The organism is Neorhizobium petrolearium, from assembly GCF_029854435.1.
GTDB classification, from domain to species: domain Bacteria; phylum Pseudomonadota; class Alphaproteobacteria; order Rhizobiales; family Rhizobiaceae; genus Neorhizobium; species Neorhizobium petrolearium.
Genome location: NZ_CP123000.1, coordinates 2245820 through 2474609, shown reverse-complemented (window position 1 = coordinate 2474609; position 228790 = coordinate 2245820). Strand labels below are relative to the sequence as shown.

Genomic DNA, 228790 nt, shown 5'->3' with positions numbered 1-228790 from the left:
TGCCGAAAAGTGCCATCCTGCCTTCCGTCCGTGCCCCATCGGGCTAGTCGATGCTCAGCCGGTATCCGATGCCGCGCACCGTCTGGAGGTAGACGGGGTTGGCCGGATCTTCTTCTATTTTACGCCGCAAACGGTTGATCTGCACGTCGATCGTGCGCTCGCCCACTTCCGCATCGTCGCCGATCAATTCGTGGCGCGGAATTGTGTCGCCGGCGCGCAGCGCAAAGAGGAGCATGATCTCCTGCTCGCGGTCGGTCAGCCGGATGGTTTCGGCCGCCCTGCGCAATTCCTTGCGCGGGATGGAGAAAGTAAAAGGGCCGAACATGACCTGCTCGATCTTCGGCGTATCCGGCGAGGAGCTGCGGCGCAGGATATTGTTGATGCGAAGGACGAGTTCGCGGGGATCGAAGGGTTTCGAGAGATAGTCGTCGGCGCCGGCTTCCAGTCCCTCGATGCGGGACTCCATTTCAGCGCGGGCCGTCAGCAGAATGACCGGAGTTGTCTTCTTCTGAAAAAGAGACTGCGTCAGCGAGAGGCCGGATTCGCCCGGCATCATGACGTCGAGAATGATGAGGTCGAAATGCAGGCCTTCAAGCTTGCGGCGAGCCTCCGCCGCGTCGCCCGCGACAGACACGCGAAATCCCTGTTCCATCAGATAGCGGTTAAGGAGATTACGGATACGGGTATCGTCGTCGACCACGAGAAGGTGGGGTGCGTCGTCGGAAGGAGGCGTTTTCGTCATCGGTCCAGTCCCAACTGAGGGTTATCAGTCCTCAACCTACTCCAACTCGTTTTCGATGGGTTCGAGATTCTCGTCTCGCCCACGCATGCGGCGCAGGAATTCCTTGACCGCGGTCCGCATCTCGGGCGTGAAATCCTCCATCGCGCGAGCGATACGGCGCGATTGCGGCTCGGAAAGGGCGAGCGCCAGTTCGCGTCCGGCAAGCGTCGGGTAGAGCCGCCTCTGCCGCCTGTCCTTGGCCCCCGCCATCTGGCGAATATAGCCGGATTCGATCAGTTGTTTGAGGACGCGCGCAAGGCTCTGCTTGGTGATCTGCAGCGTATCGAGAAGGTCAGTCACCATCATGCCCGGCTGGCGGCAGACAAAATAGACGACGCGGTGATGGGCGCGGCCCATGCCGATCTTGGCAAGGATCGCATCCGGGTCGGATACGAAGTCGCGATAGGCGAAGAAAAGCAACTCGATGGTCTCGAAGTCGATCTGGGCTTCGTCAACCACCGGCATCGGCGGCATGACCTTCCTGACGGCTTTTCCCGTCGATGCGCGCGACACTCCCGTTTCCTTTCCCGTCATGGTTCCATGCGATGGCCGAAGCTCTTTCAACACTCAAGCACTGTAGACGCTCGTTCGTCATAAAGCGCGAACAGCTTGAACAATCAACAGCATTTCTTGAAGGACGGATCGGATGGCATGCTCGGGGGGCGGAGGGCGCCAGCCGGGCGGCGCCCTCCGCGATATCGATCATTCGTAGATATGCACGATACGGCGAGTGCCCGGATCGACCAGAACGGGCCGGTCGTTGACGACCACATAGTCGTAGTCATAGTCGGGCACTTCGCGGATGATAACATCGGGCGGCAGTGTCGCCCCAACGACCACTTCATCGCGGACGCGGATCGGGTCGACCGGATGCTGTTCGATATAGCTGATGACGGTATCCGGCGGATCGATCACGTCCACCTCGCCGACCGGGCCAAGCATGATGTCGCCAGGTCCGGGAACCGGAGCAGGCGGAACGCTTGCCGTCGTCTCATAGGTCACGGCCGGCACCTCGTAACGGGTCCGATAGTCCTGGACCACAACCGGTGTGCCGTTATGGCGGATGGTCAGGTATTCGGCGAATACCCAGCCGCGCATGCCGTTGACCTCGATACGGCACCAGTTGCTGCCTTCGAGGCAGCCATCCATCGTCGCCGGGCTGCCGCGGGTGGCAAGTCCGATCTCGGGGTAATCCTGACCGGGACCGGAGCGGACGACGATGTCCGATGCGGTCGTCGTGGCCATCTGGGCCTGGGCGGGCAAGGCGAGGGCCGAAAGAGCGGCGCCAAGCCCCAACCACGTCCACTTGGGAAATTTCAACCAACTCGTCATGGAGTTTCTCCTCACGTTGATTGGAGGGAAACCCCCATATGTCCCGCTGGGTTCCGCCAGACCGAACGGATCCTTCAAGCTGTGGCCGGTCCGCCACGATAGGAGAACGTCCGGAACTTTTGAGCGCGATGTCCATTGATCCAGCCACAGACACTGGAGAGAAGCCCATGACCATTCAGCCGACAGCCCGGACTTTTTCCGCTCTTCCGCCCATCAAGATGGAAACGGCCGCACCGGTCAATCCGCTCAGGGGTGTTCTGGTGACCGTCTTTGCCCTCAAGATCGTGGTATGTGCTTTCCTGCTTGCGACCGTGTCGCTTGCTCCGCCGGTCTCTGTCGACGCGCGTTTTGCGGCCGTCGCCGACAATTGATTTTTTGGCTGAAATGTCTTCCGTTTGCCGCTATATCCCCGCTGACATTATCGCTTGAAGCGGGTTACATCTAAACGGATTCATGCAGCGCGCTTCGTCTTCCTGTTTTTCCGCATGTCGCTGTCCCGGGATCGGTTCCCACTATCAAGCGACGTGCATCAAGCCGAGGCATCATGGGCAAATTACAGGCCGGCATCATCCCGGTTACGCCATTCCAGCAAAATTGCACGATCCTCTTCGATGACGAAGCCAGGGAAGGCGTGGTCATCGATCCGGGTGGCGATGTGCCTACGATCCTTCAGGTCGTGAGTGAAAACGGGATAACGCTCAGGGAAATCTGGCTCACGCATGGTCATATCGACCATGCAGGCGGCGCTGACGAATTGCGCGAGGTGCTGGGTATCCCGGTGATCGGGCCGCATGAGGCGGATCTTCCCCTGCTGCAGAAGCTGGAGACCCAGGCCGAAAAATTCGGGGTGAAGATGGCGGTGCGCAACCTTGTGCCCGACCGCTGGCTCAACGAGGGCGACACGGTTTCGTTCGGAGATCATGTATTCGAGGTTTTTCACTGTCCCGGCCATGCTCCGGGGCATGTGATCTACTACAACCGCAAACAGAAATTCGCACATCTCGGCGACGTGCTGTTCAACGGTTCGATCGGGCGCACCGATCTGCCGGGTGGGGATCACGAGACGCTGCTTGCGTCGATCCGCGACAAGGTTCTGCCACTCGGCGATGATGTCGGCTTCATTTGCGGTCATGGCCCGGGTAGCCGGATCGGCGACGAGCGGCGCAACAACCCCTTCCTGCGCGGCCTCTGAGAGGTCTCCGCCAAGGATTGCAAAGAAAAAAAACCCGGCAAACCTGCCGGGCTTCAACTCGAATAGAAAGCCTCCTAGGCTTAACCAGCGATCTGCAGGTTGACGGCCTTGGGGCCTTTGCCGCGACGATCCGGTTCCGTGTCGAAGCTTACCTTCTGGTTTTCCGACAATCCGGACAGGCCGGAAGCCTGTACGGCAGAGATATGAACAAAGATATCGGCGCCACCATTATCAGGCTTGATGAAGCCGAAGCCCTTGTCGGTATTGAAGAATTTTACAGTGCCAGTTTCGGCCATGCAGCAGGTCCTTTTCTCTCTGTCCGTGTTCAGCGGCGGACAGCATAACAGTGTTGCCCCGAAGGGCGGCGGCAGGCAGCTTTAAGAAAGGGTCCCTGTCTTTACCGCGGTGACCGGCAGGAATAGCTTTGAATATCTCTGCCCCCAGCCTACCGCCCGAAGTCTTCGCGCCTTCGGAGCGCATCATTATAGGTCTTCCCATGCTCGTAAATTGCCCGAACTTGCACAGAGTGCTGTGTTTATCAGAAATTGGCAAGAAAAAGTTTTTTGAACCGGTTCGATGAGGAGAAAGCTGACATCGGCAAAGATGACTGAGAACACTGGGTTGCGGCCTTTTGTTGACATCCGGAGGAGGAAATCATCGTCGGCAATGCTTTCTTGACAGGCGCCTGCGCCGTTTTTGAGCCAACCAGGAGAAAGGAAGATTTTTTCCGGTCGGCACGCAGAGCGCCTGTCAAGACGGTTTTATGCCGGATTTCAGCCGGCTGACGGCATGAATTTCAGGAATCCCGTGTATTTTCGGACCGTTTCATTCCGTTGCGGATTGCCGCCGGCCGAAAGTGCGTGCGTGTCTTGCCAATGCGGGTCGGGAAACGGGAGTGGGCGATGGCGCGGGATTATCGACAGACAGCGTATCTTCATTGCGAGGCGCCGGTGCGCCGGCAAAATCCGCAAGGCTTTCCGGGAAGGTCTCATTGAAGGTTGTCGGCGCAAGTTCTGGCCGGGCGAGCGCATAACCCTGCATCAGCGGAACGCCGAGTTCCTCGCACAGATCGACCTGCCAGACCTCTTCGAGCGCTTCGAAAATCGGCTCGATGCCTTCGTCCAGCATCTGCCGGATGATAACGCGCAGGAGCGCATAGCCGGCGGAATTGTCGAGGAAGTCACGGACCCAAGAGGCGTCGAACTTCACGTAGTCCGGTTTGACGCGCTTCAGCCGGGCAAGATCGGAATCGCCCGCGCCGTAATCATCGATCGCAACGCGGAAACCTATCGCCCGCATATGTTCGATAAAGGAAGCGACGATGTCGTCGGCCACACCGGACTTTTCCGAGATCTCGCAGACGATCCGAGTAGGCCCAAGGCCTGCCTCATGGCCTGCGAGTTTGATGCGCTCAACCTCCTGGCGCATTTCCTGCGGCGCACGGAAGAGGCCGGGATGAAACTTGACGAAGATCCCCGTCCGTGAACGATTGAGCCGCCCGGTGTTGAGGATGTGGATGGTGCGCAGGATGCTGTCGATATCGGCTATATCGTTGGACGAAACGAGGCGAAAGAATTCACCCGGCGAGACCGGCTCGTCATGGCGCGCAACGCGCACAAGACCTTCGAATGCTTCTATCTCCAGACCAGTGCCGTTCGAGCGGAAAATCGGCTGCAGGGCGGATTGCAGCGTGAAGGGACCGTAGCCGGTGGAAAAGGCCCCGCTTTCGCTGCGCACCAGATTGGCGAAAATGCTTCTCGGCGTCATGCTTGTCGGACTTTTCGTTGCTGATCCCGATGGTTGTAGCAGCGAAGGGTTACGCGGCTGTAAAGAAGATTTAGAAGGTTTTATCAGCGTCTTTGATGGCTCATATTCAAGCTTTCCGCTTGAAACGGCGTCGTAGTTTAGACATAGAGCTTAGCGGCGGTCTCCTCGCGTGATCCCGCCCTTGTTCAACAGCTCCTCAGGACCCAGATCATGGCCTTTCTCGCCGACGCTCTCTCCCGCATGAAGCCCTCCGCTACCATCGCCGTCGCCCAGAAGGCGCGTGAGTTGCAAGCCAAGGGCCGCAATGTCATCAGCCTGGGGGCGGGCGAGCCGGATTTCGACACGCCGGACAACATCAAACAGGCGGCAATCGATGCCATCAACCGCGGCGAGACCAAATACACGCCGGTATCCGGCATCCCGGCTCTGCGCGAGGCTATCGCCAGGAAGTTCAAGCGTGAAAACGATCTCGACTACGATGCCTCGCAGGTAATCGTCGGGACGGGCGGAAAGCAGATTCTTTTCAACGCGCTGATGGCGACGGTTAACCCCGGCGATGAAGTCATCATCCCGGCGCCCTATTGGGTTTCCTATCCGGAAATGGTCGCCCTTTTTGGCGGAACGAATGTCTTCGTTTCCACCAAGCAGGAAAACAATTTCAAGCTGACGGCGGCTGACCTCGAAGCCGCGATCACGCCGAAGACCAAGTGGCTCATCTTCAACTCGCCGTCGAACCCGTCTGGTGCCGCCTATTCGCATGACGAACTGAAGGCCCTGACGGACGTCCTCGTCAAATATCCGAACGTCTGGATCCTGACGGACGACATGTATGAGCACCTGACCTTCGACGATTTCAAGTTCGCGACGCCGGTTCAGGTCGAGCCCAGGCTTTACGATCGCACGCTGACCATGAACGGCGTATCGAAGGCCTATGCCATGACCGGATGGCGTATCGGCTACGCGGCCGGCCCGAAGGAACTGATCAAGGCCATGGATGCGATCCAGAGCCAGCAGACCTCCGGCACCTCTTCGATCTCGCAGTGGGCTGCCGTCGAGGCGCTCAACGGCCCGCAGGACTTCATCGAGAAGAACAAGAAGATCTTCCAGGGGCGGCGCGACCTCGTCGTTTCCATGCTGAACCAGGCATCCGGTATCTCCTGCCCGGTTCCGGAAGGCGCCTTCTACGTCTATCCGTCCTGTGCGGGCCTTATCGGCAAGACCGCGCCGAGCGGCAAGGTTATGGAAACGGACGAGGATTTCGTCACCGAGCTTCTGGAATCGGAAGGAGTTGCCGTCGTTCACGGCTCCGCCTTCGGTCTCGGCCCGAATTTCCGCATCTCCTATGCAACTTCGGAAACCCTGCTCGAGGAAGCCTGCATGCGCATCCAGCGCTTCTGTGCTGCCTGCAAGTAAAGCCGCGGCCACATTTTAACGACCAGACCCGCCGGCGACGGCGGGTTTTGCATTCGAAGGCTTCTGTTGACGATAGGCGCAGCCGAACATACATTTCTCGTATGAAAACCGTCTCTATTCGCGAAGCTCAGAGCCGTCTCGACGAACTTGCCCAGGATGTGGAGCAAGGCGAGACCGTCATCGTGACGCGCGACGGCAAGCCGGTGTTCGACCTCGTGCCGCATCAAGAGCTGCCGAAGAAGAAAGGCGGGATTGATTTGGATGCGATCCAGGCTCATCTTCGTGCTCGGGGCATTACCAATCCCGTCCCATATATTTCGGATGATTTCGACGATCCGCTGCCGGAAGATTTCCTACTGAGGCCGTTGCCTTGACCAAGCCGTGTCTTCTCGACACGCATATCATTCTAGCTATTTTGCGTGCCGACACGCCAAAGGTTCCCAAACATAAGCAAGCTCATCAGCGCCGCGGATTTCTCCGGCTTCGTCAGTGTCGCCAGCCTTTGGGAGATCGCGATCAAGTCGCGCCTCGGAAAGCTCGATCCTGGCGTGCCGCTTGAGGACATGCAGATCGTTCTGGAAGGCGGAGGTCTCACCATTCTGCCCATCGGCATTCCGCACGTCATCACCGCCGCCGAGCCGGAACCCGAAACGCGCGATCCCTTCGACCGGCTGCTATTGGCGCAATGCCAGATCGAAGGATTGCAGCTCGTGACGATAGACCGAGCACTCGTCGGGCACCGCCTCGCGTTCAAATTCTACGGAGGCGGCGCGGGAGAGTACCTTGTAGGCCTATCAGCTCTTGGTCAGCCGGAGGATCGTCGATCCACCGCCGCCGCGCCGTTCGGTGACCGCGTAGACTGCGCCGTCTGGACCGACCTTGACATCGCGGATGCGGGCCTGGAGCGGCACGCGCTCCTCGTAGGCGACCTTGTCATCATCCATGTGGACAACGACAACGCCCTGTGCAACGAGCCCGCCGATCAGGAATGCGCCTTTCCATTCCGGGATAAGATCAGCATCGTAATAGGCCATGCCGGATGGCGCGATGACCGGATCCCAATAGTAGACCGGCTGTTCCGTTTCCCTCATGGCGGTGATGCCTTCGCCGATCGGAGCGCCGCTGTAATCGATGCCGTAGGTGACCTCCGGCCAGCCGTAATTCCTGCCGGCTTCCGGCCGGTTCAACTCGTCGCCGCCACGGGGGCCATGCTCGACCGTCCAGAGGCGGCCCTGACCGTCGAGCGTGGCCGACTGCAGGTTCCGGTGACCGTAGGACCAGATTTCCGGCTGTGCGCCCTCGCGGTTGACGAAGGGGTTGTCCGGCAGGGCCTTGCCACTCCTGTCGATGCGGAAGACGTTGCCGAGACCGCTTGAAAGATCCTGCGCCTGGACGCGCGGTTCGGGATCGGAGCGCTCGCCGACGGTGACGTAAAGCTCGTCGTTCGGGCCAAAAACGAGGCGCGAGCCGAAATGCTTGTTGCCGTCGTAGCTCGGCATCTGACGGAAGATGACATTGACGTTTTCCAGTTTGCCGCCGCCGTTATCGTCCGGAACCAGCCTTGCCGAGGCGACCGATGTACCGTTGCCGTCTTCCCGCTCCTCAGAAAAGGAGAAGAAGATCATGCCGGAGGTGGCGAAATCGGGCGCGAGCGCGACATCCAGCAATCCACCCTGGCCGCCGGAAAGGACATCGGGAACACCATTGATCGCCGGCCCGGCTTCGCCTTCTTCCGAGATGATGTGCATGGCGCCTTGCTTGGCGGTTACCAGCATGCGGCCATCGGGCAGGAATTCCATGGCCCAGAGATGCGGCAGGTCTTCCGCAACGACCTCAGGCGCGATCTTCGGCATCTGCGCGGGTTGCGGCGCGCGCGTCTGGCCGGCAAAGGCGGGCCGCTGGTCGGGAGCATTGGGGCGTTTGGTTTCCACAGGCTGGCCGGTCGTCTGGGCAAAGGCCGGCGCCGCGATCAACGCTGCGGAGAGAGCCGAACCGGTCAGGAGAAGGCTGAGGCGTTTCATCGTAAACTCCCTTCAATGAGGCGGCGTTCGCCGCGAAGCCAGAACCGACACTTCGCATGCGGCGAACGCGTGTCGAACGACACCTTCATCTAGGACGTCTACCCGGAATGATCGCACACGCCCCATTCAAGATAATTTTATCTGGCTCCTGTCGAGCTCTTCGCTTGCCCCTTCACAAGCAAAAAAGCCCGCCAATGCGGCGGGCCTTTCGTCTGATCGTTGTCCCGGAAACTCAGTCGAGAAGGTCGGCAGGAACCTTGCCGCCGTTCTCGGAAAGTTTCTTCATCAGGGCCTTGTGGAGCCACATGTTCATTTCGGCCGAGCCGTCCTTCGCCCCGGCATATCCCAATTCGTCCGCCAGTTCCTTGCGGGCGGAAAGGCTGGAATCAAGATCAAGTGCCTTCATCAGGTCGACGATCGATTTGCGCCAGTCGAGCTTCTGGCCGCTTTTCTTGACGGCGGCGTCCAGAACGGGCGTGACGTCCACCGGCGTCGAGGTGGAGGGAGCAGGGGCCGCCGGTGCTGCCTGCGTAGCTGCCGGAGCCGATTGCGCCGCAGTCGGGGCGGAGGTGGCGGGCGCTGCAGTCTCAGCCGCTTCCGCCCGTCCGAAAATAGCATTCTTGATCTTGTCGAAAATACCCATGTCGTGGTCCCTCGTTGGCTACGTACCAACTAAGAATTATCGCGGAGGATTTTTTTCTCAAGAGGAGGGGCCGTAATCCGTCGCGGGCTGCGGCCGCGTAACTTGTCAGGCCGTGCCCCAGATCATTTCGGCCGTCTTGACGACGAGCTCCAGCTTGCGCTTCTGGTCGTCCTCGGTGATCGAATTGCCTTCCTCGGTCGAGGCAAAGCCGCATTGGGGTGCGATGCCGAGCTGGTTGAGATCGACGTATTTCGAAGCCTCGTCAAAGTGACGGCGGAGCGAATCCAGGCTTTCCAGTTCGCCGGTCTTGGTGGTGATGAAGCCTGGATAGACGCGTTGCTTGCCCTTCTTGAGAAGACTGAGCGGCTGCAGCCCGCCGGCCCGCTCGGTATCGTATTCCATGAAGAACATGTCGACGCCGGTATGGTTGAAGATCGCGTCGGCTGCTGCGTCGTAGCCGCCCTCGGCAGCCCAGGTGGAACGGAAGTTGCCACGGCACATATGCATACCGATCAGCATGTCCTTCGGACGGTCCTTGATCGCCTCATGCATCATCCATGCGTATTTCTGAATCAGCCAGTCAGGATCGAAACCTTCTTCCCGCTTCATGGCACGCTGCTTTTCGTCACCCAGATAGGCGAAGTAGATGTCGTCCATTTGCAGATAGCGGCAGCCGGCTTCATAGAACTTCTGCACGGCCTTGGCATAGGTCCTGGCGAGATCGGCGAACAGTACCTCGACGTCCTGATATTCGGCAGGATGGATATCCGCCTTGGCGGTGCGGTAGTGAGCGACGCTCGGGCCGGGAATGGAGATCTTCGGCGTAACCTTGGTCACCGAAGCGAGATACTTGAAATGCTCCAGATGCGGGTGATTATCCGGGAAGTCGAGCTTGCCGTTGATGGTCGGAAAGGTCGGAGGCAGCTTGACGCCGTGGAAGGTGACGCCCTTATGCGCTTCGCGGGTGACGAACTCCATCCCGTCGAGCTCGCCAAGGAAGTCGTAGTGCCAGAAATGGCGGCGCGCTTCGCCGTCGGTGACGACCTTGAGACCGACGCCTTCCTGCAGCTTCACGAGGTCCTTGATGGCCTCGTCCTCGACAGCCTTCAGCTCGGCGGCGGAAATGCTCTTCTCTTCGTAGAACTTCCTGCGGGCCTCCTTGACGGAAGCGGGACGCAGGAGCGAACCAACGTGATCGGCTCTATAGGGCGGTGTCGGCATGGGGTCCTCCATTCACGAATATAAGCTGCAACAGCCGTGCAGCGGCGAAGGCGTGTATACAGGTATGCGCCTTTGAAGGTGAAACAGCATATTTCGCAGGTTGATTCAACGCCTTCTCAATCCGATTCCGTATGCATATGCAAGTTGTTGTTATGGAATCGCTTTTTGTCAGAGCCCGAGGACCGTCAGCATCACGAACGTGGCGAAAAGCACAAAATGGGTCATGCCCTCGATAGCATTCGTCTGGCCATCGTTGAGGTTGATCGCCACGGCAACCAGCGTGACGGCCACCATCACCGTCTGGACCGGAGTCATGGCCATGATGAAGGGCTGGCCGCTGTAAAGAGCGATCGCTTCCATCACCGGCACGGTGAGGATGACCGTCGACAGCGAGGCACCCATGGCGATGTTGACGACTGACTGCATGCGGTTGCGGAGCGCAGCACGCAGCGCGGTCAGGATTTCGGGTGCCGCGGAAATGGCCGCGACCACGACCGCCATCAAGGCCGGCGGCGCGCCGGTGCCATCGAGCCCGACGTTCATGAAGGCCGACATGAATTCCGCGAGAAAGCCGATGATCAGGACGCCGAAGAGGATGATGACAATGGAGGCCACAGCCTCCTCCTCCTTGGCTTCCTTCTGCGGGGTGAGCCCCCCTGCTGCCGTTTTCGTGCGGGGATAGCTGTAGCTGAAGAAATAGCTGTGCGTGCCGACCTGCATGCGCAGGAAGAGGGCGTAGAGCGCGATCATCGCGCCGATCGTGAAGGCGGAATAGTAATGCCATTTGGAGGCCGGAATGAACTCCGGCACCACCATGGAGATGCTCATGGCCGTCAGGATCATGACGCTGTAGGTGCGGCTGGAATCGTCGTTATAAGGCTGCTCTCCATGACGAAGCCCGCCGAGCAGGGCGGCAAGGCCGAGGATGCCGTTGATGTCCAGCATGACCGCGGCATAGATCGTGTCGCGTACAAGTGTGGGCGATGTCGTGTTGCCCATCATGATCGCGAGGATCAGCACTTCCACCGCGACGGCTGAAAGCGTCAGGATCATCGTGCCGTAGGGATCGCCGACCTTGTGGGCGAGCACTTCCGCATGGTGGGCGACGCGCGTCGACGCGAGGATGATGACCGCGATCAGTACCACGGCGGCGACCGCCGAGGCGGTTCGGCCGCCGTCCAGGATCGAATGCTCAACGGCATAGGCGATAAAGGCTGCCGCAAGCGCTGCGATGAGGGATCGTTCCTGTTTCAGAAGAGGGCGAAGTCCCACCGGCGGCTCCATGCTTTTGCGGACACAATCTAACGCGGCGGCTTGCGGCATCAAGGAGGTTCGTTTTTCTCTTCAAGGATTTGCGACAGCCGCGCTTTGATGCCATAATTTAATATGTGGCCTGGAACTTCGGGGCACCTCTTTTGCTTCTTTACCCCGATACCGCGTCTGGAGACGGATCCGGAGAGATCGTTGTGGCCATGAAAGGACAAGGAGGAAGAATGACCAAGATCGTCTACAAGGTCGTACAGCACGACGGCGGCTGGGCATATCGTCAGGGTGACGTCTATTCGGAAACTTTCCCTACGCATTCAGATGCCCTGCAGGCAGCCCGTATCGTGGCTGCAGAACAGCAGGTTGGCGGCGAACCGGAGGAGATCAGCTGGCAGGACGAAAAGGGCGTCTGGCACACCGAATACAGCGAGGGCGGTGATCGCCCGGAAGCCGAGGTCGTGGATGGGGACGAGGGCGCCGACGCCCGCTGATGCCGGTCAAGGCCGTCAGTTGCGGGCGTACTTCAGAAGGCCTTTCACGAGTGCGTCGAAGGTAACGCGCCAGCGCGGTGAGGATTTCAGGTTCTCGTGCATGGCGACCCAGGTGTCGAGCGGCAGTTGAAAGATATCCGGCAGGACCCGGACGAGATCCGGATCGCGCCGGGCGATGCCGACCTGGCAGATGCCGATGCCCGCGCCGGCCCGGATCGCCGCAAGCTGGGCGAGGTTGCTGTCGGCGCGATAGCTCCAGCGGACGCGTTCCAGATCCGGAAAGGCCGGGGCGCTGGTGCGGATGCGGTCCGCCGCCGCGCGGACAAAGGCCGAGCGACGATCGAAGCCGATCAGCCGATGGGTCAGAAGTCCTTCCGCATTTTCCGGAGGTCCGTGCCGCTCCAAATAGCGGCGATGAGCATAGAGCCCGAGCGGAATGTCTCCGATATGACGGGCGACGAGCGCTTCCTGAGCCGGGCTCGTCATGCGCACGGCGATATCCGCCTCGCGCTTCAGAAGATCCTCCAATGAGTCCGAAAGTGAGAGTTCCAGTTCGAGGCCTGGATGTTCGTCCTGAAGCGCCGCGAGAATTGGCGGCAGGACTTCCACGCCGACCACGTCGCTGGCGCTGATCCTGACCGTGCCTCGTATGGCGCCGAATTCACCCGACGCGAGCCGCTGCATGGCAGCCGTCGTGGCGGCTAGGTTCTCGGCATAGGGTTTCAACGCCAGCGCCGGATCGGTAGGCAAAAGACCCTGTTGCGAGCGGGTGAAGAGCTGGTAGCCGACCGCCTGTTCCAGGGCGTCGATATGCCGGCCGACGGTGGGTTGGGTGAGGCCGAGTTCGCGTGCCGCCGCTGAAAGCGAGCCCAAGCGCAGCACGGCGAGGAAGGTTCGGTAGAAATCCCAGCTGATGTCATTCATTTTTGTATGGATGCCAAAAAGTTTCCGTCAATTCCGTATAGTGCGAAACCGCGCGATATTCCAGCCATCGAAACCGCACTGAAAAGGAATATCGCCATGACCAATATCTCGATCGCCAAACCGGTCGCTCTTGTCCTCGGTGCCACCGGCGGCATTGGCGGCTATGTGGCGCGCGGACTCGTAGCCCGCGGCTGGACTGTTCGCGCGTTGAACCGAAAGGCCGACGAAGCTACCCGGCGCGAGCCGCGTTTCCATTGGATCCAAGGCGATGCGATGAGTGCCGCCGATGTTCGTCGCGCTGCCCAGGACGTCAGGCTGATCGTCCACGCCGTCAATCCGCCGGGCTACAAGGACTGGGAAAAGCTGGTCCTGCCGATGCTGGACAATACGGTCGCGGCGGCAAGAGACGTAGGTGCCCGCATCCTGCTGCCGGGTACGGTCTATAACTACGGGCCGGACGTCTTTCCGAACGTTACCGAGGAAAGCCCGCAAAACCCTGTCACCCGCAAGGGAAAGATCCGCGTCGAGATGGAGCGTCGACTGAAGGCGGCTTCGGAGGAGGGCGTGCCGGTGCTGATCGTGCGGGCCGGCGATTATTTCGGTCCCGGCGCGGGCAATAGCTGGTTCGGCCAGGGACTGGTGAAGGCCGGCAAGCCGGTGACGTCCGTCAGCCGGCCGAATGCCAGGGACGTCGGCCATCAATGGGCCTACCTCCCGGATGTCGCGGAAACCATGCTGCGCCTGATCGGCAGGGAGAGTGAATTGCCGCGTTTTACGCTCTTCCACATGAACGGGTTCTGGGATGAGGGCGGTCGTGAAATGATCGCAGCGATCGGTCGTGTCGTCGGTAGGAAACCGAAGGTCAAGGCCTTCCCCTGGTGGCTGCTGACGCTTGCGTCACCCTTCGTGCCCCTGTTCCGCGAGCTCGGCGAGATGCGTTACCTTTGGAAGATGCCGGTCCGGATGCGCAACGACAAGCTTCTGGCGTTCCTCGGGGAGGAGCCGTCGACGCCGATCGATGAGGCGGTCAGGGCGGCGCTTATCGACCTTGGGTGCCTGGAAGCGAAGCTGGCCAAGGGGGCAAAGCCGGTGGCACTGCTGGCCTAACGAAAAAGGGCCTGCTGACTGCTCTTGGGAAGGCCGTCGGCTGTTCCTTCGTCATCCTCGGGCTTGACCCGAGGATCTACAAACGGTCGATGTGGGCAAGTCCTCGGGACAAGCCCGAGGATGACGCCGAGTGAGATGCGAGGTTTAGTCACCAGCGAAAGGGCCTCATGGCGCGGCCCCTCGCTTTCCTATCAAGCGACGGCTTCGAGCGCGGGATAATCGGTATACCCCTTTGCGCCGCCGCCATAGAAGGTGGCCTTGTCCGGCTCATTGAGAGGCGCATTCTGCCGGAGCCGATCAACGAGGTCCGGATTGGCAAGGAACAGCTTGCCGAAGGCGACCGCATCGGCATATCCGCTCTCGACCGCCTCGATGGCGCTTTCGCGATCGTATCCGTTATTGACCAGCCAGCCGCCGGTGCCGCCGGCCTTGCGATAGACGGCCTTGAGCTCCTGATAATCGAAGGGCTTGTCGCCCTGGAAGAAATCGCGATCACCCCCGGTTGCGCCCTCGATCACATGGATGAAGGCGAGGCCGCGCGGGCCGAGCTGTTTGGCCACGTAGTTGAAGAGGGGCTGCGGATCGGTCTCGGTGATGCCGTTGCCCGGGGTAACCGGCGACAGCCGGATGCCGACCCGGCCGGCGCCGATTTCCCTGGTGACCGCATCGACGACCTCCAGCAGGAAGCGAGCGCGGTTCTCGATCGAGCCGCCATAGTCGTCGGTGCGCCGATTGGCACCTGACTTCAGGAACTGGTCGATCAGGTAGCCGTTAGCGCCGTGCAGTTCGATGCCGTCGAAGCCGGCATCGATTGCGGCGCGGGCACCCTTGCGGAAATCGTCGACGATACCGGCGATTTCGGAGCGTTCGAGCGCCCGTGGCGCAGAGGTTTCGACAAAGGCGCCGCTGCCGTTCGGATTGATGATGTAGGTTTTCGTACCGGCTGGGATGGCGGAGGGGGCAACGGGCGCAGCACCGTTCGGCTGCAGCGAGACGTGGGAGACACGGCCGACATGCCAGATCTGGGTGACGATCCTGCCGCCTTTCCTGTGAACGGCATCAGTGACCTTCTGCCAGCCCTCGACTGCCTGCGGCAGGTAAAGACCCGGGACATCGGCATAACCCTGGCCCTGCTGGGTGACAGGCGTTCCCTCGGTGATGATCAGGCCGGCCGTAGCACGTTGCTCGTAATAGGTGACGTTGAGATTGTTCGGAATTGCCTTCGGCGATCGGTTACGGGTGAGCGGTGCCATGACGATGCGGTTGGCGAGTTCGATGTCGCCGAATTTGGTCGGATCAAAAAGATTGGCCATCGGAAATTCCTTTTTTTGCACTTGGGAGGATTGAGCCGGCATCAGAGGGTTGACCTGAGCTCGTCGAGAAAGGCCGCAATGGTTTCCTCATTGCGGTGGTAGAACGCCCATTGGCCGACGCGATCGATCTTCAGCAATCCAGCCTTTTCGAGCGTCGAAAGATGCGCGGAGACCGTCGATTGGGAGAGGCCGCAGCGCTTTTCGAACTGGTTGGCGCAGATACCCATTTCGAGCGGATGCGCCTGATCTGAGAAATGGCGCTCGGGCTCCTTCATCCATTCCAGGAATTCGACCCGGGTCGGATGCGCCAGCGCCTTCAGGATTTCCGTCTTGTCCATCTGAGGATCCGTATCGGAGTTTACCGATATATAGATCGTCCAATGACGATTTAAAGGAAGGCGTTTGCGAAAAACGAAAGTCCGTAAAAAAAATGGGCCGCCGGATCGCTCCAGGGCCCTTTCAGTTGTGAAGGTCAAAACCTCCAGAGGGGAACAGCCAGCGCAGACGACTGGGATGTCGTCGGGAGGCGCCAGCTACCAGAGTATATGGGGAAGGGCAGACCGCTCGACAAGGGTGCGGATGGAATATTGAACAGAGGTTTTGAGACGGGAGAAAAAAGAGCTCGCTGCACGCAGGGCAAAAAAAGAGGGCCACCGGATCGCTCCAGGGCCCTATAAGTGTGAAGGTCAAAAAACCTCCAGAGGGGAACAGCTGCTGCGGTGGAACTGGGAGGAAAAAGCCACCATGTGCATCAGCTGTGTGCGATATGGTGGTTTTTTGTGCAGTGAACAATGCCCTTTTGTGCAGGCCAGCCATGCGCAACATGCAATGCTGCAATCGGAAGATCTCGGCAAACACATATCAGGCAACGCTAGGGCGCTGGAATCCTTCAGGTTTAAAGGGCTTGAGGCGCATCTGAACCGCCTGATCGGTGCTCAGAAATTCCAGTTGCGGGCCTTGCCGACGACGAAATCACGAAAGACTTTGAGCTTCGCGGCGTTCTTCATTTCATCCGGATAGCAAAAATAGGTATCGAAGGATGGAATATCCGCATTGATCGCGAGCTGAATCAGTCCAGGGTCGCGGCCGACGATGTAATCCGGCAGGCAGGCTATCCCGATTCCCAGCAGGCAGGCCCGCTTGATCGAGGTCTGGCTGTTGATCTGCAGATGCGGCGTGCGCGTGTTGTCCGACGAGCGGCCGGCATATTCCAGCCAGTTGACGTCGAGCAGATAGCTCGGCGCCGGTTCGCCGAACGTGATGATGCGGTGATTGTCGAGATCCTCGATCGACTGCGGCTCCCCATAGCGATTGATGTAGGAGGGGGCGGCATAGACGTGCATGTGCACGGTGAAGAGCTTGCGCTGGATGAGGTCGGACTGTTGCGGCTGACGGAGCCGGATCGCGCAGTCCGCATGGCGCATGTTCACATCCAGTTCCTCGTTGTCGAGGATGAGCTGGATCGACATTTCCGGATAGAGCTGAAGGAACTCCTGCACCTTGTCGGTCAGCCAGCCCTGGCCAAGGCCGACCGTCGTGGTGACGCGCAGCTTGCCGGACGGCTTCTCCGTCGTCTCGGTGAGCTGCATCTTGACTGTTTCGAGCTTCAGCAAGACGTCATGCGCGGTGCGGTAAAGGAGTTCGCCCTGCTCTGTGAGGATCAGACCGCGCGCGTGGCGATGGAAGAGTTTTACCCCGACATCCTGTTCCAGCGCGCTGACCTGACGGCTGATCGCCGACTGGGAAAGGTGAAGCTTGTCCGCCGCGTGGGTGAACGAACCAGCCTCCGCCGCAGCGTGAAAAATGCGCAATTTATCCCAATCAAGCGGCATACCCATCCCTGAACGTCACTCCGCGGCCACGGCCACCGGCTGGAGACCGGCGAGATAACGTTCAGCTTCCAGAGCTGCCATGCAGCCCATGCCGGCAGCGGTGACCGCCTGGCGGAAGGTGTCGTCCGTCACGTCGCCGGCCGCAAAGACGCCGGGCACGTCGGTCGCGGTGGAGTCCGGTGCCGTCCACAAATAGCCGTTCGGCTTCGTCTTCAGCTTGCCCTTGAAGAGTTCGGTCGCCGGCGCATGGCCGATCGCCACGAAGACGCCGTCAATCTGCCGCTCGGTGATCGCGCCCGTTTCAGTGTTGCGCAGCTTCACGCCCTCGACGGATGGCGGCAGTGGCGCCTTGGCCGGCTTGCCGGTGATTTCGGCCACTTCCGTGTTCCACAGCACGCTGACATTCGGACGCTGGAAAAGGCGTTCCTGCAGGATTTTTTCGGAGCGGAAACTATCGCGGCGGTGGACCACAGTCACGGACCTGGCGATATTCGAGAGATAGAGCGCTTCCTCGACCGCGGAATTACCGCCGCCGACCACGATCACATCCTTGTTGCGGTAGAAGAAACCGTCGCAGGTGGCGCAGGCGGAGACCCCGAATCCCTGGAAGTGCTGCTCGCTTTCAAGACCGAGCCATTTCGCCTTGGCGCCGGTGGCGATGATGAGCGTATCGGCGGTCCAGACGGCGCCGGAATCCGTGCGGACAGTGAACGGCTGGTGGTCGAGCTCGACCTCGGTCACGAGATCGTTGACGATTTCTGTCCCCACATGCGTCGCCTGTTTCAGCATCTGCTCCATCAGCCAGGGCCCCTGGATCGGATCGCCGAAGCCGGGATAGTTCTCCACATCCGTGGTGATCATGAGCTGTCCGCCCTGTTCCAGGCCGGCGATCAGCACGGGTTTCAGCATGGCGCGTGCCGCATAGATGGCGGCGGTGTAACCGGCCGGGCCGGAACCGATGATCAAAACCTCCGTATGACGGGCGGACATATGCAGTTTCCTTTCAAAGACCGATCGACTCATGTTTTTTCAGCCCACATATAGGGGGTCGATTTCCGGTCTGCCGCTTTAAAACGACATCTAAGATCGATCCATGCAGGAATGCAAGGGCAGCTTTGCATTAACAACAGATCAGTTGGCATGCGGGGCCATGATCCTTGCGTTAAATGCCGTTTCCGCTAAAAGCCTTTCGACAAAAGGGGAAAGCCGTGCTTCGTGCCGATCTGGACGCCATTGATATCAAAATCTTGAGAGAGCTTCAGCGCGACGGGCGAATGACGAATGTCGAGCTCGCGGAACGTGTGGGCATCTCCGCGCCGCCTTGCCTGCGCCGCGTGCGCAAGCTGGAAGAGGCCGGCATCATCGAGGGTTACCATGCGCTTTTGAATGGCCCGAAGCTCGGTTTCGATCTCGTCGCCTTCTGCATGGTCGGGCTAAAGCGCCAGTCGGACGCGGACCTCAAGGCCTTCGCTTCCAAGGTGCAGCAATGGCCATTGGTGCGCGAGGCCTGGATGGTCAACGGAGACAGCGATTTCCTGCTGCGCTGCACGGCGCAGAACCTCACGGTCTTCCAGGATTTTGTCATCGAGGTCCTGACGGCGGACGAACATGTGGATACGGTCCGCACCATGCTGACGATCCGGCAGGTGAAACAACTCGGCCTGGTGGAAATCTAGGTCCGGCAATGGCCAAGCTTCCGATCTCCGCCTTCATCATCTGCCAGAATGAGGAAGCCTATCTCGGTAACTGCATCGAGAGCCTCGTCGATTTTGCCGATATCGTCATCGTCGATTCGGGATCTGCGGACGGAACGATCGATCTCATCCAGTCCTATATCGAGAAGGGCTGGCCGATCCGGCTCTTCCACGAGAAATGGCGTGGATACGCGGCGCAGAAGCAGTTCGCGCTGGAGCAGTGCCGCGAAGGCTGGTGCTTCAGCATCGACGCCGACGAGCGGCTCGACGCCCCCTTACGCAAGTTGCTGCCGGAGCTGATTGCGGCACCGGTGGAGACCGTCGGCTGGCGGGTGGCGCGGCGGCCCTATCTGATCGGCTACGGCTACACGCCCCAAAAGGTCCACGAGCGCAAGATCCTGCGGCTGATCCGAAAGGGAAGGGGCGCCTTTGACCTCGCTCAGGCGGTTCATGAAGGCATCGTTGCGGACGGCAAGGTCGAGAAGGCCGGCACGGGCAGCCTGCTGCATTTCAGGCCGATCCTCATCGACGAGCAGATTCTGAAGGAAAACAAATACTCGACGCTCAAGGCGGACCAGAAATTCGCCGAGGGCAAGAAGCCGAGGCCGGTCAAGCTCCTCGTTTCGCCACTCCTCTATTTCTACCGGCTTTATCTGAGAAACGGCTTGTGGCGTTGCGGGGCGCCGGGATTCATCGAAGCGATGACGGTGGCCGTCTATGCCTTCCTCACCGAGGCCAAGCTTTATCAACGCCAGGCGCTGAAGGAGCGTCCCAATCGGGACGACGCGCCGACGCGCTGAACAGGAGACATGCATGAAGGTCCTGCACATCCATTTCGGCAAGGAGGGCGGCGCGGAACGTTTTTTCGTCAATCTCGCCAGCTCCCTGCATGAGCGCGGCATCGAGCAGCGCATGCTGATCCGGCCGGGACGGACCTGGCAGAAGGATCTCGAAAGATGCGGCAAGGTTTATCTCGGCATATTCCGGCGCATCTCGCTGTCGCGCTTCTGGCTGTCGTTCCGCATGTGGAGGATCCTGCGCGAATACCAGCCCGATGTGATCATGACATGGCAATTAAGGGCGAGCCGCTTCATGCCCGACTACAAGAAGGCGCGGCGGATTTCGCGGCTCGGCGACTACCCCGAACATCTGGGATACTACCGGAATTCCGAAATCCTCGTCTGCCTGACGCCGGATGTGGCGGAGAGGGTACGCTCGTTCGGCTGGAAGCGGGGGCTGGAGGTCATCACGAATTTCACGCGGGCGGCTCCGGTGAGCCCGGTATCGCGGGAGAGCCTTCAGACGCCGGCGGATGCCTTCGTCGTTCTGGGGCTCGGCCGCTTCGTGCCGAGAAAGGGTTTCGATACGCTGATCCGCGCCATGTCGAAGGTCGACAATGCCTATCTCTGGCTGGTCGGCGACGGCCCGGAGCGGGAAAATCTCGAACGGCTGGTCGATGAACTCGGCCTTCGGTCGCGCGTGCGCTTCGCCGGCTGGCAGACGAATGCCTATGCCTATATCGCCGCCGCCGATGTCTTCGCCATCGCTTCGCGGCACGAACCGCTCGGCAATGTCTGCCTCGAGGGCTGGGCGGCCGGCAAGCCGACCGTCTCGTCGCGGGCGGAAGGCCCTTCCTGGGCGATGACCAATGAGGCCGATGCGCTCATGTATGATCCGGGCGATCACGACGGCCTGGCAACGGCGATCCGGCGCCTGATGGACGATCCGGCACTCAGGCAACGTCTTGTGGATGGGGGGCATCGCACCCTTCAGGAGCGGTTTTCGGAAAAGGCGATCACCGATGCCTATATCCGTCTGTTCGAGACCGGCTCAACCGCGTCATGAAGGTCCATCACTATCATTTCGGCAAGGATGGCGGCGCCGAACGCTTTTTCGTCCATCTCGTCAACGCGCTCGCGCGTCGCGGTGTCGAACAACGCGCCATCATCAGACCCGGCCGTGTCTGGCGGAAAGATATCGAGGGCGTGGCGGAGATTATCGAAAGCAATTTTCGCAATCTCTCGCTCGATCGCCTCCTGCTGCCGGCGAAGGTCGCTCGACTGGCGAAGAAAGAAAAGCCGGATGCCTTGATGGCGTGGGCTCCGCGCGCCAGCGAACTGATGCCGGCCTATCAAGGCTGCATCAAGATTTCACGACTGGGCGATTATCCGGCCAGGCTCAGTTACTTCAAGAACACGGATGTCATCGTCTGCAACACACCCGGCATTGCGGATCAGGTCCGGAAACTCGGCTGGACGCGCGGCATCGAGGTAATCTCCAATTTCACCAATGCGAATGCCATGCCGCCGGCCTCGCGTGCTTCGGCAGATACGCCGGAGGACGTGCCGGTCATCATGTCCATGGGCCGTTTCGTGAAGCGGAAAGGTTTTCATACGCTGATCGATGCAATGGCGGCGGTGCCGGACGCCTATCTCTGGCTGGCTGGCGAGGGAGAAGAGCAGGAAGCGCTCGAAGCGCAGGTCAGGGAACGGGGCATGACCGGTCGCGTGCGCTTCCTTGGCTGGCAGAAGGATGCAAGGCCTTACGTTGCCGCCGCCGATATCTTCGTCATGCCGTCCAGCCATGAGCCGCTCGGCAATGTCATTCTGGAGGCCTGGGCGCAGAAGCGGCCGGTCGTTTCGTCACGCTCGGAGGGGCCGACCTGGTTCATGCGCGACGGAGAAAACGGACTGCTGGTCGATATCGACGACCCCGCCGGATTTTCGCGGGCGATCTCAGAGCTGATCACGAACAGGGCGCTCGCCGCGACGGTCGCAGAAGGCGGATACAAAACGCTGATGCAGCAGTTTTCCGAGGAGGCGGTTGCCGGCGCTTATATGAGGCTTTTCACGCGGAAGCCGTGATCCGGTAGATATTGCTGAGGCGTTTTGCCTCGCCCTCGATGCTGAAATTCGCGACCGCATGATCACGCGAGCGGATCGACGCGGCTTGCCGCCGCCCGTCATCATCCATGAAGAGGGCCGCGGCTTCGGCCATGGCATCGACGCTGTCGCGGTCGATGATCACACCGGTTTCATCTTCACCGATTACCAGAAGCTCCGGGAAGGCGCCGACATCGGTGGCGATCACCGGCACCGCCGTCGCCATGGCTTCGAGCGGGGTGAGACCGAAGCCTTCCCAGCGCTGCGGGGCGATGAAGAGATCAAGCGCGCGATACCACTCGTTGATATTGGTATGCTCGCCGACGAAGAGGATACGGTCAGCGAGGCCGGCGGCAGCGACCTTGTCCTTCAGGCCCTTCTCGAAATCCACATGCGGGCCGGTGGCGCGCCCGGCGACGATCGCCGCCCAGTCAGGTCGGTCGGACAACAGGCGGATCATCGAATCCACGAAGACATCCGTGCCCTTCTGGTGCCGCACGCGGCCGAAGCAGCCGACGAATTTTTTCGCAGGATCGAGGCCGCGTGCTCGCCTGGCTTCAGTTTTGTCCCCGGGCGGTGAGAAGCGGTCAGTGTCGATGCCATGCAGGATGACCGTGTTGGGGACGGTGAGATAATCGGCCGTCTTGCCGCAGACGGCAATCACGTTGTCCATCTTCGAGATGAGCCATTTCGTCCAGCCGGTATGGCGGCGCTGCGAGGCCGAGGTGAAGACGATCTTCAGCGGCATGCGCAACACGTCGCGCATGAAAATCGCCGGCAGCATCTCGACATTGCGGCGGGCATGCCAGATGCGGAAACGTTTGCCGAGGGGCGGATGCCAGAGGGCGAGGAGATCGCGATATCGGATATGCGGCAGAGCCGCAGGCAGGCCGGGCCCAAGCGCTGCAACCTTCTGGCCGAGCGACCTCTGGACCGGGATGAGCTGGATGATCGTCGACGTGACGCCGGAGAGGCGCCGCTTGAAATTCGGCGCGATCACTTCGACGTCGCGGATATCGATGATGGCGGGATCGCCGTTCTTTCCCCCCCTGTTTTCCAAAGGCGATCAGCCCCAGGAAACGGAGAGGATCTCGTAGCCCTTGGAGCCGCCGGGGGCGACCACTTCGATGGAATCGCCGGCTTCCTTGCCGATCATGGCGCGGGCGATCGGCGAAGAGATGGAGATGCGGCCTGCCTTCACATCGGCCTCCTGGTCGCCGACGATCTGATAGGTCTTTTCCTCGTCGGTATCCTCGTCGACAAGTTTCACGGTTGCGCCGAACTTGATCTTCGAGCCGGACATCTTGGAAAGATCGATCACCTCGGCGCGCGCCGTCAGGTCTTCGAGCTCGGTGATGCGGCCTTCATTGTGGCTCTGGGCCTCCTTGGCGGCATGGTATTCGGCATTTTCCGAAAGGTCGCCATGGGCGCGCGCTTCCGCAATTGCCTCGATGATACGGGGACGCTCCTCCTGCTGGCGCCAGCGCAGTTCTTCCTGCAGCTTGGCAAAACCGTTCTGCGTCATCGGTACCTTTTCAACCATTTCACTGTCCTTCAGACTCATGCCCGCGCGGATACCGCGGACACAAAAAGAAACAGGTTCCGGAGTAAAACTTCGGAACCATCGCAACATCAGAATTTGGGTCACTATAACAGAATTTCGACAGCAAACGCTAGGAATTTCGACACCCTGTCGGAGGAGTTCCCCACGCTCACATGAGAATCCAAGGCCGCCGGTTTGTCAATGACTTGACAAACGGATGAAAGAACATTCGACGAACAAAGCGAGTGAGGAAATCGCCCGGATATCCGGGCCGGCGTTGCCGGATGCGGCTGTTTCCGCAGGGGTTGCAGGATGATGAGTTCAGGCAACGAATTGTGGATTGTCCGGCAGGTTGGGCGGATTGTAGCCGCCCGCATTCATGCGCGCCCTGACCGTTTCGTGGATCATCGCGCCCTCCGGCACCAGGCGCCGGTCGCCGCGCGGTATATAGAGCCTGCCCCGATGCCCGCGTTTGCGCCAGGAGGTCTCGGGTACGCGGCGCGGGGCATATTCGAGGATTTTCCAGCCGATCGTCATGGAATCATGGAGGGATGCCAGCGGATCGAGAGGAACGTATCTGTTGTCATTCCTGCCGAGCACGATGTTGTTGATCGTGCGCGTGACGTAGACGAGCCCTGTCGGCTCCGTCTCGCGGATCATCCAGTCGAGCGGTATCTTGATCTGGCCGCTTTCCTCTTCCGCGTGTCCGCCGCCCACGTCGCCATGGACGCCCGCGAACCAGACCTCCTTGAAATCCTGTGGCGCAGGGGTCTTCGGCTTGAAGGGGCTTCCCCAATACTCCTGTCCGGGCGTCCAGAGTTCGGGCTGGAACAGGGTGCGCCGCTCGTCCATCGCCACCGCATGCCGGACGAATTCGACGCTGGGGTTCTTGCGGGTAAAGGGATGCGTCTTGAACTGGGGATGCCACTTGCCCGGCTCGATGACCGAAGCCACCGTATCGAAGAGCCCGAGCAGCCTGATCGGCGGGCGATCGTTACGGAGCATCCGCTCGTAGAGCCGCATGCTCAGGAAGGCTGATGGCGTTTCTCCCTCGCCGGCGGCATTTCTACCGCTCTCCTCCTGATCAGGAATGCCCTTGTAGGTCCTGTAGGCGTAATCGAGCAGATTGAGGTGATATCTGGTCGTCAGGCCGAAAGCATGGATGAAGCCGGCCAGCACGCGCGCCGAATAGGCGCCGCGGCTGAAGCCGAAGATATAGATGCGGTCGCGGTCTGGATGGCGGCCATTGGCATCGGCAGGACCCTGGTCGTAGTTCTCGACCAGAAAACGGTAGGCTTGCTTGACGTTCTGGTCGAGGCCCCAACCGGTCGCAAGCCCCCACACTTCGAAGGACTTCCGGTAGAATCTGGACCAGGCATTGGCCGCGCCGAAGGTGCCGACACCGGGGTCGTAATAGACGATCTGCTCGGCAGATCGCCTCAGCGTGCCGAACAGCCTCAGGATATTGCTCCGGTCCGCCGATATTTCGTTCGACGTGCCATCGAAGAGAATGATGATATTCTTGGACATGGCCGCCCCCGAATGCCAAGCGCAAGGTAGCATCCGGAGCAGCAAACTTCAATTCTGGGTAGATTGCCAGAATGCTCTCCAAATCTTGCAACTCAAAGCGGTAGCCCCTTGCCTGCAAATACTTCTACGGTGCGCCAGGGCGCTGCCTATCAGCCCCCGCCCGCGCAAGGGATTACTGCCAGCGCACCTCGGCGCCGAGTGCGGTGAGCTTCTCGACAAAATGCGGATAGGCGCGGCGGATCGGGTCGGCATTGCGGATGGTGGAGCGGCCATCGATCTGGATGGCGGCGATGAACAGCGCGAGCACTACGCGGATGATGTAAGGCGCCTCGACTGTGGCCGGGCGCAATTGGTTGCCGCCACAGACAATCAGACGATGCGGATCGGACAGATGCACCCGTGCACCGAATTTCAAAAGCTCGGAACTCCAACCGAGCGCGCCTTCGTAGACCTTATTCCAAAACAGGATATCGCCAGTGCAGCCGACCGACACGCCAATCGCCTGCGGCAGGAGATCGGCAGGGAAATAGGGCCAGGGCGCGGCCTCGATCTTGGGCAGCATTTCCAGCGTGTAGGGTTCTGCGATCGAGCGCGTCCAGCCACTTGCGGTGATCGCTCCATCGCCGATTTCGAAGCGGAGGCCAAGCTTTTCGAACTGGCGCAGGATCAGCGGCATATGGCCGCCCATATCCGTTTCAACAGTCAGGCGTCCACCGGTGACGGCACCGATGGCCAGATAGGTTGCGACTTCATGGTGATCGTCGGGAACGCGTGCGACCGTGCCGCCGAGGCGATCGACACCGTGAATCGTAAGGCGCGATGTGCCGATACCTTCGATCTTGGCGCCCATGGCCAGCAGCATCTCGCACAGCGCTTGCACATGCGGTTCGGAGGCTGCATTGGTGAGTGTGGACGTGCCTTCTGCGAGCGCGGCGATCATCGCAAAGGTTTCCGTCGCCGTTACCGAAGCATAATCCGGCCATAGGTCCGCTCCGACCATCGCGCCTTGACGCTCGATCTCATAGGGATGATCGGCGACGATGCGACCGCCCAGCCTTTCGATGATGTCGAGATGCGGGTCGATCTCGCGCACACCCAGCGCGCAGCCCTTGGCGGTGGTGTCGAATGTAAGGCGACCGTTGCGCAGCAGGACCGGACCGAGGAGTAGCACGGCGGCGCGAATGCCGACCGGCAGTTGCGCCTGGCCGTTCTTGAAGGCTGCTGCATCATGCCTGATCGTCAGACGCTGACCATCCAGATCGCGGTCGATAGTCGAGCCCATCGCCGCGAAATACTGCAGCAATTTGTCGATGTCGCTGATCTCGGGCACATTCTCCAGTGTCACCGCCTCATCGGTCAGCAATGAAGCGCACAGCATCGGCAGGACGGCATTCTTGTTGCCGGAGGGCCGAACTGTTCCGGAGACTGGGCGCCCGCCGTCGATGATCAGGTCAGCCATCGGTTTTCCTAAAAATAGCTCTGCAACGGCCGGACTTCGAGATTGCCGGCCTTCAGCGCCTTGATGGCGAGTGCTGCCGCTTCGGCACCGGCCATGGTGGTGTAGTAGGGCACCTTCTGCATCAGCGTCGCGCGGCGCAACGATTTCGAATCCGAGATCGCCTTGTTGCCGTCGGTCGTGTTGATGACGAGCTGGACCTGGCGGTTGCGGATCGCATCCTCGATATGCGGACGGCCTTCCAGAACCTTGTTGATCTTGGTGGCGGTGATGCCGTGTTCGCCAAGGAAGCGGGCGGTACCGCCGGTTGCGAGCACCTTGAAGCCGATCTCCGTCAGGATGCGGATCGCCGGGAGCACGCGTACCTTGTCTTCGTCGCGGACGGAGACGAAGACGGTGCCGTCGCGCGGCAGTTCAACATTGGCGCCGAGCTGGCTCTTGGCGAAGGCGAGCGCGAAATCCGTGTCGAGGCCGATGACTTCGCCGGTCGACCGCATCTCAGGACCCAGAAGCGTATCGACGCCGGGGAAGCGGGCGAACGGGAAGACGGCTTCCTTGACCGCGATATGCTTCAGCGCCCGCGGATCGGGCTTTTTGCCATAGGCGGCGAAGGTCGCGTCGAGCTTCTCGCCGGCCATGACGCGGGCGGCGATCTTGGCGATCGGTGCGCCGATGGTCTTGGCGACGAAGGGCACGGTGCGCGAGGCGCGCGGGTTGACTTCGAGCACGTAGATCGTGCCGTCCTTGATGGCGAACTGGACGTTCATTAGGCCGCCGACATTGAGCGCCTTCGCCATCGCCTTGGCCTGGCGTTCCAACTCGTCAAGCGTCTCCTTCGAGAGCGAACGGGGCGGCAGCGAGCAGGCGCTATCGCCCGAATGGATGCCGGCCTCCTCGATATGCTCCATGATGCCAGCGACATAGACGTCCGTGCCGTCGGAAAGGCAGTCGACGTCCACTTCGATCGCATTGGTCAAGTAGCTGTCGAAGAGCAGCGGGTTCTTGCCGAGCAGCGTATTGATCTGGCCGGTCTTGTCGTTCGGGTAGCGCTGCTTGATGTCTTCCGGCACGAGGCCCGGAACAGTGTCGAGCAGGTAGGTCTGCAGCATCGACTCCGAATGGATGATCTGCATGGCGCGGCCGCCGAGCACGTAGGAGGGGCGCACCACCAGCGGGAAGCCGATCTCGGCGGCGACGAGGCGTGCCTGTTCGACCGAATAGGCGATGCCGTTCCTCGGCTGGTTGAGGTCGAGCTTCATCAGCAGCTTCTGGAAGCGGTCGCGGTCTTCAGCAAGGTCGATCATGTCGGGCGCTGTGCCGAGGATCGGGATGCCGTTCTTTTCCAGCGCTTCGGCAAGCTTCAGCGGCGTCTGGCCGCCGAACTGCACGATGACGCCGACGACTTCGCCCTTTTCCTGCTCGGCGCGCAGGATCTCGATCACGTCCTCTGCCGTCAGCGGCTCGAAATAGAGGCGGTCGGAGGTGTCGTAGTCGGTCGAGACCGTTTCCGGGTTGCAGTTGATCATGATCGCTTCATAGCCCGCATCCTTCAGCGCGAAAGCGGCGTGGCAGCAACAATAATCGAACTCGATGCCCTGACCGATACGGTTCGGGCCGCCGCCGAGGATCACGACCTTCTTCCGAGCGGAGACTTCCGCTTCTGAACGGAGTGCGCCGACGAAAGGCGTCTCGTAGGTCGAGTACATGTAGGCGGTCGGCGAGGCGAACTCGGCGGCGCAGGTGTCGATGCGCTTGAAGACCGGGCGGACGCCGAGGCTGTTGCGCAGTTCGGCGACTTCCTTCGGGCGCTTGGCCGTGAGGCTCGCGAGGCGGGCGTCGGAGAAGCCCATGGCCTTCAGCATGCGCAGGTTTTCTGCGTCGGTCGGCAGGCCGTGCTCGCGGATGCGGGCCTCCATGTCGATGATCGCCTTGAGCTGGGCGATGAACCACGGGTCGATCTTGCAGGCCTCGTGAACTTCCGCCTCGGACATGCCCATGCGCAGCGCCTGGGCGACCATGCGCAGACGGTCCGGCGTCGGGGTGCCGATCGCGGCACGAATGGCGTTGTGGCGGTCTTCGCCCTCTTCGAGGCCGGGGATTTCGATCTCGTCGAGACCGGTCAGGCCGGTTTCGAGGCCGCGCAAGGCCTTCTGCAGCGATTCCGCAAAGGTACGGCCGATCGCCATGACCTCGCCGACCGACTTCATCGCGGTCGTCAGGATCGGCTCGGCGCCCGGGAACTTCTCGAAGGCGAAGCGCGGGATCTTCGTCACGACATAGTCGATCGACGGTTCGAAGGAAGCGGGCGTCGCGCCGCCGGTGATGTCGTTTTCGAGTTCGTCCAGCGTATAGCCGACGGCGAGCTTCGCCGCGACCTTGGCGATCGGGAAGCCGGTCGCCTTCGAGGCTAGCGCCGAGGAGCGCGACACGCGCGGGTTCATCTCGATGACGACGAGGCGGCCGTCCTTCGGGTTGACGGCGAACTGGACGTTCGAGCCGCCGGTCTCGACGCCGATCTCGCGCAGCACCGCGATCGAGGCATTGCGCATGATCTGGTATTCCTTGTCGGTCAGCGTCAGCGCCGGCGCAACCGTGATCGAATCGCCCGTGTGGACGCCCATCGGATCGATGTTCTCGATCGAGCAGATGATGATGCAGTTGTCCGCCTTGTCGCGGATCACTTCCATCTCATACTCTTTCCAGCCGAGCACCGATTCCTCGATCAGCACTTCGGTGGTCGGCGAGGCGTCGAGGCCGCCCGAGACGATTTCGAAGAATTCCGAGCGGTTGTAGGCGATGCCGCCGCCGGTGCCGCCGAGCGTGAAGGAAGGGCGGATGATCGCCGGCAGGCCGACATGGTCGAGCGCCTGGGCGGCGATCGCCATGGCATGATTCATATAGCGCTGCTTGCGGTCGCTCTCGCCGAGGTTCCACTGGTTTTCCAGCGCGTCGAGCGCCTTGTCGAGCTCGGCGCCGGAAAGGCTGTCGCGCAGCTTGGCGCGCTCGGCCTCATGGGTCTTGCGGTCGGCATCCTTGATGTCGGTGGCGTTGGCCAGCATTGATTTCGGCGTTTCGAGGCCGATGCGGGCCATGGCTTCGCGGAAGAGGGCGCGGTCCTCGGCCATGTCGATCGCGGCGGGCTTGGCGCCGATCATCTCGACATTGTAGCGGTCGAGCACGCCCATGCGCTTCAGGGAGAGGGCCGTGTTCAGCGCCGTCTGGCCGCCCATGGTCGGCAGCAGCGCGTCCGGGCGTTCCTTGGCGATGATCTTGGCGACGACCTCCGGCGTGATCGGCTCGACATAGGTCGCGTCGGCAAGGCCGGGATCGGTCATGATCGTCGCCGGGTTGGAGTTGACCAGGATGACCCGGTAGCCTTCCTCCCGCAGCGCCTTGCAGGCCTGGGTGCCGGAATAGTCGAACTCGCATGCCTGGCCGATGACGATCGGGCCCGCGCCGATGATGAGGATCGATTTGATATCTTGGCGCTTGGGCATAGAAGTCTTTCCGCTTTTTTCCTGCGCGAAAAACCGGCCAGGGCGAAGATTTGCCGGCCGGGTGCGCAATTTAAGGTCTTTTCAGGCTAGAAGCGGCTTATAGGCAAATGTTTTTCCGAACGGAACCCCATAAATCGCCAAATCGACAGAATCCTTAAAGGTCTCCGAAGCGCGCCTTCGCCGCATCCATATTGGGCCGGCTGATGGGGACTTCCACGCCGTCCTTCATGACAACGAAGAGTTTGCCGCCATCGCGCCTCAGTTTCTCGACATGCTGATCCGCCACCCAATGTGACCGGTGAACCTGGAGTCCGGGCGTAGTGCCGAGCTCTCTCAAGGCATCCGCGAAGCGCAGCAGGATCAACTCCCGGCCGCGCGTCGTCACCACTTCCGTATAATGGTCCTGAACCGAGAGCCGAGCGAGCGAGCCGCGATTTTGCGGTTTGAGGCGGCTGAGGATTTCCGGTTCCGCCAACGGTATCGACGCCGCCGGTGCGGGCGTTACCGGCTGCGGCGTCGAAACCTCGGCGATCTGCCGGTGCATGGCGGTATAAGTGAGCAGGCAGAAGAGGGCGCAAAGCGGCAGGGCCACCAGCGCCCGCTGCAGGCCGTTGTTCATCTCGTTCCACGCGCCGGAGAAAGCAAAGTCGATCACGCCGAGCGCAAAGCCGATCGGCAGGGCAGCGACCAGTGAACCGATCATCATCCGCGCCAGCGTATGGCGAAGGCGATTGCGCAACAGCACTTCGGCGGTGACGGAAAGACCGATGGCGATCGTCCAGGTGACCGCATGCACGATCAGCCAGTAACCGAGCCGGACGCCGAACATCATTCGTTCCGACGTGCCGTAGGGACCGCTGACGGCAAAGATGAAAACGATAAGCGCGAAGGTCGTCCAGAAGCGCCAGGAGCGGATGAAGAGCTGCAATTCACGAAGCGTGGAGCTGAAAAACGGGTGAATCACGAAGTTTATCCGCCGTCTGCGCCATTCCGGTTGAGGGTGGGTCAGTTGTGGCGGAAACAGGCGCCAAGTTCAATCGCTCGACGAATTCCATAAGGCGTTCTCCATGAATCTCCAGCCGCTTCTCGATTCCCCGCTTGCCGTGCAGATCCATGTGGCAGCCGTCCTGCCGGCCGCCGTGCTCGGCGCCTATATCCTCGTGAACCACAAGGGCACGCCCGCACACCGGCTGCTCGGCAAGATCTGGATGGCGCTGATGGTCATCACCTCTTTCTCCAGTTTCTTCATCCACGAGATCAATTTGTTCTATGGCTTCAGCCCGATCCACCTGCTCTCGATCTTCGTGCTTGTCGGTGTCTGGCGGGCGATCAGCGCCGCACGGGCCCACAATATCCGGGCGCATAAGGCGTCGGTAATCGGCATGTATATCGGCGGCATCGTGGGCGCCGGCCTGTTCACGCTCATTCCCGGGCGCATCATGAACGCCGTCGTCTTTTCCGGCGGGCCCGACTGGGGCCTGCTGCTTGCCATTGCCGCGATCGCGGGGTTGCTGTTTTTGCAGCGCAAGCTTGCAGCGCGCGCGACTTGATTTCCGTCAAAAAAATTTCCGGACCGTACCGATAGCAGCCTTGCTGACATGGACAGGCTGGGCTTACCGGATTAGTGCTGCAGGAAAGAAACTGTAGCAACGGCCATCCGAGACGACGACCGCTTGCGCGGAGGAAACGACGATGGCCGATGCAACCTCAAAACCCGTCTCTGGCCCCACGATGGCAGCCGCCGCGGCTGACGTGACGGTGCTGCCGATCATCCTGGCAGTCAGCTTCTGCCACATGATCAACGACATCATGCAGTCGATGATCTCATCGATCTACCCGATGCTGAAGACGGATTACGCGCTGGATTTCTGGCAGATCGGCATCCTGACGCTGGCCTTCCAGTGCACGGCCTCGCTCCTCCAGCCGGTGATCGGCATCATTACCGACAAGAAGCCTTTTCCGTATTCGCTGCCGGTTGGCATGGGCTCGACCTTCATCGGCCTTTTCATGCTGGCGAGCGCGCATTCCTATGCCGTACTGGTCATCGCAGCCTCGCTGATCGGCATCGGCTCCGCCGTCTTCCATCCGGAATCATCGCGGGTCGCGCGGCTTGCCTCCGGAGGCCGATATGGTTTCGCGCAGTCGGTCTTCCAGGTCGGCGGCAATTTCGGCCAGTCGATCGGCCCGCTGCTCGCAGCCTTCATCATTGTGCCGAACGGGCAGGGGAGTGTTGCCTGGTTCTCGATCGGCGCCATGCTCGGCATCATCATCCTCACCGGAGTGGCGCGCTGGTACAAGGCGCATATGATCGCCAACAAAGGGCGCAAGCGGGTGCTGAACGCCCACAACCTTTCAAGACGGACGGTTACCATTGCGCTCGCGGTGCTGGCGCTTCTGACTTTCTCCAAGAATGCCTACATGGCGTCGATCGGCAGCTACTACACGTTCTTCGTCATCGAGCGTTTCGGCGTGACGGTTCAGCAGTCGCAGATCATGCTGTTCATCTTCCTCGGCGCCGTGGCGCTCGGCACCGTCATCGGCGGACCGATCGGCGACCGGTTCGGTTCGAAGGTGGTGATCTGGTTCTCCATTCTCGGCGTGCTGCCCTTCACGCTCGCCATGCCTTTCGCCAACCTGCCGGTGACGATCGCGCTCTCGGCCATCATCGGCTTCATCATGGCATCGTCCTTCCCGGCGATCGTCGTCATGGCGCAGGAACTGGTGCCGGGCCGGGTCGGCATGATCGCCGGTATCTTCTTCGGGATCGCCTTCGGGATCGGCGGCATTGCCGCCGCGGTGCTTGGCATTTTCGCCGACCATTACGGCATCACATTCGTCTACACGGTCTGCGCCTTCCTTCCGGCGCTCGGACTGCTCACCGTCTTCCTGCCGGGCAAGAAGGCCCTCCGGATCGCTTGAGGGCGGGCAACACAAAGACGGACGACCAATCTCGATTTTGCAGCGATATGCGCTATATCGCCCGATGAGCATATTCGCCAAAGGAGAACCGGGGAATGGAATGGAGAGGCCGCCGTCAATCGGATAACGTCGAGGACCGGCGTGGAGCTTCCATGGGTGGTTCCATGGGGCGGGGTGGTTTCCGCATCCCCGTGGGCGGTGGCGGACGCCGCGGCGGGGGCATCGGCATCGGCGGTATCGTCCTTATCCTGATCGTCTGCTGGATTGCCGGCATCAATCCGCTGACGCTGCTTTCGGGCGGCGATATCAACCTCGGCGGTTCCGGCTACGAGCAGCAGGTCGGCAGCCGGACGCCCGCCGACGACGATACCACTGCTTTCGTTCGTACCATCCTTGCCGAGACGGAAGATACCTGGAGCGGCATTTTCCAGGCCAACGGCGGCAGCTATCAAAAACCGACGCTGGTTCTGTTTTCCGGTCAGGTCAGTTCTGCCTGCGGTTTTGCATCCTCTGCGACCGGCCCATTCTATTGTCCCGGCGACCGCAAGGTCTATCTCGATACCGATTTCTTCCAGGAGCTCGAACAGCGTTTCGATGCGGCGGGTGATTTTGCCGAGGCCTATGTCATTGCGCATGAGATCGGCCATCACGTGCAGAACCTGCTTGGTATCCTGCCGCGCTTCAACCAGGCCCGCCAGCGCATGAGCGAAGTCGACGCCAACCAGATGTCGGTGCGCGTCGAATTGCAGGCGGATTGCTTCGCCGGCGTGTGGGGCAAGTTTACCGAGCAGAAAGGCATGCTTGAACGCGGCGACCTGGAAGAGGCATTGAACGCCGCGCAGCAGATCGGCGATGATACGCTGCAGAAACGCAGTCAGGGCTATGTTGTGCCGGAAAGCTTCAATCACGGTACCTCGGCGCAGCGCATGCGCTGGTTTCAGCGCGGCTTCGACAGCGGCGACATGAAGGTCTGCGATACGTTTTCGGGCGATGTGTGAAAACTCCTCCAGGGACCGTTGCGAAGCTTCCTTTGAACCCCTCTCTTGGAATTTCTAATACTTAGCTTTCAGCTAAGATATTGAAATTCCATTCTCCCCCGCCAAGGGGGAGATAGGGCATTTTGCGGCTCTGCTTGCGTCCACCTTAGGGGGCATTTTTGCGGCGGGTGATTGTGGCACCTCTACCTCTCCGTTGGCGGGAGAGGAAGAAAAATCAGCATCTTAGCTGAAAGCTAAGTGCTAGATTTTTCAGGTGAGGGGGTAAATTTGCGCCATCTTCATCCCCGCCCTCTTGCCCCATGCCTACAATTATCCCGCTTCCGTCGCCGGAGTGTTTCGCGAGACGTTCGCGGGCAGGCGGGAGCCGGCGCTTTCATCGGAACCGTAACGTGCGGGAAAGGTGGAAGAGGTGAAAACCATGGAGAGTTCGTCGCAAGACAAACGCTCCTATCAAGCCTCCCCCTGGCCGCCGGGTCAGGTTCGGTTGAGCCGTGCAAGTGGTGAGCCTGTCCCGAAAAGACGGGCGTGAACAAGACCACGCAGCGAGGCGAGATGATCACCTGTAGGGGCCGGAAGCCCCGAGAGAACGCCGAAGGCCACGCGAATGCGGAGCCACTTTATACAATTCCAATGAGGTTCCGCATTCGTGTGGGCTCTCCGATCTTTGACACGCCACGGGCTGTTCCGCCGCGTGGGGACTTGGCGTGCCGATAGAGAAGCCGCCCGCGCTCTCCGGAAAGGCGATTACTTGTACATCCCCTCGCGCAGGTTGATGCCGTATTCCACATAGGCCTTCATTGCGCAGAGCATCTGCGACCAGCCCTGGCAATTGCCGTAGGAGGCCGCAAGCCCGCCGGGCGTTTCCCGCCAGCCTTCCTCGGCGATCGTCACCAGCGTACGGCTGCCGTCCAGCGGCTCGAAGGTCATCGTCACCGTCGTCTGGTAATTGGCTGGCAGGACGTTTTCAGGCCCCTGTTCGGCCGGGTTGCCCTCTGTCGCATCCCATCGCAGGACGATTTTCCGGTTCTTCTCCACCTCGACGACCTCGACCGGAAAGGCACCCGGAAAATCGTGAAAATCCCAGGTGACCGTGGCACCCGTTTCGAGCCGCCCTTCAGCGCCGCCGGTCGTGAAATAGCCCGAAAGCTTCTTCGGATCGACCACTGCCTCGAACACGTCCTCGACCGGTTTCGAAATCCGGCCCGACACTTTGAATTTCAGTTCCATGGTCTTCTTCTCCCTTGTTTTCCGCTTCTATCATGTTATAAAAACATAACATGTCAAGCGATAAACAAAGTGACAAGATTTTCAAGGCATTGGCGGCGCCTGTTCGCCGCGAGATTCTCGATGTTCTGAAAGATCACCCGAAAACGACGGGCGATCTCTGTGCCCGCTTCCCGAAACTCGACCGCTGCACGGTGATGCAGCATCTGAAGGTTCTGGAGGGCGCCGATCTGGTACTGGTGAAGCGCGAGGGACGGGAGCGCTGGAACCATCTGAACCCGCTGCCGATCAAGGCGATCCACGATCGCTGGATCGGCGCTTATGCGGCGCGCGCGGTCGACATGCTCGACAAGATGAAGCGGGATCTGGAGGGGTAGTGACCCGCCCAGCCGAGGGCCAGCTCGCGGTGATAGGATTCTGCTGCGGCAATGCTTTCATGAAAGACCTTGCCGCGGGAGAGGTGCCAGAACCAGCGGCCGCCCGGCGCCCAGTTGGCTTTCGGCTGGCTGAAGACGCGGTGAAGCACGATGGCCCATAGATCCATGAGGACGGTCGCACCGATGCCGATCAGCATGCCGCGCCAGAGAAATTCGATCATGGGATGCCGCCGGAACAGAATCGAGGAGAGACGCCAACTCCTATAGATATTCTCCGGCGGGTTGGCTGTCCTTTCATCAAAAACTTTGAAATGTTCACGCATTGTTTCCCTTTTCGTTTGCGGCTATGTAGGCGGCGTGGCGACACGATCGTCTTTCCAGAAAACATCAAAGCCTAGAGAGACACTCGATGCTCGACCCGAAATTCGTCCGCCGCGGCCTTTTCCTCGTCTTCATGATCCTGTTTCTCGATATCATCGGGATTGCGATCATCATGCCGGTGCTGCCGACCTTTCTGCGCGAACTCACCGGCGACGACATGAGCGCGGCTGCCGTCGACGGAGGCTGGCTGCTGCTCATCTATTCGGCCATGCAGTTCCTCTTTGCGCCTCTGCTCGGCAACTTGAGCGACCGCTTCGGCCGCCGGCCGATCCTGCTTGCCTCCGTCTTCACCTTCGCGATCGACAATCTCATCTGCGCGGCTGCGACCAGCTTCTGGATGCTGTTCGTCGGGCGAGTCCTCGCAGGTATCTCGGGCGGCAGTTTCGCCACATGCTCGGCCTATATCGCCGACATCAGCAATGATGAGAACCGCGCCAAGAATTTTGGTCTGATCGGCATTGCATTCGGTGTCGGCTTTACGGTGGGACCGGTGATCGGCGGCCTGCTTGGCGAGCTCGGACCGAGGGTGCCCTTCCTTGGCGCCGGCCTCCTGTCGCTCGCCAATTTCATCGCCGCCTGGTTCCTGCTTCCGGAGACGCTTGGCAGGGCGCATCGCCGCAAATTCGAATGGAGGCGCGCGAACCCGCTCGGCGCGCTGCGCCAGATGCGCCATTATCCGGGGATCGGCTGGGTCATGCTGGTGATGTTCCTCTATTGGCTGGCCCATGCGGTCTATCCGTCCGCCTGGGCTTTCGTCTCGGCCTATCGCTACGGCTGGAGCGAGGGTCAGATCGGCCTGTCGCTCGGTCTCTTCGGCATCTGCGCGGCCTTGGTCATGGGCTTCGTTCTGCCGAAGCTGGTGCCGGTTCTCGGCGAATGGAAGACGGCGGTGCTGGGACTTTCCTTCTCCTGTCTCGGCCTCACCGGCTACGGCCTGGCCTGGGAAGGATGGGTCGTCTATGCCGTGATCCTTGCGACGACAATCGAGAATGTTGCCGACCCGCCGCTGAGGAGCATTGCAGCCGGCAAGGTGCCGCCGTCGGCGCAAGGCGAGCTTCAGGGGGCGATGACAAGCCTTACCAGCCTGACGACGATCATCGGTCCTGCAATCTTCACGCAGCTTTTCAGCGCCTTCACCGGCCCGGAGGCAATCATTGAATTTGCCGGCGCGCCTTACATCATGGCGGCGATCTTCATGGCTGTGGCTATCCTGGTGTTCTTGACCCGGATTTCGCGGAGAACTTCCGCAGTTCCGGCTGGAAACGAGCTGTCCCATCAGATTTCTTGAAGGGACCTGCCAAAAATTCTGCTGGGTCGCGCGTAAGCCTTGCCGCACGGATGATGCTCCTCTATAGGCTGCATCATCCGCCGCTCGCCAGTTCCTGGAAGCGGCTTTTTTCGTCTGTGGAGGAGACCATGTCGAGCCGGGCCACGACCTTCAAGGGGACAGCGGACAATTCCTGGTCCTCGCATATGCGGGCGACGTTTGCTCTCGGCGTGCCGCTTGTCGGCGCACAGCTCGCCCAGATGGCAATCAACACGACCGACGTCATCATGGTCGGCTGGCTCGGGACCACCGAACTGGCGGCCGTGGTTCTCGGCAGCCAGATGTTCTTCATCGTCTTCATCTTCGGTTCGGGCTTTGCAAGCGCCGTGGTGCCGATGGTCGCGCAGGCATTGGGGCGGGGCGATTCCGTATCGGTCCGTCGCTCGGTTCGGATGGGCATGTGGGTGGTGATCGCCTATGGCGTCGCGACCGCGCCCATCCTGTGGTTCTCCCAGCCGATGCTGATCGCGCTCGGACAGGATCCGGAAGTCGCCGGGCTGGCGCAGGGCTACCTGCGCATCATTCAGTGGGGTATTTTCCCGAATCTGGTCCTTATGGTGATGCGCGGTTTCCTGAGCGGACTCCAGCGGGGCGGCATCATCCTTTATGTAACGATCGGCATGTTCCTCACCAATGCGGTGATGAACTATGCCTTCATCTTTGGTAATTTCGGCGCGCCTGCCCTGGGGCTGCAAGGGGCGGCCTTGGCATCCATCGCTGCGGCCACGATCGGCTGCCTGCTTTCGATCGCTTATATCGAAGCGAAGGAAAAAACGCGGGCCTACGAATTGTTTGTCCGCTTCTGGAGGCCGGATTGGGTGGCATTCCGGGAGGTGGTCAATCTCGGCTTGCCGATCAGCTTCACCATTCTCGCCGAGACCAGTCTTTTTGCTGCTGCGTCATTGCTGATGGGAATGCTCGGCAAGATCGAACTTGCCGCGCACGGTATCGCACTGCAACTGGCGTCCATCGCCTTTATGATCCCGCTCGGACTTTCGCAGGTGGCGACGGTACGCGTCGGATTGGCCAATGGACGCGGAGATGTGCTCGGCCTCCGGCGTGCGGCGGTGTCGGCTCTTCTGATCAGCATCTGCTTTACGCTGGCAGGGAGCGTGCTTTTCGCTCTCTTTCCGCGCGAGCTCGGTTCGCTCTTCCTGGATATGAAGCGGCCCGATGCCGAAACACTGCTCAAATTTGCCGCGCCGCTCATCATCATTTCCGGTGCTTTTCAGGTCGTCGATGGCTTGCAGGCGGTGGGGGCGGGGTTGCTTCGCGGTCTCAAGGATACCAGGGTGCCGATGCTGCTGGCGCTGATCGCCTATTGGCCGATCGGCTTCGCCTGTGCCTGGATTTTCGCCTTCCCGCTCGGCTTCCGGGGGGTGGGCGTCTGGTTCGGCTTCGTGCTCGGCCTTGCGGCGGCGGCGGCATTCCTGTGCGGACGCTTCTGGCTGCTGCTGCATCGCCGGATGCAGGAGGCCCGCTGAAGATCAGCGGGCCGTTGGCGTCAAAGAGCGGATCAAGCCGGAAGAAGCTCGGGCAACATCACGGGCGAATAGAAGGCCACATGGGTTTCGACGCCAAGGCGCCGGCTCAGCATCTGCCGATCTATCCCTGCCGCAGCATCCGCTTTGGCTACAGCCGCAATGACCGGCTGAAGGACATGTTCGCCCTCGAACTGGAGGATGGTGATGAGATTGAACGTGTCGGCGCCTGAATTCTGTTCAAGAACCATGTCGTCAATAAAGCCTGGTTGCGCGCGTATGATGTCGTGCGTCCTTCCGATCAGCCTCATGAACTCGTCACGGGCGCCTGCCGGTACCGAGAATCTATTGACGCGAACGACGCGTCCGCTCTTCATTTCGCTCATAAGAAAAACCCCTGTTCGACATGAACAGGGGTCTTATGCGACCTCAACCAAAGTTGAGGTCAATAGGCCTTGCGTGATTTTTCAAATGCCCGCGAAAGTCAACGTTCAGCGAGCGCCGGCTCACCCTTCTTCTCGCGCACCAGGTTGACGAAACGGCGGAAGAGATAGTGGCTGTCCTGGGGCCCGGGGGAGGCTTCCGGGTGATGCTGCACGGAGAAGACCGGCTTGCCGGCAACGCGCAGCCCGCAATTCGTGCCGTCGAAGAGAGAAACATGCGTTTCTTCAACGCTTTCCGGTAGGGACTTCGAGTCGACTGCAAAGCCATGATTCATGGATACGATCTCGACCTTGCCGGTCGTGTGGTCTTTGACCGGATGGTTGGCGCCGTGATGGCCCTGATGCATTTTTTCGGTCTTGGCACCAAGCGCAAGGCCGAGCATCTGGTGACCGAGGCAGATGCCGAAGGTCGGGATGTCCGTCTTGAGGATGTCACGGATGACCGGCACGGCATATTCGCCGGTTGCGGCCGGATCGCCGGGACCATTCGACAGGAAGATGCCGTCAGGCTTCAACGCGAGGATATCTTCGGCGGATGTCTGGGCCGGTACGATGGTCACCTTGCAGTCGAGGCCTGAGAAGAGGCGCAGGATGTTGCGCTTCACGCCGTAGTCGATGCAGACGATGTGGTATTCTGCGTCTTCCGGCGAGAGTTCTCCGTAGCCTTCGTTCCAGACCCAGGGCGTCTGCACCCACTGAGAAGATTGCCCGGAGGTCGCTTCCTTGGCGAGGTCGAGACCTTCGAGGCCGCTCCAGGCCTTGGCCTCGGCCTTCAGTGTTTCGATGTCGAAGACGCCGTTCGGGTCATGGGCGATGATGGCATTTGGTGCGCCGTTCTGCCGGATCCAGGCCGTGAGTGCGCGGGTGTCTATGCCGGACAGGCCGATGACGCCGCGTGCCTTCAGCCAGGCATCGAGATGCTTGGCGGCACGGTAGTTGGAGGGTTCCGTGATGTCGGCCTTGAAGATGACGCCGACTGCGCCGCGCCGCGCGGCGGGTGTCAGGTCCTCGATGTCCTCTTCATTGGTGCCGACATTGCCGATATGCGGGAAAGTGAAGGTGACGATCTGGCCGAGATAGGACGGATCCGTGAGGATTTCCTCGTACCCCGTCAGGGCGGTGTTGAAGACGACTTCTGCCGTGACTTTGCCGGTCGCGCCTATCCCCGTTCCTTCGATCACCGTGCCATCGGCAAGAACGAGCACGGCGGTGGGTTTCTTCGTGGTCCAAGGGGCGGTGGCTGGAGCGGTCGCGGTCATGATCATCCTTCTGCCTCACCGCCCCGTCCCTTGAAGAGACAGGCTGTGAGGGCCATTTATAGTCGCAGAAAAGGGCGCGCGGGGGTATCCCGGCGCAAGCCCTGACATTTAAATCTCGTGCAGGTGCCGGAAAATAGACAAAGCAGGCGGGGTGGTCAATCTCGCCCGCCAAGAAATCCATGGGGATTGAAACCTCCGGAATTTAGGGGCTCGGGTGAATTGATTTGATCGATCCGAACCGGTCGTCTATGACTGCAACGGAATGACAAGGAAAAGCCACAATTCCCGGTGCCTGCGCAAGCTTTTCCCAAGGAGAAAAAGACGATGATGCGCGACAAGCTTTCTGAAGCGCTCAAGACTGCCATGAAGGCCAAGGACAACCGTCGCGTTTCGACGGTGCGTCTCATCCAGACCGCGATCAAGGACCGCGATATCGCGAACCGCGGCCTCGGCAAGGATCCGGTGAGTGATGACGACATCCTGCAAATACTGCAGAAAATGGTGAAGCAGCGCGAGGAATCGGCCAAGATCTATGAGGATGCCGGCCGCGCCGAACTCGCCGCCCAGGAGCGCGAGGAAATCGACATCATCAAGGGCTTTATGCCTGAGCAGCTTTCGGATGCAAAGGTTGGCGAGCTCGTTCAGGCGACGATCGCCGAAATGGGAGCCCAGGGCCTCCGCGACATGGGCAAGGTGATGGCCGCGTTGAAGGAAAAATATCCGGGCCAGATGGATTTCGCCAAGGCCTCCGGCGTGGTGAAGGAGCTTTTGAAGTAGGTTCGCGGCTTGAATCTTGAATGGAGTTCAAAGGCGGGATTCCGATAATCGGAATCCCGTTTTTTGCTGGTCTGTACCTCTTGCCCGCGGCCATGGACTTGGTGGCAGCGGGGCGGGGCGGTTCTATTTCTTATGGCGCTTTTGCTGGCGCACGTAATGCCGCAGAACGGCATTGATGCGGGTCTGGTATCCCTTGCCAGTGGATTTGAAGAAATCGATGATCTCGTCATCCACACGAATGGAAATGGACCTCTTGGGTTTCGGCACGACGAGAACGGCCTTGGACCAGTCGATATCCTGGAACTCCGCCCAATCGGGATCGCCCGCAGTTGCATGATCGATATCTTCGTCGGTCATGGCCTGGACGCGCGCCCAATCGGTCTGGCCTTTTTCGCCTCGCGCACGCTTCAAGCGAAGTTCATCGGGGGTAACGGTGGTAATAGAGTCTTTGCTCATTCTGTCTGGCCGCTCGTGCTGAGATGATCCGGCATTTTTCACCTCTCATCGTATAAACGACTGCTATGAGGCGCTCTGTATTGGGACAAATTGCAAGGATGCGGACTTCTCCGTTTCGATCCGAGCGCAATTCAAGACGGAGCTCTTGGAGGGCGAATACCACATCTTCGAAATCAATCTGATGTTTTTTCAAGATTGGTTCTCCGCTTGTCTTCGTTCCATTCGAAGACGGAGAGCGCTCCTTGCTCATGATTCATGGCGTACCCCAAAGACTTCAGTTGCCTTCAGGCACGTAATGCGCCACGTGTATGGGCAAATGTATATACATGGGTGCGGGTAGTCAAGCCTGTGAATAGCGGGCAGTATTTTGCTTGGCAGTGGTGTTGCGGTGCCGCTCTGCTTATATGGAAGCTAGCCCAGAGGTGAATATGCGCTTTTCCAACAGTTTCCTCGATGAAATCCGCGACCGTGTGCCGATATCGGCCGTGATCGGCCGCCGGGTGACGTGGGATCGCAGGAAGACCAATGTCTCGCGCGGCGACTACTGGGCCTGCTGCCCCTTCCACGGAGAGAAGAGCCCGAGCTTTCATTGCGAGGACCGCAAGGGCCGCTATCACTGCTTCGGCTGCGGTGTTTCAGGTGATCATTTCCGTTTCCTGACCGATCTCGAAGGCCTGAGCTTTCCCGAGGCGGTGCAGCAGATTGCCGACCTCGCAGGCATTGCCCTGCCGCAGCCGGACCCTCAAGCCGAGAAGCGCGAGAAGGAGCGCATGTCGCTGCTTGATGTCATGGAGATGGCGGCGCGCTTCTTTCAGGACCAGCTCCAGAGTGCCGGCGGTGCCAAGGCGCGCGCCTATTTGCGCGACCGCGGGTTGACGGGCCGCACCATCGAGACCTTCAGGCTCGGCTACGCTTCGGAAAGCCGCAATGCACTCAAGGAGTCCCTGGCCGGCAAGGGTGTGCCGAAGGAACAGATCGAGGCTTGCGGGCTGGTGCGGCATGGCGACGACATTCCGGTTTCCTACGACTATTTCCGAGACCGCATCATGTTCCCCATCCTGTCTTCGCGGGAAAAGGTGATCGCTTTCGGCGGTCGTGCCATGTCACCGGATGCGCCGGCCAAATACATGAACTCGCCGGAAACCGAGCTCTTTCACAAGGGGCAGGTGCTCTACAATTTCGCCCGCGCCCGGCGGGCAGCTCAAGCGGGTGCCGGCAAAAGCGAGGCCGGCACGATCATCGCCGTCGAGGGCTATATGGACGTCATCGCGCTCAGCCAGGCGGGCATCGACAATGCCGTGGCGCCGCTCGGCACGGCTCTCACGGAAAACCAGCTCGACCTTCTTTGGAAGATGTCGCCGCAACCGATCCTCTGCTTCGACGGTGACGGCGCCGGGTTGCGCGCCGCAAGCCGGGCTGCCGATCTGGCACTGCCTTTGCTGAAGCCGGGGCGTTCGGTGCGCTTCGCACTCCTGCCGGATGGCAAGGATCCGGATGATCTCGTCAAGCATGAGGGCCGCGCGCCTTTCGACAAGGTGCTGTCGGAAGCCAAGCCGCTGGTGGACGTGATCTGGCAGCGCGAGGCGGCTTCCGCGAATTTCGACACACCGGAAAAGCGTGCCGAGCTTGAGGCGCGGCTGAAGCAGATCATCTCTGTCATCGCCGATGAGAATGTGCGCCGCTATTATCAGCAGGATATCCGCGACCGTCTCAACAGCTTCTTCGCGCCGGCACCGCGGGGCGGCAACGATCGGCGTCAGGGTTTTCAGCGCGGCGGCGGTGGCAGGATGGGGCAGGGAGGCACGCCGCAAGGGCCGCGCGCCGCCGGGAGGGGCGTCGGCATCTCCGACCGGCTTGCCCGTTCCGGCCTCGTCCGCGGCTATGGCGATCTGTCGGCGCTTCGGGAAAGCGTGCTGGCGCTCACCATCGTCAACCATCCGCAGCTTCTCCTGGAAGAATATGACGAGATCGCCGCTATCGATTTCGAGAACCGTGATCTGCAGCGCTTCTGGTCTGCCATGCTGCCGGCAGCGGCGACCGCCGGCGCCAATCTTTCGCGCGAATACCTGGTAAAGCGGCTTTCCGCCGAGGGTTTCGACGGTCTGTTGAGGTCTCTCGACCAGCAGATTCGCAATGCGCGGCTCTGGACTGCAACCGAGCAGGCGGCAATGGAGGACGCTCGCGAAGGCTATCGCCAAGCGCTGTCTCTCCACAAGCGCACCAAGGCGCTGCGGCTCCAGAAGATCGAACTCGAGCGCGAAATTGCCGAGGCGACGGAGGCGGGTGATGCCGGCGAGATCGAGCCGCTGCTCAGGGCGCTTTCGGAAGTGCAGCTCGAAATCCTGCGTATGGAAAACCAGGAAGCGATCATCGATGGTTTCGGCGTGCTATCCGGCCGCGTGAAGGGGGCCGCCGTCAGCCACGGCTAGCCTTGACACCGTGAGGCTACGCTCTTGCCGAACGATCTGGGCGCTCTAATCTACGCCGGCGCAAATGAGGAGGAGATGGATGGCGATGCATATTTCGGGGAGCTGCCATTGCGGCGAAATTGCTTTCGAGGCGGAGGGCGAGTTCGACAAGGCATTGGAATGCAACTGTTCCCTCTGTCGCCGCAAGGGCTCGCTGCTGGCTTTCGTGCCGCGAAGCCAGTTCGAATTGACGACAGCTCGCGAAAACCTTTCGACCTATCAGTTCAACAAGCATGTGATTGCCCATTATTTCTGTGCCAATTGCGGCATTGCACCTTTCAGCGAGGCGACTATGCCGGATGGAACAGAAATGACGGCAATCAATTTAAGATGCATGCCGGAGATCGATCTCAGGGCACTCACGATAACTCAGTATGACGGCGCTTCCCATTAAGTGATGCGGCGGGACTGAGGCTGCGTCCTTTGTGCAAGTGCAAACCCTTGTCTTTGAGGGCGTGCCGCCTACATATCGGGTAAATCTGGTGAGCGTCCCCCTATTAGGCCTGTCTTGGGCGGGTTTTTCCACTTTTCCTGGGCATGGGCTCTGGAAAGGCTTGACGGAACGTTAATTTGTGGGAATCACCATTTCAAGGCAGAACAGGCGGAGTGGGTCAATAGCACCGAACATGACCGGTGATCTTCTGACAGGACGGTCCTGCGTCAAAAGCGACCGCCGAATGGTAATCGGGAATTAAAGGTCATTCCGTTACGTGTTGAACAGTGATTCGCGGTGAAGGCGGTCAATTCCGTCTTGAGCCGATGGCCACGAAGCGCGGCAAAAGTGGCGTTCAGGGAAAGCGACGAAATACATGGCAACAAAAGTCAAAGAAACCGAAGAAGCAGATAACGAACGCGAAGGTACGCAAGATGGTCCGCTTCTCGACCTTTCTGACGACGCGGTCAAAAAGATGATCAAAGCCGCCAAGAAGCGCGGCTATGTCACCATGGACGAGTTGAATTCGGTCCTGCCTTCGGAGGAAGTCACCTCCGAGCAGATCGAGGATACGATGTCGATGCTCTCCGACATGGGCATCAACGTCGTCGAGGACGAGGAGGCGGAAGACGCCGCCGCTGGTGACGACGACGAAGGCGACAGCGACGGCGAGGAGAGCGAAGGCGGCGAACTCGCCACCACCTCCAGTACCGCGCTTGCGACCGCCAAGAAGAAGGAACCGACCGACCGTACCGACGATCCGGTGCGCATGTACCTGCGCGAAATGGGGTCGGTGGAGCTTCTGTCGCGCGAAGGCGAAATTGCGATCGCCAAGCGTATCGAAGCCGGTCGCGAGACGATGATCGCCGGTCTCTGCGAGAGCCCGCTGACCTTCCAGGCGTTGATCATCTGGCGCGACGAGCTCAATGAGGGCACGACGCTGCTGCGCGAAATCATCGACCTCGAAACGACCTATTCCGGTCCCGAGGCGAAGGCTGCGCCGCAGTTCCAGAGCCCGGAGAAGATCGAGGCCGACCGGAAGGCCGCAGAAGAGAAGGAAAAGAGCCGCAAGGCTCGCTTCTCCGCCGCCAATGACGACGACATCACCGCCGTCGGCGGTGAAGGCATGGCCCTCGAGGAAGAGGAAGAGGACGACGACGAGTCCAACCTGTCGCTTGCCGCGATGGAAGCGGAACTGCGTCCGCAGGTCATGGAAACCCTCGACCTGATCGCCGACACCTACAAGAAGCTGCGCAAGCTGCAGGACCAGCAGGTCGAGCAGCGGCTTGCCGCTACCGGTACGCTGTCATCCGCTCAGGAGCGCCGCTACAAGGAGCTCAAGGACGAACTGATCACGGCGGTCAAGTCGTTGTCGCTCAACCAGAACCGCATCGACGCCCTCGTCGAGCAGCTCTACGACATCAACAAGCGCCTTGTGCAGAACGAAGGCCGCCTGCTGCGTCTTGCCGAATCCTATGGCGTCAAGCGCGACTCTTTCCTGGAACAGTACCAGGGGGCCGAGCTCGATCCCAACTGGATGAAGTCGATCGCCAATCTGGCGGCTCGTGGCTGGAAGGAATTCGCGCGCGCGGAGAACACGACGATCCGCGACATCCGCCAGGAGATCCAGAATCTGGCAACCGAAACCGGCATCTCGATCTCGGAATTCCGCCGCATCGTGCACATGGTGCAGAAGGGCGAGCGCGAAGCGCGCATCGCCAAGAAGGAGATGGTCGAAGCGAACCTGCGTCTCGTCATCTCCATCGCCAAGAAATACACGAACCGCGGTCTGCAGTTCCTCGACCTCATCCAGGAAGGCAATATCGGCCTAATGAAGGCGGTCGACAAGTTCGAGTACCGCCGCGGCTACAAGTTCTCAACCTATGCCACCTGGTGGATCCGGCAGGCGATCACCCGTTCGATCGCCGACCAGGCCCGCACGATCCGCATTCCGGTGCACATGATCGAGACGATCAACAAGATCGTCCGCACCTCGCGCCAGATGCTGCACGAGATCGGCCGCGAGCCGACGCCGGAAGAACTGGCCGAAAAGCTCGCCATGCCGCTCGAAAAGGTCCGCAAGGTCCTGAAGATCGCCAAGGAACCGATCTCGCTCGAAACCCCGGTGGGTGACGAGGAGGATAGCCACCTCGGCGACTTCATCGAGGACAAGAATGCGCTTCTGCCGATTGATGCGGCGATCCAGGCGAACCTGCGCGAGACGACGACCCGCGTTCTCGCCTCGCTCACCCCGCGTGAAGAGCGCGTGTTGCGCATGCGCTTTGGCATCGGCATGAATACGGACCACACGCTCGAAGAGGTCGGTCAGCAGTTCTCGGTCACCCGCGAACGTATCCGTCAGATCGAGGCGAAGGCGCTCAGGAAGCTCAAGCATCCGAGCCGCTCTAGAAAGCTCCGCAGCTTCCTCGATAGCTGAGCGGGCTTTACGAGACGAAGATTGGAAACCCGGTTTGCGAAGGCAGGCCGGGTTTTTCGTTGGTGCGCCAGGCATGGCGCGTGGTGCGAGAGCACCGTTTGGCCGGGCTGGTATCCGGCCGATGACTTTGAGGTGCAAGTCCTCTGCAGGCCCTGGTGATGGGAACTGTTAGCTGAACAGCAAGGGCGTTGCCGCGAGGTAGGGTCTGAAGGAAGCTGCAAGCAAAATGCCGGCCTGACGAACAGGAAGCGCATATGAGGCGTCCGCATCCGGGCGAGGGAGCCAACAGACCCGAAGCCCGATATCACCCGGAGGATGCGGCCGTAGATGCGACAGGTATATGGCATGAAGGTCACGCGTCTTACCCTGGGAGACCTGTCGATCTGCCCCTGGAAACAGGTGGGCTACCGGCGTCGAGAGGCGTCGGGATGGGGCGGCAGGGGACAGCAGAAGCCGTAGTAGCCGGACCAAGCGGCGAAGGGCTGAACATGGAGTGCGGGACGGAGATCGGTCTTTCGATGGTGAGAACAGGTGCAGAAGTTGGGGCTGAGATGCCCTGTGCCCAAGCTGAGAGTAGCGGCCGGAAGCCGCGAGGGCAGGCATTGGGTGCATCCGACACCACGGCAGGACTGTTAGCCTCTCGACCGGAGGCGAATGAGCGACTGATGGAGACGATCCTCAGCCGCGAGAACATGATGGCGGCTTACCGTCGGGTGGTGGCGAACAAGGGTGCGCCGGGCATCGATAAGATGTCTGTCGAACAACTGAAGCCATACCTTGCGGAGCATTGGCCGCGTATCAGGGAAGACTTGCTGGCGGACTGTTACAGGCCGGCGCCGGTGCGCGGGGTGGAAATCCCCAAGCCCGGCGGCAAAGGAATGCGTCAACTAGGCATTCCGACCTGCCTCGATAGGCTGCTCCAGCAGGCGATGCATCAGGTGCTGATGCCGATCTTCGACCCGGACTTCTCGGCCTCCTCCTACGGCTTCCGGCCGGGGCGGAGCGCTCACGACGCGGTGCTCGCCGCCCGGTCACATGTGGCCGGTGGTCGCCGTTTTGTGGTCGATCTTGATCTGGAGAAGTTCTTCGACCGAGTAAACCACGATGCTCTGATGGCACGCGTGGCACGCAAGGTCACCGACAAGCGGGTGCTGCGACTGGTCCGCCGCTACCTGCAGGCTGGGTTGATGACGGGTGGGATCGAAACGGTACGCAGCGAAGGGACCCCGCAAGGCGGTCCGCTTTCGCCGCTGATGTCGAACATTCTGCTCGATGACCTCGACAAGGAACTGGAGCGACGCGGCCATGCCTTCTGCCGCTACGCCGACGACTGTAACGTCTATGTGCAGTCGCAGCGTGCCGGCGAGCGGGTTATGGCCTCGCTCACCCGCTTCCTTGCCGAACGGCTGAAGCTCACGGTCAACGGTGCCAAAAGCGCCGTGGACCGACCGTGGAAGCGCACGTTCCTTGGCTACACCATGACCTTCCACAGGGCGCCGCGTCTACGGATCGCGGCGTCCAGCGTGGCGCGGTTCAGGGGGAAGCTGAAGGCTGCCTTTCGTGCCGGGCGCGGTCGCGCCCTCGGCGCCACCGTCAAAGACCTCACCCCGATCCTGCGCGGCTGGATGGCCTATTTCCGGCTGACCGAAGGCAAGGGGATCCTGGAGGAGCTTGATGGTTGGTTGCGGCGCAGGTTGCGCTGTATCCTATGGCGGCAATGGAAACGGCCACGTACTCGGTGCATGCGGTTGGTGCAGCGCGGCCTGACGGAGCAACGGGCACGTGACTCGACCAGTAATGGTCACGGTCCTTGGTGGAATGCCGGGGCCAGCCACATGAACGATGCCTTCCGTAAGGCCCTCTTCGACCAACTCGGGCTGATTTCTTTACAACGGGAACTGCACCGCCTAAACCACGCTTCATGAACCGCCGTGTACGGAACCGTACGCACGGTGGTGTGGGAGGAGGGATGCCGTAAGGCCCCTCCTACCCGATCCGGTTTGCGCGCCTCTCCCTGGAGGAGTACCATCCTCACAGATGCGGAACTGGGGCGGCGCCCCGCGAGGAGGTGCCGCATGGGAGAACTGCAATGACCTACATCGTGATGCTGAATTGGACCGAGCAGGGCATCAAGAACGTGCGCGAGTCACCCAAACGGCTGGATGCCGCCAGGAAAGCGCTGGAAGCAATGGGAGGTTCTTTCAAGGATTTCTATCTGACCATGGGCGAATACGACATGGTTGCAGTGTGCGAGGCGCCCGACGATGCGGTCCTGGCCCATTTCATTCTGGCCCTCGGGATGGGTGGAAATGTCAGGACGCGCACCATGAAGGCGTTTCCCGAGAATGCGTATCGCGAGCTGATCGCCGGCCTCAGCTAAGGCGTGGTGAAGGTTCGATGTCCGGGAGGTCGTCTGGATGCCAATACGGAGGCCTCATTGAAAAGACCTCCGTATGCCATGCGGGATGCGACTGATCTCTCGACGGACTGTCCACAGGCTGCGGACAACATGGAATTTGTTCTGTTTTGATGGGTCGGGACTCGATCCTGTCGACTTTCCATCTTACATCGGGTTCCATGACGGACGAACTCAGGAAGCGGCGCGGCAATATGGGATGGGGCATTCCGGCCTCCATCCTTCTGCATGCCGTTTTCGCGGCCGTGCTGTTCTTTCACCTGCCGCTCGATTTTTCGGAGCCGCAGGAAGAGGAGAGCGTGAACGTCGAGATCGTTCCTCCACCGGAAGAGCCTGAACAGAAGGCGGAGGAGCAACCCGTTCCGGAAGAACCGAAGCCGGAAGAGGTGAAGAAGGAAGAGGCCCCCCCGCCGCCCGAACCGCCGAAGCAGGAGGAGGCCAAGCAGGAGGAGCCGCCACCTCCACCTGAGCCGCCGAAACAGGAAGAGACCAAACAAGAAGAGCCGCCCCCGCCGCCGCCTCCTTCCGAGCCGCCGCAACAGCAGGAGGCCAAACCGGACGAGCAGCCTCCTGCGAATGAGCAGGCCGGGGGACAGCCTATCCCGGTCCTGCGTCCGGTCTTCGAGTTTGGCGAAAAGGATAGCGGGCCGAAGAAATCCGAAGCCGGAAATGCCTCCGAGGAGGCGGAGATGCCGCCGGCCGAAACCCCACCGGATACCGAGACCGCCGAGCCGCCGAAACCTTTGGAGGAGGAGCCGGTCGTTGCCGAAGAGCCTCCGGCAAACCCAGTGCCTGACGATATCGCGGTGCCTGAGGTCGATATTGCGGCCGCCGAGCGGCGACAAAACGGCCCGTCTTCGGAGACTTCCCCGGACGCGACCAAAGCGGATATCGTCGCTCCCCCTCCCGCAGCTCAGCCCAAAAGTGAGGCGGCTAAAACGCCACCGGCGGAAAAGCCCACCGAACTGACGGAGGCGAAGACGCTGTTCTCGCAAAGAGAGACGAACGACCCCGTGGCCACGACGGCGATGGGCAATGTGCCGCGCGGCGTGCGGGCCGGCCAGCTTTGCGCGACGGAAATGCAGGAACAGTTGCGCCATGCCTCTCCGCGATATCGGCCCGAAATCGTACAGGTCTACCGTCTGCCGCAGGGAAACGTCCTGGAGGTCAGGAGCGGTGCTTTCCGGGCAAACGCGCAGTGGTACAATCTCAGTTTCCGTTGCGAAATCGATGAAGATGCGACCAAGGTTGTCTCCTTCGCATTCGATGTCGGCGCACCGGTGCCGCAAAGCGAGTGGCGCAAGCGGGGCTTTCCGGAATTCTGATTGGCGCGTGGCACTCGCTGCCGGCGCGTCGCCGGTGTCATAGTGCCGGCATTCATGTAAAAGCGATTCCATGCAGCAAACAGAAAATACGACCGATCTCCTGTTCGATCGCGACGGTGCGGGGAACCCGCTTGCCGTCCTGAAGCATGTCTATGGTTATTCCGCTTTCCGCGGCAAACAGGCCGCCGTCGTCGATCGGGTCGTGTCGGGCGGCGATGCAGTCGTGCTTTTTCCGACCGGGGCGGGCAAGTCGCTATGCTTTCAGATCCCCGCGCTCTGCCGGGACGGCGTCGGCATCGTGATTTCACCGCTGATCGCGCTGATGCGGGACCAGGTGGAGGCGCTGAAGCAGCTCGGCATACGTGCCGCAGCGCTCAATTCGTCGTTGACGCGCGAAGAGTTTGTCGATGTCCGCCGGGCGATTGCCGCCGGCGATCTGAAGCTTCTCTATGTGACGCCCGAGCGTGTCGTCACACCCGGCTTCCGGGAAATGATCGGCAATGTTCGGATCGCGCTGTTCGCAATCGACGAGGCGCATTGTGTCTCCCAGTGGGGGCATGATTTCCGGCCGGAATATCGCGAACTCGGCCGGCTCGCCGAGCAGTATCCAGACGTGCCGCGCATCGCGCTGACGGCGACCGCCGATCCGCATACTCGCGACGATATCGTCGACAAGCTTGCACTCCGTTCGGCGGAAGTCTTCACGACCTCGTTCGACCGCCCGAACATTTCCTATGAGATCGTCGAACGAGACCAGCCGCGCCAGCAGCTCTTGCGCTTCCTGTCGCGCCACAAGGGTTCGAGCGGTATCGTCTATTGCCTCTCGCGCGCCAAGGTCGAGGATACGGCCGAATGGCTGAACGGGCAGGGCATTCGTGCACTTTCCTATCATGCCGGAATGGAGCGGCAGGTCCGCGACGCTCATCAGGATGCATTTCTGAAGGATGAGAACCTCTGCCTTGTCGCGACCGTCGCCTTCGGCATGGGGATCGACAAACCGAACGTGCGATATGTGGCGCATCTCGACCTGCCGGGTTCGGTCGAGGCCTATTATCAGGAAACCGGGCGCGCCGGCCGCGACGGCCTTCCGTCCGAGGTCTGGATGGCCTATGGCATGGCGGACGTCATCCAGCGCCGGCGGATGATCGACGAGGGCACGTCGGGTGACGACATCAAGCGCGTCGAGCGTGCCAAGCTCAATGCGCTTCTTGCGATATGCGAGACGCCGGGCTGCCGCCGGCAGGCGATCCTGGCGCATTTCGGCGAGATGCATCAAGGCGGATGCGGCAATTGCGATACATGCCTCAAGCCGGTCGAAACCTGGGACGGTACGGAGGCCGCGATCAAGGCGCTGGCTGCGGTCTATCGAACCGGGGAGCGCTTCGGAACCGGCCACCTCATCGATGTGCTCATCGGAACCGTCAACGAAAAGACCACCCGTTTCGGCCATGTGGACATGCCGGTTTTCGGTGTCGGCAAGGATATCCCTTCGAAGACCTGGCAATCGGTCTACCGCCAGCTTCTTGCTGCGGGCTTCGTCAGCGTCGATCACAACGCCTTCGGCGCGCTGAGGTTGGAGCCGGAGGCCCGGGCCGTATTCAAGCGAGAGCGCGAGGTGCGCTTCCGCAAGGATCGTCCGACAACGGGCAAGGCAGCGAGAAGCGCTTCGCCCAGTTCGGCGAATGCCAAGTTGCAGCTGCAAGGCCACGATTTGGAACTCTTCGAGGCTCTCCGTGCCGCCCGCACCGCGATCGCCAGGGAACTGTCGGTGCCGCCCTATGTCGTCTTTCCGGACACGACCCTGGTCGCGTTCGCGACCGAACGCCCGAAGAGCCGCGATGCATTGCTTGGCATTTCCGGCGTCGGGCAGTCCAAGCTGGAACGCTACGGTGATGCTTTTCTTCAGGTCATCAGGGTGCATCAGCCGTCGGGGCGAACACCCGGTTGATCACGCGGCGAAGCGGGTTATGTTGCCGCCACCAAAACAAGGAATGCCATCATGAAAGCCATGTTCTACGATGCCTTTGAAAAGGCGCCGGAAATCCGCAATCTTCCGGATCCTGAGCCGACGTTCGGCGGCGTGGTGATCAAGGTCGGCGCGACCGGGCTCTGCCGCAGCGACTGGCATGGCTGGATGGGCCACGACCCGGATATCCGCCTGCCGCATGTGCCGGGTCACGAGCTTGCCGGCAAGATCGTCGCGACGGGCAAGGGTGTGATGCGCTTCAAGGTCGGCGACCGGGTGACGGTGCCTTTCGTTTCCGGCTGCGGCCACTGCGCCGAATGCCATTCCGGCAACCAGCAGGTCTGCCCCAACCAGTTCCAGCCGGGGTTCACCCACTGGGGCTCGTTCGCGGAATACGTGGCGATCGATTATGCCGACACGAACCTCGTGCATCTGCCGGACGAGATCGACGATGCGACGGCGGCAAGCCTCGGCTGCCGGTTTGCGACCTCTTTCCGCGCGGTTGCCGACCAGGCCCGCACCGGACCGGGCGACTGGGTGGCCGTGCATGGCTGTGGCGGGGTAGGGCTGTCGGCGATCATGATCGCCACGGCACTCGGGGCGAATGCGATCGGTATCGACCTTGCCGAGGACAAGCTGGCGCTTGCCCGTCAATGCGGCGCGGTGGCGACGATCAACGCGGGTTCGGTGGCGGATGTGGTCGAGGCTGTGCGCGAGATCACCAAGGGCGGCGCGCACGTTTCGATCGACGCGCTTGGTCATCCGGTCACCTGCTTCAATTCGATCAAGAACCTGCGCCGGCGCGGCCGCCATGTGCAGATAGGCCTGATGCTCGGCGAACATGCCACACCAAAAATTCCGATGGCGCAGGTGATCGGCCACGAACTGCAGATCTACGGCAGCCACGGCATGCAGGCTTGGCGTTACGACGCCATGCTCGCCATGCTGACGACGGGCAAGATGAAGCCTCAGCAGCTCATCGCCAGGCGGATCAGCCTGGAAGCCGCCGTGCCGGCGCTGATGACGCTCGACACATCCGAAACGCCCGGAATCAGCGTGATCACGGCATTCTAGGCAGGCGATTGTCTGCTACCGGCGACGGCACTGTTCCGCCGTGGCCGCTTGGTGACGACCCTCTGCGCCCTATATCCCGGTCTTGTAAGACCAAGCCGAAAGGGCGAAGCCATGAACACAAGAGCGCAGAAGATTCCGGGGCCTGATCATCCAATCACCGTCAAGCACAATCCGGCCCGGGTGAGAGTGACGCTCGGCGGCAAGGTGATCGCCGACAGCGTCAACTCGCTGACATTGCAGGAGGCATCCTATCCGGCGGTGCACTACATTCCCCGCAAGGATGTCGACATGTCGCTTCTTCAGTGGACGGACCACGAGAGCTATTGCCCCTATAAGGGCGAGGCTTCCTATTTCAGCATCCCGCTTGGCGGCGAGCGATCGAAAAATGCCGTCTGGTCTTACGAGAACCCCTATGAGGCGGTGGCAGGGATCAAGGAGCACGTCGCTTTCTACCCGGATCGCGTGGATTCGATCGAGGAACTTTCGTCTCCTGAACCCGGAAAGTTCTGAAGCGGAGAGGGCACCAGAGAAAAATCTCGGTGCCATGTCGGATTTGCCGTTGTTCGACCGTCCTTGGATTGTTCAGCTCTAAAGGAGGACGACTATGCCCTATGTCGATGGATTCATTGTTGCCGTACCCAAGGCCAATCTGGAACGATACAAGAAGATAGCGCGCGTTGCCGGCGACGTCTGGAAGGAACATGGCGCGCTGACCTATGTGGAATGCGTGGGCGATGACGTGCCTTATGGCGAACTCACGTCATTTCCGCGCGCGGTGCAGGCGAAGGAGGACGAGATCGTCATCTTTTCCTGGATCACGTACGAAAGCCGCGCCCGTCGTGACGAGATCAACAAGAAGGTGATGGCCGATCCGCGGCTTGCCGGAGACGACTGGAAAGAAGTCTTCGACGGCAAACGGATGATTTACGGCGGTTTCCAGAGCTTTCTGTCGATCTAGCCCAGCTTGGTGCTAAAGGTGCCGGCATCCGCCGGTACCTGATGAAAGGAAGCTCCATGCCCCAAACCGTGATCTCGATTTCCACGAGGGGCCAGGGGCTCTATGAATTCACCCAGCCGGTACAGGATTTCGTGCGCGGCCAGGGGGTGGGCGAGGGGCTGCTGACGGTCTTCGTGCGCCACACGTCCTGCTCCCTGATCATCCAGGAAATGCCGATCCGGACGTGCGCCGCGATCTCAAGGCATTTTTCTCGCGCCTCGTGCCACCGGCGAACGATCCCGAAATGCGCTGGGTGAAGCACACGACCGAAGGCCCGGACGACATGCCCGCGCATATCAAGGCGGCGCTCACTGCCGTTTCGCTCGGCATTCCCGTTCATGACGGGCGGCTGATGCTCGGTACATGGCAGGGCATCTATCTCTTCGAGCATCGAGACTATCCGCATACCCGCCAGGTGGTACTGCATCTCTCCGCATGAAAAGCAGATGAATGATGTCTGAATGCCGGATTCGGACCTCGTTCAGGTGCGAGGATCTAGGGTTACGCCCATCGCCCGCAACGGCGAGAGAAACAACCTCGGGCCAGGGGCTACCGCCCGGATTTCGGAGAGAAACACCCATGACCAGCATGATCGTCAAAGCCGGTATAGCCGCTCTCGTCGCGCTCACTGGCCTTTCCGCAACCGCATCGACTGCCGCTGCCGGCGGCCCGGAATTCGGCATCCACGTGCAGTATCATGATCGCGACCGCGATCGTCATTGGCGGCCGGACCACCGGCCGCGTGGCTGCGCACCCTGGCTTGCCGAACGGAAGGCCGATCGCATGGGACTGCGCCGCACCCGTGTCGTCGACGTCTCGCGCCGCACCGTCTCCGTCGTCGGTTTCGGACGACGCGGCCCGGATCGCGTGGTTTTCGCCAACGTGCGTGGCTGCCCCCTGATCCGCCGTTAGGAAGGGTAACGGATCCTTCCGTCTCCATCGCCCGTTGACGGAGGAAAGCGCCTCCGCCGGTCTTATCGACCGGCGGGGGCGTCCGTTTTTGATCTCACTGCTCGAGGGCGAAGGTGACGTTGACGGTGACGGTGTAGGTGTTTTCGCCAGCTGCGACCGGTACGGCTTCGGCTGCCATGTCCTTCGCCATCGCCATACGCATCATCGGCTGCGGCATCGGGCGGGCAGCATTCTCGCTGATTTCCAGGACACGTCCAAGCTTGACGCCTGCTGCTTCCGTCAGCGTCCTCGCCTTGGCGAGCGCCTTTGCGACGGCTGCCTTGCGTGCTTCGGTCATGGCCTCTTCAGGGTCGTCGTTCGTAAAGACGATCTGGCCGCCCTGATTGACGCCGAGCTTGACGGAGCGGTCGATGAGGGCGCCAAGCTTATCGAGGTCGCGGACCTTCAGCGTCAGCGTGTTGGCGACCTCGTAGCCGACGACCTCCGGTGGATCAACGACGCCGTTCTTCGGCTCGGAATGGCGGTATTGGGGGTAGATTGAAAAGTTGCTCGTCTGGATATCGCGATCGGCGACGCCATCGGCCTTGATTGCAGTGAGGACTTCTTTCATGGCCGCGCTGTTGGCCGAAAGTGCGGCTTCGGCCGTTTGCCCGTTGCGCACGACGGAAAGTGTCAAGACCGCCATGTCAGGCGCGATCGAAGCTTCGCCTTCGCCCGAGATGCTGATGACCGGGTCGCGGGGGCGGAACTCCTGTGCCGACGCCTGGCCGGCTGCAGCGGTAACTGCGCCTGCCAAAAGGGTTGCCAGGACGAGACGCGACGACGAAAGCGCAAGGCGCATGGTATTCTCCCCGATCTGTTTGAGCGGCAAGGGATGTCAGTCCGCGAGCCTGCTACGATGATATCCTACCTTTAGCGCGCCTTGTCGAACCGGAATCGATTCTGCACATTCGCGCCTCGGCAGGTCTACGTGCCGGTTGATTGTGAAGCTATTGCGGCAACGACTTGTGGCCGTTGATGATTTGCGGTAGAGCGACCCCTGAGGAGAGGCGAGCCATTGCGCCTTACCTTTGCCTTACGGCGGGCCTGTAGCTCAATGGTTAGAGCCGGCGGCTCATAACCGCTTGGTTGGGGGTTCGAGTCCCTCCGGGCCCACCATTTCCAGTTCGTAGTAGACGTGATTTTTTCGTCAGGCTGTTTGCACCGCCGTCTATTGATTCTTCTCAAAAAAAATTGAATGCCTTGTCTTCAGCGGCTTTTTATGCCGCCTGCAGCCGACCTTTTCGTCGAGTTTATGCCGCGGCTTTTTGTTGAGGATTACCTGTCAGCGAGCGCTGGGGGAGCCGCATACGATCGTGTTGGTTTCCAGACCGTATGATGATTGCGGCAGTGCTCAATATCTCCGCTGACATCGATATAATATAGTAGGAGATTTTGACAGCTCGAGCCTAATCTTCAGCCTTCAAGGCGGGATCATCGAAAGCGTGATATGTCGAAACCTCAATTAGCGTTTCCTATACCAGGCGTCAAATCGCGACCATTCGCGATAGACGCGCTCATACCCCCTGGGTAACATGATTTCGTCAAGCTTTATGTTGGAATCTGTATTATTATGTTCGATGCAAAATAAACTGACCTCATACCGGTTGAAATCGAAGGTCGATAAAATATCCGGCTCGTTTCCTTCGGTGTCGATGCTGATGAAGTCGATCATTTTTGGCGCATTGTAAGTATCAAGCAGATCATTGAGGCTGATCGTAGTTTGCACGATCTCCACGCTTTCCTTGCTTCGCGCCTCGGCGTGCAGGTCCTTATCGGCGAGTTCAGCCATGCACGACAGCGCCGGTGCGGCCGCCACAAACCGCATCTTTACGCTGCGCCCGGTGATAGCATCAACAGGAGACGTACAAAGCGGATTCGATCTGATTTCTCGAATAGAGTGGCTGAGCAGCGGGTTCGGCTCAGCCAAAATACCGCTCCAACCATATTCTCCTTCCAGCATAAATGTGTTGCTGAAGTGCTGGCCATCATAAGCGCCGATCTCGACGAAAAATCCGTTGCGCTTACCTTTGAGTTCGTCAATCACCCAACGATCTTGCTGTATCTGGGAGAAACTGTGCTCATTCCAGAAATGAGGGCGCTCAATATGAGCGCGCTTCTTCAGGCCTAGCCACGTACGAATTCCCACGTCTTCACCTTCCAGCTTGGAGTTTCCAACCGCTACCTTATGCGCGATGTGAGCGCAACAGGAGCATACACCAACCGATCGGATGAGAAGATGGACAGGTGGAGAGGTGATGAATGTGGCGGCCTATAACGGTTTCCGGCGGACCCGGGCCAGCATCGGCGCGTATTCAAGAACGAACAGGCCGAACGAGATCAACCAGGCCAGGCCGGCCAGTGCGTAGACCGTGCTCAGGTGTTCCGGGAAAAACGCAGCACTCGGTCTCAAAAGCGCGCTTAGCACGATTGCTCCGTAGGATGCGATGGTCGTCCGCGAGGCCGTCAATACCCGCCCGGTATGGCCCCGGCTCGCCCTGGTCATGACGGCCAGCATCATGGTTGCCACGGTTCCGACGCTCAGCACGTGAATTGCGGAAGTCTCGTCGAAGAGACCGAGGGCGGCGATCGCGATGGCGGCGAACCCCAGCGGCACGAAGAGATAGGCGATGTGAAGGATCGCCACCAGCATTTCCGCGGTCGTCGTCCAGCCCCGCCAGCGTCCAAGCCTTGCCGCATGCATCACAGCGGCAAGCCCTGCGGCTGCTGCGACAACCGGACCATCGCCCAGAACCACCCAACTCGCCAGGGCAGTCACTCCGCACAAGATTGCAGCGGTATCGAAGTGATTGTAGGCGACGGGAAAATCCGTCCGGCCCGTCTTGTTGATCCAGTTGCGGGTGAAACTGGGGATGATTCGCCCGCCCACGACGAGGATCATCGAGACATAGGCCGATAGTGCAAGCTTGATTCCGACGGAAGGGTGCTGTCCGGCCGCTGCGTCGAGATGGAACAGGATGTTTGCAGTGGAGAGTGCCAGCAAACCACCGATAACCTTCAGATCCTTCCATTTCTTCCCGGCGACAACTTCACGCACGCAGATGAAGAGGAGGAGAGGCAGGAAGGCACCATCGGCCAGGATGGCTGCCATAACGCCAACGGTGTCGGCGAGCAGGAAGCCCAACCTGCCGACGACCCAAACGAGAAAGAGAAAGACAAGCGGCCAGCCGGAGACGGGCAGCCTGCCGGTCCAGTTGGGAACCGCCGTCAACAGGAAACCGGCAAGCACGGCGCTTGCATAGCCGAACAGCATCTCATGCGCGTGCCAATGGACAGTGCCATAGGCCGACGCCACCTCGATCACCCCACCCAGGCTTGCTATCCATAAGAACATCGCTGCGACCGCCCAGAGCGCCGCCGAGAGGAAGAACGGCCTGAAGCCATAGGAGAAGATCACGGGGGCGGTCGGCGACAGGCCGCGCGGGATACCTCCGCGGCGAGCTTGCTGGGAGGAAAGATCAGTCATGGCGAAATTCCTTCAATCGATGCCTGATCTATCTCCCACCTTTGTTTTCCGGTCTTTGCGAAGACGCAAGCAAACAAGGGAAAGTTTGTTGCACATCAAAGAAGATACGCAGGACCCATCTTAGCCTCTCTTTCAACAGGACGGCGATCAACCCCGTCCTTTGCTTCAAAGGAGAGGCACCATGACTGACAAATTGCAGATGACCAGACGCTCGATTTTGGCAGGGGCCGCCTTCGTCGGGGCCATGACTCCGATCGTACAGGCTTCTTTCGCGAATGCGGATGAGACCCCGCCGGCCAAGATGAACCCGACCGACCTTTCGGCGCTGCGCCGGGTGAAGGTCGATCTCGTCAAGCCGCCGTTTGTGCACGCCCACACCCAGAAGGCAGATGGCCCGCCGAAGATCGTCGAATTCACCCTGACGATCCAGGAGAAGAAGATGCTGATCGACAAGGAAGGCACGGAGATCAATGCCATGACCTTCGACGGATCGGTTCCGGGGCCGTTGATGGTGGTGCATCAGGGCGACTATGTCGAGCTGACGCTGATCAATCCTGAAACGAACGAACTGCAACACAACATCGACTTCCATTCGGCGACGGGTGCCCTGGGCGGCGGCGCGCTGACCATCGTCAACCCCGGTGAAAAGGCAGTCCTGCGTTTCAAGGCGACCAAGGCCGGCGTCTTCGTCTACCATTGCGCACCTCCCGGAATGGTGCCGTGGCATGTCACATCGGGCATGAACGGCGCGATCATGGTCCTGCCCCGCGAGGGCCTGACCGACGGCCACGGCAAGGAGCTTGTCTACGACAAGGTCTACTACGTCGGCGAACAGGACTTCTACGTCCCGCGCGACGAAGCCGGTAACTTCAAGAAATACGACAGCGCCGGCGAAGCCTTTGAGGATACGCTCAAGGTCATGCGGAGCCTCACGCCGACCCATATCGTCTTCAACGGTGCGGTCGGCGCCCTGACCGGTGAAAATGCTCTGACCGCTGCGGTCGGGGAAAAAGTGCTGATCGTCCATTCGCAGGCCAATCGCGATACCCGCCCGCACCTCATCGGCGGACACGGCGACTATGTCTGGGCAACCGGCAAGTTCAACAATATCCCCGATCGGGATCAGGAAACCTGGTTCATTCCGGGCGGCACGGCCGGTGCGGCGTTCTACACCTTCGAACAGCCCGGCATCTATGCCTATGTCAACCATAACCTGATCGAGGCCTTCGAGCTGGGCGCGGCGGCACACTTCAAGGTCACCGGCGACTGGAACGACGATCTGATGACTTCGGTCGTCGCTCCGACCGGAAGCTGATTTCGACATGCGGGGCAGGGTGATGCCTGCCCCGCATGTCTCTCGAACAGACGCGCTTCCTCGGGAAGCGACAGTTTCGCCCGAGGAGGCGAACATGTCATGCACGAACCAAAAGCCAAGAAACTCGCTCTTCCGTACCGCGCTTCCGATCACGCTGATCGCCGCTTTGTCCGTGGGTATCTTCCAGCAGGCGGGGTTCTTTGAACCATCTCCCCCAACGAGCGCGGACTTTGAGCCGCAAACGGTTGTCGTGCCGCCGCGCGCCTATAAATACAGAAGCGACGGCGAATTCGTGAAGGGTACGGCGCCGGTCGATGCGCCGATGAAGGCCGTGGTTGCCGCTGATAACCTCACCATCACGAAATATCAGGTCACAGCATCGCAATATGCCGCCTGCGTGCTCGATGGCGGCTGTGCACCAGCCGATGCGCCGCCGGCCACCGGTGTCGAGATCCCCGTGACCGGCGTCAGCTTCGACGATGCAGTGGCCTATGCCCGCTGGTTATCCGACAAGACCGGCGATTATTGGACACTTCCCACCGATGAGCAGCTTGCGCAGGCCGCCGGCAAGCGCTTTCCCGATGATGCACTGGGGCTGGATCCCGACAACAAGAATCCCGCGATCCGCTGGCTCGCCGACTACGAACGCGAGGCGCGGGAAAGATCCAAGCGCGATCCCGTGCCGCGTCCGATCGGCAGTTTCGGGGAAAACGAATTCGGTCTGGCCGATTTCGGCGGGAATGTTTGGGAGTGGACATCCACCTGCCACCGACGAGTGCATCTCTACAAAAACGGGTCGGTCCGCGCCTCGGAGGCGATATGCGGCGTGTATGTCACGGTCGCCGGCCATCGTTCACCGGTGAGTTCCTTCATCCGCGATCCGAAAGGCGGGGGATGCTCGGTCGGAACTCCGCCCGACAATCTCGGCTTCCGTCTTGTCAAATCGACTCGGTGGTATGCGCCTTTGCTGCGGAAGCTGCGCGATACAGGTTGGATCGCCTGAATGCGCATGCGCGGCAATGCCGTGCCTTCGATCTCGCCCTGGGTTGTGCTAAGGTCGCTCCGAAACGAGTGGTCCGATTCCGATATCTGCATCCAGATGCCGCGGCTCCTGAGCAAATGTCGGAGACAAGGGTCCGCTACAGGAGCGCACGCCGTTGAAGATCGACAAAAGCCTCGTCCGAACCTTCCCCCTATTCGAGAAGATGGAGGATGCCGACACGGAAGCCCTTCTGGCTCATGCGGTCCCCCGCAGGGTGCCCGCCGGTGAAGCCGTCTTCGAACAGGGAGCGGCTGCGATGCATTTCTATCTTCTTCTGCACGGTCGGCTGAAAGTCACGCAGGTCACCGAGGACGGCCAGCAGATCATCGTTCGCGTCGTCCATCCCGGCGACCTTTTCGGCTTTGCCAAAGCGCTTCTGCGCACCGATTATCCAGGTACTGCGACCGCCGTCGCCGAAAGTATTGCGCTTTCCTGGCCCACGGAGCTATGGCCCCAGTTCGTCGATCGGAATCCGCGCCTTGCCGTCACTGCGATGCAGACGATCGGGCAGCGCCTGGAGGAGGCCCATGCCCGCATTCGGGAGATATCCACCCAGGAGGTCGAACGGCGGGTGGCTCATGCAGTTCTGAGGCTCGTCAAGCAGGCAGGCAGGAAGGAAGGGGGCGCCGTGCGAATCGACTTTCCCATCTCCCGGCAGGATATCGCCGAGATGACGGGCACCACGCTCCACACCGTATCCCGGATCATGAGTGCATGGGAGGCGAAGGGCCTTGTCGAAGGCGGACGCCAGAAGCTTCTGGTAAAGGATGCCGAGGGTCTGCTCGCACTGGCAGAAAGCGCCAAAGAATAGCGTGAGGGAGTCGGTATGAAATTTGCGGTGCGTCAAAGAACGCTTCCGTCTACGCGATAGAGTGGCTCCAACAGAGGCACGAGGCCTCTCGAAAGGAGCAAGACAATGAAGAATATTTTAGTTTCTCTGATCGGTGCGACGATCATCGCCGCAGGGTGCGGAACCCTCGCTTCCGCCGCCGATTTTGAGGTCCACATGCTCAACAAGGGCAAGGACGGCGTGATGGTGTTCGAGCCGAGCTCGCTGAAGATTGCCAAGGGCGATACCGTGACCTTCGTCCCGACGGACAAATCCCATAATGCCGAGACCATCAATGGTCTCATTCCGGATGGTGCAACGCCCTTCAAGGGCAAGATGAACGAGAGTGTCAAAGTCACCTTCGATGTCGAAGGCGCCTATGCCGTTAAATGCTCCCCGCATGTCGGCATGGGAATGATCGGTCTGATCGTCGTGGGCGACACACCGGCCAATCTCGATGCGATCAAGGCGGCCAAGCTGCCGAAAAAGGCACGTGAGCGTCTGGACGCGGACATCGCTGCAGCTGGTGTGTAAGCCGGCAGCGTACCGACGACGGCTGCGCTCTCCTCCTCAGCCGTCGTCGGTGAAAGCTTACGGTGCGTGCGTAAAATGTCCGGGCCTGTCGGATACGCAGTCGGTAAGCTGAACCCGCTTCACAGGCAATCAGGCGGGCTCATCTCATGCCTGCGAGCGAATTTTTCGGAGTGCTTGGGTCGAACCCTGCATGCGTTCATCAAGCATCCGCTTTCCGACCGGCATGGCTATGCTCTGGCGGTCATGGCGGTGTCCATAGACTTTGCTCTACGCCCTGCATTACAGGGTATCCACCGGTGCGGGGGAGATCGTCGTTCAGATTGACGATACGGGACTGGGAATTTCAGATGAAATCGCCTCGCAACTCTTCAGTCCTTTCGTCACGACCAAGGCAGGAGGGATGGGAATAGGCCTGTCGATATCCAAGAGGATCATCGAGGCGGATGGTGGCGAGATATCGGTTGCGAGAAACGCCGCCGGAGGAGCAAGCTTCCGGTTCACTCTTCCCATGCTTGCCGGCGAATATCATGATACGGACGGATGAAACACGATGTCCGTGCGTCGGGCTCGGGAGCGTCATGGCGCCATCATCGAAGGATTCCACGGAGGATCATAGGTCAACTCCACGTCGACGTTCATCACGCCGATGACCGATCCGGCGCAAGCGCGGACGGCATCGGCCAAAAAGGCGGAGGCAGGGCAGCCTTTTGTCGTGGTGGTCATCATGATGTGAACATCGCCGGCAGGGCCTGCCTCAATCAAGTAGATCAGGCCCATTTCGACGATACCACGCCCAATCTCCGGATCGATGACCGATGAGAGCTGTTGCCTGATCCGCTCGATCACCTCCGCCTGCTGAAATGCCTCACGCATTGGTCGCTCCAGTGCCTATGCGGATCATGATCCGGTAGGCGCTGCCGTCCCGATCGAAATTGCCCACCCATTGGTGGCCCCGGTGCGTAAGCTCCGGAAGCAGGAAGACCGGCTCCCGTGAGAGCACGGCGAATATGACTTCACCCGGGTTCAGCGCTTCGGCCTCCGAGAGAATCCGCTGCATCGGCTCGGGGGGATCGAGATCGGACAGATCCAGATCAACGGAGGGTTCCGCCCAGAGTTCCGGCGAGACCGCGTTCTCAGAGATTGCCACCTCCTCTCCCATGCGCGGGACAAAGCGGACCTCGAAATCTCCGTTGTCGAGCTCGACAACTTCATGGTCGAAACCCTTGCTGTCCATGACACGAAAGAGCGGCTGTGGTCTGAACGGGGCAAATAGCCTGAGGCCTTGACCCGGATGCAATGCGCCGACGGCGCGCATGATTTCTTCGAACGGCTCGCCGCCGTTCTGCAGGATCGATCTCACATCGAGTTCTTGGAATTCATGGGGCATTATGACCTCCCGTTGAAGCTTGGTAAAAACAGCCGAGATAGGGCGTTACCCGTCGGCAGTTTGGTTGAGGCCGGGACCAAGGTAAGGCGGCGGGCCTGGATGAATTCAAATGCAAGAGCGCAGACGGCCATCAATTGGGCAATTGTAACCCATCTGAATACGTCCGGCACATCATGAATCAAAGCGATGGTCGCTATGGTTGTTGCGCCGAAGTAGAGCAGGAACCATACCCATGCGCGTCGTTCGTTGACGAGGTCCTGAACGCGCGGCACGGCGGTCCGGCCGAGGACGGGACCGTAGAACTCCAGCCAGGTCATGAACGCGACGATCTTGTAGAGCTGCCCAAGGCCCAGGCCCGTCAGCCAGCCGAAGGTGAACAGATAGGCAGCCGGGATCGCCATATCCGCCGAGTTGCCGAGCACAATCGAGACACCGAAGAGAATGAAGGAAATAACCAGCATGGCGACGGCCACCAGGCTCGAAAGCACGTTCAGTTCCGCGGACTTTCGCTTCCGTTCCTTGAAAATGGAATAGATATCTATCGCGTAGAGCAGGATAGCTATTCCTCCGATCGCCATGGCCACATCGGACGGCGACTTTCCACCCGCTCCGGCTCCCACGACGACGATATCATACATCACCGCCGCAAGAGCCGCGACCATCAACCAGGCGGCCGCGCGACTTGTGTTGCGGACCTTCTCGGGCGACAGCAGGAACATCGCCAGGAGACGGTAGCTGACCCCGACAGCGGTGACGGTCATCCAGCCCATGAGGCCAAGATAGGCGTGGGCCGGTGGGGCTTTCAGCACCAGCCGGACGAGATATGGATTATCGGACAAGCCCGAAAGCGGAAGGGTGAAGAGCAATCCCATAACAGCGACGCCGATCAGCGGCGCGCAGCCAAGCGCGACGAACTTTGCCGGCAGGGAGAGCGGTCGGTTTGTGACGAGCGTGCCGATCACCATCCAGCAGAGGCTTGCGAAAGCAAACGTCAGAAGGACACCTCCAAGCGGGAGCGTCCATGCCCGGAAGGGTAGGATGTCGGCCAGCCCGAGAAATCCGGTCAGCAGCAGAGGAAGCCCGCCGATGGTCAAAAGCAAGGTGGGCAGGGCGAGTTGGGGCGACTGCAATTGCCGGGAGGCAAGCACCGGCACGAATTGAAGCAGCGATCCGGCAAACAGGAGACCAAGCCAGCCAATCGCGATGAGATGAATAATCACCAGTGATTCCGGAGCCTCGATAGGGACTGACGGATAACCGAAGCCCGAGGCGGTCAAGGCCAGCCCGGCGACCAGACAGATCAATGCCGCTGCGAAATAAGACATCGTCCAGCGGGAAATGGTGGCGCCGGGCATGGCTTTGATCTCTCAATGACCACAGCAGCAGTCGCAGCCGGAGCCTTTGGCTCTTTGAATCTCGACGCGCCAGACATCCGGCCCCTGTTCAAGGTATTGCCAGTCGAACTGTTCCGGATACCGGCTCTCGATCTGATAATGTAAAGGCCGCGGGTCATGGTCGCTCATGACGTGCATGATGCCGCCAGGGGCGAGCGAGGTGAGCACGCCGAAGATTTTCGGGTGGCGTTCGGCAGGGGCGAGCGTCCTGACGTCGACGGAGGGTATCTCAATATCCGACATTGGGTTGTCCTTGGCCTTTCAAAACTGTCGCGGCGGCGTGGCCGATCCCGGCCGCGTTCAAGATTTAGCAGCGGCGCGGACAGGGAAATTTGTGGCGGGACAAACATTTTACAAAAATCGAAAAGAGCCTTGATTTCGCACAAAGAGCGAGCGGCACCGGTCCGGTAAACGCTTCCACGAATGACTTGGAAAGGTGCCAGACATGTCAGAAGCGATCATTGAAAAATATGGCGATGCGCGACTTCCGCGTTATACGAGCTATCCGACGGCTCCCAATTTCACCGCGGATTTCGACGCCGTTGCCTATCCTTCCTGGCTCAAGGCGTTGCCCGAAAGACAGTCTACGTCGCTCTACATCCACATCCCTTTCTGTCGGTCCATGTGCTGGTATTGCGGCTGTCATACGACGATCACTGAACGCGACAGGCCAATTCTCGACTATATCGAGACATTGCACCGGGAGATCGAACTTCTGGGATCCGCCAGAAACGGCAGCTTCAGTGTCGGGGAAATTCACTTTGGCGGCGGCACGCCTACCATTATCAAGCCGGACGAGTTCATCGCGCTGATGGATGCGTTTCGCGACCGACTTGGTTTTGCAGATGCGGTCAATGCCGCCGTCGAAATCGATCCGCGAACCTTGACCGGTGAAATGGCGGTGGCGCTCGGAGAGTCGGGCGTCACCCGCGCGAGTCTTGGCGTGCAGAGTTTCGATCCGAAGGTCCAGAAGGCGATCAATCGTATTCAAAGCGTGGAAACGACGATGGCGACGGTGGAGCACCTTCGGCACAACAGCATCAATGCCATCAATTTCGACCTCATCTATGGTCTTCCCCATCAGACGGTCGAATCCTGCGTCAGTACCGTCGAGGCAGCCATCCGCATGCGGCCGGATCGTCTTGCCGTTTTCGGATATGCACATATTCCAAGCTTCAAGAAGCATCAGCGTCTGATCGATGAGGCGACACTTCCCGACGTCCGGGAGCGAGCATTGCAGGCGGAAGCGATTGCCGAGGCTCTGGTGGCGGCGGGATATGTCCGGATCGGCCTCGACCATTTCGCGCTGCCGGGTGACGACCTCGCGCTGGCGCAGACCGAGGGGCGGCTGCACAGGAACTTCCAAGGGTATACGACAGACGCCTGCGAGGCCCTGTTAGGATTGGGAGCGTCTTCAATCGGCAAGCTGCCCCAGGGATATATTCAGAACGAGGTGCCACCGGGCCTTTACGCGACCCGCGTGTCAAAGGGTGAATTGCCCGTCGCCAAGGGTTACCACCTCACGCCCGAGGACCGACTGCGCGGTGAAATCATCGAAAGGCTGATGTGTGACTTTGCGGTGGACGTGGCTGCGCTCGCGACGGCGCACGGCTTTGATGCGGATCTCCTCTTAAGCGGCAACGATCGGCTCGACGAACTGGAGCGAGACGGTTTGATCGAGCGTGAAGGTGGATTTGTCAGGGTCTCGGAAGAGCACCGTTTCATCGTGCGGGCCGCGGCCTCCGCATTCGATGCCTATTTGAACAAGAGCGGTCGGTCGTTCAGCAAGGCGGCCTGAACTGCCTTCTTGTCGAGGCGCCATAGGCTGTCCCCTTGCTCGCTTGCAAAGTTGATGCACGGGATCATCTTAATCGCGGCATTTTACCACGGCATTGTTCGTCCCGTTGCATTGTATCAAGGACGAGCCTGCCATCGGCCGACCGGCAGTCATCGCCGACGGGATGGATAGAATTCTGATACGAGTTTCCTGATGCGTCATCCTCTTCTTCTTATGGCTGTTCTGGCAGGGTTCGGTTTGGTTTTGGCGCCTTCGGGAGGCTCTTTTGCGGATGGCGGCGAGGCATATCCCAGCAAGATCGCGCTCGGCGAGGCCTTGTTCCACGACCCCAATCTCTCAAAAAACAGGAGCCAGTCGTGCTCTACATGCCATGCGCCGGGCGCGGGCTTTGTGGATGCGCGGCAGACGGATCTTGTCGGCAGCGATGTCTCGCTTGGGGATGACGGGCAGTCACTTGGCGGCCGTAACGCACCGACTGCCGGATATGCTGCGCGGACACCTCCATTCTCAAAGGGGAGCGACGGCGAATATCGAGGAGGATTCTTCTGGGATGGTCGCGCACGGACGCTCGAGGATCAGGCGGGCGGTCCGCCGATGAATCCCGTCGAGATGGGAATGCCCGACAAGGCCGCCGTCATTTCGCGGCTTCGTGAGGACCCTTCATACGATCGGTCGTTTCGTGTCCTCTACGGCCGGAGCGTGTTTCAGGATGACGAGACCGCCTATTCGGCGATGGTCAACGCGCTGGCCGAATATGAGCGCGGGCCGGAGTTCAGCTCTTTCGATTCCAGATATGATCGTTATCTCCGAGGCGAAGAAAAACTGACGGACCAGGAGGAACTGGGGAGGGTCCTTTTCTTCTCGCAGCAGTTCACCAATTGCAGCATCTGCCATGAGGTGCGTGGGCCGAACGGCCTGAAGGACGCAGTCTTCACGAACCACAAGTATTTCAATATCGGTGTTCCCGCCAATCCTCGTCTTGCTGCCGGTACAGCTGGGGCGGCCAAACCCGACCTCGGTCTCGCCGAGAACCCGCTGGTTGCGGGAGAGCCGACCGCTCGCGGAAAATTCAAGGTCCCGAGCTTGCGGAACGTGGCGGTGACGGGACCCTATATGCACAATGGCGTCTTCAGGGATCTGCGGAGCGTCGTCCTCTTCTACGTAAAATACAACAGCATCAAGAAGAGCCGCCAGATCAATCCCGAGACGGGGCAGGAATGGGGTGCGCCCGAAGTGCCGGACAATCTGGCCATGGAGCAATTGACGGCCGGTCCGGCGCTGGACGACAAGCGGGTCGATGCGATCGTCGCATTTCTGAAGACATTGACGGACCGGCGGTATGAGCCTCTCCTCACACAGGAGAAGCTTAAACAATGATCAGGCTTCCATGAGGCCACCATCAGCCAGGATCCGCTGAACGAGGCTGGCGACATTTTCCGATCGCGCGTTTTTCTTCCAGGCAAGCGAGAGCTGCATATCGTAGGTTTGGGGAAGGGGGATGGCTTCCATCTTTTCATCAAGGCCGGAGATCGCCCATTGCGGCAGGAGCGCGATGTAACCGTGCTCGATCACGAGGTTTGCGATGACGGGGATGGAATCGATCTCCACGAAGGACAGGCGCGACCGTTCCTCGGGCCGCAGTATATCCTCGCTCAGCGATACGAATTTCTGGCGCAGACCGCTCTTGAGACTGGGAAGAGCAAGCGGCGTGTTGATCAGAAGACGTTTCAGATCGTGCCGCTGAGCCTCGATCGCCTTCGCCGAGCCAACGACGGAAAGACCTGAACGCGAGACCACGCGGTGGTCGATGCCTGCCGGCACATCGACAGTATCCAGAAAGACGATGTCGTATTGCCGACTGTTGAGGCCGGACAGAAGTTCCTCGGCGTTGGTGCTGGAGATATAGAGCGGATTATGCGGTTGGTGCAGCGGCCATCCGGCAGCGAGCAAAGCCAGGATTTTTGCGATCCGGCTTTCACGACCCAGCGGAGCGACGGAACCGAGATTGATCATCCGGCTCGTTCGGCGGAAACGCTCTCCGGCATGGTCGGAAATCCTCAGCCAGATCGTTTCCAACTCTTCGGCGAGGATCAGAAATCCTTTGCCTTCCTCCGTCGGTACGGCGCCCGACGCGGTGCGATCGAGGAGTGCGGCGCCTATATCCTGCTCAAGGCTCTTCAACTGACGCGTCAATTGCGGCTGGCCAATGCCGATCTCCATGGCGGCACTGCGGATGCTGCCTGTCCGGGCAACGACGAGGAGGCGCGACAGCGCCAACAGCGAGACCGACATGCGGGCAGCATGCTGCTCGACCGGCGCCTCGTCCGGCATCTTGGAAAGTGTTGCCAGATCCAGAATGAGATCGGCTGCGTGGCGGAGATCACGGGCAAGGCGGCGGCCTTCCAGTGTCGGCAGGATGCGGTTGCCGGTGGTCGTCGTCAGCGGCGTTGCTATATGTGACTGTAAACGGGCCAAGGCGGCAGAGACGCTGGCGACCGGTCGCCCCAAGGCGCGGGCAGCGCCCCTCAGGCTGCCCAACGAAAGCGCGTAGTGAGCCATCAGGAGAGTGGCGATGTCCATTGCTCAAACTTTCCGCAGCTACTCTGTGAGATAGGCAGGCCCGGTATAATTCGTTCACGATATGGGATATCCCTCGGCTCTGCAAATTCCCCTATCGTGACATCCATCGCAGGCCGAACGGCGGGCAGTGCATCAACCGAGGAGACATGATCCATGGCGGATTTCGATCTTGTTCTGAAGGGCACGCTGGTGCTGCCGGATAGCGTGGTTCCGGAGGGGCATGTCGCCATTCGCGACGGATTGGTGGCGGCCGTTGGGCAGGGTGATATGCCGGCTGCGAAAGAGCGCCAAGATCTCGGTAAAGCGCTGATCCTGCCGGGCGCGATTGATGCGCAGGTTCATTCGCTTTCGCAGAAGAATCAGGAGGATTTCATCTGGTCGACGCGCGCGGCGGCGGCCGGCGGCGTGACGACCATCGTCGACATGCCCTATGACGAGGGCAATCTCATTTGTTCCGCAGAGGCCGTGCGCGGAAAAGCGACGCATGTGGAAAGCCAGGCACGCGTCGATTTCGCGCTCTACGGCACGATCGATCCGGAGGAGGGCGCCAGGCGTATTCCCGAACAGGTGGAAGCCGGCGTTGCCGCTTTCAAATTCTCCACATTCGGCACCGATCCGAAGCGTTTTCCGCGCATTCCCGCACCGCTGATGGCGGAGTGCTTTGCTGCTATCGCACCGACTGGCTTGACGGCCGGCGTTCACAACGAGAATGACGAATATGTGCGGGCCGCAATGGAGAAGGTGAAGGCTTCCGGCATCACCGACTACCGGGCGCATGAAATGTCCCGCCCGCCGCTCACCGAACTGCTCGCCATGGTGGAAATCTACGAGATCGGCGCCGCGACAGGCTGCCCGGCGCATGTGGTGCATTGTTCGCTCGGCCGCGGCTACGAGATCGCCGCGGCCTATCGCGCACAGGGTCATCGGGCAACGGTGGAATGCCTGATCCACTATCTGACGCTCGACAGCGAGACGGATGCGAAAAGGCTTGGAGGCCGCTCCAAATGCAATCCGCCGATCCGGCCGCGAGCCGAAGTGGAAAAGCTCTGGCGGCATATCGCGGCCGGCAACGTGACGCTGCTTTCGACCGACCATGTGAGCTGGTCGCTCGACCGCAAGACCAATCCTGACATGCTGGCGAATGCCTCCGGTCTGCCGGGGCTGGAAGCCATGGTGCCTCTCTTCGTCAAGGGCGCGCTGGAGCGCGGTGTGCCGCTCACCTGGGCAGCACGGCTGATGGCGCTCAACCCTGCGCGGCATTTCCGCATCGACCACATCAAGGGCGCTCTGGAAGTCGGCAAGCATGCGGATATCGCCGTTCTGACGCCGGAACGCCATGTCTTCGACGCTTCCAGGACCGGCAGCAACGTGGTTGGCTGGTCGCCCTATGACGGCATGACGCTACCCTACAAGGTGGCGGCGACCTATCTGCGCGGCAAGCTTGCCTACGATGGTTCGAAAGTTCTCGCCGAGCCGGGCAATGGCAATTTCGTGCGGCCGCTGGCAAGCCTGCCGCTTCAGGGGCTTTCAGTATGACGCGCAATCTTCCTGTCAAGACAGACCGGATTGCGGCGGATATCGATGCCTTGGCAGCGATCACCGAGCCGGACCGGCCATGGACACGGCGCGCCTTCACGCCGATGTTCCTGAAGGGCCGAGCCTATCTGGAGCGTCGCTTCAAGGAGGCCGGGCTTGCGACACGCATCGATGCGGCAGGTAATCTGATTGGTTTCCGCAAAGGAGCGGGTTCCAAAGGCACGATCATGCTGGGCTCGCATTCCGATACCGTGCCGAATGGCGGCCGCTTCGACGGGATTGCGGGTGTCGTTGCGGCTCTGGAAGTCGCTCGATCGCTCGATGAGGCGGGTATCGCTTTGGAGCATGATCTGGAGATCGCCGATTTCCTGGCAGAGGAAGTGTCGATCTTCGGTGTTTCCTGCATCGGCAGCCGTGGCATGCTCGGTCTGCGTCCGGCGGAATGGCTGGAACGGGAAACGGACGGCATGAGCCTTGCCGAAGGAATTCGCATGGTCGGCGGCGATCCGGCGATTGGCGGCGGGCGAGGGGACATCAAAACCTTTCTGGAACTGCATATCGAGCAGGGGCCGGTACTGGAGAAGGAAAGAATCGACATCGGCGTGGTGACCGCGATTGCCGGCATTACCCGGATCGAGATCGTCGTCGAGGGGCGGGCGGACCACGCCGGTACGACGCCGATGGGCGCGCGGCGCGACGCGCTGACGGCGGCTTCCCGTGTCGTGCTCGGCATCGAGCGGATTGCCTCTGAACTCGCCCAAGGACCGAGCCATTTCGCGGCCACGGTCGGCGAATTTTCGATGGAGCCGAATGCCGCCAATGTCGTTCCATCCCATGTCCGCATGCTGATCGATGCACGGGCGGAAGATCCGGCGGTGATGGAGAGCTTTTCGGAGGCGGTTTCCGCATTGACCGAGCAGACAGCGAAAAGGAGCGGGGTGACCATCACGCCGCCGCGCCGGATCTCGAACAACCCGGCGACGCCGATGGCGGCTTCGGTTGTTGCATTGCTGGAGAAAAGCGCAACTGGCCTCGATGCGCCAAGCCGGCGCATGGTCTCCGGTGCGGGACATGACGCGGCATTTCTGGCCAAGGTGGTGCCGGCGGCGATGATCTTCATTGCCTGCCGCGACGGGCGCAGCCACGCGCCGGAAGAGTGGGCGGACAACGACGATATCGCGCTCGGCGCGGCGGTTCTTTACGAAACGGTCCTCAAGCTGGACAGGCAATAAAGGAGCGAGGGCATGGGACGGATTCTGACGGAAAAGGATGTCGAGGCGGCGGTCCGTGGCGGCTCCGTTTATGCGGCCGGCGGCGGCGGCTGGGCCGATCACGGGCGGATGCTGGGCTATGCGGCCGTCAGCATCGGCAAGCCGGAACTCGTCACCATCGATGAACTCGATGACGACGATTGGGTGGCCACGGCCGCGGCGATCGGCGCGCCGGCCTCCACCACCAATTGGGAGATGCAGGGCATCGACTATGTGAAGGCCGTAGAACTCCTGCAGGAGGCACTCGGCGAGCCGCTCAAGGCGCTGATGATCGGCCAGAACGGCAAATCCTCGACGCTGAACGGCTGGCTGCCGTCGGCCATTCTCGGCACCAAGGTCCTCGACGCCGTCGGCGATGTCCGGGCGCATCCGACCGGTGACATGGGCTCGATCGGCATGGCGAATTCGCCGGAGCAGATGATCCAGACGGCGGTCGGCGGCAACCGCGCCGAAAATCGTTACATGGAGCTCGTGATCCGCGGGGCGACGGCAAAGGTTTCGCCGGTCCTGCGCACCGCCTCCGACCAGTCAGGCGGCTTCATCGCCTCCTGCCGCAATCCCTTGCGCGCGTCCTATGTGCGCAAGAATGCGGCGCTCGGCGGCATCAGCCTGGCGCTCACGCTCGGCGAGGCGATCATCGCTGCGGACGGCAAAGGCGGGCATGCGATCATCGACGCGATCGTCAGGACGACTGGCGGCTCGATCCTCATCGAGGCAGAGGTGACTGACAAATCGGTCGTCTATACGAACGAGGCCTTCGATGTGGGGACGCTGACGCTCGGCAAGGACGACAAGGCGATCACCATGCATGTGATGAACGAATACATGGCGGTCGAGGATGCCGGCGGTCACCGGCTGGCGACTTTTCCGGACATCATCAGCACCTTGTCACCGGACGGTGAGCCGATGAGTGTCGGGCAGCTTCAGCCCGGCATGCGGGTCTTCCTGTTGCACGTGCCGAAGACAATCATTCCGCTTTCCTCCAGCGTGAAAGACCCGTCGGTCTATCCGATTGCCGAAACGGCGCTCGGCATCAGCATAGCCGACTACGCGCTCGCCTAAGGAGAGGACCATGCCGAAGCCCAATCCGCGTCACCCGAAATTCCCGATCCCCGGCGGGCCTGAATTGCGCGCCAGGGGCTGGCGGCAGGAGGCGCTTCTGAGGCTGCTCGAAAACGTGCTCTCGGTCGGAGAGGACCCGGACAATCTCGTGGTCTATGCGGCGCTTGGCAAGGCGGCGCGCAACTGGCCGGCGCATGATGCGATCGTCCGGACGCTCAAGATCATGGAGGAAGATCAGACGCTGATCATCCAGTCAGGCAAGCCGGTGGGATTGCTGAAGAGCCATGACAAGGCGCCTCTGGTCATCATGGCGAATTGCAACATCGTCGGTCAGTGGGCAAAGGCCGAATACTTTTATGAACTGCAGGAGAAGGGGCTGATCTGCTGGGGCGGGCTGACGGCCGGCGCCTGGCAATATATCGGCAGCCAAGGCGTCATCCAGGGCACCTACGAGATCTTCATGCGGATTGCGGAAAAGCGCTTCGGCGGTACGCTTGCCGGCCGGTTTGTCCTGACCGCCGGTCTGGGCGGCATGGGTGGCGCCCAGCCGCTTGCCGGCCGTATGGCGGGTGCTGCGATCCTCGTCGTCGACATCGATCCGGAGCGGGTCGCCAAGCGCAAATCGATCGGGTTTCTGGACGAGGTGGCGCCAGACCTCGACACGGCGCTTGCCATGATCGATGCGGCGGTGAAGGAAAAGCGCGCCGTCTCTGTCGGCCTTGTCGGCAATGCGGCCGATATCTATCCGCAGATCGTTAAGCGCGGCGTCGTGCCGGATGTCGTCTCCGACCAGACCTCCGCCCATGACCTCGTTTACGGCTACGTGCCGAAGGGCATGAGTCTCGAAGAGGTGCGCCGGTTGCGGAAGGACGGGCAGGGGCAGTTGATGGCGGCAAGCCGTGCCTCGATTGCCGACCATGTCCGGGCCATGCTGGAATTCCAGAAGAGGGGTTCGGAAGTCTTCGACAACGGCAACCTGATCCGTACACAGGCAAAGCAGGGCGGCGTCGAGAACGCCTTCGATATTCCGATCTTCACCGAAGCGTATCTGAGGCCGCTGTTCTGCAAGGCAATCGGGCCGTTCCGGTGGATGGCGCTATCGGGCGAGGAGAGCGACATAGCCCGGATCGACGACCTCGTGCTCGAGCTCTTTCCCGAAAACCGGATCGTCACCAACTGGATACGGCTGGCGCGGGAAAATGTCCCGTTCGAAGGCCTTCCGGCGCGTATTGCCTGGCTTGGTCATGGAGAGCGTACGGAACTCGCGCTGGCGGTGAACGACCTCGTGGCGAAGGGTGAGCTTGCCGGGCCGATCGCGTTCTCACGGGATCATCTCGATGCCGGCGCCATGGCGCATCCCAACATCATGACCGAGCGGATGAAGGATGGTTCGGACGCGATCGCCGACTGGCCGCTGATCAACGCGATGACGCTCTGCTCTTCCATGGCCGATCTCGTCGTCATCCATTCCGGAGGCGGCGGTTACGCCGGCTACATGACCAGTGCCGGCGTCACGATCGTTGCGGATGGGACCGACGCTGCCGCGGAACGCATTTCGCATGCCATCACCAACGATACCTCGCTCGGGATCATTCGTTACGCCGATGCCGGTTACGAGGAGGCGATCAACGCGGCGGAAGCCGCAGGGCTTCTGCTCCAACCGAGCGCTGCGTTGCGGGGCGGCGCCTGATTGGAGCCGCCGCGAACGCCTGCCTACCAGACCTTGCTGAGCTTGAAGGTAACGGTGCGGGCATCGCCATAGCCGCAGGTGTACGCGCCGCCGCAGCCTCTCACATACTCCTTGTCGAAGACGTTGGTGACGTTGATGGAGCCTTCCCACCCATCCTTCCTGTAGCGGATCGCCGCATCGAAGACCGCCGCATCCGGAACCTTCAGCGTGTTCTCGCGATCCGCCCAGCTTTCGCCCTGATAACGGACGCCGCCGCCGAGGCTCAAGCCTTCAAGCGCACCTTGCGTTACGGTGTAATCCAACCAGAGCGAGGCAGTCATATCCGGCACGAGATAGGGCTTCTTGCCGATATAGGCCGGGTTGAGGTCTTCCGTGACTTCAAGGTCGGTGTAGGAGAACGAGCCGAGAAGCTTCCAGTTTTCGTTCAGGTTGACCTTGCCTTCCAGTTCGATGCCGCGCGACTCCACTTCGCCAATCTGCTCCGAAAGGGAGGTGGCGGGGTCGGTGACGGCGACGTTCCGCTTGGTGAGGTGGAACAGGGATGCGGTGAATGTTCCGTCAATGAATGTCGGATCGTATTTCAGGCCGACTTCATACTGTTCACCTTCTTCCGGTTTGTTGTTGGGAGTGGTGCTGACGGCAACCGTCGGGTTGAAGAAGGTTCCGACACTGGCATAGGGCGTGAGGCCGTTGTCGAACTGGTAAGCCAGGCCGGCGCGGCCGCTGGCGGCGGATTTGTCGTAGCTGTAGCTTGACGAGGTGAGTCGATCGTCAGTGTCCGTATGGACGAAATCATAGCGACCGTTGAGCGTGACGAGCCAGCCATCGCCGAACCGGATCTGGTCCTGCACGTAACCGCCAATTTGCTGCTGCGTCACCACTTGGTCGATGTAGACGAAGTTGGCTCCCTGCGGAACGCCGTAAACAGGATCGGTGGTGCTGATCGGGGTCGCGCCGCAGCAGGCCTGGATGTGATCCAGCCGATAGTATTTGTAGTCGATGCCCACCATGAGGTCATGACGCGTGGCACCAAGATCGAATTCGGTCTCGGCGCGATTGTCGATGGCGACGGTATCGACCTTCGACGTCGCTTCGAAGCCGATACGGTAAAGCTCGTAGTCGGGTGCGGTCGGTGTTCCGCCCACATACCCATAGAGATACGGCCCTTCCTCGTGCTTCCAGAGGTGACCATAGCGGAAGTTCGATGAGAACTTCCAGCCGCTGTCGAATTCATGCTCGAACTCGTAGCCCACCATCTGCTGGGTATATTTGCCTTCATCGATGTCCGGTTCGCCATAGAAGGCATCGCGGTCGATCTTGCCGAACGGGGCGTCGACGACCGTGCCGACATAGGGGAAGAAGCCGTTGCCGGTATGCACCTGATCGAGACCCGAGACGGAACCCCAGACTGTCAGCTTCGTGGCCTCATCCGGCGATATGGTCAGCTGCGGCATGATGAATCCGCGCAGGTCTTCGGAATAATCCGAATAGTTGTCGCCGCCGGCAACCTTGCCGGTCAGGCGATAGGTCATCGTGTCACTGTCGCCGACCTTGTCGGAAATATCGAAGCCGCCGAAAGCGTTGCCATTACTGTTGATGCCAATTTCGGTGTAGTAGTACGGCTCATCCGTCGGGCGCTTGCGGATATAATTCAGGATGCCGCCGGCGTTGCCGCCGCCGTAGAGCACCGAAGCAGGCCCCTTCAGGACATCGACCCGCTCCAGCATGAAGGGATCGACCTGAAAGCCACCGAAACCGTAGGAGAAAAGGTTCAGGCCATCGTAGAACACGCCGGTCTGGGTAGCGTCAAATCCACGAATGTAAACCCAATCGGTATCCGGATCGGTGCCGAAGGGCTCGGCGGTGACGCCTGGCGTGTAACGCAGCGCTTCGTCGATCTTGTTGACGACGCCGCGATCGTTCATCTCTTGCTTGCCGACGACCGAGACGGATTGCGGAATTTCGTTGAGCGGCGTGTCGGTCTTGGAGCCGGTGGCGGATTTCTTCGCGACGTAGCCTTTCACCGGCCCGGTCGCGCTTTCACCTTCGCCTTCGCCCTGAAGCACGATCGGGGCGAGGGTCGTATCGGCGTTCTGCGCCTCAGCCGCCCAACCCGCGCAAATGCCGATCAGCGCGACGCTCGCGCCCAATCCCAACCGTATCCTGAAAAACCCTTTCCGCTTCCCCATCCGTAGAACCCCTACTCACTTGTCCAAGCAGCCGCTCCCCCTTGGATGCGGCTCTGCGATAAGGTGAGTGATTAACTCAATTTAAATCGCCCGGCTTGGCCCGATCCGCGGCAATTGAATGATTTTGGGCAATTTTCACGGCTATGAGCAAATCTCTGCGACAGCCGTTAGGTTCGTCTTACCTTTTTCCAGCGTGCCGGAGTCGTGCCGACATGCTTGCGGAAAACCCGGGTGAAGTGTGCCTGGTCGGAAAAACCCGTCTCGGCGGCAATGGATGTCAGGGGCTGGTCGTCGGCCAGGAGCAATTCCTTGGCGCGGTCGAGGCGCGCGTTCATCTGCCATTCGTGTGGCGCCATGCCCGTCGACGCCTTGAAGGAATGGCTGAAATGCGATTGCGACAGACTTGTCAGGTCGGCGAGCTCCTGCAGGCGGATATTGCGCATGCAATTCTCAGCGATGAAATCGGTGGCGCGCCGGAGTTGCCAGGAGGCAAGGGAGCCGCGTTTGCGTGACGGCGCCTTCATCATCTTGAGCACGTCGATGACGAGTGCCAGTGCCAGCCCGTCCCCGTAAAGGTCGTGCAGCGGGTCAGGATTGGCAATTTCGGCGGCGATCAACTCGGCAAGCGCCACAACGCGCTGGTCGAAGAAGAGGAGTTGCGGATCGCTGAGCTTCTTAGGATCGATCTCCTCCATCAGCCGCCGGCTGACGACATCCGCATCGAAATGGATATCGAGATGGCGCACATACTGCACCTCGGTGATATCGACCCAGAGGTCCATGTCCGCGGGAATATAAGAAATCGGACTGTCACGCCTGTCTTGTGGTGCTCCGCGCCCCCTGGGAGAAAGCTTGACGTTCGGCCGGCCCCGACCGCGGTGGTCGAGCAGGATGAAGAGGCGCGGATCGCGCGCTACATAATGTCCACCTGCATAGGCTGCGCAGTCCACGTCCCAGAGATCGGCGGCAATACCGTTCCAGTTGCGGCGGCGAAGCCCTCCGATGACCGAGAAGCCCTCGATCTTATTCTGCATCCGCGGCTGAAACGTCATCCTGATTTCCCGCAAATATAAACTTGTATCTGTTTATCAAGTTTATGAAAGGCCATCAATCGCTATGTTTTGTCGGCTTTCACCGATCTGCGCCTCGTGCAGCCTGTTATAGGTACCGCGCCGGGCGATCAGGTCCTGGTGTGTCCCCTGTTCAACGATGCCGTTGCCGTCGATGACCACGATCCGGTCCGCGCCCTGGATGGTGGCGAGCCGGTGGGCGATGATCAGCGTCGTGCGGCCTTCTGAAAGTTCCGCAAGAGAGCGCTGAATGGCGCGTTCGGTCTCCGTGTCGAGTGCCGAGGTGGCCTCATCAAGGATCAGGATCGGCGGATTCTTCAAAAACATCCGGGCAATCGCGACGCGCTGCTTCTGACCGCCGGAGAGTTTGACGCCGCGTTCTCCGATCATCGTATCGAGCCCGTCCGGCAGGTTCGCCAGCATTTCCTCAAGCCGCGCCCGCCGTGCCGCCTCGACGATCTCCTTCTCCCCGGCGCCGAGCCGTCCATAGGCGATGTTTTCACGAATCGTGCCGCCGAACAGGAAGACGTCCTGCTGCACGATGCCGATCTGCTGGCGCAGCGATACCCTCGTCATCTTGCGAATATCGATGCCGTCGATGGTGATGCTGCCGCCGCCAATCTCGTAGAAACGCGGCAACAGCGAACAGATGGTCGTCTTGCCGGCACCCGAGGGACCGACGAAGGCAATCGTCTCGCCGGCGTGGATCGTCAGGTTGACGTCCTTCAGCACCGGCTTTTCGAGGCTGTAGCCGAATGAGACGTTCTCGTAGGCGATCTCGCCCCTGAGATGGTCGACCTTAACCGCATCCGGCGCATCAGCGATATCCGGCTCCGTGTCGATGAGTTCGGTGAAGCGACGGAAACCGGCAATGCCCTTGGGATAGGTCTCGATGACCGAGTTGATCTTCTCGACCGGCCGGAAGAAGACGCCCACGAGCAACAGGAAACCGATGAAGCCGCCGGCGGTGAGCTCGCCCGACAGGACGAAATAGGCACCGGCAATCATCACCACCATCTGGGTCAATCGCATGCTCATGTAGCTGAGCGAAGTGCTGGCCGCCATCAGCTTGTAGGCTTCAAGCTTGACGCGCCGGTAGTTCTGGTTGTCCTCTTCGAAGAGCGCCCGCTCATGCTGTTCGTTGGCGAAAGCCTGAACCACGCGGATGCCGCCGACATTCTCCTCGATGCGGGTGTTGAAGTCGCCAACCCGATCGAACAGGCGACGGAAATTCTGGGTCATCCGGCTACCAAAATGGCTGGTGACCCAGGCCGTCAGCGGTACGATGACTGCGGTGATCAGGGCGAGCTGCCAGTTGACCGAGAACATCAATGCCAACGCGCCGGCAAAAGTCATCAGCGCGATGAACAGATCCTCCGGCCCGTGATGGGCGACTTCGCCGATCTCTTCCAAGTCCTTTGTGAGGCGACCAACGATATGACCGGTCTTCTGGCTGTCGAAATAGCTGAACGAAAGTTTCTGTAAATGGTTGAAGGCGGCGCGGCGCATATCCGTCTCGATATTGATGCCGAGCATGTGTCCCCAGTAAGTGACGATCGCCATCAGGCCGGTGTTGATTGCATAGACGATGAAAAGCGCTGCGGAGGCGGCGAGGATCAGCAGCCATTCCTGGCTGAGCAGCAGTCTGTCCACGAAAAGTTTCACGGCCATGGGAAAGCCGAGTTCAAGGACCCCGGAGAGGATCGCACACGCGAAATCGAGGATGAAAAGGCCTCGGTAAGGCCGATAGTAGGAGAAGAAGCGGCGTAACATTCAAGTTCTCGGGGTGAAATCGATATCAGAGCGTGGCTGACCAGAAAAAACGAAACTGACGAAACATGATCCGCTTACTCCATATTAGAAAACGAGCCCGGACGGATAGTGCTTTATACCGCTGAATGCAAACGAGCGAAAATGTGCGGATGGGAATGTTCCGCTTCCGTTTTTTGCGACCGGCGGCCTCCGTTCTCCGCTTACTCTCGATCTTGTCCCAGGCGAATGCATCGCGCTGATCGGCTACGGCGTCGGGAGCTTTCCGGAATCGACTTTGCGCGGCGGTCTCCTATATCGGTCCAAGCCGGTGGCTGGATGCTAACAGGAGAGGAGTAAGACATGACAATGACTTCAGAGGATGTCGTCGCCGTGCTTGGGCCTATCGACGAGACGATGATCGCCGATGTCATCGCGACCGGCGCGACGGCGGGAGAACTCGCCGAAGCCTGGGCCTGGATCAACAGCGAAGAGGCGCTGGTCAGCGAAGGCCGGCGGCCCCCGACCGGAAAAGTGGCTGAGCTTGTCGACCTCCTGTCCTCCCAGGAGGAAGATTGGGAAGAATAAAATCTTGCACGAAAGGCGAGCCCGATGCTGGTTGGACAGCTGCGGGAAATGCTTTCTTTTCCCTGCGTGTTAGCAGTCGCTTGGGCGGAGTGCCAATTTTTTAGCGTTTCCCCTTGAAACTGGAATTTCTCAAACCAAATCGATCTCACCAATCGTTCGTTTGAGAGGGGGTGGCGCTTGTCCGGACTGGTCAGCCGGTCCGGGAGGGAGCTTTGATCATCATCGCTTGTCCAGGAGGAAGACATGACGTTCCGACCGCTTCACGACCGCATTCTCGTCCGCCGGGTCGAATCCGAGGAGAAGACCAGGGGCGGCATTATCATTCCCGACACTGCCAGGGAAAAACCGCAGGAAGGCGAGGTCATTGCCGCCGGTGCCGGTGCGCGCAACGACCAGGGCCAGATCCAGCCGCTCGATGTCAAAGTGGGTGACCGGATCCTGTTCGGCAAGTGGTCGGGAACCGAGATCAAGATCGACGGCGAAGACCTTCTGATCATGAAGGAAAGCGACGTCATGGGCATTATCGAGGCCCCGGTTGCCGGCCAGAAGGCCGCCTGATCCGGTTCAAGTCAGTCAGTGGCTGCCTATTAGGAGTGAGGAAAATGGCTGCGAAGGAAGTCAAATTTCATACCGATGCCCGTGAACGCATGCTGCGCGGCGTCGATATTCTCGCCAATGCAGTGAAGGTCACGCTGGGCCCGAAGGGGCGCAACGTCGTCATCGACAAGTCCTTCGGCGCGCCGCGCATCACCAAGGACGGCGTGTCCGTTGCCAAGGAAATCGAACTGGAGGACAAGTTCGAGAACATGGGCGCCCAGATGTTGCGCGAAGTCGCGTCGAAGACGAGCGACGTCGCCGGCGATGGTACTACGACCGCCACGGTTCTCGCCCAGGCGATCGTCCGGGAAGGGGCCAAGGCGGTGGCTTCGGGCATGAACCCGATGGACCTCAAGCGCGGTATCGACCTCGCGGTGGAAGCGGTCGTCGCCGAGCTGAAGAGCAATGCCCGCAAGATTTCCAACAATTCCGAAATTGCCCAGGTCGGCACCATTTCCGCCAATGGCGACACGGAGATCGGCCAGTATCTGGCGGAAGCCATGAACAGGGTCGGCAACGAAGGCGTCATCACGGTTGAAGAGGCCAAGACCGCCGAAACCGAACTCGAAGTCGTCGAAGGCATGCAGTTCGACCGCGGGTATCTTTCACCATATTTCGTCACCAACCAGGACAAGATGCGGGTCGAGCTTGAGGACCCCTATATCCTGATCCACGAGAAGAAACTTTCGAACCTGCAGAGCATGCTTCCTGTTCTTGAGTCCGTGGTTCAGTCCGGCAAGCCGCTCCTCATCATCGCCGAGGACGTCGAAGGCGAAGCGCTCGCAACGCTCGTCGTCAACAAGCTGCGCGGCGGCCTCAAGATCGCTGCCGTCAAGGCTCCGGGCTTCGGCGACCGTCGCAAGGCTATGCTGGAAGACATCGCCATCCTGACCGGCGGCACCGTCATCTCCGAAGACCTCGGCATCAAGCTCGAGAACGTGACGCTCGACATGCTCGGCCGCGCCAAGAGAATCACGATCGAGAAGGAGAATACGACCATCATCGATGGCGCCGGCAAGAAGGCCGATATCGAGGGCCGTGTTGCCCAGATCCGTGCACAGATCGAGGAAACGACCTCCGACTACGACCGCGAAAAGCTGCAGGAACGCCTTGCCAAGCTCGCTGGCGGCGTTGCCGTCATCCGCGTCGGCGGTTCGACGGAAGTCGAGGTGAAGGAAAGGAAGGACCGCGTCGACGACGCGCTGCATGCAACTCGCGCCGCCGTCGAGGAAGGCATCCTTCCCGGCGGTGGTGTCGCGCTGCTGCGCGCGATCAAGTCTCTCGACAGTATCAAGACGGCCAATGACGACCAGCGGGTGGGCATCGATATTGTTCGCAGGGCGATCGAGTCTCCGGTTCGTCAGATCGCCGAAAACGCAGGCGCCGAAGGTTCCATCGTCGTCGGCAAGCTGCGCGAGAAGGCGGAGTTTTCCTATGGCTGGAATGCTCAGACCAACGAGTATGGCGATCTCTATGCCATGGGGGTCATCGATCCGGTCAAAGTCGTCCGGGCAGCGCTCCAGGACGCCGCGTCCGTCGCCGGTCTGCTGGTGACGACCGAAGCCATGATCGCCGAGAAGCCGAGGAAGGAAAGTACCGCTCCTGCAATGCCCCCCGGCGGAATGGACTTCTAGGCCATTAAACCGAGGCCCGTCCTTTCCGGCGCCGCTCGCTCACTTGCGGACGGCGCCGAGCCGCGCGAGGACTTCATTCGGGATTCCGTACCTGGAGATGACTTCCCTGTTGTTCCGCAGGCCGCAGATTTCCCGCTGAATGAAGAAGGCCCAGACAGCATCGGAGGCCTTGTCCACCAGGGTCTCCCGGTCGATACCCCCTGGCTGTTCGGATTTCCAGGCGGCCAGCGCCGCAAGGGCTGCCTCCACCTTGCGCCCGTGGCGGCCAAGCGCGTCGGCCCGCTCGGATGCCAGCTCGTATTCCAGCACGTTGAAACCGGTCTCGGGTGATGCTTTAAACGAGTGCGGCGGACGAAAACTCAAGATTGGCCCCCTTTTGGTTGGCGGACACTGCCAGCTCCGAAGCGCGCCGTATCCAATTTGAGCAGCCGCACTTCGGTTTCTGCCGTTCAGCGCATAGTGGAAAAAATCGCTTTTCCCCACGATCCGAAACTCGCAGATTGCCAAGTCGACCCTACATAGGGACGACTTGAAACTCTTTTCTGTATCTAAATTCGATGCGAGCATAGGCTCGCGATCTGGAGGAAATTTGTCATGTCCCTGAAAAAGCAACTGTTGGGTATTGCCCTTGCGCTTGGTGTTTCGGCCAGCCTGGCTCAGGCGCAGGTTGTCGTTTCCTCGAAGATCGATACGGAAGGCGGTGTGCTCGGCAATATCATCCTTGCCGTGCTGAAGGCCAACAACATCGAGACCACCGATCGTATCCAGCTTGGCGCCACGCCCGTCGTTCGCAAGGCGATTGCGGCTGGCGAGATCGACATCTACCCCGAATATACGGGCAATGGCGCGTTTTTCTTCGAAAAGAGTGACGATCCAGTCTGGAAAGATCCCCAGAAGGCTTATGAAGCGGTCAAGAAGCTGGATTACGATGCCAACAAGATCGTCTGGCTGACGCCGTCTTCGGCCAACAACACCTGGGCGATCGCGATCCGTGAGGATGTCGCCGCGGCCAATAAACTGAAGACCCTCACGGATTTCGGCAAGTATGTCGCAGATGGCGGCAAGATCGTGCTCGCCGCCTCTTCCGAATTCGTCAATTCGGCCGCGGCGCTGCCGGCCTTCCAGACGACCTATGGGTTCAAGCTGAAGCCGGAACAGCTCATCACGCTTTCGGGAGGTGATACGGCCGCGACGATCGCGGCGGCGGCGAACCAGACCAACGGCGCGAATGCCGCCATGGTCTACGGCACCGATGGCGGCATTGCGCCGTCCGGCCTTGTGGTCCTCGAAGACGACAAGGGTGTGCAGCCCGTTTACCAGCCGGCGCCGATCATCCGAGAAACGGTGCTGAAGCAGCATCCCGATATCGAGGCCCTGCTGAAACCCGTCTTCGAAAAGCTCGACCTGGTCACCCTGCAGGACCTCAATGGCCGCGTGCAGGTGGGTGGCGAGCCGGCCAAGGCGGTTGCCGAGGACTTCCTGAAGAAGAACGGCTTCCTCAAGTAGTTCCTTTTCGGCCGGATTTCGTACCAACATGGGCCGGGCACGGCTCTTATCAGTCGCGAGGCAGGGGAGCGGTTTGAAGATTCGGTTCGACAAGCTCGGCATCGTTATTGCTCTTCTTGTTGCCTATGGAGCATTGGGCGCATCCTTCGCGGTGCTCAAGCCCAACCGTATCATGCAGGGGGAAGCAAAGATGATCCTTGCCGCTCTGCCGGCCTGGGCGGGATGGGGGTTGATTGTCGTATTGTTCCTTGCTGCGGCTGCTTCTCTGTTCCGGACGTCGCCATGGCTCAAGCTGGTTGCCGCGTTTGCGGCGCTTGTGGCCCTGGCGCTTGCGATCGGATCTGCTGCGAGTTTCCTCACACCGGCCGGCAATACCTATGCCCGCGTCTCGCCGGCCTCCGGCTTCTGGCTACTCCTGTTCGCCTTCATGCTTCTGGCGGCCGATGCGATCACGCGACTGAAGCCACCGCCGTGGATGCGGGTCTTGTTCCTTGTCCTTACGGCCGGTGGCGTTGGCGCCATCCTGTTGTCAGGGAGCTGGAACGGACTATCGATCATGAAGGAGTATGCCGGCCGCGCCGATGTCTTCTGGAGCGAGGCTGGCCAGCATGTGAGGCTGGCGCTTGGTTCGCTCGTCGTAGCCGCCGCGGTGGGACTGCCGCTCGGCATCCTGTGTCACCGGGTGGCAGCTCTTCGGGCCGGCGTGCTCAACACCTTGAACCTCATCCAGACGATACCGTCGATTGCACTGTTCGGCATCCTCATCGGCCCCCTGGCATGGATTGCAGCGACGGTGCCGGGTGCCGCGGAAATCGGCATTCGAGGCATAGGAACCGCGCCGGCCTTCGTCGCGCTCTTTCTCTATTCGCTGCTGCCGGTGGTTGCCAACACGGTCGTCGGGCTTGCCGGCGTGCCGCGCGAGGCCAATGACGCGGCCCGCGGCATCGGCATGACGGATCGGCAGCGGCTCTTCCAGATCGAGTTTCCGCTGGCGCTGCCGGTCATCCTGACCGGCATCCGCATCGTGCTTGTCCAGAATATCGGGCTTGCGACGATTGCGGCGCTGATCGGCGGGGGCGGTTTCGGCGTCTTCGTCTTCCAGGGCATCGGACAGACGGCCATGGACCTCGTGCTGCTCGGTGCCGTGCCGACAGTGGCGCTCGCCTTCGCCGCAGCTGTCATCCTCGATGCGCTGATCGAAATGAATTCCCGTGTTCTGATCGGAGCAAGGTCAGCATGATCGAGATCGATGCCATCACCAAGCTTTATGACGATGTTGCCGTGGTCGATGACGTCTCGATGGTGATCGAACCGCGCACCGTCACGGTGGTGGTGGGCACGTCCGGTTCCGGCAAGACGACGCTTCTGAGGATGATCAACCGCCTCGTGGAGCCGAGTTCGGGTGCGATCCGGCTGGATGGTGAGGACAACCGCTCCATCCCTGGCCATGAACTGCGCCGCCGGATCGGCTACGCCATCCAGGGCCACGGTCTTTTTCCCCATCGCACTGTGGCAGAGAATATCGCGACCGTGCCGGGCCTGCTTGGCTGGGAGAAATCGCGGATCGATGCCAAGGTCGAGGAATTGCTGACGCTCTTCCAGCTTGACCCGAAAATGTTCGGGTCCCGCTATCCGCACGAGCTCTCCGGCGGCCAGCAGCAGCGCGTCGGGGTTGCCCGGGCGCTCGCGGCCGAACCAAACGTCCTCCTGATGGACGAACCCTTCGGGGCGCTCGATCCGATCATCCGCGCCAAGGCGCAGGACGACCTTCTGGCGATCCAGAAACATTTCGGCACGACCATCGTGCTCGTCACGCACGACATGGACGAAGCATTTTATCTGGCGGACAAGATCGCCGTGATGGACAAGGGCAGGGTACTGCAATACGGCCCGCCGGCGGAACTCGTGCGCGCGCCCGCGGCTCCCTTTGTCGAGACGTTGATCGGTGACATCGAGCGGCCGTTCCGGCTGCTGTCGGTCGCCAAGATCGGTGCGGCGGTGGAGCCGGGCGAGGCCGATGGCGAGCCGATTGGCGAGGACCGGACCCAGCAGGAAGCGCTTGCGGATCTGCTCTGGTCCGGCAGGAAGGCTCTGCCCGTCGTCTCCGCAAGCGGAGCGCCGATGGGGCGGGTCACGCTTGACGCCCTTCTGAAGTGCGCCGCGAGGCCGCAATGAAAGCCTGGCTTCCGACGATCCTGAGGGGGCTGCTGCTTCTCGTTCTGGTCACCTTCCTGGTGACGCCGGCAAGCTTCGAACCGCTCCTGAGGCCGTTGGTGCAGCCGAACGCGCCAGCGATCTACGACCAGGGCAGCCTGCTCGATCTCACGCTCCTGCATCTGAGGACCGTCTTCATCGCGACATTGGTGGCGACCGTCATTGCGGTGCTGCTTGCGATCCTCGTCACCCGGCCGTTCGGGGCGGAGTTCCTGCAACTCTCCCGCAGCCTCGTGAATATCGGCCAGACCTTTCCGCCGGTTGCGGTGCTGGCGCTCGCCGTGCCCGCGGTCGGATTCGGTGAAAAGCCGACACTGATCGCGCTCTTCCTCTATGGCCTGCTGCCAATCTTCGAGAACACGCTGACGGGGCTCACCAACCTGCCGCGTTCGGTGATGGAAGCGGCACGCGGCGCCGGCATGACCGATTTCCAGCGGCTTCTTCAGATCGAATTGCCGCTGTCCTTGCCTGTCATCGTCGCGGGTATCCGGCTTTCGGTGGTCATCAGCCTTTCCACCGCGACGATCGGTTCGACTGTGGCGGCAAAAACGCTCGGCGAAGTCATCATCGCCGGACTGCAGTCGAACAATCTTGCTTTCATATTGCAAGGGGGATTGATCGTTGGCGCCCTGGCGGTCCTGATCTACGACGGGCTTTCAGCGGCGGAGGTCATGCTGACGCGTCGGGCGGGCTCCACCTGATCTGCGCGCTTAGCCGTGGCTTGAATCCGTCGGGACGATCGCTTCGGAATCCTGTTTCAGGTTGCCGCGATGGAAAATGAAAAGGCCGGCGAGCACAATGATGCCCGCGCCGATCCAGGTCTGCACGTCAGGCAGATCATCGAAGAACAGCCAGCCGAGCACCACGGCCCAAAGAAGCAGCGTATATTGCAGCGGTGCAAGCACCGAGGCTGGCGCAAGCTTCAGCGAACGGGTGATCAGCAGATGGGCGATGCAGGCAACGATACCGAGCAGCAACAGCGCGAGCAGTTGGCCGAAGTCGAACGGGCTCCAGTGGCCAATACTCAGAAAAATACCGGCGATTAGCGCCGCGATGGTTTGCCAGGTCACAAGCGTAGCATCCGAGGTCGCGCGCAGCCGGCGGTTCAAGACAAGCGTCAGGGCAAAGGAGAAACTGCCGATCAGTCCAAAGATCGACGGCCAGGACAGCATCGCCGAGGAGGGGCGCAAAGCGATGATAACGCCTACAAAGCCTATGAGAACAGCAAACCAGCGCCGCCAGCCGATCCGCTCTCCGAGCAGGAAATGCGAAAGCGCGGCAACATAGATCGGCCCGGCCATATAGAAGGTCATGACATCGGCAAGCGGCAGATAGACGACAGCGGCATAAAAGAGCGCGAGATCGCCGGTAGCGAAGACGACCCGCATTACCTGGAGTGTTGGACGCTCCACACAATAGAGCGCCGATATCGGCTGGCGGGCGAACATCGGGCCGAGCACGAAGAACGCGCCGAGCGAACGGATGACCAGGACCTGGCCGACCGAGAAGCTTGCAACCAGCCATTTACCCATGGCGTCGTTCAGCGAGAACATAAAATCGCCAAGCAGCATCAGCAGCACGCCGATCAGGATCACGTTGCCGCCGAGGGCGGAAGACACTCTTTTGTCCATGAGATTCGAGTGCTCCTCCGACTTCGATCCTTTGCAAGCTGCGGCTTAGCCGGCCAGCCTGCCTCCTTGCAAGGGTTTTGGCGCCCCGGTGGTCGTCGGGAAGCTGATCGGCAGACCCCGCAGGACACGGACTCCAAGAAATGCGAAGCATTCCGCCTCGACCGCATCGCCGCGCCAGCCGAACTGGTCGGCGGAAACGGCGGTCACGCCCGCGCGGCTTTCGAGCATCGCCATGATCGTCGGGTTGCGGCGGCCGCCGCCGCTGACGATCAGCCGTTTCGGGCGGTGCGGCAAAAGGTCGAGGGCCTTGGCGACGGCGGATGCCGTAAAGGCTGAAAGTGTCGCGGCCCCCGTCGCGTCGTCGAGTCCGTCCGCCATGGCGGCCGTGAAATCGAACCGGTCGAGCGACTTCGGATAAGGTGCCGTGAGATACGGGTGCTCCAGCAGCCTTTCGAGGCGTTCTTCATCCACCTTGCCGGAAGCGCCCAGTGCGCCGTCGCGGTCCATCTCGCCCAAACCACGCATCTTCATGAAATCGTTGAGCGGCGCGTTGGCCGGGCCGGTGTCGAAGGCAATCACCAGATCCTTGCCGTCCCACCAGGTAATGTTGGCGACACCCCCGAGATTGAGCACGGCCGTATCGCCCGAGGTATCCAGACTGCGCAGCAGGGCTGCGTGATAGGCCGCGGCGAGCGGCGCGCCCTGGCCGCCGGCCCGCACATCCGCCGTGCGGAAATCATAGGCGACCTTGGTGCCGAGGATCGAGGCCATGAGTTCGCCATCGCCAAGTTGGCGGGTGGCGCCGATCCGTTCCCTGGTCGGCGCACGGTGCAGCACGCTCTGGCCATGGAACCCGACGATGCCGATATCTGCCATGGTCAGTCCGGCGCTTGTCACAAGGTCTTTGACGGCCTGCGATTGGGCGCGGGTCAGAGCCACTTCGGCCTTGCTGAAAATCGCTGGCTCCGGACCTTCGAAATTCCAGGCACGGGCCTGTTGCAAGGTCTCTTCGAGCAGCAAACGGATTTCCGACGGGTAGGGGGCGAGCGTGTAGGCGCCAAAGGTGTCGATCGCTTCGCCGTCGGTCTTTAAGAGCGCGACGTCGATGTTGCCATCGAGAACGGTTCCGGTCATCAGGCCGACGGCCCAGATTGGCTCCATGGCAGAATCCTCACGCTTGGTTGACGAGATCGCCGACAGTCTGGCGAAGCGCCAGTATGCCGCTATCGGAATGGCGGGTCGGGTGGACGCGATTGGTGAGCAGTGTCCAGGCGCGACCCTTGTCGAAGTCGATCCAGAGGCCGGTGCCGGTGAAGCCTGTATGCCCGATCGTCGCGGGGCTGCAGGCATTGCCGCCCGACCAGTCGGGATAGGGGTGTTCCCAACCATGGGTGCGGCGACTGGAGAGAGGCGTGCGCATGAGCGCGATGGCGTTTGCGGAGGCTCCGGTTCCGTTCAACAGGCTCGCGGCAAAATCGAGGACGGAAGAGACGGTGCCGAACAGGCCTGCATGGCCGGAGCCTTGCAGGGCAAAGCAGTTCTCGTCATGCACCTCGCCGCAAAGCACGCGATGCCGGAACTGGCAGTCCTCCGTCGCGGCCGTATTCTCCGGGTCGCTGGACCATGCAAAGCCCGGACCGGAATCGAGGTTGCGGATCGTCTTGCCTGCCAGCCGCTCCAGCACGAAACCGAGCAGGATGAAGTTGATGTCCGAATAGGCTGGTGGACAGGGCCGCCACTCCCGCTGCAGGACGAAGGCGCGGAGGAGATCGGGATCGCGGCTATAGGTGTAGATCGGCTCGACGCCGGGGAAGGGCGTCTGGTGGCCGAGGCATTGGCGGAAGGTCACTTTCCGTTCCCAGGCATCGGCATTGTACTGGCGGAAATCCGGCAGCAGCGCGGTGAGCGGCGCGTCGAGATCGATCACGCCTTCATCGGCAAGATTCAGGATACGCGGCGTGGTGAAGATCACTTTGGTGAGCGAAGCGAGGTCAAACCAGGTGTCGAGCGTCATTGGCCGGACGGCCGGAACGATCTGCGCCGAGCCGACCGCGCGCGTCACGCGGCCGTGTTTCAGGTCAACGACGCCGAGCACTCCGCCCGGGATGCGTTTCTCCGCGACTGACCTTTCCAGCGGCGCGAAGGCACGCTCGAAGGTGGCGATCAGCTTTGCATTGGCTGTGGTACCCATCCGGTCGTCCATGACCCTCTCCTCACGCTTCCGCCCGTGCGCTGTGGTCCGGCCCGAAACTGCGCCATTCGGCAGGCGGCGGCTCGAAGCCCGGCGGCCGGACAAGCGAGGGGACCTGGCGCGTGTCGATCTCGAAATGCTGGTTGCGGTGATCGATGCTCGGCACGGCGGAAATCAGCCGCTTTGTATAGGAATGCCTGGGATTTGAAAGCACCGAAGCGGCATCGCCGATCTCGACGATCTCACCGGCATAGAGGACCGCAATCCGATGTGCGATGCGTTCCACCACCGCCATGTCGTGCGAGACGAAGAGATAGGCAAGCCCATATTCGCGCTGGAGATCGACCAGCAGTTCGAGAACCTTCGCCTGCACCGAAACGTCGAGCGCCGAGACAGCTTCATCCAGCACCACCACGGAGGGATTGAGCATCAGCGCGCGGGCGATGCAGAGCCGCTGCCGCTGGCCGCCGGAGAACTGGTGCGGATAGCGCTCAAGACTGTCTTCCGGAAGACCGACGCGCTTCAGGAGCGCTTTCATCTTGTCACGCGTTTCGGCATCGACGCGGCCGCCGGCGGCGATCATTGGTTCGGCGAGAATGCTGTCGATCCTCAGCCGCGGATTGAGCGAGGCATAGGGGTTCTGGAACACCATCTGGACGCTCGGATCGGTCGCATCGGCGATGCTGCCCGTGTTGCTCGCGAAGCTGCCGCGGGTCGGCCTGACGAGGCCGAGAATGGCGCGCGCCGTGGTGGACTTGCCCGAACCGCTTTCGCCGACAATCGCCAGCGTCTCGCCGGGCATCAGGTCGAAGCCGACGTTTTCCACCGCGTGGACCGAGCCTGGCGAGCGACTGAACAGGCCGCCCGTGACCTTGAAGCGCACCGTGAGGCCATCCACTGTCAGGGCAGGGGAACTGGCCTCCTCTCGGTGAAAATCGGAACGGACGGCCCGGCCGGATTCGAAATGCGGCACGGCACTCAAGAGATGCTGCGTATAGGGATGCTGTGGCCGGTCGAGAACATCATTCAGGGAGCCTTGCTCAACCGCTTTGCCAGCCTGCATGACCATGACCTTGTCGGCAATGCCGGCAACGAGGCCAATGTCGTGCGTGATGAAGATCATCGCCATGCCGGTCTCGCGCTTCAATTCGCCGAGCAGCGCCATGATCTGCGCCTGCACGGTCACGTCGAGCGCGGTGGTTGGTTCGTCGGCGATCAAGAGGCGCGGATTGCAGGCGAGCGCGGTCGCGATCATGACGCGCTGGAGCATGCCGCCCGAGAGCTGGTTCGGGCAATATTTCAGGCGCCGGGCCGCGTCGGGAATGCGGACCCGGTCGAGCGCGTCCTTTGCGGCGGCCGTCGCCTGCCTACCGGTCAGGCCGTGGTGAAGGCGAAACGATTCCTCGATCTGCGTGCCGATGGTCAGCACCGGATTGAGCGAGGTCATCGGCTCCTGGAAGATCATGCCGATCTCCGAGCCTCTGATCTTTTCGAGCACGGGTTCGCTGGCCTGAGCGAGATCGAGGACGCTGCCGTCACGCCGTCTGAGGTTGATCGAGCCGTCGATGATGCGACCGCCTCCGAAATCGACGAGACGGTTGATGGAAAGGGCGGTCACCGATTTACCCGAGCCGCTTTCGCCGACGATCGCCAGCGTTTCTCCGGCATCGAGGTTGAAGCTGACGCCCTTGACGATCTCGTTTTTCATCGGGTCCCGCCCGAAGCCGACGCGCAGGGCCGAGACGGAGAGAAGCGGTGTCATGCAGGCCTGCTCCGCGTCTTGGGGTCGAGGATGTCGCGCAGCGCGTCGCCGAGCAGGTTGAAGCCGAGAATGCTCACCATGATCGCCAGCGCCGGGAAGATCAGCAGCCAGGGGGCCGTCTCCATCAGGTTGCGGCTGTCGGCCAGCATCAGGCCCAGCGAGGAGGCGGGCGGCTGGGTGCCGAGGCCGAGGAAGGAGAGGCCGGCTTCCGTCAGCAGCGACCAGGCCAGGGCGAGGGTGACCTGTACCGTCAATGGCGCCACGAGGTTCAGGAGAAGGTGGCGGGTCAGGATATAGTATCGGCTCGAGCCGAAGGTGCGCGCGGCATCGACGAATTCGCGCGACTTGATGGAGAGCGCCGGGCCGCGCACCACGCGGGTAAAGATCGGCGTATAGACGATCGCGATCGCCGCGACGCTCGTCCATGTGCCGGGGCCGACGATAGCGATGATCAGGAGCGCCAGCAGAATCGCCGGAAAGGCGAGCAGCACGTCCATGACGCGCATGACGAGACCATCCCAGGCCTTGCCGAACCATGCTGCGGTAAGGCCGAGCACGGTGCCGGCAAGCGTCGCAAGCGTCACCGAGCAGAAACCGACGAGGAAGGACTGGCCGACGCCTTTCATCAGCCGGCTCGCGACGTCGCGGCCGAAGAGGTCGGTACCCATCCAGTAGACAGCGTTCGGTGCATGCAGCCGGTCGATGCGGAATTGCTGCAGGGGATTGTGCGGAGTGACATCGAACATGCCGAGCAGTGCGACGACGATGTAGATCACGACGATGGTGCCGCCGATCCTGCCGCTTGCATGAGAGAAGATTGCACGCAGCATCGCCATCAGCCGCCTTCTCCGAGGCGGATGCGCGGATCGAGCGTGGCATAAAGAAGATCGACGAGCAGGTTGATCACCATGAAATTGAAGGCAATGAAGAGCACGCAGCCCTGCACCAGCGCGTAATCTCGCTGCAGAATCGCGTCGAGAACGAGGCGACCGAGGCCGGGCAGGGCATAGATCTGTTCGACAAGCACGGCGCCGCCGAGCAGGTAGCCGAATTCGACGCCACTCAGCGTGACGACCGGGATCAGGGCGTTCGGCAGTGCATGGCGCCAGATGACGCTGCGCTTCGGTACGCCTTTGCTGCGGGCCGTGCGCACATAGTCGTCGCTCAGCACATCCAGCATGGCCGAGCGCGAGATGCGGGTGACGGAGGCCGCGAAGGCAAAACCGAGCGTCACGGCCGGCAGGATCATCTGGCCGAGATTGCGCAGCGGATCCGTGAAAAGCGGTGTGAACTCTCCCATGGTCGGCAGGATGCCGAAGCCGGCCGACAGCGCATAGATGATCAACAGGCCGACCACGAAATTGGGTGTCGACTGGCCGATCATAGCGAAGATGCGAACGCCGAGATCGGACAGCTTCTCATTGCGAGTGGCTGCGAACACGCCAGCCGGCAGGCCGACGGCCAACGCGACGCACATGGACATCAGGGCGAGTTGCAGCGTCAGCGGAAAACGCTCCAGGATGACGCCGAGCACCGGCTTGCCATAGGTGACGGAAATGCCGAGATCGCCCTGGAAAACGCCGAGCAGCCAGTGCCAATATTGCACCAGGATCGGCTGATCGATGCCGAAATAGCTCGCCAGGGCGTCTCTTTGAGCCGGTGTGAGAAGGCCGGCCTCCGTGCCGAGCATGGCGGTAATCGCATCGCCCGGCACCAGACGGATCGCCACAAAGACGAGGATGGAAACTCCGAGCATGACGAGCGGAAAGGTAAGCAGCCGTCGCGTCAGGTAACTCATGGGTGGGCCAACCTCGTATTCGTCGTTGCAGGCATCAGGGCTGGATGCTGACCTTGCTCAGGCCGAACAGCGAGCCCTCCGGCGTCGGAACGAAGCCCTGAACGTTCTTCTGTTGCGCCGTATAGCTGTAGGACGTGTAGAGCCAGACCCAGGGCGATACCTCAACGAGGTGCTTCTCAAATTCTGCGAAGATTGCCTTGCGCTTGGCGGGATCGGTTTCCTCGCGTCCTTTCTGCATCAGGCTGTCCAGCGTGTCATCGATATAGTTGGCGACTTTCTGCAGATTGCCGGCCTTGGTCCAGTAGCGGTTGTACATGGAGTAGGGATCGGCACGCCCGCCGTTCAGAGCGACGGCCATATCGAAATCGCCCTTCAGCCAGGCGTCGACATAGACGTTCAGTTCCATCATCTTGATGTCGAGCTTGACGCCGATCTCTGCGAGCTGCGACTGGATGACCTGCGCTTCGGCAGCCGCCGTCGCGGGTTCGCCATTGGCGGCGATGACGGTTGCCGAGAAGCCCTCCGCAAAACCCGCGTCGGCCATCAGCTTCTTGGCCTTTTCAACGTCGCGCTTGTAGCAGAAGAGCTGGCTGGCGTCGGTCGTGTAGCCCGGCATGGTCAGCGGGCCGGTCACTTTGCCTTCGCCGACGGAGGCCGTGTCGAGGACGTCCTGGCGGTCGATCGCGCAGGAAATTGCCTGCCGGACGGCAAGTTCGTTCATCGGCTTGCGGGACGGGTTCAGTTGGAGAACGTGATAGGCCAGCACCGGGGTGCGGTTGAGCGTCAGGCTTGCTTCCTTCGGCACGAGGGTGGCGACAAGCGGATCGTTCAGAAGCGCGAAATCGATCTGCTTGGTGCGCAGGGAGGCGAGGATTGCCGTTTCGTCCGGCAGGACGCTGATGTCGATGCCGTCGACTGCCACTTTCCCGCCGGCCCAATCCTTGTTGGCGGTGAGCATTTCCTTGGAGTTGGGGGCCCACTTTTCCAGCTTGAAGGGGCCGGAACCGAGCGCTTTCGTGCCGATCGAACCGGCAGCGATCTCGGCCGCGGGAACGATGGCCGCGTTGATGCTGGCCATTGCGGTCAGAAGCGGCACATCCGGCTGCGAGAGCTTGAAGACGACCGTCTTGTCATCGGGCGTCTCAATGCTGGCGATGGACCGGAAGTTGGCGCGTGCCGCGGCGGCCGTTTTCTCGTCGAGGACACGCTCGAAGGAAGCCTTCACATCCGCGGGGGTGACCGGTTTGCCGTCCTGGAATTTGGCATTCGGGTCGAGCTTGAAGGTCAGTTCCTTGCCGTCGGCGGAAAACTGCCACGAGGCTGCAACCGCAGGAACGAGCTGCAGATCCTTGTCGAAGCGCACCAGCGGCTCGTAGATCAGTTCAAGCAGGCGGATCGAAGAAAATGCAGTCTGCTTGTGCGGATCGAGACCCGTCGCGTCCTGCGACCAGGCCATGCGCAGTGTGGCCGCCGAAGCAGGAGTGGTTACGATCGCGGTCCCCAGTGCCGCGGCGAGTGCCAGGCCGGAAACCAGTCTTGTCGAAAAAATCCTTCCCATTTCCATTCTCCCTCTCGAGATTGTTGCCTTCCGCCGATCCGCTGCAAGCGACCGCGGCCTTCATTCAGCAGCTTTACGCTGTCTTCCCATTTATTGCTTTCCGAAGGAAGCCTCCGGCATTGTTAAGCGCTGTGCGAGCCGCATCGACATCCATTCCCGTAAGCTGGATCAGGATCGCCAGCTTGACGTCATTGCCGGTCAGGTCGAGGACGCGCCGCGCCTCTTCCGGTTCACAGCCGGTCGCCTGCATGACGATACGCGCGGCGCGCGCGACGAGCTTCTGGTTGCTCGCGTGCACATCGACCATCAGGTTCTGGTAGGTCTTGCCGATGCGGATCATGCTCGCCGTCGTCAGCATGTTGAGCACGAGCTTCTGCGCCGTGCCGGATTTCAGCCGCGTGGAGCCGGTCAGGATTTCAGGCCCGACCACCGGCGAGATGGCGATATCGGCGATTGCCGCGATCACCGACACCGGATTGCAGGACAGGGCAACGGTCTTGGCTCCAATTTCCCTGGCGTAGTTCAAGGCACCGATGACATAGGGGGTACGACCGCTCACAGCGATGCCGACCACGACGTCGTCCGCAGTCAGCCCGATGTCGACAAGGTCCTGACGGCCCTGATCGGGGTCATCTTCTGCTCCTTCGACGGCGTGCTGAAGGGCATGCGTGCCGCCGGCAATCAGGCCGACGACCATGCCCTCCGGCACGCTGAAAGTTGGCGGGCATTCCGATGCATCGAGGACGCCCAGACGTCCGCTGGTGCCGGCTCCGATATAGACGAGCCGCGCGCCTTTCTGGAACGCCTTGACGATCTCATCCACGGCCTCGGCAATCTCGGGGACTACTTTTTCGACTGCGGCAGGGACGCCCTTGTCTTCCTCGTTGATCTCCCGAAGCACGTCGATCGTCGGCAGGAGATCGATATCCATGGAACGGGGGTTGCGGCCTTCCGAAACGAGTCTCTCCAGTTCGGATATCAGTCGTGCGTCCGTCATGACCCTGCTTTCGAGATCCGGCCGAGGTTTTGCATTCCGCAATATCTGCGTCCTGCCGTCTCCTCGTCGCCCTTCGTTACGTTTCGTAAACGGTTAGGATTATCCATTCCTGGAGTCAATCGAAGAATGGAATATATTATTCCATTCTGGGCGATAAATTTCAGATCGACAATGGATCGCTCAGAGCGCTTCGGCGGCCTTGCGGGCGAGGATGATGGCGCCTGATACGGCATCGCCATCGGCGGGCTTCAGGCGGCGGCGGACGTCGGGCGCCAGCCAGGGTTCGAGCGGGGTCGAAAGGCCGCCAAGCAAGGTCACGCGCGGGGCACCGAGATCGAAGAGGGTGCGTACCAGCGTGTCGATCTGTTCCGCCGCACTCTGGACGATCCGGCGGCCGACGGAATCCCCCTGGTCCGCATGGCGCATGACCATGGGCGCGAGTGCTGCATAGTCCGTCGCGGTGGCGCGATCCATCCAGGCAACGGCCTCCATGGGATCGTCATGGAAGCGTTGCATGATCTCCGTCAGAAGGGCAGTCTTCTCTATCCGACCGTCATTGGCACGAAGCGCAAGCTGGATTGCCTTCAGTCCCAGATCCGCGCCGCTACCCTCGTCGGAGATCGGAAAGCCGTAGCCGCCGATGCGCAGGTTGCGCCCTTCCACAAAGCCCAGGCCGATCGAGCCGGTACCGGCGATCACGATCGCGCCGTCGCGGCCCGAATGCGCGCCGAGGCAGGCGCTCATGCCGTCGTTGACGAAATCCAGACTGGCGAAGGGGTGAGGGATCGCCTTCAGGGCCTCGAATACATCCCTGCGGCTCGCTCCCGCCAGGCCTATGCCGACATGGGTATAGGCGATCTCATCCTGGCCGAACCCGGCCTCATCAAGGGCGGCGTTGAAGGCGCGAGATATCGATGCCCAGGCTTCCTCGATGCCGAGCCGCGTGGTGGCGGGGCCTGAGAGACCTTGACCCAAAACCGCGCCGGAACCGTCCTCGACGCGGGCTCGGCAGCCGGTGCCGCCGCCGTCGACTCCCAGGAAATAGTGCGGAGTACCCGTCATTCGCTCAGCCGCTCGATGTCGGCGCCGCAAAGGCGGAGTTTGCGATCGAGCTGTTCGTAACCACGATCGAGATGATAAACGCGGTTGACGACGGTTTCCCCCTTGGACACGAGCCCAGCGAGAACGAGAGAAACGGAGGCGCGCAGGTCTGTCGCCATGACCTGGGCACCTTTCAGCGGTGCGCCACCGCGCACCAGCGCCGTCGTGCCCTGCAGTGCTATATTGGCGCCAAGCCGCATCAGTTCAGGCACGTGCATGAACCGGCTTTCGAACACGGTTTCGCGGATCAGCGAAGCGCCTTCCGCGCAGGCAGCCAACGCCATGAATTGTGCCTGCAGGTCGGTCGGGAAGCCCGGATAGGGTTCCGTGGTGATGTCGGTCGCTCTCAAAGGTCCGTCGCGCGAGACGACGAGACCGCGGTCGCTCGGCCAGACGCTGACGCCCATGGCCTCCAGCACCTGCACGACCGAGGCCATGTTCTCCAGCCGGGCGTTGATGAGCTCCAGCATGCCGCCGGTGATTGCTGCCGCCACCGCATAGGTGCCCGCTTCGATGCGATCCGGGATGCTGTGATGCTTAGCTGGCTGCCAGCTCGTCGAGCCTTCGACGAGTATGCGATGAGTGCCGGCACCCTCAATACGTGCACCCATGGCGATGAGACAGGCGGCGAGGTCGGCGACTTCCGGCTCCCGCGCGGCATTCAGGATCTCCGTTTCACCCTTTGCAGAGGTCGCCGCCATCATTGCGGTTTCGGTGGCGCCGACGGAAGGCGAGGCGAGCACGATGCGCGCTCCCTTGAGCCCGCCTGGTGCCGAAGCGACGATCAAGCCGCTTTCTACGTCGATATCCGCACCGAGCGCTGCCAGTGCCTTGATATGCATGTCGACTGGCCGAGCGCCGATGGCGCAGCCGCCCGGCATCGACACGCGAGCATGGCCGAAGCGGGCGAGTAACGGCGCAAGGACGAGCACAGTGGCTCGCATCTTGCGCACGGTATCGTAGGAGGTCTCCTTCGAGACAATTGCCTTCGGGTCGATAATAGTGGAATGGGGGGATCGGGTTATCTCGGCGCCATGCAGGCTGACGACGCCCAGCATGTTTTCCACGTCGCTCACCAAAGGAAGGTTGGTAAGTTCAACGGGATAGGGGCTGAGCAAGGTGGCCGCTATCTGCGGCAACGCGGCATTCTTGGCACCCGCAATGCTGACGGCGCCTTCCAGTCGATGCCCCCCCACAATCCGCAATCTGTCCATGACGAAACCTGCCGAAAAGGCGCGTAGAGCCTGAGTGATCCTATCCAGTTTCCGAAACTAAACCTCCGGGCGCTTCTGTCAATCATTTGGAATTTTTTATTCCCAAGTATGATGTAATCTGTGGTAATTCATGATGCCGTCGGTGGCAGAAAGGGTGTTGCAGCGGGATGCTGCGGTGTTATCTTTCGCGGCCTGATGGACAGGGTCGGTATCGCGAGGCTTCCGAAGAACGCATGTCAATCTTAAAGAAGATCAACGCGCAGCTTGATGCCATGGCGCCGGCAGACCGGCAGATCGGCCAGTTCATTCTCGACAATCCGGACCAGATGCTGAGGCTCTCTTCCGCAGCACTTGCCGCCGAGACCGGCCGCAGCCAGTCGAGCGTGGTGAAGTTCAGCCAGAAGCTGGGTTTTGCCGGATATCAGGAGCTGAAGCTCGCCGTCAGCGAGGCAAAGGCCCAGGAATGGCATGCGCCGCCCGGCATGATCCACGGCACGATCGAGGTCGGCGACAGCTATCTCACCATCCTGCAGAAGTTGATTGGCAGCAAGATGCTGTCGATGCAGCAGACACTCGCCGTCAACAGCGAGCCGGAGATCGAGCGGGCATTGACGGCACTCGACAAGGCGCGTCGCATCCATATGGCGGGCGTTGGCGCATCCTCGCTGGTTGCGCGCGATTTCTCCTATAAGCTGATGAAGCTCGGCCGCAACGTGTTGCATGACAGCGATAGTCACGTGCAGATGGCCAATGCCTCAACGCTCGGCAAGGAAGATGTGCTCTTCGCGCTCTCCTATTCGGGCACGAGCATCGAGACGTTGCGGATCGCCGAACTGGCGAGAGAGCGGGGAGCGACCGTCATCGCGGTCACCGGTCTCGACGGCGGCCCGCTCACGCAGGTGGCCAATATCCGGCTCTATACCGTCGCGGACGAGGAGCGCGTCCGCTCGTCGTCGATCACAGTGCGCGACGCGCAACTCATGCTGACGGACCTTCTATTCATCCTGCTCGTCCAGCGTCAGCCGGATGCCAACGAATATGTCCACAACAGCGAACTCGCGGTCTCGGTTCTGAAGGCTCGGTAACGGTTCTTAAAGCGGGTCGCAATCTTTCAGATTCGCTTGAGCCGCTTTAAGCTCTTGTTTTCATGCATGTCTTTATCGCAAAACCGCTGCACACTTTTGCGCGACATGCTTTAGGCGGTGAGTCGATGCTTCACGCGCATGACCTTGAAGAAGCCGTTCGGGAAGACGCGACGGATTTCCGCCACTTCGAAATCGCCACGGCGTTCAGCCCATTCGCAAATCCGGCCAATGCGGAAGGCAGAGCTCCAGCCGACCCGGTGAACGAGCGGAGCAACCGCTTCCTCGATCGCTCCTTGAAGGCCGCGTCCGTCGCCGAGCTTGCTGGCGATAATGATCTCTCCGCCGGGCCTCAGCACGCGGGCGCACTCATCGAGCGCCCGTTCCGGATCCGGGATCAGCGTGATGACGAAAGGCAGGCAGACGACATCGAAGGACTGGTCCGCAAACTGCAGCCGGTGCGCGTCCATCACATGCAATGCGCGGACATGGAAGAGCCGGCGACGGGCAACCTTTTCGCGTGCCTTGGCGATCATGTGTTCGGACAGATCGATGCCGGTGACGTTGCACTGTTGCGGATAGTAGGACAGGGCAAGTCCGGTGCCGACGCCCACTTCGAGAATATCGCGTCCGGCTTCGCCCGCAAGTTTTGCGACCGTTCGATGTCCGTCCCTCAATAGCCCTCGATAGACCCGGTCATAAACCGGAGCCCAACGTTCATACACTTTCTGCTGATGTTCGGCACTGTTGCGGATTTCACCCAAGATCGTCCCCTCCCGATAGTCCCGATTTCGAGTAAACTCAGGAGGAAGACGATAGTTCCGCTCCGTGGATGGGCCCCGCGCTGGCATCCGCGACTGTCTGCATCATTCGGCGCGCATGGCCTCAATGAATTTTCTCGCCTTTTCTGCGACGGATGCGATGTCTGTACCGGGTTTGTAAAGGGACGATCCGATGCCGAAACCGGCCGCACCTGCCTGAACGTAGGCGGGCATGTTTTCCGGCGTCACGCCGCCGACGGCAAGCACGGGAATCTCTTTCGGCAGCACGGCCTTCCAGGCCTTGATGATCAGCGGCGGGATCGCTTCAGCCGGGAAGGCCTTGATGCCGGTGGCACCGGCTTCGATCGCAGCGAAGGCTTCGGTCGGCGTTGCTACGCCAGGGAGGCTTACCATGCCGGCCGCGCGCGCGGCCTTGATGACGGCCGGGTTCGCATTCGGAGAGATGATCACCTTCGCACCGGTTGCTGCGACATCAGTAACCTGAGCGGGGGTCAATACCGTGCCGGCACCGATCAGCGCCTTGTCGCCGAAACGCTTGACGAGCCTTTCGATACTCTTGAGGGGTTCGGGAGAGTTGAGCGGCACTTCGATGATCCGCCAACCGGCCGCGATCAGGACTTCGCCGACGCTTTCAGCCTCTTCCGGCTTGATGCCGCGCAGGATGGCAACGAGATTGCAGGCCTTGAGCGCCTCTTCGAAGGTCATGTCGGGACTCCTTGTCACTTGGCGGCTTCGGCCGCAATCAGCAGGATACCGCGCTTGGCGGCATTATCGGGGCCAGGTTCGACGGTGAGATCGAAGAGCGGCGCGACGCGGCCGTAACGACTGTTCAACACATTGTTGCCGACGATGCCGATCGTCTCGCCGGCCTTGAACCAGCCGGCGGCGCGGGCCTGGCGAAACTCCGAGCCGATGATAAGGCCGGAGACGTAATCGAGAATGTTTTCGGGCTTCAACTTGCCGTCGAGGACGCCGGTGCGGGCGCTGAAGATCGCCGAGAGGAAAGCGTCGGCAGCAGCACTGTTGCTCGCTGCGAATTCCACGCCGCGCCCGAAGCTCTGCCAGTCGGGCTCAGCGCCGGGTACGGGATCCTGCGCCTTGGCGATGAAGGAGTGCTTTGTCAGCAATGCGAAGACCTCACCGGTCGCGTAGGTCTGGAAACTGTCGATACGGCCCGCCTTGATCCGCGCCCATTTGCTGTGAGTGCCTGGAAGCACGAGCGTCCGATCGCGATCTAGGCCGAAACCGACGATCTGGGTTTCCTCGCCGCGCATGACATCCGGAAAAGGCTTCGCCGCCGGATCGCGCATCCCCGGTAGAAAGGTGATGACAGCGCCGTTCTGCAATGTCAGCTTGCGCGTGCCAGCGGCGAGTTCGGCGACGCCGCCCGGCGTGTCGACATAGGGCACCTCGACCCAGCCGTTGCGGCTGGTGATCATGCCGGTTGCCAGTACCGGCAACGGGCCGTGGGCGGAGAACCATTCGCCGACCGCCTGCATCAGCGCCGCCTCGAATGCGCCGTCTTTGACGAACTGGATGCCGCCATTCGACGATTCCCGAGTATCGAGCGTTTCACCGGTTTCCGAGACCAGCATGGCGCGCAGCGAACTCGTTCCCCAATCGAGGATGATCGAGGTCGGTGTAGGCATATCAGATTCCTCCGGAAGCGATTTTCGCCTCCTCGATAGCCTGTGCCGCATCACCCTGTCGAGAGGCGACGCGGCGAAAACCGGCAGCAATGTCGGGTGTTACGAGAGTCGCTTCAGCATCGAAAAGTTCAAGTGCGGTCTTATAGCGTCCGGCGAGCGGCGTGTGGCCGACAATGCTGATCTTTCCGGATTCGTCTTCGCCCAGCGCTTCGGCGATTTCCGCGCCGATCATGAGGCCGGCAAGGTAGTCTGCGATCTCTTCAGGTCCAAGCTCGTCGAAGAGCACGAGGCTGCGGGCAGAAAAGATACGAGCGAGAATACGGCCGGGTAGGGCGCCTTGTTCACAGGCGGTCTGAACGCCGCGACGGAAGGCGTCCGGCCGTTCCTCATAGGTCGCAGGGATGAGCCGCGAGACGAGCGAATCCTTTTTCAGCAGATCAAGGATTTCGCCGGACATATAGGTCGTAATTGCGCTGATATGGCCGCCTTCCATCGTCACCCATTTGGCATGCGGGCCTGGCAGCACGAAGAGGCCGTCCGTTTCCGTGAGCCCGAAGAGCGATATTTCCTCGCCGCGCATGACGTCGGGCAGGGGTTTCGTCTGGGCGATGCCGGGCAGAAAGACGAGCGGCGGCAGGCCCTCCACGTGATGTCGGACGGCCTGAGCGGCGAGATCGGCAGGCCCGGCCGGAACTGGTGCGAAGGGGCTTTCGATCCAGCCGTTGCGGCTGGTGACCATACCCGAAAACAGGATCATTTCCGCCTTTTCGAGCCAGTCGCCGAGTTCTTCGCGGAGTGCCGCTTCGAAAGCGCCGTTTTTAACCCTGTTCGTACCGCGCGCGCTCTTCTTTTCGCCGAGCACGGTCTTGTCGTTGAGAAGCAGCGCGCGAAAGGCGGAGGAAGTCCATTCGATGGCAATATACATGGAGGAATGATCCTATAGGCGAGCTTGAAGTCAGTAGGCGGGTTTCACCGGGAACCAGTCCCTGCGTTCCGTATCGAGGTAGGCGCCGGCAATACCGGTGACACGGTATTTTTCGAGCTCACCGACATCCACTTCGACGCCGAGCCCTGGACCTTCCGGTACCTGAAAGCGACCATTCTTCAAGGCCGGGGGATTGGGGGAGATATCCCCGCCGAGATAGGCGCGTTCCGTGTCGATGGCGATCGACATATTCGGCAGCGAGGCGGCTAAATGGATATAGGCCGATTGGGAGAGCGCGAGTTCGGCGCCGGAATGCAGCGTCACGGGAATGCCGACCGATTCACAGATTGCCGCCGCCTTGATCGTCTGCCAGAGGCCGCCCGCCTCGTGCGGGTCGAGCAGTACCACATCGGCCGCGTTCGCCCGGACGATGTTGCCGACATCGCAGAGCGTATAGGCGCTCTCATCCAGCGCAATCGGCACGGCAGATCGGGCCACCAGTGCCGCATGGCCGGCGACGTCGTCGAGTTCCAGCGGCTGTTCCACGTAGGCAGGGTCGAAGGCTTTGAGCTTTTCGAGCTGACGTTTGGCGGTCGCGGGATTCCAGGCGCCGTTGACGTCGAGCCGAAGTGGATGGTCGCCGATCACCCTTCGCGCGGTTTCCGCGAGTGTGATGTCGCTTTTCTCGTCGAAGCCAATCTTCACCTTGAAGGTCGTGTAGCCGAGATCGAGGAAGCGCTTCAGCCGTTCCGACAGGCCTTGCGGGTCGTTGGTGAAGAGATAGGCCGCAGCCTCGACATCCTGGCGCCAGCGACCGCCCCATAGGGCATACAGGGGAAGACCGGCCTGCTTGCCGAGCGCATCCCACATGGCCATTTCCATGGCGCAGATCGCCATCACTGCCGCACGCTTGTGATGATAGAAGCCGGCGCCCAGCACATGCCGGTGGAATCGCTCGGCATCAGCGACCGGATAACCGATTGCCAAGGGCGCGACGATATCCGCGAAAACGGCTGGCACATTGGCTATCAGCGAAATCGTTTCACCCCAGCCGATGATCCCTGTGTCTGTCTCGATTCGGCAGATCAACCGGGTCGTGCCGATCCGCCGGCCCGAACCCCAGAGGATATCCTCGGTGAAAGGCATACGGACCAGCCAATGGTCCACTTTGGTAATACGCACAATATCCTCCCGTCCGGGCCTCTTCAGCGGCCGCTTCAGTTTCGTTATTGACATGGAACTTAGTTCCAAGATAACTCTCTTGGCAAGAGCGAGGCGGCATGCTGTGCGTACAGGCGAGCGACGGCGCTGCTTGGGAGAGGACATGGCCAAGGTACAATTGGAGACGATCGAGAAGGATGTTGCGAACGACGCGCAGGGCGTACCTGGCGTCCAGGCGTTGACGCGTGGCATCCAGATCGTCGATGCGGTGGCGGCTGAAACCCGCGGTCTGCGCTTCACCGAACTGCTCGACCAGACCCAGTTGCCGAAGGGCACTCTGCACCGGCTGCTTCAGGCGCTTGTAGATGAGCGGCTGCTCGCTTTCGACGCGCGCGACCAGGTCTACAGATTGGCCCCGCGGCTTTTTCAGTGGGCGCATAAGGTCTGGGACAATTTCGATCTGCGCGGTGCGGCTGAACCGGAACTGGCGCGGCTTCGCGATCTTACCGGCGAGGCGATCCGCCTCGGGGTGCTGGATGGCGATAGCATTCTCTATATCGACCAGCGGGAGGTGCCGCAGCCGCTCCGCCTCAACAACGGCGTCGGTTCGCGTGCCGCGCCTCATGCGAGCGGCCTCGGCAAGGCGATCCTGGCGCATTTGTCGCTTGAAAAGCGCCGGGCGCTGCTCGACGGTATTGAGCTCGAACGCTTGACGCCGAACACGATCGTCAATCCGGAGGAACTCAGCCGACAGCTCGACCTCACCAAGGCGCGCGGCTACGCGGTTTCGGTGGACGAGCAGCATATCGGCATTTCCTCGGTCGCGGCTCCTGTCCTCAACCATCGCGGTGAGCCGATCGGCGCGATCGGCATCATCGGGCCATCGTTCCGCCTTCCCGTCGACCGACTGCACGCTTTCGGCCGCGACGTCATCGAGGCAGCACGCCGCACCTCCGGCAATTTTGGAGAATTCCCCATGTCGCTTGCGGTCAAGCCGCGCCCTCTCGGTCCCGATCGCGCCGATGTGCGCTGCGTCATTCCGGCAAGCACGTTCCTCGGCGAAGGTCCGCATTGGTCGCCGGAGCACAAGAAGCTCTATTTCGTCGATATCCTGGCGCCTGCGGTCCATATCGGCGATCCGGCTAAAGGCACCTATACCTCCATGCAGGTGCCGGAACTGATCGGCTTCGTGATCCCTCGCGCGCGCGGCGGCTTCGTTGCCGCCATGCATGGCGAGATCCGCGGTATCGATCTTGCAACCGGCGATATCACGACGATCTCGCGGCCTGAATCCGACCGCCCCGGCAATCGCTTCAACGACGGCAAATGCGATCGTCGCGGCAGGCTATGGGCCGGTACGCTGGCGATCGACACGACGCCGGACCAGGGGCGGCTCTGGAGGATCGACCCGGACGGTCGGTCACGGGAGATGGATCGCGGTTTCCACGTCTCGAACGGCCTTGGCTGGAGCCCGGACGACCGTACCTTCTACTTCACCGATACCAACCGGCAGACGGTCTATGCCTATGATTTCGATATCGAAAGCGGGGAGATCGCCAACCGCCGGACCTTTGTTACGGTGCCGGAGGCCGAGGGCAAGCCGGACGGCATGACCGTCGATGCCGAAGGTTTTCTCTGGATTGCCCATTGGGACGGGTGGTGCGTCACCCGCTACGATCCCGAGGGCAAGGTGGAGCGGGTCGTCAATCTGCCCGTGCCGCGCCCGACGAGCTGCGTTTTCGGCGGACCGGACATGCAAACCCTGTTCGTCACCTCGGCGCGCATCCGGCTTTCGGCCGCACAACTCGCGGAAGCGCCGCTTTCCGGCAGCGTGTTTGCCATCGATACCGGCATCAAGGGCCAGCCCGCGCAGATGTTTGCAGGCTGAACAGGACGACATGGGAAGAGATTGGGAAAGAGGAACCCATGGCCAAGCTTGAATTGAAGAATATCCGCAAATCCTTCGGTTCGGCAGAGGTGCTGAAGGGCATCGACCTGACCGTCGAAGACGGCGAATTCGTCGCCTTCGTTGGCCCATCCGGCTGTGGAAAATCGACGCTTTTGCGTCTCATCTGCGGCCTTGACGAGATCACGTCCGGCCAGATGGCGATCGACGGCGAGTTGGTAAACGATGTGCCGCCAGCCAAGCGCGGCATCGCCATGGTTTTCCAATCCTATGCGCTTTATCCGCACATGACGGTGGCGGAGAATATGGGGTATGCGCTGCGGCTTGCCGGCATTTCGAAAGAGGAGATTGCCGCCCGCGTCGCCAAGGCGGCTCAAAAGCTGCGTATCGACCCTTATCTGGAGCGCAAGCCACGCCAGCTTTCCGGCGGTCAGCGCCAGCGCGTCGCGATCGGCCGCGCGATCGTACGCGAGCCGCGCATCTTCCTGTTCGACGAGCCGCTGTCGAACCTCGATGCGGCGCTGCGCGTCGAGATGCGCATCGAGATCGCCCGGATGAAGGAAACCCTCGGCACGACCATGGTCTACGTCACCCATGACCAGATCGAGGCGATGACGCTCGCCGACAAGATCGTCGTCCTGAATGCCGGACGTGTCGAGCAGATCGGTTCACCGCTTAACCTCTACAACAAACCGGTCAATCGCTTCGTGGCGGGCTTCATCGGCAGTCCGAAGATGAATTTTCTGAAACTCGAAGCCAGAAAAGCCGAGGGCATCTTCAGCGTGCCAGGGGGCGACGTGCGTTTGCCGCGCAATCTCAATGCTGCGCCCACCGAAATCGGCATCCGGCCGGAGCATGTGGAACTCGTGAGCCGCGGTGCACCGGATTCGCTGGCCGGCACGGTCACCATCACCGAACATCTCGGCAGCGATACCTACGCCTATGTGGCGCTGGAAGGTTCGGAAGAGATGGTCGTGGTGCGGCTTTCCGGCGACCGGGCCGTCAACCGCAACGAGCCGATCGGCGTTCATGTCGATCCGGCGATGATCCATGTCTTTTCCGCCGATGGCCTGTCGCTTGCGTCCGCGCGTCCCGTCGCCCTGGAGGCCGCATGACCATCCACCCCGAACTCATCGAAAAGGTTCATGTCGAGGTCGCGACCTATCCGAGCCTCAGGGGCAAGGGCGTGCTGATCACCGGCGGCGGCTCGGGCATCGGCGCCTCTCTGGTCGAGCATTTCTGCGCCCAGGGCTGCAAGGTCGGCTTCCTCGAACTGAACGCCGATGTTGCGGCCGAGACGGCGGAAAAGATCGGCGGGAAGACCGGCAATGAACCGCTCTATCGTGCGGCGGATCTGCGCGACATCGATGCGCTGAAAGCGGGCGTCGAAGCGCTGCGGTCCGGGATCGGGCCGATCCGGGCTCTCATCAACAATGCCGGCAATGACGACCGCAGGCCGCTGGAGGAGGTGACGCCGGAATATTGGGATGAGCGATTCCAGACCAATCTACGCCATCAGTTTTTTGCGGCGCAGGCCGTCGTGCCTGAGATGGTCGAAACTGGGGGCGGGTCGATCATCAACATGGGCTCGATCTCCTGGATGCGCGGTGCTGCAGGTCTGATCTTCTACACGACGGCCAAATCCGCCGTCATGGGCATGACCAAATCGCTCGCTCGCGAGATCGGCACCCGCAACATCCGCGTCAATTCAATCGCGCCCGGCTGGGTGCTGACCGAGCGCCAGGTGGAGCGCGCCAAGCGTGTCTATCAGGGTAAGTTTTCCGAATACCTCGAGGTTCAGTGCCTCAAGGAGCATCTGCTGCCGCCGGATATCGCCCGTATGGCGCTCTTTCTGGCGGCGGACGATTCCCGCCTCATCACAGGGCAGACATTCATTGTGGACGGGGGCGTCGTATAGGGGAACCAAGCGGTTGCCGGCGCTCGCCGCTTGACCTTTTTTTGGTTGAAACAGAGTTCCATCATCGTTTCATTGGGAGGATCTGATGAACAGCATAACCAGACTGATCGGTACCGCGGCGATCGCGCTTGCGCTCGGTACCGGTGCCGTCAAGGCAGCCGATTTGAGCTTCATGAGCTTTACCTATGCGGAGGAGGCCAACAAGGCGATCGTGCAGGGCGTCCTGGATGATTTCCAGAAGACGGACAAGCTGACGGTCGAGCCGCTCGGCTTCGCCTGGGGCGACATGCAGAAGAACATCTTTTTGCGCGCCCGCTCCAAGACGTTACCCGATATCGCCCAGCTCTCCGAACGTTGGCTGCCGACCTTCGCAAGCCTCGACAATCTGGTCGACCTGAACACGGTCTACGGCAAGGACAAGCTCGAAGCCGCCTTCGCACCGGATGCGCTCGCCATGGGCAATATCAACGGCAAGCAGTTGGCTGTGCCGCTTCTGTCCGGTTCGATCGGCATGGTCGCCAACAAGGAAGTGCTCGCCAAAGCCGGCATCAACGAAGCGCCGAAGACCATCGACGACTTCAAAAAGGCGCTCGTTGCGGTGCGAGACAAGGTGCCGAACTCGGTCCCCTACACGATGGCGACCAAGAACAATGGTTCGATCCTGATCGACTTCATGGTCTGGAACTGGGTCCACGGTGGCCGCATTATCGATGACGCCGGCAAGGTCGTGGTCGACAGCCAGCAGAGCCGCGACGCGCTGAACTTCATGGTCAGCCTGATGAAGGATCGCCTGGCCGCTCCGGAAATCGATCGCCCGGATTCTCGCCGCCTGATGGCGCAGGGCGCCTCCGCCTTCTATCTCGACGCGCCGCAGACCCGCACCTTCCTTCGCGATTTCTCCGGTAAAGGGGAAGCATTCGACGCCAATGTCCTGCCTATGCCGACGCCGGTTCTGAAGGCGGGCGACAAGCCGGTGTCTGTTCAATGGGGCCATCTCCTGGTGCAGTTCGCGGCCGGCGGCAAAGCCAAGGCGGATGATCCGGCCGACAAGTTCCTGACGTACCTCCTTTCGGACAAGGTGCAGACGGACCTTCCGCTGAAGATGAGCGCGCTGCCGGTCACCAAGTCCGCACGCGAGGCGGTTGCCAGTGACGCCTATCTCAAGAACTGGTCGGCGGCGACGGGGGATGCCCGCCGCAACGAGGTCGGCATCTGGTCGAATGCGGCGGAGCTTACGCAGATCATCGGAGAGGAAGTGCAGGGCGCGCTGCTTGGCCAGAAGTCCATAGACGATGCTGTCAAGTCGATGCAGGCGCGTCTGACCACCAGCATGGAAAAGGCCAAGAAGTCGGAATAGTTGCCCGGGGTTTGCCCCTCACCCTAACCCTCTCCGCGACTACGGGGAGAGGGGACGTGCTCCGAGCGGCGCTGGAGAACGATGGAAACAATGCGGCATATGTCCTTCTCCCCGCGAGCGGGGAGAAGGTGGCGGCCGCCGGATGAGGGGCGCTTCATGCGCAACCCGCTGGCAGCCAGATACAAGACCAACAGGAAATGACCTCATGGCCGTGATCGAAAACAATCTCGAAGCCTATCCGGTCTCACCGCATGCGAACCGGGGAGGCTTGAAAGCCGGGCAGAGCCGGATGGGTCTCCTTTTGCTCCTGCCGGCGGCGATGGCCTTCTCGGTGGTCATCCTCTATCCGTTCCTTTCCGCGCTCGGCCTGTCGCTCTTCGAATTCACCGTCGAGATGATGGAGCCACGCTATATCGGCTTCGAGAACTTCGCGAAAATCGCGAGCGATCCGGATGTCTGGGCGGCCTTCTGGACGACGGCGATCTACGTGACGCTGACGACGCTCGGCACGCTGGTTGCCGGACTCGGCTGGGCGCTGATCATGAACCAGCCCTTTGCCGGTCGTGGCGTGTTGCGGTCGCTGTCGCTGTTGCCCTGGGTTCTGCCCTCGACGGTCAGCGCCTTCGTCTGGGGCTGGATTTTCAACGCACGCTACGGTGTGCTGAACGCCTTCCTGATGGAACTTGGCCTCATCGATTTCCCGCAGGCCTGGCTCTCAACGCCGCAAGGCGCCATGCTCGCGGTGGTGCTGACCAAGGTCTGGCTCTCCATCCCCCTCTTCATGTCCTTCTTCCTCGCCGGGCTGCAGAATCTCGACAAGGAGCAGATCGATGCGGCCAGGGTCGACGGCGCCGGAAACTTTGCAGTTCTGCGCGACCATATCCTGCCGCATCTGCGCCCGGTGCTGATCATCGTCGTGGTGCTCGGGGTGATCGGCAATCTGCAGCAGTTCGACACCGTCTACGCGCTGACCGGCGGCGGTCCTGTGCGGGCGACGACGGTGCTTTCCGTCGAGGTCTATCGCCGGGCCTTCGAGCAATGGGACATCGGTTATGCCTCCGCCGTCGGCGTGCTATGGGTCGCTTCTCTGCTGCCGCCGGCCTTCCTCTATCTGCGCATGCTTGTGAAGGGAAACTGATATGTTCGACCTCTCCTCACGCTCCGCAAGGATCGTCTTCTTCGCTGCTCTCGCGGTGATCGGCTTCTTCCTGTTCTTCCCGCTCTATTGGCTGGTGATCTCGTCGCTGAAGGCGAATGCCGAACTTTATCAGGTCGTGCCGACGCCGTTCCCGACTGTGCCAAGTCTCGAACATTTCATCCGGGCGCTGACTGCCGGCAAGCTGCCGATGTACCTGATGAACAGCTTGATCACATCGACCTGCAGTGCAGCGCTGGTCACGCTGCTGGCGCTCTATGCCGGGTTAAGCTTTGCCAAATACCGCTATATCGGCCGGCAGCCGGTGATGCTGTTCATGCTGTCGGCGCAGATGTTTCCCTTCGGTCTGCTGCTGATCTCCATCTATCCGCTGATGAGCGAACTGAACCTGCTTGATACGCGACCGGGGCTGATCCTGAGCTACATCGTCTTTGCGCTGCCGGTCTCGACCTATATGCTCTACAGCTATTTCTCCCAGGTGCCGGACGAGTTGATCGACGCCGCTCGGGCCGACGGCGCAAGCGATCTCCGCATCTTCCACACGATCGTCATTCCGATCTCGATCCCGCCGATCGTCACCGTTTTTCTCTATTCCTTCATGTGGTCCTGGAACGACCTTCTCTATTCGATGACGCTGATCGTCTCGGAGGACAAGCGCACGATCGGGCCGGGCCTGCTTCTCACCTACCTCAACGAGGTCAATTCCGACTGGGGCGGCGCCATGGCGGCATCGCTGATCGCATCCGCACCCATCGTTGCGGCCTTCATGTTCCTCCAACGTTACTTCATTCAAGGCGTCACCGCCGGAGCAGTCAAATGACCAAACCTTTAGCCGGAGCTTTCCCCGTTCTTCCCACGTTATTCCGCGATGACGGTTCGATCGATGAACAGGACTTTCGGTCGATCATCGACTTCGCGCTCGAAAGCGATGTCGACGGCGTCGTTTATCCGGGTGTTGCGAGCGAGGTGGATACGCTGACGCCCGAGGAACGCAAGCGGCAGGTAGAACTGCTGGCGGAACGGATCGGCGGGCGTGTTCCGATCATCATCGGTGCCAGCGATCCGGATCCGAAGGCGGCGGCTAAGCACGTGGCGCAGGCGGCCGAGATCGGGGCAGCGGCAGCCATGGTTATGGCGCCGTTGTCGCTCGGCAACGATATTGCGGCACAGACGGCCTATTTCAGAGAGGTGGCGGCCAATGCCGGCGTGCCGATCATGCTGCAGAACCAGCCGAAGCCGATCGGGGCGGGACTGACGCCGGAAGAGGTGGCGGCGATCGCCAACGCCGTGCCGGAAATCCGCTACGTGAAGGAAGAGACCGCCCCCTGCGGCCAGCATCTCACCCGCATCAAGGCGGCCGCCAACGGTTCGCTGGATGCGATCTTCGGCGGGGCCGGCGGGCGCTACATTACCGACGAACTGGCGCGCGGTGCTGCCGGCACCATGCCGGCCGCCGAGCTTGCCGATATCCATGCCCAGATGATCCATGCCTGGCAGAAGGGCGATGTCGCGACCACGCGAAAACTCTACAACGTCTCGCTGCCGCTCCTGAACTTCCAGGCGATTTTTCGCATGCGCATGACCAAGGAAGTGCTGCGGCGCCGTGGTGTCATCAAGCACACGTTCGTGCGCGGCAAGGGGCCGAAATTCGACGAGGGCGACGCCAAGGAACTGGCGCTGCTTCTGGCCGAGGCCGATCTGCCCTATACCAATCATAAACCGAACTGAGCCGGGACCATGCCGAAAAACGTCGTCGATGCGATCGTCTCGGTGGAGACTTTCATCATCTCCATTCCGCGCGAAGTGCCCTATCTCGGACCGCTGAAGGAAGGCGAGGCGATCAACGAGCGTGGCTATCTGATCCGCAAGGGCAACCGCACCATTTATCCCTCGACCGATATGACGCTGCTCATTAAGGTGATCGGCGAAAGCGGCAAGATCGGTTGGGGCGAGTGTTACGGCATCGTGGCTCCCGAGGCGACCAAGGCGATCATCGACGACGTGCTCGGGCCGGTCATCATCGACCGTGATCCGGGCGATGCGGCGGTCATCCACGAAGATCTCTACGACCTGATGCGGGTGCGTGGCTTCTTCGGCGGTTACTATCTCGATGCGCTGGCGGGCGTCGACATTGCACTCTGGGATCTCGCGGGCAAGAATCTCGGTGTGCCGGTCTCGACGCTGCTCGGAGGACGGCGGCATGACGCGATACGCGCCTATGTCTCCGGCCTTCCGAAGGCGACGCTGAAGGAGCGTTGCGATCTTGCTGCCTATTGGGTCGGCAAGGGCTACAAGGGCATCAAGTTCGCGGCGGTGGTTTCCGAAGAGGATATCGTCAAGGAGATGGCGGCGTTGCGCGAGGCCGTCGGCCCGGATATCGACCTGATGGTCGACCTGCACTGGAAGTTCGAGGCGGGCGAGGCGATCCGCATCATCCGCCGTCTGGAGCCCTATAATCTCTATTTCGCGGAAGCGCCGGTGCAGCCGGAAAATCTCGAAGGCCAGGCGCGGGTTGCGGCCGGCATCGGCGTGCCGCTGGCACTCGGCGAGGAGCTGCGGACCACTTACGAATACCGGCCGCGCTTCGAGGCGCGTGCCATGAGCATCGTGCAACCGGAAATGGGCCATACGGGCATCACGGAATTCATCCGCATCGGCCAGATGGCGCAGGCTTTTCACATGAACATCATGCCGCATGCTTCGATCAGCGTCGGCATCTTCATGGCGGCCAGCTTGCAGGCCGCGTCGGCGCTGCAGAGCGTGCCCTATCACGAGTACCAGCACTCGATCTTCGACCGGAACCTTACCTATACGAGAGGCGACATGGCGTCAGGCGAGGGCACCTATGTCGTGCCAACCGGCGTCGGCCTCGGCGTCGAGCCGAAGGAAGAAGTGTTCGAGTTCGCCATCCGGCGGTGACTGCCTCCCCACTGGCAAGACGACATTGAATTTCCGCCTGCGGAGCGCCATTTTAGGGGCAAATCCCAAACCGAAGGAGGAAAGCATGACGACGACTACCGAACGGGCCGTCCTGGCAGGCGGTTGTTTCTGGGGCATGCAGGACCTGATCCGACGTATGCCGGGCGTGATCTCGACGCGCGTCGGTTATAGCGGGGGCGACGTGCAGAACGCGACCTATCGTAATCACGGCACCCATGCCGAGGCGATCGAGATCATCTTCGATCCGGCCAAGACGAGCTATCGCGATCTCCTGGAGTTCTTCTTCCAGATCCACGATCCGACTACCAGGAACCGCCAGGGCAATGACATCGGAACGAGCTATCGTTCGGCAATCTTCTATGTCAGTGATGAACAGAAGCGTATCGCAGAAGACACGATCGCCGATGTGAATGCCTCCGGTCTGTGGCCGGGCAAGGTGGTGACGGAAGTAGAGCCGGTCGGCGATTTCTGGGAGGCGGAACCGGAGCACCAGGACTATCTGGAGCGCTATCCGAACGGCTATACCTGCCATTTCCCGCGCCCGAACTGGAAGCTGCCGAAGCGCTCCAGCGTCGCTGCCGCTGAATAGCCGGTCATATCCGAACAAGAAAAGGCGCTGCCGTTTCGCGACGGCAGCGCCTTTTGTTTGAGCCGATCCTATCAGGCGAGCGTGTATGCAGTCTTCACGACGGTGAAGAACTCGGCCGCATATTTGCCCTGCTCCCGCGGACCGAAGGAGGAAGCCTTGCGGCCGCCGAACGGCACGTGGAAATCGACACCGGCCGTCGGCAGATTGACCATCACCATGCCGGCTTCCGAGTTGCGCTTGAAATGGGTCGCGTATTTCAGGCTCGTCGTAGCGATGCCGGCCGAGAGGCCGAACGGCGTGTCATTGGCGACGGCCAAGGCCTCTTCATAGTTTTTCACCCGGATGACCGATGCGACCGGTCCAAAAATCTCCTCGCGCGAGATGCGCATCTGATTGGTGGCCTCGGTAAAGAGGGTCGGCTGCAGATAGAAGCCGGGCGTGTCGCGCTTGATGACCTCGCCGCCATAGGCGAGCCTGGCGCCTTGCTGCTTGCCGATCTTGATGTAATCGGTGTCCTGCTTCAGTTGCTTGTCGTCGACGACCGGGCCGATATGGGTACCGGCTTTCAGCGCGTTGTCGACGTTCAGCGTCTTCAGTTTTTCCGTCAGAGCCGCCACGAACTTGTCGTGGATACCTTCCGTCACGATGAGACGCGAGGAGGCGGTGCAGCGCTGGCCGGTGGAGAAGAAGCCGGAATTGGCGGCGGCTTCGACGGCGACGTTCAAATCGGCGTCATCGAGAACAACCATCGGGTTCTTGCCGCCCATTTCGAGCTGGAACTTGCGGTTATGTTCGATCGAGGCCATGGCGACGCGCTTGCCCGTGCCGGTCGAGCCGGTAAACGTGATGCCGGCGAGGTCCGGGCTGTCGAGCATCGCCTGCCCGACGACCGAGCCGCGGCCCATGACGAGATTGAGGACACCCTTCGGCAGGCCGGCACGGTGCAGGATGTCGACGATCGCCCAGGCGCAGCCGGGCACGAGATCGGCCGGCTTGAAGACGACGGTGTTGCCGTAGCAGAGCGCCGGCGCGATCTTCCAGGCCGGAATGGCGATCGGAAAGTTCCACGGCGTGATGATGCCGATGACGCCGAGCGGTTCGCGGGTGATCTCGACGCCGATGTTCGGGCGGGCGGAGGGGACCACTTCGCCGGTCAGGCGCAGCGCTTCGCCGGCGAAGAAATCGAAGATCTGGGCGGCGCGAGTGACTTCGCCGATCGCTTCGGGAAGGATCTTGCCTTCCTCGCGGGCGAGAAGTGCGCCGAGCTCTTCCTTGCGGGCGAGGATTTCGTCGGAGGCCTTTCTGAGGATCGCGTGGCGCTCGAGAATGCCGGAGCGCGACCAGGCCGGGAAAGCAGCCTTGGCGGCGGCGATCGCTTGTTTCGCGTCTTCCGCGCTGCCCTGGGCATACATGCCCACCACGTCATTGGTGTCCGACGGGCTGATGTTCTTCGATGCCTCGGAGCCGACCCATTCGCCGGCGATCAAGTTCTGGTAGATGGTCATGGACCTCTCCTTTCATGTGAAAGGCCCCGCCTGGGGCGGGACCGGCAGGAAATGATATGCTTCGCGCTTATCTGAACAGGCTCGGCAGCCAGAGCGAAAGAGTCGGGATGTAAGTCACCGCCATCAGTACAGCGATGCTGGCGCCGAAGAAAGGCCAGATCGTTCGCATTGCTTCACGGATCGTAATGCCGCCGACAGCGCAGCCGACGAACAGCACCGTTCCGACAGGCGGCGTATTCAAACCGATGCCGGCATTCAGGATCATGACGACGCCGAAATGCACCGGGTCCACGCCGAACGCCTTGACGACCGGCAGCAGGACAGGTGTCGAGATGATGACCAGCGGCGCCATATCCATGAAGGTGCCGAGAATCAGAAGCGCGATGTTGATGACGAGAAGCACGATGATGGGATTGTCCGATATGGCGCGGATCGTGCCGATCATCAGCGTCTGCACCTGCAGGAAGGCCATCAGCCAGGCGAAAGAGGCGGCGGTACCGATAACGAGCAGGACCATGGCAGTGGTGCGCACTGCGCCCATCACCGCTTCGATGAATCCTGCCCAATCGAGCTCCCGGTAGACAAGCATGGCGACGAGAAAGGCGTAAAGGACCGCAATGCAGGAACTTTCCGTCGCCGTGAAAACGCCGGAGCGGACTCCTCCGAAAATGATGCCGATCAGGAGGATGCCGGGAAAGGACGCGAGGAGATAGTAGCCCAGACGCGCGATACCCGGAAAGGGTTCGGATGGATACCCCTTGCGGCGTGCCACGATATAGGCGGTCACCATCAGCGCGGCCGCAAGCAGCAGGCCCGGTACAATTCCGGCCGTGAAGAGATCGGCAACAGAAACATTGCCGCCCGCTGCGATGGAATAAAGGATCATGTTGTGGGATGGCGGGATCATCAGCGCGATGATCGCGGCATTTACCGTCACGTTTACCGCGTAATCCCTGTCATAGCCGCGTGCTGCCATCTGCGGAACCATCAGTCCGCCGACGGCGGAAGCATCCGCGACGGCAGAGCCGGAGATCCCGCCGAACAGCGTCGAGGCGACGATGTTGACCTGGCCCAGGCCTCCTCGAAGGTGGCCGACGAGGCCTGCCGCAAAGCGGATAAGCCGGTTGGCGATGCCACCGCGCACCATCAGGTCGCCGGCGAAGATGAAGAACGGGATCGCCATCATCGCAAAGACATTCATGCCGGAATTCAGTTGCTGAAAGACGACGATCGGCGGCAGACCCAGGTAGAGCACGGTTGCGAACGAAGCGATGCCGAGGCAAAAGGCGATCGGCATGCCGATCAGCATGAGGGCCGTGAAGGACCCGAAAAGAATAGCATAGGCCATCACACGGCCTCCTGAACAACGATATCAGCCGGGATTTCTTCGCCGATCGCGACGTCGACGAAACGTTCGAGGGAAAAGAGGGCGATCATCGCGCCGCCGACGATCATGGGGAAGAAATCGGTGCCACCCGGCCAGCCGAGAACCGGAATCGTGGCGGACCAGGTGCCGATTGCAAGCAGCGCCGAATAATAGGTCATGCCAATGCCAAACAACACGATCAGGCCGAGGCTTATGAGGTCCATGGCCTTCTGAATCGCCGGCGGCATGGCATAGCGCACGATATCGAGCCCAAGGTGCACGCTTTCCCGCACACCGACAGCGGCACCCAGCATAATGAACCACGACATGAGGTAGAGCGAGAGCGGTTCAGACCAACTTGGCGAGTCGTTCAGGACGTAGCGGCCAAAGACCTGCCAACCGACGATGAGAGTCATTGCGACGATGCCGAGACCGGCGATGTAAAGCGATAAACGGCTGAGCACGCCCAGAACGGGTCGGATAGTCAGCATGAAATTCCTCATGGTCCTTCCTCCTTGCCAGCTGTCGGCTGACCGCCGGCATGCAAAAGGCCGGCCCTCATGTTGAGAGCCGGCCTTCAGTTCTGGATTACTTCACGTCCTGGATGCGCTGCAGAAGATCCTTCATTTTCGGATCTGTCACGAAGCGGTCGTAGACCGGCTTCATTGCCGCGGCGAACTCGTCCTTGTTCACCTTGATGACATTTGCGCCACCGGCGCGGACCTTTTCTTCGGACGACTTTTCGCGGGCAGTCCACAATTCACGCATCTTGCCGACGGAATCCTTGGCGGTCTGGCGGACAATCTGCTGATCTTCCGGCGAGAGCTTGTCCCAGGAGAGCTTCGAGATGACCAGGATTTCCGGGTTCAGCGAATGCTCGGTCAGCGTGTAATTCTTGGCCACCTCGTAGTGACGCGCCGATTCATAGGACGGCCAGTTATTTTCGGCGCCGTCGACAACTCCGGTTTCCAGAGAGGAATAGACTTCGCCCATCGGCATCGGGGTCGGGTTGGCGCCGAAAGCCTCCATCATGGCAATCCAGAGATCGGACTGCTGAACGCGGATCTTCATGCCCTTGAGATCGGCAAGCTTCTCGATCGGCTTCTTGGTCGTGTAGAACGAACGCGCCCCGGAGTCGTAATAGGCAAGACCGATCAGGCCATGCGGCTCGAAAGCCTTGAGGATTTCGTCGCCGATCGGGCCGTCCACGACATTGTGCATATGCTCGGTGGAGCGGAACAGGAAAGGAAGACCGAGGACGGTCGTTTCCGGTACGAGGTTGTTGAACGGCGCAGCGTTGACGCGGTTCATGTCGATGACGCCGAAGCGGGTCTGTTCGATCGTATCCTTTTCCTGACCGAGGACGGCGTTGTTCATGACCTGGATCTGGATGCGGCCGTTGGTGCGTTGAGAAACCAACTCACCCATATATTTCACTGCATCCACGGTCGGATAGCCATCCGGATGGATATCGGCGGAGCGCAGCGTGATCTCCTGCGCATGGACGGTGGTCGCAGCCAGCGCAAGGCCAAACGCCAAGCCCAGCATTTTGGTGAGTTTCATGTCTTCCTCCTCTGATAAAAAGATTCCGAAGCGCTCTGCTCCGGTAAGGTTCGGCTATTCCGGCTTCCAGCCCGGAAGGCCGTAAAGCTCTTGCGGGTTTTCCACGAGGGCTCGATAGCGTGCCGCTTCGTCCGGAAGCCAGCCAAGCACCGTGTCGGTCAGTGCCGCGTCATCCGGGTAATCTGCCTGTTCGCGGGCAAGATTGTGCGGCCAGTTGGTGCCCCAGACGATGCGTTCCGGTGCGTATTTGGCGATTTCGCGAGCAACGGCTGCGACATCGGCATAATCCGGGCCGCCAGCCTTCGAAGATTCATAGACGCCGGCGAACTTGAACCAGCAGTTGCCGCCGTCGATCAGCCGCTTGACGGCGTCGATCTGCGGACTGTCGGGCGTTACGCCGGAGAAGAACTTGCCGTGATGGTCGAAGACCCAGCGGGATTTCAGTCTCCCGAGGCGCTCCTCATGATCGAGGATATGGCTGCCGTCGAACTGGACCGCTATCATCCAATTCCGCGAGGCGGCCTTGGCATCGACCGCTTCGAGCTCGCTCAAATCCACGGCGCCACCCGGCAAATCCATGATGCGCGCGCCGACATTGCCGGCGGCAGAGAGGCGGTCGAGTTCCGCTTCCGACGTCGCGCTGTCGATGACACAAACGCCGCGGGCGATCGAACCGAATTCTGCAAGGCAGGCGTTGAGATTGGAATTATCGCGCTGCTGGGCATTGCCCTGGGTGACAATGACCCGCTCGATACCGAGCCAGCGCATCAGCTCGAGATATTGGGCCGGCGTCGGCAGTTCTCCCGCCGGAAGACCGGGGCCGCCGGGCAGGGAGGGAAAGCCCGGCAGATAAGCATGCATCTGTGTATCGACCGCGCCCTTCGGCAGCCTGGTCTTGGGAGGATTGCCGGAAAGGGTGCGGACGAGCATCAGATGTCTCCCATGCGGAATTCTGCGAGCGCGTCGCGATTGATCTCGATCCCGAGGCCTGGGCCGTTCGGAATGTCGACCACGCCGCGCTCGTGTTCGATCGGCGTTTTGATCACCGCCTGACGGAATGGATTGTGGGTACGGTCGAATTCGAGAATCGGTTCGATCGGGTTGACGCGAACCGGGCTCGGGATCATTGCCGCCATGAATTGCAGCGCGGCGGCGATATGGACGGCTGTACCCCAGACGTGCGGCACGACGCGAACGCCGTGGAGCGCCGCGAGGTCGGCGACCCGCTTGGCCTCCGTAAAGCCCCCGACGCCGGCGAGATCGGGCTGGAGGATGTCGACGGCACGGGTTTCCACCGGTTCGCGCATGCCCCAGCGGCTATGCCACGTTTCGCCGCCGGCAACCGGGATCGGCTGCCTGGCCCGGACTTCGCGATAGGCGGCGAGCTGTTCCGGCACGACAGGTTCTTCAAACCAGTCGATGCCATATTCAGCGGCCGCGTTGCCGAGCTTGATCGCCTCGACTGCGTCATAGCCGTGGTTGGCGTCGATCATCAGCCGCATATCGGACCCGGCCGCATTGCGTACGGCACGGATGACGCGCAAGTCTTCCTCGACACCGAAGCCGATCTTGATCTTGGTGGCGTGAAAACCCTCATCCCGATAACGGGCGACGTCCGAGGCATTGTCCTCCACACGGTCGACGCCGTCACGCTTGAAGCTGCCTGTCGCGTAAGCCCTGACGCTCTCGCGGAAACGACCGCCGAGCAGGATCGATACCGGCACGCCGAAATGCTTGCCCTTGATGTCCCAGAGCGCAATGTCGATGCCGGAAAGAGCGGTCACGGCAAGACCGCGCTGGCCCTGGTCGCGCAATGCATTGTAAAGCCGCGCCCAGATCTTCTCTGTTTCGAGCGGATTCTCGCCGATCAACCAGTTTGCGTAGGTCGCAACAATCGCGGCATTCGGCCGGGCAGGGCCTAAGCATTCGCCCCAGCCGACCGTGCCGTCGTCGCACTCGACTTCGACGAGCACATGCGCGCGGCGATCAAAGCGCATGGAGGCGCTCTCGAAGGCGACATCGAGCTTATGTTCGAGAAGATGAGTGCGAACCGACGCGATCTTCATGGGGTCACCGCTTGTGAGAGCCGATAAGCTTCAGGAGCATCTGCTCCTCTTCAGCCGTCAGGTCGTCGAGTGGTGGGCGGACCTTGCCGGCATCGAAGCCCTGCAGGCGCACGCCGGCCTTGATGGCGGCGACAGCATAACCCTTGCGGCGGCTGCGGAGCGCCATGAAGGGATAGAAGAAGTCTATCAGAATTTCCTCGCAGCGTGTGCGGTTGCCGGCGCGCAAGGCCTTGTAGAACTCGACCGCAAGTCCTGGCACAAAGTTAAAGACGGCGGACGAATAGGTGGTGAAGCCGGCGCCGAGATAGGCTTCCGCGAAAAGTTCGGCGGTCGGCATGCCGCCGAGATACATCAGCCGGTCGCCCATGGTGGCGGTGATCTGCCGGACGAGCCCGATATCGCCGGTGCCGTCCTTGAAGCCGACAAGGTTGGGGCATTCGTCGCAGAGTCGCTTCAACGTGTCGACCTGAAGCACCGAATTGTCGCGGTTATAGACCATGACGCCGATGCCGACCGACTGGCAGATGCGCTTCACATGCTCGTAGAGACCTTCCTGCGGTGCGTCGATAAGGTAGTGCGGCAGGAGCAGAATGCCATCGGCGCCGGCCTTTTCGACGGCCTTGGCAAGCTCGACACCCACATGTGTGCCAAAACCGCAACCGGACACGATTGCCGTCTTGCCGGAAGCCTCCTTGGCCGCCTTGACGATGCCGGGAATTTCGCCGGGTGAGAGCGAGAAGAATTCGCCCGTGCCGCCCGCGGCAAACAGGACCGGCGCCTCGAAACCCGACAGCCATTCGATATGGCGTTGATAGCTTTCCGGCTGGAACTGGCCTTCCTTATCGAAATGGGTCACGGGAAAGGACAGAAGGCCGGCGCCGAGCACCGTCTTGATTTCTTCGGGCGTCATAGTGCGGATTTCCTCTGTAAGTGTCTCCTCCAGACAAAATTGTCGTACAGATTGTGCGGACTTGTGTCAACAAGTCATCTTACAGATTTCCTGAGCTCTCTGAGGAGTGCCCGATAGCGCAGTTGCGAGCCGCGCAGGTGCCGCCGCATGGCCTCGCGCGCGCCTTCCTCGTCGCCATTGGAAATCGCAGCAACGATGGCGTTGTGCTCGTCGTCGAGCAGCTTGATATAGGCGGCTTGGTCGGTTTCCGAATCGTCGGGGCGAAGGGCTGCGCGGGGAATGAGGTTGCGGCCGATCATGGTCAGAAATTCGCGGAAGCGGGGGTTGTTGGTCGCCTCGGCAATGGCGAGGTGCAGTGCAAAGTCGGCCTCGCTGGTTGGCTGCGAGGCTTCCAGACAGGCTCGGACGGCGTAGTGACGGTCGAGGATGACCTCTTCCTGGGCTGGAGAGCGGCGGAGGGCCGCAAGCCCGGCGGCCTCGACTTCCACGGCTGTTCTCAACTCCAGAAGCTCGATCATGGAGGAAACGCGCGCAAGGTCGATGTTCGACAAAGACAGCATGGGCGCCTTGGCGGAGGTGGGCGGTTCCAGCACGAAGACGCCTGCGCCCTGACGCGCTTCGACGAGCCGGTCGGCGCGCAGCGCGGCGATCGCTTCGCGCACGACCGTGCGGCTGACGCCGTGGGCTTCTGTCAGCTGCGCTTCGCTTGGGAGGCGCGAGCCCGGTGGAAACTGGCCGGCGGTGATTGCCTGGCGCAACACATCCCCGAGCTTGGAGACCAGCGTCTTCGATCCCTTGCCGGTATCGGTTTTCGTTTCAACGCTCATCTGCCTTCTCCTTGCTCTGCGGCGCATGACACAATGGCACTGGCTCCTATGTCAAGTTGAGCATAGAGGGCGAACCGTGTCGGACTTGTTGACCGGTGTTCATTGACATGTATGATAAGTGATGCGACTTGTCACGAATAAGTTGAATTGCAGCGGTTGCCCTGCCGCTTTCGGAGGATTGATTCTTGAAGAGACTTTTGATCACCGGTGCAGCCGGCGGACTCGGCCGCGCCATGCGCAGCCGTCTTGTCGGTTTCGCCGAGACGCTTCGCCTGTCGGATATCGCCGATCTCGGCACTGCAGCCTCGCATGAGGAGCTCGTCACCTGCGATCTCGGCGATGCGGCTGCAGTCATGAAGCTGGTCGAGGGCTGTGACGGCATCCTTCATCTCGGTGGCATTTCCGTCGAAGACAAGTTCTCAAAAATCCTCAATGCCAATCTGCTCGGCCTTTACAACCTCTACGAGGCCGCACGCGTCCACGGCCATCCGCGCATTCTGTTTGCGAGTTCCAATCACGTGGTCGGCTTCTACCGGCAGGACGAACATATCGATGTCAAGGCTCCGATGAAGCCGGACGGTCTCTACGGCGTTTCGAAATGCTTTGGGGAGGCGCTGGCCCGCATGTATTTCGAAAAATTCGGCCAGGAAACAGCACTTGTCAGGATAGGCAGCTGCTTCGAAAAGCCGGTCAACCACCGTATGCTGTCTGGCTGGATGTCCTATGACGATTTTGTGTCGCTGATCGGCTGCGTCTTCCGAGCCCCGATGCTCGGCTGCCCTGTCATCTGGGGCATTTCGAACAATGACAGCAAGTGGTGGGATAATTCCCATGCGGCCTATCTCGGCTGGAAGCCGAAGGACAATGCCGAGATCTATCGCGCTGAACTCGAAGCGACCATAGAGCGGCCGGCGCCGACTTCCGCCATGGCGGTCTACCAGGGTGGCAAGTTCGTCGAGGATCCGATTTTTGCCGAGGACTGAGCCGGTCTTGCCGGTTCTTGTTTCCGGCCTCTGAACCCACCACATCAGCTCCTTCTACGACCTTCTCCTTTCCGAGAGGGTGTTTTCCGGGGTTCTTGTCATGGGATTTATCGATATCAATCCTCCAGTCCCTGAGGATGGTGCCTTGCTCGACGCCTATTCGGAGACTGTCGCCGGTGCGGTCGACCGCGTCGGTCCCGCCGTCAGCCGCATCGAGCGGCTTGGCGATCAGGGACATGGATCGGGTTTCGCCATTTCGCCGGACGGCCTGATCATCACCAATCATCACGTCGTAGCCGATGCAAAGGCCGTGCGCATCCGCAGTGCGAATGGTGCAGTCGGGCAGGGCAGCGTACTCGGCCGCGACCCGGACACCGATATCGCGCTGGTGCGCGCCGACATGGACGTACAGGCCTGGGCACGGCTTGGCGATTCCCAGAAATTGCGGCGCGGCCATATCGCGATCGCAATCGGCAACCCGCTCGGCTTCGACTGGTCGGTTACCAGCGGCGTGGTTTCGGCTCTCGGCCGGTCGATGCGTGCCTCGACCGGCAGGCTGATCGAAGACGTGGTGCAGACCGATGCGGCGCTCAACCCCGGCAATTCCGGCGGGCCGCTGGTTTCGGCTTCGGGCGAGGTCGTGGGCGTCAATACGGCGGTGATTCGCGGCGCGCAGGGCATCGCTTTTGCCGTCGCGTCCAACACCGCCAACTTCGTGGTGTCCGAAATCCTGCGTTTCGGCCATGTGCGGCGCGCTTTCATCGGCATCGTCGTCGATACGATCATGCTGCCGCGTCGGATCGCATTGAAGGCGGGCATGACGCAGGAAACGACGGTGCGTATCCGTCGTATCGATCCCGGCAGTCCGGCCGATCGGGCGGGTCTGAAGGAGGGCGATTTCATCCTGGCGATCGACGGCCAACCCGTCGCGGGCGCAGACGACCTGATCCGTTTGCTCGACGGAACGCGGATTGGCCAGGAGATGCAGATCTCCGTCTACGATCTCGATTCGCAGATCGTCGGCCGGGTGCTCGTCCCCGCGGCGCGGCCCAAGAACTGATGCCTCCGGTTCAGGACAGGCGATTCCTGAGCCGCTCCGTCATGGTCGGATCGAAGCCAAGTGCGCTCATATAACCCTGGATGCCGCCATAGTTCGTGTGAATATGGTCGAGAGTCCGGCGCATGCTGCGCGGCTCCGAGGCCAGCACGATATCGAGCAGGGCAGGTGCCGCGCCGCGGCCGAGCGCGCGCTCCCGAAGCCGGCCGATGAGCGGGCCGGATATGGTCGCCGTCAATGCATAATCCTCGATGATGCTCGCCTCGTCGACACCGGCATTGGCGAGCAGCAGGGCGGAGATAACGCCGGTGCGGTCTTTGCCGGCGCTGCAATGGAAAAGCACGGTGCCTTCCGGCGCATTGGCGATCGTCCCGAGCACTTCGGCGATCGCCGGCCGGCATTCGTCGATCGCCTGGCAGTAACGGTCGCTCATGTCGAAGCCCGATGTGGTATCCGCCATCATTTCCACCGGCGCCAGCGCGGAAAACAGCGGCGTGTTGTGATAGCGCACTTGGGCATGTCGGGCGAAGGGATTGATCTCTGTTGCGAGTTCATGGGCGTTGCGCAGATCAATGACCGTCGTCAGGCCGTGGTCCAGCAGAATTCCGATGTCCGCTGGACCCAGGCGATGCAGCGCGTCGCCGCGCAGGATGGAGCGCCAGCGGGTCAGGTTGCCGGTCACCGTCGGATAGCCGCCGAGGTCGCGGACATTGTGGGCGCCTTCCAGCGCGATCAGGCGTTCGCAAGCAAGCATATCAGCGGATTCCGGATTTCATGAAGGATTCGATGACGTGACGCTGCAGGATGAGGTAGATGACCAGGATCGGCAGGCTGGCGAGTGCTGCGGCCGCCATCAGCGGCCCCCAGAGATTGCCTTCCTGGGTCATGAACATCTGCAGGCCGATCTGGACGACCGAGTTTTCCGGTTTGCGCGAGAGAAGCAGCGGCCAGAAATATTCGTTCCAGGCCGAGATGAAGGCGATGATCGCAAGCGAGGCGATCGGCGCCCCCATGTTCGGCGTGACGATCTGCCAGAGGATGCGCCAACTCTTCGCCCCATCGATCCGTGCCGCCTCCAGGATCTCGGTCGGGAAGGAGCGCATGGAATGATAGAGCAGAAGGATCGCGAAGGCCGCCACGGCATTGGGCACGACGAGGCCGGTCAGCGTGTCGAGCAGGCCAAGCCGTGAGGCAAGCACGTAGTTCGGGATCATCGTCACCTGAAAGGGCACAAGCCAGGAGAGCGCGATGAGGCCATGTACGAGACCGGCAAGCCGCATGCGCCAACGCACCAGCGCATAGGCCGTCAGCAGGCCGGTGAGCACCTGCAGCGCCGCCGTCGCCGCCGCGACGATCGTGGTGTTGGCGAGCATCTGGAGCATCGGAATGCGGGTCAGCACGAAGACGTAGTTTTCGAGAGACGGGTTCGACGGCCAGGGCAGGGTTGAGAAAATCTCGTTCTCAGGCCGGAGCGAAGTGACGATCATCCAGTAGATCGGGAAGATCGACAGGGCCGACAGCAGGATCATGATGCTATGCACGGCGATCCTGCGCGTGGTCCCTTCATTCGGCGAAAGGGGCATAAGAGGCTGGTTGTCGCGAGCGTCAATTGTCATAGACCGCAAACCTCTTCATGAGCCACAGGCAGCCCGCCGCGATGACTGCGAAACCGGCAAAGGCGATCATGCCGGCCGCCGAACTCCAGCCGGCCGACAGGGTCTGGAAGCCGTATTCCCAGAGCAGATAGAAGATGTTGGTGGTCGATTTGAGCGGGCCGCCATTGGTCAAGACGTTGATATAGGCGAAGCTCCATTGCGCGCCGAAGAGGATCGTCATCATCGAGAGGAGCAGGATGGTCGGCGACAGGAGCGGCAGGCGAATATCACGGATGACCCCCCAGCCGGTGGCGCCGTCGATGCGGGCCGCCTCGATATAGGAGGGGTTGATGCCGGCATTCGCGGCGGAAAAGAGCAGCGTCGAGAAACCGATCAGCTTCCAGCCGGTGATCCAGGTGAGGGTCGCCAGCGCGTATTTCGGATCGGTCAGGAAGCCGATGCGGCCGAAACCGAGCTGTTCGAGGCCAAGCGTGACGAGCCCCTGGTCCTCGTTGAGAAGCCAGCGCCAGAGCACGGCGGCGACCACCGGGGCTACGATCATCGGCACGAAGATCAATGCGCGGTAGACCGTCCGGGCGCGGCCGGTGAGATCCTGCGTCCAGATCGCCACAAAGAGCGGGATGACCACCGACATGGGGAAGAGGCCGAGGATATAGAAGAGCGTATTCCAGAGTGCCGCTCGCATTTCCGGAAGCGCCAGCAGGCGTTGATAGTTGGCGAGGCCGACATAGCGCTGCGGCGCGGTCGGCAGCATGTTCCACTGGTAGAAGGAAAGCTGGAAGGCCTCGACCAGCGGCACATAGGTCCACATCATCAGGAGGATCAGTGCCGGGGCCAGGTAAAGCCAGGGTAGAACGGTGAAGACGTTTTGCTCGCGCTTCGTCGGAGAACTCGGCGCAAGGGCGAGCGGCCTTGCGAGATCGGCCTGGATATCGGTCATGACACGTGTCCGTATGCAGTTTGTGGTGCCGGGCAGGCGTGAGAGCCGCCCGGCATCTCCTGGTATTCGCCTGCTGTCAGGGCATCAGGCTCTGGCCTTCGTCCTGGGCTGTCGTAAGAACGGCTGAAGGATCGCCGGTGCCGAACACGGCCTCGCGCACCGAGTCCATCATCATCTTCTCGACCTGCCGGTAATTCGGGCCGGGGAAGGCGATATTCGCCGTCAGGTGATCGAGCTGTTTCAGGTTGGCGCGGAACATCGGGTTTTCCTTAACCCAAGAGGCGAGATAGTTCGGGTCGTCGACGATATCGAGGCGCAGCGGCAGATAGCCGATCTTGCTGGTGATAACCGTATAGGCCTCCTTGCTCGTCAGGAATTTCAGGAGTTCATAGGCAGCACGCTGTTTCTCCGGATCCTTGCTGAAGACGTAAAGCGCGCTGCCGGAATTGGTGGGTGCGGTCGGCTTGTCGCCGAAGGAGGGCATCGGCGCCATGCGCAGGTCGAACTTGTCCTTGGCCGCCTTCTTGTAGCTGCCATAGACCGCGCTGGTATAAAGGAACATGCCGAGATTGCCGGCGGCGAAGGTGTCGGAGGGGCTTGCGACGTCGATCTTGGCGTGCGCACCGCTTTCGACCATGCCGCGCAGCATCTTCACGGCATCGGCGGCATTCGTATCCGCGAAGGTGAGCTTGTTGCCGTCGCGCACCTTGCCGCCGTTCGACATGACGATCGCCTGATAGACGAAAGTGCCGTCGACCGGGCCGTAGGCGCCCGGGAAGAAGCCGTTCTTGCCGGTCTTCTCCTTGATGGCACGCCCGGCCGCATCGACGTCGGTCCAGGTCTTCGGCGGATTATCCGGATCGAGGCCTGCCTGTTTGAAGAGGCCGGCATTGTAATAAAGGATCGGCGTCGAGAAGGTATAAGCGAGACCATAGGTCTTGCCGTCGACCTTGCCGAGTTCCAGGCCTTTCGGGATCATGCCGGCGAGGTGGGCCTTCAGTTCTTCGGGGCTCACCATGTCTTCCAACGCATTGGCGCCGAGATCGCTGGCGATGTAGATCAGGTCGCGGAAAACGAGTTGGGCGACGTCCGGCTGGCGGCCGGCGACGATATCGGCCTGCACGCGGGACATGATCTCGTTCGAGGGAACGGCAATCGTCTCGACCTTGATGTTCGGGAACTTCTTCTCGAACGTGGCAAGGAGCTCCTTGGTGGCATCGGCACCGGCGCTCGCCGAAGCAAGGTTGTAGTTGTAGAAGCTGATCGTCACAGGCTTGTCGATCGCGGCCGGCATCTCGGCCAAGGCGCCGAGCGGCGTCATAGCAACGCTTGCAAGCGTTGCTATGAGCTTGAGTGTGGTTCTGCGCAGCATTTGGTTTCTCCCGGGTGAGGGTTATTCCGCGGCGACGGGTTTTGCCCGCGCCATCAGCATTTCGAGCGGATAGGTGTTGAGTTCGGCACGGTCGGACGGCAGCGGCACGAAGGCCATGGTGAGGCCGGACGGCCGGATCGTGCCGATGCCGAAAGAGGCGCCGCGCACCATGCGCAGGAGGTCCGTGCGCAGGATATCGGTTGCGGCATGCTGGCCGGTGCCCACCACGACCGGTATGCCATGCCAGAAGGAGACGCGGTCGTGATGGATATGGCCGCTCAGGATGCCGATGATGTTGCGGCCTTGCAGCAGTTTCCGGAAGCGTTCCGATTGCTGGAAGTGGATTGTACGCCAATGTGTTGCATCTGGTTCCTCACCCAGTGCAGGAGGATGGTGGACGACGATCAGCTTCGGCAGGTCAGGATGGCTGTCGAGCGTCGAGGCGAGCCAGTCGAACTGTTCCGGATCGATCGTGCCGCCGATGAGGCCGGGCGTGGACGAGTCGATCGCAATGATATGGATGCCATCGACGACGGCATCGTGATCGTAAGGTGCATCCGGATCGTCGGTCTCGATGCCCATGCCTTCGTAGAAACCCGGTCGGGTATCGTGATTGCCGAGTGCATAGATGACCGGCATGTCGAGTTTCGCGTCGATGATCTCCTTCATCCGGCGGTAGCTTTCCGCATCGCCGCGATTGGTGAGGTCGCCGCTGGCGATCACGAATTGCGGTTTCGGTGTCACGGTCACGACGAGGTCGAGGACCTGGTTGAGCGTTTCCAGCGTGTCGCTGTGCAGGTGGTCGTCGTCGGCGGTGCCGATATGCAGGTCGGTCAGGTGAATGAATGTGGTTTCGCGGCGCATCGGATGCCTCCATGGATGACGTCTTGGCAGCGGACGAGGGAATGCCTGATCGTTTCCGCCCGTGGGAGGACCGATAGAAGGACTTTGTTTCGCAGGAGTGACGGAATTCGAATGCCGTTCGAAACCGGAACAGAAAGCGCGGCGGCGGTAGGCTCGAAACTTCAGGCTATCCGGCGAAACATCGGGGCGATCACCTCGACCATGCGGGTGATGACGATTTCGGGATCGTCGAGGTTCATCCGGTAGTTGGTCAGCACTTCGGTGCGCGAGCGGCTGCGGGTGACCTGCGAACGAATTCCAAGGGCGCAATTGAGCCGCCAGCCGATATCCACTTCGTCAAGCCAGGGCGAGATCCGCTTCAGGTGCGGAATGAAAGCCCGATGATGCTCCACATTGTCGATGATCCGGCGATAATGCGGTGCCTGTTCCCGGTGCGTCTTCGCCATGGAGGTGAAATGAGACAGGACCGGATAGCTGGAGGTCGGGTCGAGGCTCCACCGGATAGAAGGGCCGACAAGCGCCGCGATGACTTCTTCGAGATTGGGCGGATCGGGCGCCCTGCGGTCAATCGCCTTCTGAAGCAGTCTGAGCCGCTCGGCATTCAGCCGGCGATAGACCCGTTCCGCGACGGCGGCGACCAGCTCCTCCTGCGAGCCGAAATGATAGGCAATGGCAGAGGGCGTTGCGTTCGCCTCGATGGCAATGCGCCGCGCAGTCAGATCCTCCAGGGCTTCGGCTTCGCAAAGCAGATGCTCGCAGGCATCCATCAGCCTCATGGCGGTAAGATTGGCGCGGCCGTGCATGAACGATCACCCTCGACTACGCCAGCTTAGGCATGGTTTGTGTAGGGTCGATGACAGCGAAGCGTCATGCTGGTATCTGAAGTGGAACTTTAGCTCTCCGCCGCTATTCATTCTGACAAGAGCTTTCGAGGATCTTGTGAAATCAAGCATTCGACTTCATTGGCTGGTCGGTTATCTGGTGTTGGCGCCGCTATCCGCTTTGGCGCAAACCACCTGGCAACCGATCGAACAGATCCAGACCTATCCGATCACCGGCGATTCCGGAATCGACCTTTATGCCTCGATCGGACAGCGTGGCCCCAAAGTGGGCAGAGAGGTTCGTGCCATCGCGCATACCAATTTCAAACTCACCTGGACGCGAAAATACGAACCGCAACCTGGCGGCGCCTGCACCCTGGTTTCAGCAAAGCCGAAGCTGATCATTACTTATCTGTTGCCGAGGCCTGCTTCGCCGCTTTCGCCGGATCTCAAGCGGAAATGGGATATCTTCATCACCGGTGTCCGCAAACACGAACAGGTACACGGTGTCATCATTGTCGACATGGTGAGGGAGATCGAGCGGGTTAGCGTCGGCCTGAGCGCCGCCAATGATCCAAAATGTTCCAAGGTGAGGGCTGATCTGCAGGCGAAACTCGGCGAGATTTCCAAGGCGCAACGAAAGCGCAGCAGCGATTTCGACCGGATGGAGATGAGCGAGGGCGGCAATGTCCACCAGCTCATCCTCAATCTGGTGAACGGGCGCTGAGGCGGTCGCGGCGGGCTCCTTCCGCATCGGGTTGACGGCCTCTACGCAAAGAGGTCAGGCGACTTTGTTCTGCAGGTAATTGATGACCGCGTCGGCGATCAGCGTCTTATGGCGTTCCATGGTCGCACGTTCCGAAAGGTCGCGGCGGAAGATCGTGCCGAACGTGTAGCGGTTTGAAACCCGAAAAAAACAGAAGGCGCTGATCAGCATGTGAATGTCGATCGGATCAGCCTTGCGGGTGAATACGCCTTCGGCAATGCCGCGCTCCAGGATTGCGGCGATGGTCTCGATAACCGAGACGTTCAGGTCGCGGATCGCTTCCGAACGCAGCATATGGGCGGCGTGGTGAATATTCTCGATGCTGACGAGGCGCACGAAATCCGGATTGGCCTCGTCATGATCGAATGTCGTCGAGATCAGCACCCGCAGAGCCTGTTCCGGCGGCAGGTTGGCAAGTTCGAGATCGGCCTCCAGCGTGCGGATCTTGCGATAGGCCCGTTCCAGCACCGCGAGATAGAGACCTTCCTTGCTGCCGAAATAGTAGTAGATCATCCGCTTCGAGGTGCGCATCTTTTCCGCGATCGCATCGACACGTCCGCCAGCGAGGCCGTGGGTTGAAAATTCCTCCGTCGCGACCTCCAGGATATCTTCCTGAGTTCGTTGCGGATCGTTCTTCCTACGGTTTTCGTGTTTCGGCGCCATCCCAAAAAGTCGCTTTCATTACCCTTCTGTTCCGCCTCTCCATGCGAAGCGCGTTCCAAGGGTCTAGGTTGTCCACACCGGATTTCCGTATTTTTCCAAAGTCATAGCGAGCTTGTTCGCCACTTTCAATAGATCGAGCTTGACATACTCACTAGTTCGTACATTTTAGCGATCGTGTCAGTGACCCCTGAGGAGGCGGTTCTGGCGAAGGCTCTTGCCAAGCCCAAGGATCGGGTAACTGCTATGTCGGTTTCCCCGATGCCCGTCGCGACAAGGCCTTGGGAGGATTGGAAATGACACGGATCATCGATTTCTACTTTTTTGCGCTGAAGGTCGTCATCGCTCTGCTTCTGGCGGGCATGGTCATACTGGTCTTCGGCAATGTTGTCCTGCGCTACGCCTTCAACCAAGGCATTACCGTCTCTGAGGAGCTGTCGCGTGTCTTCTTTCTCTGGCTGACGTTCCTGGGGGGCGTCGTTGCCATGCGCGAGCACGGCCATCTCGGCGTCGATTCGCTCCTGAAGCGCCTGCCGCCGGCGTCTGCGAGAATTGCAGTGCTTCTGGGGCAGGGACTGATGCTCGTGGCGACCTGGCTGATGATCAGCGGAAGCTGGACGCAGACGCTGATCAACCTGCCCACGACCATGCCCGCAACCGGCATATCCATGGGCTGGTTCTACGGCGCAGGCATCGCCTTCGGTGTCCCGACCTTCCTCCTCATCCTCTGGGATGCGTTTCAGGTGGCGACCGGCCGCATCGATATCGCGACTGCGCAGCTGGTGCGCGACAGCGAGGACGAGATCGCTCTCGATAGTCATCCGGAAACTGCCGTTGCCGGTAGCGGGACCAAGGCCTGAGGAGAGGATCGATGACGCTCACAATTTTCCTCGGCGCGCTTCTCGGCCCCATGGCGCTCGGCGTACCGATTGCCTTCGCTCTCATCCTCAGTGGCGTGGCGCTGATGATGTATATGGACATTTTCGACGCTCAGATCGTCGCACAGAACGTGCTGAACGGTGCCGATAGCTTCCCATTGATGGCAGTCCCGTTCTTTCTGCTGGCTGGCGAGGTCATGAACACCGGCGGTCTCTCGAAGCGCATCGTCAATCTCGCCATGGCAATGGTCGGCCATGTGCGCGGCGGTCTTGGCTTCGTGGCGATCTTTGCGGCTTGCATACTCGCAAGCCTTTCCGGTTCCGCGGTGGCGGATGCCGCAGCGCTCGGCGCGTTGCTTTTCCCCATGATGCTGAAGTCCGGTCATGATCCTGCCCGCGCTGGGGGGCTTCTGGCATCGGCTTCGATCATCGGCCCGATCATTCCGCCATCGATCGGCTTCATCCTCTTCGGCGTCATCGGCGGCGTGTCGATCACGAAGCTCTTTCTTGCCGGCATCGTGCCGGGTCTTCTGATCGGGCTTTCGCTTTGTGTCACGTGGCTGGTCGTCGCCCGCAAGGAGCAGTTCGAACTGCCGCCCAGGCAGAGCCGCGACGTGCGGATCAAAGCCTTCGTCGACAGCATCTGGGCGCTGCTGCTGCCCGTTTTCATCATCGTCGGCCTGAAGTTCGGCGTCTTTACGCCGACCGAAGCAGGAGTGATTGCGGCCGTCTATTCGCTGTTCGTTTCGATGGTCGTCTATCGCGAGCTCAAGCCGTCGCAGCTTTTCCATGTGTTTGTCTCGGCGTCCAAGATCACCGCCGTGGTGATGTTCCTGGTCGCCTGCGCGGCGGTTTCCGCCTGGCTCATCACCGTCGCTGACGTGCCGGGTGATCTCGTCAGGCTGCTCGACCCGTTGATGGACAACCAGACACTGCTCTTGATCGCCATCATGGTGATGGTCGTCCTCGTCGGCACGGCTATGGACATGACGCCGACCATTCTCGTCATGACGCCTGTTCTGATGCCGATCATCAAGCAGGCGGGCATCGACCCGGTTTATTTCGGCGTATTGTTCATCATCAACAATTCGATCGGTCTTATTACGCCGCCGGTCGGCACGGTGCTCAACGTCATCTGCGGCGTGTCGAAACTTTCCATGGAAAAGCTCGTGAAAGGCGTCATGCCCTTCATGATCGCGGAACTCATCGTGCTTTTTCTGCTCGTCCTGTTTCCGGAACTGGTGACCGTGCCCGTCACCTGGTTCGGGCATTGAGGCGAGCGATTTTTTCAAAGTGCATGTCAACCGGCCGTGGGGAGGTCCCGGCCAATAGTGGGAGGAAAGCATGTTCAACAAGATGATGAAACTGGCGCTCGGAATCACCATTCCGGTGCTTCTGTTCACCGGCACGGCTTCTGCCGAAATCCGCTCGCATACGCTGAAATTCGCCGCGGCCAACAGCAAGGGCCATCCACAGGTCACCGGCATGGAGAAGTTCGCCGAGATCGTCAAGGAGAAGAGTGGCGGAAAGATCGAGGTCAAACTGTTTCCCGGCGGCGTGCTCGGCGGCGATGTACAGACCGTGTCAGCGCTGCAGGGCGGCGTGGTTGAGATGCTGGTGCTGAATGCCGGCATTCTGGCAAGCAATGTGAAGGACTTCGGCGCAGTCGACCTGCCGTTCCTGTTCAACAGTGGCGAAGAGGCTGACAAAGTCATGGATGGCCCTTTCGGCAAGAGCCTGATCGACAAGCTGCCACCGGCCGGCCTTGTCGGGCTTGCCTACTGGGAGCTTGGTTTCCGCAACCTCACCAACAACCGCCATGCGGTTGCCAAGCTTGAGGATATCAAAGGGCTGAAGATCCGCACGCTACAGTCGCCGATCCCGATCGAACTGTTCAACAGCCTCGACGCGAACGCCGTGCCGCTGCCTTACACCGAACTTTATACGGCACTCGAAACCGGTACCGTGGACGGGCAGGAAAATCCGTTCGCGAACATTCTCAATGCCAAATTCTATGAGGTGCAGAAGTACCTGACCGTCACCCGCCATCAGTACAATCCGCAGATCGTGCTGGTCAGCAAGAAGTTCTGGGATGGCCTCAATGACGAAGAGAAAGCGGTCCTCCAGTCCGCCGCTGTGGAGGCGCGCGATTTCCAACGCAAGGTTTCCCGTGAGGCCGATGCCAAGGCACTCGATGAAATCAAGGCGACGGGCATGCAGGTCACTGAGCTCAGCCCCGAAGAGACGCAGAAGCTGCGTGATGCGGTGAAACCGCTGATCGACAAGTTCAGCGCCGATATCGGAGCGGATAGCGTTTCCCTGCTCTTCAAGGAACTTGAAGCCGCCCGCAAGTAACGCGATCCGCCGGCTCGTTTCGCGGCGAGCCGGCTCATTCATCCACATGAGGCTTGAGTGCTATGGCTGAGACACTGCTGAAATCTTTGAAGGCCGGGCTGATCGGTTCCGGCATCCAGGCCTCATTGACGCCGGCGATGCATGTCAAGGAGGGGGCGGCTCAGGGCCTTCGATACGAGTACGAGTTGATCGATCTTGCCCAGCTCGGTCTGACGCCGGCTGCCTTGCCGCAACTGCTGAACGATGCCGAGGCGAGTGGACTCTGCGGCCTCAATATCACCCATCCCTGTAAACAGGTGATCATTCCTTATCTCGATGAGCTTTCCGACGAGGCGCGCGCGCTCGGTGCTGTGAACACGGTGGTGCTGAGGAACGGCAAACGCTTCGGTCACAACACGGACTGGTGGGGTTTTGCCGAGAGTTTTCGTCGCGGCCTGCCGGGAGCCGATCTCGACGCCGCGCTCCAGATCGGCGCGGGTGGCGCCGGTGTCGCGACAGCTTTTGCCATTCTTTCACTCGGCCTTAAGACCTTAACGGTGTTCGATCGTGAACCGGAGCGCGCCTTGCAACTGGCTCAGAACATGTCATTGCTTTTCCCGGAGGCGACAATCCGGGCTTCGGATGATATCAGCGACGCCATGCGAAACTCAGCGGGTCTCATTCACGCTACACCGACCGGCATGGCAAAATATCCCGGTATTCCGCTGTCGCCGGACCTGCTTCAGCCCCGTCATTGGATCGCCGAGATCGTTTATTTTCCGCTTGAAACGGAGCTTCTGCGGGAGGCGAAAAAGCGCGGATGCCGCATACTGGACGGCGGCGGCATGGCTGTGTTCCAAGCCGTCGGGGCGTTTCGCCTGTTCACCGGTATCGAACCGGATGCGGCCCGCATACTCGAACATTTTCGCAGCATGACGATTTGACGGCGATATGCTTCAAGCCTTGCCGGTCACGTAATTGCGCATGACATCGCCGAGCTTGGCGAGGTTGGCTTCCCCCGGCACGGAGAGATGCCCGCGCAAGGGCAGGAGACTTTTGGCGATTGTTTGGGCATAGGTCTAGCGATCCTTGTCCGGCTCACTATAGTGGCCGGGCCGCGCTTCAGCGGCATCATCCTCCGCTCGCCAGAAACGCCCAAGGTAATTTCCCATGACGCTTGCCATTTCCGCCCAGGACATAGACGACGAGGCCCTGATCGAGGAGCTGAAACGCTGGGTCGAGATCGAGACCCCGACCTCCAATGCTGAGGCTGTCAATCGGCTTGTCGATCGCGTCGAGATCCTGGGAAGGGAAGCCGGTCTTGATACGGAACGGCTGCCGGGCACGCTCGGCTTCGGCGACATCCTCGCGGTGCGCTCGCCGCGTCCGGCCGGCAGCAACGAAAAGACGGTGCTCATTCTCGCGCATCTCGATACGGTTCATGCCGTCGGCGTCATCAACAATCAGCTTCCGCTGCGGCAGGAGGGCGACAAGCTCTATGGCCCCGGCATCTATGACATGAAGTCGGGGGCGCTGATGGCGCTCGAAGCCATGAAACTTGCGGTCAGGAAGGGAAGCAAAATGCCGATCGACCTGATCTTCGTGCCGGACGAGGAAATGGGAAGCCTGTCTTCTCGTACCTTCATGGAAACCGCGGCGAAGAATGCAGGCTATACTCTGGTGGTCGAGCCTGCGCGCGATGGCGGCAAGGTCGTCGTCGCCCGAAAGGGAGTTGCCATGTATGATATCACCGTGCAGGGACGTGCGGCGCATGCGGGCGCGAGGCCGCAGGATGGACGCAGCGCGATCCGCGCCGCTGCACGGCTGGTGCTGGAACTCGAGGCGCTCAACGACACAGACCGTGGCGTCACGGTCACGGTCGGCACGATCCAGGGCGGCACGGGCCGCAATACAGTGCCGGCCGAATGCCGGCTACAGGTCGACGTCCGTGTGCCGAATGATCAGGTCGCCGAGGAGATCACCGGCAAGATCGAAGCCATGAAACCTGTCGATCCGGATATCACCTTCGAGATTGCCGGCAAGATGAACAGGCCGCCCTTTGCCCAATCGGAAGAGGGGAAACGTTTGTTCGAAGCGGCGGCCAAGATTGCGAGCGACCTCGGCATTGCTCTGGAAGGCATGGCGACGGGTGGGGGGTCTGACGGCAATTTCACGTCGGCACTCGGTGTGCCGACCCTCGACGGCCTGGGGGCTGACGGTGCCGGACCGCATACGTTCAACGAGCATATTTTCCTGAGCAGCGTTGCGCCGCGCACGGCGCTGCTTGCCAATCTGATGATCTCACTCGAAGCGAAGTAGATCTATGCCGGCAGCTTGACGTCAAGCGAGTTGCGAATGCGGCCTTTGCCGATCTCGATGACGTGCCGCATCGCGATGATTGCCTTTTGCGGGTCGCGTGAGGCAATGGCGTGCGCGATCCTGAGGTGATTGGAGGCGACCTCATCGATCATCTCGGGTGAGGATGCCGGTGATGAGAGCTGGAAGGATATTGCCAGCGCCGCCTCGATCAGCGCGCTTGCCGAGCGCATGAACGGATTGCCGGACATGCGGGCGATGGCGAGGTGGAATTCCAGGTCCACCTTGGCGATGGTTTCCGGCGTATGCGAGAGATTGTCGAACTTCGCGGCAATCGCATAAAGTGCGACGATATCGTCACTCGTGGCGCGTATTGCCGCCGCAGCGGCGGCTGCCGGCTCCAGAGCCATACGCATTTCCGCAAGATGTTCGATGAACTCGAAATCGAGGCCTGATTCGAAGCGCCAGCCGAGCACGTCCGAATCGAAGAAATTCCAGCTCGCCTTGTCCAGCACGCGGGTGCCGACCTTGGCTTTGGGCTCTACCAGGCGTTTTGCGGCGAGCGTCTTCATGGATTCGCGCAACACCGTGCGGGAGACACCAAAGCGGGCGGAAAGTTCCGCATCACCTGGCAGCAATGAACCTTCCGGTATCTTGCCGGATACGATGCCGCGGCCGAGTTCCGCCACCACATGCGCGTGGTTGCTGCGGCGCTTTCGCCCACTGATCGTGGTTTCCAGAAGACCCAATCAAACCCCCTTCAGCCGGCCCTCGGCCAGCTTCCTGTTTGAATACCAGATGATCGCACGCTGCAAGACGATGAAGACGAAGAGCAGGAAGCCGATGACGATTTTCGTCCACCAGGACGACAAGGTACCATCAAAGACAATGTAGGTTTGGATCAGTCCCTGGATCAAGATACCGACGAACGTGCCTGCGACGAGGCCGACGCCGCCCGTCAGCAGTGTACCGCCGATCACGACGGCTGCGATCGCATCGAGCTCGACGCCGACTGTCGCCAAGGAATAGCCGGACGAAGTGTAGAGCGTGTAGGCAATGCCGGCGAGGCCGGAAAGAAAGCCCGAAAGTGCATATATGCCGATGGTCGTTGAACCCACCGGCACACCCATCAGCTCCGCGGATTGCTGGTTCCCGCCGATCGCATAGACATTGGCGCCGAAACGGGTGCGTCCGGCGACGAAAGTGCCGACGATGAAAACCAGCAGCATCAGCATGGCAAGCGCGGTCAACCGGCCGCCTCCCGGAAACCGGTAATAGAAGCTCTGGATGGTGTCGATAAAGGGGTGCGAGATCGGCACGGATTCGGTCGAAATCAGGTAGGCGGCACCGCGCGCGAGAAACATGCCTGCGAGCGTCACGACAAAGGGCGGTATGCTGAGATAGCGGATCATGGCGCCCATCAGACTGCCGAAGAGCGTCGAGATGACCAGGACGGCCACGAAAGCGGTAAGCGGATGAACTCCGAGCGTGCCGACCATGACTGCCACGAATACGCTGGTGAAGGCGATGACCGAACCGATCGACAAGTCGATCCCTCCGGACAGGATTACGAAGGTCATGCCGACAGCGGCGATCCCGAGAAAGGCGTTATCGGTAAGCAGATTGCCGATCACGCGCGTCGACAGCATGTTTGGGAATTGCAGGACGCAGAGCGCGTAGGCGATGACGAAAATGCCGAGCGTGGCGACAAAAGGGAGGTTGCGGGTGTGGATCATCGCGCCGTTCCTTCGGCCTCCTTGGTTACGGCCTCCGGTTGCCGTCTGGCAGGCTTCATGAAGTGAAGCAAACTCAGTATCGTCGGCGACTGCAACGTCAGCACGATGATGATGATGCCGGCCTTGATGATCAGGTTGAACTCCGGCGGGAAGCCAGAGACGAGGATGCCGGTATTGATCGACTGGATGATCAGCGCGCCGATCAGCGAAGCGGTGATCGAGAATCGCCCGCCATTGAGCGAGGTGCCGCCGATGACGACGGCGAGAATGGCGTCGAGTTCCAGCCAGAGGCCGGCATTGTTGGCGTCGGCACCCCGGATATCGGCGGTGATGATGAGACCTGCAACGGCAGCGCATATGCCCGAAACCGCGTAAACGAAGAAGAGCAGGAAGCGGGCGCGTACCCCGGCGAGAGTGGCTGCGCGGCGGTTGATGCCGGTTGCCTCGATCAGGAAGCCGAGTGCCGAGCGACGCACCAGCAGGCCGATGAGCAGGCCAGCAGCCACCCAGAGATAGATGGGGATCGGAATGCCTGCGAAGGAGCCGGATCCGAGAGCAGCAAAGGTATCGTTGTTGAAGGTGAGGATAACGCCTTCTGTAATGAGTTGAGCGACGCCGCGACCGGCGACCATCAGGATCAGGGTCGCAATGATCGGCTGGATATCGAGTATCGCCACCAGGACGCCATTCCAAAGCCCGCAAAGGAGGCCGACACCCAGCGAGATCAGGATGACGGCCGGCAGCGGATAGTCCTTGCTGATGAGTGTCGCCGCGACCGCACCGCAGATGGCAATGACCGCACCGATCGAAAGGTCGATACCGCGCGTGGCGATAACGAGTGTCATGCCGATTGTCAGCAATGCGACTGGCGCGGCGCGCACGAGGATGTCGATCAGGCTGCCGTAAAGGCGGCCGTTCTGGACGGATATCGTCAGGAAGCCCGGTGCGATTGCGGTGATCAATGCGAGGATGATGGCGAGCGCGATGAGCTGAGGAGCGAGACGGCGCAGGCGGCGGGTTACGCGATACATCAGGCGGCCTCCGTGCGGGCGGATGCGGCGATCGCCTGCATGATGTTGTCGGCGGTCAGCTGATCGCCGGCGAGTTCGGCGATGTGGCGCCGATCGGAGAGCACGATGATGCGATGGGCAACGGCCGTCAGTTCCTCCAGCTCGGAGGAGATCACGACGAGCGACATGCCTTGGGCGCAGAGCCGCTCGATCATCTTCAGGATTTCCGCATGTGCTCCGATGTCGATGCCGCGCGTCGGCTCATCGAGAATCAGGAGACGCGGTTCGGTTGCGAGCCAACGGGCGAGGATCGCCTTCTGCTGATTGCCGCCAGAGAGAAACTTGATCGGCCGTTCTGCGTCAGCGGGGCGAATGTCCAGCGACTTGATGAAGTTTTCGGCGATCGTCCGTTTTTCGCGGGATGAGATTGGCTTGGCCCAGCCTTGACGAGCCTGCATTGCGAGCGCGATGTTATCGGCGACAGAGAAATCGCCGATAATGCCGTCCGTTTTGCGCTCCTCAGGACAAAAGCCGAAGCCGGCGGCAATCGCCGCCTCGGGGGAAGAGAGGGCGATCTTTTCCCGGTCGATGATCGCCGTGCCGCTGTCGGCGCGGTCGATGCCGAAGAGCAGGAAGGCGGTTTCAGTGCGGCCGGATCCGAGCAGGCCGGCGATACCGACCACCTCCCCGGGACGGATATCGAGGTCGAATGGCGCGACGCTGCCGCGCTTGCCGTAACCCTCAAAGCGGATCGTAGCCTCGGCTGCGTCCTTCACCGTTTCGTCCTGTGCCTGATGATCACGGGTGATGTGCTGCAGTTCACGACCGAGCATCATGGAGATCAGCTCAAGTTGCGGCAGTTCCGCCAACTTGCGCGTACCGACGAGCCGGCCATTGCGAAGCACGGTGACCCGATCGGCGACGGCATAAACCTGGTTGAGGAAGTGGGTAATGATGATGATGCCGAGGCCGTCTTCGCGAAGCTTGCGCAACACGGAAAACAGCATCTCGACCTCATGGGCATCGAGGCTGGCGGTCGGTTCGTCGAGCACCAGGACCTTGCCGGAAAGATCGACGGCGCGGGCGATCGCGACAATCTGGCGGACCGCAACGGAATAGGAGGAAAGCAGGGCATCGACGTCGATTTCGAGCCCGTAGCGGGCAAGCAAGGCCTTCGACTGGCGGCGCATCTTAGGGCGGTCGATCAGTCCGAGCCGGCGGGGTTGGCGGCCAAGAAAGAGGTTTTCCGCCACGGTGAGATTTTCGAGAAGGTTGACTTCCTGGTAGACGGTGCCGATGCCGAGTGTCTGGGCTTCCGCTACATTGGCAGGTGAGACCTCAACGCCATCGAGATGGATAGTCCCGCGGTCACGGCTATAGACCCCGGTCAAAATCTTGATCAGTGTCGACTTGCCGGCGCCGTTTTCGCCGAGCAACGCATGGATCTCACCCTGCTCCAACGTAAAATCTACACCATCGAGCGCCACATTGCCGAGGAAGGCCTTGCCGATACTTCTGGCTTCCAGAAGTGTATTCGAATCCGACATGTTCACGTCCCGGGTCTATCGAAGAACCGGAGCGGCAAGGGGGCTCCGCTCCGGTTGCTGTTGGCGCCCGCCCCTGAAGAAGGAGCGGGGCGGGCGGCGGGAGATCAGTAGCCGAGACCCTTCTTTGCTTCGTAGACCTTCATCGGATCGTCAGCCGCGGTGTAGAGCTTCGATTCCGTCTGGATCCACTTCGGCGGCTCCTTCTTGTCCTTGAGATAGGCTTCGAGCGCGTCGAAAGCGGGGCCGGCCATGTTCGGGGTCAGCTCAACTGTGGCATTGGCTTCACCCTTTGCCATGGCCTGAAAGATATCCGGCACGGCATCGATCGAAAGGACCTTGATGTCGGTGCCGGGTTTCAGGCCAGCTTCCTTGATTGCCTGGATGGCGCCGACGGCCATGTCGTCGTTGTGGGCATAGACTGCGCAGATGTCCTTGCCGCCGCCTTCGGCCTTGATGAAGCTTTCCATGACTTCCTTGCCCTTGGTGCGGGTGAAGTCTCCAGTCTGCGAGCGGGCGATTTTGATGTTCGGATGCGCTGCGATCGCCTGCTCAAAACCTTTCTTGCGGTTGATGGCGGGCGAGGAACCGGTGGTACCCTGGAGCTCCATCACCTTGCAGTCCTTGCTGCCGATTTCCTTCACCAGCCAGTCGCCGGCGACCTTGCCTTCGAAAACGGTGTCAGATGTAACGGCGGTCAGGTAAAGGTCCTTCGGTGCATCGATCTCGCGATCGAGCAGGATCACCGGGATATCTTCCTCCTTGGCTTCCTTGAGAACCGCATCCCAGCCGGTGGCAACGACGGGAGCGACGAAGATGGCGTCAACACCTTGCGCGATGAAGCCACGGATCGCCTTGATCTGATTTTCCTGCTTCTGCTGAGCATCAGCAAATTTCAGGTTGACGCCACGCTTTTCCGCTTCCTGTTTGGTGACGGTGGTTTCGGCGGCACGCCAGCCGGATTCGGAACCGATCTGCGAGAAGCCGACCGTAAGCGATTGAGCGGAAACGCCCGAAGCCAGGGACATGCTGAGGGCGACGGTGACCGCCGCAAGTGCTCTTTTCATCTTAAATCCTCCCAGAGATGAGAAAGCAAACTGACGGCGGCAAGGATTGGCATATAATATTACTTTTTCAAGCGATAATTTTGATAATTTTCAAAAATGCCCGAGGTGAGTAGGGCTATCTTGCGAGTTTTCATTGAAAATCAATTATTTATTTTCAATCACAGAGGGCGGATGCGCGCATCAGGTGCCTGCTTTCGCATTCTTGACAAGCAGGAGCGCAATCCAATAGTCGTATTAATGACCGTATCGGAACTCAGGTATTCCGACGGGAGGAACCGCATGGCTTTGGAAGCGACGTGCGGGTTATGGAAGCATTTGGGTGACGAAATCGATGTTGCGTGTTCTTCAGGTTCGTAATGGCGCCGGCCAGTTGCAGGTTGTTGCATGGGAAGGCGAAGGTCCGGCCCGTGTCGTCACGGGCGTTTCGTCCACCTATGAGCTCGCGATGCAGGCGATCGCGGCCGGCCAGACGCTTTCACAGCGAATCGATGCAGTCGGGCTTGGCGAAACCATCGATCTGAAAAGGGCCGCGGACGAGGGGCGTCTCGCTTTGCCGATCACGCATCCGGATCCGGCGCATTTCGTCGTTGCAGGCACAGGTCTCACCCATCTCGGCTCTGCCGATGGTCGCGACAAGATGCACAAGGCGGCGCAATCGGCAGAGAAGCCAACCGATTCCATGCGCATGTTCCTGATGGGCGTCGAAGGCGGCAAGCCCGGGCCGGGCCAGGTCGGCGTCCAGCCGGAATGGTTCTATAAAGGCAACGGATCACAGCTTCGGGCAACTGGCGAGGAACTTGTTTCGCCGTCCTTCGCCCTCGACGGCGGCGAGGAGCCCGAGCTTGCGGCGATCTATCTGATCGGTCCGGACGGCACGCCCTTCCGGCTGGGTTTCTGTCTTGCCAATGAATTTTCCGACCATGTGACCGAGAAGGGCAACTATCTCTGGCTTGCCCATTCCAAGCTGCGCCAGGCTGCACTGGGGCCGGAACTTCTGGTTGGCGATCTGCCGGATCACGTGGAGGGGACCTCGCGGGTGCGCCGTGGTGATCGGGTGATCTTCGAAAAGCCGTTCCTCTCCGGCGAGGCGAACATGTCCCATACCATCGCCAATCTGGAGTATCATAACTTCAAATATGAGTTGTTCCGCCAGCCGGGCGACCTGCATGTGCATTTCTTCGGCACGGCGACGCTTTCCTTCTCCGAAGGCGTCAAGACGGAAGCCGGCGACATATTCGAGATTTCGGCGGCCCCTTTCAAGCTGCCCCTCGTCAATCGGCTGACCGTCGCCGCGGATAAGCCCGTCACAGTTAAGAAGCTCTGAGAGGCGGCCATGGCTCCCATCCGTCTTGCTATTGTCGGGCTTGGAAAGATCGCCAGGGACCAGCATCTGGGCGCGATCGAGGCCACCGACGGCATCGAACTTGTGGCTGTCGCCAGCCGCCACGCCAGGCTCGATGGCGTTGCATGTTTTCACGAAATCGGCGATCTGCTTGATTCCGATGTGGAAATCGACGCCGTTTCGCTCTGTACGCCGCCTCAGGGGCGTTTCAGCCAGGCAAAGGCCGCGCTTGATGCCGGCAAACATGTAATGCTTGAAAAGCCGCCGGGTGCGACACTCTCGGAGGTTTACGCGCTCGAAGCTCTCGCCAGGAGGAAAGGTCTAACACTCTTCTCCACCTGGCATTCTCGGGCTGCCGCCGCAGTCGAGCCAGCGCGAGCGCTGCTGGCGAAGCGGAAAATCCGCAGCGTGGCGGTCGAATGGAAGGAAGATGTCCGCCACTGGCATCCGGGGCAGGCGTGGATATGGGAGCCCGGCGGTCTCGGCGTTTTCGATCCCGGCATCAACGCGCTGTCAATCGTCACCCGCATCCTGCCGGAAGAATTCCATCTGACCCGCTCGGAGCTGACTTTCCCTGCCAATCGCGCTGCACCGATCGCCGCAAGCCTCGTTTTTGAGACGGATGGCGGCGTGCCCGTCTCGGCGGAATTCGACTGGCGTCAGACCGGTCCGCAGACCTGGGACATCCGCGTCGAGACCGACGAGGGGTCGGTGGTGCTGACCCATGGCGGCAGCCGGCTTTTCGTCAATGGCGAAAGCGTGATTGTTGAAGAGGACAAGGAATACCGCAATCTCTATCGCGATTTCGTGGCGCTTGTCATGAAAGGCGCAATCGATACCGATTTCTCGCCGCTGGTGCATGTCGCCGATGCCTTTATGCTGGGCCGGCGGATCCAAACAGCCGCCTTTGAGGACTAATGATGAGCAACACCGAAAATACACCCTCCACCGAGATCGCCGAAACCGACCAACGCCGCCAGGAGGTGAAGAAACTCCGTTCGCGTGCCTGGTTCGACAATCCGGCTAACGTGGACATGACGGCGCTTTATCTTGAGCGCTACATGAATTTCGGCCTGAGCCAGGCCGAATTGCAGTCGGATCGGCCGATCATCGGCATCGCTCAGACCGGTTCCGATCTCTCTCCTTGCAACCGCCATCATCTGGAGCTTGCCCACCGTCTTCGCGAAGGCATCCGCGAGGCGGGCGGCATCGCCATCGAGTTCCCGGTCCATCCGATCCAGGAGACGGGCAAGCGACCGACTGCCGGCCTCGACCGCAATCTTGCCTATCTTGGCCTCGTCGAAGTGCTCTATGGCTATCCGCTCGACGGTGTCGTGCTGACGATCGGCTGCGACAAGACGACGCCGGCCTGTCTCATGGCGGCGGCCACCGTCAACATTCCGGCGATCGCGCTGTCGGTCGGGCCGATGCTGAATGGCTGGTTCCGTGGGGAACGCACCGGCTCCGGCACCATCGTCTGGAAGGCGCGCGAGCTGCTCGCCAAGGGTGAGATCGACTATGCGGGGTTCGTGAAGCTCGTCGCATCCTCGGCGCCGTCCACCGGCTATTGCAACACGATGGGCACGGCGACGACAATGAATTCGCTTGCCGAAGCGCTCGGCATGCAGCTTCCCGGTTCGGCTGCCATTCCGGCACCTTATCGCGACCGTCAGGAAGTCGCCTATCTCACCGGCCTTCGGATCGTCGAGATGGTCAAGGAGGATCTGAAGCCCTCCGACATTCTGACCAAGGAGGCCTTCATCAATGCAATCCGCGTCAATTCGGCGATCGGCGGTTCCACAAACGCACCGATCCATTTGAACGCACTTGCCCGCCATATCGGCGTGGAGCTCTCTGTCGACGATTGGCAGACTTATGGTGAAGAAGTGCCACTGCTCGTCAACCTGCAGCCGGCCGGCGAATATCTCGGCGAGGACTACTATCATGCCGGTGGCGTGCCGGCGGTCGTCAACCAGCTCATGGAACAGGGCCTTATCCATGAGGACGCCATGACGGTGAACGGCAAGACGATCGGCGAGAATTGCCGCGGAGCGATCATCGAGGACGAGAAGGTCATCCGTCGCTATGAGGAGCCCTTGAAGGCAGCCGCCGGCTTCCGGGTCCTGCGCGGCAACCTGTTCTCGTCGGCGATCATGAAGACCAGCGTCATCTCCAAGGAGTTCCGCGATCGTTATCTGTCGAACCCCGATGATCCGGAAGCGTTCGAGGGCAAGGCAGCCGTTTTCGACGGCCCTGAAGACTATCATCACCGGATCGACGATCCGTTGCTCGAAATCGACGAACACACGATCCTCTTCATGCGCGGCGCCGGGCCGATCGGCTATCCGGGAGCTGCAGAAGTCGTCAACATGCGTGCGCCGGATTATCTGCTGAAGAAGGGCGTCACCTCGCTCGCCTGCATCGGTGACGGCCGGCAGTCCGGTACTTCGGGCAGTCCGTCGATCCTCAATGCCTCGCCGGAAGCGGCGGCAGGCGGCGGTCTCGCACTTTTGAAGACGGGTGACCGGGTCCGGATCGATCTCGGTCGCGGTACCGCCGACATCCTTATTTCGGACGAGGAGCTCGCCGAGCGCCGCAAGGCCTTGGAAGCCAGTGGTGGCTATCATTATCCCAAGCACCAGACACCCTGGCAGGAAATCCAGCGGGGCATCGTTGGCCAGATGGAAACCGGCGCGGTGCTCGAGCCGGCGGTCAAATACCAGCGTATCGCCCAGACGGCCGGACTGCCACGCGATAATCATTGATCGGTAACGATCCCCAGGGGCGGCGGGGGGCCGCCCTCATCCCGAACCAAGGCGGCTCAAGAGAAGCCGGCCTCAAGGAGGAGCAGTACATGAGCATCCTAAAATATCTGACCACGGCAGCGATGCTGACGGGCCTGGCTTTCGCCGCACCGGCCGGAGCCCAGGACAAGGGCCTCGTCGGCGTCGCCATGCCGACCAAGTCTTCGGCCCGCTGGATCGCCGACGGCGACAACATGGTGAAGGTTCTCAAGGAACGCGGCTATGACGTCGACCTGCAGTATGCGGAAGACGACATTCCGAACCAGCTCGCGCAGATCGAGAACATGGTCACCAAGGGCGCCAAGGTGCTCGTCGTTGCTTCGATCGATGGGACCACCCTGTCGGACGTACTGGCGCAGGCCCATGAGCAGGGCATCAAGGTCATCGCCTATGACCGCCTGATCCGCGACACGCCGAATGTCGACTACTACGCCACCTTCGACAACTTCCAGGTCGGCGTCCAGCAAGCGACTTCGCTCGTCACGGGCCTCAAGGCCGACACCGAAAAGGGTCCGTTCAACATCGAACTCTTCGGTGGCTCGCCTGACGACAACAACGCCTTCTTCTTCTACAATGGTGCGATGAGCGTGCTGCAGCCGCTGATCGACAAGGGCACGCTGGTGGTTGGCAGCGGCCAGACAGGCATGGACAAGGTTGCGACGCTGCGCTGGGACCCCGCAACGGCCCAGGCCCGCATGGACGCGATCCTTTCCTCCACCTATTCCGACAAGAAGCTGAACGGCGTGCTGTCTCCCTATGACGGCCTCTCGATCGGTATCCTTTCTTCCGTGAAGGGCGTCGGTTATGGCAGCGGCGACATGCCGATGCCGGTCGTCACCGGTCAGGACGCAGAAGTCCCGTCCGTCAAGTCGATCATCGCCGGCGAACAGTATTCGACGATTTTCAAGGATACCCGTGATCTCGCCAAGGTCACCGTCGACATGGTCGACGCGGTCATGAGCGGCAAGGAGCCTCAGGTCAATGACACCAAGACCTATGACAATGGCAAGAAGGTCGTACCGTCCTATCTTCTGAAGCCGGTTGTCGTCGACAAGACGAACTGGAAGCAGGTTCTGGTTGACGGCGGTTACTACAAGGAATCGCAGCTCAAGTAGTAGGCTTTTTGCTCCGCGCGGTGGAAATCTGCCGCGTGGACCCAAGCAAATCCGGGAAAAGTGCGCAGCGATTTTCCGTCCGGAATTTGCGCAAGACAAGGATATGGAGCGTTTCCCGCAGGAAACGCTCTAATTTTCGGAGTGATCATGCTCGATCCCGTTCCGCTGGCCGAAAGGCCGCCCATTCTCGAAATGCGAGGCATTTCGAAAAGCTTTGGCGCCGTAAAGGCGCTTTCCGATGTCAGCTTCACCGTTCAGGAAGGTGAGATCCACGCGCTCGTCGGCGAAAACGGCGCCGGCAAGTCGACGCTGATGAAGGTGCTTTCCGGCGTCTATCCGCACGGCTCCTACGAAGGCTCGATTCTGTTCGCGGGGGAGGAGCGTCATTTCCGCGACATCAACGATTCTGAAAAGCTCGGCATCATCATCATTCACCAGGAACTTGCGCTGATTCCGCTGATGTCGATCGCGGAAAACATCTTCCTGACCAATCCGCCGGCGCGGCACGGCGTCATCGACCGCAGCGAGAGGCACAAGCGCACCCAGGCGTTGCTCGCCAAGGTGGGGCTCACCGAACAGCCGGACACGCTGATCACCAATATCGGTGTCGGCAAACAGCAGCTCGTCGAGATCGCCAAGGCGCTGTCGAAGGACGTACGGCTGCTGATCCTCGATGAGCCGACTGCATCGCTCAACGAGACGGACAGCGCGGCTTTGCTGGAACTTCTCAAGGAATTCCGCCGCAACGGCATTACCTCGATCATGATCTCCCATAAGCTCAACGAGATCACGGAAGTCGCTGACCGTATCACGGTGCTTCGCGACGGCCGCACGGTCGGCACGATGGATTGCCATGCCGGCCCGGTCGATGAGGACGAGATCGTCCGGCGCATGGTCGACCGCGATCTTGAGAGCCGTTACCCGAAGCGCGATCCGAAGATCGGCGACGTCATCTTCGAGGTCGAGAACTGGTCTGCCTACCATCCGCAACATTCCGACCGGCAGGTGGTCAAGAATGTCTCGCTGAAGGTCAGGGCCGGTGAGATCGTCGGCATTTCCGGGCTGATGGGCGCAGGGCGCACCGAATTTGCCATGAGCCTGTTCGGCCGGTCCTGGGGACGTCATGTCACGGGCACCGCCAAGATGCACGGCAAGGAACTCGACCTTTCCGACGTCCACAAGGCCATCAAGGCGGGTCTCGCCTATGTGACCGAAGACCGCAAGCAGCTCGGCCTCATTCTGCCGGAGGACATCCGCAAGAACGTCTCGCTCGCCCATCTCGGCGGCGTGTCTTCGCGCGGTGTCATCGACGATATCGCAGAGATGAAGGTGGCGCAGGAATTCCGCGCTCGCATGCGCATCCGCAGCCACAACGTCTACCAGGAAACCGGCAAGCTCTCGGGCGGCAATCAGCAAAAGGTGGTATTGTCGAAATGGCTCTTCACGGGGCCTGAAGTGCTGATCCTGGACGAGCCGACACGCGGCATCGATGTCGGCGCGAAATATGAAATCTACACGATCATCAATGAGCTCGCCGATGCCGGCAAGGCGGTGGTCGTCATATCGTCGGAAATGCCCGAACTGATCGGCATTTGCGACCGTATCGTGGTCATGCACGAAGGTGCGTTTGTCGGCGAAGTGTCCGGTGAGGAAGCCACGCAGGAAAATATCATGCGCGCCATCATGCGGCGCAAAGGGAGAGAATAATGAGTACGCCCCAGGAAGCAATCACGGCGCCGCCGAAGGCGACCAGTTTTCTGAAGGACAATCTCCGCGACTTCGGCATGCTGATCTCGCTGGTGGTGATCGTCATCTTCTTCCAGATCGCCACCGACGGTGTTCTCCTGAAGCCGCTCAACGTCACCAATATCGTGCTGCAAAATAGCTATATCGTCATCATGGCGCTTGGCATGCTGATGGTGATCGTCACCGGCCATATCGACCTGTCGGTCGGTTCGGTCGCAGGCTTTATCGGTGGCCTTGCCGGGCTCATGATGGTCTCGTGGGGGATCAATTTCGCTGTCGTCATCGTTGCCTGCCTTGCGGTCGGCGGCCTGATCGGCGCGGCCCAGGGCTATTTTGTCGCCTATCTCAAGATACCGTCCTTCATCGTGACACTCGCGGGCATGCTGGTCTTCCGTGGTCTGATGATCGCCATCCTCGGCAGCCAGGCAATCGGCCCGTTCCCGCCGATATTCCAGAAGCTTTCGTCCGGTTATGTTGTCGAGCTGATCTCCTCGGCCGGTGGCCTCTACATCACTTCGTTCGTGCTTGGCCTCATCCTTGCAATCATCCTCATCGTGCAGAATGTCGCGAGCCGCAAGCGGCGCATTTCGCATGGCGTCGAGACAGAGCCGTTTGGCTTCTTCGTCGCCAAGAACCTGCTGATCCTTGCCGGCGTCGGTTACATCGCCTTTCTGATCTCGTCGCATCGCGGGATGCCGAACGTGCTGATCATCATGGCGGTGCTGATTGCCGCCTATAGCTTCCTGACCACGCGCACCGTGGTTGGCCGGCAGATCTATGCAGTCGGCGGCAATGCCCGCGCGGCCGAGCTTTCCGGTATCAAGACAACGCGGCTGGTTTTCCTTACCTTCGTCAACATGGGCATGCTTGCGGCTCTCGGCGGCCTCGTGGTCGCTGCGCGCCTCAACAGCGCCACACCGAAAGCCGGCACCGGCTTCGAGCTCGACGTCATCGCGGCATGTTTCATCGGCGGGGCATCTGCCTATGGCGGCGTCGGCAAGGTGACGGGCGCGGTGATCGGCGCATTTCTGATGGGCGTGATGAACAACGGCATGTCGATCCTCGGCATCGGCATCGACTATCAGCAGGTCATCAAGGGCCTCGTGCTTCTCGGCGCCGTCTGCGTCGACGTCTACAACCAACGGCGCTGAAGCGCTGTGGAGATGTTTGACAAGACTTCGCCTTTGCGGCGTCATCCTCGGCCTCGTGCCGAGGATCTGCAAACGTCGACAAAATCGAACGATGGCAGATGCTCGGGACAGGCCCGAGCATGACGAATGAGAAGTTGGCGTCTCGACCAGCCTCCTTCGAAAGCAATCTGGTTCATCCCCGGAAACTGTAGTTCCACAGAAAGCCCAGATGCGGGTCAGCCGCGCTCAGGGTTCTTTCGTTTTGGGAAAAATCACGTTGCCGAATCGGTAACCGCTTCTTCGATGATGTCTTCGGGGATGTCATCGAATGAGGAATAGTTGAGATTGTAGAGTTTCGAATAGAGCTTGCCGTTTTTCATCAGCTCGCGGTGATTGCCGCTTTCGATCAGCTCGCCGTTCTGTAGCACGATGATCCGGTCGGCCTCGCGGATCGTTGCAAGGCGATGGGCGATGACCAGGCCGGTGCGCCCTTCGAGCAGCTTCACCAGTGCCTTCTGGATCAGCATTTCCGTATAGCTGTCGATATTGGCAGTCGCCTCGTCGAGCACCAGGATCTTGGCGTCCGCCACCAGGGCGCGGGCGAAGCTGATCAGCTGCCGCTGGCCGAGCGACAGATTGCCGCCACGCTGGCCGAGCAGGCTGTCATATCCATCGGGCAGGCGCATGACGAAGTCGTGGGCGCCAACGGCCTTGGCCGCCTCAATCACCTCTTCGCGTGTCGCATCCGTCTTGTGATAGCGGATGTTGTCGAACACCGTTCCGGTGAACAGAAAAGGTTCCTGGAGCACCATGGCGATCTGTCGACCGAGCGAATCCTGCGTCAATTCGCGCACGTCGTGGCCGCCCACCAGAACCTGGCCACCCTGCACCTCGTAGAAGCGATGGATGAGCGACATGCAGCTCGACTTGCCGGAGCCCGTCGGGCCGACGAGCGCGACCGTTTCGCCCGGATTTACCTTGAAACTTACGTGTTTCAATACCGGATGTTTGGGGTTGTAACCGAAAACGACATCGCGGAATTCCACGGAGCCGTCCATATCCGGCGACAGAACCTTGGCGTTCGGCGCATCCTTGATGTCGACCGGCACGTCCAGCACGTCCGTCAGGCGCTGACCCGAAGCCATGGCGCGCTGCATGACCGAATACTGCAGGGTGAGTGAACGGATCGGGTCGAAGAAGCGCTGGATGTAGAACAGGAATGCGACCATCACGCCGACATCGAGCGCCTGGTTCAGCACGCGGGCGCCACCGACCACGACGACGAGCGCCATGGCGAGGCCGGTGAGTGAATCCACGATCGGCACCATGACCTGAGCATATTTCGCTGCCGCCAGATGGGTCTTGAGGTTGGCGCGGGCCTTGTCGTCGTAAAGCATGAAATTGACCCGCTCGCGGTCCATGCTCTGTACAGCACGGACGCCGTGGATCGCTTCGGCCAAAGCACCGTTCGCCACTGAATTCGTCTCATGCGCCGCCATGAAGGATTTCCGCGCGCGCGGCAGCCAGAAGATGCGGACAATGAAGAGGACGGGAAGGGCGGAGAGCGTGAGCAGGCCGAGCTTGAAATCGAGATAGAGCATGACGAAGACGATACCGAAGAGCAGGACGATATCGCCAACCGAAAGCACCGAGGTTTCGAGAAATTCCTGCATGGAGTTTACATCGCCCTGCAGACGGGACATGAGCCGGCCGACCTCCGTCTTGTCCATCCAGGAGAGCGAAACGCGCTGCAGATGCGTGAACATTGCCTTGCGGATGTCGAAAAGCACATCTTCGGCCACATTGCCGACCAGCATTTCCTGTGCGTAGCTGGCGCCGAAATTGATCAGGATCGCCGCAAGAAACACGACAATCGACCAGATGAGCACGCTGTGGTCGACGCTGCCGGGATGCATGCCGTGGTCGATCGCATAGCGGATGATCAGCGGGATCAGGAGCTGCATCGCCGTGAAAGTGAGGACGGCGGCAACGGCCCAATAGATCTTCACCTGATACGGGCGCACGAAGGCCCATATGCGCTTGATGATATTGCCGTCGAAGACCTTGCCGAAGATCTCCTCTTCGATGCGGTGCGAGCCGACGACCGCGCGGGGCGGGCGCCTGCCGTCGTCGCGAATGTCGGCGCGTTCAGTTTCCAGTTCCTCGGCCATCAATCCCTCCCTCAGGCCGTCAGCGCTTCGTCGCCGGGACGCACCTGCAGATCGTAGAGCGCTTTATAGCGTCCGCCCAAGGCAAGAAGTTCTTCGTGCGTGCCACTCTCGACAAGCCTGCCGTTTTCCATGAACAGGATGCGGTTGGCATGCATCAGCGAACTCAGGCGATGAGCAACGATAATGGTCACCCGGTCGGCGGCATATCTGCGCATGGCGCTGCGGATGCGCTGTTCGGTCCCTGCGTCGATGGCGGCGGTGGAATCGTCGAAGACCATCACCGCCGGGCGCAACATCAGGGCACGGGCAATCGACAGGCGCTGCCGCTGGCCGCCGGAGAGCGAGACGCCCCGTTCGCCCACGACAGTGCCGTAACCGGTCGGCAGGCCGAGCACGTAATTGTGGAGCTGGGCGCTCTCGCTGGCCCGTTCAATGCGGCTCTCTTTCGCCCAGGGATCGCCATAGGCGATGTTGTTTTCGATGGTGGTGGTGAACAGGAAACTATCCTGCTGCACGACCGCCACAGCGCGGCGCAGCGATTGCAGCGTAACCTTGCGGATATCCTGGCCGTCGATGGTGATCCGGCCGTCGGTGACGTCGTAGAAGCGCGGGATCAGATGGGCGAGGGTGGATTTGCCGCTGCCCGGCGGGCCAACGATGCCAATTGTTTCGCCGCGCTTCGCTTCGAAGGTCACATCGGTGAGGACCTGATGCTTTTCGGCGCCGGGATAGGCGAAATTCACATGCTCGAAGCGGAGCGTGCCGTCCGTGGTTTCAAGGTCCCTGGCGCCCTTCTCGTCCTTGATGGCGATATCGAGGTCGAGCAGTTCGAACAGGCGTGCACCGCAGGTGGAGGCGCGGGCAAAAGCGTTGACCATCAGGCCGAGCTGGCGCACCGGCATCTGCAGGATGGTCATGAAGGTGAGGAAGGAGGTGAGCGTGCCGACGGTCATCTCGCCGGCCATCACCTTGGTGCCGCCGACCCAGAGAACGAGGCCCATAGAAGCGAAGAAGGAGAGCGTCATGGCGCTGGTATTGGCCACCCGGATGCCGACGCGCTGATGCGCCAGTGACACCGCGCTCTTCGACGCTGTCTCGAACTTGTCGAGTTCATGCTGTTGGGCGGCGAAGGCACGAACGACGCGGATGCCGCCGAGATTTTCCTCCATCACGCGGGTGAGCACTGAAAGCCGCTCCTGCAGGTCGAGCCACGTGGCACGCAGCCTAAGCTGCGTGACGGACGACCGCCAGCCGACGAAAGGCACGAAGCTCAAAGCCAGAAGGCCGAGCACAATATCGGTCGAGATAAGCAGATAGGCGCCGATGCCAATCAGAATGGTGAGCAGGACCATGCGTACCAAGGCCGTCGAGAAGTACATGCGCACGCCTTCAAGATCGAGGAGACCGACCGTGATCAGATCGCCCGAATGCATGCTGTCGTGGAAGCTGAAGGAGAGGCGCTGGATCTTTTCGTAACACGCAAGGCGAAGCCGATAGCCCATATGGTGCCCGACGGCCTCGCTATAATAATTCTGGATCAGCGTGAAGATGCCGCGAAGCACGCTCGCACCGAGCAGGAAGAGAGCGGTCGTCAGGAGCGCATCCTGTGCCTGTTGTCCGGCGTCGCCTCCCGTCAGCACCACCTGCGTGTGGTCCACGGCCTGCCCAAGAAGTTGCGGAATCATCAGCTGGAAGGTTGAAGCGATCAGGGTTGCGACGATCGCAAAACCCGCTTGCCAGGGATGGCGGAAGGCCATGACGGTGATGCGGGTGAGGATCGAGAGGCCTTTGCCCCAGCCTGCCGCCTTCACCAGCGCCAACGAAGCCGACGGCTTCGCAACGCGAACTGTTGCATCGCTGCTCACGGTATTATTCCAAAAATGAATCAATCGGCCGGACAAATACTCGAGACGGCCATTCTGAGACGGGGATTCTCCACTTAATCTAGGCAGCATAACCACGGTGATCAGTCAACAGATTTGCACTGAAAAGCATGCTCCTGGTGAAGGATTTTCGGCCGATGTTGCGCATGAATTTTCCGGATCGAACGAGTTTCGACATATCGTTGCTTGAGAAGGATAGCCGTATGCGCGAAAAGGCCTGACAGCGTGCCAGCTATCGCGTGATGCTGGCACATTTTCCGGTCTCGGTTTGCCATGATCGGCATCCGGCCCTCTCGCTGGAATGGGAAAAGGTGACAAGCAATCAGTCCGAAATCGCCGAACCGCTGCGACAGGCTGGCGTAGCCGCCCTGGCGCTGAAGGCGATCGAGGCCATTCTCGGTATGCTTGCCGCTACCGTCCTCGCGGGATTGCTTCTCGTCGTGCTGACCAGCGTATGCCTGCGCTATTTCTTCAGTACGGGCCTTATCGGGGCCGAGGACGCGGGTATCTGGATGCATGTGGCGCTGATTTCGCTCGGCGCGCCACTCAGTCTGAAAAGTGCGCTTGCCATGCGGCTCGATGCCTTCGTCCGGCTACTGCCAGAGCGTCTGGCGCCGGTCGCCGAGGTGCTTGCAGACGTCTTCACCGTGCTGGCTGCGTTGATCCTGATTTTCGGTGGTGCGGAGATCGTGGTCATGCTCGGCGGCGTTTCGCCGACCTTGGGTCTGCCTGAATGGATCCGGTTCGGTTTCCTGGGGGCGGGCGGCGGGCTGGTCCTGCTCATGCTTCTGCTTCAGAGGGCCATGGACGGCAAGGCGATTGCCGTATTGATTTCTCTCGCACTGGGTACGGCGCTCTATTTCGGCGTGCCGGAAGTTCTCTTCGATACGGATCTGCCGCCGAGCCTGTTTCTCGCGCTGGTCGCCGGGCTTGGACTGGTGCTGGCGGCCCCGTTGGCGCACGCCTTTCTCGCGGCAGCTTATGTGGCGATCGCTTTCGGAAGCAGTTTGCCGGAGCCGGCTATCGTTTCGACGACCGTTACCGGCATGTCGAAATTCCTGCTGCTTGCCATCCCTTTCTTCCTGCTTGTGGGTGGGTTGCTGACCGCATCTGGCGCCGCCAATCAGCTTGTGCGCTTCGCTGCTTCGATGGTCGGGTATCGCCGGGCGGGACTGGCGCAGACGACGCTTTTGACCAGCGTGCTCTTTTCCGGTGCTTCGGGTTCTTCCGTTGCCAATGCAGCTTTCGGCGCTTCGACCTTCCAGCCGGAATTGGTCAAGCACGGTTATCCACCGGCGCAGGCGGGGGCGATCATCGCTGCGACCTCGGTGCTCGATAACGTCATCCCGCCTTCGATCGCATTCCTCATCCTTGCTGCCGCTACCAATCTTTCGGTCGGTTCGCTGCTGGTCGGCGGCTTTTTCGCTGGCGCGCTGATGGCGATCTGCCTTGCTGTTGCCATCCACCTGACGGTGCGCGAGCAGGTCACGCGGCCGCGCGCGACTGCCTCTGCGCGCTGGCAGGCAGCGGCTTCCGCCATTCCCGCCTTCGGGCTCGGCATCATCGTCGTGTTGGGGATTCGGATCGGCATCGTTACGACGACGGAGGCCGCGGCCTTGGCTGCGTTCTACGCGCTCTTGCTGGGGCTCTGGGGACGGATCGGTTTCGGCGCGCTCTTCTCGGCTTTTCGTCAGTCTGCGACGGAAGCTGCAGCGATCGGCCTTCTGATCGGCACGGCCGGTCCTTTCGCCTTCCTGCTGGCGGTGGACGATGTTTCCGGCTTGCTCTCCGATTTCGTGACCATTCTCGGGGGCAGCGCGCTGGCGGTCATCATCCTGTCGAACGTCATCCTGCTGGCGGTCGGGCTCGTGCTGGATATCGGTGCCGCTATTCTTCTTTTCGGCCCGATCCTGCTGCCTGCTGCCGTTTCTGCCGGTATCGATCCCATCCAATTCGGCGTCATTATCGTCGTGAATCTGATGATCCACGGCCTGACACCGCCGCTCGGCATGCTGATCTTTGTGGTCAGCGGTGTCACGCGCGTTCCGGCATCCGCGCTGTTCCGCGCCGTGTTGCCTTATCTCGTCGCTCTGCTTACTTCCCTGGCGATCCTGTGCGCTTGGGCCACCATCTTCTAACTCGGGAATTCCTGGCATGGAAAAATTCAACCGCCGTACACTTTTGAAGACCGCAGCCGCAACCGGTGCCGCGCTTGCCGCGCCTGTTTACGTTCGCACCGCGGCAGCCCGCACCACGACGATCACGGTCGCTTCGCTTCTTGGCGACGACAAGCCGGAGACCAAGGTCTGGGTGAGGATCGGCGAGCTTGTGGAGGCCAAGCTGCCGGGACAATTCAAATTCAACGTCGTCAAGAACGGCGCGCTCGGTGGCGAGAAGGAAGTGGCCGAAGGTGCGCGTCTCGGCTCGGTACAGGCAAGCCTTTCAACGGTCTCGTCGCTCTCCGGCTGGGTGCCGGAGTTGCAGATCCTCGATCTGCCTTTTCTGTTCCGTGACAGCGACCACGTTCGCAGAACGGTGGATGGAAGGGTCGGTGCAGATTTGAAACAAAAGCTCGCCAGCCAGAATTTCGTGATCGGCGGCTTCATAAACTACGGTGCCCGGCATCTGCTCACCAAGGAGCCGGTCACGCGTCCTGAGCAGCTCAAGGGCAAGACGATCCGCGTCATCCAGAGCCCGCTCCACACCAGGCTCTGGCGTGCTTTCGGTACGACGCCCGTCGGTATTCCGATCACCGAGACCTACAACGCGCTCTCGACCGGGGTGGCCGATGCCATGGACCTGACCAAGTCTGCCTATGCCGGCTTCAAGCTTTACGAGGTCGTACCTTATATGACCGAGACCGGTCACATCTGGGCTTCCGGCGTGATTTTCTATGCCACGAGCTTCTGGAACCGTCTCGATGATGAGCAGAAGGCGGTCTTTCTGGCTGCGTCGCAAGAAGGAGCAGTTTATTTCAACCAACTGATCGTCGAAGATGAGACGGCTTCCGCCGAACAGTCGCTCAAGAACGGCGGCAAGCTCTTGAAGCCGGAAGCCTTCGAGGAATGGCAGAAGGGCGCTCAAGGGGTGTGGCGGGATTTTGCCGGCATCGTCGGCGGCTTGGACCGGATCAAGGCTGTCCAGGCGGCATGAATGCGGACTCCTATATCTGCACCGGCAATCGAGACGCTTGACGAATTGCAGGCGCGCGACGAGTACCGTTATCTGATTGGCATCAAAACGGTCTTCGTCCGTCAACAGAAGGATTTCATCAGCGTATGACCAGCGGCTTGCATCACATCACGGCCATTACCCGCAAGATTCAGGCGAATGTCGATTTCTACGTGGGCTTCCTGGGTCTCAGATTGGTGAAACGCACGGCAGGTTTCGAGGACGCGCAACAGCTTCACCTGTTCTATGGTGACGGGGCGGCATCGCCGGGTTCGCTCGTAACATTCCTTGCCTGGGAAGATGGTTCGCTGGGACGCGTCGGCCATGGCGCGCCGAGCGAGATCAGTTTTGCGATCGCGCCGGAGGCAATCGGTTTCTGGCTGACGCGGGCGCTGCAATTCAACGTCAAGCTCAGCGGGCCGGCACAGGAATTCGGCGAACCGGTGCTCAGGCTCGCCGACCCGGACGGAATCATCGTCAAGCTGGTCGGCGTGGAAGAGACATCACCCTGGATCTGGTGGAAAGGCGGCGGTATCTCCGAGACGGATGCAATTCGCGGGCTACGCGGTGCGACGATCCTCTCCGAAAAGCCGGTGGAGACTGCGGAATTCCTGATCCGGCATATGGGGCTGAGGTTCGGACCGAAGGAGGGCAATATCCAGCGGCTGGTTTCGGATGCGCAGGATATTGTCGATGTCCGTGATGCCCATGGTTTCTGGACCGCTGCGCCGGGCGCGGGCACGATCGACCACATCGCTTTTCGTGCGTCCGACAAAGCGCATGTCGAGGCTGCGCATGCCGCCCTCCGGGCTGAAGGCGACGGTGAGATGAACATGCATGACCGGCACTATTTCTATTCGCTCTATGTGCGTGAGCCGGGCGGCACTCTGATCGAGCTTGCAAGCGATGGACCCGGTTTTACGACCGACGAGACAGTCGAAACGCTTGGCACGCGGCTCTTCATCCCGAAGCATTTCAACGCGGATCACGATGCACTTCGGGTCATGCTGCCGCAATTCGGCCTGCCCGGGGAGGAGCGGGTTATTTATCGCGACCTGCCTTTCGTGCACCGCATCCATATGCCGGAAAGATGGGATGGCTCGACGCTGGTTCTGCTGCACGGAACCGGTGCCAACGAAACCAGCATGCTGCCCTTCGGACGCAAGGTTGCGCCGAACGCCATGCTGATCGGCATTCGCGGACGCTCGACGGACGAGGGCTATCCGCGCTTCTTCCGCCGTTTCGACCAGGTGACGTTCGACCAGAAGGAGATCTTTTCCGAAACGGAAGCCTTCGTCGCTTTCGTTGAGGAACTGGCTCCGGCTTACGGGGTGGATCCTTCCCGAACTGCTTTCGTCGGCTATTCCAATGGCGGCAATATGATCGGAGCGGTCATGCAGCTTCATCCGACCCTGATCCGCAAGGCGGTCTTGCTGCGGTCGATGAACGTGCTCGAGGAAAAGCCGGTGGTCGACCTCTCGGGGACACAGGTCCTTTCGCTCAGCGCGACCGACGATTTTTACGGCCCGCTTACGCCGGAGCTGGAAAACCGGCTTCGCGCGGCGGGGGCAGAGGTGGCGGCGAAAAAACTCGACGCAAATCATGGGCTCGGTCGCGAGGACGAGGAGATCGTCCGCAACTGGCTGGCCGAAAAAGGCGTCTGATCAGTCGCCGTAGTGGAGAGCGATCGCCTCGACGGCTGCGGCGATATCCGCCTTGAATCCCAATCGCCTGAGACCAATTCCATACGCAGTGACATTGCCAAGCACGATGTCGAAACGGGCCCGCAAGCCGGTGTGGTTGAGCCGGATCAGGCGGTTTGCTCCCGGTCCGACGCCGATCGAAAACTCCATGCCGAGCGGAGCGGCTGCGGCAAGCAGCGCTTTGGGGTCGGCGGCCTCAGAAAGCTCGACAGCGGTGACGAGATGCGAACCTTTTTCCGGCTTCACCCAAGGCTCGGCGCCCAGCGCAATCAGTCCAGCATGCGTCGCCCTTGCAGCGCGGCCATGCCGTGCAATGACAGAAGCCAGACCTTCCGCTTCGAGCCGATCCAGAGCAGCCTCAAGCGCGAAAAATTCCAAAGGCGCCGTCGTGCCGGGAAGTGTGCCCCGGCCGGCGTCGAGCCAGATCTTCTGGTCGAGAAGCGAAAGAATGGAGCCCGTCGGACCGCCCTCCCGGGAGATCAGTTGCCAGGCGGCGGAACTGACGGAAAGTGCCGAAAGCCCGGCCGGGCCGGCCAGCGATTTCTGCGGACCGATGATGGCGATATCTACGCCCAGTTCATCGACATTCAGGTCGTGGCCGCCAACGGAGGCTACCGCATCAACGATCGTCACGATGCCGCGGGCGCGGGCGAGAGCGAGGATATCCTCCATCGGATTGAGGATGCAGCTTGCTGATTCCGCATGGCAGAGCGCCAGAACCTTCATGTCCGGATGGGCATTCAAGGCCCGTTCCACGGCTTCCACGTCGATCGGACGAGCCGGCTCTGCCGCCAGCTCAATGACGTCGGCCCCGCCGCGTCTCAGCCAGTTGCCGAACCAGAGGCCATAAGGACTGGTGACGATGTTGAGCACTTTCAGGCCGGGGCGCGCAAGGCTCGTCGCGACCGCTTCCAGCGCAACAACGGCTTCTGCCTGGATAAGGAGCACGTCGTTGCGCGTCCCGAGGACCTTTGCGATGCGATCGGCAATCGAGGCATAGCGCACGGCCGGGAACGGCGGCGCAGTGCTCAATGGATTCCAGGTTTCAGACGTCATGGGCGGAATCTCTCGTTGGTTCGATGACGAGGCGTGGCACTGCCGCAATCAAGGCTCTTGCCGCCTGAGATTGCGGATTCTCGATCATCTGCTCCGCCGGACCGCTTTCTACCAGCCGTCCGGCATCCATGACGGCAATCCGGTGGGAGACGGCTCGCAGCACGGCGAGATCGTGGGAAACGAAGAGATAAGCGATGCCCCGCTCTTCCTGCAACTCGACCAGCAATTCCAGAATCTTGCCGCGAATGGAAACGTCGAGCGCCGAGACCGCCTCGTCGAAAACGATCAGCGACGGTCGGGTGGCAATGGCGCGGGCAATCGCTATCCGCTGCCGCTGACCACCAGACACTTCGCGGATCGAGCGCGCAACGTAACTTGCAGGCAGGCCGACGCGGTCAAGCAATGCAGCGATCTCCTTCGGCCTTTCGGCTTTCGGCACGATGGCGTGGATGCGCAGCGGATCGTCGAGCACGGAGGCGACCGTGGCGCGTGGATTGAACGCGCCGAGCACATCCTGGAAGACCATCTGAATTTTCGCGCGACGACGGCGGAGGTCGGAACCCGAAAGTGTCAACCAGTCCTCATCCTCGAAGCGGACCGTGCCCGCATCCGGTGGGATCAACCGCATGAGGATGCGCGCCAGCGTCGATTTCCCGCTGCCGGAAGCGCCAGCGAGTCCGAGCGTCTTTCCGTCGGCAATTGTCAGCGACACGTCCTTGAGCGCCGCGATGTCGCGGCCGCCGGACGAAAAGCGTTTCGAGAGGTTTTCGATCGAGAGCAAGGTCATGAGGCAGGCTCTTTGATCAGGGGTGGTGTGGAGAGGTCGCGATGGCTGGCGATCAGCGTTTGCGTATAGATCTCCCGCGGGGAGGAAAGGACCGCAAGGGTCGGTCCGGCTTCGACTAGGTGGCCATCCTTGAAGATTGCGACGCGATCCGCGAAACCTGAAGCCAGAGCGATGTCATGGGTGATGAACAGGAGCGTCATATCGGCTTCTTTGACCAGATCGCCGAGCAGCGCCACGATCTCCGCCTGCACCACCATATCGAGCGCGCTGGTCGCTTCGTCGGCAATGAGAAAGCTCGGCTTTGCAACTAGCGCCGCAGCGATCGCGACGCGCTGGCGTTGACCGCCGGAAAGTTGGTGCGGGAAAGCTCTCAATGCCTTTTCCGGTTGCGGGATACGAACTTTTTCCAGAATCTTCAGCGCCTGGGCATAGGCGGCCGACCACGGAAGGCCAAGATGCCGGCGAGCGCCCTCAGCCACCTGTTCGCCGATGGTCAGAACGGGGTTGAGGCTGGAAGACGGGTCCTGGAAGACGAAGCCGAGCTCGCGGCCTGGATGTGGTGGATGGCCGGCTGACCATTCCATTTCGCCAGTCACGCGCGCGCCGGACGGCAGGAGCCCGGCGATGGCGCGCGCCAGCGTGCTCTTGCCGGAGCCGCTTTCGCCGATGATCGCCAGCCGTTCGCCGGCAAGGATGTCGAGATCAACCGCGTCCAGGGCCGGCGCCGGCTGACCGGCATAGACAACCGAAAGGCCGCCGATCCTGCAAAGCACGGTCATGCTTCGATCCTCCGCCCGGCAAGAGCCTTGGTCAGCCCCTCGCTGAAGAGGTAGACGCCGACGACCGTAATGACCAGCGCGATGCCGGGGAAGATCGACAGAAACGGCGAGGAGCGCAGGATATTGCGCCCCTCGGCAATCATGGATCCCCAGGTCACCGTGTTCGGGTCTCCAAGGCCGAGAAAGGAGAGGGCTGCTTCGGTCAGGATCGCCGCAGCGACGATGATGGCAGACAGCGCCAGAACCGGCGGCAGCGCATTCGGCAGAATTTCCTTCAATGCAATCTCCACCGGGTGCATGCCGATCACCCGTGCAGAGGCGACGTAATCCCGTTCCTTGATCGACAGAACCTGCGCGCGCGTGAGCCGCGCCGGGTTTGGCCAGGCGCCAAGCGCAATCGCCAGTACGACAATGGGCACCGAGGCGCCAACGACGCTGACGAAAGCCAGCGCCAGCAGGAAGCTTGGCACGATCTGGAAGGCATCGACTACACGCATCAGCGCTTCATCGATGAGGCCGCCGGCAAAACCCGCTGTCAATCCGACGCAAAGGCCGATGGTAATGGCTGCCAACGCGGCGGCGATGCCGACCAGGAGCGAGGTGCGCGTGCCATGGATGATGCCAGCCACGACATCGCGGCCGAGCCGGTCGGTGCCGAGCGGGAAATTCGGGTCGCTAAAGGGGGGTAGGAGGGCACGTCCGGCGATATGCAGCGGATCACCGGGAGACAGCACGGGGGCGAGAATTGCGATTAGAGCAAGGATAGCCAAAATGCACAGCCCAACGGCACCTTCCGGCGTTCTGCTAAGATTTCGGATGAGCTTCATTGGCCCCGCTCCGAGGCGCCGACCCGAGGGTCGAGTGCGGCATAGATGATGTCGATTACCAGGTTGACGCAGATAACCAGCACGGCACTGACGACGATGATGCCCATGAGCAGGGGCGCGTCGCGGCCGCTCACCGCTTCCTGGGCCAGTCGTCCAAAGCCCGGAATGGCAAAGATGCTCTCGATCACGACGCTGCCGCCGAGCATGGCGGCCGATTGCAGACCGAGCATGGTGACGAGCGGCAGGAGCGCGTTGCGCGCCACATGGCGCAGCACGATGCGGGTGCGGGAAAGGCCCTTGGCGCGGGCGAAGAGCACGAAATCCAGCGTCCAAGCCTCTGCTATGCCGGCCCGCATGACTCGCAGGAAGAGTGCCACATAGATGAGCGCCAACGTGCCGACAGGCAGAACGAGGTGCGTGGCGATGTCACCGGCTCGGGCAAGTCCGGTCTTGCCGGAAGCGATCGTCTCGATGCCGGAGGTCGGCAACCAGCGGAGCTGCACGGCAAATATGATGCTCAGCACCAGGCCGAGCCAGAAGCTCGGGATTGCGTATAGAACAAGGGAGACGACCGAGAGCGTTCGATCTGCGAGGCTTTCCGGCTTTGCACCGGCGACGATGCCAAGTGTAGACCCTAGCCCGAAGGAGAGCACCGTGGCACTGCCCATCAGGAGCAGCGTGTTCGGCAGGCGTTCGAGGATCAGGTCGAGCACCGGCCGGCCGAAGGCGACCGACCAGCCGAGATCGAGCCGCGCCAGCGACGAGGCATAGAGCCAGAGGCGGGCGAACATGGACTGGTCGAGACCATAGGCCTGGCGTAGCGCTCGCGCGACCGTGGCATCTCCGCCGCCGATCGACAGGAGATAGGCATCGACGGCGTCGCCCGAGGCGGATTCGAGCAGCAGGAAGGTCAATACGACGACGATCAGCAGCACGGGAATGCTGCTGATCGCGCGGCGCCTGATCAATCGAAGGGCACGGTTCACGCTGCTTGAAACCTCGGGACTCGGATTTCCAAGGCCAAGCCTATCACGATTGCAGCGCCGTATCCGCCCAGTTCGATACTGCCCAGCGCGGATTGTTGGAGACGTTGAGTACCGTGTCGCGCGCGACTGTGATGAAGCCCCATTCGGCGACGTTGATCAGCGGCAGGTCGGCGGCGACGATCTTCTGGAACTGTTTGTAGAGCTCCGTCCGCGCCGCCGTATCGATCGTCTCCGCCGCCTTGGAGATAATGCCATCGAGCTCCTTGCTGGCATAACCGCCCTGGTTGGAGAAGGGCACGCCCGCCGGAATGCCGGACTGAACGAGGATGGTGGTGGAAATCGTCGGATCGCCACGAAAGACGGGCGGGGCGACGGCCAGGTCGAAATCGTGATCCGTATAGACAGCCTTCTGGTGGGCAGCGGAATCCGCATTGACGAGTTGCGCTTCGATACCGATCGCGGCGAGCGCCTGGCGCAGGTAATCGCCGAACTGCCTCGTCTCGTTGAAATAGGGAGCGGGCCGGAGTTTCAGCGAGAAGCGCGTGCCATTGGCGCCTTTCGGATACCCGGCCTCATCGAGCAGGGCATTGGCCCTGGCGACGTCGAAATCGTAGGTCGGCACGTCGGCGTCATAAAATTCCGGCGCGTTCTTCGGCACCGGCCCGGTCGAGGCGACGGCATATCCAAGGAAGATCGTGTCGACGACGAATTTCCTGTCGATCGCATGCGCGATCGCCTGGCGCACCTTGAGGTCGGCGAGCTCCTTGCGGCGATGGTTGATCTCCACCACGAGCTGATAGGTCAATGCCTCATAGCCCTTGGAGATGACCTTGATGCCCGGCACTTTGGAAATGCGATCAAGATCCGTGAGCGGCACGGCCGAGAAGGCGGCAAGCTGGATTTCTTCTGCCTCGAGAGCCGCACCGGCACCGGCGCGGTCCGGCAGCACACGGAAGATCACTTCGTCGAGCTTTGGTTCGCCCTTTGCCCAGTAGTCCTCGTTCTTCGTCAGACGGTAATATTCGCCGGGCTTGTATTCCGCAAACTTGAACGGACCGGTGCCGATGAGCTTCGTATTCGCCGGGTTGGTCGCAATGTCCGTGCCTTCATAAACGTGCTTCGGCACGACGCTGCTGACGACTGGCAGCGCGTTGCGGATGAGCTGCACCGGCGTCGGCTTCGAAAACCGGAAGATGGCAGTCGTCTCGTCCGGCGTATCGACGGTCTCCAGATTGGCGAAGACGAGGCGACCGAGATTCTGCAGCGGCTTCCAGATGCTGAGCGCGGAGAAAGCGACATCGGCGGAGGTGAAAGGCTTGCCGTCGTGCCACTTGACGCCCTCGCGCAGCTTGAACGTAACGGACTTGCCGTCCGGAGAACCTTCCCAGGAGGTTGCAAGCCGGGGAGACAGCCCGTCCTTGCCCTCGAACGAGGCTTCCGCGAGCGGTTCGATCACTTTGCTGGCGACGAAGAACACGCCGTTCGAGGCAACGATCGCGGGGTTCAGATTTTTAGGCTCCGAGTCGGCCGCGACGATCAGCCGACCACCGGACGGTGCGTTCTGTGCGCGCGCAAATCTCGGCAGGGCGGTCGAAGCGAGCAGCGCGGCGCCAGCCTGAAAAAGGGTTCGTCTTGAAAGGCTTGCGATCGACATTGTTCTCTCCTGCGTCCAACATTTTCGACGGATATTGCCAGCGAAATCGCCAGTCGCACAGGCAGGAAATTTCGCCGAGCCGCATTCGGGAACAAATTCCCGGTCGAAACCGGGTCGTATCGATAAAAAAGGGTCCGGCAGGACGTCCCGCCAGACCCCTCAAGGCCGGGAGGACCTTTACGGATAGATTTTCTTGGCAAGGTCCATCATCGGACCATATTCGTCCAACTCGCGGGTGCCGAGCAGTTTGGCGCTGGCGAAACGCTTCGACTCCGGATCGAGCTGGTCTTCGACGCCTTTGATCACAGGCAGCATCCAAGCCTTCGCGTAGGTCACCTGCGATTCCATTTCGAGGAAATGGTTGATGAAGAGTTTTGCCGCGTTGGGATGCGGCGCGTTCTTCATAATGGCGAAATGGATCGACACATAGGGAACGCCTTCCGGCGGCACGATCACCTTGATCGGCAGCCCCTGCAAGTCATTGGCGAAGGCGAACATCTGCGGGATGTAGACCGGATATTCGCCGCGGGCGACGCGACGGGCATCATTGCGGAGATCCCGACTGAAAACAGGCTTGTTTTCAGCCAGCTTTTCGTTGAACTCCTGGCCGAAAGTCTTGTTGAAGACCACGAACATGGTGCCGCCGGAGCCGAGGGGGCGCATGTCGTCGGAGAGGATCTTGCCCTTCCACTTCGGATCGGCGAGGTCCTTCCAGCTCTTCGGCTCATCCTCCGGTTTCACGAGGCCGGTGTTCACCAGGATGCCATAGGCTTGCAAAAAGCCGGGCACGTGATCGTCGGCGACTTCTTTTTTCATGTCGTCGCGAATCTTGGCGACGTTCGGAATCTCACCGAGCGGCTCGATTTGGATGCCTTGGTTTTTTCCCGTTTCAATCGAGTTTGCCGAATGCATCTGGATATCGGCGATGTAGCGGCCGGCAGCCTGTTCGGAGCGCAGGCGTTCGGTCAGTTCGCTGGCGCGCACATCGAGCGATTCGACCTTGATGCCGTATTTTTCCTGAAAGGATTCAACGACGGCGACGAAGTTCGGCGCGCCGAGTTGCGAGTTATAGACGGTGACGGTGCCTTCTTTCTTGGCGGCTTCCACCACCTTGTCCCAGTCGGCATCCTGCGCCAGCGCAGGTCCTGCGAGTATTGCGCCGAGCGCCAATACAGTGAATTTCTTGATAAGCGACATTTCTCCTCCCTGGAATATTCGCTGTGATTTCGGGCGTCATCAGATCTCCACGACGACGTAGTCCTCGTCGATGGAGACCGGAAAGACCTCGGCCTGATAAGGGCCTTCCGTGAGCGCTCCGCCTTTGGCGACGGTGACGTCGAAACTTTTCACACGGGTGCGCGCCGGATCGCACCAGGATTTCCCGGTGCGGATGTCGAACTCCCAGCCGTGCCAGGGGCAGCGTACCAGCTCGCCGTGCCGCGTCATGCGGTACTGGCCAGGCTCGTCGGATTCAGCCAGGCCCACCATCTGGCCGCGGCAGAGATCGGCGCCCTCGTGCGGACAGCGGTTGGCGATGGCGAAGAATTCGCCCTTGACGTTGAAGAGGGCGATGTCGCGGCCTGCGACCTTCACCAGTTTGGATTTGCCGATATCGAGTTCATCGACCCTTGCGACGACGTGACGAGCCATTCTCAGTTCAATCCATAGAAGTTGACAGCATTTCCGGCGAAGATCGCCGCTTTCTCGGCCGCGGTGAGCGGTATCTTGAAAGCGTAACGAGGATCGTCGAAGTCCCAATGCGGATAGTCGGTCGAGAACATCAGCCGATCGGTCCCGATCCATTTCAGCGTGTCGGTGAGGTTTTTCGCCGGGTTCGGTTCTTCCATCGGCTGGGTGGTGAACCAGATATTGCGGCGCAGGTATTCAGACGGTGGCCGCTTCACATGCGGGACTTCGTCGCGCATCGTGCTCCAGGCCTTGTCCATGCGCCAACCGAAAGCGGGCACCCAGGAAAAGCCGCCTTCAACGAACGAGACTTTGAGCTCCGGAAAGCTCTCGAAGACCCCTTCGAAAATCAGGCTGGCAATCCCCGCCTGCATCGTCTGCACCTGACTATGGTGTTCTTCGATATAGTAGGACGGCCAGCCGGCGCCGGTCGCCGGATGCCCGCCGACGCCGCCGACATGCAGCGAGATCGGCAGGCCATGGCCGACGGCGGCTTCGAAGATAGACCAGTGACGGCGTTTTCCCAGCGGTTCGATGGAGCGCGGCGGCAGGAGAACCTGCGCGAACCGCTTGTCGGAAGCGCGGCGATTGATCTCCGCAACAGCGCTCGCCGGGTCTTCCTGAGTGACGATGATCGAGCCGCGCAGTCGCGGTTCTGGTTCCAGGAATTTGCCGAGCTGCCAGTCGTTCAGCGCGGTCGCGAGCGCCACGGCGAAGTCCGGATGGCGCTGGCCGCTGGCATTGAAGCGCAGCGGCACAAGCACGCCGATATCGATGCCCAGCCCGTCGAGATGCTGTTCACGCAGGAAGGGCAAATCGGAACCCGGCGGACCGCCGGTCGGCGGCCAGGAATCGACGCGCGAGACTTCCGGCACCATGCGCGGATGGGAGAGCGTTTCGGCAAGCCCCTGTCGGGTATGGCCGCCATAGGTCGCCAGATGATCCTTCCACCGCTGCGCGAGATAGGGATGCAGTTCGGCCGGCGTCTTCATAGACGGATGAATGTCGCAGTCTATGAGGTTGTATTTGGCCTTTGCCTCGACCGGGCGCTCCAGCGTTTGGGTTTCCGTCATTTCGCGACCTCCTTTCCGAAAACCGCGGCGATCCGCGAATAGGTGGCGAGCGGATTGTCGATCAGAATTTTCCTCGCCAGCGTTTCGCCGAAACTTGCGGAAAGCGCGTTCAGGCCTTCGAATTGCGTATGCGGATAATCCGTCGAAAAGAGCAGGATGTCGTCGCAATCGATATGCTCGAGCGTGCGCGCGAGTGCGTCCGTTCCAATCGGGGCTTCGACAGGCTGCAGCGTGAACCGCACATGCCTTTTCACGATATCGCTCGGTTGTTCCGTCACCCAGGGCGTCTCGGCGCGCACGCCGCGCCAGGTCTTGTCGGCCCGCCAGAAGAAGGATGGCAGCCAGGTGAAACCGCTTTCAGCGAAGACCACCTTCAGGTCGGGAACCTTGTGGAAGACACCTTCGGAAATGAGGCTCAGGAGCTGGCTTTCGAAGATCGATGCCTGAGCCACATGGGCCTCGACGAAATAACTTGGCCAGCCGGTGGCGGTTGGCGCATGGCGATTGCTTCCACCGGCATGAATACAGAGTGGTAGCCCGTTTCGCGCGGCGGCCTCGTAGATCGGCCAGTATCGCCGGCGGCCGAGAGGCTCGTCGTTCTGGGCGAGGATCAGTACCTGAACAAAACGTTTGTCGGCGGCGCGTTTCTCGATTTCCGCGACGGCGAGTTCGGCATTCTGGGCGGAGACGATGATGGAACCCCGCAGGCGTTGCTCCTTGTCCAGCCATTCCCGTGCCAGCCATTCGTTGACCGCGCCGCAAAGCGCCGCCGCCATATCGTCGGAATGCATGATCATCGAGCCATGCAGCACATTGCAGATGGCGAACCGTGTGCCGAACGGATCGAGCGCCTGGGAGCGCACCGTCTCCAGGGTGTCACCCGCAAAGCCGCTTGTCGCCGTCCAGTCCGAACGGACATTGATTGGCGCACGTGCCGGTGAGGACGTCATGGCAAGGCTCAGCCGATCGACGCCGCGCATGACAAAGGTCTCGCGCCAGTAGTCGTCCAGATAGGGAAGCAGCGTCCTGGTCGCCGGTGAGGCTGGGTGGAGATCGCAATCGATCCCCCCGACCGTCGAGAGGCCCGTCTCCTTGCCCAATGATCTGACCATTTCATTCATGCGATTACTCCGGGTCAGGCCAGACGGTAGACGTGCTTTGCGTTGTCGCGGAATATCTGCGCGCGTTCCGTCGGCGACAGCGGCACCTTGAAGGCAAAACGCGGATCGTCGAAATCCCAATGCGGATAATCGGTCGAGAACATCAGCCGGTCGGTGCCGACCCAGCGGAGCGTGTCGAGAAGGTGGCGGTTGTTTTCCGGCTCCTCGATCGGCTGGGTGGTGAACCAGACGTTCTCGCGGATATATTCGGACGGCGGCCGTTTCACATGCGGGACTTCGGAACGCATCCGCTCCCATTGCTTGTCGAGCCGCCAGGCAAGGGGTGCCGCCCAGGCGAAGCCCCCCTCGACAACCACGAGCTTCAGCTTCGGGAATCGCTCGAAGACGCCTTCAAAGACCATGCTTGTGACGACGCTCTGCAGGCTGTGCGAGAAGGCGTAGTGTTCCTCGATGTAGAATGAAAGCCATCCTGCGCCACTGTTGGTGTGCCAGCCGTAGGCGGCCGAATGCATGCCGATCGGCATATTGTAGTGCTCGGCTGCTTCATAGATCGGCCAATAGCGGCGGCGTCCCGCCGGTTCGATGGTGCGCGGCGGGATGGCAATCTGCACGAAGCGGCTATCGCCGATCCGCGCGTCGATTTCGGCCAGCGCGGACGGAGTATCTTCCTGGGTGACGCAGATCGAGCCCTTCAGGCGCGGTTCGGGAGCCATCCATTTGTCGATCTGCCAGTCGTTGGCGGCAGCGCACATGGCTGCGCCGAGCTCCTGGTTCAGCGTCGAGGAACCGGCCGCGAGCGGCTGCAGGATGCCGTATTCGATGCCGAGCGGATCGAGGAGCTGTTCCTGCAGATAGGCGAGATCGGAGGCAGGCGGCCCGCCATTCGGTGGCCAGGAGTCGCGCCGCATGCCGTTGCCGGGCGTCATGCGCGGGTAGGGCAGGGTGCCGACGACCGGATTGGCGCTGCGCGGTCCGTAGTCCGCCAGATGGTCGCGCCAGCGCGCGGGCAGGAATTTCGAAAGCTCGCTCGGCGTGCTGAGGGCCGGGTGGATATCGCAATCGATGACGCCGAGCTTAGCCTCGGCCGTGGCGTCCTTTTCCAGAACGGCTTGATTCATGGGTTAACCCTCCAGTCGCGGGTAGGTGGCGAGCGCGTTTTCCCGGACCAGGCGGTCGATCAGGCGTTCCGGAAAGCCCGCGGGAATGGCGGCATCACCTTCGAACTGCGGATGCGGATAGTCGGTCGAAAAGAGCAGCATGTCGTCGGCGTCGAGATGTTCGATGATGCGCTCCAGCTCCTTTGGATCACGCGGCGCGTCGAAGGGTTGCGTCGTCATGCGAATCTGGCGGCGGACCAGCGCGGCCGGCGGTTCCTTCACCCACGGTATCTCGATGCGGGCGCCGCGCCAGTCCTTGCTCATGCGCCACATCTGGCCGGGCAGCCAGGAGACACCGGATTCGATCAGCACGATCTTCATGTCGGGAAATTTGCCGAGCACACCTTCGGCGACGAAACTGCCGACCTGGGCTGCAAAACCCTGGATCTGGTGGACGTAATCTTCGGCAAGATAGGAGAGGAAACCGCTTTGGCTGGGTGCATGGCGATAGGCGCTGCCGGCATGCACGCCCAGTGTGAAACCGTGGCGCTGGGCAGCCTCGTAGATCGGCCAATAGTAGCGACGGCCGAGCGGCATTTCGCCCTGGCAGAGCGCCAGCACCTGCACGAAACGCTTGTCGTCGGCAAAACGCTCGATCTCCTCGACGGCGGCTTCAGGATTCTGCATCGGCAGGACGAGCGAGGCGCGCAGCCGCGGGTCCTTGTCCAACCATTCCGCCTTCAGCCAGTCGTTGGTGGCGCGGCAGATCGCGGTGGCGAGATAAGGGTCGTAGATTGCGTGCACGCCGGTCACGCAGTTCAGGATCGCATATTTGAGGCCGAACGGATCGAGCAGGTTCTTGCGCAATTTTTCGACGCCCCTGCCTTCGGCAGCCTTCCAGTCCTCGCGGAAAAATGGCCTGGTGCGTGTCGGGAAATTGGTGAGTTCAAGGCGATCGACATCGCGCGAAACCACGATCTCCTGCCAGTAATCGTCCAAATATGGCAGCAGATCGGCGCGCTGGGGCGCATCCGGGTGAACGTCACAGTCAATCGCGCCCAATTGCGACAAAACCGGGCTCCGCTGGACCACAGCAGTATCCACCGCGCAAACCTCCCTTTTTTCGGCGGCCAGCTCTCTGTCCAGTGGCCAGCCCGCATCTCACTCCCGGGACGGTGCGTTTTAACGCGGCTACCGCCCATCGTATCCGTGATGCGTTTCCTCGATGTGAAAGGTAAGGGGCGCCGAAGCGCGTGAGAATACTCTTTTTTGTCGTAGCGGCTTTCGCAAAACGAGAAAGCCGAAAGGCATTCGGCTTTTCCTCCGCGGCAAAGATGCGGCGGAACTATGCGGCTCTTTCGCCGTGTACCAGTGACGCATGCATATGGATCTTCAGCCAATCCATCAGCGCCTTCACACTTGGCTTTCGGGCCTGCGTCTGGGGGATCAGCGCCTTCAGCCAGAGTTCCGCGACGGGATAGTCCGGCAGAAGTTCCATGAGCTTGCCTGTCCTGATCGAGTCTTCGGCCACATAGCTCGCCACCATGGCAACGCCGCGACCCCGCAACGCCAGATCATGCAGGATCTGCGTGTCGTTGGCGCTGAAGGCGGAACGCACTTCCACATCGATGGGTCCGCCGGGGCTCATGAAGGACCATGTCGAACCCGTCGCGTGGAAGGTCAGACAGATGTGATTGACGAGATCGCGCGGATGTTTCGGAATACCTCTCGTTTCGAGATAGGAGGGGGCGGCGCACAGTTTTCTCGGGTAGGGGCAAAGCGGCTCGTCGATAACGTTGGAATAGGAGGCAGGCAACGCCCCGAGCGCGATGTCATAGCCCTCCTCGGCCGGATTGACGGATCGATCGACCAGCGCAAGATCCATGGTGACATTTGGATTCTCCTGCTGGAAATCGCTGAGGATACGGGCGAGGAAGGCGATCGTCACCGTCGTCGGCGCCTTTATCCGGAGATGTCCTTCAATACGCTGAGCGACTGCGGCAGCACCGCTGATCGCATCGTCGACTTCTTTCACCAGCGCCTGGTAGCGAGGCAGGTAACGTTCGCCGACCTCTGTCAGGATGAGCTGGCGTGTCGAACGGACGAAGAGTTTCACCCGCATCTGATCTTCCAGCCGGCTGATGCGCTTCGTCACCACGGACGGGGCAACACCGAGGTGACGGCCGGCGGCAGAGAAGCTGCCTGAGCGGGAAACTGCGATGAATGTACGGATATTTACGAGCGTGTCCAATGCCTTAGCCTCCCGATCCGCCTTCGAAAGACGATCCTCCGTTTGAACCTTAACACAGTTTATCTTTCTGTTTTCGAGAAAAGTGAATGTAAAAAAATGGTGCTTTTCGACTGCATGGGAAAAGGTCAATGTAACAGAAGAGGGAATTCCGGTTCTCCGTGTGATGCCGTTCTGGCCTCTTGGGAAGAGGAGGGTAATCGACCGGAATTCGTAAACAGGGAGTTTCAATTGATATCGGGCGGCGTTGTCGGAAGGGAAGTTTCGCCGAGCCGCCGGGTGCATATCAGGGACCTTGTCAAATGTGGAGTACGTGCCAGATCATTTCCAGCCGATATCGAATTGAACGGCGAGTGAGAGTCTAGGGCACTGCCGCGGCCTTTCGGGCCGGGACGGGAGAAAGGTGGCGAAGCCGTTCGGGAAAACGGCTTGGTCGAAAGGAGATCGCGGCGGGACGGCCGCGGAGAGTTCGGTGTCGGATGCCGGGAAAGACCCGGACCAAACACCAAATCGTCAAGTTCCAGGGAGGAGAGATACGTGACGAAAACGATATTCGTGACTTCGGCCATGAGGAAATGGTCGCGGCGATTTTTTCTGACAGTCGCAGGCGGCCTGATCATGGCGTCGGCGGTGGGCCTGCCGGTTCAGGCACAGGACGCCGAATGGCAGAAGGTGATCGAGGCGGGCAAGAAGGAGGGCACGCTCGTCCTCTATACGGCGCTGGTCGGCCAGCCGAGTACGAAGGCGATCGCGGAGGCCTTCACAGAAGAGTATGGCATCGAGGTCGAAATCCTCGAAGCCCGCGCCAGCGAGATTCGCGAGCGCGTTCGCGTCGAGCAAGCTGCAGGCCGTTTTGCTGCCGACGTGATGTTCACCAGCGAAGGGCAGACCATGCTCTACAATACGCAGGACAAGTCGGTCGATCCGCTGCCCGTGACGCCGAACTCCGGCAAGATCAACGACAGGTTCAAGCTCAAGGTTCCGATGGCTTCGGTCATGACCATTCCCTACGGCATCATGATCAATACCAGCCTCGTCAAGCCGGAGGATGAGCCGAAGAGCTGGAAAGACCTCGCTGATCCGAAATGGCAGGGCAAGATCCTTTCCGACGATCCGCGCGCCATCGGCGCCGGCTATCTCTGGTTCTTCTCGACCCATGACCGGATTGGAGAGGATTACGTTAAGAAGGTCGCCGGACAGAAGCTCGTCTTCACCCGCGACCAGCGAGAATCCCAGCGCCGCACCGCGCGTGGCGAATATTCGATCTACATGCCGGTCATCCTGACCGACTTCTCGGATCTGAAGGGCCTGCCGGTCAAGTTCATCATTCCCGAGGAAGGCGTTCCTTACGTGCTTTATGGCAACGTCCTGCTCAAGAAGGCTCCGCACCCGAACGCCGCCAAGCTCTATCTCGACTTCATGCAGAGCCCCACCGTGCAGAAAATTTACGCGGGTCTCGGTTACGGTCCGGTGCTGGACGGCATGACAGAAGGCCTGCCGGCCGACGTCAAGGCGATTTCCGAAGCCAAGCTCTACGGAACGACGGATACGACGCGCCAGAACGAGATGCTCGCCAAGTCGAAGGAAATTTTCAAGTGACGTGACGCGCCGTCGTCGGCCCGGGGGCTTCAACTTCGGGCCGATGCCGGCGCTTTTTTCATGACATCGGAGCAGCGAGGATCCCATGACGATTATCCATAATCGCTCCCTAGACGATATCACCGATAACGCACCTGTTCTCGGTGGCAATGCCTTTACACGTGCTTTTTCCGGCGGTTCCCTGCCGCGGCTGATCGGCATGCTGGTGCTGATCCTCATCCTCGGCTTCCTGACGATCTATCCGCTCTCGATGCTGCTTTACGGCAGCCTGCATTCCACGCCTCCGGGCATGGCCGGCGAATTCAATCTGAACGGCTATCGTTCGATCATGACCACCCAGAACCTCATGATTCTGGCCAATACCGTCGGCATTTCGCTTGCCAAGACCATTCCGTCCCTGGTGATCGCGGTTTTTCTCGCCTGGATCGTCGCGCGCACCGACACGCCGTTCCGCGGCACGCTGGAAGTGCTGATCACATTGCCATTCTTCATCCCGCCGATTTTGACGGCTATGGCCTGGGGCATGCTCGGCAATCCGCAAGTCGGCGTTATCAACATGGTTTGGCGATGGCTTACCGGCGCACAAGATCCGCTGGTCAACATCTACTCCTATGGCGGCGTCATCTGGCACATGTGTCAGTATTCGATTCCGTTCCTCTTCCTGTTCATGGTCGATGCATTTCGGGCGATGGACCCCTCGCTCGAAGAGTCGAGCCGCATGTGCGGCGCCTCGCGCTGGACGACCTTCCGCAAGATTACGCTGCTCCTGATGCTGCCGGTGCTGACCAGCTCCTTCATGCTGAGCTTCATCAAAGGTATCGAGACCTTCGAGTCGGCTCTGTTCTTCGGCCTTCCGGCCGGGATCAAAGTCATCACCACGGATATCTACGAGTCGATCAACCACCGCGCCACGCCGGATTACCAATACGCGACCTCGCTTTCCTTCGCGATCATGGGCCTGATGTTCCTGCTCGTCATCGCGCAATGGGCGATCCTGCGCGGCAAGAGTTTTCAGACCGTCACAGGCAAGGGGTTCCGTCCCAATGTGATGGAACTCGGCCCCTGGCGCTGGGTAACCTTCGCCTTCTGTCTGCTCTTCTTTTTCATCACCGTCCTGCTGCCGGTCGGCCAGCTGGCGCTCGGCTCATTCTTCCGGTTCTTCGGGTTCTACACCTACGACATGCTGACGCTGGAGCATTACAAGTCTGTCTTCTCCAATTCGGAATTCTGGCGGGCGGTGCGTAACACGATGATGCTCGGCTTGCTCGGCGCGACCGCCACAATGGCGCTCGGCGCCGTGGTGGCCTACATTTCCGTGCGCACCAAATGGAAGGGCCGCAGCCTGATCGACGGCATGGCCTGGTTGCCCTGGATGATGCCGGGTATGGTTCTCGGCGTCGGCTTCCTTTGGGCGTTCGCGATGCTGCCTGGGCCAATCCCGATCTATGGCACGGTCTGGGCGCTGCTGCTTGCCTATATCGCGCTGGGTACGCCGGTTGCTGTCCGCGTCATGACAGGCTCCTATCACCAGCTTTCCTATGACCTCGAAGAGTGTTCGCGCGTCCACGGCGCAAGCTGGGTTCAGACGATGTGGCGCATCCTGGTGGCGCTCGCCTGGCCGGCTTTCGCGGTCGGCTGGGTGCTCACCTTCTTCGGCATCATGCGCGAGCTTTCAGCATCGATCCTTCTCTATTCGGTCGGTTCGGAAACGCTTGCCGTCGTGCTCCTGAAGCTCTGGGCGAACGGCAATGCCGAGCAGGTGAGCGTCATCGGGCTCCTGATGATGTTGCTCGTTATCCTGTTCCGATGGGTGCAGCTCCGTTTCATCAAGGCGCGCATCAGCAAACTTTAGGCACGGCGGCTCCGGCCGCCGCCCTCTATCGTTTTTTTCAAGAAGCGGGTCCCGGGATTCGCACTCGACAAGGAAGAGAAATATGGCTTCGGTGACGCTCGAAAACGTGACGCGGATGTATGGTGCGATCACGGCCGTGGACCAGGTGAACCTGAAGATCAAGAGCGGGGAGTTCGTGACGCTGCTCGGACCCTCCGGTTGCGGCAAGACGACGACGCTGCGCATGGTGGCAGGGCTGGAAAAGAATACCGGCGGGCGCATCTCGATCGGCGACAATGTCGTTTCGGATGCGGACAAGGGTTATTTCGTGCCGTCGGAACGCCGCCGTCTCGGCATGGTCTTTCAGTCCTATGCGATCTGGCCGCATATGACGGTGTTCGACAATGTCGCCTATCCGTTGCGTATCCGCCGCAAGTCGGACAAGGAAATCCGCGATCGGGTGATGAACGCGTTACGTCTGGTCGAGATGGAGCAATATGCCGAGCGTCCGTCGCCGGCACTCTCGGGCGGTCAGCAGCAGCGTGTCGCGATTGCCCGCGCGCTGGTGTTCGAGCCGGAAGTGTTGCTGCTCGACGAGCCGCTCTCAAATCTCGATGCGCGGTTGCGCACCCAGATGGGCGACGAGTTCCGGGCGCTACAACAACGGCTGAAGATCACCGCGCTTTATGTCACCCACGACCAGTCGGAAGCCATGGCGCTTTCCGACCGCGTCGTCGTGATGCATGGCGGAAAGATCCTGCAGGTCGGCGCGTCTGAAGAGATCTATCGGCGACCGGAAAACCGGCAGGTCGCCGCGTTCTTCGGCACGCCCAACTTGCTGAATGCGAAGGTCAAGGATTGTCGCCCGAACGGTGGTCAGTATTACAAACTGGATGTCGAAGGGCAGGGCTGGTCCGGCGAATGTCATGCGGCGACCGAAATGCCGAGGGGCACGGATGTCACCGTCATGGTGCGCCCCGAGAACCTGCAGATTCGCGAAGCAGGCGCCATCGAGGAGGGGCTCTCCTGGTCGGGTGAAATCTCTCAGGCGATCTTCCGCGGCCCGCACCGCTCGATCATGGTCAAGACGCCTGCGCAGACGCTGCATGTGGAAACGCCGTCGCTTGCAGAGATCGGCATCGGCCGTCCGGTGACGGTCGCGGCACCCTCTGACGCCGCCTGGGCCGTCCGCAATTAACAACCTTGCCGATGTGTACACGTCCGAGGCTGATGTTTCTCGATTTCTTTCCGGATTGCAGGGAAGTTATGGCCTGCATCCATTTCTAATTGGCTGTCAGCCAATTTATGTATACATAGATGGTCTCGATATAATGCTCCGGGCTTCGTTTAATGTGGGCTCGGGAGTGCTGGCTCGATCGAGTGAGGAGGAGAAATGGCCAAGAATCTGACCCAGATCCTGAAGGAAAAGGGCAATACCGTCGAGATGCTGCGCAATTCGCGCATCGGCATGTACATCTATCCGGTCGTCGCCCCGGAGTTCTCGAACTGGCGCACCGAACAGGTCGCCTGGCGTGAATCGGCCGTTCTCTTCGACCAGTCGCACCACATGGACGAGTTGATCGTCGAGGGGCCGGATGCGGCAAAGTTCCTCGAAGGCCTGGCGATCAACAGCTTTGCGAATTTCGACACCAACCGCGCCAAGCACTACGTTCCGGTCACTCCGGCCGGTCATGTCATCGGCGACATGATCATCTTCCGCGAGACGGAGCAGAAATTCGTGCTCGTCGGCCGCGCGCCGACCGCCAACTGGCTGCGCTACAACGCTGCGCTCGGCAAGCACAACGTGAAGCTCACCCATGATCCACGCTCGCCCTCGCGCCCGGACGGGAAGCAGGTGACCCGTGTTCACTATCGCTTCCAGATCCAGGGGCCTGATGCGCCTAAAATCTTCGAAAAGATGAACGGCGGTCCGATCCCGGACATCAAGTTCTTCCATGTCGACTGGATCAATGTCGGCAACAAGAAAGTTCAGGCTTTGCGTCATGGCATGGCCGGCGCTCCCGGTCTCGAAATCTGGGGGCCTTATGCGGAGAAGGACGAGGTTCGCGACATCATCGCCAAGGCTGCGAAGGATGCGGGCGTCGATCTCTATCTCGTCGGGGCCCGCGCCTATTCGACCAATACGCTGGAATCAGGTTGGATTCCGTCACCTCTTCCGGCGATCTATACCGGCGAGGAACTCAAGGGCTATCGCGACTGGCTTACGGAAGACAGCTATGAGGCGACCGGCTCAATCGGCGGCAGCCTCGTCTCCGATAATATCGAGGACTATTACGTCAATCCTTATGAACTCGGCTACGGCATCTATATCAAGTTTGACCATGACTTCGTGGGCCGTGCCGCTCTCGAAGCGATGAAGGGCAAGCCGCAGCGCAAGAAGGTCACTTTCGAGTGGAATGCGGAAGACGTGATGAAGGTCATCGCGTCGAACTTTGTGCCCGGTGGCGAGGCCTACAAGTGGATCGACCTGCCGCAGCCGAACTATGCGTCCTCCAGCGCCGACAGGATCATGCACGGCAGCAAGGTCGTCGGCATGTCGATGTTCAACGGTTACAGCTACAATGAGCGTTGCATGCTGTCGCTCGGCGTCGTCGATCACGACGTCCAGGAAGGCGACGTTCTGACGCTGATCTGGGGTGAGCCGAATGGCGGCACCGACAAGACGTCGATCGAAAAGGGTCACAAGCAGGCCGAAATCCGCGTCCGCGTTTCACCGACGCCCTATGCCCGCGAAGCGCGCGAGAACTACGCCGAAAGCTGGCGCACCAAGCACGCCTGATTCCACTCCCAAGGCCAACGCGGAAACGGTGCCCAAGGGCGCCGTTTTTCGTTGAGTCATGTAGGCGGAAAAGAGAGGTTTTGCCTTTGCGAAGTGCAAATCTGCCCTCTCGTCATACCTGTGACAAGCACAGGGATGACGGTAGATTATGCTGTGCCGGCTCCCGGTCGCTCGCTCGGAATGTGCCTCACGTTCCTCACCCGGCATCACCCATTTTGCCGGGATTCATGATGCCCAGCGGGTCGAGGGCGGTCTTGATGCGCTTCATCACATCAACGGCCTTGCCGTGCTCCCGGCGCATGAATTTCAGTTTCGCCATGCCGATGCCGTGCTCGCCGCTTGCCGTGCCGCCGACGACCAGGGCGCGTTCCACAAGACGATCGGCCAGTTCCTCGGCCTCTCTCAGATGTTCGGGATTGTTTGGGTCAATCAGGTAGGCAGTGTGAAAGTTGCCGTCGCCGACATGGCCGATGATCTGGCCTTTCAGCGATGATGCGTCGATGTCGGCGCGCGCGGCGACGATGCTCTCCGCCAGCCGCGAGATCGGCACGCAGATGTCACCGGTATAGAGATCATAGCCCGGAATGATCGCTTTCGTGGCCCAGAAGAGATCGTGGCGGGCCTGCCACAGCTTTGCCCGTTCGTCCGCGTCGGTCGTCCAGCGGAAGCCGATCGCTCCATGGCTCCTGGTAATGTCCTCGGCGAGACGAGCTTGCTCCTCCACCCAGGCGGGCGTCCCGTGGAATTCGAAGAAGAGGGTAGGGGCGACCGGCAGGTCGAGCTTGGAATAACTGTTGACGCCAGCGATCGCCACCTCGTCCAGAAACTCGACGCGGGCAACCGGAATGCCGTATTGCACCGCTTCAATGACCGCTTCCACAGCTTCGGCAACCGTGGGAAAAGCGCAGATTGCTGAGGATACTGCCTCCGGGATGGGATGGAGGCGGACGGCAAGTTCGGTGATGACGCCGAGCGTGCCTTCCGCGCCGACGAAAAGATGCGTCAGATCGTAACCGGTCGATGATTTCCGTGCCCGCGAACCTGTCCGGATCGCGGTACCGTCCGGTGTCACCACTCTCAGGGCCAGCACGTTTTCCCGCATGGTGCCGTAACGCACTGCAGTCGTGCCGCTGCCGCGGGTCGAGGCCATGCCGCCGAGCGAGGCATCGGCGCCTGGATCAACAGAGAACATCAATCCGGTCTCGCGCAGTTCCACATTGAGTTGCTTGCGGGTGACGCCCGGCTGGACGACGGCGAGCAGGTCCTCCGGGCGGATTTCGAGGACCTTGTTCATCTCCCGGGTGTCGAGCGTGATGCCACCGCGAACCGGGATGGTATGGCCCTCCATGGACGAGCCCGCACCGAAGGGGACGACCGGTACGCCATGAGCGGCACAGGCCGAAATGATCGCCTGGACTTCCTCTTCGGTGCGCGGAAAGGCGACGGCATCGGGGAGATGAGGCTTCAGCCGCGACGTGTCGTGGCTGTGGTGGTCCCGGACCGAGACCGATGTTGCCAGCCGGTCACCGAGAACGGTCTTGAGCTCCGCAATCGCCTTGCCGGCCGGTATAGCGAGATCGTCCATATGTTCTGTTCCTCCCTGATGTCTGCAATGACGAAACAAGCGTCCCGATACTCTGATCCGGGATGCTGATAGATATATCCAATCCAGTCGACTGCCGACTTTCCGCAGCCGGACCACCTCCACCCTTCGACTGGTCTTGACCCGTCCAACCGGCGAATTCCGCTGCACGTGTATGCAAGAACCGGTTGGTCTTATTCTAAGCTGTTTGAGATTCGGGTGAAGAGCCCGTCAAAAGAATCTCAGGTCGCCTGATTTTTTTGTATGCAAATTGAAATGACAACTTGTCGTTTCTGCGTGGATGTGTTGAACTTCGCCTACTCGGGTAGACGATATTCAGGGCAGTGGGATTCGTCTTGGGAGACCGAGTTGGGAGGAAATCGGTGTATACACGGCTGTTCAAGACAGTTGCGTCTGCCTTTGACTCGGCGGGCTCGATTTCGACTGCGGAGGCGGAGAACGCCTCCGTCTCCGCAGGTCCTATGGAGCATCTTTCCCCAGCCGCTCTTCGGACGCCGGCAATAGCTCCCTGCCGCGATTTTTGCATTGGCTGACCGACGATGTTGCGGGTTCTGCCTGCAATGCAGGTCTAGCAAAGACGTTCGGCCGGACGGGGAGGGAGCTTCGCCGGCCTTTCATTCAACGGGAGGAGAAAAGCATGAAACTGAAGGCATTGTTCGCTTCGGCCTGCCTTATGGTAGTGGGCGCATCGGCTCAGGCGGCCGAGGTGGAGTTGACCTTGTCGCACTGGGTTCCCGCGACCCATATGCTGCAGGCGGGTGGCATGGAGCCCTGGGCGAAATCGATCAACGAGGCGTCCGGCGGGCGCATCAACATCACAATTTATCCGGCCTCGCAGCTGGGCGCGGCGCCTGATCACTACGACATGGCGCGCGATGGTATCGTCGATATCGGTTTCATCAATCCAGGTTATCAGCCGGGCCGTTTCCCGATACTCGCAGCAGGCGAGATTCCGTTCCTGATTTCCGATGCCAAGAGTGGTTCGCGGGCGCTCGATGAGTGGTACCGCCAGTATTCGGCCAAGGAGATGAGCGACGTCTATGTCTGCATGGTGCATGTCCATGATCCGGGCACGCTGCACGGCACCAAGGGACCGATCCAGGTCCCGGCTGATCTCAAGGGCAAGAACATCCGGCCGGCGCATGCGACCATGGCGCGGCTGGTGAGTTCGCTTGGTGCGGCCTCAGTGCAGGTGCCGGCCGGCGAGATGCGCGAGCTGATCTCAAAGGGGGCGGCCGACATGACCGCATCTCCCTGGAATTCGATCTACACATTCGGCCTTCAGGACGTAACGAAGCATCATCTCGACATGCCCTTTTACGTTACGACCTTCGCCTTCGTCATGAACAAGGCCAAGATCGATGGTCTGGAGCCGCAGGATCGCAAGGTGATCGACGATCATTGCACATCCGAATGGGCGGAAAAAATGGCGAGCAAGTGGGCGGATGCCGAAGCCGCGGGCCGCCAGAAGATGATCGATGCCGGTGGGCATACCTTCTACAAACCAACACCCGATGAGGTGAACCTGTGGAAACAGGCGACGGCATCCCTGGAGGGTGAATGGGCGGCGGCTGCCACCAAGGCCGGTATCGATGCCAAATCAGCCTGGGCAAGTTTGGCAGAGACGCTGAAGAAATATGACGCCAACGTAAAATGATCGGCAGCCTGATCGATGGGCAGGCGCCTAGCCTTCGCCTGCCTTCCTATCATCCCGAGATCGAGTTACGCCATGCACCGATATCTCGAACGCTTCAGCGACGCTGTCGATGTGATCGCGGGCCTGTTGTTGGGCCTCTGCACGCTTCTGATCGTCGTCTCGACGGTCGGCCGTTACGTCTTCTCCTGGGCGATCCCGGATTCCTTCGACCTCTCCCGCTACCTGATCGGCGCCTGCATGATGTGGGGTTTCGCATCGCTCGGTTATCGCGGCGGCCATATCGCGGTGGATCTGCTCTACGAGCCCTTGGGGCCATGGGGCCGACGCGTTCTCGATTTCATCGCCTGGGCACTGCTGCTCGCCTTCACGGCAATGCTCGCGTACATGATGTTCTTTCGCCTGACAGGCGCATATCGCAGCAACGAAGCGACATTCGACTTGCGCATTCCCGTCTGGCCTCTCGTCGGCCTGATCTGGTTCGGTTGTGCCTCGGCCGTCGTTACTACAGCTGTGGCACCCTTCGTGTGTGGCAAGCACGAAGAAACCAATCCGCTTGAAGGCCATGGCGTATGAACACCGCTGATCTCGTTGCCATCGGCGGCTTCGTCGCCATGTTTGTGCTCATGGGCCTGCGTGTGCCGCTCGGTGTCGCCATGGGCCTTGTCGGGGTTTTTGGTTTTGCCGCTATGCGCGGCATTACGCCGGCCCTTAACCTTTTGACCACGTCGCCGATTCGCGTCATCACCGATTTCAACCTGACTCTGGTGCCGTTCTTCATCCTCATGGGGGTGTTTGCGACCAATTCCGGGATGTCGCGGGAATTATTCCGAACCGGCAATGCCTGGCTCGGGCAATTTCGCGGCGGGCTGGCGCTGTCCACGATTGCTGCCTGCGCCGGATTTGCGGCGATCTGCGGCAGTTCGATTGCGACAGCGGCGACCATGAGCCGCATCGCATTGCCCGAGATGCGCAAGGCCGGTTACGCCGACGCGACCTCGACCGGCGTTATTGCGGCAGGCGGCACGCTGGGGATCCTGATCCCGCCCTCCGTCATGATGGTGGTCTACGCCTTCCTGACCGAGACCGATGTCGGGCAGCTCCTGATGGCGGGCGTGGTTCCTGGTATTCTTGCGACGCTGATGTATATGGCGACCGTGCTGATTGCCCACGGCAAGCACCTGCCGTCCGGCAAGACATTCGATTTCAAGGAAGCGATCACCTCGCTTCGCGATGTCTGGGCGGTGTTGCTTCTGTTCATTGCCGTGATAGGGGTCATCTATCTCGGGATTGCGACGGCGACCGAAGCTGCTGCAGTCGGCGCGCTGCTCACCATGGTCATCGGCATTCTGCGCGGCCGGCTGAACACCAAGCTCATCATGTCAAGCCTCGTGGAATCGCTCCGAACCTCGGTCTCGCTGTTCAGCGTACTGATCGGCGCGATCCTGTTCGGCTATTTCCTGGCGATCACCCAATCGCCGCAGAAGCTGACGGCGTTCCTGGTTGGTCTGGACTTCGGTCCCTACGGCACGCTCGCCCTCATTCTCGTTATCTTCCTGGTGGCCGGCGCGTTGATGGATGAGATGGCAATGATCATCCTTCTGGTGCCGATCGTGTTTCCGGTCGTCATCCACCTCGGCTTCGATCCGATCTGGTTCGGTGTCATCATTGTCGTTGCCTGCGAGCTCGGCATGATCATGCCGCCGGTGGGCATCAACGTCTTCGTCATCAATTCCATCGCCAAAGACGTCAAGATAACGACGATCTACGGGGGCGTGATGCCCTTTATCCTGACAGATATCATCCGGCTGATCCTGCTCGTCGCATTCCCGATAATTGCGCTCTGGCTGCCGATGACGATGAGATAGGAGGGGTCATGAGGGCTCCCGCACTTCTACCGTTTTGCGAAATCCGCGCCGAACTCGGTCCGCCGATCGAAAAGGGAGGTGGCCCGGGCGGCTGCTGGCGGATCATTCCGATCATCGGCGGCACCGTGGAGGGGGAGCGCTTCTCGGGGCGCATCCTCAATCTCGGCGCGGATTGGCAGAGCATCTATGATGCCGGCTATGCAGAGCTCGATACGCGTTACGTTATCGAGACCCATGACGGCGCGATGATCGACATCCGCAACTTCGGCTTCCGGCATGGTCCGCCGGAGGTTCTCGCAAGGCTTGCTGCGGGGGAGGCGGTCGATCCGGCGCTCTACTACATGCGCACCAATCCGCGTTTCCAGACGGGCGATCCACGTTACCGGTGGCTCAGCCATACCATGTTTATCGGCACAGGTGAACGCATGGCGAATTCCGTTCGGGTATCAGTTTTCGAAGTGCTCTGATCTACGATCCACCAGAGTGCGGAGAGAAAAAGGCCGCCGGGTTTTCACCCGGCGGCCTTTTATCGTGGCGATCAGACGGATGACGTTCAGGCCATGTGGATCGTCTTGACCTCGAAATAGTTTTCAAGCCCTTCAGGACCGCCTTCGCGGCCGATGCCGGACTGCTTGAAGCCGCCGAATGGATGGTGGATGTCGACAATCATGCCGTTGACCGTCACGCTACCAGTGCGCATGCGGCGCGCAAATGCGTAACCCCGTTCCGGATCGGAGGTGAAGACCGCGCCGGAAAGGCCGTACATGGTATCGTTGGCGATCTTCGCCGCTTCGTCCTCATCCTTGTAGCTGATGATCGACACGACCGGCCCGAAGATTTCCTCCTGGGCGATCTTCATATCCATCGTCACGTCGGTAAAGACCGTCGGCTCGATGAAGTAGCCCTTGCCAAGGCCTGCCGGACGGCCGCCGCCGCAGGCGATCTTGGCACCACCTTCCCGACCTGCGGCGATATAGCCTTCGACTCGTGCAAGCTGCCGGGCCATCGTGAGCGGTCCCATTTGCGTCGTCGGATCGGCCGGATCGCCGACCTTGATGTTCTTCACCGCGCCGACGAACATGTCAGTGAATTCCTGCTTGCGAGATTCCGGCACCAGGATGCGGGTGAGCGAGAAGCAGACCTGGCCGGTGATCGGCATGGAATAGACCATCAGGCTCGGCAAGGCCTTCCCGAAATCGGCGTCATCGAGAAGCACTGCCGCAGACTTGCCGCCGAGTTCCAGGCTGTAGCGGGCGAGGCGTTCGGAGCAGGCCGAGGCGATCGCCCGGCCGGCGATCGTCGAGCCGGTGAAGGAGACCTTGTCGATGCCCTTGTGGCGGACGAGATAATCCCCGCCTTCGCGGCCGGCCGGCACGAGGTTGAAGACGCCTTTCGGCAATCCCGCCTGTTCGATGCATTCGGCAAGGATATAGGCTTCCAGCGGCGTTTCCGGCGAGGGCTTGGCAACCACCGTGCAGCCCGCGGCAAGAGCGGCGGAGACCTTGTAGTTCAGCAGAACCATCGGTGCGTTCCATGGCGTAATCGCCGCGCAGACGCCGACCGGCTCGCGGACGACGCGGACTTCGCCGCCGTCGGCCCGCTTTCGATGGCTGACGAAATCGTCCTTTTCGATCAGGTCCGCATAGTAGGTGAAGAGACCTGGATTCTGGCCGACGAGCTTCTTCGTCAGGAAGATGGGCGCCCCGACTTGGGTCGTCCATGCGTTGGCAATGTCATCAAGGCGAGCTGTCAGCAGTTCGGCCACCTTGCGCAAGTAGCCTGCGCGCTCCTTGAAGCTCATGCGTGGCCAGGGTCCGTTGTCGAAAGCGTCGCGGGCGGCGGTGACGGCCTTGTCGATATCGGCATTGCTCGCTTCCGGATAACTGAGCAGCAGTTCCTCGGTCACCGGCGAGATGACGTCGAGCTTTCCGGTTCCGGACGGGGTCACCCATTCGCCGTTGATGAAGAATTTCTCGGGCGTCTTCAGTATCGTCTCGTTTCTGACAGCGACATTCATTTCAGTCTCCTCCTCTGATAGAATGACTTCCAAAAGACGCGGTCCTTTCATGCTGAGAAGGTACCGCAGGCACGATGCCAGTTCTTCTACCTTTTCGCAGCGCACCGCCTTGCAGCCCTGCGCTTCCGCGATCTTCACAAAATCCATGTGGCCGATGTCGACGCCGTCGATGCGGCCTGAACCGCTCCTTTCGGCGATCGCCTTCAGCACCTTGTAACCGCCGTTGTTCAGGATGACGATCAACAGGTTCGCATCGTATTCCACGGCAGACCAGATCGATTGGATGGAATAGAGGCTCGACCCATCGCCTATGACGGCGATCACCGGCTGTTCCGGCTTCGTCAAGGCGGCGCCGACAGAGCCGGGCAGGGCGTAACCGAGGCCACCGCTCGCCGTGGCAAAGAAGCCGCCCGGCCGTTCGATCGGAAAGAAATCGTGCAGCGCGTCGCGGCCGCCCGGCGCTTCTTCGAAGACGATGCTGTCCGGCGAGCGGACGTCGGCGAGCGTCTGATAGAAGAATTCCTGCCCGATGCCCTTCGGTGCTTTGAGCCGCGGAATGATGCGGGCGGGACCATCGGTACGCTGCGGCCGGCAGCGCAGGCGATAAACGAGGCCTTCGGTTGCTGCGCGCAGATTGGAGATCATCGCATTGCCGGCGATCGCGCTTGCAGCCTGCGCCGGGTCATCGGTGATGAGCCGGAGTTCCGCGCCTTCCGGGATATCGGGACCGGATCCGGCGAAGTGATAGGTGAAGGCGGGCGCGCCGAGGACCAGTACGAGGTCCGTATCGCCGAGGCATTGCGACAGCTTCGGCTGAAAAGCCGGCAAGAAACCCGCGAAGAGCGGATGCCGCTCCGGAAAGCTGCAGCGCGAGGAAAGCGGGCTCACCCAGACCCTTGCCTGCAGGATTTCCGCCAGCCGTACAGTCGAATCCCAGGCATTGTCGATGTCGACCCCGGGGCCGACGACGAGCACGGGTTCCGTCGCATCATTGAGTTCGCGGGCAAGCGCATCCAGCGCTGCGGCAGGGGCGCTGATCATCGTCTCGACATCACGGATGGCGATCGGTTTTGCCTCTGCCTGCCAATCGCTCAAGGGAACGGAGACCATGACGGGGCCGCGCGGTGCCTGCATCGCCATGTAATAGGCCCGCGCAATCGCCGCCGGCACGTCCTCGGCCCGGCCCGGCTCGCAGGCCCATTTCATGTAAGGTTTCGGGAACTCCGTCGGGCTCTCGGCAAAGAGGAACGGATCGTGCGGCAGGAGCTCACGGCTTTGCTGGCCTGTCGTGATGATCAGCGGCGCACGGTTGCGGTAGGCCGTATAGATGTTTCCGAGCGCATGGCCGAGACCGGCGGCGGAATGCAGGTTGACGAAGGCGGGCTTGCGGCTCACCTGCGCGTAGGCATCCGCCATGGCGACGACGATCGATTCCTGCAGGCCGAGCACATAGGAGAAGTCTTCCGGGATGTTCATGAACATCGGCAGTTCGGTCGAGCCGGGATTGCCGAAAATCCGGTCAATGCCTTTTTGCCTGAGAAAATCAAAGACCGCTTCGCTGACCGTCTGGCCGCGCAATTTCGTGCTGCCGGATAGAAAATCCCGCGTCATCCTGTTCATGCAGAGCCTCCTCCCGGCCCGCGAGCCCATAGCCCGCGCGTGCACTATATCCTTATCAGTGTCGCAGATAGCGCCCTGTCTTGGAATTGAAGAATATCCAAGAATCCATTACACCAAGGCATGACTTTGGATGTGCGTTCTGCCCAGATCATGCTGGAATGTGCCCGACGCGGGAGCCTGGGCGCGGCCGCGACTGCATTGAACATGACGCAGCCGGCCATCACCCGCATGCTGAAGCGTCTTGAGGACGGTTATGGTGTACCGCTGTTCGAGCGGACGACCCGCGGCGTGGTGCCTACCGTATTCGGAGATGCGCTGCTGCCTTATGCCAAGCTGGTCGTGTCGGAGATTGGCAATGCCTCCGATGTCATACAGCAGATGCAGGGAGCCAGCCGCGGCGTCGTGCGGATCGGCGGCGTGGCGAGCGTCGTCAGCGGGTTCATCATCACCGTCATCCGCGAGATGCGCAAACAGCATCCCGAAGTGCAATATCAGATCATCGAGGATCTCGAAGACCGGGTGCTGGAGGCGCTGAAGGGGGGGACGGTCGACATCGCGATTTCACCCGAACCCTACCTCGACGACGATATCGTCATCGCCACGCCGGACATCCTGCACGATACGGTGTCTGTCTTCGCGCGTTGCGACCACCCCATCGTCAGGCGGGACCATGTGACGCTTGCAGAGGCGGCGGATTTCGACTGGGCCTTGCCCCCGCCGGGTACTCCGACGGTGCGGGAATGGCAGCGCCGATTCCACGACAACGCGCTGGAACCGAATGCCCCATCGATCATCTCGCGCTCCGTGCCGGTGCTGAAGGCGGCGGTTTTATCGGAGTCGCTGTTCTGCTGGATGCCGTTGCCGCTGGTGCGCGAGGAGGTTGAACGGGGCGAGATGGCGCGCGTCAACGTGCCCGAGCTCGACTGGCAGCGGACATTCCGAGTCTACCGCCGCAAGAAGGGTCTGATGACGCCGCCGACTGCCAATCTTCTGCAGGCCATCCGCCGCATCAGCGAGACGTGGAGAGGGCAGGTGGCCTGAGCGGCCGCTCGGATAACCGCGGCGGCGGGTCAGCGATCTTTCGATCGTGCCGAAAGGAAGACCTGCGGCTCGTAGGAAAAATCCTTGTCGAAAGGATAGATCGGCCGCTTTCTGCGGGCGCACTCCAGCCGTTCGACGAACTGGTCGACAACACCGGGCGACAGAGCCATGAGGTTCGGGTTGGCGATAGGCGCCAGTTCCGGCGAGAGATAACCCGATTTCACGACGATGATCTTCGCTTTGTGCGGATCGAGGCCGAGCCGGGTGAAATCCAGGATATTGTGATAGGGCCGGCGCTTGGCCGAGAGCACGAGTTCGACGTCATCGATGACGACAACGGCCTGGCGGTCGGCGAGGTCTGCCGTCTCGTGGAGGAACTTGACCTTTACCTTGGCTTCGATCGGTTTGCTGTTGATCGCATCGAGCGAAGCCCCGATCGAGAGTTCCAGTTCGGTACCAACACCCGCTGCATAGCAGGCATCGGTTGCAGGCTTGTCGGCGATGCCGGCGAAGACGACGCCGGTGGCACCTCTGGCGATCAGTCGGGCCAGCACCTCGGCGCGGTCGCCAACGCCGCCGCCGGTCGGGTTGTCGCCGGACTCGGCGAGCACGACCGGGGCTGTCTTCGAGGCGATTGCCTTGTCGACGCATTCCTCGATCGAACCTGTCTCGCAGCCGAATACAAATTGTTCACGCGCATCCCAATAGGCCTTTGCGACGCGTTTGGCTTCCCGTTCCAGCACGGCGCGATCGGTGCCGGTCATGATCGCCGCGGCGGTGGCGCGCGGTTCGTCGGCCCAGACATAACCCACCATCAGCGAGGCGTCCCAGACGCCTTCAATGGCGTCGATTTCCGGCATCAAGGCGTAGAGGCTCTTCGCCGGCTCGTCGACCGTCGATGTACGCTCTCCGGGCAGTACGACCGGAATGGGTGCCCAGAGAAGCGTCGGCTTCACTCCGGTCGTCAGGCTTTTGACCAGCATCGTCACCGCGCGGCGCATGGTTTCCTCGACATCGATATGCGGCGCGGTGCGATAGGTGGAATACATGTCGAGCGCGTCGATGATCCGCTGGGTGACGTTGCCGTGCAGGTCGTAGCTCGCCGAGACCGTGCAGTCCGGGCCGACCAGATCGCGGGCGGCGGTGATCCAGTCACCCTCGGCATCTTCCATGCCCTCGACATACATCGCGCCGTGCATGGCGAGGTAGAGGCCGTCAAGCGGCAAGAGCGGCTTCAGGCGCTCCAGGAATTCCGACTTGAACTTTTCGTAGGTTCCGCGGGCGACCGGGCCGCCGGCAATCGCACGGGCATGGATAGTCGGCAGGAATTCGGCGTCATAATCCTTGAGGAAGGCGAAATAGGGCGCCGCCGTCAGTTCTCCGCCGCGCACGACGCGAAAATCCTTCTCCTTGTTCAGAACCGGATTGTAGGTGCTGCATTCGATATGGATGCCGCCGACAGCGATGCGCAAGGGCCTGGGCATGGAGGGAAACCTCAGTTGGAGTTGGGGCCGATCAGGAAATTATGGGCTGCGATGCTCGCAGCACCCTGTGCCCAGACGTCGCCATCGACGCGCTTGATGCGGATGGGCGTCTGGCCGGCGTAGCGGGGCAGCACGTTGGTTTCGACCGCCTGGTTGACCACCGTGCCAAACAGGCCGTCGAACGAGCCTTCGACATGGGTGATCAGGATGAGGCCGGGATCGTTTATCTGGATGAGGTTGGCGATTGCAAGCCCCAGTGCCGAGCCGGCACGATGCAGGATGCGGATCGCTGCCGCGTTGCCGGTCGATGCCTCATTCTCGATATCGGAGAGCGATGTGCATTCGAGCCCCTCGGCGCGCGACATTTCCTTGATCGCCTTCATGGACGCGACGGTATCGAGGCAACCGCGCTTGCCGCAGCGGCAGGGCACGCCGCCGGGCTCGATGGTGCAGTGAGCGATTTCGCCGGCGCCGCCGTGATTGCCACGATAGAGCTTGCCGTCGATAAAGTGGGCGCAGCCGATGCCGTCGCCCAACGAGACGACGCTGAAATTCTGTATCTCTCGGGCGCTGCCGAACAGTTTTTCGCTGACGGCAACGGCCTTCGCGTCATTCTCGATGAAGGTCTCGACGCCGGATCGCTCGCGGATGATCCTGGCCAGCGGCACGTCTTGCCAGTTGAGCAGCGTGGACTGCACGCAATTCGCCTGAGTCTCGTCGACGAAGCCGGAAAGCGCCATGCCGATGCCGGAGAGTTTTTCTACGGCCTCCGGATGGGATTCGAGAAGTCTTGGCAGGCCTTCGGTGATCGCTTCGGCGATGACCTTCGGATCGCGCGACAGAGGTATCGCCTGCCTTGCAATGATCCTGCCGTTCAGATCGCTCAGGATCATCGGCGCGGGATCTTCGAGCAACGATATGCCGACGAAGAAGGCGCATTCCGGATGCAGATCGAGCAGGATCGACGGCCGGCCCTGGCCGTAGACCGTCTCCGTCTCATGGAGCACTCCGAGATCGATGAGGTCGCGGGCGATGCCGCTCATTGCCGCTTTGCTCAAGCCCAGCATGCTTGCCATCTCGGTGCGACTGAGCGGACCGGCTTCACTGATGACGCGCAGCAACTGGCGCTGGGATGAGGTGAGCATGGCGTTCAAGGGACTGTAGGTTCTCGGTGATAGTGGCTTGACACTAAGTTCAGAAAATGAACAAATCAACGCCAATAAATTATAAAAATGATCTAAGGTGGTAAAATCCGCCCCATAAATCAACAAAACCAAGGGTGAACAATCATGACCATGTTTCTGAAAAGCCGTCGTTTTGCGCTTGCTTCCGCAGTGGCGGCGGGCCTCGTTTTTCCGATTGCGGCTAGCGCCGGCACGCTCAACGTGATGCAGACCGAAGCTCCGCGCTCCATGGATCCGGGCGATCAGACCGCGACCTATACAGCCGCTCTGCTTGATCCGATGTATGAAGGCCTCGTCAAGCGCGATCCCGATCTGTCGTTGAAGCCGGCGCTTGCTACAGAATGGTCGGCCGATGCCTCAGGACTCGTCTGGACGTTCAAGTTGCGCACTGACGTCAAGTTCCATGACGGCACGCCCTTCGATGCCGATGCTGTGGTCAAGAACTTCGCCCGTCATCTCGACACCAAGCGCGGTCTCGCCGCCAGCGGCCGCCTGCGCACGTTCCTCGAAGCCGTCACCGCAGTCGATCCGATGACGGTTCAGTTCAAGCTGAAGACCCAGTATCCGGCGTTTCTGGCGCTGTTGACCACTGGCCCTTGCCTGATCGTGAGCCCGACTGCTGACGCTGCCGGTACGATCGGCGCCAAGGCGGTCGGCACCGGCCCTTACAAGCTGCAGGAATACAAGTCCGGCGAATATGTTCTGCAGGTCAAGAACACCGAATGGTGGGGCGGCGCCCCGAAAGGCGAGGACGAGGTCAAGTGGACCTGGACGCCCGAACCGTCCGTCATGAACATGGCGCTGCAGACAGGCGATGCCGACGTCATCAACCCGTTCCCTTCCGCCTTCGCCCAGCAGGTCAAGGCCAACCCCGAAATGCAGCTCAGCACAACGGATGGCTCGGCCGTTTTCTGGGTCTCGCTCAACACCAGGATGAAGCCGCTCGACGATGTGCGTGTCCGTCAGGCGCTGAATTACGCGACAGACCGCGAAGGCATCGTCAAGGCTTTCATGCAGGGATATGCGACGCCGGCCAATTCGCCATTGGCGCCGGTGACGCCAGGCTATGACAAGTCGCTCGCGCCTTATACCTATGATGTCGAGAAGGCGAAGCAGCTCCTGAAGGAGGCCGGTTATCCGGACGGCTTCGCGATGACCACCATCGTGCAGGAGCAGGAAGCCCGCATCGGTGAACTCCTGCAGGCCATGTGGGCCAAGGCAGGCGTCAAGCTCGAAGTGCGCAAGATGGAAGGTGGCGTCTGGTCGAAGGCGGCTTTCCTCGACCCGGCAGGCAAGGAGAAGGACAATATAGGCTCCTCGATCGCGTCCTGGTCGTCCGGCGTCAACGGCGCCGACCTGCAGTTCCGTCCACTTTATTATTCGAAGAGCGCCTCGCCGGCCGGCGCCAATCTTGGCTTCTTCTCCGATCCAAAGCTCGACGAACTGATCGACAAGGCTGCCTCGACGCTCGACGATAAGGCCCGCAACGCGATCTATGTCGATGCCCAGAAGGTCGTGAACGAGCAGGCGCCCCATGTGCTGCTCTATACGAAGCAGGACCTTTTTGCGACGCGCGCCGGCGTCAAGGGCGCGTGGGTGATCCCGGGCGGCCTGATTGTCGTCAAGGAAGCCAGGAAGTAATACGAGGAGTATGCGGCGGGTGGGTCTGTCCCGTCCGCCATCTGCTCCGGTCAATTGGAAGGTGTCGGCCCTACTGTTCGTCATGCTCGGGCTTGTCCCGAGCATCTATCCACATTGGACGTGGTTAGATGCTCGGGACAAGCCCGAGGATGACGTCGGGTGGTGTGGCCATGTCGATAGATCGTGAAGCTTTCCGGTATGGGAGAGCCTGAAATGAAAATGTAGAAGGCGGATGAAAGCCTATATAACCAGGAAATTGCTGGCCCTGCCGCTGATCCTGATCGGCGTGTCGCTGCTGGTCTTCGTGGCGATCCGCGCGCTGCCGGGCGATCCGGCGCGGCTGATGGCGGGACCCGAAGCGACGCAGGAAGCGGTCGATAACATGACGGCACGGCTCGGTCTCGACCGCAGCCTGCCGGCGCAATACGCCTCCTTCGCCTATGGGGCTGTGAGGGGCGATCTCGGTGTTTCGATCAAATCCAAGCTGCCCGTCGTCGACGAGATCGCCGAGCGCCTGCCGTTCACGATCGGGCTTGCGATCACCGCCTATCTGATCGCCATCGGCATCGGCGTGCCAGCCGGCATGATCGCGGCGATCTACCGGCATGGCTGGCCCGACCAGATCGTCATGATCCTTGCCATTGCCGGTGCCTCGATCGCCAATTTCTGGCTGGCGTTGATGGCGATGAATACGTTTTCCGTCCAGCTCGGCTGGCTGCCGTTGCTCGGCGCCGCGTCCTGGAAGAGTTTTATCCTGCCGTCGATCACGCTTGCCGTGCTGCCGACCGCAGTGATCGCCCGCATGACGCGGTCCAGCATGATCGAAGTGATGTCGCAGGATTATATTCGCACTGCCTATGCTAAAGGGGTGGCGCCGCGGACGATCTACTGGAGCCACGCGCTGCGCAACGCGCTGATCCCGATCATCACCATCGTCGGCCTCAATTTCGGCAGCCTGATGGGGGGCGCGGTCGTCACCGAATCTGTCTTCAACTGGCCGGGCATCGGACGGTTTCTTGTCGATGCCGTGCGCTATCGCGACTATCCGGTTATCCAGGGCGTGACACTGGTTGCAGTCGCCGGTGTCGTCGTCATGAATTTCCTGGCGGAGTTGCTGATCGCCCTCCTCAACCCGAAGATAAGGTTCGACTGATGGCGACGATCGAAACCGGCAATGATATTCCCGAGGCGTCGCGCCGGCCGGTCTTGATCAGGGCCTTTCGCTGGGTCGCGAACCATCGCAGTATCGCGCTCGGCGGCTTCCTGATCGGCATCATCGTGCTGGCCGCGATCTTCGCGCCACTGATCGCGCCCGCCGATCCTTATGTGCAAGATCTGCTCGCGACCATGGAGCCGCCGTCCTGGGCGCATCCCTTCGGCACGGATGACAATGGCCGCGATATCCTTGCCCGCGTCATCTACGGCGCACGCATCTCGCTGATCGAAGTGGTCTTGAGCGTCGGGTTGGCGGTCGCCGTTGGTGTGCCACTCGGCATCCTTTCCGGCATGAGCGGCCGTTACGTTGATCAGGCGATCATGTGGACGATGGACATTCTCTTCGCCTTTCCGGGCATTGTGCTCGCCATCCTGATCGTCAGCGTGCTCGGCACCAGCCTCGTCAACCTTCTGATCGCCATTGCCATTTTCTCGGTGCCGGTCTACGCGCGTCTCAGCCGAAATCTCACGCTTGGCCTGAAGAGCATGGACTATGTCGAAGCCGCAATCTCGCTTGGCGTTTCGCGTCGCCGCATTATGACGCACTATATCCTCCGCAATGCGATCGGGCCGATCATCGTGCAGTCGACGCTGACGGCAGGGACCGTCATCTTGTCCGCCGCGAGCCTGTCCTTCCTCGGTCTCGGCGCCCAGCCGCCGTTGCCGGAATGGGGCGCCATGATGAGCGACGGACGCAATTATCTCGGCCTGAATATCTGGATGTCCCTGTTTCCGGGCCTCGCAATCATGATCACCGTGCTCGGGTTCAACATCCTGGGTGATGGGCTGCGCGACCTTCTGGATCCGCGTAAATGACGATCGCGACCGCCACGTCTCACACCACAGGCCGGACCGGGCCGGCCGGACCGGTCTTCTGCGTCGATATCGGCGGGTCTTTCATGAAGTTTGCCGTCTCGCCCGTGCCCGGTGCGCTGATGCCGCTCGGAAAGGTGGCGACACCTGCCGCGGATTGGGGCCGGCTCTCGTCTTTGCTGGCGTCGCTGGTCGCGCGCAACGCCCATGAAGGCGATCCGGCATCTCCGCTCGCGCTGTCGATCGCGGGCCTCATCGATCCGCGCGACGGTGTTGCGACATCGGCCAACATTCCCTGCATTACGGGGCGGCGTATTGGCGACGAGCTTGCGGAAATTCTCGGCCGGCCCGTGCTTGCCGCCAATGATGCCGATTGCCTGACACTTGCAGAGGCGAACGAGGGCGTTGGCCGTGGTCACTCGGTCGTCTTCTGCGCCATCATGGGCACGGGCATTGGCGGAGGGTTGGCAATCGACGGGCGGCTGGTGCGCGGCGCCGGCGGCGTCACCGGCGAATGGGGGCATGGCCCGATCTTGAACACGACCGTCGAACTCAACGGTGAGACGCTGCATATACCAAGGTTTTCCTGCGGTTGCGGCCAGTCTGGCTGCGTCGACACGATTGGCGGCGCACGTGGCATCGAGCGGCTGCACCACTTTCTGCACAGCCAGGAGGAGACGAGCTACCGCATCCTCGAAGACTGGCAGATCGGCGGGGCGAGGGCGGTGAAGACCGTTGCCGTCTGGCTTGAACTGATCGCCGACCCGTTGGCGCTCGCGGTCAATGTCACTGGCGCTTCGATCGTGCCGGTGGGGGGCGGGCTTGCTTCCGTGAGGCCGCTGATCGATGCGCTCGACAAGGCGGTGCGCAAACGCATCCTCAACCGTTTCGATCATCCGCTGGTGACACCCGCACTCCGCCAGGAAGACGGCGGATTGGTCGGTGCTGCCGTGCTCGGCCACCAGGGAGGCTGATTTGCCGGTGCTTCTCGAAGTCTGTGTCGATAGCCCCGAGGGGCTTGCCGCCGCCGTCACCGGCGGAGCGAACCGTGTTGAACTCTGTGCCGCGCTCGATGTCGGAGGCCTGACTGCACCGCCCGGCATGATGGCGCTTGCCGCAAGGGTACCGATACCGGTCTATGCGATCATTCGACCGCGTGCGGGCAATTTCATTTTCGATGCCGACAACGAAGCGGCGATGATGACCGATATAGAGGCCGTGCGGGCGGCGGGCCTGGCTGGTGTAGTGATCGGTGCGAGCTGCCCGGACATGACCCTCGACCTGCCAATGCTCAAGCGTCTGATGGCATGCGCCGAAGGCCTGGGTGTGACGCTGCACCGGGCTTTCGACCTGGTTCCCGACCCTTTTGAAGCTTTAGAACAGGCAATCGAGCTCGGGGCCGAGCGCGTCCTGACATCGGGTCTCAAGGTGAGTGGTCCGGAGGGGGTCGACCTTATCCGTCAGTTGATGGAGCAGGCGGGAGGGCGCATCTCGATCATGCCCGGCGGCGGTATCAACCTTTCCAATGTCGAGCGGGTCGTGCGCGAAACCGGGGTGCATGAAGTTCACAGCTCCTGCCGCCAGCCGGTCGAATGCAGGGACGAACGCGCGATTGCCTTCGGATTTCAGGCGCCTGTCTCCCACGAGACGAGTGGCGAGATTGTGCGCAAAATGCGGAGCCTGCTCGACAAGCTATGTTCAACGGGAATCTGATCGGCATAGGCGAGGCGATCTGCGGTGCTTTTTCCGCATGACGCCGGATATTGCTACTTCAGTTCATGCACAGAGACTGCGGAGCGTTTCGAGCTTCTTAAGTTCGACGCAACGAATGCTGCGCAGCTTGATCAGACCGGCCGAACGGAGTTTTGCGAAAACGCGCGACACCGTTTCGATTGTCAGGCCTAAATAGTCGGCGATATCCAAACGGCTCATCGGCAGGTCGAAATATTCGATCCCGCCCTGGCGATCCGCCATGTCGACCAGGAATCCGGAGATCCGCTCCACCGCCGTCTGGCGGCCGATCATCATGATATGCTCGTGGGCGCGCAGCATGCCGCGCAGCGCCAGCGTGAGAAGCTCCGGAGAGGCTTCGCCGTTTGCAGGGCGGCTGATGGCACGCAGCCCTGTTTGGGTAATGGCTTCGGCGAAGAAACTATGGGTCCGGTCCGCCTCGAACCCAAAGGTCTCCCCGGCCAGATGGAAGGCAATGACCTGCCTCCTTCCATCCGACAGCAGGCGATGCACGCGCACCGCGCCGAATTCGACCTGGTAAAATGTGCCGGCCTTGTCGCCGGGAGCATAGATTTCCGCTCCTGCATTGAAGGTGACGACGGAATATGTCGACGGGAAACCCGCTGTCGGAGATACGATCGACATGGGCCGGCCCGGTGCAAGTTCCCGTCGCATAGCATGAGCGGCTGCGGTCTGCATATCGTCCTGCATATCGTCGATTCTCCCCTTTGCGATCTCAGGATGCCTCACGACGGAGCAGGGATAAATTCGGTTGTATCACTAGGGGTATTTACGTAGTGGAGGGGGAGGAAGCGGTTCGGACAAATTGTCAGGTTGCTCGTGCGACGTGTTTCACGAGATCCACCAGATCGGCGCCATCAAAAGGCTTTGTGAGGGTGAGCCATGGATTGTTCTCCATAGGCGGAGACATGCCGTCGGTGAGCAGGATAATCGCATGGCCCGAAGCGAGGAGTTCCTGCCGGAGGTCGTGATGGCCACGCAGTATCTGATCATCGACGATCATACAACGCACTGGCGTGACGGGAACCCGGCCCTTGCCCCAGGAATCATAGGCTTCGACCTGATATCCCTCCACCTCGAGCGCGAATGTCAGCGATTGCCGGAGACCAAGATCCGGAGCGATAACGATGATTATCCCCGATGATGCCAGCACAGAACTTCCCGCGGATGGGACGGTCGAACTACCGCTTGCATCAGGCCTCTAGAGCCTATCGGAGTTATGCGCTTTGCGTTAGATCAAGAAATCCGAAATAATTTACGGAGCTCATTGCCAGGAGAAGCCCACGGCTATCGCCATGCGGACGAGCTGAGGCAAGCTCCTCGCCTTCATCTTGGCCATGACGTTTGCTCGATGTACCTCGACCGTTCGAGGGCTGATATCGAGATCATAGGCAATGGACTTGTTCGGAAGACCGGCAACGACGGCAGCCAGCACCTGCCGCTCCCGGTCGCTTAGGCTTTCAAGGCGCGTCAGCACTTCCGTTGTGCTGTCGACATCGAGCGGTTTGTCCGGGATCTGTCCGGCGGCACGCCGGATCGCTTCGATGATGATGATGTCTTCGAAGGGTTTTTCGATGAAATCGACAGCGCCCGCCTTCATCGCCTCCACGGCCATCGGAACATCGCCATGACCGGTGATGACAACTGCCGGGATCTTCGCACGGGTTAAAGTCAATCTGCGGATCAGCTCGACACCCGTCATGTCAGGCATGCGCAGGTCCGTCACCAGTATGCCATTGCGGATGCTGGGCGCGAATTGCAGGAAGGATGAGGCCGTTTCATGGACGCGCACGGCAAAGCCGTTCATGGTCAGCATGAAGGCAAGGGACTTCCTGACCGCCTCCTCGTCATCGACGATATGGACCGTATAGTCACCTGTCTGCATTCTCACGTTCCCCCATGTCGATCGGAAGCGTGAAACGGAACGTCGCCCCTCCAGCCGGATTGCGCGACACCGTCATCTCCCCGCCGTGAGCTTCAATGATGCGTTTGGAAATCGAAAGGCCTATCCCCATGCCGCCTGCCTTGGTGGTGACGAATGGTTTGAAAAGCTGGTCGGTAATCTCGCCAGAGATGCCCGGCCCGGTATCCTGGACGATCACGGCCATCATGTCATCGTTTTCCTGGACGGTCCGGATTGCGAGCTCGCGCCGCGGGCTGCCTTGCATGGCTTCGATGGCGTTGCGCATCAGATTTGTCAGAACCTGCTGTATCTGTATGCGATCCGCTACGACTGTTTCCGTGCCAGGCGTGAACTCGAAAATCGTCTGGACACCTTTCTCGCGCGAACCGACAAGCGCCAAAGCGCCGGCGTCTTCGATCAGCCGGCGAATGTTTTGAGGCGATTTTTCCGTTTCACCTTTGATGACGAATTCACGCAACTGCTTGATGATCTGCCCGGCGCGGAGCGATTGATTGGCGGTCTCCTCCAAAGCCTCGCGCATGCGAACCGCAACCGGTTCGTCCATGTCGCGCAAAAGACGTGCACATCCGTGGACATAGTTGGCGATAGCGGAGAGCGGCTGGTTAAGCTCATGGGCAAGGGTGGAGGCCATTTCGCCCATTTCATTGAGGCGCGCGAGCCGAGCCAGCTCTCCCTGCATTTCCTGCAGGCGCGCGGCCGATTCCTCCCGTTCCGTCAGGTCTCGGACGAAGCCTGTGAAGAAGATTTCTCCATCTGTATGAGTTTCGCCGACAGCGAGCTTCATTGGAAAAGTCGAGCCATCCTTGCGGCGTCCGAAGACGACGCGATCGATGCCGATGATCCGCTTTTCGCCGGTCCTCAGATATCTCTCCATGTAGCCGTCATGCTCCCGACGATAAGGCTCCGGCATCAGTATGCGGAGATTCTGCCCGATCACCTCGTCTTCCGAATATCCAAACTGACGGACCGCCGCCGCGTTGAAGGAGACGATCGTTCCGTCCTTGGTGGCGACGATGCTGGCATCAAGCACGGTGTCGAGCACGGAACGAAGCTGGGCCTCACGGGAATCCGCCTTGACCTGAGCTCTTTCGATTGCCTTGCGGGCGGAATGGAGCATTTGTCCGATCAGGGCTATGATCACGCCGACAATGCCGATGGATACCATTTCCGAAGATGTGGCACCTCGTGGCGAAAAATCCCTGATCGCATAGACTGACAGAAGCGAAAGGGCGACGGCGAAAAGAGAAAAGCGCATGCCGCCGATAACCGCGGCGATCAGAATTGGCGGGACGAAGAAGACGAATATCGGCCCCTCGACAGACACGCCGTAAAAGGCAAGGCGCAGCACAAAGGCGATCAGCACGCTCGCTGCCGCGATGAAGTAACCTTCGGCGGCAGAAAACCGACGACTTAAGAAAGATTGGATGAAATCATCCGTTCTATCGGCGACCGTGCGCATATCCATGATGCTCACCCGCCGCCGACTGCTCGAAGAAAAATCCCTTCCATCTGTGCATACGAAACCCAGCTGCCTCTCCCGGAACGGCTTTTAGCATGATGTATGACACAACGTCCAATGGTGGCGGTGATCACACTCTCGGCATTGCATATGCTTTTTTCGTGTTTGCTCGGATAAAGGGAGATGGTCCGGTTCTCAAAAAAGAAAAGCGGCGCTGACGCCGCTTTTCGCCGGTGGTGGGCGGTCTTCTGAACTGATTGTGGCGAATTGGGCCACATTATTGCTGCGGGATGTTGGCGATTTTGACGTAGTCTGCCCAGGCCGCGACTTCTTTCTTCAGATATTCCTGGCCTTCTTCCGGCGTGCTGATGAAGATATCGCCGCCCTGATCGGTCACGAACTTCCTGACGTCGTCCTGGCTGAGGACTTCCTTGGTCCAGCCATTGATCTTGTCGATGATGTCCTTCGGCGTTTCGGAGGGAACCATCATGGCAAACCAGCCGACCTGATCCATCGGATATCCTTCCTCTGTCATCGTCGGAACGTCGGGTGCGCCTGGAATGCGCTTGGCAGAGCTGACGGCCAGCAGGCGATAGCGGCCCTCGCGAAGCTGGGAGAGCGAGAAAACCGGATCCTGGGCTGCGAAAGTCATCGCGCCGCTCATGATATCGTTCATCGAATCGGCGCTGCTCTTGTAGGAGACCTCAACCGTCTCCAGGCCGGCCTTCTCCTTGTAGATAGCGGCCAGAACCTTGCCGGAAGTGTTGTTGACGGCGTAGCTTGCGTTCGAACCTTCTTTTTTCAGGTATTCGGTGAGTTCCTTCATATTCTTGATCGGGCTGGAAACCGGTACGGCGATCATGTGCGGCTGCTTGTTGATCGTTGCGGCGATCTGAAGGTCCTTTACGACATCGATCGGCGGCTTCTTGAACATGTGCATATTGCCGGCGACGGCGCTGCCGGTGTGGAAGAAGATGGTGTAGCCGTCCGGCTTTGCGCGGGCGACATATTCGGCAGCGATATTGCCGCCGGCACCCGGTTTGTTCTCTACGATAATCGTCGCACCCGAGAGCTTTGCGATCTTTTCCGCAAAGTAGCGGACGATGACGTCTGCGCCGCTGCCGGCCGGAAACGCACAGATCATGCTGATAGTCTGGCTTGGAAAATCCGCCTGGGCAGCGGCTGGCGACAACCCGAGGACGGAGCCTCCGAATGCGAGCGAGGCTGCAAGCATGAAACGACGAGCGATCTTCTGCATAAAGTTCCTCCCAATGAACGACCCGGCGTTGCATCAAAGCCGGTCAGCCGCGTCTCCCAATGCGACTTAATGCAACATTGTATAATTATATTTGATTTAATCAACTGTTGCGGATAGAAAACGACGCACGCGAAACTGCTTCCGGGAGAGGACAGAATGACCATCAACACGACAACCAGATCCGCTGCCGCGCTCGACCTAGACCGCTTTCGGCTCAGGAATTTTGTCGAGGGCTTGAATGCCGATGAGTTGGATGTCCGGGAGGAAAAAGTCGATCTCGCCGATGTCGCGGCCATCCTGCAGAACAATCCGAAGGCTGTCTGGTTCAGGAATGTCGGCCCGGAGGGGCAGGAACTGGTCGGCAACGTTGTCGGCAGCCGGTCGCGTCTTGCCAAGGCTTTCGGCGTGCCGGCGGGCGAGGTTGCTCTCGAAATGCGCCGCCGCCTGTCGCTGAAGCCCGAACTGGTCAAACTTTCGAAGGATGAGGCTCCGGTGCAGCAGGTCGTTTTGACCGGTGCGGATGCGGATCTGCTCAAATTGCCGGTCCACGTGCAGCACGCGCTCGACGGTGCGCCCTATATATCGGCAACGATCGATTACACGATCGACCCCAAGAACGGCCGCTACAACTGCGGCATGCGACGCCTGATGCTGCGTGGCCCGCAGGAAGCCGGTGTCGACCTGATCGCGCCCAGTGATCTTCGCGTCATGTATATGGCCTCTGCCGAACGCGGCGAGCGCCTTAACGTCGCCTATGTGGTCGGGTGCCATCCGATCGACATGGTTTCCGCGACGATGAAAGAGCCCGTCGATGAGCTCGAGCTCATTTCCTCGCTGAGGGCTGCGCCGCTGCCGGTCGTCAAATGCGTTACGAACGACATCATGGTGCCGGCCGATGCCGAAATGGTCATCGAAGGCTATTTCGACGAGCGTGGCTATGTCGAAAAGGAAGGTCCCTATGGCGAGTATCTCGGCTATTACGGCGTCGTGAAGACTAATCCGGTTTTCCACGTCACGGCGATCACTCACCGCAAGGATGCGCTGTTCCAGACCGCCACCATCAGCGGCAATCGCATGGACTATACCGATACGTCCAATCTTGAGGCGCTCCGTATGGAGATGAACGTCTGGAAGATCCTTGGCGAGGTGGTGCGCCAGCCGGTTGCCGTCTATGCGCCGGTCGCCGCCGGCGGCTCGATGAGCATGCGCTTCTCCATCCGCCAGACCTATCCGGGCGAGGCGCGTTCTGCGCTCTATGCGGTCCTTGGCGCGGTCGGCGTCAAGAACGTCTTCGTCGTCGATCCAGACATCGACATCTTCGACGACAGTCAGATGGAATGGGCGTTCGGCACGCGTTTCCAGGCGGACCGCGATCTCGTGATCGCCACAGGCGTGCGGCTGTCGCCTCTCGATCCGTCGCTGCACGGCGCCCGTTCCGGCGCGAAAGCCGGTTACGATCTGACCTGGCCGGTGCAGCATGCGCAGAACTGGGAACTGGTGACGCCACAGGCTCCTTCCTATCCCGGCGAACGTTATCCTTCACTCGAAGCGGCGCTGAAGGCGGGCCCGAAACATTTCGAGGAATTGATGGCTGCCGTCGGCAGCCGTGATGGCCGGGAAGTGGTGCGCGAACTCGACACCTTCCGGTCGAGTGGGCTGGAGCGCGACGAGCGCGGCCGTTATTACCTTCCGAAGTAAGCTGGATTACATATCGGCACGTTGTGCTTGCTGATGGGGCCTTCCGGCAAATGGTCCGGAAGGTTTCCATGTCGAGGTGATATCGGCTCGTTCAGTCCCTGAGGCTTTGTGCAGTTTCTCCACGACGTGGCACAGGTGCGGCACGTGCAACTCCCGCGTATCAGAACTGGAACCAGGATTGCGACTTTAGGTATTTTTTAGTGCATTGCGATGATGCTGTGGGAGTTTTTCAGCACTCGCTTGAATTCAATTGTCAATAGTCGCGGAAATTCTATAACCTGATACCGCATTGGCATCGGGGACGGCGCATGTTCCGATTGACGGAGTTTTCCGACATCGACTTGGATCAGCTGTTCCACCTCTCGCCCAATCCCTATGTCCTTCTCGACCGGGAATTGCGGTTCGTGAGGACAGACGATGCCTCTCTCGCGGCTATCGGGCGCAGCCGCAAAGAGCCTCTCCCGCGTCGTGTGTGCGATGCGTTTCGCGAAGCAAGCCCGGCAACGGGACGATCATTCGCATCTATTTGCCCCATTTCATAGGCGAGGACGACGCCATTATCGAGAGCTCCAACGTGCCGATTACCGTGCTGCTGGTCGAAGACGAAGCCCTGATCCGCATATCGACGGCGGACCTCCTGCAGGATTCCGGCATGAGTGTCGTGGAAGCAGGCTCGGCCGATGAAGCGCTTGCCGCCATGGGAGACCATCCGGTCGACATCCTCGTCACCGATGTGAATTTGCCGGAGATGAGCGGTCCGCAGCTCATCCTGAAGATAAGGGAAACGCTGCCGCACCTGCCGGTTATCTTCGCGACGGGCGACAATAACGTGCCGGGGATGGAGGAGCTCGAACATTCCGCGGTGATCGTCAAGCCGTACGAATATGAAATACTCGTCACCCATATCCACGCTATGGTCCCGTCGCGAGCCGGCGGCTGAGCCGCTAATCCTCCTTCATGCCGGTAGCCACTTCGGTCTTGCGCAGCAGCCAGAGGATGATGATGCCGATCATCGTTGCCGCGAACGCAACGACCCACATGCCGAATCCGACGCAAAGCCCGATGGCACCCGATAGCCACATGCTGGCGCCGGTGGTTAGCCCCTTCACGTCGCCGCGCGTGTAGATGATCACTCCGGTGGCCAGGAAGGCGATGCCGGCCGTGACCGCCTCGATAAGGCGGATGGGATCGATCCGGATGGTATTCGGCAGATCGCCGAACTCGTGCATGATTTGAAGGCCGACGAGTGTGAACACTGCGGCGGCAAGCCCGATCAGCATATTGGTGCGCAAACCCGCCGGGTTCCTGCGGAATTCCCGTTCGAGGCCGATGAGGCCGCAGAAAATTGTGGCGCCAATCAATCTTGCCAGCAACACGTCAATTGTCACCGGCGCTTCGTGTGAAAATTCCTGGGCGAGACTGTTCAGCATGAGTGGTCGAGTTCCGATGTCACGTTTCAGTGACAGCGGAACTGATCCAGGCTCTTATGGTTCCGTCGCTGTCGTTGATGCTTTCAGATGTGCCCGCCGGCCTCAACGATGACCCCGGTCAGGCTGCCGGCTGCCGGAAAGAGTGGGATGAGGCAGGCCTGCAGGGCGTGATAGATGTCACCCTTGCCAGGAAAGAGGGTATGGGCCGGGACGAGGTCTTCCGTCAGTTCCTCGTGCCAGCCGCCGTTTTCATGGTCGATGAACCGGTTCGCAATCGTTCCCCAGATCAGCCGATAGCTATCCTCATAGAAGCGATCCGCCGGCAGAAGCTCATTTAGGAAATGTGCCGCCCCCACTGCCTCACACATCGGCCACCAGAGCTTGCTCACCTTGGCCGGCCTGTCCTGCCAGTCGAGCGTGTAGAAGAAACCGCCTTTCTCCTTGTCCCAACCGAGTGACATGGACTGTACGAAGAGCGATTTCGCGGCCTCGGGCATCCAGGCGTGCTTCTTGCCGCCGAGGGTCCAGAGCTGCAATACGAGGCGCGCCCATTCCAGCCAGTGGCCGGGCGTCGTGCCGGCCGGGCGGAACATCTCGTCGGGATGGTAATAATCCTTGTCGATCGTCCATTCCGCATCGAAATGCTCGGCAACCCGGAAGCCGACGCTGCCGGCACACCGGCGGATGACGAGATCGGCAATGCTTTCGGCCTTGTCGAGATAGGCTTTCTCGCCGGTCGCCTCGAAAGCGGCCATCAGCGCCTCTGTCAGGTGCATGTTGGAGTTCTGGCCGCGATAGGTTCCGCCATCGACCGGTGACCAGTCGCGATTGAATTCCTCCGCGATTGCGCCGTGGCGGGTTTCCCAGAATTTGGTTTTGAGAACCTCGGTGATGTCGGCCAACATTCTGTCGGCGAGCGGATGGCCGGCAACCTTGGCGGAGGAGGCGGCCAGCAGTACGAAGGCGTGGCCATAGCCCTGCTTGGCGGAATCGGCCGCGCCGTCATCATTGACCTGCCAGAAATAGCCGCCATGCTGCGTGTCGCGATGGCGTTCCCAGAGATAACGCATGCCGTGGTCGATCACGTCACCGGAGCCGGGGCGGCCGAGCAGGTAGCCGATCGAGAAGCAGTGGACCATCCGCGCGGAAGCATGGATGCCCCGGGTCGGATTGGCGCCGCCGAGCGGTGCTCCCCGGTCATCGAAATCGAAGAAACCTCCTTTCGGGTTCACGGCCCGGTATTGGAAGAAATCGAAAAGCCCGTCCGCCTGATCCAGCAGCCAGCGCCGATGATAGGGAAGGCTCGCCCAGTTGGCGGCTATCTGACTGTTGTCGCTCATGGGATACCTCGGAATCTCTGGTGGGGTACGTAGCTCAACGCCTATAACGCCAGGTCGGTTTCCTGTCATCGCTGAATCCTCGACCTGGTCATATCAAATCCGATCCAAGTTATATATTGACATAAAGATATGTTTATGCGGTTATTGAGTGATCCAAAGATGATAAGGATATGTCATGTTCGATGAACTTTTCGGCCCCGAAGCCTCTCGGCGCGACGGCGCGGAAATTCTCGCGGCACTTCAGGCCGCAGCGCGGGAGCGCATCCTGGTCATCGACGGCGCCATGGGCACTCAGATCCAAGGCCTCGGCCTCGACGAGCAACAGTTCCGAGGCGAGCGTTTCGCCGGCTGCGCCTGCCATCAGCAGGGCAACAACGATCTTCTGATCCTCTCGCAGCCGCAGGCGATCGAGGAAATCCATTATCGTTATGCAAAGGCAGGGGCGGATATCCTCGAGACCAACACCTTCTCGTCGACCCGCATTGCCCAGGCCGACTACCAGATGGAGAATGCGGTCTACGACCTGAACCGTGACGGTGCGCGCCTGGCGCGCCGTGCAGCGCTGAGGGCCGAGAAGGAGGACGGGCGCCGCCGCTTCGTCGCCGGCGCCATCGGGCCGACCAATCGCACCGCCTCCATTTCCCCGGATGTCAACAACCCCGGTTACCGCGCGGTGACATTCGACGACCTGCGGCTTGCCTATGGCGAGCAGCTCGATGGCCTTATCGACGGCGGCGCCGACATCATCCTCATCGAGACGATCTTCGATACGCTGAACGCCAAGGCGGCGATCTTCGCCTGCGCCGAGCGTTTCGCCGAGAAGGGTGTCCATCTGCCGGTAATGATCTCCGGCACGATCACCGACCTTTCCGGCCGCACGCTCTCCGGCCAGACGCCGTCCGCCTTCTGGTATTCCGTGCGCCATGCCAAGCCGTTCACGATCGGCCTCAACTGCGCGCTCGGCGCCGATGCCATGCGCCCGCATCTGCAGGAGCTTTCGTCGGTTGCCGATACCTTCATATCGGCCTATCCGAATGCCGGCCTGCCGAACGAATTCGGCCGCTATGACGAGACGCCGGACGACATGGCGCGCCAGATCCGCGGCTTTGCCGAGGAGGGGCTGGTCAATGTCGTCGGCGGCTGCTGCGGTTCGACGCCCGAGCACATCCGCGCCATTGCCGAGGCGGTCGCGGCGCATGGTCCGCGCGAAGTGCCGGAGCACAAGCCGTTCATGGCGCTTGCCGGCCTCGAACCCTTCGTGTTCACCAAGGACGTGCCTTTCGTCAACGTCGGCGAGCGCACCAATGTCACCGGTTCGGCCAAGTTCCGCAAGCTAATCACCGCCGGCGACTTTACCGCAGCACTCGCGGTCGCCCGCGACCAGGTGGAGAACGGCGCCGCGGTCATCGACATCAACATGGACGAGGGCCTGATCGATTCCGAAAAGGCGATGGTCGAATTCGTCAACCTCATCGCCGCCGAGCCGGATATTGCGCGCGTGCCACTGATGCTCGACTCCTCCAAATTCGAGATCATGGAGGCCGGCCTGAAGTGCGTGCAGGGCAAGCCGGTCGTCAACTCGATCTCGATGAAGGAAGGCGAGGAGAAGTTCCTCGCCCAGGCGCGGCTCCTGCGCAATTATGGCGCGGCGGTCGTCGTCATGGCTTTTGACGAGCAGGGGCAGGCGGATACCTACGAGCGCAAGGTGTCGATTGCCGAACGGGCTTACAAGCTCCTGACCGAAGAGGCGGATTTCCCGCCGGAAGACATCATCTTCGACCCGAACATCTTTGCGGTCGCAACCGGTATCGAGGAGCACAACAATTATGGCGTTGCCTTTATCGAGGCGACCCGGACGATCCGCGAGAAGATGCCGCTGGTGCATGTCTCGGGCGGTGTCTCGAACCTCTCCTTCTCCTTCCGCGGTAACGAGCCGGTGCGCGAGGCAATGCATGCCGTGTTCCTCTACCACGCCATCCAGGCGGGTATGGACATGGGCATCGTCAATGCTGGCCAGCTCGCGATCTACGAGAACATCGATCCGGAACTGCGCGAGGCCTGTGAGGATGTCGTGCTCAACCGCCGCGACGATGCGACCGAACGGATGCTCGAAATCGCCGAGCGCTATCGCGGCGCCGGAACCAAGGAAGCAAAGGCTCAGGATATCGCCTGGCGTGAATGGCCGGTCGAGAAGCGGCTTTCGCATGCGCTCGTCAACGGCATTACCGAATATATCGAGGCGGATACGGAAGAGGCACGCCAGTCGGCCGAGCGGCCGCTGCATGTGATCGAGGGGCCGCTGATGGCCGGCATGAACGTGGTCGGCGACCTGTTCGGCTCGGGAAAGATGTTCCTGCCGCAGGTGGTGAAATCCGCTCGCGTCATGAAGCAGGCGGTGGCCGTGCTCCTGCCCTATATGGAAGAGGAGAAGCGCCTCAATGGCGGCGACCAGAAGAAGTCCGCCGGCAAGGTGCTGATGGCGACCGTCAAGGGCGACGTCCACGACATCGGTAAGAACATCGTCGGCGTCGTGCTTGCCTGCAACAATTACGAGATCATCGACCTCGGCGTCATGGTGCCGGCCACGAAGATTCTCGAGACGGCCATCAATGAGAAGGTCGATATCATCGGGCTTTCGGGCCTCATCACGCCGTCGCTCGACGAGATGGTGCATGTCGCCTCCGAAATGGAGCGGCAGGGTTTCGATATCCCGTTGCTGATCGGCGGAGCCACCACGAGCCGTGTCCATACGGCCGTGAAAATCCATCCGCGCTATGATCGCGGCCAGGCGGTCTATGTCAACGATGCGAGCCGCGCCGTCGGCGTCGTCTCCTCGTTGCTCTCGCCCGAAGCGAGGTCCGGCTATATCAGCACCGTGCAGGCGGAATATGCCAAGGTGGCCGCGGCCCATGCCCGTTCTGAGGCCGAGAAGACGCGCCTTTCGATCGCGCGCGCCCGCGACAATGCCGAAAAGCTCGACTGGTCGGACTACAGGCCGACGAAGCCGCAGTTTACCGGCACGAAGGTCTTCGAGACCTACGATCTGGCGGAATTGGCGAAATACATCGACTGGACGCCATTCTTCCAGACCTGGGAACTGAAAGGACGTTTCCCGGCGATCCTCGAGGATGAGAAGCAGGGCGAGGCAGCCCGTCAGCTCTATGCCGATGCTCAGGAGATGCTGGAAAAGATCATCGCCGAAAAGTGGTTCCGGCCGCGCGCAGTCATCGGTTTCTGGCCGGCCAATGCGGTTGGCGACGACATCCGCCTCTTCACGGACGAGGGCCGCAACCGGGAACTGGCGACATTCTTCACGCTGCGCCAACAGCTTTCGAAGCGGGACGGCCGGCCGAACGTGGCGCTTTCGGATTTCGTTGCGCCGGTTGCGACGGGCCTTCAGGATTACGTCGGCGGTTTCGTGGTGACGGCAGGCATCGAGGAAGTGGCGATCGCCGAGCGCTTCGAACGGGCGAACGACGATTATTCGTCGATCCTCGTCAAGGCGCTGGCAGACCGTTTTGCAGAAGCCTTTGCGGAATGCATGCACACGCGTGTCCGCAGGGAATTCTGGGGCTATGCGGCGGACGAGACACTTTCCTCCGACGATCTGATCGCGGAAGCCTATGCCGGTATCCGGCCGGCCCCCGGTTATCCGGCCCAGCCTGACCATACCGAAAAGGCGACGCTGTTCCGGCTGCTCGACGCGGAAAACGCGACCGGTGTCGAGCTCACGGAAAGCTACGCCATGTGGCCGGGCTCGTCCGTTTCCGGCCTCTATATCGGTCACCCCGCATCCTATTATTTCGGCGTCGCGAAGGTCGAGCGGGACCAGGTCGAGGACTACGCCAGGCGCAAGGGCATGGCGATCGAGGAGGTCGAGCGCTGGCTCGGCCCGGTTCTCAACTATGTACCGTCGTCCGGCCGGGATGCAGTCGACGACGCAGCATAGGTGGAGCCCGAAAGGGCGCGGGATGGTGCCCCTTCAGCCTGCTCGCAAAGATTCGAAAACCTTTGATCCATCATGCTCGGGCCTGTCCCGAGCATCTGCAAACCGCTGACGTCTGCAGATTCTCGGCACAAGGCCGAGGGTGACGTCGAGAGTTATCAGGTTTGCCGGATCACATCACTCGCGGACGATCAGGAAGTCGCTGGCGTTGAAGCACAGCGTCACGGTCTCGCCCGCCTGCGGCATGACGGCGTCCGGCGCATTGAACATGTCGAAGGAAATCTGGTCGCCGCCGACGTCGATCTTGGTGCGTATCACCGAGCCAAGGAAGTGCGAGGAGGTGACCTTGCCGGTCAGCGACGTATCGCCTTTGGCGTTGTCGGAAAGCGAGCCGGCTTCCGGGCGAAGTGCGATGGACAGTTTGTCGCCGCCTTTTAGCGCACCTATGGGTTCCCGCAACTTCACCACATTCTCGCCGACCTTGATCGTGTTGGCCGCAGGATCGACGACGACCGCGTCGATTATGTTGAGCGTGCCGACGAAGGAGGCAACGAAGCGGGTGGCAGGACGGTTGTAGATTTCCGATGGCGTGCCGATCTGGTCGGCCCGGCCGGCATTCATGACGACGATGCGGTCGGAAATCGACAACGCCTCTTCCTGGTCGTGGGTCACGAAGACCGTGGTGATGCCGAGCCGGCTCTGGATCTGGCGGATCTCCTCGCGCAGCGACACGCGGATCTTGGCGTCGAGCGCCGAAAGCGGTTCGTCGAGCAGCAGGACTTGCGGTTTCGGGGCAAGTGCTCTCGCCAGCGCCACGCGCTGCTGCTGACCGCCGGACAGCTGGTAGGGGTAGCGGTCGGCGAGATGTTCCAGATGGATGAGTTCCAGCATCTCCTTCACGCGCGTCTCGATCTCGCTCTTCGGCTTGCCGGCAACCTTGAGGCCGAAGGCGACATTGTCGAAGACGTTCATATTCGGGAAAAGCGCATAGGCCTGGAAGACCATGCCGATATTGCGTTGGTTGGTCTTGAGCCGGTTCTGGTTCTTGCCGTTGATAACAACCGTTCCGTCGCTCGGCGTCTCGAAGCCGGCGATCATCCGCAGCACGGTGGTCTTGCCGCAGCCGGAGGGGCCGAGAAAGGAGACGAACTCTCCCTTTTCGATCGCCATGCTGAAGTCCTTCACGACCTGAACCTGTCCGAAACTCTTCTTGATGTTTTCGAGTACCAAGAACGACATGCAGGAAATTCCTCAAGGACGCGAAGGCGCCAGTTTGCTGAAACGGGACACGAGCTGGATGAGCCCCATCGAAAGCCAGGTGACGGCAAACGCGATGATGGCGAGCGCGGACGGCTCGTAGGCCTTGTTGGCGCCGACGAGTTGCAGGTAGGGGCCGAAGGCAGGGCGGTTGAGAAGCGCTGCCATGGTGAATTCGCCCATGACGATCGCAAAGGTAATGAAGGCGCCGGACAGAACGCCCGACATGACGTTCGGAAAGATGCAGCGGAACATGATGGTCGGCCATTTGGCGCCCAGGATCTCGGCGGCCTCCGTCAGCGTTCTCACATCGATCGCCCGCATCGCCGTATCGACGGAACGATACATGTAGGGCAGTGAAAGCGTGATGTAGGAAAGCACGAGCAGCGCGTTCGTGCCCTGGGTCGAGCCGGTGAAGGGCAGCCAGGACGAGGAGTTGTAGAGGCGCAGGTAGCCGAAGACGATGACGATGGCCGGGATGACGAGCGGCATCAGGGTGATGAATTCGACGACCGGGCGCATCTGCGGCAGGCGCAGCCGCACCCAGTAGGCGGTCGGCACGACCAGCAGCATGCCGAAGATGATGGTGAAGAGCGCCATCAGCATGGAGAAGCCGAAGGTCTCGCGAAACTGCATATCCGAGAAGACGGATTGATAGGCGTCGAAGGAATATTCGCCGCGCCGCATGCGCAGCGAGAACTCGAAGGTGCCGATCAGCGGCACGAAGAAGTAGATCAGGCCGATGGCGATGGCGATCCAGGCCAGGATCTTGCTCGTCTTCATTTCTGCCACCGTTCAGCGCGGGTGCGCAGCCAGATGTAGAGGATGTTGGAGATGCCGGTGATGACGATCATGCCGAGTGCCAGCGCATAGCCGAGATTGGCGTTGTGCAGCACATCGCCGCGAATCTGGGCGTAGAGCAGGATCGGCACGATGTTGAGCGAGGAGCCGGTCAGCGCATAGGCCGTTGCGATTGCGCCGAAGGCATTGGCGAAGAGAAGCAGCGTCGTGCCCATCAGGCTTGGCCAGAGGATCGGAAGCGCCACCATGCGCCAATATTGCCAGGTCGAAGCGCCGAGAATTTCCGAGGCCTCGCGCCATTCCCTCTTCATGCCGTCGAGTGCCGGTGTCAGGATCAGCACCATCAGCGGAATCTGGAAGAACATGTAGGTGATGGTCAGGCCGAAGAAGGAGAGGATGTTGAAGCCGGTCGAGTAGAGGTTGAAGCCAAGCCAGTCGCGCAGCAGAATGGTGACGAGACCCGTGCGGCCGAGCGTGGCGAGGAAGGCGAAGGCAAGCGGTACGCCGGCGAAGTTGGACGCGACGCCGGAAAACGTCAGCAGCCCCGAGCGGACCCAGGGGGGTACGCCGCCGAGCACGATCGCCCAGGCGAGAAAGAAACCGATCACCGCGCCGCCGATGGATGATGCGACCGAGACCCTGATGCTGATCCAGTAGGCGCTCATGATCGACGGCGTGAAGAGGTCGACGATGTTCTTGAAGGTGAACTCACCGTCCGGCGTGAAAAAGGCGCCCGTCACCAGATAGAGCGTCGGGATGATCAGGAACATCAGCGCGAAGATCATGAACGGCGCGATGCCGAGCCAATCGACGACAATGCGGCGGTCGATGAAGGACGTGGTGGCGGTGCTCATGCGTTCCGGTTTCGCCCGAGAAAGAAGAAGGTCTCCCCGCAAGTCGCGGGGAGACTGATTGCGTCACGTTACTGCACGTTGGCGCCGACAGTCGCATCCCACTTCGTGGTGATCGCGGTCTTGCCGGCTTCCTGCTCGGCAAGCGTCGGGAAAACGGCCTTTTCATAGGCTGCGGCCGGCGGCAGGGCGTCGAGGAGTTCCTTCGGGATCTTGTTGTTCTTGGCAAGATCATTGAAGCGGATCGGGTGGCAATAGCCCTTCAGCCAGCCGAGCTGACCTTCGTCCGAATAGAGGAATTCCATCCAGAGCTTGGCGGCGTTCGGATGCGGGGCGAAGGCGGAGATCGCCTGGACGTAGACGCCGGCGACGACGCCGGAAGCCGGAACGACGACTTCGACGGGCGGGTTGCCCTTGAGGCTGTCGCGCCAGGAGAGGCCGTTATAGTCCCAGGCGATGACGATCGGAGTAGACCCCTGGGCAAGCGAGGCGGATTTGCCGATGACCGGGACGAAATTGCCGGCCTTGTTGACCTCGGAGAAGAACGAAAGACCGGCGGCGCCCGCCTTGGCTGAATCCTTTTCACCGGCAGCCAGGCCAGCGGCATAGACGGCCTGGACAGCCTGGTTCGACGCGCGCGGATCGCCGGCGAGAGCGACGGAGTTCGCGAGCTCCGGCTTCTTCAGGTCGGCCCAGTCCTTTGGCGCGTCCTTCACGATGTCGGTGTTCACGACGAAGGAGAGAACGCCGTAATAGTCGCCATACCAGTAGCCTTCGGCATCCTTGGCGCTATCCGGAATAGTATCCCAGGTGGAGACCTTGTACGGCATCAGCAGGCCCTCTGCCTTGGCGGAAGGGCCGAAGGAGAGACCGACGTCAATCACGTCCGGAGCCTGAGGCCCCTTGTTGCCCTTGTTGGCCTTGATGGCTTCGATCTCGTCGCCCGAGCCGGCATCCGGGTTCAGTTCGTTCACTTCGATGCCGTACTTGGCCTTGAAGGCTGCGATCACGTCGCCATAGCCGCACCAGTTATGGGGCAGGGCGATCGTGGTCAACGTGCCCTCCTTCTTGGCGGCAGCAATCAGCTCGGCGCTCGGCTCGGCGGCGGCGAGGCTCGCCGAAGCGATGACGATGGCAGTCGTCATCGAAAGAAGACGTTGGGTCCTGTTGAGCACGGTATCCTCCTAGGGTTCAGGTCGCGTCGGGCGCGACTCGTAGAGCCAGTTTATGTATCGTATATGACAGCCCGGAGCGTGAGCATTTGCTCATAAAACCCGGATTTGCCGGCATATTCCATTTGCCTCCGATGTCAGTCGGAGCGGGTCTGACGGTTGGGGCGGCGGAAAAGTCTTGACCGCTCGAACAGGCCTTCCAGAGAGTTCATGCGTTCGCGTGTCTCCTCCCATGTGGCGCTCTGTACCGCCTCGATCAGCGCCTCCACAACGAAGAGAGTGATAACGGAAGAATCCCAGGCGGACGGCGCTTCGATCCGTATTTTGAAGACGTGTTGCGCGTATTTCGCAACGGGGGACGACCAGACATCCGTGAACAAGATGATGACGACGCCGTTTGCCTTCGCGGCCTCCGCTAGCGTCGCCATCTCCTGCTCGTAGCGGCGGATATCGAAAATCACCAGCACATCACCGGCGCTCATATTGAGCACGTGCTGCGGCCAGGAGCTGGAATTGTTGGAAATCAGCGTCGTCTTCGGACGGATGACCTGCATATGGGTGAAGAAATATTCTGCCAGAGCGCCGGTGATACGGCCGCCGACGAAATAGATGCTGCGATCGCGGTCACGCAAAAGTGCAGCCGCGTGCTCGAAGGTCGTCGTGTCCAGATCAGACAAAGTATCACGCAAGTTGGCAGTGATAGCATCGGCAAAACGGTTGAGGATATGTGTGCCGGGCGCGTTGGAGGCCCAGCGGTCGTGTTTCGCTATCGGGTTGGAGATCGTCGCTTCGAGCTCCTGGTGCAAATGCGACTGGAACTCCGGGTATCCCTTGTAGCCGAGCTTCTGCACCATGCGCGCGACCGTCGGCGTCGAAACGCCTGCATTGTCCGCGATCGTCGTGATGCTGCCAAGCCCCGACACGGGATAGTTCTCCAATAGGCTGTCCGCCAACTGTTTTTCCGCGCGCGTCAGGCTGTCGTAGCGAACACGAATGACATCCGATACGGTGCGTGCTGTTGGTGGCACGAAAGCTGTTCCCTCCGGTCTGCGCCGGTTTCCTGACGGAATTAACAATCGTTTCCGAGGAGAAGTCAACGGTGCTTTTGAAGAGAAATTTTCAGAATCTCATTGACGGCGACAGGAAAGTGAAGAATTCTCTTCTTATTCCCATTTTGATCAGATTGTGCGGGACGCATTGATGCTGGTGCAGTCGGAAGTTCTCGGCGAAATGGATGGCGAGCCCGTTGCCGTGGAAAATCCCAACGGCAGGGGAGAGGTGGTGCTGATCTGCGAGCACGCCTCGCAGCGCCTGCCGCAACGCTATGGCAATCTGGGGCTTTCCGACGAGGCCCTGTCGTCTCATATCGCCTGGGATCCGGGTGCGCTTGCGGTCGCGCGACGCATGTCAAAAAGCCTCGATGGGACCCTCGTCTATCAGCGTTTTTCCCGCCTTATCTATGACTGCAACAGACCGCCGGAGTCACCCGCGGCGATGCCGAGCGTCTCCGAAGTCTTCCGGATCCCCGGCAATGAAAACCTGACGGAGGACGAGCGCTCGCGCCGCACTGCCGCGCTTTATATGCCCTTCCACGGCCGTATCCGCGAGGAGATCGCAGCGCGACGGGAAAGAGGACAGCCGACGGTGCTCGTCACCATCCACAGTTTCACCCCGGTCTATTTCGGCAGGGAGCGGTCGGTCGAGATCGGCATCCTGCACGATACCGATAGCCGGCTTGCCGACCGGATGCTGAAAGCGGCGTCAGACACGCATCTCTACCGTGTCGAGCGCAACGAACCTTACGGCCCTGCGGACGGCGTCACCCATACTCTGGAAGTCCAGGCCTTGCCGGCCGGGCTTCTGAACGTGATGATCGAGATCAGGAACGACCTGATAGCAGACGAAATCGGCCAGGGGGTCACGGCCGATTTTCTGACTGGATTGCTGCGGGAAAGCCTCGCAGACATCCAGGAATAAGACCCCGGGGGAGCAGCGAAAGCTGCGGGCGCGCCGACACCGACAAAAGCGGGCGGCGCCATGGCATGTCGACTGGGGTGGGGCTGGCCATGGCGGCCAGCCGCCCGTTTCTTTGATCAGGAGAGAAGGGCATGGAAAGTTCATCTGCAGGTGTCAGCTACAAGAAGGCCGACGCATCCTATTTCGAAAAACGCGGGCTTTCCCGTTATGCAGGGGTCTGGTCGCTTTGGGCGCTCGGCGTCGGAGCCGTCATTTCCGGTCACTTTTCCGGCTGGAATTTTGGCTTTTCGACCGGCGGCTGGGGCGGCATGCTGGTCGCCGGCATCATCATCGCCATCATGTATGTCGGCCTCACCTTCTCGATTGCAGAGATGAGCCCGGCCCTGCCGCATACGGGGGCGGCCTATTCCTTCGCTCGGACGGCCATGGGCCCTTGGGGCGGATTTGTCACCGGACTTTGTGAAAACGTCGAATACGTTCTCACGCCGGCAGTCATCGTTACCTTTATCACCGCTTACGTGAACCAGATCTTCGGTTTCGATCCCGCCTATTCGCCGCTTATATGGATAGTCTTCTACGCGATCTTCCTGGCGCTGAACGTCTTCGGCCTGGAACTGTCCTTCAAGGTGACCTTGGTCATCACGGTCCTGTCGCTGGCGGTTTTGGTGTTCTTCTGGATCAGCGCAATCCCGAGCATGGATTTCTCCCGCTGGGCCCTGAACATCGGTGTCGGCCCGGATGGCGCCGCGGTCGAACTGCCCGAGGGTAACGGTTCCTGGTTCCCCTTCGGCTTTTCCGGCGTGCTTGCGACACTTCCTTTTGCCGTCTGGCTCTTCCTCGCGATCGAGCAGCTTCCGCTGGCGGCGGAAGAATCCGTTGATCCGAAGCGCGACATGCCGAGAGGTATCATTCTCGGAATGATAACGCTGATGGTCTCGGCCTTCATGATCGTCCTGCTCAATCCGTCGGTACCGGGTGTTGGTTCCTTCCATCTTGGGTCGTCGCTTGAGCCGCTGCTCGACGGGTTCAAGGCGGTCTACGGCGATAGCGGCGTGGTGGTCCTTGGTCTCGTGGCGCTGACGGGCCTTATCGCCAGTTTCCATACGATCCTGTATGCGCAGGGGCGTCAGGTTTATTCTCTGTCTCGTGCCGGCTATTTCCCAACCGCGTTGTCCGTGACCCATCCGATCTACAAGACGCCGTACGTTGCGATGGTCGCCGGCTCGGTTATCGGTCTTGCGGTCATGCTGGTGATCTGGTTCTCGCTCGGCGCGGAGCAGGGCGGCAGCATCATCGGCAGCGTATTGCTCAACATGGCGGTCTTCGGCGCGATGTTCTCCTACATCATGCAGGCGATTTCCTTCATCATCCTGCGCAGGAAATTGCCCAATATCGAGCGACCCTATCGTTCGCCGCTTGGCATTCCGGGGGCCACCTTGACGATCATCATCGCCGTCGTCACGCTGCTCTACCAAATCCAGGATCCGAACTTCACCAAGGGCGTGCTCTGGGTCGTGGTCTGGTTTGCCATCGCGATCGCCTACTTCGCGGCCGTCGGCAGGCATCGCCTGATCCTCTCGCCGGAAGAGGAATTCGCGATGGAGCACAAGGAGGCGGCTTCGCTCGCCTGATTGCATTGAATAGGCGCGGCCGCCGGGTCGCGCCTCCCATTTTTCAAGCAGTGGATGAAACGCATGGCCGCAAGTTACTCCTTCGACGATCTGAAGCTCGACGTCGCCGCGGGGCGCATCGATACCGTCATCGCCGCCCAGGTGGATATGCAGGGGCGGCTGATGGGCAAGCGGTTTCAGGCAGAATATTTCATCGAGGGTGCCTGGAAGGAAACCCATAGCTGCAACTATCTGCTGGCGACCGACATCGAGATGGAAACCGTTCCCGGTTACAAGGCGTCGAGCTGGGAGCAGGGCTACGGCGACTATACGATGAAGCCGGACCTTTCGACGCTGCGGAGACTTCCGTGGCTTGAGGGGACCGCCCTGGTCATCTGTGATGTGCTCGACCATCACACTCATGAGGAAGTGCCGCACTCACCTCGTGCGATCCTGAAGAAGCAGGTGAAGCGCCTGGAGGCGATGGGTATGACCGCCTTCATGGCCACCGAGCTCGAGTTCTTCCTGTTCGACCAACCCTACGACAGCGCCCGCGAAGGCGGATACCGCAACCTCAAGCTCGCCAGCGCCTACAACGAGGACTACCACATCTTCCAGACGACCAAGGAAGAGGAGGTGATGCGGGCGATCCGCACCGGTCTGCAGGGTGCCGGCATTCCGGTCGAGAATTCCAAGGGGGAGGCGTCGGCCGGCCAGGAGGAGATCAATGTTCGTTATGCCGATGCGCTGACCATGGCCGATCGGCATGTGATCATCAAGAACGCCTGCAAGGAGATCGCCTGGTCGAAGGGGAAAGCCATTACTTTCCTTGCCAAGTGGAACTACGGTGCCGCCGGCAGTTCATCCCATATCCACCAGTCGCTCTGGAACTCGGACGGCACCACGCCACTCTTTTTCGACAAGGATGGCGAGTATGGCATGTCGGATACCATGAAGCACTACGTGGCCGGGCTGCTCGCGCACGCAAGCGAGATCACCTATTTCCTGGCACCCTATATCAATTCCTACAAGCGCTTTATGGCAGGCACGTTCGCGCCGACCAAGGCCGTCTGGTCCAAGGATAACCGCACGGCCGGCTACCGCCTCTGTGGCGAGGAAACCAAGGCAATCCGCGTGGAATGCCGCGTCGGCGGCTCCGACCTCAATCCTTATCTCGCGATGGCTGCATTGATCGCAGCGGGCATTGACGGGATCGAAAGGAAGATGGAATTGGAACCCGCCTTTGTCGGCGACGCCTATCACGGCACGGACGTGCGGGAAATCCCGAAAACGTTGCGCGATGCGACCGAGCTGATGTCCTCGTCCGAACTCCTTCGAACCGCGTTTGGTCATGACGTCATCGACCACTATGTCCGGGCCGCTCGCTGGGAGCAGGAGGAATACGACCGCCGGGTTACGGACTGGGAAGTGGCACGAGGCTTCGAGAGAGCGTAAATCTCTCCACCACGAAATCAGAAACAGGAATGCCGATCATGACCATGATCCAATGTATCTCGCCGGTCGACGGTTCGGTCTATGCCGAACGTCCGGCGATGTCGCTCGAAGACGCGGTGGAGGCGGTGGGCCAGGCCCGCAGGGCGCAGAAGGCATGGGCGAGACGACCGCTTGAGGAACGCGTACAACTCGTGTTGAAGGGTGTCGCGCTGCTCAACGAGATGGCCGATGAAGTGGTGCCGGAACTGGCTTGGATGATGGGGCGCCCGGTCCGCTACGGCGGTGAGTTCAAGGGCTTCAACGAGCGCTCCAATTATGTCGCGTCCATTGCGGCCGACGCGCTGGCGCCAATGGTGGTCGAGGACAGCGCCAGCTTCGAGCGCCGCATCGAGCGTGAACCGCATGGTGTCGTCTTCGTGATCGCGCCCTGGAACTATCCCTATATGACGGCGATCAACACGGTTGCGCCGGCGCTCATGGCTGGCAATACGGTGGTCCTGAAACACGCGGCCCAGACATTGCTGGTCGGCGAGCGCATGGTGCGTGCCTTCGTGGAGGCGGGTGTACCGGAAGACGTCTTCCAGAACCTTTTCCTCGATCATGAGACGACGGCGAAGCTCATTTCCCAAGGGCTTTTCAATTTTATCAATTTTACCGGCTCCGTCGAAGGCGGCCGTTCGATCGAGCGGTCGGCGGCTGGAACCTTCACGGGGATCGGCCTCGAACTCGGCGGCAAGGACCCGGGTTATGTGATGGAGGATGCCGATCTCGATGCGGCCGTCGATACGCTGATGGACGGCGCCACCTACAATTCTGGCCAGTGCTGCTGCGGCATCGAGCGCATCTACGTGCACGAATCGCTTTACGATCGGTTCGTCGAAAAGTCGGTTGCCTGGGTGTCTAACTACAAGCTCGGCAACCCGCTCGACGGGGAAACGACGCTCGGGCCGATGGCCAACAAGCGGTTTGCCAAGGTGGTGCGCGAGCAGATCGCCGATGCGGTTTCGAAGGGGGCCAAGGCCCTGGTCGATCCGAAGCTTTTTCCGGCCGATGACGGCGGCGCCTATCTCGCGCCGCAGGTGCTTGTCGATGTCGACCATTCCATGCCCTTTATGCGCGAAGAGACCTTTGGTCCTGCCGTCGGGATCATGAAGGTGAAGACTGACGACGAAGCAATCGCCCTGATGAACGACAGTCGGTATGGCCTGACCGCTTCGCTGTGGACGGAAGATGCGGACCGCGCCGGCAGGATCGGTCGCGAACTCGAAACCGGCACCGTGTTCATGAACCGCTGCGACTATCTCGATCCGGCACTCGTCTGGACCGGTGTCAAGGAGACGGGTCGGGGCGGCTCGCTTTCCCTGCTCGGCTTCCACAACCTGACCCGCCCGAAATCCTATCACCTGAAAAAGGCCACGAAATGAATATCGTCGCGAACTGGAGCTATCCGACCGCCATCAAGCTGGGGCGCGGGCGGATCAAGGAATTGGCGGACGCCTGCAAGGCACTGGGCTTGAAGAAACCGCTGCTTGTCACCGACCGGGGACTGGCGTCAATGGCGATCACCGCCCATGCGCTCGACGTGCTCGACGAAGCCGGCCTCGGCCGCGCGGTTTTCTCTGAGGTCGATCCCAACCCGAATGAGAAGAACCTCGAAGCAGGCATCAAGGCATACAAGGATGGCGGTCATGACGGTGTTGTCGCGTTTGGCGGCGGTTCGGGCCTCGACCTCGGTAAACTGATCGCCTTCATGGTCGGTCAGACGCGGCCGGTCTGGGATTTCGAGGACATCGGTGACTGGTGGACACGTGCCGACGCGTCGAAGATCGCGCCGATCGTTGCCGTGCCGACCACGGCGGGCACGGGGTCCGAAGTCGGGCGGGCAGGGGTGCTCACCAACTCTGCGACGCATGTGAAGAAAATCATCTTCCATCCGAGGATGTTGCCGGGCGTGGTGATATGCGATCCGGAGCTGACGGTTGGCATGCCCAGGGTGATCACCGCGGGTACCGGCATGGATGCTTTCGCCCATTGCCTGGAAGCCTATTGCTCGCCCTTTTATCATCCCATGTCGGCTGGCATCGCGCTTGAAGGCATGCGGCTTGTGAAGGAGTTCCTGCCGCGCGCCTACAAGGATGGCTCGGATATCGAAGCCCGCACCAACATGATGTCCGCGGCTGCCATGGGAGCCGTCGCCTTCCAGAAAGGGCTTGGCGCAATCCACTCGCTCTCGCATCCAATCGGTGCGATCTACAACACCCATCATGGCATGACGAACGCTGTCGTCATGCCGCCGGTGTTGCGCTTCAATCGGACGGCGATCGAGGAGAAGATAGCTCGCGCCGCCGCCTATCTCGGCATTTCCGGCGGCTTTGACGGCTTCTACGACTATGTCCTCTCCCTGCGTTCGGATCTCGGCGTGCCGGAAAATCTCACGGCCATGGGTATTGCGCCCGATCGGGTCGATGAACTCACGGCGATGGCGATCGAAGATCCGAGCTGCGGCGGCAATCCGGTGCCGATGACACTCGAGAATACCAAAGCTCTTTTCCTCGAGTGCTTTTGATCCGGCTGTCCACGGATGGTCGTTAACTGAACCCCGGAGGCGCAAAACCTCCGAGTTTTCCACATTTTAGGGCCGAAAGCTAAATTTCCTGAGTGATATTAATGACTGCTAAATTTACAATTCATTAACCATGTTTCGCAAGGATGATCCCCAAGACACCATGTTTACCGGTGTCCTCGTGAGCGATGGGGCTCAAGACTTCTTCGAGGACCGAAAATGCCTGTAATTTCCTTTGCCAATGCCAAGGGCGGTGCCGGAAAGACGACTGCGGCGTTGCTGCTTGCCACCGAACTTGCCCACCAGGGGTTTCGCGTCACGGTTATCGATGGCGATCCGCAACGCTGGATCAGCCAGTGGTTCGAGACTTCCGGCCACGTTCGCAACATCGAGGTCATATCCGAGGTCACCATCGCCTCTCTGCAATGTCATCTGCGCGAGATGGGACCACGGACCGACTATTTCATCATCGACCTTGCCGGCGCCCGTGACGCGCTGGTCACCACCGCGATCGGCCTTTCGGATCACGTGATGATCCCGGTCCAGGGCTCGGCCATGGATGCCAGGGGTGCGGCACAGATTCTCGATCTCCTGTCCTTCCTGAAGGAGAAGGCCAATCTCGACATCGCCCATTCGGTCGTGCTCACCCGCGTGACCTCCATGGTCACCACCAAGGCGCTGCTCATGATCAAGGGCTTGCTGGCGGCCCGCGGCGTTCACGTTCTCGACACGCCCATCGGTGAGCGCATCGCCTTCAAGGAGCTTTTCGAGATCGGCGGCACGCTCCACACGCTCGACCCTGCGAAGGTCAGCAATGTCGATAAAGCCAAGGAAAATGCCCGGGCGTTCGCGGAGGAAGTCATGCGCCTGATGCCGGCGAAGGTAATCCGGACCGGTGCGCCGCGTATCTTCGGCTTCAGGCGCAGCGCTGCCTGACGCGGATCAATGCCCAGGTCCTGTTCAGCCCGGGGCTTGCTTGTGGCGCGGTCGGTTCGAAAGAGCCGGCCGCGCTGCATTTTGAACATGATTCCCGATGCCAGGCGGGCAAGAAACTCAGATGGTGCTGAAGGGCTTTGCAGCGGCTAAAGGAGAATAACCGAGACCTATTCCACGAATTCCACGATTGCTCCGGTTTTCACCATCTTGGCAAGCTCGGTTGCATCCCAGTTGGTCAGTCGCACGCAGCCGTGGCTATTGGTCTTGCCGATCTTGGAGGGTTCCGGCGTGCCATGAATGCCGTAGGTGGGCTTGGAGAGTGCAATCCAGACCTTGCCGACCGGGCCGTTCGGGCCAGGCGGAATCTGCAGGATCTGGTCATTGTTGCCCTGCTTGAAGTTGATCTTGGGATTGTAGGTGTAGCCTGGATCCAACGCGATACGCTGGACCGTGTGCGTGCCGGTCGGGGAGGGTGTATCGGTCGAGCCGATCGTGGCCGGATAGGCCGCAATGAGCTGATTGTCGGCGCCGTAGGCGAAGACCTGTTTCCTGCCTTTGTCGGCGACGATGCGGGTTACCTGGCCGGCCTTCGGCTGACCCGGATTGACGACCTTGATGATTGTGCCCGGAATTGTGAAGTCCACGCCCGGATTCAATGCCTTCAGATAGTTTTCGTCCATGTGGAATTGTTCGGCGAGCTTCTCGGTCACCGAGGTATAGGACATGGCGGGCAATTGGGCCTTGTGGGCATAGTCTTCCGGGATCGCCGCAACATAGGGACCAGCCGCATCGGCGGCGGTAATCGTATAGTCGATGATAGGCAGGCCGCCCGAATAGGTCAGGCGCTGCATGATGTCCTCGGAATTGTTCGGATCGAGCGTCTCGCCGGTCATTTCCTGCCAGGCGGCGATCGCCTTGTTGACATTCTCTCCGAGATGACCGTCGATGACGCCGGGTGAAATGCCTTCCCGATCCAGGAAAACCTGAAGAGCAGCAATCTCTGCCTGCGGCTTTTTAGTCACTGCAATGATCGGCTTTTGCGGATGCAGACTTTCTATGGCCTGCTGGTCCGGCTCGATCGACGCTTCCTGGGGATAGCTGTCGTCTGCGCCAGGCATCGGCTGCTCGTCCAAAGGCATGCGAGTGACCGAACCTGAGCCCGGTATTGCGCCGGTAACGCTGCCCGGTTCACCTGGTCGGTAGTCGCGGTAATCCTGATAACCATAACCGTCCTGATAGCCGCCGAGATCGCGGAAGCGACGATAGCCGCCGGGAGCTGGCGGATATTCTTCGGCGCGGGCGGGCCGATATGTCTCCTGACGTATCTCGGTCGCCAGAACATTGCCGTAGCGGTCGATGAACACGCGACGGCCCATGCCATCGCGGCTGATGACGACGTCGCCGCGATCGGGCACGTAGTCGAGGATCGCACCATCAGGGGCGACCAGGATCGTATCGGCCGGATACCGATCGTACCGGCTTTGTGCCTCGGCCGAAGGGATCCCCTGGATCGCGGTCAAAACGACGAGGCTGGCGCTTGCGAAAAATAACCGCTTCACGATGTCACCGAGTTCCTGTTTGCTCTCTACACGTAATCGGGAAATCGGCCGTTCGTTCCCGCTCCATACCCTATCGCCACAGACAAGGTAATTTTGACGGTAGTGTGAAAAAAGTGAATTCGTGATGAACGTGGCGTTAAATTCTCGTCGCGATCGGTTAGAGACTTTTGCGAATCCGTGAAGGGAATGATTATGAAGGCGTTTTTTGCGGCCAAAGGCCCGAAGCTTTTCCTCGACGAAACCTCCATGCTCGATATCGGCGGCTGTTTCATCGGCGAAACCGACCTTTCGCCCGGTCGAGCGATTCCCGATGACGGCGATCCACGAATCGATCACTCGCTCGAAGGTTTTCTCTTCACCTGCGGACCGGATCACATTCGTCACCCGGAGCCGATCGAAGGAACGGGTAACGGCAAAAAGTATCCGCTGCATGGCTCCTTCTCTTCGCACCCGGCCGAAATCCTTTTCTGGGATGCCCAGGGGGAGGATGCCGAATGTCATGCGCGGGTTGTCGTGAAGATGGCGACGGGCGAACCGGCCCTCCTGGAGCGCCATTGGCGGATCGACGGACAGACCGGCGAGGTAAGTCTCTCGGACAGGGTGACCAATACAGGTCCGAAACCGTTCTTCCCCGTGCATATGTACCACATGAATATCGGTGCCTGGCTATTTGACGAGCATGTGCGGCTCACCGGAAAGATGTTGGAGGGAGGCGGCTTTCCCTGGACGTTTGGCAACGATCCCGGTGGCGTCTTCTGTGTGCCGGCACTACAGCAAGGCGAGCAATGGGCGGAAATCGCACTCGGTCCGATTGGCGCCATCGACGGATTGACGCTGAAGGTGAAATTCAGGACCGACACGTTGCCGCATCTGCAGATCTGGCGGAACCAGAAATCGCCCGCGCATGTTCTTGGAATAGAGCCGGTTTCGCATCGGCTGGCGAGCCGCTACGAACTCGCGGAAAAGGGGGAACTGGTGCTGCTGAAGCCGGGTGAAAGCATTGACTACGGGTTGCGGTTCAGCTTCGGCTGACAGTGTTTCATCTGCGATTGACGCCCCCGCGGCACCGTCGTAATGCTTGCGCCGCGATAAAACGGAGATTGCACCATGGATATCCGACAGATCAATGATGAGTATTCCGTCACGGGTCAGATCACCGTCGAGGACCTAGACCGGATCAAGGCGATGGGATTCAAGTCGATCGTCTGCAATCGCCCCGACGACGAGGAGCCCGGCCAGCCGAAGTTCGCCGACATTGCCGCACGCGCCAAGGAGCTCGGCCTCGACATCCGCTACATCCCTGTCGGCCGCATGGGCGTCGATGCGGAAGGCGTGAGGGCCATGGTCGACGCGCTCGATGAATTCCCGCGCCCGATGCTCGGCTTCTGCCGTTCCGGCGCACGGTCGACGTCGATCTACGAGAAGAGCCAGCATATCCGCGGCTGAGATTTTCGCGCCTCGTGCCCGGTGCACGGGGCTTCCTCCCGCAGCTCAAAATCCAGGAGCATTTCCATGAGCATCAAGCGCATTGAGCCCGGCGCCCGCATGAGCGGCGTCGTCATCCACGGCAACACAGCCTATCTGGCCGGCCAGGTGGGTGAGGGCGAAAGCGTCACCGATCAGTGCAAGTCGGCGCTCGCTGAAGTGGACCGCCTGCTGGCAGCTGCCGGCTCCGACAAGTCGAAGATCCTGCAGACGATTATTTATCTCTCCGACATCGCCTATTTCGGCGAGATGAATGCTGTCTGGGAAGCCTGGATTGATCCGGCAAACCCGCCGGCCCGCGCCACCAGCGAAGCTAAGCTCGCTGCGCCGAAATACAAGGTCGAGTTCATCGTCACGGCTGCGATCTAACGGGTTTTTATCCCTCACCCTCACCCTCTCCCCGGCTTGCGGGAGAGGGGACTTGCCCCATGTGATCTCCGAGGTCTTGGAAAACGGTGCGGCATGTTTCCTTCGCCCCGCTTGCGGGGAGAAGGTGCCGGCAGGCGGATGAGGGCAAAACCCCTTATGCCTTTTCCCTTATCTGGGTCAGTGTCCGTGCAGGCGTGATGGCTTCCGGATCGAGCTTCACCTCGATGATCGCCGGCTTGCCGCTGGCGCGGGCGCGCAGATAGGCCGGGCCGAAATCCTCCGTCCTTTCGACCAGCTCGCCATATCCACCGAAAGCTCTCGCGTAAGCCACGAAATCCGGATTGACGAGGTCGGTGGCGCTGACGCGCCCCGGATATTCCCGCTCCTGGTGCATGCGGATCGTGCCATAGATGCCGTTGTTGACGAGCACCGTGATGATCGGCAAGCCGTAACGCACGGCGGTTATGAATTCCTGGCCGTGCATCATGAAGCAGCCGTCACCGGCAAAGCATACGACTTCGCGCTGGGGAAACAGCTGTTTGGCCGCGACGGCAGCCGGCAGGCCATAGCCCATCGAACCGGACGTCGGGGCGGACTGCGTGTTATATTTGCGGAAGCGGTGGAACCGGTGCAGCCAGGTCGCATAGTTGCCGGCGCCGTTGGTGAAGATCGCGTCATCCGGCACGTTCTCTTCGATCCATTGCATGATCGGCCCCATCTTCACCGGTCCCGGTCCTGCTTCCGGCGGCGTCGACCATTTGAGATAGGATTCGTGCATGGACGCGGTACGATCCGCCCATGCGGGCGAGGCGGGGGCTTCAAGCTCTTTCAGGGCGGCGACAAATTCCGCGGGTGCGGCGCAGATCGCCAGATCCGGGCGGTAGATACGGCCGAGTTCTTCCGGATCGGGAAAGATGTGGACCAGCTTCTGCTTCGGATAGGGAATGTCGATCAGCGTGTAGCTGGAGGAGGGCATTTCCGACATGCGGCTGCCGAGCAGGACAAGAAGATCGGCATCCTTGATTTCCTTGGCGAGTGCCGGGTTGATGCCGATGCCGGCATCACCTGCGTAGCAGGGATGGAGGTGGTCGAAAAGCATCTGGCGCCGGAACGAACAGGAGACCGGCACCTTGAAGCGGGTGGCGAAGTGGGCGAAATCGGCATGCGCCTCTTCGCTCCAGCGCGTGCCGCCGAGGATGAACATCGGCCGCTTCGCCTCTTTCAACGCCGTTTCAAATGCCGCGATCTGGCTTTTGCCCGGATGGCTTTCGACCGGCATATAGGCGCGGGCCTCCGCTGCTTCGACCTCCTCGACCAGCATGTCTTCCGGCAGGGTCAGCACGACCGGGCCGGGGCGGCCGGAGGTTGCGACCGCGAAGGCGCGGGTGACAAATTCCGGAATGCGGCGGGCATCGTCGATCTCACCCACCCATTTGGCAAATTCCGTGAAGGCGCGCCGGTATTCGACCTCCTGAAAGGCCTCGCGCTCGCGCATGTCGCGGGCGACCTGGCCGATAAAGAGGATCATCGGGATCGAATCCTGCCGGGCGATATGCAGGCCGGCCGAAGCGTTCGTGGCGCCTGGCCCGCGGGTCACCATGCAGATGCCCGGCTCGCCCGTCAGCCGGCCCCAGCTGTCGGCCATCATCGCCGCACCGCCTTCCTGGCGGCAGACGATGACGTCGATTCCGCTTTCGTAAAGCGCGTCGAGCACGGCGAGATAGCTCTCCCCCGGGACGCAGGAGATGCGCTTTACTCCGTTCGCCTTGAGGGCTTCGACGATGAGCTGGCCCCCGGTTTTCGTGGCGGTCTTCATTTCTGTTCCCCCCTCCTTTCCATGTCTTCCAGTTCGGCCAGCACGTCTGCGGTATGTTCGCCGAGCGCCGGGCTCGGCCGATGGTAGGCAAGTGGTGTCTCGGACAGCACGATCGGGTTGCGCACGCCGGCAATCACGGTACCGTCCGCTGCTTCGAGATCGATCCGGAGCCCGCGCGCCTTCACCTGCGGGTCGTCGAACATTTCCGCGATCGAGTTGATCGGGCCGGCCGGTATGGCATTCTCGCCGCAGGCGGCAAGCAGATGTGCCTTTTTCCATTTCATCGTCTCGGCAACGACCAGCCGCCGCACCTCGCCGCGATTGGCGACACGGGCCTTGTTGGTCGCAAAACGCTCGTCCTCGGCAACCTGTTCGATCC

207 protein-coding genes, 1 tRNA gene and 4 pseudogenes (2 of these 212 cut by a window edge) are annotated in these 228790 nt (G+C 60.7%); 104 read left to right on the top strand and 108 right to left on the bottom strand.

Annotation, left to right across the window (positions count from 1 at the left end):
* From QEO92_RS12435 to QEO92_RS12420, 4 genes are all read right to left on the bottom strand, one after another.
* On the bottom strand, positions 1–16 hold the 5' end (the start) of the coding sequence (locus tag QEO92_RS12435; RefSeq protein WP_227703233.1) for an ATP-binding protein. It extends 1364 nt beyond the left edge of the window; the window shows 16 of its 1380 coding nt (coding positions 1–16); it begins with the start codon at positions 14–16; the stop codon falls past the left edge of the window.
* Between the two features lie 27 nt (positions 17–43).
* On the bottom strand, positions 44–742 hold the full coding sequence (locus QEO92_RS12430; protein WP_227703232.1) for a response regulator: 699 nt from the start codon (positions 740–742) through the stop codon (positions 44–46).
* A gap of 36 nt (positions 743–778) precedes the next feature.
* Positions 779–1255: a MarR family winged helix-turn-helix transcriptional regulator gene (locus tag QEO92_RS12425; RefSeq protein ID WP_227705154.1), complete on the bottom strand. Its 477-nt coding sequence runs from the start codon at positions 1253–1255 to the stop codon at positions 779–781.
* A 228-nt stretch (positions 1256–1483) separates the two neighbouring features.
* The gene (locus QEO92_RS12420; protein ID WP_227703231.1) at positions 1484–2113 is read right to left on the bottom strand and encodes a DUF1236 domain-containing protein; all 630 of its coding nucleotides are present in this window, start codon (positions 2111–2113) and stop codon (positions 1484–1486) included.
* A 167-nt stretch (positions 2114–2280) separates the two neighbouring features.
* Here QEO92_RS12420 and QEO92_RS12415 point away from each other — a divergent pair, with 167 nt between their 5' ends.
* Together QEO92_RS12415 and QEO92_RS12410 are read left to right on the top strand one after the other, a co-directional pair.
* Positions 2281–2484, top strand: a complete 204-nt coding sequence (locus tag QEO92_RS12415; RefSeq protein WP_227703230.1) for a hypothetical protein — start codon at positions 2281–2283, stop codon at positions 2482–2484.
* A 173-nt stretch (positions 2485–2657) separates the two neighbouring features.
* Positions 2658–3305, top strand: coding sequence for an MBL fold metallo-hydrolase (locus QEO92_RS12410; RefSeq protein WP_227703229.1), 648 nt, complete (start codon positions 2658–2660; stop codon positions 3303–3305).
* An 80-nt stretch (positions 3306–3385) separates the two neighbouring features.
* On the opposite strand, the gene QEO92_RS12405 is transcribed toward QEO92_RS12410, so the two are convergent.
* Both QEO92_RS12405 and QEO92_RS12400 read right to left on the bottom strand, forming a co-directional pair.
* Positions 3386–3601 (bottom strand): cold-shock protein, encoded by a 216-nt coding sequence (locus QEO92_RS12405; RefSeq protein ID WP_003494703.1) that lies wholly within the window; start codon positions 3599–3601, stop codon positions 3386–3388.
* 529 nt (positions 3602–4130) lie between these two features.
* On the bottom strand, positions 4131–5072 hold the full coding sequence (locus QEO92_RS12400; protein ID WP_227703228.1) for an EAL domain-containing protein: 942 nt from the start codon (positions 5070–5072) through the stop codon (positions 4131–4133).
* A gap of 210 nt (positions 5073–5282) precedes the next feature.
* Here QEO92_RS12400 and QEO92_RS12395 point away from each other — a divergent pair, with 210 nt between their 5' ends.
* From QEO92_RS12395 to QEO92_RS12385, 3 genes and pseudogenes are all read left to right on the top strand, one after another.
* Positions 5283–6485 (top strand): pyridoxal phosphate-dependent aminotransferase, encoded by a 1203-nt coding sequence (locus QEO92_RS12395; protein WP_227703227.1) that lies wholly within the window; start codon positions 5283–5285, stop codon positions 6483–6485.
* Between the two features lie 101 nt (positions 6486–6586).
* The gene (locus QEO92_RS12390) at positions 6587–6859 is read left to right on the top strand and encodes a type II toxin-antitoxin system Phd/YefM family antitoxin (protein WP_037147984.1); all 273 of its coding nucleotides are present in this window, start codon (positions 6587–6589) and stop codon (positions 6857–6859) included.
* Positions 6856–7240 (top strand): annotated as a pseudogene (locus tag QEO92_RS12385) (type II toxin-antitoxin system VapC family toxin); the annotation flags it as partial. The gene QEO92_RS12390 and the pseudogene QEO92_RS12385, both read left to right, overlap by 4 nt.
* Before the next feature lie 39 nt (positions 7241–7279).
* Here QEO92_RS12385 and QEO92_RS12380 read toward each other — a convergent pair.
* The 4 genes from QEO92_RS12380 to QEO92_RS12365 form a co-directional block, all read right to left on the bottom strand.
* Positions 7280–8506 carry a PQQ-dependent sugar dehydrogenase gene (locus QEO92_RS12380; RefSeq protein ID WP_227703226.1) on the bottom strand — a complete coding sequence of 409 codons (1227 nt, stop codon included), beginning with the start codon at positions 8504–8506 and terminating at the stop codon, positions 7280–7282.
* A gap of 232 nt (positions 8507–8738) precedes the next feature.
* Positions 8739–9149: a DUF3597 domain-containing protein gene (locus QEO92_RS12375; protein ID WP_227703225.1), complete on the bottom strand. Its 411-nt coding sequence runs from the start codon at positions 9147–9149 to the stop codon at positions 8739–8741.
* Positions 9150–9254: 105 nt separating this feature from the next.
* On the bottom strand, positions 9255–10370 hold the full coding sequence (locus tag QEO92_RS12370; protein ID WP_227703224.1) for a 5-methyltetrahydropteroyltriglutamate--homocysteine S-methyltransferase: 1116 nt from the start codon (positions 10368–10370) through the stop codon (positions 9255–9257).
* Positions 10371–10538: 168 nt separating this feature from the next.
* Complete coding sequence (locus tag QEO92_RS12365; RefSeq protein ID WP_227703223.1) at positions 10539–11654, bottom strand: calcium:cation antiporter; 1116 nt, start codon at positions 11652–11654, stop codon at positions 10539–10541.
* Positions 11655–11863: 209 nt separating this feature from the next.
* On the opposite strand from QEO92_RS12365, the gene QEO92_RS12360 reads away from it, so the two are divergent.
* The gene (locus QEO92_RS12360) at positions 11864–12127 is read left to right on the top strand and encodes a DUF2188 domain-containing protein (RefSeq protein ID WP_037147972.1); all 264 of its coding nucleotides are present in this window, start codon (positions 11864–11866) and stop codon (positions 12125–12127) included.
* A gap of 15 nt (positions 12128–12142) precedes the next feature.
* Here QEO92_RS12360 and QEO92_RS12355 read toward each other — a convergent pair whose 3' ends face one another.
* A complete protein-coding gene (locus QEO92_RS12355) occupies positions 12143–13051 on the bottom strand; it encodes a LysR family transcriptional regulator (protein ID WP_037147970.1) in 909 nt (302 codons plus the stop codon).
* Positions 13052–13147: 96 nt separating this feature from the next.
* Here QEO92_RS12355 and QEO92_RS12350 point away from each other — a divergent pair, with 96 nt between their 5' ends.
* Positions 13148–14158, top strand: coding sequence for an NAD-dependent epimerase/dehydratase family protein (locus QEO92_RS12350; RefSeq protein ID WP_037148643.1), 1011 nt, complete (start codon positions 13148–13150; stop codon positions 14156–14158).
* A gap of 191 nt (positions 14159–14349) precedes the next feature.
* Here QEO92_RS12350 and QEO92_RS12345 read toward each other — a convergent pair whose 3' ends face one another.
* The 4 genes from QEO92_RS12345 to trxB all read right to left on the bottom strand — a co-directional run bounded on the left by QEO92_RS12345 (position 14350) and on the right by trxB (position 18293).
* On the bottom strand, positions 14350–15471 hold the full coding sequence (locus QEO92_RS12345; RefSeq protein WP_227703222.1) for an alkene reductase: 1122 nt from the start codon (positions 15469–15471) through the stop codon (positions 14350–14352).
* Positions 15472–15512: 41 nt separating this feature from the next.
* Complete coding sequence (locus QEO92_RS12340; protein WP_037147966.1) at positions 15513–15809, bottom strand: ArsR/SmtB family transcription factor; 297 nt, start codon at positions 15807–15809, stop codon at positions 15513–15515.
* A 597-nt stretch (positions 15810–16406) separates the two neighbouring features.
* A complete protein-coding gene (locus tag QEO92_RS12335; RefSeq protein WP_037148640.1) occupies positions 16407–17303 on the bottom strand; it encodes a LysR family transcriptional regulator VtlR in 897 nt (298 codons plus the stop codon).
* Between the two features lie 15 nt (positions 17304–17318).
* Positions 17319–18293, bottom strand: a complete 975-nt coding sequence (gene trxB / locus QEO92_RS12330) for a thioredoxin-disulfide reductase (protein WP_227703221.1) — start codon at positions 18291–18293, stop codon at positions 17319–17321.
* A gap of 176 nt (positions 18294–18469) precedes the next feature.
* Here trxB and QEO92_RS12325 point away from each other — a divergent pair, with 176 nt between their 5' ends.
* From QEO92_RS12325 to QEO92_RS12310, 4 genes are read left to right on the top strand one after another with little or no spacing between them, the layout of a single operon-like run.
* Positions 18470–18979, top strand: coding sequence for an Lrp/AsnC family transcriptional regulator (locus QEO92_RS12325; RefSeq protein ID WP_233469781.1), 510 nt, complete (start codon positions 18470–18472; stop codon positions 18977–18979).
* Between the two features lie 8 nt (positions 18980–18987).
* A complete protein-coding gene (locus tag QEO92_RS12320) occupies positions 18988–19797 on the top strand; it encodes a glycosyltransferase family 2 protein (RefSeq protein ID WP_227703220.1) in 810 nt (269 codons plus the stop codon).
* Between the two features lie 13 nt (positions 19798–19810).
* Complete coding sequence (locus tag QEO92_RS12315; protein ID WP_227703219.1) at positions 19811–20842, top strand: glycosyltransferase; 1032 nt, start codon at positions 19811–19813, stop codon at positions 20840–20842.
* Positions 20839–21861, top strand: coding sequence for a glycosyltransferase (locus tag QEO92_RS12310; protein ID WP_227703218.1), 1023 nt, complete (start codon positions 20839–20841; stop codon positions 21859–21861). Before QEO92_RS12315 ends, QEO92_RS12310 begins: the two co-directional genes overlap by 4 nt.
* Here the strand turns inward: QEO92_RS12310 and QEO92_RS12305 are convergent.
* The 6 genes from QEO92_RS12305 to QEO92_RS12280 all read right to left on the bottom strand — a co-directional run bounded on the left by QEO92_RS12305 (position 21845) and on the right by QEO92_RS12280 (position 30869).
* Entirely contained in the window at positions 21845–22903 is a 1059-nt protein-coding gene (locus QEO92_RS12305; protein ID WP_227705153.1) for a glycosyltransferase family 4 protein, read from the bottom strand. The genes QEO92_RS12310 and QEO92_RS12305 overlap by 17 nt on opposite strands.
* A gap of 42 nt (positions 22904–22945) precedes the next feature.
* Positions 22946–23422, bottom strand: coding sequence for a transcription elongation factor GreA (gene greA / locus QEO92_RS12300; protein WP_037147954.1), 477 nt, complete (start codon positions 23420–23422; stop codon positions 22946–22948).
* A 321-nt stretch (positions 23423–23743) separates the two neighbouring features.
* Positions 23744–24952, bottom strand: a complete 1209-nt coding sequence (locus tag QEO92_RS12295) for a T6SS phospholipase effector Tle1-like catalytic domain-containing protein (protein WP_227703217.1) — start codon at positions 24950–24952, stop codon at positions 23744–23746.
* Between the two features lie 172 nt (positions 24953–25124).
* Complete coding sequence (locus QEO92_RS12290) at positions 25125–26411, bottom strand: UDP-N-acetylglucosamine 1-carboxyvinyltransferase (RefSeq protein ID WP_037147949.1); 1287 nt, start codon at positions 26409–26411, stop codon at positions 25125–25127.
* Positions 26412–26419: 8 nt separating this feature from the next.
* Complete coding sequence (gene carB, locus QEO92_RS12285) at positions 26420–29905, bottom strand: carbamoyl-phosphate synthase large subunit (RefSeq protein WP_227703216.1); 3486 nt, start codon at positions 29903–29905, stop codon at positions 26420–26422.
* A gap of 154 nt (positions 29906–30059) precedes the next feature.
* Positions 30060–30869, bottom strand: a complete 810-nt coding sequence (locus QEO92_RS12280) for a LytTR family DNA-binding domain-containing protein (protein WP_227703215.1) — start codon at positions 30867–30869, stop codon at positions 30060–30062.
* Positions 30870–30972: 103 nt separating this feature from the next.
* On the opposite strand from QEO92_RS12280, the gene QEO92_RS12275 reads away from it, so the two are divergent.
* From QEO92_RS12275 to ypfJ, 3 genes are all read left to right on the top strand, one after another.
* Positions 30973–31455, top strand: coding sequence for a DUF2306 domain-containing protein (locus QEO92_RS12275; protein ID WP_227703214.1), 483 nt, complete (start codon positions 30973–30975; stop codon positions 31453–31455).
* A gap of 142 nt (positions 31456–31597) precedes the next feature.
* Positions 31598–32824 (top strand): MFS transporter, encoded by a 1227-nt coding sequence (locus QEO92_RS12270; RefSeq protein WP_227703213.1) that lies wholly within the window; start codon positions 31598–31600, stop codon positions 32822–32824.
* A 95-nt stretch (positions 32825–32919) separates the two neighbouring features.
* Positions 32920–33822 carry a KPN_02809 family neutral zinc metallopeptidase gene (gene ypfJ / locus QEO92_RS12265; RefSeq protein WP_227703212.1) on the top strand — a complete coding sequence of 301 codons (903 nt, stop codon included), beginning with the start codon at positions 32920–32922 and terminating at the stop codon, positions 33820–33822.
* 744 nt (positions 33823–34566) lie between these two features.
* Here the strand turns inward: ypfJ and QEO92_RS12260 are convergent.
* The gene (locus QEO92_RS12260; RefSeq protein WP_227703211.1) at positions 34567–35049 is read right to left on the bottom strand and encodes an SRPBCC family protein; all 483 of its coding nucleotides are present in this window, start codon (positions 35047–35049) and stop codon (positions 34567–34569) included.
* Between the two features lie 50 nt (positions 35050–35099).
* Here QEO92_RS12260 and QEO92_RS12255 point away from each other — a divergent pair, with 50 nt between their 5' ends.
* Entirely contained in the window at positions 35100–35423 is a 324-nt protein-coding gene (locus QEO92_RS12255; RefSeq protein ID WP_037147935.1) for an ArsR/SmtB family transcription factor, read from the top strand.
* On the opposite strand, the pseudogene QEO92_RS12250 reads toward QEO92_RS12255, so the two are convergent.
* Positions 35420–35644: pseudogene (locus QEO92_RS12250) on the bottom strand (DUF2938 family protein); the annotation flags it as partial. The gene QEO92_RS12255 and the pseudogene QEO92_RS12250 overlap by 4 nt on opposite strands.
* A 188-nt stretch (positions 35645–35832) precedes the next feature.
* Here QEO92_RS12250 and QEO92_RS12245 point away from each other — a divergent pair.
* Both QEO92_RS12245 and QEO92_RS12240 read left to right on the top strand, forming a co-directional pair.
* Entirely contained in the window at positions 35833–37092 is a 1260-nt protein-coding gene (locus QEO92_RS12245; RefSeq protein ID WP_037147933.1) for a TCR/Tet family MFS transporter, read from the top strand.
* 128 nt (positions 37093–37220) lie between these two features.
* Complete coding sequence (locus QEO92_RS12240) at positions 37221–38615, top strand: MATE family efflux transporter (RefSeq protein ID WP_227703210.1); 1395 nt, start codon at positions 37221–37223, stop codon at positions 38613–38615.
* Positions 38616–38647: 32 nt separating this feature from the next.
* Here QEO92_RS12240 and QEO92_RS12235 read toward each other — a convergent pair whose 3' ends face one another.
* Entirely contained in the window at positions 38648–38998 is a 351-nt protein-coding gene (locus tag QEO92_RS12235; RefSeq protein WP_227703209.1) for an antibiotic biosynthesis monooxygenase family protein, read from the bottom strand.
* Positions 38999–39096: 98 nt separating this feature from the next.
* On the bottom strand, positions 39097–40314 hold the full coding sequence (carA, locus tag QEO92_RS12230) for a glutamine-hydrolyzing carbamoyl-phosphate synthase small subunit (protein ID WP_407721231.1): 1218 nt from the start codon (positions 40312–40314) through the stop codon (positions 39097–39099).
* 324 nt (positions 40315–40638) lie between these two features.
* Between carA and QEO92_RS12225 the strand changes: the two genes are divergently transcribed.
* Positions 40639–41091 (top strand): GatB/YqeY domain-containing protein, encoded by a 453-nt coding sequence (locus tag QEO92_RS12225; RefSeq protein ID WP_037147931.1) that lies wholly within the window; start codon positions 40639–40641, stop codon positions 41089–41091.
* Between the two features lie 123 nt (positions 41092–41214).
* Here QEO92_RS12225 and QEO92_RS12220 read toward each other — a convergent pair whose 3' ends face one another.
* Both QEO92_RS12220 and QEO92_RS12215 read right to left on the bottom strand, forming a co-directional pair.
* Positions 41215–41547 carry a BrnA antitoxin family protein gene (locus tag QEO92_RS12220; protein WP_227703207.1) on the bottom strand — a complete coding sequence of 111 codons (333 nt, stop codon included), beginning with the start codon at positions 41545–41547 and terminating at the stop codon, positions 41215–41217.
* A complete protein-coding gene (locus QEO92_RS12215; RefSeq protein ID WP_227703206.1) occupies positions 41510–41797 on the bottom strand; it encodes a BrnT family toxin in 288 nt (95 codons plus the stop codon). Before QEO92_RS12215 ends, QEO92_RS12220 begins: the two co-directional genes overlap by 38 nt.
* 178 nt (positions 41798–41975) lie before the next feature.
* Here QEO92_RS12215 and dnaG point away from each other — a divergent pair, with 178 nt between their 5' ends.
* The 13 genes and pseudogenes from dnaG (at position 41976) to QEO92_RS12150 (ending at position 55575) form a co-directional block, all read left to right on the top strand.
* A complete protein-coding gene (dnaG, locus tag QEO92_RS12210; RefSeq protein WP_227703205.1) occupies positions 41976–43976 on the top strand; it encodes a DNA primase in 2001 nt (666 codons plus the stop codon).
* Positions 43977–44061: 85 nt separating this feature from the next.
* Complete coding sequence (locus QEO92_RS12205; protein WP_227705152.1) at positions 44062–44409, top strand: GFA family protein; 348 nt, start codon at positions 44062–44064, stop codon at positions 44407–44409.
* 415 nt (positions 44410–44824) lie between these two features.
* Positions 44825–46885, top strand: coding sequence for an RNA polymerase sigma factor RpoD (rpoD, locus tag QEO92_RS12200; RefSeq protein ID WP_210052929.1), 2061 nt, complete (start codon positions 44825–44827; stop codon positions 46883–46885).
* 327 nt (positions 46886–47212) lie between these two features.
* Positions 47213–47344 (top strand): hypothetical protein, encoded by a 132-nt coding sequence (locus QEO92_RS12195; protein WP_265105677.1) that lies wholly within the window; start codon positions 47213–47215, stop codon positions 47342–47344.
* Positions 47345–47550: 206 nt separating this feature from the next.
* Positions 47551–48810: a group II intron reverse transcriptase/maturase gene (gene ltrA, locus QEO92_RS12190; RefSeq protein ID WP_227702662.1), complete on the top strand. Its 1260-nt coding sequence runs from the start codon at positions 47551–47553 to the stop codon at positions 48808–48810.
* A 164-nt stretch (positions 48811–48974) separates the two neighbouring features.
* Positions 48975–49265 carry a GYD domain-containing protein gene (locus QEO92_RS12185; protein WP_227703204.1) on the top strand — a complete coding sequence of 97 codons (291 nt, stop codon included), beginning with the start codon at positions 48975–48977 and terminating at the stop codon, positions 49263–49265.
* A 197-nt stretch (positions 49266–49462) separates the two neighbouring features.
* A complete protein-coding gene (locus QEO92_RS12180; protein ID WP_227703203.1) occupies positions 49463–50626 on the top strand; it encodes a DUF930 domain-containing protein in 1164 nt (387 codons plus the stop codon).
* Between the two features lie 70 nt (positions 50627–50696).
* A complete protein-coding gene (recQ, locus tag QEO92_RS12175; protein ID WP_227703202.1) occupies positions 50697–52574 on the top strand; it encodes a DNA helicase RecQ in 1878 nt (625 codons plus the stop codon).
* A gap of 51 nt (positions 52575–52625) precedes the next feature.
* A complete protein-coding gene (locus QEO92_RS12170) occupies positions 52626–53666 on the top strand; it encodes a zinc-dependent alcohol dehydrogenase family protein (protein ID WP_227703201.1) in 1041 nt (346 codons plus the stop codon).
* 111 nt (positions 53667–53777) lie between these two features.
* Complete coding sequence (locus QEO92_RS12165) at positions 53778–54176, top strand: DUF427 domain-containing protein (protein ID WP_227703200.1); 399 nt, start codon at positions 53778–53780, stop codon at positions 54174–54176.
* Between the two features lie 94 nt (positions 54177–54270).
* Positions 54271–54624 (top strand): DUF1428 domain-containing protein, encoded by a 354-nt coding sequence (locus QEO92_RS12160; RefSeq protein WP_227703199.1) that lies wholly within the window; start codon positions 54271–54273, stop codon positions 54622–54624.
* Positions 54625–54680: 56 nt separating this feature from the next.
* Positions 54681–55102: pseudogene (locus tag QEO92_RS12155) on the top strand (secondary thiamine-phosphate synthase enzyme YjbQ).
* Positions 55103–55242: 140 nt separating this feature from the next.
* A complete protein-coding gene (locus tag QEO92_RS12150; RefSeq protein WP_037147908.1) occupies positions 55243–55575 on the top strand; it encodes a hypothetical protein in 333 nt (110 codons plus the stop codon).
* Positions 55576–55669: 94 nt separating this feature from the next.
* Here QEO92_RS12150 and QEO92_RS12145 read toward each other — a convergent pair whose 3' ends face one another.
* A complete protein-coding gene (locus QEO92_RS12145) occupies positions 55670–56416 on the bottom strand; it encodes an SIMPL domain-containing protein (RefSeq protein ID WP_227703198.1) in 747 nt (248 codons plus the stop codon).
* Between the two features lie 241 nt (positions 56417–56657).
* On the opposite strand from QEO92_RS12145, the gene QEO92_RS12140 reads away from it, so the two are divergent.
* Positions 56658–56733, top strand: a tRNA-Ile gene (locus tag QEO92_RS12140).
* 346 nt (positions 56734–57079) lie between these two features.
* Here QEO92_RS12140 and QEO92_RS12135 read toward each other — a convergent pair.
* Positions 57080–57763: an FkbM family methyltransferase gene (locus QEO92_RS12135; protein WP_227703197.1), complete on the bottom strand. Its 684-nt coding sequence runs from the start codon at positions 57761–57763 to the stop codon at positions 57080–57082.
* A 123-nt stretch (positions 57764–57886) separates the two neighbouring features.
* The gene (locus QEO92_RS12130) at positions 57887–59101 is read right to left on the bottom strand and encodes an NnrS family protein (protein ID WP_227703196.1); all 1215 of its coding nucleotides are present in this window, start codon (positions 59099–59101) and stop codon (positions 57887–57889) included.
* A 181-nt stretch (positions 59102–59282) separates the two neighbouring features.
* Here QEO92_RS12130 and nirK point away from each other — a divergent pair, with 181 nt between their 5' ends.
* The 5 genes and pseudogenes from nirK to QEO92_RS12105 all read left to right on the top strand — a co-directional run.
* Positions 59283–60416 (top strand): copper-containing nitrite reductase, encoded by a 1134-nt coding sequence (gene nirK, locus QEO92_RS12125; protein WP_227703195.1) that lies wholly within the window; start codon positions 59283–59285, stop codon positions 60414–60416.
* A gap of 94 nt (positions 60417–60510) precedes the next feature.
* Positions 60511–61419, top strand: a complete 909-nt coding sequence (locus QEO92_RS12120; RefSeq protein ID WP_227703194.1) for an SUMF1/EgtB/PvdO family nonheme iron enzyme — start codon at positions 60511–60513, stop codon at positions 61417–61419.
* Between the two features lie 154 nt (positions 61420–61573).
* Positions 61574–62269, top strand: a complete 696-nt coding sequence (locus QEO92_RS12115; RefSeq protein WP_037147826.1) for a Crp/Fnr family transcriptional regulator — start codon at positions 61574–61576, stop codon at positions 62267–62269.
* Between the two features lie 105 nt (positions 62270–62374).
* Positions 62375–62821 (top strand): pseudoazurin, encoded by a 447-nt coding sequence (locus QEO92_RS12110; RefSeq protein WP_037147823.1) that lies wholly within the window; start codon positions 62375–62377, stop codon positions 62819–62821.
* A gap of 301 nt (positions 62822–63122) precedes the next feature.
* Positions 63123–63365 (top strand): annotated as a pseudogene (locus tag QEO92_RS12105) (ATP-binding protein); the annotation flags it as partial.
* A 32-nt stretch (positions 63366–63397) separates the two neighbouring features.
* Here the strand turns inward: QEO92_RS12105 and QEO92_RS12100 are convergent.
* The 4 genes from QEO92_RS12100 to QEO92_RS12085 are packed head-to-tail and all read right to left on the bottom strand — an operon-like array spanning position 63398 to position 65845.
* Positions 63398–63694 carry a metal-sulfur cluster assembly factor gene (locus tag QEO92_RS12100; RefSeq protein ID WP_227703193.1) on the bottom strand — a complete coding sequence of 99 codons (297 nt, stop codon included), beginning with the start codon at positions 63692–63694 and terminating at the stop codon, positions 63398–63400.
* A complete protein-coding gene (locus QEO92_RS12095; RefSeq protein WP_227703192.1) occupies positions 63687–64208 on the bottom strand; it encodes a DUF2249 domain-containing protein in 522 nt (173 codons plus the stop codon). The genes QEO92_RS12100 and QEO92_RS12095 overlap by 8 nt, the downstream gene beginning before the upstream one ends.
* Complete coding sequence (locus tag QEO92_RS12090; RefSeq protein ID WP_227703191.1) at positions 64208–65563, bottom strand: hypothetical protein; 1356 nt, start codon at positions 65561–65563, stop codon at positions 64208–64210. Before QEO92_RS12090 ends, QEO92_RS12095 begins: the two co-directional genes overlap by 1 nt.
* A 12-nt stretch (positions 65564–65575) precedes the next feature.
* A complete protein-coding gene (locus QEO92_RS12085) occupies positions 65576–65845 on the bottom strand; it encodes a DUF2249 domain-containing protein (protein WP_227703190.1) in 270 nt (89 codons plus the stop codon).
* Between the two features lie 202 nt (positions 65846–66047).
* Here QEO92_RS12085 and hemN point away from each other — a divergent pair, with 202 nt between their 5' ends.
* Positions 66048–67400 (top strand): oxygen-independent coproporphyrinogen III oxidase, encoded by a 1353-nt coding sequence (gene hemN / locus QEO92_RS12080; protein ID WP_227703189.1) that lies wholly within the window; start codon positions 66048–66050, stop codon positions 67398–67400.
* A 213-nt stretch (positions 67401–67613) separates the two neighbouring features.
* Positions 67614–68777, top strand: a complete 1164-nt coding sequence (locus tag QEO92_RS12075) for a cytochrome-c peroxidase (protein WP_227705151.1) — start codon at positions 67614–67616, stop codon at positions 68775–68777.
* Here the strand turns inward: QEO92_RS12075 and QEO92_RS12070 are convergent, their stop codons facing one another.
* Positions 68778–69980 (bottom strand): LysR family transcriptional regulator, encoded by a 1203-nt coding sequence (locus tag QEO92_RS12070; protein ID WP_227703188.1) that lies wholly within the window; start codon positions 69978–69980, stop codon positions 68778–68780. It lies immediately after the preceding gene.
* A gap of 153 nt (positions 69981–70133) precedes the next feature.
* Between QEO92_RS12070 and QEO92_RS12065 the strand changes: the two genes are divergently transcribed.
* Genes QEO92_RS12065 through QEO92_RS12050 form a run of 4 tightly spaced genes read left to right on the top strand, consistent with a single transcriptional unit; the run spans position 70134 to position 75539 of the window.
* Positions 70134–71516, top strand: coding sequence for a dihydroorotase (locus QEO92_RS12065; protein WP_227703187.1), 1383 nt, complete (start codon positions 70134–70136; stop codon positions 71514–71516).
* Positions 71513–72748: a Zn-dependent hydrolase gene (locus tag QEO92_RS12060; RefSeq protein ID WP_227703186.1), complete on the top strand. Its 1236-nt coding sequence runs from the start codon at positions 71513–71515 to the stop codon at positions 72746–72748. Before QEO92_RS12065 ends, QEO92_RS12060 begins: the two co-directional genes overlap by 4 nt.
* Before the next feature lie 12 nt (positions 72749–72760).
* Positions 72761–73849, top strand: coding sequence for a DUF917 domain-containing protein (locus QEO92_RS12055; RefSeq protein ID WP_227703185.1), 1089 nt, complete (start codon positions 72761–72763; stop codon positions 73847–73849).
* 10 nt (positions 73850–73859) lie between these two features.
* The gene (locus QEO92_RS12050) at positions 73860–75539 is read left to right on the top strand and encodes a urocanate hydratase (RefSeq protein WP_227703184.1); all 1680 of its coding nucleotides are present in this window, start codon (positions 73860–73862) and stop codon (positions 75537–75539) included.
* A gap of 23 nt (positions 75540–75562) precedes the next feature.
* Here QEO92_RS12050 and QEO92_RS12045 read toward each other — a convergent pair whose 3' ends face one another.
* The 3 genes from QEO92_RS12045 to QEO92_RS12035 form a co-directional block, all read right to left on the bottom strand.
* On the bottom strand, positions 75563–77728 hold the full coding sequence (locus tag QEO92_RS12045) for a TonB-dependent siderophore receptor (protein ID WP_227703183.1): 2166 nt from the start codon (positions 77726–77728) through the stop codon (positions 75563–75565).
* A gap of 167 nt (positions 77729–77895) precedes the next feature.
* Positions 77896–78780: an AraC family transcriptional regulator gene (locus QEO92_RS12040; RefSeq protein WP_227703182.1), complete on the bottom strand. Its 885-nt coding sequence runs from the start codon at positions 78778–78780 to the stop codon at positions 77896–77898.
* 42 nt (positions 78781–78822) lie between these two features.
* Positions 78823–80571 carry an ABC transporter ATP-binding protein gene (locus QEO92_RS12035; RefSeq protein ID WP_227703181.1) on the bottom strand — a complete coding sequence of 583 codons (1749 nt, stop codon included), beginning with the start codon at positions 80569–80571 and terminating at the stop codon, positions 78823–78825.
* A 339-nt stretch (positions 80572–80910) separates the two neighbouring features.
* On the opposite strand from QEO92_RS12035, the gene QEO92_RS12030 reads away from it, so the two are divergent.
* The 3 genes from QEO92_RS12030 to groL all read left to right on the top strand — a co-directional run bounded on the left by QEO92_RS12030 (position 80911) and on the right by groL (position 83366).
* Complete coding sequence (locus QEO92_RS12030; RefSeq protein ID WP_037147796.1) at positions 80911–81135, top strand: hypothetical protein; 225 nt, start codon at positions 80911–80913, stop codon at positions 81133–81135.
* Positions 81136–81378: 243 nt separating this feature from the next.
* Positions 81379–81693, top strand: a complete 315-nt coding sequence (gene groES / locus QEO92_RS12025; RefSeq protein ID WP_227703180.1) for a co-chaperone GroES — start codon at positions 81379–81381, stop codon at positions 81691–81693.
* A gap of 44 nt (positions 81694–81737) precedes the next feature.
* Positions 81738–83366, top strand: coding sequence for a chaperonin GroEL (gene groL, locus QEO92_RS12020; RefSeq protein WP_227703179.1), 1629 nt, complete (start codon positions 81738–81740; stop codon positions 83364–83366).
* Between the two features lie 39 nt (positions 83367–83405).
* On the opposite strand, the gene QEO92_RS12015 is transcribed toward groL, so the two are convergent.
* Positions 83406–83729: a DUF6665 family protein gene (locus QEO92_RS12015; protein WP_227703178.1), complete on the bottom strand. Its 324-nt coding sequence runs from the start codon at positions 83727–83729 to the stop codon at positions 83406–83408.
* Positions 83730–83960: 231 nt separating this feature from the next.
* On the opposite strand from QEO92_RS12015, the gene osmF reads away from it, so the two are divergent.
* Genes osmF through QEO92_RS11995 form a run of 4 tightly spaced genes read left to right on the top strand, consistent with a single transcriptional unit; the run spans position 83961 to position 87787 of the window.
* Complete coding sequence (osmF, locus tag QEO92_RS12010; protein WP_227703177.1) at positions 83961–84872, top strand: glycine betaine ABC transporter substrate-binding protein OsmF; 912 nt, start codon at positions 83961–83963, stop codon at positions 84870–84872.
* A 28-nt stretch (positions 84873–84900) separates the two neighbouring features.
* The gene (locus tag QEO92_RS12005) at positions 84901–86112 is read left to right on the top strand and encodes an ABC transporter permease (protein ID WP_227703176.1); all 1212 of its coding nucleotides are present in this window, start codon (positions 84901–84903) and stop codon (positions 86110–86112) included.
* Positions 86109–87047: an ABC transporter ATP-binding protein gene (locus QEO92_RS12000; RefSeq protein ID WP_227703175.1), complete on the top strand. Its 939-nt coding sequence runs from the start codon at positions 86109–86111 to the stop codon at positions 87045–87047. The genes QEO92_RS12005 and QEO92_RS12000 overlap by 4 nt, the downstream gene beginning before the upstream one ends.
* Positions 87044–87787 carry an ABC transporter permease gene (locus QEO92_RS11995; protein WP_227703174.1) on the top strand — a complete coding sequence of 248 codons (744 nt, stop codon included), beginning with the start codon at positions 87044–87046 and terminating at the stop codon, positions 87785–87787. The genes QEO92_RS12000 and QEO92_RS11995 overlap by 4 nt, the downstream gene beginning before the upstream one ends.
* Positions 87788–87796: 9 nt before the next feature.
* Here the strand turns inward: QEO92_RS11995 and QEO92_RS11990 are convergent, their stop codons facing one another.
* The 10 genes from QEO92_RS11990 to murA form a co-directional block, all read right to left on the bottom strand.
* Entirely contained in the window at positions 87797–88717 is a 921-nt protein-coding gene (locus QEO92_RS11990; RefSeq protein WP_227703173.1) for a DMT family transporter, read from the bottom strand.
* A 45-nt stretch (positions 88718–88762) separates the two neighbouring features.
* Positions 88763–89878, bottom strand: coding sequence for an anhydro-N-acetylmuramic acid kinase (locus QEO92_RS11985; RefSeq protein WP_227703172.1), 1116 nt, complete (start codon positions 89876–89878; stop codon positions 88763–88765).
* A gap of 10 nt (positions 89879–89888) precedes the next feature.
* Complete coding sequence (locus tag QEO92_RS11980) at positions 89889–90920, bottom strand: serine hydrolase domain-containing protein (RefSeq protein ID WP_227703171.1); 1032 nt, start codon at positions 90918–90920, stop codon at positions 89889–89891.
* A gap of 10 nt (positions 90921–90930) precedes the next feature.
* Positions 90931–92670, bottom strand: a complete 1740-nt coding sequence (locus QEO92_RS11975; RefSeq protein ID WP_227703170.1) for an ABC transporter ATP-binding protein — start codon at positions 92668–92670, stop codon at positions 90931–90933.
* Positions 92667–93506 carry an ABC transporter permease gene (locus tag QEO92_RS11970; protein WP_227703169.1) on the bottom strand — a complete coding sequence of 280 codons (840 nt, stop codon included), beginning with the start codon at positions 93504–93506 and terminating at the stop codon, positions 92667–92669. The genes QEO92_RS11975 and QEO92_RS11970 overlap by 4 nt, the downstream gene beginning before the upstream one ends.
* Positions 93506–94468 carry an ABC transporter permease gene (locus tag QEO92_RS11965; protein WP_227703168.1) on the bottom strand — a complete coding sequence of 321 codons (963 nt, stop codon included), beginning with the start codon at positions 94466–94468 and terminating at the stop codon, positions 93506–93508. Before QEO92_RS11965 ends, QEO92_RS11970 begins: the two co-directional genes overlap by 1 nt.
* Before the next feature lie 34 nt (positions 94469–94502).
* Positions 94503–96026, bottom strand: a complete 1524-nt coding sequence (locus QEO92_RS11960; protein ID WP_227703167.1) for an ABC transporter substrate-binding protein — start codon at positions 96024–96026, stop codon at positions 94503–94505.
* Positions 96027–96099: 73 nt separating this feature from the next.
* The gene (gene murQ / locus QEO92_RS11955; protein ID WP_227703166.1) at positions 96100–97023 is read right to left on the bottom strand and encodes an N-acetylmuramic acid 6-phosphate etherase; all 924 of its coding nucleotides are present in this window, start codon (positions 97021–97023) and stop codon (positions 96100–96102) included.
* Between the two features lie 180 nt (positions 97024–97203).
* The gene (locus QEO92_RS11950; RefSeq protein WP_227703165.1) at positions 97204–98085 is read right to left on the bottom strand and encodes a glucosamine kinase nucleotide-binding domain-containing protein; all 882 of its coding nucleotides are present in this window, start codon (positions 98083–98085) and stop codon (positions 97204–97206) included.
* Complete coding sequence (gene murA, locus QEO92_RS11945; RefSeq protein ID WP_227703164.1) at positions 98082–99338, bottom strand: UDP-N-acetylglucosamine 1-carboxyvinyltransferase; 1257 nt, start codon at positions 99336–99338, stop codon at positions 98082–98084. Before murA ends, QEO92_RS11950 begins: the two co-directional genes overlap by 4 nt.
* Before the next feature lie 233 nt (positions 99339–99571).
* Here murA and QEO92_RS11940 point away from each other — a divergent pair, with 233 nt between their 5' ends.
* On the top strand, positions 99572–100423 hold the full coding sequence (locus QEO92_RS11940; RefSeq protein ID WP_037147763.1) for a MurR/RpiR family transcriptional regulator: 852 nt from the start codon (positions 99572–99574) through the stop codon (positions 100421–100423).
* Between the two features lie 110 nt (positions 100424–100533).
* Here QEO92_RS11940 and QEO92_RS11935 read toward each other — a convergent pair whose 3' ends face one another.
* From QEO92_RS11935 to QEO92_RS11915, 5 genes are all read right to left on the bottom strand, one after another.
* Positions 100534–101184, bottom strand: coding sequence for a class I SAM-dependent methyltransferase (locus tag QEO92_RS11935; RefSeq protein WP_227703163.1), 651 nt, complete (start codon positions 101182–101184; stop codon positions 100534–100536).
* 102 nt (positions 101185–101286) lie between these two features.
* Entirely contained in the window at positions 101287–101907 is a 621-nt protein-coding gene (locus tag QEO92_RS11930; protein ID WP_227703162.1) for a 2-dehydro-3-deoxy-6-phosphogalactonate aldolase, read from the bottom strand.
* Positions 101908–101921: 14 nt separating this feature from the next.
* Positions 101922–102851, bottom strand: a complete 930-nt coding sequence (locus QEO92_RS11925; protein WP_227703161.1) for a 2-dehydro-3-deoxygalactonokinase — start codon at positions 102849–102851, stop codon at positions 101922–101924.
* 1 nt (position 102852) lies between these two features.
* Positions 102853–103776: a 2-dehydro-3-deoxygalactonokinase gene (locus tag QEO92_RS11920; protein WP_227703160.1), complete on the bottom strand. Its 924-nt coding sequence runs from the start codon at positions 103774–103776 to the stop codon at positions 102853–102855.
* A 30-nt stretch (positions 103777–103806) separates the two neighbouring features.
* Positions 103807–104958 carry a mandelate racemase/muconate lactonizing enzyme family protein gene (locus QEO92_RS11915; protein ID WP_227703159.1) on the bottom strand — a complete coding sequence of 384 codons (1152 nt, stop codon included), beginning with the start codon at positions 104956–104958 and terminating at the stop codon, positions 103807–103809.
* A gap of 142 nt (positions 104959–105100) precedes the next feature.
* Here QEO92_RS11915 and QEO92_RS11910 point away from each other — a divergent pair, with 142 nt between their 5' ends.
* The 9 genes from QEO92_RS11910 (at position 105101) to msrA (ending at position 114803) form a co-directional block, all read left to right on the top strand.
* The gene (locus tag QEO92_RS11910) at positions 105101–106825 is read left to right on the top strand and encodes an SMP-30/gluconolactonase/LRE family protein (RefSeq protein WP_227703158.1); all 1725 of its coding nucleotides are present in this window, start codon (positions 105101–105103) and stop codon (positions 106823–106825) included.
* A gap of 38 nt (positions 106826–106863) precedes the next feature.
* Complete coding sequence (locus QEO92_RS11905) at positions 106864–107958, top strand: ABC transporter ATP-binding protein (RefSeq protein ID WP_227703157.1); 1095 nt, start codon at positions 106864–106866, stop codon at positions 107956–107958.
* Positions 107955–108761 (top strand): SDR family NAD(P)-dependent oxidoreductase, encoded by an 807-nt coding sequence (locus QEO92_RS11900; protein ID WP_227703156.1) that lies wholly within the window; start codon positions 107955–107957, stop codon positions 108759–108761. Before QEO92_RS11905 ends, QEO92_RS11900 begins: the two co-directional genes overlap by 4 nt.
* Positions 108762–108846: 85 nt before the next feature.
* A complete protein-coding gene (locus tag QEO92_RS11895) occupies positions 108847–110118 on the top strand; it encodes an ABC transporter substrate-binding protein (RefSeq protein WP_227703155.1) in 1272 nt (423 codons plus the stop codon).
* Between the two features lie 205 nt (positions 110119–110323).
* Entirely contained in the window at positions 110324–111256 is a 933-nt protein-coding gene (locus QEO92_RS11890) for a carbohydrate ABC transporter permease (protein ID WP_052182712.1), read from the top strand.
* A gap of 1 nt (position 111257) precedes the next feature.
* Complete coding sequence (locus QEO92_RS11885; protein WP_227703154.1) at positions 111258–112094, top strand: carbohydrate ABC transporter permease; 837 nt, start codon at positions 111258–111260, stop codon at positions 112092–112094.
* A complete protein-coding gene (locus tag QEO92_RS11880; protein ID WP_227703153.1) occupies positions 112091–113002 on the top strand; it encodes a dihydrodipicolinate synthase family protein in 912 nt (303 codons plus the stop codon). Before QEO92_RS11885 ends, QEO92_RS11880 begins: the two co-directional genes overlap by 4 nt.
* Positions 113003–113011: 9 nt before the next feature.
* A complete protein-coding gene (locus tag QEO92_RS11875) occupies positions 113012–114193 on the top strand; it encodes a mandelate racemase/muconate lactonizing enzyme family protein (RefSeq protein WP_227703152.1) in 1182 nt (393 codons plus the stop codon).
* An 85-nt stretch (positions 114194–114278) separates the two neighbouring features.
* Positions 114279–114803: a peptide-methionine (S)-S-oxide reductase MsrA gene (gene msrA, locus QEO92_RS11870; RefSeq protein ID WP_210053138.1), complete on the top strand. Its 525-nt coding sequence runs from the start codon at positions 114279–114281 to the stop codon at positions 114801–114803.
* Between the two features lie 71 nt (positions 114804–114874).
* Here msrA and QEO92_RS11865 read toward each other — a convergent pair whose 3' ends face one another.
* From QEO92_RS11865 to QEO92_RS11830, 8 genes are all read right to left on the bottom strand, one after another.
* Positions 114875–116308: an aldehyde dehydrogenase family protein gene (locus QEO92_RS11865; protein WP_227703151.1), complete on the bottom strand. Its 1434-nt coding sequence runs from the start codon at positions 116306–116308 to the stop codon at positions 114875–114877.
* 67 nt (positions 116309–116375) lie between these two features.
* Positions 116376–117656, bottom strand: coding sequence for a TRAP transporter large permease (locus QEO92_RS11860; protein ID WP_227703150.1), 1281 nt, complete (start codon positions 117654–117656; stop codon positions 116376–116378).
* Positions 117656–118177 (bottom strand): TRAP transporter small permease, encoded by a 522-nt coding sequence (locus tag QEO92_RS11855; protein ID WP_227703149.1) that lies wholly within the window; start codon positions 118175–118177, stop codon positions 117656–117658. The genes QEO92_RS11860 and QEO92_RS11855 overlap by 1 nt, the downstream gene beginning before the upstream one ends.
* 85 nt (positions 118178–118262) lie before the next feature.
* Positions 118263–119237, bottom strand: coding sequence for a TRAP transporter substrate-binding protein (locus QEO92_RS11850; protein ID WP_227703148.1), 975 nt, complete (start codon positions 119235–119237; stop codon positions 118263–118265).
* Positions 119238–119291: 54 nt separating this feature from the next.
* Entirely contained in the window at positions 119292–120167 is an 876-nt protein-coding gene (locus QEO92_RS11845; protein ID WP_227703147.1) for an amidohydrolase family protein, read from the bottom strand.
* Positions 120167–121303, bottom strand: coding sequence for a mandelate racemase/muconate lactonizing enzyme family protein (locus QEO92_RS11840; RefSeq protein ID WP_227703146.1), 1137 nt, complete (start codon positions 121301–121303; stop codon positions 120167–120169). The genes QEO92_RS11845 and QEO92_RS11840 overlap by 1 nt, the downstream gene beginning before the upstream one ends.
* Positions 121304–121307: 4 nt before the next feature.
* Positions 121308–122213 (bottom strand): 5-dehydro-4-deoxyglucarate dehydratase, encoded by a 906-nt coding sequence (kdgD, locus tag QEO92_RS11835; RefSeq protein WP_227703145.1) that lies wholly within the window; start codon positions 122211–122213, stop codon positions 121308–121310.
* A gap of 74 nt (positions 122214–122287) precedes the next feature.
* Positions 122288–123040, bottom strand: a complete 753-nt coding sequence (locus tag QEO92_RS11830; protein ID WP_227703144.1) for a FadR/GntR family transcriptional regulator — start codon at positions 123038–123040, stop codon at positions 122288–122290.
* Positions 123041–123225: 185 nt separating this feature from the next.
* Here QEO92_RS11830 and QEO92_RS11825 point away from each other — a divergent pair, with 185 nt between their 5' ends.
* Both QEO92_RS11825 and QEO92_RS11820 read left to right on the top strand, forming a co-directional pair.
* A complete protein-coding gene (locus QEO92_RS11825) occupies positions 123226–124023 on the top strand; it encodes an NAD-dependent epimerase/dehydratase family protein (RefSeq protein WP_227703143.1) in 798 nt (265 codons plus the stop codon).
* A gap of 100 nt (positions 124024–124123) precedes the next feature.
* The gene (locus tag QEO92_RS11820) at positions 124124–125083 is read left to right on the top strand and encodes a S1C family serine protease (RefSeq protein ID WP_227703142.1); all 960 of its coding nucleotides are present in this window, start codon (positions 124124–124126) and stop codon (positions 125081–125083) included.
* A gap of 10 nt (positions 125084–125093) precedes the next feature.
* Here QEO92_RS11820 and QEO92_RS11815 read toward each other — a convergent pair whose 3' ends face one another.
* The 6 genes from QEO92_RS11815 to QEO92_RS11790 all read right to left on the bottom strand — a co-directional run bounded on the left by QEO92_RS11815 (position 125094) and on the right by QEO92_RS11790 (position 130675).
* Complete coding sequence (locus tag QEO92_RS11815; RefSeq protein WP_227703141.1) at positions 125094–125834, bottom strand: tyrosine-protein phosphatase; 741 nt, start codon at positions 125832–125834, stop codon at positions 125094–125096.
* A 1-nt stretch (position 125835) separates the two neighbouring features.
* Positions 125836–126696, bottom strand: coding sequence for a carbohydrate ABC transporter permease (locus tag QEO92_RS11810; protein WP_227703140.1), 861 nt, complete (start codon positions 126694–126696; stop codon positions 125836–125838).
* The gene (locus tag QEO92_RS11805) at positions 126686–127636 is read right to left on the bottom strand and encodes a carbohydrate ABC transporter permease (RefSeq protein ID WP_227703139.1); all 951 of its coding nucleotides are present in this window, start codon (positions 127634–127636) and stop codon (positions 126686–126688) included. The genes QEO92_RS11810 and QEO92_RS11805 overlap by 11 nt, the downstream gene beginning before the upstream one ends.
* Before the next feature lie 76 nt (positions 127637–127712).
* The gene (locus tag QEO92_RS11800; RefSeq protein ID WP_227703138.1) at positions 127713–129008 is read right to left on the bottom strand and encodes an ABC transporter substrate-binding protein; all 1296 of its coding nucleotides are present in this window, start codon (positions 129006–129008) and stop codon (positions 127713–127715) included.
* 21 nt (positions 129009–129029) lie between these two features.
* On the bottom strand, positions 129030–129872 hold the full coding sequence (locus QEO92_RS11795; RefSeq protein WP_227703137.1) for a metallophosphoesterase family protein: 843 nt from the start codon (positions 129870–129872) through the stop codon (positions 129030–129032).
* Between the two features lie 161 nt (positions 129873–130033).
* Positions 130034–130675 (bottom strand): TetR family transcriptional regulator, encoded by a 642-nt coding sequence (locus QEO92_RS11790; RefSeq protein ID WP_227703136.1) that lies wholly within the window; start codon positions 130673–130675, stop codon positions 130034–130036.
* A gap of 136 nt (positions 130676–130811) precedes the next feature.
* On the opposite strand from QEO92_RS11790, the gene QEO92_RS11785 reads away from it, so the two are divergent.
* Positions 130812–131420, top strand: a complete 609-nt coding sequence (locus QEO92_RS11785) for a DUF922 domain-containing Zn-dependent protease (RefSeq protein ID WP_227703135.1) — start codon at positions 130812–130814, stop codon at positions 131418–131420.
* A 54-nt stretch (positions 131421–131474) separates the two neighbouring features.
* Here QEO92_RS11785 and QEO92_RS11780 read toward each other — a convergent pair whose 3' ends face one another.
* On the bottom strand, positions 131475–132122 hold the full coding sequence (locus QEO92_RS11780; RefSeq protein WP_227703134.1) for a TetR/AcrR family transcriptional regulator: 648 nt from the start codon (positions 132120–132122) through the stop codon (positions 131475–131477).
* 293 nt (positions 132123–132415) lie between these two features.
* On the opposite strand from QEO92_RS11780, the gene QEO92_RS11775 reads away from it, so the two are divergent.
* From QEO92_RS11775 to QEO92_RS11755, 5 genes are all read left to right on the top strand, one after another.
* Complete coding sequence (locus tag QEO92_RS11775) at positions 132416–132979, top strand: TRAP transporter small permease (protein WP_227703133.1); 564 nt, start codon at positions 132416–132418, stop codon at positions 132977–132979.
* A gap of 11 nt (positions 132980–132990) precedes the next feature.
* The gene (locus tag QEO92_RS11770) at positions 132991–134271 is read left to right on the top strand and encodes a TRAP transporter large permease subunit (RefSeq protein WP_227703132.1); all 1281 of its coding nucleotides are present in this window, start codon (positions 132991–132993) and stop codon (positions 134269–134271) included.
* A gap of 70 nt (positions 134272–134341) precedes the next feature.
* Positions 134342–135352: a TRAP transporter substrate-binding protein gene (locus QEO92_RS11765; RefSeq protein ID WP_227703131.1), complete on the top strand. Its 1011-nt coding sequence runs from the start codon at positions 134342–134344 to the stop codon at positions 135350–135352.
* A gap of 62 nt (positions 135353–135414) precedes the next feature.
* Positions 135415–136275 carry a shikimate dehydrogenase gene (locus QEO92_RS11760; protein ID WP_227703130.1) on the top strand — a complete coding sequence of 287 codons (861 nt, stop codon included), beginning with the start codon at positions 135415–135417 and terminating at the stop codon, positions 136273–136275.
* A 226-nt stretch (positions 136276–136501) separates the two neighbouring features.
* Positions 136502–137650, top strand: a complete 1149-nt coding sequence (locus QEO92_RS11755; RefSeq protein ID WP_227703129.1) for a M20 family metallopeptidase — start codon at positions 136502–136504, stop codon at positions 137648–137650.
* Positions 137651–137652: 2 nt separating this feature from the next.
* On the opposite strand, the gene QEO92_RS11750 is transcribed toward QEO92_RS11755, so the two are convergent.
* From QEO92_RS11750 to ytfQ, 5 genes are all read right to left on the bottom strand, one after another.
* Positions 137653–138396, bottom strand: coding sequence for a FadR/GntR family transcriptional regulator (locus tag QEO92_RS11750; RefSeq protein ID WP_227703128.1), 744 nt, complete (start codon positions 138394–138396; stop codon positions 137653–137655).
* On the bottom strand, positions 138397–139383 hold the full coding sequence (yjfF, locus tag QEO92_RS11745) for a galactofuranose ABC transporter, permease protein YjfF (RefSeq protein ID WP_227703127.1): 987 nt from the start codon (positions 139381–139383) through the stop codon (positions 138397–138399).
* On the bottom strand, positions 139380–140414 hold the full coding sequence (locus QEO92_RS11740) for an ABC transporter permease (RefSeq protein WP_227703126.1): 1035 nt from the start codon (positions 140412–140414) through the stop codon (positions 139380–139382). The genes yjfF and QEO92_RS11740 overlap by 4 nt, the downstream gene beginning before the upstream one ends.
* Positions 140414–141940 (bottom strand): sugar ABC transporter ATP-binding protein, encoded by a 1527-nt coding sequence (locus tag QEO92_RS11735; protein WP_227703125.1) that lies wholly within the window; start codon positions 141938–141940, stop codon positions 140414–140416. Before QEO92_RS11735 ends, QEO92_RS11740 begins: the two co-directional genes overlap by 1 nt.
* A gap of 104 nt (positions 141941–142044) precedes the next feature.
* On the bottom strand, positions 142045–143004 hold the full coding sequence (ytfQ, locus tag QEO92_RS11730) for a galactofuranose ABC transporter, galactofuranose-binding protein YtfQ (RefSeq protein ID WP_037147710.1): 960 nt from the start codon (positions 143002–143004) through the stop codon (positions 142045–142047).
* A 331-nt stretch (positions 143005–143335) separates the two neighbouring features.
* Between ytfQ and araD1 the strand changes: the two genes are divergently transcribed.
* The 6 genes from araD1 to mmsB all read left to right on the top strand — a co-directional run bounded on the left by araD1 (position 143336) and on the right by mmsB (position 151162).
* On the top strand, positions 143336–144328 hold the full coding sequence (araD1, locus tag QEO92_RS11725; protein ID WP_037147708.1) for an AraD1 family protein: 993 nt from the start codon (positions 143336–143338) through the stop codon (positions 144326–144328).
* Between the two features lie 9 nt (positions 144329–144337).
* Positions 144338–145264, top strand: a complete 927-nt coding sequence (locus QEO92_RS11720) for a Gfo/Idh/MocA family protein (RefSeq protein ID WP_227703124.1) — start codon at positions 144338–144340, stop codon at positions 145262–145264.
* A gap of 2 nt (positions 145265–145266) precedes the next feature.
* The gene (locus QEO92_RS11715; protein WP_227703123.1) at positions 145267–147111 is read left to right on the top strand and encodes an IlvD/Edd family dehydratase; all 1845 of its coding nucleotides are present in this window, start codon (positions 145267–145269) and stop codon (positions 147109–147111) included.
* An 89-nt stretch (positions 147112–147200) separates the two neighbouring features.
* On the top strand, positions 147201–148265 hold the full coding sequence (chvE, locus tag QEO92_RS11710; RefSeq protein ID WP_407721209.1) for a multiple monosaccharide ABC transporter substrate-binding protein: 1065 nt from the start codon (positions 147201–147203) through the stop codon (positions 148263–148265).
* A gap of 147 nt (positions 148266–148412) precedes the next feature.
* Entirely contained in the window at positions 148413–149972 is a 1560-nt protein-coding gene (mmsA, locus tag QEO92_RS11705; RefSeq protein WP_227703122.1) for a multiple monosaccharide ABC transporter ATP-binding protein, read from the top strand.
* Positions 149972–151162, top strand: a complete 1191-nt coding sequence (gene mmsB / locus QEO92_RS11700; RefSeq protein ID WP_037147698.1) for a multiple monosaccharide ABC transporter permease — start codon at positions 149972–149974, stop codon at positions 151160–151162. Before mmsA ends, mmsB begins: the two co-directional genes overlap by 1 nt.
* Before the next feature lie 251 nt (positions 151163–151413).
* Here the strand turns inward: mmsB and QEO92_RS11695 are convergent, their stop codons facing one another.
* Both QEO92_RS11695 and QEO92_RS11690 read right to left on the bottom strand, forming a co-directional pair.
* Entirely contained in the window at positions 151414–153312 is a 1899-nt protein-coding gene (locus tag QEO92_RS11695; RefSeq protein WP_227703121.1) for an ABC transporter ATP-binding protein, read from the bottom strand.
* An 11-nt stretch (positions 153313–153323) separates the two neighbouring features.
* On the bottom strand, positions 153324–155177 hold the full coding sequence (locus QEO92_RS11690) for an ABC transporter ATP-binding protein (protein WP_227703120.1): 1854 nt from the start codon (positions 155175–155177) through the stop codon (positions 153324–153326).
* 260 nt (positions 155178–155437) lie between these two features.
* Here QEO92_RS11690 and QEO92_RS11685 point away from each other — a divergent pair, with 260 nt between their 5' ends.
* Genes QEO92_RS11685 through QEO92_RS11670 form a run of 4 tightly spaced genes read left to right on the top strand, consistent with a single transcriptional unit; the run spans position 155438 to position 160030 of the window.
* Entirely contained in the window at positions 155438–157333 is a 1896-nt protein-coding gene (locus tag QEO92_RS11685; protein WP_227703119.1) for a TRAP transporter large permease, read from the top strand.
* 16 nt (positions 157334–157349) lie between these two features.
* On the top strand, positions 157350–158348 hold the full coding sequence (locus QEO92_RS11680; protein ID WP_227703118.1) for a TRAP transporter substrate-binding protein: 999 nt from the start codon (positions 157350–157352) through the stop codon (positions 158346–158348).
* Complete coding sequence (locus QEO92_RS11675; RefSeq protein WP_265105687.1) at positions 158349–158477, top strand: hypothetical protein; 129 nt, start codon at positions 158349–158351, stop codon at positions 158475–158477. It begins immediately after the preceding gene.
* Entirely contained in the window at positions 158474–160030 is a 1557-nt protein-coding gene (locus QEO92_RS11670; RefSeq protein ID WP_227703117.1) for a VOC family protein, read from the top strand. The genes QEO92_RS11675 and QEO92_RS11670 overlap by 4 nt, the downstream gene beginning before the upstream one ends.
* Here the strand turns inward: QEO92_RS11670 and QEO92_RS11665 are convergent, their stop codons facing one another.
* The 13 genes from QEO92_RS11665 to QEO92_RS11605 all read right to left on the bottom strand — a co-directional run bounded on the left by QEO92_RS11665 (position 160031) and on the right by QEO92_RS11605 (position 173386).
* Entirely contained in the window at positions 160031–161125 is a 1095-nt protein-coding gene (locus tag QEO92_RS11665; protein WP_227703116.1) for a pyridoxal-phosphate-dependent aminotransferase family protein, read from the bottom strand.
* Positions 161115–161912 (bottom strand): ABC transporter ATP-binding protein, encoded by a 798-nt coding sequence (locus QEO92_RS11660; protein WP_227703115.1) that lies wholly within the window; start codon positions 161910–161912, stop codon positions 161115–161117. Before QEO92_RS11660 ends, QEO92_RS11665 begins: the two co-directional genes overlap by 11 nt.
* Positions 161909–162691, bottom strand: a complete 783-nt coding sequence (locus QEO92_RS11655) for an ABC transporter ATP-binding protein (RefSeq protein ID WP_227703114.1) — start codon at positions 162689–162691, stop codon at positions 161909–161911. Before QEO92_RS11655 ends, QEO92_RS11660 begins: the two co-directional genes overlap by 4 nt.
* On the bottom strand, positions 162688–163518 hold the full coding sequence (locus QEO92_RS11650) for an ABC transporter permease (RefSeq protein WP_227703113.1): 831 nt from the start codon (positions 163516–163518) through the stop codon (positions 162688–162690). The genes QEO92_RS11655 and QEO92_RS11650 overlap by 4 nt, the downstream gene beginning before the upstream one ends.
* Positions 163515–164504, bottom strand: a complete 990-nt coding sequence (locus QEO92_RS11645) for an ABC transporter permease (RefSeq protein WP_227703112.1) — start codon at positions 164502–164504, stop codon at positions 163515–163517. Before QEO92_RS11645 ends, QEO92_RS11650 begins: the two co-directional genes overlap by 4 nt.
* Positions 164505–164547: 43 nt before the next feature.
* Positions 164548–166158: an ABC transporter substrate-binding protein gene (locus QEO92_RS11640; protein ID WP_227703111.1), complete on the bottom strand. Its 1611-nt coding sequence runs from the start codon at positions 166156–166158 to the stop codon at positions 164548–164550.
* A 177-nt stretch (positions 166159–166335) separates the two neighbouring features.
* The gene (locus tag QEO92_RS11635) at positions 166336–167355 is read right to left on the bottom strand and encodes an ABC transporter substrate-binding protein (RefSeq protein WP_227703110.1); all 1020 of its coding nucleotides are present in this window, start codon (positions 167353–167355) and stop codon (positions 166336–166338) included.
* A 39-nt stretch (positions 167356–167394) separates the two neighbouring features.
* Positions 167395–167808 (bottom strand): Rieske (2Fe-2S) protein, encoded by a 414-nt coding sequence (locus QEO92_RS11630; protein ID WP_037147673.1) that lies wholly within the window; start codon positions 167806–167808, stop codon positions 167395–167397.
* 2 nt (positions 167809–167810) lie between these two features.
* Positions 167811–168917, bottom strand: coding sequence for an amidohydrolase family protein (locus tag QEO92_RS11625; RefSeq protein WP_227703109.1), 1107 nt, complete (start codon positions 168915–168917; stop codon positions 167811–167813).
* Positions 168914–170038 (bottom strand): amidohydrolase family protein, encoded by a 1125-nt coding sequence (locus QEO92_RS11620; protein WP_227703108.1) that lies wholly within the window; start codon positions 170036–170038, stop codon positions 168914–168916. The genes QEO92_RS11625 and QEO92_RS11620 overlap by 4 nt, the downstream gene beginning before the upstream one ends.
* Positions 170039–170052: 14 nt before the next feature.
* Positions 170053–171156 carry an amidohydrolase family protein gene (locus QEO92_RS11615; RefSeq protein ID WP_227703107.1) on the bottom strand — a complete coding sequence of 368 codons (1104 nt, stop codon included), beginning with the start codon at positions 171154–171156 and terminating at the stop codon, positions 170053–170055.
* Positions 171157–171159: 3 nt separating this feature from the next.
* Positions 171160–172239 carry an amidohydrolase family protein gene (locus QEO92_RS11610; protein ID WP_227703106.1) on the bottom strand — a complete coding sequence of 360 codons (1080 nt, stop codon included), beginning with the start codon at positions 172237–172239 and terminating at the stop codon, positions 171160–171162.
* 241 nt (positions 172240–172480) lie between these two features.
* Positions 172481–173386, bottom strand: a complete 906-nt coding sequence (locus tag QEO92_RS11605; protein ID WP_037148561.1) for a LysR family transcriptional regulator — start codon at positions 173384–173386, stop codon at positions 172481–172483.
* A 534-nt stretch (positions 173387–173920) separates the two neighbouring features.
* Here QEO92_RS11605 and QEO92_RS11600 point away from each other — a divergent pair.
* The 4 genes from QEO92_RS11600 to ligM all read left to right on the top strand — a co-directional run bounded on the left by QEO92_RS11600 (position 173921) and on the right by ligM (position 179613).
* Positions 173921–174982, top strand: coding sequence for an ABC transporter substrate-binding protein (locus QEO92_RS11600; RefSeq protein ID WP_052182710.1), 1062 nt, complete (start codon positions 173921–173923; stop codon positions 174980–174982).
* A gap of 85 nt (positions 174983–175067) precedes the next feature.
* Positions 175068–176834, top strand: coding sequence for an ABC transporter permease (locus QEO92_RS11595; RefSeq protein ID WP_227703105.1), 1767 nt, complete (start codon positions 175068–175070; stop codon positions 176832–176834).
* 82 nt (positions 176835–176916) lie between these two features.
* Positions 176917–178011, top strand: a complete 1095-nt coding sequence (locus QEO92_RS11590; RefSeq protein WP_037147662.1) for an ABC transporter ATP-binding protein — start codon at positions 176917–176919, stop codon at positions 178009–178011.
* Positions 178012–178206: 195 nt separating this feature from the next.
* Entirely contained in the window at positions 178207–179613 is a 1407-nt protein-coding gene (ligM, locus tag QEO92_RS11585) for a vanillate/3-O-methylgallate O-demethylase (RefSeq protein ID WP_037147659.1), read from the top strand.
* Between the two features lie 196 nt (positions 179614–179809).
* On the opposite strand, the gene QEO92_RS11580 is transcribed toward ligM, so the two are convergent.
* On the bottom strand, positions 179810–181198 hold the full coding sequence (locus QEO92_RS11580; protein ID WP_227703104.1) for an FAD-binding oxidoreductase: 1389 nt from the start codon (positions 181196–181198) through the stop codon (positions 179810–179812).
* Between the two features lie 655 nt (positions 181199–181853).
* On the opposite strand from QEO92_RS11580, the gene QEO92_RS11575 reads away from it, so the two are divergent.
* The 4 genes from QEO92_RS11575 to QEO92_RS11560 all read left to right on the top strand — a co-directional run bounded on the left by QEO92_RS11575 (position 181854) and on the right by QEO92_RS11560 (position 185205).
* Complete coding sequence (locus QEO92_RS11575; RefSeq protein WP_037147657.1) at positions 181854–182873, top strand: TRAP transporter substrate-binding protein; 1020 nt, start codon at positions 181854–181856, stop codon at positions 182871–182873.
* Between the two features lie 72 nt (positions 182874–182945).
* Entirely contained in the window at positions 182946–183446 is a 501-nt protein-coding gene (locus QEO92_RS11570; RefSeq protein WP_037147655.1) for a TRAP transporter small permease, read from the top strand.
* Entirely contained in the window at positions 183443–184738 is a 1296-nt protein-coding gene (locus QEO92_RS11565) for a TRAP transporter large permease (RefSeq protein ID WP_037147652.1), read from the top strand. Before QEO92_RS11570 ends, QEO92_RS11565 begins: the two co-directional genes overlap by 4 nt.
* An 8-nt stretch (positions 184739–184746) precedes the next feature.
* Complete coding sequence (locus tag QEO92_RS11560) at positions 184747–185205, top strand: DUF3237 domain-containing protein (RefSeq protein WP_227703103.1); 459 nt, start codon at positions 184747–184749, stop codon at positions 185203–185205.
* 86 nt (positions 185206–185291) lie between these two features.
* Here the strand turns inward: QEO92_RS11560 and mdlC are convergent, their stop codons facing one another.
* Complete coding sequence (gene mdlC / locus QEO92_RS11555; RefSeq protein WP_280107514.1) at positions 185292–188375, bottom strand: benzoylformate decarboxylase; 3084 nt, start codon at positions 188373–188375, stop codon at positions 185292–185294.
* 120 nt (positions 188376–188495) lie between these two features.
* Here mdlC and QEO92_RS11550 point away from each other — a divergent pair, with 120 nt between their 5' ends.
* Positions 188496–189416, top strand: a complete 921-nt coding sequence (locus tag QEO92_RS11550) for a LysR family transcriptional regulator (protein WP_037147648.1) — start codon at positions 188496–188498, stop codon at positions 189414–189416.
* Between the two features lie 29 nt (positions 189417–189445).
* Here QEO92_RS11550 and QEO92_RS11545 read toward each other — a convergent pair whose 3' ends face one another.
* Both QEO92_RS11545 and QEO92_RS11540 read right to left on the bottom strand, forming a co-directional pair.
* The gene (locus QEO92_RS11545) at positions 189446–190888 is read right to left on the bottom strand and encodes a M81 family metallopeptidase (RefSeq protein ID WP_037148551.1); all 1443 of its coding nucleotides are present in this window, start codon (positions 190886–190888) and stop codon (positions 189446–189448) included.
* Positions 190889–190911: 23 nt separating this feature from the next.
* Positions 190912–192045, bottom strand: a complete 1134-nt coding sequence (locus tag QEO92_RS11540; protein WP_227703102.1) for an ROK family transcriptional regulator — start codon at positions 192043–192045, stop codon at positions 190912–190914.
* Positions 192046–192189: 144 nt separating this feature from the next.
* Between QEO92_RS11540 and QEO92_RS11535 the strand changes: the two genes are divergently transcribed.
* The 5 genes from QEO92_RS11535 to QEO92_RS11515 all read left to right on the top strand — a co-directional run bounded on the left by QEO92_RS11535 (position 192190) and on the right by QEO92_RS11515 (position 197466).
* Entirely contained in the window at positions 192190–193725 is a 1536-nt protein-coding gene (locus QEO92_RS11535) for an ABC transporter substrate-binding protein (RefSeq protein ID WP_227703101.1), read from the top strand.
* Between the two features lie 232 nt (positions 193726–193957).
* Positions 193958–194878: an ABC transporter permease gene (locus QEO92_RS11530; protein WP_037147642.1), complete on the top strand. Its 921-nt coding sequence runs from the start codon at positions 193958–193960 to the stop codon at positions 194876–194878.
* Positions 194878–195756, top strand: a complete 879-nt coding sequence (locus tag QEO92_RS11525; protein WP_037147639.1) for an ABC transporter permease — start codon at positions 194878–194880, stop codon at positions 195754–195756. Before QEO92_RS11530 ends, QEO92_RS11525 begins: the two co-directional genes overlap by 1 nt.
* On the top strand, positions 195753–196727 hold the full coding sequence (locus QEO92_RS11520) for an ROK family protein (protein WP_227703100.1): 975 nt from the start codon (positions 195753–195755) through the stop codon (positions 196725–196727). The genes QEO92_RS11525 and QEO92_RS11520 overlap by 4 nt, the downstream gene beginning before the upstream one ends.
* A 1-nt stretch (position 196728) precedes the next feature.
* The gene (locus tag QEO92_RS11515; protein WP_037147636.1) at positions 196729–197466 is read left to right on the top strand and encodes a copper homeostasis protein CutC; all 738 of its coding nucleotides are present in this window, start codon (positions 196729–196731) and stop codon (positions 197464–197466) included.
* 63 nt (positions 197467–197529) lie between these two features.
* On the opposite strand, the gene QEO92_RS11510 is transcribed toward QEO92_RS11515, so the two are convergent.
* From QEO92_RS11510 to QEO92_RS11490, 5 genes are all read right to left on the bottom strand, one after another.
* Positions 197530–198195, bottom strand: a complete 666-nt coding sequence (locus tag QEO92_RS11510) for a helix-turn-helix domain-containing protein (RefSeq protein WP_407721196.1) — start codon at positions 198193–198195, stop codon at positions 197530–197532.
* Between the two features lie 118 nt (positions 198196–198313).
* Positions 198314–198658 (bottom strand): response regulator transcription factor, encoded by a 345-nt coding sequence (locus QEO92_RS11505; protein ID WP_052182707.1) that lies wholly within the window; start codon positions 198656–198658, stop codon positions 198314–198316.
* Positions 198659–198769: 111 nt separating this feature from the next.
* A complete protein-coding gene (gene fixJ / locus QEO92_RS11500) occupies positions 198770–199390 on the bottom strand; it encodes a response regulator FixJ (RefSeq protein ID WP_037147634.1) in 621 nt (206 codons plus the stop codon).
* Entirely contained in the window at positions 199377–200894 is a 1518-nt protein-coding gene (locus tag QEO92_RS11495; RefSeq protein WP_037147631.1) for a PAS domain-containing sensor histidine kinase, read from the bottom strand. The genes fixJ and QEO92_RS11495 overlap by 14 nt, the downstream gene beginning before the upstream one ends.
* Before the next feature lie 271 nt (positions 200895–201165).
* Entirely contained in the window at positions 201166–202146 is a 981-nt protein-coding gene (locus QEO92_RS11490) for a Bug family tripartite tricarboxylate transporter substrate binding protein (protein WP_037147629.1), read from the bottom strand.
* Positions 202147–202302: 156 nt separating this feature from the next.
* Here QEO92_RS11490 and QEO92_RS11485 point away from each other — a divergent pair, with 156 nt between their 5' ends.
* Together QEO92_RS11485 and QEO92_RS11480 are read left to right on the top strand one after the other, a co-directional pair.
* Positions 202303–203844, top strand: coding sequence for a UbiD family decarboxylase (locus QEO92_RS11485; RefSeq protein WP_037147626.1), 1542 nt, complete (start codon positions 202303–202305; stop codon positions 203842–203844).
* Positions 203845–204370: 526 nt separating this feature from the next.
* On the top strand, positions 204371–204784 hold the full coding sequence (locus tag QEO92_RS11480; RefSeq protein ID WP_227703099.1) for a response regulator: 414 nt from the start codon (positions 204371–204373) through the stop codon (positions 204782–204784).
* A gap of 4 nt (positions 204785–204788) precedes the next feature.
* On the opposite strand, the gene QEO92_RS11475 is transcribed toward QEO92_RS11480, so the two are convergent.
* Both QEO92_RS11475 and QEO92_RS11470 read right to left on the bottom strand, forming a co-directional pair.
* The gene (locus tag QEO92_RS11475; RefSeq protein WP_037147622.1) at positions 204789–205274 is read right to left on the bottom strand and encodes an MgtC/SapB family protein; all 486 of its coding nucleotides are present in this window, start codon (positions 205272–205274) and stop codon (positions 204789–204791) included.
* An 83-nt stretch (positions 205275–205357) separates the two neighbouring features.
* The gene (locus QEO92_RS11470; protein WP_227703098.1) at positions 205358–206614 is read right to left on the bottom strand and encodes an AGE family epimerase/isomerase; all 1257 of its coding nucleotides are present in this window, start codon (positions 206612–206614) and stop codon (positions 205358–205360) included.
* 175 nt (positions 206615–206789) lie between these two features.
* Here QEO92_RS11470 and metH point away from each other — a divergent pair, with 175 nt between their 5' ends.
* Entirely contained in the window at positions 206790–210563 is a 3774-nt protein-coding gene (metH, locus tag QEO92_RS11465; RefSeq protein WP_037147617.1) for a methionine synthase, read from the top strand.
* A gap of 174 nt (positions 210564–210737) precedes the next feature.
* Here the strand turns inward: metH and QEO92_RS11460 are convergent, their stop codons facing one another.
* The 5 genes from QEO92_RS11460 to QEO92_RS11440 form a co-directional block, all read right to left on the bottom strand.
* Positions 210738–211799 (bottom strand): ABC transporter ATP-binding protein, encoded by a 1062-nt coding sequence (locus QEO92_RS11460; protein ID WP_037147615.1) that lies wholly within the window; start codon positions 211797–211799, stop codon positions 210738–210740.
* Positions 211800–211811: 12 nt separating this feature from the next.
* Positions 211812–212600, bottom strand: a complete 789-nt coding sequence (locus QEO92_RS11455) for an ABC transporter permease (protein WP_037147612.1) — start codon at positions 212598–212600, stop codon at positions 211812–211814.
* On the bottom strand, positions 212597–213472 hold the full coding sequence (locus QEO92_RS11450) for an ABC transporter permease (RefSeq protein ID WP_227703097.1): 876 nt from the start codon (positions 213470–213472) through the stop codon (positions 212597–212599). The genes QEO92_RS11455 and QEO92_RS11450 overlap by 4 nt, the downstream gene beginning before the upstream one ends.
* A 68-nt stretch (positions 213473–213540) precedes the next feature.
* Positions 213541–214644 (bottom strand): ABC transporter substrate-binding protein, encoded by a 1104-nt coding sequence (locus QEO92_RS11445; protein ID WP_227703096.1) that lies wholly within the window; start codon positions 214642–214644, stop codon positions 213541–213543.
* A gap of 134 nt (positions 214645–214778) precedes the next feature.
* Entirely contained in the window at positions 214779–215669 is an 891-nt protein-coding gene (locus QEO92_RS11440; protein ID WP_210053267.1) for a MurR/RpiR family transcriptional regulator, read from the bottom strand.
* A 169-nt stretch (positions 215670–215838) separates the two neighbouring features.
* On the opposite strand from QEO92_RS11440, the gene QEO92_RS11435 reads away from it, so the two are divergent.
* From QEO92_RS11435 to QEO92_RS11410, 6 genes are all read left to right on the top strand, one after another.
* Positions 215839–216618, top strand: coding sequence for an N-formylglutamate amidohydrolase (locus QEO92_RS11435; RefSeq protein WP_037148543.1), 780 nt, complete (start codon positions 215839–215841; stop codon positions 216616–216618).
* Positions 216619–216749: 131 nt separating this feature from the next.
* Complete coding sequence (locus QEO92_RS11430) at positions 216750–218249, top strand: amino acid permease (RefSeq protein WP_037147603.1); 1500 nt, start codon at positions 216750–216752, stop codon at positions 218247–218249.
* A 63-nt stretch (positions 218250–218312) separates the two neighbouring features.
* A complete protein-coding gene (locus tag QEO92_RS11425; protein ID WP_227703095.1) occupies positions 218313–219683 on the top strand; it encodes a glutamine synthetase family protein in 1371 nt (456 codons plus the stop codon).
* 38 nt (positions 219684–219721) lie between these two features.
* Positions 219722–221107 (top strand): aldehyde dehydrogenase family protein, encoded by a 1386-nt coding sequence (locus tag QEO92_RS11420; protein ID WP_227703094.1) that lies wholly within the window; start codon positions 219722–219724, stop codon positions 221105–221107.
* A complete protein-coding gene (locus QEO92_RS11415; protein ID WP_227703093.1) occupies positions 221104–222249 on the top strand; it encodes an iron-containing alcohol dehydrogenase in 1146 nt (381 codons plus the stop codon). The genes QEO92_RS11420 and QEO92_RS11415 overlap by 4 nt, the downstream gene beginning before the upstream one ends.
* Positions 222250–222465: 216 nt before the next feature.
* Entirely contained in the window at positions 222466–223182 is a 717-nt protein-coding gene (locus QEO92_RS11410) for a ParA family protein (RefSeq protein WP_227703092.1), read from the top strand.
* Between the two features lie 167 nt (positions 223183–223349).
* Here the strand turns inward: QEO92_RS11410 and QEO92_RS11405 are convergent, their stop codons facing one another.
* The gene (locus tag QEO92_RS11405) at positions 223350–224741 is read right to left on the bottom strand and encodes a L,D-transpeptidase (protein ID WP_407721188.1); all 1392 of its coding nucleotides are present in this window, start codon (positions 224739–224741) and stop codon (positions 223350–223352) included.
* 192 nt (positions 224742–224933) lie between these two features.
* Here QEO92_RS11405 and QEO92_RS11400 point away from each other — a divergent pair, with 192 nt between their 5' ends.
* The 3 genes from QEO92_RS11400 to QEO92_RS11390 all read left to right on the top strand — a co-directional run bounded on the left by QEO92_RS11400 (position 224934) and on the right by QEO92_RS11390 (position 226595).
* Positions 224934–225773: a DUF4432 family protein gene (locus QEO92_RS11400; protein WP_227703091.1), complete on the top strand. Its 840-nt coding sequence runs from the start codon at positions 224934–224936 to the stop codon at positions 225771–225773.
* A gap of 75 nt (positions 225774–225848) precedes the next feature.
* Positions 225849–226187: a protein tyrosine phosphatase family protein gene (locus QEO92_RS11395; RefSeq protein WP_227703090.1), complete on the top strand. Its 339-nt coding sequence runs from the start codon at positions 225849–225851 to the stop codon at positions 226185–226187.
* 66 nt (positions 226188–226253) lie between these two features.
* On the top strand, positions 226254–226595 hold the full coding sequence (locus tag QEO92_RS11390; RefSeq protein ID WP_037147585.1) for a RidA family protein: 342 nt from the start codon (positions 226254–226256) through the stop codon (positions 226593–226595).
* Positions 226596–226749: 154 nt separating this feature from the next.
* Here QEO92_RS11390 and QEO92_RS11385 read toward each other — a convergent pair whose 3' ends face one another.
* A complete protein-coding gene (locus QEO92_RS11385) occupies positions 226750–228411 on the bottom strand; it encodes a thiamine pyrophosphate-binding protein (protein ID WP_227703089.1) in 1662 nt (553 codons plus the stop codon).
* A protein-coding gene (caiB, locus tag QEO92_RS11380; protein WP_227703088.1) for a succinate--glutarate CoA-transferase crosses the window boundary here: on the bottom strand, positions 228408–228790 show its 3' end. 820 nt of this gene lie beyond the right edge of the window; the window shows 383 of its 1203 coding nt (coding positions 821–1203); its start codon lies off the right edge, out of view; the stop codon is at positions 228408–228410. Before caiB ends, QEO92_RS11385 begins: the two co-directional genes overlap by 4 nt.

What these genes read in the sequence shown, in the direction of transcription:
- QEO92_RS12430 (WP_227703232.1), bottom strand. Translation starts at nt 742, where the DNA reads ATGACGAAAACGCCTCCTTCCGACGACGCACCCCACCTTCTCGTGGTC.
- QEO92_RS12425 (WP_227705154.1), bottom strand. Translation starts at nt 1,255, where the DNA reads ATGCCGCCGATGCCGGTGGTTGACGAAGCCCAGATCGACTTCGAGACC.
- QEO92_RS12420 (WP_227703231.1), bottom strand. Translation starts at nt 2,113, where the DNA reads ATGACGAGTTGGTTGAAATTTCCCAAGTGGACGTGGTTGGGGCTTGGC.
- QEO92_RS12415 (WP_227703230.1), top strand. Translation starts at nt 2,281, where the DNA reads ATGACCATTCAGCCGACAGCCCGGACTTTTTCCGCTCTTCCGCCCATC.
- QEO92_RS12410 (WP_227703229.1), top strand. Translation starts at nt 2,658, where the DNA reads ATGGGCAAATTACAGGCCGGCATCATCCCGGTTACGCCATTCCAGCAA.
- QEO92_RS12405 (WP_003494703.1), bottom strand. Translation starts at nt 3,601, where the DNA reads ATGGCCGAAACTGGCACTGTAAAATTCTTCAATACCGACAAGGGCTTC.
- QEO92_RS12400 (WP_227703228.1), bottom strand. Translation starts at nt 5,072, where the DNA reads ATGACGCCGAGAAGCATTTTCGCCAATCTGGTGCGCAGCGAAAGCGGG.
- QEO92_RS12395 (WP_227703227.1), top strand. Translation starts at nt 5,283, where the DNA reads ATGGCCTTTCTCGCCGACGCTCTCTCCCGCATGAAGCCCTCCGCTACC.
- QEO92_RS12390 (WP_037147984.1), top strand. Translation starts at nt 6,587, where the DNA reads ATGAAAACCGTCTCTATTCGCGAAGCTCAGAGCCGTCTCGACGAACTT.
- QEO92_RS12380 (WP_227703226.1), bottom strand. Translation starts at nt 8,506, where the DNA reads ATGAAACGCCTCAGCCTTCTCCTGACCGGTTCGGCTCTCTCCGCAGCG.
- QEO92_RS12375 (WP_227703225.1), bottom strand. Translation starts at nt 9,149, where the DNA reads ATGGGTATTTTCGACAAGATCAAGAATGCTATTTTCGGACGGGCGGAA.
- QEO92_RS12370 (WP_227703224.1), bottom strand. Translation starts at nt 10,370, where the DNA reads ATGCCGACACCGCCCTATAGAGCCGATCACGTTGGTTCGCTCCTGCGT.
- QEO92_RS12365 (WP_227703223.1), bottom strand. Translation starts at nt 11,654, where the DNA reads ATGGAGCCGCCGGTGGGACTTCGCCCTCTTCTGAAACAGGAACGATCC.
- QEO92_RS12360 (WP_037147972.1), top strand. Translation starts at nt 11,864, where the DNA reads ATGACCAAGATCGTCTACAAGGTCGTACAGCACGACGGCGGCTGGGCA.
- QEO92_RS12355 (WP_037147970.1), bottom strand. Translation starts at nt 13,051, where the DNA reads ATGAATGACATCAGCTGGGATTTCTACCGAACCTTCCTCGCCGTGCTG.
- QEO92_RS12350 (WP_037148643.1), top strand. Translation starts at nt 13,148, where the DNA reads ATGACCAATATCTCGATCGCCAAACCGGTCGCTCTTGTCCTCGGTGCC.
- QEO92_RS12345 (WP_227703222.1), bottom strand. Translation starts at nt 15,471, where the DNA reads ATGGCCAATCTTTTTGATCCGACCAAATTCGGCGACATCGAACTCGCC.
- QEO92_RS12340 (WP_037147966.1), bottom strand. Translation starts at nt 15,809, where the DNA reads ATGGACAAGACGGAAATCCTGAAGGCGCTGGCGCATCCGACCCGGGTC.
- QEO92_RS12335 (WP_037148640.1), bottom strand. Translation starts at nt 17,303, where the DNA reads ATGCCGCTTGATTGGGATAAATTGCGCATTTTTCACGCTGCGGCGGAG.
- trxB (WP_227703221.1), bottom strand. Translation starts at nt 18,293, where the DNA reads ATGTCCGCCCGTCATACGGAGGTTTTGATCATCGGTTCCGGCCCGGCC.
- QEO92_RS12325 (WP_233469781.1), top strand. Translation starts at nt 18,470, where the DNA reads ATGCCGTTTCCGCTAAAAGCCTTTCGACAAAAGGGGAAAGCCGTGCTT.
- QEO92_RS12320 (WP_227703220.1), top strand. Translation starts at nt 18,988, where the DNA reads ATGGCCAAGCTTCCGATCTCCGCCTTCATCATCTGCCAGAATGAGGAA.
- QEO92_RS12315 (WP_227703219.1), top strand. Translation starts at nt 19,811, where the DNA reads ATGAAGGTCCTGCACATCCATTTCGGCAAGGAGGGCGGCGCGGAACGT.
- QEO92_RS12310 (WP_227703218.1), top strand. Translation starts at nt 20,839, where the DNA reads ATGAAGGTCCATCACTATCATTTCGGCAAGGATGGCGGCGCCGAACGC.
- greA (WP_037147954.1), bottom strand. Translation starts at nt 23,422, where the DNA reads ATGGTTGAAAAGGTACCGATGACGCAGAACGGTTTTGCCAAGCTGCAG.
- QEO92_RS12295 (WP_227703217.1), bottom strand. Translation starts at nt 24,952, where the DNA reads ATGTCCAAGAATATCATCATTCTCTTCGATGGCACGTCGAACGAAATA.
- QEO92_RS12290 (WP_037147949.1), bottom strand. Translation starts at nt 26,411, where the DNA reads ATGGCTGACCTGATCATCGACGGCGGGCGCCCAGTCTCCGGAACAGTT.
- carB (WP_227703216.1), bottom strand. Translation starts at nt 29,905, where the DNA reads ATGCCCAAGCGCCAAGATATCAAATCGATCCTCATCATCGGCGCGGGC.
- QEO92_RS12275 (WP_227703214.1), top strand. Translation starts at nt 30,973, where the DNA reads ATGAATCTCCAGCCGCTTCTCGATTCCCCGCTTGCCGTGCAGATCCAT.
- QEO92_RS12270 (WP_227703213.1), top strand. Translation starts at nt 31,598, where the DNA reads ATGGCCGATGCAACCTCAAAACCCGTCTCTGGCCCCACGATGGCAGCC.
- ypfJ (WP_227703212.1), top strand. Translation starts at nt 32,920, where the DNA reads ATGGAATGGAGAGGCCGCCGTCAATCGGATAACGTCGAGGACCGGCGT.
- QEO92_RS12260 (WP_227703211.1), bottom strand. Translation starts at nt 35,049, where the DNA reads ATGGAACTGAAATTCAAAGTGTCGGGCCGGATTTCGAAACCGGTCGAG.
- QEO92_RS12255 (WP_037147935.1), top strand. Translation starts at nt 35,100, where the DNA reads ATGTCAAGCGATAAACAAAGTGACAAGATTTTCAAGGCATTGGCGGCG.
- QEO92_RS12245 (WP_037147933.1), top strand. Translation starts at nt 35,833, where the DNA reads ATGCTCGACCCGAAATTCGTCCGCCGCGGCCTTTTCCTCGTCTTCATG.
- QEO92_RS12240 (WP_227703210.1), top strand. Translation starts at nt 37,221, where the DNA reads ATGTCGAGCCGGGCCACGACCTTCAAGGGGACAGCGGACAATTCCTGG.
- QEO92_RS12235 (WP_227703209.1), bottom strand. Translation starts at nt 38,998, where the DNA reads ATGAGCGAAATGAAGAGCGGACGCGTCGTTCGCGTCAATAGATTCTCG.
- carA (WP_407721231.1), bottom strand. Translation starts at nt 40,314, where the DNA reads ATGACCGCGACCGCTCCAGCCACCGCCCCTTGGACCACGAAGAAACCC.
- QEO92_RS12225 (WP_037147931.1), top strand. Translation starts at nt 40,639, where the DNA reads ATGATGCGCGACAAGCTTTCTGAAGCGCTCAAGACTGCCATGAAGGCC.
- QEO92_RS12220 (WP_227703207.1), bottom strand. Translation starts at nt 41,547, where the DNA reads ATGAGCAAAGACTCTATTACCACCGTTACCCCCGATGAACTTCGCTTG.
- QEO92_RS12215 (WP_227703206.1), bottom strand. Translation starts at nt 41,797, where the DNA reads ATGAGCAAGGAGCGCTCTCCGTCTTCGAATGGAACGAAGACAAGCGGA.
- dnaG (WP_227703205.1), top strand. Translation starts at nt 41,976, where the DNA reads ATGCGCTTTTCCAACAGTTTCCTCGATGAAATCCGCGACCGTGTGCCG.
- QEO92_RS12205 (WP_227705152.1), top strand. Translation starts at nt 44,062, where the DNA reads ATGCATATTTCGGGGAGCTGCCATTGCGGCGAAATTGCTTTCGAGGCG.
- rpoD (WP_210052929.1), top strand. Translation starts at nt 44,825, where the DNA reads ATGGCAACAAAAGTCAAAGAAACCGAAGAAGCAGATAACGAACGCGAA.
- QEO92_RS12195 (WP_265105677.1), top strand. Translation starts at nt 47,213, where the DNA reads ATGCGACAGGTATATGGCATGAAGGTCACGCGTCTTACCCTGGGAGAC.
- ltrA (WP_227702662.1), top strand. Translation starts at nt 47,551, where the DNA reads ATGGAGACGATCCTCAGCCGCGAGAACATGATGGCGGCTTACCGTCGG.
- QEO92_RS12185 (WP_227703204.1), top strand. Translation starts at nt 48,975, where the DNA reads ATGACCTACATCGTGATGCTGAATTGGACCGAGCAGGGCATCAAGAAC.
- QEO92_RS12180 (WP_227703203.1), top strand. Translation starts at nt 49,463, where the DNA reads ATGACGGACGAACTCAGGAAGCGGCGCGGCAATATGGGATGGGGCATT.
- recQ (WP_227703202.1), top strand. Translation starts at nt 50,697, where the DNA reads ATGCAGCAAACAGAAAATACGACCGATCTCCTGTTCGATCGCGACGGT.
- QEO92_RS12170 (WP_227703201.1), top strand. Translation starts at nt 52,626, where the DNA reads ATGAAAGCCATGTTCTACGATGCCTTTGAAAAGGCGCCGGAAATCCGC.
- QEO92_RS12165 (WP_227703200.1), top strand. Translation starts at nt 53,778, where the DNA reads ATGAACACAAGAGCGCAGAAGATTCCGGGGCCTGATCATCCAATCACC.
- QEO92_RS12160 (WP_227703199.1), top strand. Translation starts at nt 54,271, where the DNA reads ATGCCCTATGTCGATGGATTCATTGTTGCCGTACCCAAGGCCAATCTG.
- QEO92_RS12150 (WP_037147908.1), top strand. Translation starts at nt 55,243, where the DNA reads ATGACCAGCATGATCGTCAAAGCCGGTATAGCCGCTCTCGTCGCGCTC.
- QEO92_RS12145 (WP_227703198.1), bottom strand. Translation starts at nt 56,416, where the DNA reads ATGCGCCTTGCGCTTTCGTCGTCGCGTCTCGTCCTGGCAACCCTTTTG.
- QEO92_RS12130 (WP_227703196.1), bottom strand. Translation starts at nt 59,101, where the DNA reads ATGACTGATCTTTCCTCCCAGCAAGCTCGCCGCGGAGGTATCCCGCGC.
- nirK (WP_227703195.1), top strand. Translation starts at nt 59,283, where the DNA reads ATGACTGACAAATTGCAGATGACCAGACGCTCGATTTTGGCAGGGGCC.
- QEO92_RS12120 (WP_227703194.1), top strand. Translation starts at nt 60,511, where the DNA reads ATGTCATGCACGAACCAAAAGCCAAGAAACTCGCTCTTCCGTACCGCG.
- QEO92_RS12110 (WP_037147823.1), top strand. Translation starts at nt 62,375, where the DNA reads ATGAAGAATATTTTAGTTTCTCTGATCGGTGCGACGATCATCGCCGCA.
- QEO92_RS12100 (WP_227703193.1), bottom strand. Translation starts at nt 63,694, where the DNA reads ATGCGTGAGGCATTTCAGCAGGCGGAGGTGATCGAGCGGATCAGGCAA.
- QEO92_RS12095 (WP_227703192.1), bottom strand. Translation starts at nt 64,208, where the DNA reads ATGCCCCATGAATTCCAAGAACTCGATGTGAGATCGATCCTGCAGAAC.
- QEO92_RS12090 (WP_227703191.1), bottom strand. Translation starts at nt 65,563, where the DNA reads ATGCCCGGCGCCACCATTTCCCGCTGGACGATGTCTTATTTCGCAGCG.
- QEO92_RS12085 (WP_227703190.1), bottom strand. Translation starts at nt 65,845, where the DNA reads ATGTCGGATATTGAGATACCCTCCGTCGACGTCAGGACGCTCGCCCCT.
- hemN (WP_227703189.1), top strand. Translation starts at nt 66,048, where the DNA reads ATGTCAGAAGCGATCATTGAAAAATATGGCGATGCGCGACTTCCGCGT.
- QEO92_RS12075 (WP_227705151.1), top strand. Translation starts at nt 67,614, where the DNA reads ATGGCTGTTCTGGCAGGGTTCGGTTTGGTTTTGGCGCCTTCGGGAGGC.
- QEO92_RS12070 (WP_227703188.1), bottom strand. Translation starts at nt 69,980, where the DNA reads ATGGACATCGCCACTCTCCTGATGGCTCACTACGCGCTTTCGTTGGGC.
- QEO92_RS12065 (WP_227703187.1), top strand. Translation starts at nt 70,134, where the DNA reads ATGGCGGATTTCGATCTTGTTCTGAAGGGCACGCTGGTGCTGCCGGAT.
- QEO92_RS12060 (WP_227703186.1), top strand. Translation starts at nt 71,513, where the DNA reads ATGACGCGCAATCTTCCTGTCAAGACAGACCGGATTGCGGCGGATATC.
- QEO92_RS12055 (WP_227703185.1), top strand. Translation starts at nt 72,761, where the DNA reads ATGGGACGGATTCTGACGGAAAAGGATGTCGAGGCGGCGGTCCGTGGC.
- QEO92_RS12050 (WP_227703184.1), top strand. Translation starts at nt 73,860, where the DNA reads ATGCCGAAGCCCAATCCGCGTCACCCGAAATTCCCGATCCCCGGCGGG.
- QEO92_RS12045 (WP_227703183.1), bottom strand. Translation starts at nt 77,728, where the DNA reads ATGGGGAAGCGGAAAGGGTTTTTCAGGATACGGTTGGGATTGGGCGCG.
- QEO92_RS12040 (WP_227703182.1), bottom strand. Translation starts at nt 78,780, where the DNA reads ATGACGTTTCAGCCGCGGATGCAGAATAAGATCGAGGGCTTCTCGGTC.
- QEO92_RS12035 (WP_227703181.1), bottom strand. Translation starts at nt 80,571, where the DNA reads ATGTTACGCCGCTTCTTCTCCTACTATCGGCCTTACCGAGGCCTTTTC.
- QEO92_RS12030 (WP_037147796.1), top strand. Translation starts at nt 80,911, where the DNA reads ATGACAATGACTTCAGAGGATGTCGTCGCCGTGCTTGGGCCTATCGAC.
- groES (WP_227703180.1), top strand. Translation starts at nt 81,379, where the DNA reads ATGACGTTCCGACCGCTTCACGACCGCATTCTCGTCCGCCGGGTCGAA.
- groL (WP_227703179.1), top strand. Translation starts at nt 81,738, where the DNA reads ATGGCTGCGAAGGAAGTCAAATTTCATACCGATGCCCGTGAACGCATG.
- osmF (WP_227703177.1), top strand. Translation starts at nt 83,961, where the DNA reads ATGTCCCTGAAAAAGCAACTGTTGGGTATTGCCCTTGCGCTTGGTGTT.
- QEO92_RS12005 (WP_227703176.1), top strand. Translation starts at nt 84,901, where the DNA reads ATGGGCCGGGCACGGCTCTTATCAGTCGCGAGGCAGGGGAGCGGTTTG.
- QEO92_RS12000 (WP_227703175.1), top strand. Translation starts at nt 86,109, where the DNA reads ATGATCGAGATCGATGCCATCACCAAGCTTTATGACGATGTTGCCGTG.
- QEO92_RS11995 (WP_227703174.1), top strand. Translation starts at nt 87,044, where the DNA reads ATGAAAGCCTGGCTTCCGACGATCCTGAGGGGGCTGCTGCTTCTCGTT.
- QEO92_RS11990 (WP_227703173.1), bottom strand. Translation starts at nt 88,717, where the DNA reads ATGGACAAAAGAGTGTCTTCCGCCCTCGGCGGCAACGTGATCCTGATC.
- QEO92_RS11985 (WP_227703172.1), bottom strand. Translation starts at nt 89,878, where the DNA reads ATGGAGCCAATCTGGGCCGTCGGCCTGATGACCGGAACCGTTCTCGAT.
- QEO92_RS11980 (WP_227703171.1), bottom strand. Translation starts at nt 90,920, where the DNA reads ATGGACGACCGGATGGGTACCACAGCCAATGCAAAGCTGATCGCCACC.
- QEO92_RS11975 (WP_227703170.1), bottom strand. Translation starts at nt 92,670, where the DNA reads ATGACACCGCTTCTCTCCGTCTCGGCCCTGCGCGTCGGCTTCGGGCGG.
- QEO92_RS11970 (WP_227703169.1), bottom strand. Translation starts at nt 93,506, where the DNA reads ATGGCGATGCTGCGTGCAATCTTCTCTCATGCAAGCGGCAGGATCGGC.
- QEO92_RS11965 (WP_227703168.1), bottom strand. Translation starts at nt 94,468, where the DNA reads ATGAGTTACCTGACGCGACGGCTGCTTACCTTTCCGCTCGTCATGCTC.
- QEO92_RS11960 (WP_227703167.1), bottom strand. Translation starts at nt 96,026, where the DNA reads ATGGGAAGGATTTTTTCGACAAGACTGGTTTCCGGCCTGGCACTCGCC.
- murQ (WP_227703166.1), bottom strand. Translation starts at nt 97,023, where the DNA reads ATGACGGACGCACGACTGATATCCGAACTGGAGAGACTCGTTTCGGAA.
- QEO92_RS11950 (WP_227703165.1), bottom strand. Translation starts at nt 98,085, where the DNA reads ATGACGGGTACTCCGCACTATTTCCTGGGAGTCGACGGCGGCGGCACC.
- murA (WP_227703164.1), bottom strand. Translation starts at nt 99,338, where the DNA reads ATGGACAGATTGCGGATTGTGGGGGGGCATCGACTGGAAGGCGCCGTC.
- QEO92_RS11940 (WP_037147763.1), top strand. Translation starts at nt 99,572, where the DNA reads ATGTCAATCTTAAAGAAGATCAACGCGCAGCTTGATGCCATGGCGCCG.
- QEO92_RS11930 (WP_227703162.1), bottom strand. Translation starts at nt 101,907, where the DNA reads ATGACCTTCGAAGAGGCGCTCAAGGCCTGCAATCTCGTTGCCATCCTG.
- QEO92_RS11925 (WP_227703161.1), bottom strand. Translation starts at nt 102,851, where the DNA reads ATGCCTACACCGACCTCGATCATCCTCGATTGGGGAACGAGTTCGCTG.
- QEO92_RS11920 (WP_227703160.1), bottom strand. Translation starts at nt 103,776, where the DNA reads ATGTATATTGCCATCGAATGGACTTCCTCCGCCTTTCGCGCGCTGCTT.
- QEO92_RS11910 (WP_227703158.1), top strand. Translation starts at nt 105,101, where the DNA reads ATGGCCAAGGTACAATTGGAGACGATCGAGAAGGATGTTGCGAACGAC.
- QEO92_RS11905 (WP_227703157.1), top strand. Translation starts at nt 106,864, where the DNA reads ATGGCCAAGCTTGAATTGAAGAATATCCGCAAATCCTTCGGTTCGGCA.
- QEO92_RS11900 (WP_227703156.1), top strand. Translation starts at nt 107,955, where the DNA reads ATGACCATCCACCCCGAACTCATCGAAAAGGTTCATGTCGAGGTCGCG.
- QEO92_RS11895 (WP_227703155.1), top strand. Translation starts at nt 108,847, where the DNA reads ATGAACAGCATAACCAGACTGATCGGTACCGCGGCGATCGCGCTTGCG.
- QEO92_RS11890 (WP_052182712.1), top strand. Translation starts at nt 110,324, where the DNA reads ATGGCCGTGATCGAAAACAATCTCGAAGCCTATCCGGTCTCACCGCAT.
- QEO92_RS11885 (WP_227703154.1), top strand. Translation starts at nt 111,258, where the DNA reads ATGTTCGACCTCTCCTCACGCTCCGCAAGGATCGTCTTCTTCGCTGCT.
- QEO92_RS11880 (WP_227703153.1), top strand. Translation starts at nt 112,091, where the DNA reads ATGACCAAACCTTTAGCCGGAGCTTTCCCCGTTCTTCCCACGTTATTC.
- QEO92_RS11875 (WP_227703152.1), top strand. Translation starts at nt 113,012, where the DNA reads ATGCCGAAAAACGTCGTCGATGCGATCGTCTCGGTGGAGACTTTCATC.
- msrA (WP_210053138.1), top strand. Translation starts at nt 114,279, where the DNA reads ATGACGACGACTACCGAACGGGCCGTCCTGGCAGGCGGTTGTTTCTGG.
- QEO92_RS11865 (WP_227703151.1), bottom strand. Translation starts at nt 116,308, where the DNA reads ATGACCATCTACCAGAACTTGATCGCCGGCGAATGGGTCGGCTCCGAG.
- QEO92_RS11860 (WP_227703150.1), bottom strand. Translation starts at nt 117,656, where the DNA reads ATGGCCTATGCTATTCTTTTCGGGTCCTTCACGGCCCTCATGCTGATC.
- QEO92_RS11855 (WP_227703149.1), bottom strand. Translation starts at nt 118,177, where the DNA reads ATGAGGAATTTCATGCTGACTATCCGACCCGTTCTGGGCGTGCTCAGC.
- QEO92_RS11850 (WP_227703148.1), bottom strand. Translation starts at nt 119,237, where the DNA reads ATGAAACTCACCAAAATGCTGGGCTTGGCGTTTGGCCTTGCGCTGGCT.
- QEO92_RS11845 (WP_227703147.1), bottom strand. Translation starts at nt 120,167, where the DNA reads ATGCTCGTCCGCACCCTTTCCGGCAATCCTCCCAAGACCAGGCTGCCG.
- QEO92_RS11840 (WP_227703146.1), bottom strand. Translation starts at nt 121,303, where the DNA reads ATGAAGATCGCGTCGGTTCGCACTCATCTTCTCGAACATAAGCTCGAT.
- kdgD (WP_227703145.1), bottom strand. Translation starts at nt 122,213, where the DNA reads ATGACGCCCGAAGAAATCAAGACGGTGCTCGGCGCCGGCCTTCTGTCC.
- QEO92_RS11830 (WP_227703144.1), bottom strand. Translation starts at nt 123,040, where the DNA reads ATGAGCGTTGAAACGAAAACCGATACCGGCAAGGGATCGAAGACGCTG.
- QEO92_RS11820 (WP_227703142.1), top strand. Translation starts at nt 124,124, where the DNA reads ATGGGATTTATCGATATCAATCCTCCAGTCCCTGAGGATGGTGCCTTG.
- QEO92_RS11815 (WP_227703141.1), bottom strand. Translation starts at nt 125,834, where the DNA reads ATGCTTGCTTGCGAACGCCTGATCGCGCTGGAAGGCGCCCACAATGTC.
- QEO92_RS11810 (WP_227703140.1), bottom strand. Translation starts at nt 126,696, where the DNA reads ATGACAATTGACGCTCGCGACAACCAGCCTCTTATGCCCCTTTCGCCG.
- QEO92_RS11805 (WP_227703139.1), bottom strand. Translation starts at nt 127,636, where the DNA reads ATGACCGATATCCAGGCCGATCTCGCAAGGCCGCTCGCCCTTGCGCCG.
- QEO92_RS11800 (WP_227703138.1), bottom strand. Translation starts at nt 129,008, where the DNA reads ATGCTGCGCAGAACCACACTCAAGCTCATAGCAACGCTTGCAAGCGTT.
- QEO92_RS11795 (WP_227703137.1), bottom strand. Translation starts at nt 129,872, where the DNA reads ATGCGCCGCGAAACCACATTCATTCACCTGACCGACCTGCATATCGGC.
- QEO92_RS11790 (WP_227703136.1), bottom strand. Translation starts at nt 130,675, where the DNA reads ATGCACGGCCGCGCCAATCTTACCGCCATGAGGCTGATGGATGCCTGC.
- QEO92_RS11780 (WP_227703134.1), bottom strand. Translation starts at nt 132,122, where the DNA reads ATGGCGCCGAAACACGAAAACCGTAGGAAGAACGATCCGCAACGAACT.
- QEO92_RS11775 (WP_227703133.1), top strand. Translation starts at nt 132,416, where the DNA reads ATGACACGGATCATCGATTTCTACTTTTTTGCGCTGAAGGTCGTCATC.
- QEO92_RS11770 (WP_227703132.1), top strand. Translation starts at nt 132,991, where the DNA reads ATGACGCTCACAATTTTCCTCGGCGCGCTTCTCGGCCCCATGGCGCTC.
- QEO92_RS11765 (WP_227703131.1), top strand. Translation starts at nt 134,342, where the DNA reads ATGTTCAACAAGATGATGAAACTGGCGCTCGGAATCACCATTCCGGTG.
- QEO92_RS11760 (WP_227703130.1), top strand. Translation starts at nt 135,415, where the DNA reads ATGGCTGAGACACTGCTGAAATCTTTGAAGGCCGGGCTGATCGGTTCC.
- QEO92_RS11755 (WP_227703129.1), top strand. Translation starts at nt 136,502, where the DNA reads ATGACGCTTGCCATTTCCGCCCAGGACATAGACGACGAGGCCCTGATC.
- yjfF (WP_227703127.1), bottom strand. Translation starts at nt 139,383, where the DNA reads ATGATCCACACCCGCAACCTCCCTTTTGTCGCCACGCTCGGCATTTTC.
- QEO92_RS11740 (WP_227703126.1), bottom strand. Translation starts at nt 140,414, where the DNA reads ATGTATCGCGTAACCCGCCGCCTGCGCCGTCTCGCTCCTCAGCTCATC.
- QEO92_RS11735 (WP_227703125.1), bottom strand. Translation starts at nt 141,940, where the DNA reads ATGTCGGATTCGAATACACTTCTGGAAGCCAGAAGTATCGGCAAGGCC.
- ytfQ (WP_037147710.1), bottom strand. Translation starts at nt 143,004, where the DNA reads ATGAAAAGAGCACTTGCGGCGGTCACCGTCGCCCTCAGCATGTCCCTG.
- araD1 (WP_037147708.1), top strand. Translation starts at nt 143,336, where the DNA reads ATGTTGCGTGTTCTTCAGGTTCGTAATGGCGCCGGCCAGTTGCAGGTT.
- QEO92_RS11720 (WP_227703124.1), top strand. Translation starts at nt 144,338, where the DNA reads ATGGCTCCCATCCGTCTTGCTATTGTCGGGCTTGGAAAGATCGCCAGG.
- QEO92_RS11715 (WP_227703123.1), top strand. Translation starts at nt 145,267, where the DNA reads ATGAGCAACACCGAAAATACACCCTCCACCGAGATCGCCGAAACCGAC.
- chvE (WP_407721209.1), top strand. Translation starts at nt 147,201, where the DNA reads ATGAGCATCCTAAAATATCTGACCACGGCAGCGATGCTGACGGGCCTG.
- mmsA (WP_227703122.1), top strand. Translation starts at nt 148,413, where the DNA reads ATGCTCGATCCCGTTCCGCTGGCCGAAAGGCCGCCCATTCTCGAAATG.
- mmsB (WP_037147698.1), top strand. Translation starts at nt 149,972, where the DNA reads ATGAGTACGCCCCAGGAAGCAATCACGGCGCCGCCGAAGGCGACCAGT.
- QEO92_RS11695 (WP_227703121.1), bottom strand. Translation starts at nt 153,312, where the DNA reads ATGGCCGAGGAACTGGAAACTGAACGCGCCGACATTCGCGACGACGGC.
- QEO92_RS11685 (WP_227703119.1), top strand. Translation starts at nt 155,438, where the DNA reads ATGCTGGCACATTTTCCGGTCTCGGTTTGCCATGATCGGCATCCGGCC.
- QEO92_RS11680 (WP_227703118.1), top strand. Translation starts at nt 157,350, where the DNA reads ATGGAAAAATTCAACCGCCGTACACTTTTGAAGACCGCAGCCGCAACC.
- QEO92_RS11675 (WP_265105687.1), top strand. Translation starts at nt 158,349, where the DNA reads ATGCGGACTCCTATATCTGCACCGGCAATCGAGACGCTTGACGAATTG.
- QEO92_RS11670 (WP_227703117.1), top strand. Translation starts at nt 158,474, where the DNA reads ATGACCAGCGGCTTGCATCACATCACGGCCATTACCCGCAAGATTCAG.
- QEO92_RS11665 (WP_227703116.1), bottom strand. Translation starts at nt 161,125, where the DNA reads ATGACGTCTGAAACCTGGAATCCATTGAGCACTGCGCCGCCGTTCCCG.
- QEO92_RS11660 (WP_227703115.1), bottom strand. Translation starts at nt 161,912, where the DNA reads ATGACCTTGCTCTCGATCGAAAACCTCTCGAAACGCTTTTCGTCCGGC.
- QEO92_RS11655 (WP_227703114.1), bottom strand. Translation starts at nt 162,691, where the DNA reads ATGACCGTGCTTTGCAGGATCGGCGGCCTTTCGGTTGTCTATGCCGGT.
- QEO92_RS11650 (WP_227703113.1), bottom strand. Translation starts at nt 163,518, where the DNA reads ATGAAGCTCATCCGAAATCTTAGCAGAACGCCGGAAGGTGCCGTTGGG.
- QEO92_RS11640 (WP_227703111.1), bottom strand. Translation starts at nt 166,158, where the DNA reads ATGTCGATCGCAAGCCTTTCAAGACGAACCCTTTTTCAGGCTGGCGCC.
- QEO92_RS11635 (WP_227703110.1), bottom strand. Translation starts at nt 167,355, where the DNA reads ATGTCGCTTATCAAGAAATTCACTGTATTGGCGCTCGGCGCAATACTC.
- QEO92_RS11630 (WP_037147673.1), bottom strand. Translation starts at nt 167,808, where the DNA reads ATGGCTCGTCACGTCGTCGCAAGGGTCGATGAACTCGATATCGGCAAA.
- QEO92_RS11625 (WP_227703109.1), bottom strand. Translation starts at nt 168,917, where the DNA reads ATGACGGAAACCCAAACGCTGGAGCGCCCGGTCGAGGCAAAGGCCAAA.
- QEO92_RS11620 (WP_227703108.1), bottom strand. Translation starts at nt 170,038, where the DNA reads ATGAATGAAATGGTCAGATCATTGGGCAAGGAGACGGGCCTCTCGACG.
- QEO92_RS11615 (WP_227703107.1), bottom strand. Translation starts at nt 171,156, where the DNA reads ATGAATCAAGCCGTTCTGGAAAAGGACGCCACGGCCGAGGCTAAGCTC.
- QEO92_RS11595 (WP_227703105.1), top strand. Translation starts at nt 175,068, where the DNA reads ATGACGATTATCCATAATCGCTCCCTAGACGATATCACCGATAACGCA.
- QEO92_RS11590 (WP_037147662.1), top strand. Translation starts at nt 176,917, where the DNA reads ATGGCTTCGGTGACGCTCGAAAACGTGACGCGGATGTATGGTGCGATC.
- ligM (WP_037147659.1), top strand. Translation starts at nt 178,207, where the DNA reads ATGGCCAAGAATCTGACCCAGATCCTGAAGGAAAAGGGCAATACCGTC.
- QEO92_RS11580 (WP_227703104.1), bottom strand. Translation starts at nt 181,198, where the DNA reads ATGGACGATCTCGCTATACCGGCCGGCAAGGCGATTGCGGAGCTCAAG.
- QEO92_RS11575 (WP_037147657.1), top strand. Translation starts at nt 181,854, where the DNA reads ATGAAACTGAAGGCATTGTTCGCTTCGGCCTGCCTTATGGTAGTGGGC.
- QEO92_RS11570 (WP_037147655.1), top strand. Translation starts at nt 182,946, where the DNA reads ATGCACCGATATCTCGAACGCTTCAGCGACGCTGTCGATGTGATCGCG.
- QEO92_RS11565 (WP_037147652.1), top strand. Translation starts at nt 183,443, where the DNA reads ATGAACACCGCTGATCTCGTTGCCATCGGCGGCTTCGTCGCCATGTTT.
- QEO92_RS11560 (WP_227703103.1), top strand. Translation starts at nt 184,747, where the DNA reads ATGAGGGCTCCCGCACTTCTACCGTTTTGCGAAATCCGCGCCGAACTC.
- mdlC (WP_280107514.1), bottom strand. Translation starts at nt 188,375, where the DNA reads ATGAACAGGATGACGCGGGATTTTCTATCCGGCAGCACGAAATTGCGC.
- QEO92_RS11550 (WP_037147648.1), top strand. Translation starts at nt 188,496, where the DNA reads ATGACTTTGGATGTGCGTTCTGCCCAGATCATGCTGGAATGTGCCCGA.
- QEO92_RS11540 (WP_227703102.1), bottom strand. Translation starts at nt 192,045, where the DNA reads ATGCTCACCTCATCCCAGCGCCAGTTGCTGCGCGTCATCAGTGAAGCC.
- QEO92_RS11535 (WP_227703101.1), top strand. Translation starts at nt 192,190, where the DNA reads ATGACCATGTTTCTGAAAAGCCGTCGTTTTGCGCTTGCTTCCGCAGTG.
- QEO92_RS11530 (WP_037147642.1), top strand. Translation starts at nt 193,958, where the DNA reads ATGAAAGCCTATATAACCAGGAAATTGCTGGCCCTGCCGCTGATCCTG.
- QEO92_RS11525 (WP_037147639.1), top strand. Translation starts at nt 194,878, where the DNA reads ATGGCGACGATCGAAACCGGCAATGATATTCCCGAGGCGTCGCGCCGG.
- QEO92_RS11520 (WP_227703100.1), top strand. Translation starts at nt 195,753, where the DNA reads ATGACGATCGCGACCGCCACGTCTCACACCACAGGCCGGACCGGGCCG.
- QEO92_RS11510 (WP_407721196.1), bottom strand. Translation starts at nt 198,195, where the DNA reads ATGCAGGACGATATGCAGACCGCAGCCGCTCATGCTATGCGACGGGAA.
- fixJ (WP_037147634.1), bottom strand. Translation starts at nt 199,390, where the DNA reads ATGCAGACAGGTGACTATACGGTCCATATCGTCGATGACGAGGAGGCG.
- QEO92_RS11495 (WP_037147631.1), bottom strand. Translation starts at nt 200,894, where the DNA reads ATGGATATGCGCACGGTCGCCGATAGAACGGATGATTTCATCCAATCT.
- QEO92_RS11490 (WP_037147629.1), bottom strand. Translation starts at nt 202,146, where the DNA reads ATGCAGAAGATCGCTCGTCGTTTCATGCTTGCAGCCTCGCTCGCATTC.
- QEO92_RS11485 (WP_037147626.1), top strand. Translation starts at nt 202,303, where the DNA reads ATGACCATCAACACGACAACCAGATCCGCTGCCGCGCTCGACCTAGAC.
- QEO92_RS11475 (WP_037147622.1), bottom strand. Translation starts at nt 205,274, where the DNA reads ATGCTGAACAGTCTCGCCCAGGAATTTTCACACGAAGCGCCGGTGACA.
- QEO92_RS11470 (WP_227703098.1), bottom strand. Translation starts at nt 206,614, where the DNA reads ATGAGCGACAACAGTCAGATAGCCGCCAACTGGGCGAGCCTTCCCTAT.
- metH (WP_037147617.1), top strand. Translation starts at nt 206,790, where the DNA reads ATGTTCGATGAACTTTTCGGCCCCGAAGCCTCTCGGCGCGACGGCGCG.
- QEO92_RS11460 (WP_037147615.1), bottom strand. Translation starts at nt 211,799, where the DNA reads ATGTCGTTCTTGGTACTCGAAAACATCAAGAAGAGTTTCGGACAGGTT.
- QEO92_RS11455 (WP_037147612.1), bottom strand. Translation starts at nt 212,600, where the DNA reads ATGAAGACGAGCAAGATCCTGGCCTGGATCGCCATCGCCATCGGCCTG.
- QEO92_RS11450 (WP_227703097.1), bottom strand. Translation starts at nt 213,472, where the DNA reads ATGAGCACCGCCACCACGTCCTTCATCGACCGCCGCATTGTCGTCGAT.
- QEO92_RS11430 (WP_037147603.1), top strand. Translation starts at nt 216,750, where the DNA reads ATGGAAAGTTCATCTGCAGGTGTCAGCTACAAGAAGGCCGACGCATCC.
- QEO92_RS11425 (WP_227703095.1), top strand. Translation starts at nt 218,313, where the DNA reads ATGGCCGCAAGTTACTCCTTCGACGATCTGAAGCTCGACGTCGCCGCG.
- QEO92_RS11420 (WP_227703094.1), top strand. Translation starts at nt 219,722, where the DNA reads ATGACCATGATCCAATGTATCTCGCCGGTCGACGGTTCGGTCTATGCC.
- QEO92_RS11415 (WP_227703093.1), top strand. Translation starts at nt 221,104, where the DNA reads ATGAATATCGTCGCGAACTGGAGCTATCCGACCGCCATCAAGCTGGGG.
- QEO92_RS11410 (WP_227703092.1), top strand. Translation starts at nt 222,466, where the DNA reads ATGCCTGTAATTTCCTTTGCCAATGCCAAGGGCGGTGCCGGAAAGACG.
- QEO92_RS11400 (WP_227703091.1), top strand. Translation starts at nt 224,934, where the DNA reads ATGAAGGCGTTTTTTGCGGCCAAAGGCCCGAAGCTTTTCCTCGACGAA.
- QEO92_RS11395 (WP_227703090.1), top strand. Translation starts at nt 225,849, where the DNA reads ATGGATATCCGACAGATCAATGATGAGTATTCCGTCACGGGTCAGATC.
- QEO92_RS11390 (WP_037147585.1), top strand. Translation starts at nt 226,254, where the DNA reads ATGAGCATCAAGCGCATTGAGCCCGGCGCCCGCATGAGCGGCGTCGTC.
- QEO92_RS11385 (WP_227703089.1), bottom strand. Translation starts at nt 228,411, where the DNA reads ATGAAGACCGCCACGAAAACCGGGGGCCAGCTCATCGTCGAAGCCCTC.